Source organism: Pseudomonas sp. Wu6, assembly GCF_019891515.1.
Lineage (GTDB): Bacteria > Pseudomonadota > Gammaproteobacteria > Pseudomonadales > Pseudomonadaceae > Aquipseudomonas > Aquipseudomonas orientalis_A.
Genome location: NZ_JAFLXH010000011.1, coordinates 1 through 175,768, shown reverse-complemented (window position 1 = coordinate 175,768; position 175,768 = coordinate 1). Strand labels below are relative to the sequence as shown.

The window sequence follows — 175,768 nt, the reverse complement described above, 5'->3', positions numbered from 1 at the left end:
GGTTACCCACGGATTCAAGCCTGCGTTCGGCCAGCGTGGTTTAACGGGGCGCCTAAGATCAAAAGCAGATCAAGATCAAGAGCGACTCGCTTCGCATCGTGGTTACGGTTGAGCGCTACAGAGTTGTGTAGATACCTATGGTCATCGGGGGCAAGCCCCTTCCCACATTTGCTCGCTATTGGCTTTTAGTGTGCGGTGGCCTGGAGGCCGGCGAGTAACAGGCGCTGGTACAGGTCTTCCTTGAATCCCTCCGGCTGATCCAAGCGCATCCGCTCAAGGTGCTCGGGAAACGCCTCCGGCTCCGGTGCGTCCAGCGCCGCCTTGCCCAGTTCCAGCATCTCCGTGAGCTTGAATTTGCTCTTGAGCCAGTTCAGCGCCCGCAACAGGTCCCGCTCCTCGTCCGTAAAGTCACTGCCCAACGGGTACTCCGGGAACAGGCGTCGGTGCCTGGCTTGAATCGCCTGGAGCCGTTGCGGTGTGTTGTCGGCAAAACGCGGGTCCAGCTTGAAATCCTTGGGCAGCTTGCCGGCCTTTTGCGCCTGCTCGATCAAATCGCCCTGGAAGCGCGAGTCAGTGATATTGAGCAACGCTTCAATCACCTTGGCATCCGTCTGCCCCCGCAAGTCGGCAATGCCGTACTCGGTAATGACGATATCGCGCAGGTGTCGGGGAATGGTGCAATGGCCATATTCCCAGACGATATTGGAGCTGACCTCTCCCCCCGACTCGCGCCAGCTGCGCAGGATCAGGATAGAACGCGCATCCTCCAGCGCGTGGCCCTGGGCAACGAAGTTGTACTGCCCGCCCACGCCACTGAGCACGCGGCCATCTTCCAATTGGTCGGCCACACCGGCACCGAGCAACGTCACCATGATCGCACTGTTGACGAACCGTGCATCCTGGCGCTGCAAGCGCTTGAGTTCTTCCTGGCCGTACAGCTCGTTGATATAGCTGATGCGGGTCATGTTGAATTGCAGCCGCTTGGCGTGGCTCATCTCCTGCAAGCGCTGGTAGAAACTGCGCGGGCCAAGGAAGAAACCGCCATGGATGGAGATGCCATCGGGCTGCGCCGCATCGTCGAGCAGCCCGGCATTGGCTTGCTCCTGGGTCGCCACATCCGGGTAAACCTTGCGCCGGATGATGCCGGCATCCGCCAGCACCAGCATGCCGTTGACGAACATTTCGCTGCAACCATAAAGGCCCCGGGCGAACGGATCGACGCCACCCTCACGACTGATCAAGGGCGCCCACTGGTACACATCCAGGTCGGTCAGCAGCAATCGATAGGCTTCGTTGTCGGCCTGGCGCGCCAGCAAGGCGGCGGTCAGCGCATCGCCCATGGAGCCGATGCCGATCTGCAGGGTGCCGCCATCGCGAACCAGGGTGCTGGCATGCAGGCCGATAAAATGGTCCTGGAACCCCACCGGCATGTTGGGCGTGGAAAACAGCGTGGTGCTGTCTTTTTCGTCGAGCAGGTAGTCGAATGCGTCCATGCCCAATTCCGCATCGCCGGGCATGTAGGGCAATTCAGTGTGAACCTGGCCAACCACCAGAATGGTTTCCCCGGCTTCGCGACGCTTGGCGATCATGGGGAGCAGGTCGAGGGTGATATCCGGGTTGCAGCTCAGGCTCAGGCGGTCGGGATGCTCGGCGCTGCTGGCAACCAGTTGCGCCACCAGGTTCAGGCCGGCGGCATTGATATCACGGGCGGCATGGCTGTAGTTGCTGCTGACATAATCCTGCTGCGCCGAGTCGCTGTGGAGCAGGCTGCCGGGCTGCATGAAGAACTGTTGCACGCGGATATTCTTCGGCAGGCTGCCCTTGTGCAGGTCCGCGAGGAAATCCAGTTCGGGATAATCGCCAAACACGCGCTCGATAAAAGGTTCGAGAAAGCGCTTCTGCAACCCGTCCCCCAGGGACGGGCGACCCAGGCTCAGCGCGGTGTAGATGGTCAGCGCCCGCTCGGGCAACTTGGCAATGCGCCGGTACAGCGCATTGACGAACAGGTTGGGCTTGCCCAAGCCCAGCGGCATGCCCATGTGGATATGCGCCGGCAACCGCGCCAGTACGTCGTCAACTGCTTGCTCGATTGAACACAACTGCACCATCCGACCCTCCTGAACATTCCATGATTAGGGGTTGGACAGAGCGTGGCGGGTCTTTGCTGCAAAGAACAGTGTTGAAACACAAATCTGGGGCACAAAAAAGCCGCCCATAAGCGGCTGTTTTGACGAAGATCGGTTTATTTCAAGCCGGACATCTTCTCGATCGCACCTTTTAGCTCATCATCCGAGCAATCGGCGCAGGTGCCTTTAGGCGGCATGGCATTGATGCCGGTGATGGCCTTGGCAAGCAGCCCGTCGAGGCCGCCCTGCTCTTTGGCACGTTTACCCCAGTCTGCCGCATCGCCGATTTTCGGCGCACTCAGCAGGCCAGTGCCATGGCATGCGTTGCAATGTTTGGCGATCACTTCATCCGGCGTCTTGGCACCGCCGCCGCCGCCCGCCGCCACAGCAACCTCCATGCCCTTGCATTCCTGGCCCTGGACACAAACCTGGCCCACAGGCTCCAGGCGCTTGGCGATGTCATCGTTGGTCGCAGCTTGAGCGCTGCCAGCCCACAGGGCCAGTACGGTTGCTGGTGCAGCCAGCATTTTCATAATTAGGTTCACGCGTTCACCCTCATGGTGGCTATTCACGCCTGCGGCCACGGTTTCGCAGGCGGCGAAAGTATAGCGGTTAGCCCGCCTGGCCGAAACAACCCTATTAAATAAAGGGAGATTCAGCCTCACGGTTTACAGCTGCGCGAACCCTGCAACGCTGGCAGGGCGCCTTCTGTTTTAAAAGTTCGCCGGTGTGGCTGCGCTGATTAGTCGCGCCGGCACGTCGAACGGATTGCGAAAACGATGGGGCTTGGTACTTTCAAAGTAGTAGCTATCGCCTGCTTCGAGCACAAAAGTTTCAAGACCGACCACCAGCTCCAGGCGCCCTTCCACCAGGATTCCGGTTTCTTCGCCTTCATGGGTGAGCATTTCTTCGCCCGTGTCGGCGCCTGGCGGGTAGATTTCATTGAGGAACGCGATTGCCCGGCTCGGGTGCGCTCGGCCTACCAGCTTCATGGTCACGGCACCGTCGGAGATGTCGATCAGCTCATTGGCTTTATAGACGACCTGCGTGGGTATTTCCTGGAGGATCTCTTCGGAAAAGAATTCCACCATGGACATGGGAATGCCGCCCAGTACCTTGCGCAGGGAACTGATCGAGGGGCTGACGCTGTTTTTCTCGATCATCGAAATGGTGCTGTTGGTGACGCCCGCGCGCTTGGCAAGCTCGCGCTGGGAAAGACCTTTGAGTTTACGGATGGATTGCAGTCGTTCGCCGACGTCCAATGCAGGTGCCTCCTGGGATTCAGGCTTTGTTGTAATTGAGCGTTATCATGGCGACAGCGTTCAGTATTTACAACACTTGGGCCTAAATCCTGGGCAGCGGCATTCGTACCTGGCGATCAAGCGCCCAAATAGAGCCTTGGCACTCGGCGCAGGTTGCAGAAAAGCTGATAGGGGATGGTTTCAGCCGCAGTCGCGACGTCGCTGGCGAGGATATTCTTGCCCCACAACTCCACCGTGGAACCCAGCCCCGCCTGGGGCACATCCGTCAGGTCGACGCACAGCATGTCCATGGACACCCGGCCCAGCAACTGGCTGCGCTGACCGGCGACCAGCACCGGTGTGCCCGTGGGCGCGTGGCGCGGGTAGCCGTCGGCATACCCCATGGCCACCACGCCGATACGCATCGCTTTGGGCGTGATGAACCTGGCCCCGTAACCCACCGGCTCTCCCGCCGGCAGTTCACGTACGCAAATGATTTTCGACTCCAGGGTCATCACCGGCTGCAAACGCGCGGCGATAGCCTGGTCATCGCCAAAAGGCGTGGCGCCGTAGAGCATGATGCCAGGGCGCACCCAGTCGCTGGACACATTCGGCCAACCCAGTACGGCCGGGGAATTGCGCAGGCTGACTTCAGCCGCCAGGCCCTGGCGGGCCGCTTCGAATACCGCCACTTGTTCGCTGCTGCTTGCGCAATCGAGCTCATCGGCACGGGCGAAATGGCTCATCAATACGATCTTCGCGACCTTGCCACTGGCCAGCAGACGCTTGTACGCCTCCTGGAAATCCTTGGGGTGCAGGCCGACTCGGTGCATGCCCGAGTCGAGCTTGAGCCAGATGGTCAGCGGCTTGCCCAGCGTGGCTTGCTCGATCGCCTCCAGTTGCCACAATGAATGCACCACGCACCACAGGTCCTGCTCGATGATCAGCGTCAGCTCGTCGGCTTCGAAAAAACCTTCCAGCAGCAGTACCGGTGCACGTATCCCGGCGGCGCGCAGCTCCAGGGCCTCCTCGATGCACGCCACCGCAAACCCATCGGCCTCGGCTTCCAGCGTCTGGGCTACGCGCACCGCGCCGTGGCCGTAGGCGTCCGCCTTGATCACGGCGAGGGCCTTGGCCCCGCTGACTTCGCGGGCCAATTGGTAGTTGTGACGCAGGGCTTGGAGGTCGATCAGGGCACGGGCAGGACGCATGGCGGCAGGCTTCTAGGCGGCAGAGTGAAGAAAACCGGTGCCAACCGACAACATCGGCACCGCAAGAGGGATGTGTATTAAGGCAGTGCAGCCACGACGGACAGCTCTACCAGGATATTCGGCTCACACAGTTTGGCTTCAACCGTGGCGCGGGCCGGGGCGACACCTTTTGGCAACCACTTGTCCCACACCACGTTCATACCGGCGAAATCGGCATCGATGTCTTTCAAATAGATCGTCACCGACAGCAAGCGGGTCTTGTCGGTGCCGGCCAGGTCCAGCAAACGCTCGATGTTGACCAGGGTTTCACGGGTCTGCTGCTCAATGCCGGCATTCATGTCGTCGCCCACTTGGCCCGCCAGGTAAACGGTGCCGTTGTGAACAACGATCTGGCTCATGCGTTCATTGGTGAGCTGGCGCTGGATGGACATGTTTTGCGGACTCCTGGTGATTGCCGTAACGGGAGATATCGAGGCCTTCGGCACTGATCTGCGGCGTTTTCTTCGCCATCAGGTCGGCCAGCAAACGTCCGGAGCCGCATGCCATGGTCCAGCCGAGGGTGCCGTGGCCGGTATTCAGGAACAGGTTCCTGAACGGAGTGCCACCGACAATCGGTGTGCCATCGGGTGTGGTCGGGCGCAGACCGGTCCAGAAACTGGCTTGGGCCAAATCGCCGCCATGAGGATAAAGGTCGTTGACGATCATCTCCAGGGTTTCACGCCGACGCGGGTTGAGCGACAGGTCAAAACCGGCTATCTCAGCCATGCCGCCGACGCGAATGCGGTTGTCGAAACGGGTGATCGCGACTTTGTAGGTTTCGTCGAGGATGGTCGAGGTCGGCGCCATCGCCGGGTTGGTGATCGGCACGGTCAGCGAGTAGCCCTTGAGCGGGTAAACGGGCGCCTTGATCCCCAGCGGCTTGAGCAGCTTGGGCGAATAACTGCCCAGCGCCAGCACGTAGCGGTCGGCGGTCTCCAACTTGCCATCGATCCACACGCCATTGACGCGGTCGCCGGCGAAATCGAGGCGCTGGATGTCTTGTTCGAAACGGAACTCAACGCCCAACTGCTTGCACATGTCGGCCAGGCGCGTGGTGAACATCTGGCAATCGCCCGTCTGGTCGTTGGGCAGGCGCAGCGCACCGGCGAGAATGTCGGTGACGTTGGCCAAGGCCGGCTCGACCCGGGCGATGCCGGCACGGTCGAGCAATTCGAAGGGCACGCCGGACTCCTGCAGCACGGCAATGTCCTTGGCCGCGCCATCGAGCTGGGCCTGGGTACGGAACAGTTGAGTGGTCCCCAGGCTGCGCCCTTCGTAGGCAATCCCGGTTTCAGCGCGCAGTTCGTCAAGGCAGTCGCGGCTGTACTCGGAGAGGCGAACCATGCGCTCCTTGTTCACCGCATATCGGTTGGCGGTGCAATTGCGCAGCATCTGCGCCATCCACAGGTATTGGTCGATATCGGCGGTGGCCTTGATCGCCAGTGGCGCATGGCGTTGCAGCAGCCACTTGATCGCCTTGAGCGGCACGCCCGGCGCGGCCCATGGCGACGCATAGCCTGGAGACACCTGGCCGGCGTTGGCGAAACTGGTCTCCATGGCGGCGGCGGGCTGACGGTCGACAACGACGACCTCAAAGCCGGCCCGAGCCAAATAGTACGCACTGGTCACGCCAATGACGCCGCTACCCAAGACCAGAACGCGCATTTTTATATCCTCATCACGGGCTGAGCCGCTGACGTGTGTTATTCGAGCAATGATGGGCGCAGTGTAAAAAACAATCACCAGTGCATTTCACTATATAAATGCCTATATTTGGCGACAATTCTCGGCAAAAATGCTTTTCACAGAGGCGTATCCCCTATGCGTACCAACACTCAGACCAAGCGGGAGCTGGACAAGATCGACCGCAACATCCTGCGCATCCTGCAAACCGATGGGCGCATTTCGTTCACGGAACTGGGGGAAAAGGTCGGGCTGTCGACGACGCCCTGTACCGAGCGAGTCCGGCGCCTGGAGCGCGAAGGGATCATCATGGGCTACAACGCGCGGCTTAATCCGCAGCATTTGAAAGGGAGTTTGCTGGTATTTGTCGAGATCAGCCTGGATTACAAGTCCGGCGACACGTTTGAAGAGTTCCGCCGCGCGGTGCTCAAGCTACCGCATGTGCTGGAGTGTCACCTGGTGTCCGGAGACTTCGACTACTTGGTGAAAGCGCGGATTTCCGAGATGGCCTCGTACCGCAAATTACTCGGCGATATTCTGCTCAAATTGCCCCATGTGCGCGAATCCAAGAGCTACATCGTGATGGAAGAGGTGAAAGAGAGCCTTAACCTGCCGATCCCCGATTAACCTGACACAACTCAATCAAATGTGGGAGGAGGCTTGCCCTAATGCCAGTCAGTTAAGCCTGCACCGCCCTCTGTAGGAGCGAGCTTGCTCGCGAAAAAGGTCAACGATAACGCGTGCTTTCTGAATGAACGCGGTGCCTGTGAGTTTTTCGCGAGCAAGCTCGCTCCTACAGACGGCATTAGGGCTTGCCCCCTCCCACACTGACCGAGTAAATCCGCTACACCAGCACCTGTCGGGTACTCGCCATGTACGCGTGAATCTGCTTTTCAACCCGTGGATGAATCAGTTCCACCGGCCGCCGGCCATTGGGGCACGGCAAGGTCTTGGTGGTGCCGAACAGGCGACAGATCAGCGGGCGCTCGTCATACACGGTGCAGCCGTTGGGCCCCAGGTGCACGCAATTGAGCTCATCCATGGCCGCTGCCTGCTCGGCAGCTGTCTTGCGCGGCAGGCGTGACATTTCTTCGGGCGACGTGGTGACCGGCCCACAGCAGTCGTGACAACCGGGAACGCACTCGAACGAAGGAATCTGTCGACGCAGCGCGCTGATTTTCTGACTGTTGCAACTCATCGAAACACACACCGAACGGCGAATAGGCGTCGATTCTGACTCAAAACGCCCCGCGCAGACAGCTCCGTCCGACCGTTGTATCCTGCGTCAAATTTTCCAAACAGGGAGGCCCCCATGATCGCCAGCGCCCGGCACACCGCGTCCTACTACGCCGCCAGCAGCGTGCCGCACCCCGATTACCCGGCGTTGACGGGTGAGGTGCGCGCCGACGTCTGCGTGATTGGCGGGGGATATTCCGGGCTCAACACCGCCCTGGAACTGGCCGAGCGCGGCTTCAGCGTCGTGCTGCTGGAAGCGCGCAAGATCGGTTGGGGCGCCAGTGGGCGTAACGGCGGGCAGCTGATTCGCGGCGTCGGCCACGGCCTTGACCAGTTCGCCAAGGTGATCGGCACCGACGGCGTGCGCCAGATGAAACTGATGGGCCTGGAAGCGGTGGAGATCGTACGCGAGCGTGTCGAGCGCTTCCAGATCCCCTGCGACCTGACCTGGGGCTACTGCGACCTCGCCAACAAGCCCCGCGACCTGCAGGGTCTCGCCGAAGACGCCGAAGAGCTGCGCAGCCTGGGTTATCGCCATCCAGTACGCCTGCTGGAAGCCGGCGAGATGGCCAGCGTGATCGGCTCCGACCGCTATGTAGGCGGAATGATCGACATGGGTTCCGGGCACCTGCACCCGCTCAACCTCGCCCTGGGCGAAGCCGGCGCTGCCCGGCAACTGGGCGTGCAATTGTTCGAGCAGTCCGAGGTGACGCGCATCGACTACGGCGCGCAGGTCAAGGTGCACACCGCCCAGGGCCAGGTACATGCCACGACCCTGGTGCTGGCCTGCAACGCCTACCTCAACGACCTCAACCCGCACTTGAGTGGCAAGATATTGCCCGCCGGCAGCTACATCATCGCCACCGAACCCTTGAGCGAAGCGCTAGCCGCCAGCCTGTTGCCGCAGAACATGGCGGTGTGCGACCAGCGGGTAACGGTGGACTATTTCCGTCTGTCCGCCGATCGCCGCCTGTTGTTCGGCGGCGCCTGCCACTATTCCGGGCGCGACCCGAGCGACATTGGCGCCTATATGCGGCCAAAGATGCTGCAAGTGTTCCCGCAATTGGCCAACGTGAAGATCGACTTCCAGTGGGGCGGCATGATCGGCATCGGCGCTAATCGGTTGCCGCAGATCGGGCGCCTGGCAGATCAACCCAATGTGTATTACGCCCAGGCCTACGCAGGCCATGGCCTCAACGCCACGCACCTGGCCGGCAGGTTGCTGGCCGAAGCCATCAGCGGCCAGCAACAAGGGCGCTTCGACCTGTTCGCCCAAGTGCCGCACATGACCTTCCCGGGTGGTAAACACCTGCGCTCGCCGCTGCTGGCCCTGGGGATGCTCTGGCACCGCCTCAAGGAACTGGTCTGATCAATCGCGCCAGAAAGCCTTCAAGCCTTCATGGCGTGCCTGCTCTGCCGTCAGCCCCACATCGCGCAATTGCTCTGGTGTCAGCGTCAGCAAGGCCTTGCGTGTATGAAGGCGGCGCCAGAACAGGCTCCACCGATTTTCGCCAGGCAGAGTTGGCGCCCGCTCCTGCTCGGCTTCCAGTTCCTGGCTATGTAACGCCAGCCGCACATCGCTCATGCCATTCATTTGCCGTCCCTCGTTAGCTTGCCGCCTTGAGTGACTAGAATGAGCGAGCGAGCACAACCAATACAGATTCAGCCTCCCTTTATTAAATCCATACAGAGACTGCCTATGCACGGCTGAATCCTGTATTTTTCCCCTATCTGTACTGGTCTGCTGGGAGTGACCGCCGTGACCCTTTACGTCAACCTTGCCGAATTGCTGGGCACCCGCATCGAACAAGGCTTCTATCGCCCCGGCGACCGTCTGCCTTCCGTACGCGCATTGAGTGTGGAACACGGGGTCAGCCTGAGCACCGTGCAGCAGGCCTATCGATTGCTGGAAGACAATGGCCTGGCGATGCCCAAGCCCAAGTCCGGCTATTTTGTGCCGGCGGGCCGTGAACTGCCGGCGCTGCCCGAGGTGGGTCGCCCGGCCCAGCGGCCGGTAGAGATTTCCCAGTGGGACCAGGTGCTGGAATTGATTCGTGCCGTGCCGCGCAAGGACACCATACAGTTGGGCCGTGGCATGCCGGATGTGTTATCGCCCACCCTCAAGCCATTGCTTCGCAGCCTGGCCCGCGTCAGCCGCCGCCAGGATCTGCCGGGGCTTTACTACGACAACATCATGGGCTGTATGGAATTACGCGAACAAATCGCGCGACTGTCGTTGGATTCCGGTTGCCAACTGACGGCCGAGGATATCGTCATCACCACCGGCTGCCACGAGGCGTTGTCCGCCAGCATCCACGCGATTTGCGAGCCCGGCGATATCGTTGCGGTGGATTCGCCAAGTTTCCACGGCGCCATGCAGACCCTCAAGGGCCTGGGCATGAAAGCCCTGGAAATCCCCACCGACCCGATCACCGGCATCAGCCTTGAAGCTCTGGAACTGGCGCTGGAACAGTGGCCGATCAAGGTCATCCAGCTCACTCCCAACTGCAACAACCCATTGGGCTACATCATGCCGGAGGCGCGCAAACGCGCACTGCTGACCCTGGCCCAGCGCTTCGACGTGGCGATCATCGAGGACGATGTGTATGGCGAACTGGCCTACAGCTACCCGCGCCCGCGCACGATCAAATCCTTCGACGAAGACGGCCGCGTCCTGCTGTGCAGTTCGTTCTCCAAGACCCTGGCGCCCGGCCTGCGCATTGGCTGGGTCGCGCCGGGGCGCTACCTGGACCGGGTGCTGCACATGAAATACATCAGCACGGGCTCGACCGCCACCCAGCCGCAGATTGCGATTGCGGAATTTCTCAAGGGCGGCTATTTCGAACCGCATTTGCGCCGGATGCGCACGCAATACCAGCGTAATCGCGACCTGATGCTCGACTGGGTCAGCCGCTACTTCCCCGCCGGCACACGGGCCAGCCGGCCCCAGGGCAGTTTTATGCTGTGGATAGAGTTGCCGGAGGGCTTCGATACCCTCAAGCTCAACCGTACGCTGATGGACCAAGGGGTTCAGGTGGCCGTAGGCAGCATCTTTTCTGCATCCGGCAAATACCGTAATTGCCTGCGTATGAACTACGCTGCCAAACCGACGCCGCAGATTGAAGAGGCGGTGCGCAAGGTCGGTACCGCTGCGCACGCCCTGCTGGCCGAAGGGGCAGACTGACCTTTTCCGAGCAATTGCCGTCATATGCCGACAAACGCCTGACCTGGATGCCGCTTCCTTGATGATTAAACGGCTTTTACCGCTTTTCCTGTTGGGAGCACTGGCACTGGGTGGCTGCGCGACGGCCTACACACCGCGCGTGCCCAGTGATGCGCTACCGGCGGCGCAGTCCTCCTTCGGCCGTTCGATCCAGGCCCAGGCGGCACCGTATCAGGGCCGCTCCGGCTTTCGCCTGCTGCCCAACAGCAGCGAAGCGTTCATGGCCCGCGCCGAACTGATCCGCAACGCCCAGACCAGCCTCGACTTGCAGTACTACATCGTGCATGACGGTATCAGCACGCGCATGCTGGTGGATGAACTGCTCAAGGCCGCCGACCGCGGCGTGCGCGTGCGCATCCTGCTGGACGACACCACCAGCGACGGGCTCGACCAGATCATCGCGACGCTTGCCGCCCACCCCAACATCGACATTCGCCTGTTCAACCCTTTGCATCTGGGGCGTAGCACCGGGGTGACACGTGCCATGGGGCGCCTGTTCAACCTGTCGCTGCAACACCGGCGCATGCACAACAAACTGTGGCTGGCCGATAACAGCGTGGCGATCGTGGGCGGGCGCAACCTGGGGGATGAGTATTTCGATGCCGAACCCAACCTGAACTTCACCGATATCGACATGCTCAGTGTCGGGCCGGTGGCCGAGCAACTGGGTCACAGTTTCGATCAATACTGGAACAGCGCGCTGAGCAAGCCTATTGATGAGTTTGTCTCAACGATGCCTTCCAGGATCGACCTCGCTGTCGCGCGTGGGCGCCTGGAGGCCTCGCTGACCCAATCGCGCCAGCAGAACCACGCCTTGTATAACCGTCTGCGCACCTACCAGACCCAGCCGCGCATGGATATCTGGCGTCGCGAGTTGATCTGGGCCTGGAACCAGGCGCTGTGGGATGCCCCGAGCAAGGTGCTGGCCAGGGCCGACCCGGACCCGCAATTGCTCCTCACCACGCAACTGGCGCCGGAGCTCGAGGGCGTCAGCCGTGAGCTGATCATGATTTCGGCGTACTTCGTTCCCGGGCCGCCCGGGCTGGTGTACCTGACGGGCCGCGCCGATGCGGGCGTGTCGGTGAACCTTTTGACCAACTCCCTCGAAGCCACCGATGTACCCGCCGTGCACGGCGGCTACGCGCCCTATCGCAAGGCGCTGCTGGAGCATGGCGTGAAACTCTATGAGCTGCGCCGACAACCCGGCGACCCCAGCGCAAGCAGCGGGCCGCACCTGTTTCGTCGCGGCAGCTTGCACGGCTCCGACTCCAGCCTGCACAGCAAGGCGATGATTTTCGATCGGGAAAAATCGTTTATCGGCTCATTCAATTTCGATCCGCGCTCAGTGCTGTGGAACACCGAAGTCGGCGTACTGGTGGACAGCCCGGAACTGGCGGAACACGTACGCAACCTGGCGCTGCAAGGGATGGCGCCAGCGCTGAGCTACGAGGCGAAACTGCAGGATGGGCAGATCGTGTGGGTGACGGAAGATAACGGCCAGTTGCACACCCTGACCCGGGAGCCCGGCAGTTGGTGGCGCCGGTTCAATGCCTGGTTCGCCACCAGTGTCGGCCTGGAGCGTATGCTCTAGAAATCAGGTATACCCCATGTGGGAGGGGGCTTGCCCCCGATTGCCATACGTATCTACACACCACCGTAGCCCCCAACCGTAACCACGATGCGAAGCGAGCCGCTCTTGATCTGGCTTTTGATCTTGATCTGCTTGTGATCCTAGGCGCCCCGTTAAACCACGCTGGCCGAACGCAGGCTTGAATCCGTGGGTAACCCGGCAGGACGCCGGGTTAGCCGCACTGGGCCAGGGATGGCCCATTGCGGCGGCCCACGGATTCAAGCCTGCGTTCGGGCACACCGAGCCTAAGCGAGGTGCCGAGTGGTGGGGCAAGAGCGTTTTGCTTACTTTTGCGCTTTTCAAAAGTGAGCCGCTGTAAAAGCGGAACCCTAAGCAGCCGTTACCGCAGAAACGGATATTTACTCAACCCAATCCAACACCCTGGTCGGCCCAGAGGCCGCCATCGGGGGCAAGCCCCCTCCCACAGTTGCCCTGCGCTGTTTCCAGCAGGGTTACAGCTTGATCCAGGTCGCCTTCAGTTCGGTATATTTGTCGAACGCATGCAGCGATTTATCGCGACCGTTACCCGACTGCTTGAAGCCCCCGAACGGAGCGGTCATGTCGCCACCGTCGTACTGGTTGACCCACACGCTACCGGCACGCAGGGCCTTGGCAGTCAGGTGCGCCTTGGAGATGTCCGCCGTCCACACCCCCGCCGCCAGGCCATATTGGGTGTCGTTGGCGATGGCGATGGCTTCTTCGGCGCTGTCGAAGGTGATTACCGACAGTACCGGACCAAAGATTTCTTCCTGGGCAATTTTCATGGCGTTGGTCACACCGTCGAAAATGGTCGGTTCGACGTAGGTGCCACCGGTTTCTTCCAGCGTGCGCTTGCCACCGGCGACCAGCTTGGCGCCATCGGCATGGCCGGCTTCGATGTACGAGAGCACGTTGTTCATCTGCTGGGTGTCCACCAGCGCACCCACGTTGGTGGCGGGGTCCAGCGGGTTACCGGGCTTCCAACCCTTGAGGGCCTCGATGACCAGCGGCAGGAAAGTGTCCTTGATCGAACGCTCCACCAGCAGGCGCGAACCGGCGGTGCAGACTTCACCTTGGTTGAAGGCGATGGCGCTGGCGGCGGAGTTGGCGGCGGCTTGCAGGTCCGGCGCATCGGCAAACACGATGTTCGGGCTCTTGCCGCCTGCTTCCAGCCACACACGCTTCATGTTCGATTCGCCGGAGCGGATCAACAGCTGCTTGGCAATTTTGGTGGATCCGGTAAACACCAGGGTGTCCACGTCCATGTGCACCGCCAGCGCGTTACCCACGGTGTGGCCATAGCCCGGCAGCACGTTGAGCACGCCTTTTGGAATGCCGGCTTCAACGGCCAGGGCGGCGATACGGATGGCGGTCAGCGGGGACTTTTCCGACGGTTTGAGAATTACCGAGTTACCGGTCGACAGGGCCGGGCCGAGTTTCCAGCAGGCCATCATCAGCGGGAAGTTCCACGGAACGATCGCACCGACTACGCCCACGGGCTCACGGGTCACCAGCCCCAGCTGGTCATGGGGCGTGGCCGCCACTTCATCGTAGATCTTGTCGATTGCCTCGCCGCTCCAGCTCAGGGCATTGGCCGCGCCGGGGACGTCGATGTTCAGGGCGTCGCTGATCGGCTTGCCCATGTCCAGGGTTTCCAGCAGCGCCAGCTCTTCGGCATTGGCCTTGAGCAGCGCGGCGAAACGGATCATGACGGACTTGCGCTTGGCCGGTGCCAGGCGCGACCAGACCCCGGAATTGAAAGTGGCACGGGCGTTTTCCACGGCACGCTGGGCGTCGGCGGCGTCACAGCTGGCCACGGTGGCGAGCAGACGACCATCGACCGGACTGATGCATTCGAACGTGTCACCGGAAACGGCGGCGGTGTACTCGCCATTGATGTACGCGCGGCCTTCGATTTTCAGGTCCTTGGCGCGTTGTTCCCAGTCGGCACGGGTCAGGGTGGTCATGCAAGTCTGCTCCTCTTATTGGATACAAGGGCCTGGAAGATTGATCCCGGCGCCTCCACGAATGCTTGCCTGGCCAGCCTGCTGTTCGGCTCAAGGCACTTGCCACCCTAAACCAGCGGCTGGGGATGTTTCAATATATTTGACATAACGGCGGCAAACGCCCTTGCGATGTTCATTTTAATAAACATAGACTTTGGCCTCTCCAAACGCAGGCCAGACGGGATAAGCACATGAGCATCCAGGACATCGTCGATTTCAGCCAAGCCAATACCGCCCCCGATCGCTATCGCCCTGCCGCCGAGAAAATCCTCAAGGGCGACCCTGAACAGACGATCTACAACCACTACAACAGCCCCTGCGGGCAAATGAACGCGGGCGTCTGGGAAGGCGAAGTCGGGCAGTGGACGGTCAATTACACCGAGCATGAATATTGCGAGATCGTGCAGGGAGTTTCCGTACTGCGTGATGCCCAAGGCAATGCCAAAACCTTGCGCGCCGGCGACCGCTTCGTCATCCCGGCCGGCTTCAGCGGCACCTGGGAAGTGCTGGAAGCGTGCCGCAAGATCTACGTGGTGTTCGAACAGAAAGCCTGATCAGCGAATCCCAAGCAAAAAAAAGCCCGTATCGTGAGATACGGGCTTTTTTTCACAAGGAAGGAAATCAATTACTTGATTTTGCCTTCTTTGTAGATCACGTGCTTGCGAACGCGCGGGTCGAACATTTTCTTTTCGAGCTTGTCCGGGGTAGTACGCTTGTTCTTGTCGGTAGTGTAGAAGTGACCAGTACCGGCGCTAGAGATCATTCGAATCAATTCACGCATGATAGAGCTCCTTAGATCTTGCCGGCGGCGCGGATTTCGGCCAGCACGACAGTGATGCCACGCTTGTCGATGATACGCATGCCTTTGGCAGATACACGCAGGCGAACAAAACGTTTCTCTTCTTCAACCCAGAAGCGGTGATGCTGCAGGTTCGGCAGGAAACGACGACGGGTTTTGTTATTTGCGTGGGAAATGTTATTCCCAGTCACCGGACCCTTACCGGTAACTTGACAGACTCTCGACATGCCTCAGCCCTCTAAAACCACATGCCCAACCCGGCATGGGTTGGCCGCTTAATCTCTCAGTCATTTGGCGCCAGGCGCCGCGTTTCTTTAGGGTCTTACCGGCTACACCTACAAGCGAAGGAACCGGGCCCCTAGAAAAGAGCGCTGCTTTATACCAGAAAGACCCAGGTGCAACAACAGCGAGTGTGTTTTTACCTGAGTAAATCTCGGCCATTGGCGCCTGAACCGTTGCCAGGAGGGGCCGCTGTAACAGCCGACCGCTCGTCGCACAGAATGATTTTCAGCGCCTGCAAGCACTCTGACCTGCACGTTGAAACGCGCTGAGGCGCCATCAAAACAGCATTTTGGCCAAAAGCACAGGCAAAAATGGGCTAGTCATTTAATCAACAGGCCACTACGGTAGGGCTTTTCCAGACTGCACTCGCAGATGGGCCTTCGATCTGCACAGGAAACCGAATATGCGCCTCGCTGCCCTACCGCTATTGCTAGCCCCCCTTTTCATCGCTCCGATGGCCGTTGCTGCCACCAATTTAAGCGTTTGCACCGAGGCCAGCCCCGAAGGGTTCGACGTGGTGCAGTACAACTCGTTGACCACCACCAACGCCTCGGCGGATGTGCTGATGAACCGTCTGGTGGACTACGACGCTACCGCCGGCAAGCTGGTGCCGAGCCTGGCAGACAGCTGGGACGTCTCCCCGGATGGCCTGACCTACACGTTCAAATTGCACCCCAACGTGAAATTCCATCGCACCGAGTATTTCACCCCCAGCCGCACCCTGACGGCCGAAGACGTGCGCTTCAGCTTCGAGCGCATGCTCGACCCGGCCAACCCGTGGCACAAGATCGCCCAGAGCGGCTTCCCCCACGCGCAGTCCCTGCAATTGCCGACGCTGATCAAGAAGATCGATGCCCTCGACCCGCTGACCGTGCGCTTCACCCTTGATCACGCCGACTCCACGTTTCTTGCAGCGCTGAGCATGGGCTTTGCCTCGATCTACCCGGCCGAATATGCCGACAAGCTGCTCAAGGCCGGCACCCCGGAGAAGCTCAACAGCCAGCCCATTGGCACCGGCCCGTTCGTTTTCGTGCGTTTCCAGAAGGATGCGGTGGTGCGCTACAAGGCCAACCCGGACTACTTCGCCGGCAAACCGACTGTGGATAACCTGATCTTCGCCATCACGCCGGATGCCAATGTGCGCCTGCAGAAGCTGCACCGCGACGAGTGCCAGATCGCCCTGTCGCCCAAGCCCCTGGATGTGGGCGAAGCCGAAAAAGACCCGGCGCTGAAGGTGGAAAAAACCGCCGCCTTCATGACCGCCTTCGTCGCCATCAACAGCCAGCACCCGCCACTGGACAAGCCCGAGGTACGCCAGGCGATCAACCTGGCCTTTGACAAAGGCAGCTACCTGAAGGCGGTATTCGAAGGCACCGCCGAAGCGGCCAATGGTGTCTACCCGCCCAATACCTGGAGCTACGCCAAGGACTTGCCGGGTTATCCACAAGACCTTGCCAAAGCCAAGGCGCTGTTGAACCGCGCCGGCCTCAAGGACGGCTTCAAAACCACAATCTGGACCCGCCCTACCGGCAGCCTGCTGAACCCCAACCCGAATCTTGGCGCTCAGTTGCTGCAGGCCGATCTGGCCAAGGTCGGCATCCAGGCCGACATCCGCGTGATCGAGTGGGGCGAGTTGATTCGCCGCGCCAAAGCCGGCGAACACGACCTGCTCTTCATGGGCTGGGCCGGTGACAATGGCGACCCGGACAACTTCCTGACCCCGCAATTTTCCTGCGCAGCCGTCAAATCCGGTACCAACTTCGCCCGCTACTGCGACCCTGCGCTGGACAAGCTGATCAGCGCCGGCAAGACCACCAGCGAACAGGGCGTGCGCACCAAGCTCTACCAGCAGGCCCAGGCGCAGATCCAGCAGCAGGCCCTGTGGCTGCCCCTGGCGCATCCCGCGGCGTTTGCCCTGACACGCAAGAATATCGAGGGCTATCAGGTGAGCCCGTTTGGCCGGCAGGATTATTCCAAGGTCAGCGTCAAGCCTTGAGCTGCAAGCTGCAAGCTGCAAGCCGACTTGTGGCTTGCAGCTCTAAACGTGAAGCGGCCCTCTACATCCATCCGTATTCCGCCATCGACAACGGATCACCATCGCCCACGATGATGTGGTCCAGCACCCGCACGTCCACCATTTCCAGGGCTTTTTGTAGAACCTTGGTCAATTTTCGATCAGCCGGGCTGGGGTCTACGCTTCCCGAAGGATGGTTGTGGCACAGGATCAACGCTGCCGCGTTATACGCCAGCGCACGCTTGACCACTTGCCGGGGATAGACCAAGGCGGTATCGATGGTGCCTTCGCAGAGCGCCTCGAAACCCAGCACCCGATGCTTGGAGTCGAGAAACAGGCAGCCAAACACTTCGTGAGACTCATGACGCAGCAGCGCCTTGAGGTATTCGCGGACGGCCAGCGGGCTTTCCAGCACCGAATCGTTGCGCAGGCGCTCGGCCATGTGGCGCCGGGACATTTCCAGCACCGCCTGCAATTGGGCAAACTTCGCCGGCCCCAGGCCCAGCTGCTGATTGAACAGCGCCTGGCTGGCCTCCAGCAGCGGGCGCAATCCACCGAATTGCGCCAGCAGATGACGCGCCAGGTCCACGGCGCTCCTGCCGGATACGCCAGTGCGCAGGAAAATCGCCAGCAATTCGGCATCGGACAGACTGGCCGCGCCCCACTCCAACAGCTTCTCTCGCGGCCGCTCGGCAGCAGGCCAATTGCGAATACTCATCCCACCTCCCTTCCATGATGTGCGCCGTATGCGCCGCTGTTGCCGGGCGGACGCTGTGTTATCGTAGGCCCTCTTTTTTGCATGCGATTTCACCTGGGGAGGGGTCATCGCAGGCGTCACTGAACTGGCTTCACTGAACTGGAAAGGCAAACCAATGCAGCGTCTGTATCGGAAACGCATCGTTCTCGGCGTCGGCGGCGGCATTGCCGCCTACAAGAGCGCGGAACTGGTTCGCAGGCTCCTGGACCAGGGCGCCGAAGTGCGCGTGGTCATGACCCGTGGTGGCAGTGAGTTCATCACCCCGCTGACCATGCAGGCCTTGTCCGGCCACCCGGTTCACCTGGACCTGCTGGACCCGGCGGCCGAAGCCGCCATGGGCCATATCGAACTGGCCAAATGGGCCGACCTGGTGCTCATCGCGCCGGCGACCGCCGACCTGATCGCACGCCTGGCCCAGGGCATCGCCGATGACTTGCTGACCACCCTGGTACTGGCCACCGACGCCACCGTCGCCATTGCCCCGGCGATGAACCAGGCCATGTGGCGCGACCCGGCCACCCAGGCCAACACCCAACTCCTGCAAAGCCGTGGCCTCAAGGTCTTCGGCCCGGCGTCCGGCAGCCAGGCCTGCGGCGACGTCGGCATGGGCCGCATGCTCGAAGCCACCGACCTGGCGCTGTGTGCCGCCGAATGCTTCCAGCACCTGGCCCTGACCGGCAAACACGTACTGATCACCGCGGGCCCGACCCAGGAAAACATCGACCCGGTGCGCTACATCACCAACCATAGCTCAGGAAAAATGGGCTTTGCCCTGGCTGAAGCTGCGGTTGAGGCAGGCGCACGTGTGACCCTGATCACCGGCCCGGTGCATTTACCGACGCCCGATCGTGTGACCCGAATCGACGTAGTCAGCGCCCGCGACATGCTGGCAGCCTGTGAAGCGGCCATTCCGTGCGACCTGTTCATCGCCTCGGCAGCGGTTGCAGACTACCGGCCGGAAGTCGTTGCACCGCAAAAGCTCAAGAAAGACCCTACAAGCGGCGATGGTCTGCTCCTGCAAATGGTGCGCAACCCAGACATTCTGGCCACCATCGCCACACGTGCGGACCGTCCGTTCAGCGTCGGCTTCGCCGCCGAGACCGAACATTTGCTGGACTACGCCGCGCGCAAATTGAAAGACAAAAACCTCGACCTGATCGTTGCCAATGATGTCGCCAACCCGAGCATCGGCTTCAACAGTGAGGAAAATGCCATCAGCGTGATCGACCGCGAGTTGCACGCCACCGTTTTCGCCCAGACCAGCAAGGGCAAGATTGCCCGCCAACTGATCTCTTTTATCGCCCAACGGCTGAACCAGGTTTAATGTCCATGCACGCTTTGCAAGCCAAGATCCTCGACCCACGCATCGGTAGCCAATTCCCCCTTCCGGCCTACGCCACCCCAGGCTCCGCCGGCCTGGACCTGCGCGCCATGCTCCAGCAGGACACGGTCCTGGAGCCGGGCCAGACGATCCTGATCCCCACCGGCCTGTCGATCTACGTCGGCGACCCGGGCCTGGCGGCCCTGATCCTGCCGCGCTCCGGCCTGGGCCACAAACACGGCATCGTGCTGGGCAATCTGGTGGGCCTGATCGACTCCGACTACCAGGGCGAATTGATGGTGTCGTGCTGGAACCGCGGCCAGACCGCGTTCAACATTGCGGTCGGCGAGCGTATCGCCCAACTGGTGCTGGTGCCGGTGGTCCAGGCGCAGTTCGAACTGGTGCAGGAATTCGACGAAACCCAGCGCGGCGCAGGTGGTTTTGGGCATTCCGGCAGTCACTGACTAAGCTGAACAGGGCCGGGCGCAATTGCCCGGCCAGACGCCACCGCCAGGTTTTTCAGGATGAAGAATGCGCGAAAATTATCAGCGGATTTTATTAAATAAAATCAACAGGTTACGCAGATATGAGCGCAGGACCGACGCGCCGATGGCACTTTTACACCACGAACTCTCTGCCGAAAACGTCGTCATACCCTTCAGTTTGAGCCTGCCGGCCAGCCACATCAGGCCAGCCTTGCCCCCTTTCAGATGGAGTTTCCCCCCGCGATGAGTACCGCAGCCCGCGTAGCCCCGAGCTTTCCCGACAGCATCTTCCGTGCCTATGACATTCGTGGCGTGGTGCCCAAGACCCTGACCGCCGAAACCGCCTACTGGATCGGCCGCGCCATCGGCTCACAGAGCCTGGCCCAGGGCGAGCCGAACGTGTCGGTCGGTCGTGACGGCCGCCTGTCCGGCCCGGAGCTTGTGGAGCAACTGATCCAGGGCCTGGCGGACAGCGGGTGCCATGTCAGCGACGTCGGCCTGGTGCCTACGCCTGCGTTGTATTACGCCGCCAACGTCCTGGCCGGCAAGTCCGGCGTCATGCTGACCGGCAGCCACAACCCGTCGGACTACAACGGCTTCAAAATCGTTATCGCCGGCGACACCCTCGCCAACGAACAGATCCAGGCCCTGCACACTCGCCTGAAAACCAACGACCTGAGCAGCGGCACCGGCAGCATCACCAAGGTCGACATCCTGCAGCGCTACTCCGACGAAATCACCCGCGACGTCAAACTCGCCCGCCGCCTCAAAGTGGTGGTGGATTGCGGCAACGGCGCGGCCGGCGTGATCGCTCCGCAATTGCTCGAAGCCCTCGATTGTGAAGTGATTCCCCTGTTCTGCGACGTCGACGGCAACTTCCCCAACCACCACCCGGACCCCGGCAAGCCGGAAAACCTGGTGGACCTGATCGCCAAGGTCAAGGAAGTGGGCGCCGACGTCGGCCTGGCCTTCGACGGCGACGGCGACCGCGTGGGCGTGGTGACCGAAACCGGCGAGATCGTGTACCCGGACCGCCTGCTGATGCTGTTCGCCCGTGACGTGGTGGCGCGCAACGCCAACGCCGAAATCATCTTCGACGTGAAGTGCACTCGTCGCCTCACGCCGCTGATCAAGGAATACGGCGGTCGCCCGCTGATGTGGAAGACCGGTCACTCGTTGATCAAAAAGAAAATGAAGGAAACCGGTGCCTTGCTGGCCGGCGAAATGAGCGGTCACGTATTCTTCAAGGAGCGCTGGTTCGGTTTCGACGATGGCATTTACAGCGCTGCGCGCCTGCTGGAGATACTCAGCAAGGAAAAATCCACCGCGCAAGCGCTGTTTCAGACCTTCCCGAATGATATTTCTACGCCAGAGATCAATATCCATGTGACCGAGGAGAGCAAATTCAGCATCATTGACGCATTGCACGATGCGCAATGGGGCGAAGGCGCCAACCTGACCACCATTGATGGTGTGCGAGTCGATTACGCCAAAGGCTGGGGCCTGGTTCGTGCGTCCAACACCACACCGGTGCTGGTGCTGCGTTTCGAGGCGGATACCGAGGCTGAGTTGCAGCGCATCAAGGACGTCTTCCACGTCCAGTTGAAACGTGTTGCCCCTGATCTCCAATTACCGTTCTGATTTTTTCACCGGAGCCCTGAATGACCCTCGAACGCGAAGCCGCTGCCAACACCGCCAAGGTCCTGTCCGAAGCGTTGCCTTACATTCGACGCTACGTCGGCAAGACGCTGGTGATCAAGTACGGCGGCAATGCCATGGAAAGCGACGAGCTGAAAACCGGCTTTGCCCGCGACATCGTGCTGATGAAAGCCGTGGGGATCAACCCGGTTGTCGTCCACGGCGGTGGGCCGCAAATCGGCGACCTGCTCAAGCGTTTGTCGATCGAGAGTCACTTCATCGATGGCATGCGCGTCACTGACGCGCAGACCATGGACGTGGTGGAGATGGTGCTCGGTGGCCAGGTCAACAAGGACATCGTCAACCTGATCAACCGCCACGGCGGCAGCGCCATTGGCCTGACCGGCAAGGACGCGGAACTGATCCGCGCGAAAAAACTGACCGTGACGCGCCAGACACCGGAAATGACCCAGCCGGAAATCATCGACATCGGCCAGGTGGGCGAAGTGATCGGCATCAACACCGATCTGCTCAACCTGCTGGTCAAGGGTGACTTCATCCCGGTGATCGCGCCTATCGGCGTGGGCGCCAACGGTGAGTCGTACAACATCAACGCCGACCTGGTGGCGGGCAAGGTGGCTGAGGCACTGAAGGCTGAAAAGCTGATGCTGCTGACCAACATCGCCGGCCTGATGGACAAGGAAGGCAAGGTGCTGACCGGCCTGACGACGCAACAAGTCGACGAACTGATCGCCGATGGCACCATCTACGGCGGCATGCTGCCGAAAATCCGCTGCGCGCTGGAAGCCGTGCAAGGCGGCGTCGGCAGCTCGCTGATCTTGGATGGCCGGGTGCCGAACGCGATCCTGCTGGAAATCTTCACCGATACGGGTGTAGGTACGCTGATCAGCAATCGCAAGCGTCCTTAAAAACGCTGAAAACAAATGTGGGAGGGGGCTTGCCCCCGATGGCGGCGTATCAGTTGGAGTATCCAGCACTGATGCACCGCTATCGGGGGCAAGCCCCCTCCCACATTTGCCTGCGCCTGCAATACTTCCGGTTTAAACGCCAAACTGCTCGCGATACGCACGCACCGCCGGCAGGTGCTGCTTGAGCTGCGGATCATCCTCCAGGAACTGCAACACCTGGTTCAACGACACAATGCTCACCACCGGAATGCCGAAGTCACGCTCCACTTCCTGGATCGCCGACAATTCGCCGTTGCCACGCTCCTGGCGGTTCAGCGCAATCAGCACGCCGGCGGCCCTGGCGCCGTCCTGGGAGGCGATGATCTGCATCACCTCGCGGATCGCGGTGCCGGCGGTGATCACGTCATCGATGATCAGCACATCGCCGGTCAACGGGGCTCCGACCAGGCTGCCACCTTCACCATGGGCCTTGGCTTCCTTGCGGTTGAAGCACCACGGCAGGTCCTGCCCATGATGCTCCGCCAGGGCCACCGCCGTCGCCGCAGCCAGGGGAATGCCCTTGTAGGCCGGACCAAACAACACGTCGAAGGAAATACCGCTTTCAACAATGGCGGCCGCGTAGAAACGCCCCAACTGAGCCAGGGCCGAGCCGGAGTTGAACAAGCCTGCGTTGAAGAAATACGGGCTGGTGCGCCCGGACTTGAGGGTGAACTCACCGAAGCGCAAAACCCCGCGATCGATGGCAAAACGAATGAAATCGCGTTGATACGCCTGCATGAAAAAAGCCTCAGATACCACGGATTTAGCTAATTAGGTGGACGGCGTGTATCATACACGCACGCGATTTTTGGGGCCATTTATGCGGATCATCAGTGTGAACGTTAATGGTATTCAGGCTGCAGTCGAGCGTGGTTTGCTCAGTTGGCTGCAAGCACAGAATGCCGACGTCATCTGCCTGCAGGACACACGCGCCTCCGCCTTTGAACTGGACGACCCAGCCTTCCAACTGGATGGCTACTTCCTTTATGCCTGCGATGCCGAAGTGCCCACCCAAGGTGGCGTGGCTTTGTACTCGCGGTTGCAACCCAAGGCGGTCATCAGCGGCCTCGGCTTCGAGACAGCCGACCGCTATGGGCGTTACCTGCAAGCCGATTTCGACAAGGTCAGCATCGCGACCTTGCTGCTTCCTTCGGGGCAGAACGGCGATGAAGACTTGAACCAGAAATTCAAGCTAATGGACGATTTCGCCCGTTATCTGGATAAACAGCGACGCAAACGTCGCGAGTACATTTATTGTGGCTCGCTGTACGTGGCGCAACAGAAGCTGGATATCAAGAACTGGCGCGACAGCCAGCAATCCCCGGGCTTCCTGGCGCCGGAACGGGCCTGGATGGACGAGATTGTCGGCAACATGGGCTATGTCGACGCCCTGCGCGAAGTCAGCCGTGAAGGCGACCAGTACAGCTGGTGGCCGGATAACGAACAGGCCGAAATGCTCAACCTGGGCTGGCGTTTCGACTACCAGTTGCTGACCCCGGGCCTGCGCCGTTTCGTGCGCAGCGCACGCCTGCCGCGCCAGCCGCGCTTCTCTCAGCACGCGCCGCTGATCGTGGACTACGACTGGACCTTGACCATCTGAGGTCTTTCTCCAGGCACAAAAAAACCGACAGTGATGTGATCGTTCCCACGCTCTGCGTGGGAATGCATCCCGTGACGCTCCGCGTCACCATTACGCAAATGCCGGATTTTCGCTTACAGCAGGACGCGGAGCGTCCCGGGCGGCATTCCCACGCGGAGCGTGGGAACGATCAAACCGGGTATAAAAAACCGACAGTGATGTCGGTTTTTTTGTGGGCAACCGTTTACTTCACCAGACGCCAGGTCCACGGATAACGGTAGGCGATGCCCTTATTCGCCTTGATACCGGCAATGATCGTCAGTATCAACGCGCCAATCACCAGCACGGTCATCAACAAAAAGCCGATGACCACGAAGCCCAGCAACAGGCACACCAGCCAGGCGATCGCCACCGTGATCTGGAAGTTCAGGGCTTCCTTGCCCTGATCATCGATCAGCGGGTCCACGTCCTTCTTGAACTGCCACAGGATCAACGGCCCCAACAAACTGCCGAAGGGGAATACCAGCCCTGCAAACGCGGCGAAATGACACAACATCGCCAACTGGCGTACTTCCCTGGACGGTGCCGGAACCGGTAACTGGCTGTCATTCATCGCGCTTCTCCTGAGGACCGGCTTAGTCAGCCAGTGCGGCGTTCTGCAGTTCGAAAATTTCGGTCATGCCTTTCTGGGCCAGGGCCAGCATGGCGTTCAGCTCGGCCGGCTGGAATGGCGCGCCTTCGGCGGTGCCCTGCACTTCGATGAAACCACCGGTGCTGGTCATGACCACGTTCAGGTCGGTCTCGGCGGCCGAGTCTTCCAGGTAGTCCAGGTCCAGCACAGGCTCGCCCTGGTACATGCCGATCGAGACGGCGGCGATCATTTGCTTGAGCGGGTCACCGCCCTTGAGGCCGCCGCGCTTCTTGATCACTTTCAGTGCGTCGACCAGGGCCACCATGGCGCCGGTAATCGACGCGGTACGGGTGCCGCCATCAGCCTGGATCACGTCACAATCGACGTACAGGGTCACATCGCCCAGCTTGGACATGTCCAGGGCCGCGCGCAGGGAACGGCCGATCAGGCGCTGGATTTCCAGGGTACGCCCGCCCTGCTTGCCACGGCTGGCTTCACGCTGGTTACGCTCGCCCGTGGCGCGCGGCAGCATGCCGTACTCGGCGGTCAACCAACCCTGGCCCTGGCCCTTGAGGAAACGCGGCACGCCGTTCTCGACGCTGACGGTGCAGATCACCTTGGTATCACCAAACTCGACCAGTACGGACCCCTCGGCGTGTTTGGTGTAGTTGCGGGTGATGCGGATCGAGCGGAGCTGATCGGCAGCGCGACCACTTGGACGTTTCATAGGGAATTCCTGTACTGAGGACGAAAAACTGCCGAGCATTATAGAGCCGCCAGCCGATTCGGGGCACTTCTAAAAATCCGGTTACGAATACGCGCGTTTGGGCGTGCTCGCCCCACTGCGCTACAATCGCGCCCCTTCGTTACTGTGCAGGAGCGAGCTTGCTCGCGAAAAACGTCAACGATCACGCGCTCCTCCTGATTTAACGCGGCGCCCTGGAGTTCTTCGCGAGCAAGCTCGCTCCTACAGGTCGGCCTGGCCAATCTCTATTTCTCCAACGCGAGGTACCTCCATGGTGCACAGCATGACCGCCTTTGCCCGTGTCGAAAAAGCCGGCGCCCAAGGCACCCTGAGCTGGGAATTGCGCTCGGTCAACAGTCGTTACCTGGAGCCGCATCTACGCCTGCCCGAGTCTTTCCGCGACCTCGAAGGCGCCGTACGTGAAGCGTTGCGCCAGGGTATTTCCCGCGGCAAGCTGGAATGCACCCTGCGCTTTACTGAAGAAACCACCGGCAAACCGCTGCAGGTCGACCGCGACCGCGCCGCGCAACTGGTCGCCGCCGCCGAAACCATTGCCGGCCTGATCAAGCAGCCCGCCGCGCTGAACCCCCTGGAAGTCCTGGCCTGGCCCGGCGTGCTGGTGGCCGACGCCGCCGACCCGCAAGCCTTGAACGCCCAGGCGCTGGCACTCTTCACCCAGGGCCTGGACGAACTCAAGGCCGGCCGTGAACGCGAAGGCGCCGAACTGGCCCGCCTGATCAACGAGCGCCTGACGTCGATCGAAGCGGACGTCGTCACCCTGCGCGAACTCGTACCGCAGATGCTCGCCACCCAGCGCCAGAAGGTCCTGGACCGCTTCGCCGACATGCAGGCCGACCTCGACCCCGTGCGCCTGGAGCAGGAGATGGTGCTGCTGGCCCAGAAGAGCGACGTTGCCGAAGAGCTCGATCGCCTGAGCACCCACATCCTCGAAGTGCGCCGCGTGCTCAAGTCCGGCGGTGCCGCCGGTCGGCGCCTGGACTTCCTGATGCAGGAACTCAACCGCGAAGCCAATACACTCGGCTCCAAGGCGTTCGATCCGCGCAGCACCACGGCGGCGGTCAACCTCAAGGTGTTGATCGAGCAGATGCGCGAACAAGTACAGAATATTGAGTAAGGCAACCTCCATGACCCACAGCACCGGCACCCTTTACATCATTTCCGCCCCCTCGGGCGCGGGCAAGAGCAGCCTGGTCAAGGCCCTGACCGACGCTGACGAGCAGATCCGCATCTCGGTTTCCCACACCACCCGCGCCATGCGCCCGGGTGAAGTGAACGGCGTGCACTATCACTTCGTCGAGCGTACCGAGTTCGTCAAGATGATCGAACACGGTGACTTCCTGGAGCGCGCCGAAGTGTTCGGCAACCTCTACGGCACCTCGCAAAGCCACCTGCAGCAGACGCTGGATGAAGGCCATGACCTGATTCTGGAAATCGACTGGCAGGGCGCCGAACAGGTACGCCAACTGATGCCCAAGGCGCGCTCGATCTTCATCCTGCCGCCCTCGCTTGAAGCCTTGCACCAGCGCCTGACCAACCGCGGCCAGGACAGTGACGAGATCATCGAAGGTCGCATGCGTGAAGCCGTCAGCGAAATGAGCCACTACGTCGACTACGACTACCTGATCATCAATGACGATTTTGCCCACGCGCTGGACGATTTGAAGGCGATTTTCCGCGCCAATCAGCTGCAGCAAAAGCGCCAACAGCAGCGTTTCGGCAAATTACTCGCCGAACTGCTCGGTTGATTGGCCCTTCCCAAAATGGCTGCAAGGGCTTTACATTGGCACTTGTAGCGGTTTTGCGAGGGCCTGAGAAAAATCAGCGCTTCCCTAAACGCTGGTGATTTTTTAAACTGCTCAGTCCGCTCGCCCAACCGGGCAGCGCGCATCTTGCATTCGCTCCGAGGAATACCATGGCCCGCGTAACCGTTGAAGACTGCCTAGAACACGTGGATAACCGCTTTGAGCTGGTCATGCTCTCTACCAAGCGTGCCCGTCAACTGGCCACTGGCGGCAAAGAGCCCCTGGTCCAGTGGGAAAACGACAAGCCTACCGTTGTGGCCCTGCGCGAAATCGCTGAAGGCCTGATGAGCTACGAGTTCATCGCCAACGCTGAAATCGTTGAAGACGAACCGCTGTTTGCAGCGTTCGAGGACGAGTCCAACGAGGCCGTCTAAGCCTATGCCTGGTCGACGTAGCACGGCGCGGGGTCACAGCCTTCGGCAGGAGTTCACACTTTGCCGAGCATAGACGCCCTCGCCGATCGCTTATCGGCCTACCTCGGCCCCGACCAGGTCAACCTGGTCCGCCGAGCGTATTTCTACGCCGAACAAGCCCACGACGGCCAACGCCGTCGTAGCGGTGAGGCGTATGTCACCCATCCTCTTGCGGTGGCAAATATTCTTGCCGACATGCACATGGACCATCAGAGCCTGATGGCCGCGATGCTGCATGACGTGATCGAAGACACCGGCATCGCCAAGGAAGCGCTCAGCGCGCAATTTGGCGAAACCGTGGCCGAACTGGTCGACGGGGTCAGCAAACTGACCCAGATGAATTTCGAGACCAAGGCCGAAGCCCAGGCGGAAAACTTCCAGAAGATGGCCATGGCCATGGCGCGCGATATCCGCGTGATCCTGGTCAAGCTGGCCGACCGGCTGCACAACATGCGCACGCTGGAAGTGCTCTCCGGCGAAAAACGCCGGCGCATCGCCAAGGAAACCCTGGAAATCTACGCGCCCATCGCCAACCGGCTGGGCATGCATGCCATTCGTATCGAGTTCGAAGACCTCGGCTTCAAGGCCATGCACCCGATGCGCTCGGCGCGCATCTACCAGGCGGTCAAACGCGCCCGGGGCAACCGCAAGGAAATCGTCAACAAGATCGAAGAGTCCCTGAGCCATTGCCTGGCGATCGATGAGATCGAAGGCGAAGTCAGCGGACGGCAGAAACACATCTACGGCATCTACAAGAAGATGCGCGGCAAGCGCCGGGCCTTCAACGAGATCATGGACGTGTATGCGTTCCGGATCATCGTCGACAAGGTCGATACCTGCTACCGCGTGCTGGGCGCTGTACATAATTTGTACAAACCCCTGCCCGGCCGCTTCAAGGATTACATCGCGATCCCCAAGGCCAACGGCTACCAGTCGCTGCACACCACGCTGTTCGGCATGCACGGCGTACCGATCGAGATCCAGATCCGTACCCGCGAAATGGAAGAGATGGCCAACAACGGCATCGCCGCCCATTGGCTGTACAAGTCCAGCGGCGATGAGCAGCCAAAGGGCACCCACGCCCGCGCCCGCCAGTGGGTCAAGGGCGTGCTGGAAATGCAGCAACGTGCCGGCAACTCCCTGGAATTCATCGAAAGCGTGAAGATCGACCTGTTCCCGGACGAGGTCTACGTGTTCACGCCCAAAGGCCGCATCATGGAGCTGCCCAAAGGCTCCACAGCGGTCGACTTTGCCTATGCCGTGCACACCGACGTGGGCAACAGCTGCATTGCCTGTCGGATCAATCGTCGCCTCGCGCCGCTGTCCGAACCGCTGCAGAGCGGTTCCACGGTCGAGATCGTCAGTGCACCCGGCGCGCGCCCGAACCCGGCCTGGCTCAACTTCGTGGTCACCGGCAAGGCGCGCACGCACATCCGCCACGCCTTGAAACTGCAGCGCCGTTCCGAGTCCATCAGCCTGGGCGAACGCCTGCTGAACAAGGTCCTCAACGGTTTCGACAGCGCCCTGGACAAGATCCCGCAGGAGCGCGTGCAAGCGATGCTTCACGAGTACCGCCAGGAAACCATCGAAGACCTGCTGGAAGATATTGGCCTGGGCAACCGCATGGCCTACGTGGTTGCGCGCCGCCTGCTCGGCGAAGGCGAACAGTTGCCAAGCCCGGAAGGCCCGCTGGCAATTCGCGGCACCGAGGGCCTGGTGCTCAGCTACGCCAAATGCTGCACACCGATCCCGGGCGATCCGATTGTCGGCCACTTGTCGGCGGGCAAAGGCATGGTGGTGCACTTGGACAACTGCCGCAACATCACCGAAATCCGCCACAACCCGGAAAAATGCATCCAGCTTTCCTGGGCCAAGGATGTTACCGGCGAATTCAACGTCGAGCTGCGCGTGGAGCTGGAGCACCAGCGCGGCTTGATCGCCCTGCTGGCCAGCAGCGTCAACGCGGCCGACGGCAATATCGAGAAAATCAGCATGGACGAACGCGATGGGCGCATCAGCGTGGTCCAGCTGGTGGTCAGCGTGCACGACCGCGTGCACCTGGCCCGCGTGATCAAGAAGCTGCGCGCGCTGACCGGGGTGATTCGCATCACCCGCATGCGTGCATAACCCTGCCAACAAGCCATCGCCCATTACAAGGAGTCATTCATGACCAAGACAGTAATCACCAGCGACAAAGCCCCGGCCGCCATCGGTACTTATTCCCAGGCGATCAAGGCGGGCAACACCGTCTACATGTCCGGCCAGATCCCGCTGGACCCAAAGACCATGGAACTGGTGGAAGGCTTCGAAGCACAGACCGTACAGGTCTTCGAAAACCTCAAGTCCGTGGCTGAAGCGGCCGGCGGCTCGTTCAAGGACATCGTCAAGCTGAACATCTTCCTGACCGACCTGAGCCACTTCGCCAAGGTCAACGAGATCATGGGCAAGTACTTCGAACAGCCGTACCCGGCCCGCGCCGCCATCGGTGTTGCTGCCTTGCCAAAGGGCGCGCAGGTTGAAATGGACGCGATTCTGGTCATCGAGTAAAGACACCCGGCGCAGCTTCAATCGCTGCGCCGACTTTGTTTCAGAAGGATTTAGTCATGCGCAAAGCGCTTGTAGCCTCTTCGTTGCTCGCCCTGCTGCTCGGCGGCTGTGCCAGCAACCCTGCCAATCTGGATGTCAGCGGGACCTGGGTCAACCAGGCCGCCATCGATGCGGCAGCCAAGGGCGGCCCTTTGCGCGAAGCCTTGCAGACCTTTGGCCCGAACCTGGAATGGGAGGTCAACACCAAGGCCTTGCAGGCACGCTACTACAACGGTTTTGAAGTAGCGGAAGGCAAGTTGCTGACTGACAAGCCCGGCGCCTGGAGCGTGGAGTTCTACGGCAGCGCTGCCACCGAACTCAAGCGCAGAGGCAAAAAGCTGCTGCAGGTGGCCAACGACAATGAGCCTGAGCAACTGTTCATGCGCCCCAAGGACCCGGCTCCAGAGGGCGCGCCACTGGGCGCCAACTTCGAACGGGCGCTGTATGCGGCCTACATGGGCGGGGACTGGAAGATCACCGACGGTGTCGGCAATGGCGCCACCGTACAATTCCAGGCTGATGGCAAGATTGTCGGCCTGCCTGGTGTGGACCGCTATTCCCTGTGCCTGGCGGGCGATTGCGCCTCGATGAGCGGCGGTTATGACAGCATCTGGCTGCAACTGAACGGCGTGGGCAATCCGTGGATCTTTGCGCGCAAGGGCAAGCAACTGGAGATTTTCCAGGCGATCAACACGGCGCAAGCGGATGAAGTGCCGCAGTTCACGCCTGGCCCTCGCCAATGGTTGCTTGAAAAGTAATAACCGACCAGATACGCAGCTAAATGTGGGAGGGGGCTTGCCCTAATGCCGGTCTGTAGGAGCGAGCTTGCTCGCGAAAAACGTCAACGATAACGCGTGCTTTCTGAATGAACGCGGTGCCTGTGAGTTTTTCGCGAGCAAGCTCGCTCCTACAGATGGCGGTGTACGCTTAACTCTTTAATCGTATTCAGCCTTTTAAAATAGCGGCATACCCTTCACGGTAAGTCGGATAGGTCGGTGCCCAACCCAGCGCCTTGGCCCGCGCATTACTGCATTGCTTGCTGCCCGCCCGCCGCACACTGGCGTCCTCGGACCACTCTGTCACGCCCAGATACTCACGCAACCAGCCCACCACTTCGGCCAAGGGTGCGGGCGCGTCGTCGACGCCGATATAGACCTTGTCCAGCGAACCGCCCTGCTCCACATGACGCAGCAAAAACGCCAGCAAACCCGCCGCGTCATCCGCGTGAATCCGGTTGCCATATAAAGGCGGGTCGATCGCCACGCGGTAACCCTGGCGAACCTGGGTCAACAGCCACTCACGGCCCGGGCCGTAAATGCCGGTCAATCGCACCACGCTTGCCGGGATGCCGCTGTTGAGCGCCACCTGCTCGGCTTCGAGCATGACCTGGCCGGAATAACCTTTGGCCCGGGTTTCAGAGGTTTCGTCGACCCACTCGCCATTCTGCTGCCCGTACACACTGCTGCTGGACACGAACAACAGATGCCTGGGCGCCTGGCCGTAATCCTGCAGCCACTCCAGCACATGCTTCAAACCCTGCACATACGCTGCGCGATAGCCGGCCTCGTCGTGGTCAGTGGCTGCGGCGCAGTACACCAGGTAATCCACCCCACCGATCGGCCAGGTCTCAGGGCAGTCTTTATTGAACAGGTCGCCGGCAATGCCGATAACGCCCTCGGGAAGGCGTGAAATATCGCGGCGCAGGCCATGAACCTCCCATCCTCCGGCCAGCAATTGGCTAGCCAGCCGACTACCCACATCACCGCAACCGACAATCACAACAGAAGGCGCAGACATCGTAAAACTCCATTCTCAAAGGCCCAGATTAGCCGCGCGAGAGGATCAACGGCCAGTAAAAAGCGAAATAAAGTAACAGTGCCACTTTAGTTAACAAGAATTACTTGCAATAATAACCACCCATTTGTCCTCGGCCCACAGGGGTCTGGCAGGACGATCAACCCTTTATTTTCACTCAGGTCCGGCCAGCATGACACGTAATACAAACCCCGCTTCGCCAACCAAGCCTCACAGCCCATCCCGCGCCTGGCGTGCGATTGCTGCGATGCTGTTCAGCATACTGCTGGCGCCGACCGCCGCTTTCGCTGATGCAACCGCACCTGCCGCTCCAGCCGCTGCCGAGCAGAACGCCGCCACTCCGGCTGCTCCAGCCGCCGCGCCAACCGCCGACCAGGCCCCGGCTGCAGCACCTGCCGACGAAACCGGCGTAGTGCTGGAAGAAGACAACACCCTGGGCATGGCACACGACCTGTCCCCGTGGGGCATGTACCAGAACGCCGACCGGGTGGTGAAAGCCGTGATGATCGGCCTGGCCATCGCCTCCATCATTACCTGGACCATCTGGATCGCCAAAGGCTTCGAGCTGCTGGGCGCCAAGCGTCGTCTGCGCACTGAAATCGTCCACCTGAAAAAAGCCACCACCCTCAAGGAAGCGAGTGAAACCGCGACCAAGAAGGGCACCCTGGCCAATACCCTGGTGCACGACGCGCTGGAAGAAATGCGCCTGTCGGCCAACACCCGCGAAAAAGAAGGCATCAAGGAGCGTGTCAGCTTCCGCCTTGAGCGCCTGGTTGCCGCCTGCGGCCGTAACATGAGCAGCGGCACCGGCGTGCTGGCCACCATCGGTTCCACTGCGCCCTTCGTCGGCCTGTTCGGTACCGTGTGGGGCATCATGAACAGCTTTATCGGCATCGCCAAGACCCAGACCACCAACCTCGCCGTGGTCGCCCCCGGCATCGCCGAAGCCCTGCTGGCGACCGCCCTGGGCCTGGTTGCCGCGATTCCTGCGGTGGTGATCTACAACGTCTTCGCCCGTTCGATTGCCGGCTACAAGGCCCAGGTGTCGGATGCCTCGGCAGAAGTCCTGCTGCTGGTCAGCCGCGACCTCGATCACCTGCCTACCGAGCGCAGCTCGCAACCGCACATGGTGAAAGTGGGGTAATCGGCCATGGGCCTGCATTTGAATCAAGGCGACGACGAGCTCGTCGAGAACCACGAAATCAACGTCACACCGTTTATCGATGTGATGCTGGTGCTGCTGATCATCTTCATGGTGGCCGCACCGTTGGCCACCGTGGATATCAAGGTCGACCTTCCCGCCTCCAGCGCCAAGCCGGCGCCACGGCCGGAGAAGCCGATTTTCCTCAGCGTGAAAGCGGACCAACGTCTGTTCCTGGGTGAAGAAGAAGTCAAGGCTGAAACCCTGGGGCCGGTGCTCGACGCCAAGACCCAGGGCAAGAAAGACACGACGATCTTCTTCCAGGCCGACAAGGGCGTGGACTACGGCGACCTGATGAGCGTGATGGATGCCCTACGGGCAGCCGGCTACCTCAAGGTAGGCCTGGTCGGACTTGAGACGGCAGCCAAGAAATGATCACGACGCGCCACAAACTGACGCGTTATGGCACCAGCCTCGCAGTCGTGCTGGGCGTGCATGCCGTCGCGATCATCATCGCGCTCCAATGGTCCGCGCCCCAGGCGATCCAGTTGCCGCCGGCCGCGATGGTCATCGACCTGGCACCCTTGCCGGCGCCACCGCCGCCTCCGGCACCGCCCAAGGTCGTTGCGCCACCGCCACCACCGGTCGAGGAGCTGCCTCTGCCGAAACTGGCCGAGGCGCCCAAGCCAACGATCCAGGTGCCCAAGCCGGTCAAGCCCAAGCCCAAGCCTCAACCGCCCAAGCCGGTGGAGAAGAAGCCCGAGCCGCCCAAGGAAAAACCTTCCGAGGAGCCACCGAGCGAAACCCCGCCGAGCAACGCGCCTGCGCAAAAATCAGCGCAGCCCGCCCCCGGCCCATCGGCACAACAGATGGCCGCCCAGGCATCCTGGCAAAGTACCCTGCTGGCACACCTGCAGAAGTACAAGAAGTACCCGCCGGGCGCGCAGCAGCGTGGCAAGGAAGGCATGAACCGCCTGCGCTTCGTGGTTGATGGCGAAGGCAATGTGCTGTCCTATGAGTTGGAAGGCCGCTCCGGCAACGCCGACCTGGACCGCGCGACGCTGGACATGATCCGCAAAGCTCAACCCTTGCCCAAACCGCCAGCCGACCTGTTGAAAAACGGCAGTGTGGAACTCGTCGCACCGTTCGTTTACAACATCGACAAGCGGCGCCGCTAGCTCAAGCGATGTGGGAGGGGCCAGCTCCCTCCCACATTCGCTTGCTCGCTTCAGCAAAATTCCGTCACTCCACGCTCAATCCCCAGCAAAGTTCTGATAACGTGCGTCTATCGATTGCAGCCGGTATGCTTGGCCCGCAACTTCATGGACGCCCGCTATGACTCTTACAGAATTACGCTACATCGTGACCCTCGCCCAGGAACAGCATTTCGGCCACGCGGCCGAGCGCTGCCACGTCAGCCAGCCGACGCTGTCGGTGGGCGTGAAAAAGCTTGAAGACGAACTCGGTGTACTGATTTTCGAGCGCAGCAAAAGCGCCGTGCGCCTCACCCCCGTGGGCGAAGGCATCGTTGCCCAGGCCCAGAAAGTGCTGGAGCAGGCGCAAAGCATTCGCGAACTGGCCCAGGCCGGCAAGAACCAGCTGACCGCGCCGCTCAAGGTCGGCGCCATCTACACCGTCGGCCCCTACCTGTTCCCGCACCTGATCCCGCAACTGCACCGCGTCGCGCCGCAGATGCCGCTGTATATCGAAGAAAACTTCACCCACGTCCTGCGCGACAAACTGCGCAACGGCGAGCTGGACGCGATCATCATCGCCCTGCCGTTCAATGAGGCGGATGTGCTGACGCTGCCGCTCTACGATGAGCCGTTCTATGTCCTGATGCCGGCCTCCCACCCGTGGACCAAAAAGGACAGCATCGACGCCGGTCTGCTCAACGACAAGAGCCTGCTGCTGCTCGGTGAAGGCCACTGCTTCCGCGACCAGGTCCTGGAAGCCTGCCCGACCCTGACCAAGGGCAACGACGGCGCCAAGCACACCACGGTGGAATCCAGTTCCCTGGAAACCATTCGCCATATGGTCGCTTCCGGCCTGGGCATTTCGATCCTGCCGTTGTCGGCGGTCGACAGCCATCACTACGCCCCCGGCGTGATCGAAGTACGCCCACTCACGCCACCGGTGCCCTTCCGCACCGTGGCCATCGCCTGGCGCGCCAGCTTCCCGCGCCCCAAGGCGATTGAGATCCTCGCCGACTCGATCCGCCTGTGCTCGGTGGCCAAACCGCCTGCTGCGAGCTAAGTAACGGTATGACAGAGCTGTCGCAGGTGCCGGTGACGGCACTCAAGGGTGTCGGTGAAGCCATGGCCGAGAAACTGGCCAAGGTCGGCCTGGAAAACCTTCAGGACGTGCTGTTCCACCTGCCGCTGCGTTACCAGGATCGCACCCGGGTCGTGCCCATCGGCCATTTGCGTCCCGGCCAGGACGCAGTGATCGAAGGCACTGTCAGCGGCGCCGACGTAGTCATGGGCAAGCGCCGCAGCCTGGTGGTGCGCCTGCAGGACGGTACCGGCGGCCTGAGCCTGCGTTTCTATCACTTCAGCAATGCGCAGAAAGAAGGCCTCAAGCGCGGCACCCGCGTGCGCTGCTACGGCGAAGCGCGTCCGGGGGCCTCGGGCCTGGAGATCTACCACCCGGAGTACCGCGCCATAACCGGCGACGAACCGCCGCCGGTGGACACCACTCTCACGCCTATCTACCCGCTGACCGAAGGCCTCACCCAGCAACGCCTGCGTCAGTTGTGCATGCAGACCCTGACGATGCTCGGCCCGCAAAGCCTGCCCGACTGGCTGCCGCTGGAACTGGCGCGCGACTATCAACTGGCACCGCTGGCCGATGCGATTCGCTACCTGCACCACCCACCGGCCGACGCCGATGTCGACGAACTCGCCCTCGGCCATCACTGGGCGCAGCATCGCCTGGCCTTCGAAGAATTGCTGACCCATCAACTGTCCCAGCAGCGCCTGCGCGAAAGCATGCGCTCGCTGCGCGCTCCGGCGATGCCCAAGGCCACGCGCCTGCCCGCGCAATACCTGGCCAACCTGGGCTTTGCACCGACCGGCGCCCAGCAACGCGTCGGCAACGAGATTGCCTACGACCTCAGCCAGCAGGAACCCATGCTGCGCCTGATCCAGGGCGATGTGGGCGCGGGCAAGACCGTGGTCGCCGCCCTCGCCGCCTTGCAGGCCCTGGAAGCCGGTTACCAGGTCGCGCTGATGGCACCCACGGAAATTCTCGCTGAACAACACTTCATCACCTTCAAACGCTGGCTCGAGCCGCTGGGGTTGGAAGTCGCGTGGCTGGCCGGCAAGCTCAAGGGCAAGAACCGCGCGGCCTCCCTCGAGCAAATCGCCGCTGGCGCGCCCATGGTGGTGGGCACCCATGCACTGTTCCAGGACGAAGTGCAGTTCAAGAACCTGGCGCTGGTGATCATCGACGAACAGCACCGCTTCGGCGTGCAACAGCGCCTGGCCCTGCGCCAGAAAGGCGTGGGCGGGCGCATGAACCCGCACCAGTTGATCATGACCGCCACGCCGATCCCACGCACACTGGCCATGAGCGCCTACGCCGACCTCGACACCTCGATCCTTGACGAACTGCCGCCCGGCCGCACGCCGGTCAACACCGTGCTGGTCACCGACACGCGGCGCGTCGAAGTGATCGAGCGGGTGCGCGGCGCCTGCGCCGAAGGCCGCCAGGCGTACTGGGTGTGTACGCTGATCGAAGAGTCCGAAGAGCTGACCTGCCAGGCCGCCGAAACCACCTATGAAGACCTCACCAGCGCCCTGGGCGAACTCAAGGTGGGGCTGATCCATGGCCGGATGAAACCGGCCGAAAAAGCTGCGGTGATGGCCGAGTTCAAGGCCGGCAACCTGCAATTGCTGGTGGCCACCACTGTGATCGAAGTGGGTGTGGACGTGCCAAACGCCAGCCTGATGATCATTGAAAACCCCGAGCGCCTGGGCCTGGCTCAACTGCACCAATTGCGCGGCCGCGTCGGTCGGGGCAGCGCCGCCAGCCATTGCGTGCTGCTGTATCACCCGCCGCTGTCGCAGATCGGCCGCCAACGGCTGGGCATCATGCGCGAAACCAACGACGGTTTTGTCATTGCCGAAAAAGACCTCGAGTTGCGCGGTCCTGGTGAAATGCTCGGCACCCGCCAGACCGGCCTGTTGCAATTCAAGGTCGCCGACCTGATGCGCGACGCCGACCTGCTGCCCGCCGTGCGCGACGCAGCGCAAGCCCTGCTGGAGCGCTGGCCGGAGCATGTCAGCCCGTTGCTCAACCGCTGGCTGCGACACGGGCAGCAATACGGCCAGGTCTGACGCGCGTCCCCCTGTAGGAGCGAGCTTGCTCGCGAAAACCACCCTGACGACGCGGTCATCCAGAATGCCAGCCTTATCGTTAACAATTTTCGCGAGCAAGCTCGCTCCTACAAGGGCCGCGCACCCGATCACAAACCGAAGTTAGTCAACCAACAGGTGTAACAAGCTGGTTATACTTCGGTGACTGTACGAAATTGGATCAGGCCATGTCAGAAGTCGCCCTCGCTACAGCCCCACTGACCGCCCCGCCGGTCATTCGGGCGCTGCTCGCAAAGCTCGCCATTCCCTACACGGAAGTCATCGAACAGCCTGGCCTGAACCCTGCGCGAAAGGTCCAGGCGGTACTGCTCGAAGATGCTGTGGGCGAGCTCATGGTGCTGTTCCCCCAGAGCCAGTTGCTCGACCTCAACCGCCTTACCGAACTCACCGGGCGCCGCCTCACCGCCGTGGCACCGGAGCGCGTTGAGCGCATATTGGGCAAACATGAACTGAACCTGCTGCCGGGCCTGCCGCCACTCACCAGTTCGCCTTGCCTGTATGAAGGCAGCCTGCTCAACGAGTCGAGCCTGTTGGTGCATTCCGGCGAAGCCGGGCTGCTGCTGGAAATCGCCAGCGAGCACTTCAAGACCATGCTGACCAAGGCCAGCGCCGCGCAGTTCGGCGAGCCGCTGAGCAAGATTCGCCCCAACCTCGACCGCCCCAATGATGACCGCGAGGAAATCACCCAGGCGATGCAGGCCTTCACCGCCCGCCGTATTCAGCAACGCCTGGAAGCGACCATCGAGATCCCGCCGCTGGCCGATACCGCGCAGAAGATCATCAAACTGCGCGTCGACCCCAACGCCACCATCGATGACATCACCGGCGTAGTTGAAACCGACCCGGCCCTGGCCGCCCAGGTGGTGAGCTGGGCAGCGTCACCCTACTACGCTTCGCCGGGCAAGATCCGCTCGGTGGAAGACGCCATCGTGCGGGTGCTGGGCTTCGATCTGGTGATCAACCTGGCGCTGGGCCTGGCCCTGGGTAAAACCCTGAGCCTGCCCAAGGACCGCCCGCACCAGTCCACGCCGTACTGGCACCAATCAATCTACACCGCCGCCGTGATTGAAGGGCTGACCCGCGCCATGCCCCGCGCCCAGCGCCCCGAAGCCGGCCTGACCTACCTCGCCAGCCTGCTGCATAACTTCGGCTACCTGCTGCTGGCCCACGTATTCCCGCCACACTTCTCGCTGATCTGCCGCCACCTGGAGGTCAACCCGCATGTGTGCCACAGCTATGTCGAGCAACACCTGCTCGGTATCAGCCGCGAACAGATCGGTGCGTGGTTGATGCGCTACTGGGACATGCCGGACGAGCTGTCCACCGCCCTGCGCTTCCAGCACGACCCCACCTATGACGGGCAGTACGCTGAATACCCGAACCTGGTATGCCTGGCCGTGCGCCTGTTGCGTAGCCGGGGGATTGGGTCCGGGCCGGATGAGGCGATTCCGGATGCGCTGCTTGAGCGCCTGGGCTTGAGCCGTGAGAAGGCTGAGGAAGTGGTGGGCAAGGTGCTGGATGCCGAGGTGCTGCTCCGCGAACTGGCCTCCCAGTTCAGTCAGGGCTGAATCGGTAGCCTGTAAAACTGCTATCGGGGGCAAGCCCCCTCCCACATTTGATCGCGTTCCGGCCTTGGAATATGGCCGTTTGTGGGAGGGGGCTTGCCCCCGATGAATCCAACTCGGCCTCCCTGAAAGCCTACTTCTTTTTCTTCAGCTTGGCTGGCGCAAAGCCAAATAACTGTCCGTTCGGCCAGGTACTGGGAAAACAGAAACGTCTTACAAGGCGTTGAGGTTGTCCCTAGGACACTCAATCTCTAGTCTCCGTACACCGCTGCACACACAGCGGTCGGGCGTCGCGGCCCGTATTTCTTCAGACGCCAAAGCGTCATCGTGTCCTTTCAGTTGGCGCTTTTTTGTCGTCTACTGTGCGGCGCTATGGCGGCTGTGCGCGGGATACCTTCGGGTATGCCGATGTTCTGGAGAGTCGGTCCGCGAACCTGCGTACAGCTGCCACCCCCATCGCGTCGCGGCGATCAATGGCAGCTCCTTTAATATCTCCGGAGTTTCACCATGATCAAACCCACCCCAAATCCCCCCGTGCGGCTATTTACCGTGGCCGATGGAATCAGCACTGAAGATCTGTTGGTCAACCTCAGCGAAACACTCGCCTCGGCCAATGCGCTGAGTTGCGACCTGGCCTTTGACCTTGAAGGACCGAAACGAGAGGAACTGCTGGGCGTTACGCAGTTAATCGAACTGGCACAGTTGCTGGCTGATCGAGTAGTCACGGTCTCGGGGCAAGCTGAACTGGCCTAATTGATCGAGTTCTGAGAGCGGACGCGGAGCGTCCAAAGCGGCGTTCCCACGCAGAGCGTGGGAACGATCAGGCCTACTTCTTTTTCTTCGGCTTCAAATACTTGGTCAACCCCTGGAACCAGATCACCAGCGCCGGGTTGCCCTTGATCTGGATCGACTTGTCCTGAATCCCCGTCATGAACGCCAGCTGTTTGTTCTTGGCCTGCATCGTGGCGAAGCCGTAGGCGGCATCCTTGAACGCAATCGCGAACGCCGGCGTCGGGTGTACGCCCGAGTGGCTGGTGATGCGCTGGTCTTTGACGATGAAGTGACGGGCAACCTTGCCGTCGAGGGTCTGCAACTGGAAGGCCAGGTCTTTGTCACCCAGCTGCTGCTGAAAGGCGGGATTGGTGCGGCTGGCTTTGCCCATCATCAGGCCCAGCACCCACAGGAGAAGACGAAATTTCATGCACACGGCCTCGGTGTAATTATTGAGTGGCCGCAGCAGTGTAACGATTTGCAAAGAGAACGCCACCGATCTCGCGCTTTAGCGGGAGATCGGTTGGCGTTTAACGCTTATAGCAACATGTTGCTTAAACGTTAGGGCAAGGCACCGGCGCCCAGTCGGCCAGGTTTGGATCGCGGCAGCTGCCTTCGAGCTGAGCCTTGCCGGCGCTGGCGACCTGCTTGCTTTCAGCTTGCTTGGCCTGCACGGTCTGGATGCTCTTCTCGGTGGTCACCGCTTCTTTTGGCACCACTGGCAGCACTTTCTTTTTCGGCGGCTTGACGACTTTCTTGCCTTTGGCCGGCGGCGCGACCGGTGTGGTGTCGGCAGTGGCGACGGTGACCACGTCGTTACGCTGCACACCCACTTGCTGCAGGTCTTTCTCGTAGGCCTGGGTGTAGTTGTTCAGGTCTTCGCTGGCTTTGCCGTTGACCGCAACGATCAGGTCGTTGGATTCCTTCAAGCCTGCCACGATTTCCGCCAGGCGCTTGCGGCCTTCGGTGTCGTTGACGGCCTTGGCCTTGCGGTCTGCCACCAGCTTGGTGAATGCGCTCTGGTAGCACTGCTGCGAAGCCTTGGCATAGGCAGTGCTGCGGTCGATGTCGGAGGCGCTTTTGTTGAAGTCGGTGGAGTAGGAAGCGATGCGCTGGTTGTCATCGGCGATCTGCTTCTGACGCTCGGTGTAGTAGCCCGCCGCGCCGCCCGCCAGGGCACCGCCCGCTGCGCCGATAGCCGCGTTACGGCCGCGCTTTTCCTTGTCGCCGGTCAGGGCGCCGAGCAATGCACCGCCGGCCGCGCCGATAGCGGCACCGGTCACGACCGACTTGGTCATGTTCGAATCGGTGGCGCGCAGGTGCTGCACCGGCTCGTAGCAGTTCGGGTAGTACTCGACCTTGGTGCTCGACGCGACCTTGGACGCAGGCGACGTAGCGCAACCGGTCAGCACGGTGCTGAAACCGGCCGCGATCAGCAGCAGGTGACGCTTGGAAACCGACTTACGGGAAAAAAGCATAGGTGTGATCTCTATTAAGTTTGACTTGCCCAGCACGGCCCACCGCCGTCTGAGTCCCTTCCAAGCTCGCCGGACAGCCAACGATCAAGACCGCTGACCGCTTGCTGCGAGCAATTCCTTCAAGATCGTTGCCGGGTCGGCCCGCTGTTGCTTGCGGTAGTTGCCGACATGGCGAACGAACAGTGTTGCGCGCGTCACCAGGCTCTTGCCGAGCACCGGTTTGCGATCCAACTCTTCCTTGATCCGTTGAAACTGGGCCTGGATCACCGCATCGGTGTAGCGCGTGCCGGTGGCCAGGTTGTCGATATAAATCGCCACTGCGCCATCCAGCGCGCTGCGCCCATTGGTAATGGCCATGTCAAATAACTGCGCGCTGGCCGTGTCCTTGTTATCCACAGCCTGCTGGCGACTTTTCTGCAGGTTGGCCAGGCGGATGTTGTAGTTGCTGATGGTCTCGGCCACCAAGGCAGCGGACTGGATCAGGTTGCCCGCCGCCTCTTCGCGCTGCTGAGCGATCAGCGACACGTTGCGCTTGAGTTCTTCGTTGACCAGTCCCAGTTCGGCTTGCAGCTTGGGATCGACGCTGGCGGCAATGATGCTGTCCAGGCGCTTGGTCGGGTCCTGGGCGTCGTCGATGGCGTCGGTCAGCGAGGCGAGGCGACCTTCTTTCTGCCACTGGGCGAACAGTTCCTTGTAGCGCGAACGCGGCGCCGACAGCGCGCCAATCGCCACGCGAAACCCGGTGGTCTCGTTGCTTTGCTCGGTGCCGTCGGCGGCAAACAGCGGGTATTCGCGGCGCATGCCGGTGAACAACGTGCCTTCGCCCTCCAGGTAATTGCCGCCCTTGACCACGAAGCCGCCATAGGTGCCCTGGCGGCGCCCGGCGTGCACCAGCTGGAAGGATTCCTGGACCATTTCCGCAGCGTTGCCGATCACGTCGAACATACCGATCGGGTTGGGCAATTTAGTGCCGATGGGCATCAACCGCGCGGCCTGCCCGGTGCCACCGGCGACCTGGTTGAACACGGCGTAATCGCCCAGTGGCCCGTCGCTTTCGCTGCCCTCGACGCGGCGTGGAAACAGGCGCCCTTCCAAATCCTGGCGACTCACCGCCTGGCCACCGCGTGCGGCGTACTCCCACTCCACTTCGGTGGGCAGGCGCACAAAGCCCAGGCCGCCATCGTCGGCCGAGGCGCCACGGCCGCTCACCGGCAGCAACTCGCGGTGGTATTTCATCAGCCAGGCGCTGTACACCGCCGAGAAACGCTCGGCCTCGAAACGCGATAATTTCACTTTGGGCAGACGCCCGGCCATGCCCTCAGGCGCATCGCAGGCCGGAGCCGGCTCGCCGCTGGCCAGGGACTGCGCCTGGGACATTACCTGGGCGTACTGGCGGGCCGTCACTTCGTACTTGCCGATGAAGTAGAGCATCGGCTTGAGCGGGGTTTTGGCGTCGGTCTTCGGCATCAGCGGTGCGATGACCTTGTTCCAGTCTTTCGGCAGATCCTTGAGGGTGAACTGGCCGTTGATGAAGTCGCGCCGGTAACCGGAGATAAACGACTGCTGGTAGCCCGCCTCGCCTTCGGCAAAGGGATAGCCGAGGCTGACCTCGCGGTCGTCCAGGGTGCCCTGGGCCAATACATAGGCGTAGCGGAACACCATCTGGCCTTCGCACGGCAGCGGCAGGCTCACGTCGTCCGGCAACGGTTTGGGGTTGTCGAGCTTGTCGCTTGCCTCATCGGCCCAGGCCAGCGAGGCCAGGCTCAGCGCCACACAGGCGCCCAGTAACTTAAACATCTCTGATTCCTTCAGAAGCCTGGATACGCGCCACTCGCCAACCCCCACACGCCGCCGCCACGGCGCTGACGCCGAGCGCGGCAGCCAGGCCCAGGCCGTAGTGACGCGCCAACAGATGACTGGCGTATTCGCCCGGCACCTGCACGAATAATCGGTTCAAACCCGCCTCGGCCAGGCCATACAACCCGGCACTGAGCACGGCGGCAACACTCGCGCTGTACAGCGCCTGCAGCACCACGAACAGCAACAACGCGGCGGTGGAAAACCCCAGCAGGCGCAACACTGACAACTCCCGACGCTTGCGCGCCACCGCCGCCAACGCGCCGGCGAAGGTCGCCGCAAACGCACCGGCCAAGGCCAACCCGCAGATGATCCAGAAGACCACCGACAGGTTACGACTCAACGACTGCACCTGGGCGATGGTCTGCGCCTGGGTCGACACCAGCAGATTCTGCCCGGCGAAATACAGGCGCAGCGGTTCCACGTCGGTGAGTCCGCGCGCATACAAGCGAAACGCCGGGTACACACGCTGCTCGCCCACCGCCACGGTGTCACCCGCCCACCCCAGCGCCGGCACGGCGCGGCCATCGCGATAATCTTCCACCGCCTCCAGCAACACCAGGTCCGCAAACAGCCCGTCACGGGCAAAGGCCTCCAACGGCAATACCGCGCGCACCTGCACCCGCGTCCGCTGGGCCTCGACGCGCCCCGCCAGCTGCCGCGCAAAGCGCGTCTCCAGCCAGTCGCCGGGCCGCGCCGCGAGCTTCTCGGCGGCGGTATGACTGAGCACGATCTGGTCCAGGCCCTCAGGGATCGGCAAGCCGGCCAGCAGCGGGTCACCCGGCGCGGTCGGCAGCATTTCCAAAACCAGGGCACCCACTTGCGCGGTCGCCGCAATCTGCCGCGTACGCGGTATGGCAAACGCCACATCGCTACGCCGGCCAAGCTGCTCGACGAAAGCGCTGCTGAATCGACCGCCGCCCAACGGAATAATTTCACGGGTCGCGGGGTCGGTCTCCAGGCGTTGGGTCAAACTGCCAACCAGTCCAAATTTCAGGCCAAATAACACCAGCAACGGCGCGATGACTGCCACCAGCGCCAGCACCGAGCAGGCCGACAGCCACGCATCGTTGCGGTAGTCCTGCCAGGCAAGGGACGCCACCAGGCCGATGCGCATCAGCAGGCCTCCCCGAGCGTCGCGGTGACACCGCCGTCGGCATCGCGACGGCAACCGATGCGGCGCACCTGCAAGCCACTGGCGCGGGCCAGGGGTTCATCATGGGTGGCGATCACACAGGCGGCGCGGTGTTCACGGGCCTGGGCCAGCAGGGCTTGCATCACGCGCTCGGCATTGAGCGGGTCGAGGGACGCCGTCGGCTCGTCGGCCAACACCAGTTGCGGTGCATGGGCCAGGGCGCGGGCGCAGCTCACGCGTTGGCGCTGGCCCACCGACAGCGCCGCCGGACGCTTGTGCAGTTGATCGCTGATTTGCAATTGCTCGGCCAGGCGCACCACGCTGCCGTCGTCCTTCAAACCCAGCAACTGCCGGGGCAAGGCAATATTGCCGCGTACATCGAGAAACTCCAGCAGCCCGCCGGTTTGCAGCACATAGCCCAAATGCCGGCTGCGCAACTGGGCGAGATCGGTCTGCCGGTCGGCGCGCCACAGCCCATCGATGTCGATCCGGTTGAGTTCGAACTGCCCGATCCGGTCCGGCGCCAGCACCAGTGCGAGCATATCGAGCAAGGTGCTCTTGCCGCAGCCGCTGGGCCCGACAATCGCCAGTTGCTCACCCGCGCGCAGGTGCAGCGCCGGAATTATCAGGCTGTAGCGCTGGCTGCCGACGCCCCGGCTCTTGTGCACCGCGTTCAGGCTCAGCATCACGGCAGCGTCGACAACGGCACGCGGTACAACGCATCGCCCGGCTCGGCATCGCCGAACCGTACCCAGTTGGCCAGGTCATTGTGGAAGGTCTCGTAGAGACGGATTTTCGAATCCAACTCGTCGATGAAATCCTCCTGCTCGGCCACACTCAACGACAACCACAGGTCCTGGGTCATGTTCAGCGACTTGCTGCGGTACGGCAGCCCCTCCAGGTACTCGCCCAACAGGCCGCCGTCGGCCAGGTTGCCGCCCTTGCGCAGGGCTTGCGGGTCACGGCTCATGTAGGCCGAGGCGCTGGCGATTTCCTGGAAGAAGTCCTTGGGCGAGCTTTGGGTCTTGCGCGCCGCATCGACGATCAACTTCAGCGACTGTTGCAGGTCGTTGAGTTGCAGCTTGGTCAGCATCACGCACACCTGGAACGCCGGCAGCGCCGGGTTGGTCAGGTCGCGGTCGGTGGTCCAGGCGCTGACCAGTTGCGGCGCCTGGCTGGCGGTCTTGCGGCCGAGGAAGTCCATGTGCATGGCATAACCGACGGCTGCGGATTTGTCCGCCAGGCTCGGCGCGGCACTGAGTAACGGCACCGGCTGCGGCGTGTTGCTGCGCACCTGATGCACAAGGTTGGCAAACACCGTGCCGATCTCATCGACGCGCTCGCCCAGCTTGCGCACATCGCCACCCGGCACCGGGGTGTACAGGTCGCCGATCTGCGGGTTGGCGTCGGCGGTGAGGACGCGATACTGGCTTTCGGCGCCGGCATGGGTTTTCTTGCCGGCATCGGTGCGCAGATGCAGCGCGTAGATCTTGATCTGCTTGCCCAGCGCCGCCTGACGTACTTCGGCTTCGTTCATCTGGGTGGCCGCGAACGGGTCGTTCTTGCGCAGCGCGCCGGCATCGGAGACCAGCAGGATGATGCGCCCGCCGTAGCCGGACCAGTCCATGCCGTCCACCGCCTGCATCACCCCGGCAAACGCGTCTTCGTTGAACGAGTGGCTGGACACCGTCGAGGCCTTGACCTGCCGCGCCAGGTCGAGGAAACGCTGCGGATCGCGGCCCTGGTCGAGGGTGATCAGGGTTTTGGCCACGTATTCCAGGCCGGGGGTTTTCTTGATGCTGTTGCGAAAGCCCACCAGGCCGAAGCTGACGCTGTCCAACTCGCCGCGCTCGGCGATGCGCGTTTGCAGCTCGTGGACCACATCGCGCACTTGATCGATATAGGGCTGCATCGACACGGTGGTGTCGACCACCAGCACCACGGCGGTACGGAAGGCGTCGGCATGGGCATTGATTGCGGGCGCCGACGGCTTGGCGACTGCGCTGCTGCCAGGGTCGATGGACGCCACGTTGAGCAACTGCACCGGCTGGCCGTTTTCGTCGAAGCTCTCTTTGGAATCAAAGATCGGCAACAGGTAGAACTGGTTTTGCGGCACCGCGCTGGCGGTGGGTTCCAGGGCCAGGACTTGCTGGTTGTCCTCGCGGTTGTTCTGCGCCCTGGCCAACGCGCTTTTCGCCGCAGCCGGATCGGCCAGCAGTTTTTCCACCTCGCCGGACTGGCGCAGGAACATCACCGGCGCGCGCCCCGAGCGTTCGGTGAATTTCAATACCAGGCTTTGCTTCCAGTCGCTGACCTGGGCGGCCGGCAGCCAACCGTCGCTGCGCCCGTCGGTGGCGGCGCCGACACGTACCCACGGGCTGCCGTCGATGTCTTTGCGTTGGTAGACGTAGAGCACGGAAAACGCCGGCAGCGCCTTGCCCGGCGCGCTGCCCGCGTCCGCTGAGAGCTTGGCGCCGGGCTTGCTGAGCACGCGCTGGAACAGGGTTTTCTTGCCGGCCATCAATAACGGACGCTGGCCGCCATCAGCCACCGCGACCGCCGCTGGCGGCACCGCTGCAGGCGCCTTTTCAGGCACCACGGCAGCGGGCGGCTTGACCGGCTCGTCGGCGCCGCTCAACCACCAATAGCTGGCACCACCGATGGCCAGTGCCACCGCAACCGCCACGGCGGCCAATGCCAACACCGGCCCACGGCGCTGTTCGGACGGGGCGTTGTGCTGCGTTGGCGTCACGACCGGTTGGCGCACTATCGGCTGCGGCTGCGGTTTGTCGGTGGGTATGTCGACGGTGACAGGCGTGATGCCCGCCAAGTCAAAACTCAGCGGGATCGGCAGCGGCCGTACCAAGGTGGCCTCCGACGAGTCCGCCGGCAGGTTGTCCAGGGCCAGCACTAATGCGTCGGCATCCGGATAACGCTCCGCCGGGTCCTTGGCCAACAACTTGCGCAGCACCTCCTGGTAACGGCCGTGGTGCACCGGCAATTCCGGCAACGGCTCAGTCAGGTGCGCGAGCGCCGTCGAAAGCGCATCGGTTCCGCGGTAGGGCAACTCGCCGACCAGAATCTCGTACAGCACCACGCCCAGCGCATACAGGTCGGCGCGACCATCGATCTCCTGGCCGCGTGCCTGTTCCGGGCTCATGTAGCTCGGCGTGCCCACGGCGAAGCCGGCCTGGGTGAACTGGGTGCGGTCGTCCAGGGACTTGGCGATACCGAAGTCCGACAACACCGCCGTGCCATCGGCGCGGAACAGGATGTTCGCCGGTTTCACATCGCGGTGCACCAGCCCCTGGTCATGGGCATAACCGAGCGCCGAGGCAATCTGGCGGATCAGCGTTACGCCCTGCTCCGGAGTCAGCCCGGCGGCAATGCGTTCTTTGAGCGTACCGTTGGGCAGGTACTCCATGGCCATGTAATACAGCTCGCCGACATTGCCGATGTCATGGATGGTCACCGTGTGCGGGTGCGACAGGCGCGCCAGGGTCTTGCCCTCGCGCAGGAAGCGTTCGCAGAACGTCGGATCGGCCGCCAGGGCCGCCGCCATCACCTTCAACGCCACCTTGCGTTCCAGCGAGCGCTGGGTCGCCAGGTAGACGTTGGCCATGGCGCCTTCGCCGATCTCGCCTTCGATAACGTAGCCCGGGATCTCGATCTTCATGAGGAGACCTTCACAACGATCGTGGTGATGTTGTCCGGCGCGCCGCGATTGAGCCCCAGGTGCACCAGGCTGCGCACGATTTCATCCGGTGCGTCGTGGCCGAGCACTTCGCCAATCTCATGATCCTCGACGGTCTTGGTCAGGCCGTCGCTGCACAGCAGGTAGCTGTCGCCGGGGGCGATCAACAGCTCCACCGACGCCACGTCCAGTTGCGCTTCCACGCCCACTGCGCGGGTGACGATATTGGCCCGTGGGTGCACGCGGGCATCGGCTTCGCTGAGCAGGCCGCTGTCTTGCAGGTCCTGCACGTAGCTGTGGTCGCGCGAGAGGCTTTCCAGCTCACCGTCGCGCAGGCGATACAGGCGACTGTCGCCGGCCCACAGGCACACCCCGCGCAAGCCGCGCGCGGCCAGCACCACTACGGTGCTGCCCATCATGGTCACGCCACGGTTGGCGGTTTCTTCACGTACCGCCGCATTGATGCGGATCAGGTCGTTGCGCAAGGCGGCCGCGTATTCGTCGAGGGAGCGCCCCACCGGGACGGCGCGCAGGCTGTCGACGATCAGGCTGCTGACGTAATCCCCCGCCGCGTGCCCGCCCATGCCATCAGCGACCACCCACAGGCGGTTCTCCGGCAGCTCCAGGCACGCATCTTCGTTGACCTGGCGGACCATGCCCACATGGCTTTTGCTCGCGGATTTGTAAGTCGCCCCCATCTACACCACACCTTCTTGTCCGAGCAGAAACTGCGCAAAATCGCTGGCGGCAGGCAAGCCCTGACACCGTAATAAACCGGGAGAAATACGCTGCGAACCGCGTCCCCACCACAGGCTGGCGCCTTCGCAGGCTTGTTCGGCCAGCGCGGTCATGCGCCCGTGGGGCTCGGTGGCGGCCACGCGCTGCAGGCCGGCGAAACGGCTGTCGACCGCACGCGGCTCACTCGCCGGAACGCCCAGGGCGTCGAGGCCGGTATTGAAGCTTTCGAAGGTAGCGCCACTGTCCAGGGTGCTGAGCAACAGCTCTTCGGCCTGCTCAAACCAGGCATCCGGCCCGCCGACCAGAGACGCGGGGTTGGTGTCGTGGTCGAGCAACACCACCACGGCCAGCGGGAAATACCGCCCGACCCGGTCGATACTCGGCATCACCACACCCGCCGCCGCATCCGGTCCGCACACCCCGGGCGCCAGCACAAAACGCCACAGCGGGCTGACCAGGTAAGCGTTGAGCCAGTCACCGCCCAGGCTGTTCTGGCTGGCGAGCAGCCCCGCCGCCAGCCAGCTGTCCCAGGGCCCGATAAAACTCTGGGGCAAGGCGCGGCTGACAAAGTCACCGCGACTGGCCAACTTGCCGTAGAAACCCAGCGTCGTCATAGCCGCTCCGGCAGGCTGAAGCCGCTGAGCACGCGGCTCTTGAACGGGTTGAAGGCGCTGTTGGCGCGCAACTCGTAGGCGATGCTCGCGCCGTCGACCCGCAGGCGCAGGTTGAAACGGTCCGGCGAGTTGCCGGGGGTGAGGTCCGATTGCTCCAGCAGGCGGAACCAGGCCCACGGGCCGTCCAGCGTCACACCGGAACGCCCGCTGGCCGACGGCGGCATGATGGAAATACGCACCACGCCAATGCTGCCGGGGTTCGGCCATTGCATCGCCACCGGGCGGCTCGGGCCGTGGTCGTAGCTCAGTTGCTGGCCGTCGAGGTCCAGCAGGAACTGGGTGATGGTCGGGTCCATCGACACCGGCTTGAGTTCGAAACGCACCACAGGTTGCGTGCCCCCGGACCTGAAGAACGCATCACGAATAGCCGCCGCGCGCTGGAAGGTCTGCAGCACGCCCGGCGCGATACCGAGCTTCTGCGCCGCGCCCGGCTGCCAGCGCCAGGTCTGCGCCGAGGTATCCACATAGGGCTGCAGGTACTTGCGGAAGTAGTTATCCATCACCCCGCCGACGCCGAAGAACTGGCCGAAGTCATCCAGGGTCGCGTCCCGCGCACTGCCGGGCGACATCGGATAGCGCCCGGCCAGGGACTGGCGATACACGTTGACCACTTCGCTGGCCCAGGCCGCGTTCAGCTGGTTACGCACCCCGCCCATCATGCTGTTGGTGGTGGAATTGACCACCGACTTGACCATGCCCTGCACCAGCGGCGGTTGGCGCTCGGCATTCAGACTGACCCGCGTGGCCGCAGCCGCCGCCTGGTTCTTCGCTTCGCCAAGCAACGCATCGCCGCTGGCACCGACCATTGCACTGACCTGCACATACAGCGCATTCATATCCGCCAGCAGTCCGTCGATAGCCGCCGGCTCGCCTTCGTTTTTACTGACGATACTGTTGAGTTCGGCAAAGTGCGCGGTGACCGGATCATCCGCCGCTGCGGGCGCGCTGGCGCTCGGCTGCTCCTGGCCCAGCAGGCTGCCCAGACGCTCCTTGAGCTTGTCGACGCCGCCCTCCACCGGCACGCCCTTGGCGGCCAACTGGCGTTCTTCGGCCTGCAGGTCAGTTTCCTTTGCCACTGCCACCAACAGTTTCTTCAACGGCGAGGTGGGGCCGGAAATCACTCGCAGCACATCGGCAGCCTGGGCCACGCTGGTGATCGGCACAAAGTCGATGTCGGCGAGCAACGCGTCCCACTGGCGCTGATAGTCCTGGAAATACAGGCGGCGCACATCGGCGGCCAGGCTGACCACGTTCTGCTGGTCGGCCTGTGCCTGGCCCAGTACCCATTGCTCTTCAGCCAGGGTGCCGGTCTGGTTCAGGCTGCTCAGCAAGAACGCCTGGCGATAGCCCTTGGCGGTGAAAAAACCGCTCAACGGCTCGCCCAACGGCTTGCCGCTCTTGCGACTGAACACCAGTGCGGCATCACGGCCGGCCGCTTCGTTGAGGCGAAAGTCCGGTACACCTTCAGGCAGTTTCTGGCGCTTGACCCGGTCGTAGACACGCTGGGCCACCGGCAGTTGTTGCAGTTGGCGGCGCAGGTCGTCGATCAGGCGTGGGTCAAGACGCGCATTCGGTGGGTGACGGTCAAACAGTGCCTGCAAGTGCCCGGTCAAGGCCTGGCGCTGATCGGCCGGCAGGTCGCGTGGCAGGTTGCGGTCCCAGTCGAGGGCGATCCAGGCCTTGATGAAGTCCGGGTCGTAATGCTCATTGTCGGCCAGCATCAGGTAGGCCTTGAGGCCTTCGTAGAGGAAGTCCGAGTTGCCGCCGCCGTGCAGTTGCTCTTCGATGCGCGTGACCAGGCGCGGGGCGAAGACCGCGATCAGCAACTTACGATAGACGCTTGCAGATTCGGCTTCGAGCATGTCGCCCTGGTACAGCCCCAGCCCCTCTGACCAGCTTGGCGAATCCCCGGCCAGGTGCTTGACCGCGTTGAGCAAGGGCAGCACGGCCACTACATCACGCTGCGCCGGGCTCAGGTTCTGCACGGTCTGGCCCAGGGGTGCGACCTTCTGATCGACCTGGGCGATATACGCCTGGTTGGCGCGATAACTCACCCACCACAGGCTGCTGACCACCACCACCAAGGCCACCGTGGCCGCGAGAACACCCCGGGCGAGCCACTTGCGGCGACGTTCGACTTTCGGGTTCACCCCGACCAGGCCACGTTCGGCAAAGGCCACGGCGGTGAACAGTTTTTCGATGAAGTAACTGCGCCCGGTGCCGCTCTGGCGCGCCAGGTGCTGGCGGTCCAGGTTCATGCTCTGGGCCATGGTGCCGATCAGGCGGTCAATCGGGCTGCCTTCCTGGGTACCGCTGGTGAAGTACACGCCGCGCAGCAGCACGCGCTCTTCAAAGGCATTGGGTTTGAATACGCCCTCGAGGAAACTCTGCAGACAGTCCTTCAAGGCGCCGAATTGCTGCGGGAAACCGTAGATCAGGTCGCGTCGCGCTGGGTCGCGTTCCTGTTGCAGGCGTTCAACCAGGCGTTCGTTGAGGCGCTGTTCCAGACCGGCGAATTCGCTTTGCAGGTGCACCAGCGGGCTGTCGCTGTGCTTGCCGTCGTCCAGGGCAAAGGTCATGCCCCACACCTGGGCGCGCTCTTCCTTGCTCAGGTTGTCGAAGAACTCCATGAAACCCGGCACCAGGTCGAGCTTGGTCAGCATCAGGTAGATCGGGAAACGCACGCCCAGTTGGGTGTACAGCTCCTGGATGCGCAGGCGAATCGCAGCGGCATGGGCGGCGCGCTCGGCGTCTGTGCCCAGCAGCAGGTCCGACAGGCTGATGGCGATGAAGGCGCCGTCGATGGGTCGACGCGAGCGCTGTTTTTTCAGCAGGTCGAGAAAGCCCAGCCACGCGGCTTTATCCACTGTGGAGTTGCTGTCCTGGGTGGTGTAGCGCCCGGCGGTGTCGAGCAGCACGGCCTGGTCGGTAAACCACCAGTCGCAGTTGCGCGTGCCGCCGACGCCGCGCACCGCACCGGCGCCCAATTGCGCTGCCAGCGGGAAGTGCAGCCCGGAATTGACCAGTGCGGTGGTCTTGCCCGAACCCGGCGGGCCGATGATCACGTACCACGGCAGCTCATACAGATTGCGGCGTTCGTCGCCGCCGAGCTTGGCTTTCTTGAGCAGCGTCAGGGCTTCGTCCATGCGCTGGCGCAGGGTCGAGAGCTCTTCGGCGGTGGCCAAGCTGTTGGGGTCGGCCGGGGTTTCGGCGGCCAGGCTGCGCATCACTTCGGCGGCCTGGCGGCGGGCCTGGATGATGCGCAACACGCGGTAGGCAATCCACAGCGCGAACACCAGGATGATCAGCGCCCAGCGGCGTCCCTCGGGCACCAATACGTCGAGCAACGGCCCGACAAACCAGATGATCAGGCCCAGGGCGATCAACCCCAGCACAGGGATCACCCAGCGAATCATGAAACTGAAAAACGCCTTCACTCGACGCCCTCCGCCAATACGGTGATTTCAACCCGACGATTGCGGGCACGGCCTTCGGCAGTACTGTTGGTCGCCAACGGCTCGGTGTCGCTGCGGCCTTCGGCGCTGAAGCGGTCACCTTGGCCGGTCTTGGCCGCCAGGATCTCCAGCACCGACTTGGCCCGCGCTTCGGACAGCGCCCAATTCGACGGGAAGCGCAACGTCGCAATCGGACGGTTGTCGCTGTGACCGGTGACACGCACCTGACCCTTGACCTTGCGAATGGCGTCGGCGATGCGCAGCATCAGCGGCTGGTAGTCATCGACAATGCTGGAACTGGCGGACGCAAACAGTTCATCACCGCGAATCGTCACCACAGAGCGGTCGACCTTGTCTTCCACGGCCACGCGGCCGGCCTTGATGTCTTCAGCCAGAAAGCCGGCCAGGCGCGGCCGCTCGATCACTTTCGGTTGCGCCACCGGACGGTCGATGGCCTGCACCGGAATCTCGCCCAGGGCATGGATATTCTTGAACACCGGCTCCGCATCCGAGGCCAGCTTCATGCGCAGGCCAAACAGCAGCACCAGCAACAGCGCCAGGCCGATCGCCACGGCGATCCACGGCGGCATGAATTGCGCCAGGCGATCCCGCGCCACGGTCACGCCGCGCCAGTGCGGCGACAGCTCACGCTCGTGTTCGCCACGGGCACTGCGAATCGCGGCGGCAGTGCGCTCGCGCAGGGCTTCCAATTGACTGCGCCCGTCGTTCATCACGCGGTAGCGGCCCTCAAACCCCAGGCACATGCACAAGTACAGCAGCTCCAGCAGGTACAGGCGTTCCCGTGGGCTTTGCAGGCAATGGTCGAGCAGTTGAAAGACCTTTTCACCGCCCCAGGCTTCGTTGTGCACGGTGATCAGCAAGCTCTGTTTACCCCAATCGCTGGTACTGCCCCAGGGCGTACTCAGCACGGCTTCGTCCAGGGCGGTGCACAGCGCGTAACGGGCCAGCAGCACCTCGTTGCGCGCCACGCCGGCGGCTTCGGCGCGCTCTTCGAACTGGCGCAGATAGGCCAGCAATTGCGCGCGCAAACTGGCCGGCGCCGGGTGCGCGATGGTGTTGCGCAACCGCGTCAGCAAGGCCAGCAAGGGGCCGGCGGCACTTTCCAGCGGGTTGAGGCCCTGGCTTTTGCCGGTGAGCATCGGCGCGGCCGGCATCGACAACGGTGCAGGTTCCGCGCGCGCAGGTTCGGGTGCTCGGCCGCCCGGGCGCGGCATAAACTGAGTGCGGTCATCATCATTGGGATGCATCGCGGATTATCCTCGGATCGCCCAGAAGGCCAGGTTCAAGCCCGGGAACTGCCCGGCGATGTGGAAGGCGAAACCGCCGGAATTGCTCAACTGCTGCCAGTGCTCGCTGCCGCGGTCCAGCTCGTAATAGGTGCTGCCCGCGTGGTAGGGCAATTGGCGTGGCGCCACCGGCAATGGCAGCAGGCCGATGCCCGGCAATTGCAGGTTGACCATGTCGCGGATGTGCTCCACCGCGCCGACTTTGCTCTGCTGGCCGAAGCGCGCGCGCAGGGTTTCGCCGGGCACGTCGGCGCGTACCACGAGGATGAAACTGGCGCTGTCGAGCAGGGTCTTGTCCGCCAGCATCGCCACATGGATGCCGTAGGCTTTCTCCACAATCGGAATCGGCGTGGCCTTGCTGTCGATCAGCATCGACAGCGCCTCACGCAGGGCGGCCATGACCGGGGTGAAGCTCAGGGCCAAATCGTCGTGCTGGTACTGCGGATATTCCTGGGGGCGGCGGCCAGAGGTGGAGAATGTCGAAAACTCACCGGCCAGGCTCACCAGCTCACTGAAGAAACGCTCCGGGTGCAACGGACTCAACTGGCTCACATGCTGGATCAGCGGCTGGGCGCGGTTGACCAGTTGCAGCAGCATGAAGTCAGCGATTTCCGATGCGCCACCGGCACCCGACGCGACCACGCGGCCGGCCAGGGCTTCGCCACGCTGGTGCAGCAGGCCGAGCAGTTCGCTGCGAAAGGCCGTCAGCGGCTTGCTCGCAGCTACATCCAGCACGGGCGGAATGTACGTGTCGTCGAGCACCAGTGCGCGGTCGGCGCGCTTTTCCTTGATGCGCACCAGCCCGATGGCGGCGTAGTCGCTGATGCCGTCCTGGGCGGTCAGCAGGCGCAGGGCGCGGGAACCCACGGCCACCGGCGCGCGGTTTTCGAAGGGCGCGTTATCGTCGCGCACTTCGCGCACCTGGCTCACATAACGCGCGGCTTCCAACGCCTCGCCTTCATCCACCGTGTCACGCGCACCGGCACGCTTGAGCGGCAGGGCCAAGTACACCAGGCCGTCGCGCAGGCTGTCGTCGATGTTCAGCGGACTCGGCGCCAGATCGTCCTGGGGGATATTGAACGGCGTACCGTCAGGCAGCAGGCCACGGGCCGACACGATTGCCAGCTTGCCCTGGGCGAGCAGGCCCTGGTCGATCAGCAACTCGGAAAAACCCCAGGCACCCGCGGACAAAGGGCGGCTGCGGGCGTCGATCAGGTTTTCCAGGTAACGGTCATGCTGCTGGAAGTGCTGCGTTCCGATGAACATGCCTTCCGACCAGACCACGCGATTGTTCCAGGACATGGGGGCTCCGATTGCTTGTTATTGGGCTGGGCTGGAGGGGGTAGCCACGACGTCGGCGCGCACGGCACGCACATCGAGGCTGATCTGATATTCGCTGTATTGGCGTGGCGGCACGTTGATAACGGCGCGCCATTGCGCACGGTCCAGCTCGCGGTAGCCCACCAGCAGGCCGATCTGCCGGGTGGCCGGGTCAAGATCGCGCTGAATGCTCAGTTGCTGGCCGGGCTGGATCACCACTTCGTCCTGGTCCAGCAGGTCCAGGCCAAGGGTGGATTGCGCACGGTCAGCCAGGGCGAAGTAGTCGGAGCGCGCGAACGTCGCGGCGTTTTTCAGCTCGAAAATCCGCACCCGCACCGGCGCGGGCTGCCCGCTGGCACCGGGGTTGAGCCCGGCGATCGCGTGAAAATGCAGCTCGACGGCGGCCGTGTCCGCTTCAGCGTCGGCGGCGGTTTCGGGTTTGGTCGCGTCTTTGGCACACGCCGTCAGCAGCAGCGCGGTGGCGGCTGCAAGTAAAAACCTGGGAATCATCCTGCGTCCTCAATGACGTGTTTAGCTATCCGTTTTATCCATTACTGCGACGCGGTTCAGCGTCGCTGTCGTGCACTGTGCGCTTCGTAGGCCCGGCTGAATTCGCGGCCGAACAGGTCCTGGAAATCTTCCTGGGCCTCGCGGGAAATATTGCTGTAGAGCTCGGTGAATTGCTGCCAGTACTGGGCTTGGCGCGAGCCGTTGAAAATACTTGAGAGGCCACCGGGCTTGCCCATGCGTTCCTCCAATTGCGCCGGTTCAAAGCGCAGCAGCAAGTGCTTGAGCGCCGCTTCCACACCCGCCATCACGGCCAGTTGGTGCGCGCGCAGGTCGTCGAAACTGTCACGCACGGCAACGTCCGGCGCCATGAAGGCCGGATTGCCGTGACGAAGCAGCAGCAGTAACGCTTCGTCGGCATTCGGAGCGAATTTCAACGGGTTGTTTTCGGCGGGGCGGATCATGGTTTGCTGCATGCGAAATTCGCCCTTGAGGCTGGCGCGGGCACGCAACACGTCGATCAGGCCTTCGACCATCAGCCGGTAGCTGCGGCCGATGCTTTCCATCTGGGCGCAGGCATCGGCCCGATCCAGACGCAACTGATCGAGGCCGGCACCGCGCAGGAAGGCTTGCAAGAGGTCGGCGTGTGGCTGGGCGTCACCGGCGGGCGGCGCGGCCGGCTCGACCACAGGCGGCGGCGCAATCACCGGCGCGGGGGGCGGCGTGGTAGGCGGCGTAACAGAGGCGAGCGGCGCGGGTGCGTCGCCAAGCAGGTCCCAGTCTTCGGGAATGACCGCACCGGGCACCGCCGGCGATTCGGCCACCGGCACGGCAACCGGCGCCGGCGGACGGAAGTCATGTTGCTCGGAGGGCACGTGGTCCGCCACGGTGGGCGGTGGCACGGCAGTGGGACTGAGGAAATCGAACAGGTCCGGCAAGGTCTCCATCGACGAAGCGCCATGAAACTGCGGTGCGATCATCGGAGTCGGCGCGGGCGGGCTCGCCACCGCGCCCATCAACGCCTCAAAGCTGTTCGGCGAATCACCGGCGAACGGCTGGCTGTCGACGGCCTGCACATTGAAGTCGATGCGCGCCTGGATTTCGTAATCGCCGATGCGAATCAACTCACCATCCTGCAGCGGCTCGCTGTTACCACGGCGCATCCGGATGCCAGCGTTGACCAACTCCACACCGTTGGTACTGTTGTCGGTTAAATAGTAACGACCGTCTTTGTACTGAATAACGCAATGTTGCGAGGAGACAAGTCGTTCGGGATCGGGCAATACCCAGTCATTTTCCGAACTGCGGCCGATCGCCATCGAGCCCTGGTTCATGGACTTTTCGGCGCACTGCCCTGGGGTAATCTTGTGATAACTAGTGATAGTCAAACACAGCGACATCTTGCCTCCTTGCTGATACATCGCGCGCGGTCGAGATCAGGCTACGCTTGCCTGAATATCGCCGCCAGGTCGTCGGACCCAGCGTCCAAATCCGCATTTGCCAGCATGATCGCTGATCTTATCCGGCTTGCATGACAAAAATCCTCTACGGGCGCACCGTTCGACCCGTCAGTCGCGCAGGGTGTTAAACACCGCACATCTGTCACAGAGGGCGAATAGCTTACCTTGACAACGCATAAGTACTACACCAAAAATGCACAACTTCTTGAACATCAGTGATGGCACGATAGTGGCACTCTGAGACTATGATCAAGAAAACATGCAAAGTTCACTGCGTAACTAATGCATGCGTTGCCCGGCATCTAACGGGCTGATAGGGAGATCGAATTCAGTGGATGTGCCGTTGCTGCTCACCGCCGTTTCCGCGACTTCGCCCTGTGGCGAAGACATGGAATATGACGCGCAATTTCTGCAATTGGAACGTGATGCCAAGGGCCAGCCCGAGCGCAGCATGGGCGACTCCATCCTGCCCGCCGAGCCGCCGGAGTGGCGCAGCATCCAGCAACAGAGCCTCGACCTGTTGCAGCGCAGCAAAGACCTGCGCATCACCCACTTTCTGCTGCAAAGCACCCTCGCCCTCCAGGGCGTTGCCGGCCTGGCCGAAGCGCTGACGCTGATCGATGCGTTGCTGCGCGATTACTGGGCCGACCTGCACCCGCGCCTGGATGCCGACGACGATAACGATCCCACCGTGCGCATCAACGCCCTCACCGGCCTGACCTGCGACACCAATATTCGCCTGCTGCGCGAAAGCATCCTCACGCGCTCACGCACCTTCGGCCCCGTGACGCTGCGCGCGGCACTCAACGCCAGCGGCCTGTTGAGCTTCGCCGATGAACAACTCGGCGCCCAGCAACTCAACGCCGCGTTCCTCGACAGCGACCCGGAGCAACTGCAGGCCACCCGCGATGCGCTGATTGCCGCGCGCGCCGCCTGCGAAGCCATCGAACAACAGGTCAACGAGCAGGTCGGTTCCGCCCAGGGCGTGGACCTCAGCGCCTTGAAGCAACCGCTCAAGCAGGCCCTGCAATTGCTCAATCAAGCGGTGCCCGGCGCCGACAGCAGCAGCGAACCCGAGGCCGTCAGTGAAGACAACGCCCCCTCGGTGGACTACGCCGCTGCCCCCGCAGCCCCGCGTACGGTCGGCGACATCGCCAGCCGCGACGATGTGCTGCGCAGCCTCGACAAAATCCTTGCGTATTACACCCGGCACGAGCCTTCAAGCCCGCTGCCGGTGCTGTTGAACCGAGCGAAGAATCTGGTGCATGCCGATTTCGCGGCGATCGTGCGCAATCTGATTCCCGACGGCATGTCCCAATTTGAAAACCTGCGCGGCCCTGACAGCGAGTAGGCCGCCGGACCGTGCAGTAACAACACCGTCGCTCAAGCGACCAGGAGCAGCAACGTGGCGAAGCAAAGTTCTCAGAAATTCATCGCGCGCAACCGTGCGCCTCGAGTGCAGATCGAGTACGACGTCGAGCTTTACGGCGCCGAGAAAAAGGTCCAGCTGCCCTTCGTCATGGGCGTGATGGCCGACCTCGCCGGCAAACCAGCCGAGCCGCTGGCACCCGTGGCCGACCGCAAGTTCCTTGAAGTGGACGTCGACAACTTCGATTCGCGCCTCAAGGCCATGCAGCCACGCGTGGCGTTCCACGTGCCCAATGAGCTGACAGGCGAAGGCAACCTGAGCCTGGACATCACCTTCGAAAGCATGGACGACTTCAGCCCTGCCGCAGTGGCGCGCAAGGTCGACTCGTTGAACCAGCTGCTCGAAGCCCGCACCCAGCTGGCCAACCTGCTGACCTACATGGACGGCAAGACCGGCGCTGAAGAAATCATCATGAAGGCGATCAAGGACCCGGCACTGCTCCAGGCTCTTGCCAGTGCGCCCAAGCCTGCAGGGGAGCAGTAAGCATGACTGACAATACCGTTCGCGAAGGCGCATCCAACCTGGGCGCCACCGAAGAAACCAGCGAGTTCGCCTCGCTGTTGATGCAGGAATTCAAGCCCAAGACCGAGCGCGCCCGCGAAGCCGTGGAGACCGCCGTGCGCACCCTGGCCGAACAGGCCCTGGCGCAAACCGACCTGGTGTCCAATGACGCGATCAAGTCGATCGAATCGATCATCGCCGCCATCGACGCAAAGCTCACCGCCCAGGTCAACCAGATCATCCACCATCAGGATTTCCAGCAGTTGGAAAGCGCCTGGCGTGGTCTGCACTACCTGGTCAACAACACCGAGAGCGATGAGCAGCTCAAGATCCGTGTGCTCAACATCTCCAAGCCCGAATTGCACAAGACCCTGAAGAAATTCAAGGGTACCGCGTGGGACCAGAGCCCGATCTTCAAGAAAATGTACGAAGAAGAATACGGTCAGTTCGGCGGCGAACCGTACGGTTGCCTGGTGGGCGACTACTACTTCGACCAGTCGCCTCCCGACGTAGAGCTGCTGGGCGAGCTGTCGAAAGTCTGCGCCGCCATGCACTCCCCGTTCATCGCTGCCGCGTCGCCAACCGTGATGGGCATGGGCTCGTGGCAAGAACTGTCGAACCCGCGCGACCTGACCAAGATCTTCACCACCCCGGAATACGCCGGCTGGCGCTCGCTGCGTGAATCGGAAGACTCGCGCTACATCGGCCTGACCATGCCGCGCTTCCTAGCGCGCCTGCCGTATGGCGCCAAGACTGACCCGGTGGAAGCCTTCGCTTTCGAAGAAAACACCGACGGCGCCGACAGCTCCAAGTACACCTGGGCTAACGCCGCGTACGCGATGGCGGTGAACATCAACCGTTCGTTCAAGCACTACGGCTGGTGCTCGCGTATCCGTGGCATCGAGTCCGGCGGCGAAGTGGAAAACCTGCCGGCCCACACCTTCCCTACCGATGACGGTGGCGTGGACATGAAGTGCCCGACCGAAATCGCCATCAGCGACCGCCGTGAAGCGGAGCTGGCGAAGAACGGTTTCATGCCGCTGCTGCACAAGAAAAACACCGACTTCGCCGCGTTCATCGGCGCCCAGTCGCTGCAGAAACCGGCCGAATACGACGACCCGGACGCCACCGCCAACGCCAACCTGGCCGCGCGCCTGCCGTACCTGTTCGCCACCTGCCGTTTCGCCCACTACCTCAAGTGCATCGTGCGCGACAAGGTCGGCTCCTTCAAAGAGAAGGACGAGATGCAGCGCTGGTTGCAGGACTGGATCCTCAACTACGTCGATGGCGATCCTGCTCACTCCACCGAGACCACCAAGGCCCAGCACCCGTTGGCGGCTGCCGAAGTGATCGTGGAAGAAGTCGAAGGCAACCCGGGGTATTACAACTCCAAGTTCTACCTGCGCCCGCACTACCAGCTTGAAGGGCTGACGGTGTCGTTGCGTTTGGTATCGAAGCTGCCTTCGGCCAAGAGCGCCTAAACCTGGGTTGAACTAGCTCTCCTGTGGGAGGGGGCTTGCCCCCGATGCAGACGACGCGGTCTACCAGTCAGACCGCGTCGATTCCATCGGGGGCAAGCCCCCTCCCACACAAAAACACAGGATGCGTTACCACGCAGAGCGTGGGAACGATCACCAAATACAGTGGCTGAGACCACACAGGGAGAAAACATGGCTGTTGATATTTTCATCAAGATCGGCGACATCAAGGGCGAGTCCATGGACAAGGCCCACAAGGACGAAATCGACGTGCTGAACTGGAGCTGGGGCATGGCCCAGTCCGGCAACATGCATGTGGGCGGTGGCGGTGGCGCGGGCAAGGTGAATATCCAGGACCTGTCGCTGACCAAATACGTCGACAAGGCGTCGCCGAACCTGATGATGCACTGCGCCAGCGGCAAGCACATCGACAAGGTCAAGCTGACCGTGCGCAAGGCCGGTGGCGAAAGCCAGGTCGAGTACATGGTGATCAACCTGGAAGAAGTGCTGGTCACCTCGCTGAGCACCGGCGGTTCGGGCTCCGATGACCGCCTGACCGAAAACGTCACCCTGAACTTCGCCCAAGTGATGGTCGACTACCAGCCGCAGAAAGCCGACGGCACCAAAGATGGCGGCGCGATCAAGTTCGGCTGGAACATCCGTTCCAACACCAAGCGCTGATAGCCCCTGCAGCCGTGGCTTTGCGCCACGGCTGCAGACATTTTGTCCCTCCCGCAACCCGTCCGTGGAGCTGCTTTGGTGGTAACTGAAATCGCTTCCCGCGACCGTCTGCAACCGTCCCTGCTGGACCGGTTGACCGATGACGACCCAACCAATCCCAAGGAAAGCGCCGACAAACGCGTGCTGTCCCTGACCCAATTGAAAGCCTCGGTACTGCGCGACCTGGCGTGGTTGCTCAATACCACGTCGTTGCTCGATGCCGATGCCACGCTGCACACCCCGGCAGGTACCTCGGTGGTCAATTACGGCCTGCCGGCACTGGCGGGCAACAGCGTTTCCAGTGTCGATATCAAGGCCCTGGAAGCCCTGATCTACCAGGCCATTGCCACCTTCGAGCCGCGCATCCTGCGCCACACGCTGCGAGTCAAAGCCCGTGTCGGCCAGGGCGAAATGAACCACAACGCCCTGAGTTTCGAAATCGAAGGCGACCTGTGGGCCCAGCCGGTGCCGTTGCGCCTGTTGCTGCAAACCGACCTGGACCTGGAATCCGGGCATGTGCGCGTGGTCAATGCCGACCAGCGGAGACGCCCATGAACCCGCGCCTGCTGGAGCTGTATAACCAGGAACTGCACCACGTGCGCGAAAGCGCCGCCGAGTTCGCCAAGGAATACCCGAAGATCGCCAGTCGGCTGACCCTGTCCGGCATGGACTGCGCCGACCCGTACGTCGAACGCTTGCTCGAAGGCTTTGCCTACCTCACGGCCCGCGTGCAACTCAAGCTCGACGCCGAGTACCCGACCTTCACCCACAACCTGCTGGAAATCGCCTACCCGCACTACCTGGCACCGACGCCGTCGATGACCGTGGTGCAATTGCAGACCGACCCCGACGAAGGCTCCCTCGCCGGCGGCTTCCCGCTGCCCCGCGACACCGTACTGCGCGCCGCCCTGGGCCGCGAAACCCAGACCTGCTGCGAGTACCGCACCGCGCACCCGGTGACGCTGTGGCCGCTGCAGGTCAGCAATGCCGAGTACTTCGGCAACCCGTCCGCGGTGCTCGGCCGCCTGGCCGCCAGCGAACCGAAAGCCAAGGCCGGCCTGCGCCTGACCCTGCGCACCGGCGCCGAATTGCCGTTCAACAGCCTCGATCTGGATAACCTGCCGCTGTACCTCAGCGGCGCCGATGAGCAGCCGTTTCGCCTCTACGAACAACTGCTGGGCAACGCCTGCGCGGTGTTCGCGCGCAAGCCCGGTGGCGATTGGGTTGAGCGCCTGCCTCAGGATGCCTTGCGTTCACGCGGTTTCGACGATGCCGACGCGGCCATGCCGGTGGTGGCGCGGGCGTTCCAGGGCTATCGGTTATTGCAGGAATACTTCGCCCTGCCCCATCGATTCCTGTTCGTCGAATTCGCCGAACTGAGCCGTGCGGTCAAGCGTTGCGACGGCCAGGAGCTGGAACTGATCGTGCTGTTCGACCGTCACGAACCCAGTCTGGAAGGCAGCGTCGGCGCGGCGCAGTTCCTGCCGTTCTGCACGCCGGCGATCAACCTGTTCCCCAAGCGCGTGGACCGGATTCACTTGTCGGATCGGGTCAACGAACACCATGTGATCGCCGACCGTACACGGCCGATGGATTTCGAAATTCACTCGCTGAGCGGCATCACCGGACACGGCACCGGGCCGGAGCAGCCGTTCTTGCCGTTTTACGCCGTGCGCGATCCCTCCCGCTATGGGCGCGACCAGGCCTATTACACGGTACGCCGCGAACCGCGCGTGCTGTCCAGCGACCAGCGGCGCAACGGCCCGCGTTCCACCTATGTGGGCAGCGAAACCTTCGTCAGCCTGGTGGACAGCCGCCAGGCGCCGTATGGGCATGACCTGCGCCAGCTCGGCGTGACGGCGCTGTGCACCAACCGGGACTTGCCGTTGTTCATGAGCGTGGGCAACGGCAAGACCGATTTCACCCTGGCCGACAGCGCGCCGGTGCTCTCTGTGCGTTGCGTCGCAGGCCCCAGCCGCCCACGCGCCAGCCATGCCCACGACGCCAAGGCGTGGCGCCTGATCAGCCAGCTATCGCTCAATTACCTCTCTTTGAGCGAACAGGGCCAGGGGGCCGGCGCCTTGCGCGAACTGCTGCGCCTGTACGGCGACAGCAACGACGCCGCGCTGCAATTGCAGATTGAAGGCTTGCGCGAAGTCAGCAGCAAAGCCGTGACCCGACGCCTGCCGATGCCCGGCCCGATCGTGTTTGGCCGTGGCCTGGAAATCACCCTGGAATTCGATGAAAACGCGTTTCGCGGCACCGGGGTATTTCTGCTCGGTGCGGTGCTGGAACGCTTCCTGGCACGCTACGTGTCGATCAACAGCTTTACCGAGACGGTGATCCGTACCACCGAACGCGGCGAGATCATGCGATGGAAAGCCAAGCCCGGACGGCGTCCGACCCTGTGAGTACCCTGGACGCGATGCACCAGGAGCCCTGGGAATATGACTTCTTCCAGGCGCTGCGGCGTATCGAGTGCGAATCGCCGGAGTTGCCGCGCCTGGGCCATTCCCTGCGCCTGGCCGATGACCCGCTGCGCCTGGGGCAACAGGCCGATTGCACCTTCGCCCCGGCCACCCTGGCGTCGGTCGACCCTGGCGGCGACGGCAAACCGGCGCGGCTGGAGCAATTCTTTTTCGGCCTTGGCGGCCCCAACGGCCCGCTGCCGCTGCATATCACCGAGTACGTGCGCGAGCGCCAGCGCAACAACGCCGACAGCACCAGCAAGCAGTTCCTGGATGTGTTCCACCATCGCCTGCTGACGTTGTTCTACCGCGCCTGGGCCGAGGCGCGGCCAACAGTCAGCCACGACCGGCCGGACGACGACTACTGGTCCGCACGCCTCGCCGCCTTGAGTGGCCGCGGCATGCCGAGCTTGCTCAACCAGGGCTTGATCCCCGACACGGCCAAGCTGCATTACAGCGGCCACTTGTCGGCGCAAACCCGCTACCCGGATGGCTTGAAGGCCATCCTCAGCGAGTACTTCGGCCTGCCGGTCGCGATCGAGGAATACGTCGGCCAATGGCTGGAACTGCCCGAACGCAGCCGCGTCGGCGTGAGCGCCAACCGGCTGGGCGTGGATTTTTGCCTCGGCAGCCACGTGTGGGACCGCCAGCACAAATTCCGTATTCGCCTCGGCCCGCTCAAGCTCGACGACTACATGGGCATGCTGCCCGGTCATCCGCCGTTCAACGAACTGGTGGCCTGGGTGGCCGAGTACCTGGGCCATGAACTGGACTGGGACTTGAACCTGGTTTTGCAACAACCTGAAGTCCCGGCGCTGCAGCTCAACGGCCAGTTTCGCCTGGGTTTCAATACCTGGCTCGGCCAACCTGCGCATGACGCCAACGACCTAATCCTGGCCCGGCATTACGCCGACCACGCCACCACCTCAAGGAATCCAGAGCATGGGTGAAATCAGTCGCGCCGCACTGTTCGGCAAACTCAACAGCGTGGCCTACAAGGCCATCGAAGCCGCCACCGTGTTCTGCAAACTGCGGGGCAACCCGTATGTGGAACTGGCCCACTGGTTTCATCAGTTGCTGCAACTGCAGGACTCGGACCTGCACCGCATCATCCGCCAGTTCAACCTGGAACCGGCACGCGTGGCCCGCGACCTCACCGAGGCCCTGGACCGCCTGCCGCGCGGCTCGACCTCGATCACCGACCTGTCGTCCCATGTGGAGGAAGCGGTGGAACGCGGTTGGGTGTATGGCAGCCTGATGTTTGGCGAAAGCCAGGTGCGCACCGGTTACCTGGTGCTGGGCATTCTGAAAACGCCGAGCCTGCGCCATGCGCTGCTGGGCTTGTCTGCCGAGTTCGACAAGATCAAGCCCGAAGCCCTGAGCGAGCGCTTTGACGAGTACGTCGGCGACTCGCCGGAAAATGCCCTGAGCGCCAGCGACGGTTTCAATGCCGGTGTGCCAGGCGAAGCCAGCGGCGCCATGGCCCCCAGCGCGATGGGCAAGCAGGAGGCGCTCAAGCGCTTTACCGTCGACCTGACCGAACAGGCCCGCAGCGGCAAACTCGACCCCATCGTGGGCCGTGATGAAGAGATTCGCCAACTGGTGGATATCCTCATGCGGCGCCGCCAGAACAACCCGATCCTCACCGGTGAAGCCGGGGTGGGCAAGACCGCCGTGGTCGAAGGTTTCGCCCTGCGCATCGTCGCCGGCGACGTACCGCCTGCGCTCAAGGACGTGGAACTGCGCAGCCTCGACGTAGGCCTGCTGCAAGCCGGCGCCAGCATGAAAGGCGAGTTCGAACAGCGTCTGCGCCAGGTCATCGAAGATGTGCAGGCCTCGCCCAAGCCAATCATCCTGTTTATCGACGAAGCCCACACCCTGGTCGGTGCCGGTGGCGCCGCCGGGACGGGCGACGCGGCCAACCTGCTCAAGCCTGCGCTGGCCCGGGGCACCTTGCGTACCGTGGCCGCCACGACCTGGGCCGAGTACAAGAAGCACATCGAAAAAGACCCCGCCCTGACCCGCCGCTTCCAGGTGGTGCAGGTTGCCGAGCCCTCGGAAGACAAGGCACTGCTGATGATGCGCGGCGTGGCCTCGACCATGGAGAAACACCACCAGGTGCAGATCCTCGATGAAGCCCTGGAAGCCTCGGTCAAACTGTCCCACCGCTATATTCCGGCACGCCAGTTGCCGGACAAATCCGTGAGCCTGCTGGACACCGCCTGCGCCCGCGTCGCCATCAGCCTGCATGCCGTGCCGGCTGAAGTGGACGACAGCCGCCGCCGTATCGAAGCGCTGGAAACCGAGCTGCAAATCATCGCCCGCGAGCATGCCATCGGTATTGCGATTGGTGCGCGCCAGACCAACAGCGAAGCGCTGCTGAGCGCTGAACGTGAGCGCCTCGCCACGCTGGAAAGCCGCTGGGCGGAAGAGAAAACCCTGGTGGACGAACTGCTCGCTACCCGCGCGACGTTGCGCGAGAAAGCCGGCGCCGTAGACAGTGGCGACGACGCCTTGCGCGAGCAACTGGTCGACCTGCAGCAGCGCCTCAGCGCACTGCAAGGCGAAACCCCGCTGATCCTGCCGACCGTGGATTACCAGGCCGTGGCCTCGGTGGTCGCCGACTGGACCGGCATCCCGGTGGGCCGCATGGCACGCAATGAACTGGAGACGGTGCTCAACCTCGACCAGCACCTGAAGAAACGCATCATCGGCCAGGACCACGCTTTGCAGATGATCGCCAAGCGCATCCAGACCTCCCGCGCCGGCCTCGATAACCCGAGCAAGCCGATTGGTGTGTTCATGCTCGCCGGTACTTCGGGCGTGGGCAAGACCGAAACCGCCCTGGCCCTGGCCGAAGCCATGTACGGCGGCGAGCAGAACGTGATTACCATCAACATGAGCGAGTTCCAGGAAGCTCACACGGTGTCGACCCTCAAGGGCGCGCCGCCGGGTTATATCGGCTACGGCGAAGGCGGTGTGCTGACCGAAGCGGTGCGGCGCAAACCGTACAGCGTGGTGCTGCTGGACGAGGTGGAAAAAGCCCACCCGGACGTGCATGAGATCTTCTTCCAGGTGTTCGACAAGGGCGTGATGGAAGACGGCGAAGGCCGCGTGATCGACTTCAAGAACACGTTGATCCTGCTGACCACCAACGCCGGTACCGAGCTGATTTCCCGTGTCTGCAAGGACCCGGCAAACATCCCCGCGCCCGAGGAAATCGCCAAGGCCCTGCGCCAGCCGCTGCTGGAGATTTTCCCGCCGGCATTGCTCGGTCGCCTGGTGACGATTCCGTATTACCCGCTGAGCGACGAGATGCTCAAGGCCATCACTCGCCTGCAACTGAACCGCATCAAAAAGCGCGTGGAAAACACCCACAAGGTCGCCTTCGACTACGACGACGCGGTGGTCGACCTGATCGTCTCGCGCTGCACCGAAACCGAAAGTGGCGGACGCATGATCGACACCCTCCTCACCAACAGCCTGCTGCCGGACATGAGCCGTGAATTCCTCACGCGCATGCTCGAAGGCAAGGCGCTGGCGGGGGTGCGGATCAGCAGCCGGGATAATGAGCTGCACTACCAGTTTGGCTGACGGAATGCGGTTAAAACTGTGGGAGGGGGCTTGCCCCCGATGGCGGTGAATCAGTCACCTGATGCATCAACTGACACACCGCTATCGGGGGCAAGCCCCCTCCCACATTTGAATGCGGTTTCTTCAGTTATTTAGTCATTAAGAGACGCCCGATGCTATTCAACCAAGCCTCACGCCTGGCCCAGATCACCAGCCCCCTCGGGCCGGATGTGCTGTTGCTCAATGAAATGGGCGGCGGCGAAGAGTTGGGACGGCTGTTCAACTACGAGCTGCAACTGACGTCCCTGGACGCCAACATCGACCTCAACCAGTTGCTGGGCAAGCCGATGAGTGTGGGCCTGCAACTGGCCGACGGTGGCGAACGGCACTTCCACGGCATCGTCGCGCGCTGCAGCCAGAACATCGACAAAGGCCAGTTCGCCAGCTACCAGGTGACGCTGCGCCCATGGCTGTGGCTGCTCAGCCGCACCTCCGATTGCCGGATTTTCCAGAACCTGAGCATCCCGCAGATCATCAAGCAGGTGTTCCGCGACCTGGGCTTTTCCGACTTCGAAGACGCCCTGAGCCGGCCGTACCGCGAGTGGGAATACTGCGTGCAGTACCGCGAGACCAGCCTGGATTTCGTCAGCCGCTTGATGGAACAGGAAGGCATCTACTACTTCTTCCGTCACGAGCAGGACCGTCATGTCCTGGTGCTGGCCGACGCCTATGGCGCCCACACCACGGTGCCCGGCTACGCCTCGATTCCGTATTACCCCAGGGACGAGCAGCAGCGCGAACGCGACCACATGCATAACTGGCACCTGGCGCAGGAGGTGCAGCCCGGCTCGCTGGAGCTCAACGACTATGACTTCCAGCGGCCCAGCGCGAGCATCGACGTGCGCTCGGCCATGCCGCGTCCGCACACCGCCGGCGACTATCCGCTGTACGACTATCCCGGCACCTACGTGCAGAGCGCCGACGGCGAACACTACGCGCGCACCCGCATCGAAGCCCTGCAAACCCTGCATGAACAGATCGAGTTCGCCGGCAATGCCCGTGGCCTGGGTTCGGGCCACTTGTTCAGCCTCACCGGCTTCAGCCGCCAGGACCAGAACCGCGAATACCTGATCGTCGGCTGTCGCTACGACATCGTGCAGGAAAGCCTGGAAACTGGCAGCGGTTCGGGCTCGGCGCAGTTCGAAAGCAGCCTGACCTGCATCCCCGCGCAACAGAGCTACCGCACCCTGCCCGCCACCCATCGGCCCGTGGTCAAAGGCCCGCAAACGGCGCTGGTGGTCGGCCCCAAAGGCGAGGAGATCTGGACCGACCAATACGGCCGCGTGAAGGTGCACTTCTACTGGGACCGTCACGATCAATCCAACGAAAACAGCTCATGCTGGATTCGCGTGTCGCAGTCCTGGGCCGGCAAGAACTGGGGCTCGATGCAAATTCCAAGGATCGGCCAGGAAGTGATCGTCAGCTTCCTCGAAGGCGACCCCGACCGACCGATCATCACAGGGCGGGTGTACAACGCCGAGCAGACCGTGCCTTACGACCTGCCGGAAAACGCCACCCAGAGCGGCATGAAAAGTCGATCCAGCAAAGGCGGCACGCCGGCCAACTTCAATGAAATCCGCATGGAGGACAAGAAAGGGTTGGAGCAGTTGTATATCCATGCTGAGCGGAATCAGGACATTGTCGTCGAAGTCGACGAGAGCCATTCCGTGGGGCATGACCGGAATAAGAGTATCGGCCACAACGAGACGGTAACCGTCGGCAATAACCGCCTGCGCGTCGTCAAGCAGGAAGACATCCTCTCGGTGGGCCAGAGGAAGACCGACAGCGTCAGCCAGAGCTACGTCATCGAAGTGGGCGAGAACCTGCGCCTGGTCTGCGGTGAAAGCATCCTGGAGTTGAATGCGAGCGGGCAAATCAACCTCACCGGCGTGCAAATCAGCTTCTATGCCAGCGGCGACGCCGAGTTCAACACCGGCGGCGTGCTGCACCTGAACAACGGCGGCGGCCCCGGTGCCACGCCCGATGGCCAGGGCCAGAAAAGCGCTATCGACGCCAACATTAAAGCCGCGTTCCCCGCGCCTAAAAGCTCCTGACGAGACCTGTTTGCCATGACGTACCGGATCAACGAATTTCAGTTTCAATTGCCGGCGGGCGAGCTGCAGGACGCGACGATCAATATCCTCAAGTTTCCTGAATTGGGGACTTCATTGATCGTCAGCCGCAGCCTGCTGGCCGAAGGCGAAACCCTGCACAGCAACTTCAATGACCAACTCCAGCGCCTGGAAAAACAGGTGCAGGATTTGCGCTATCAACCCGGTGTGGACGTGCGTTTGGGCACCTCCCAAGAGGTGGAAGGCATTGAGCTGCGCAGCCAGTTCAACAAGGGCAACGACAAGGTGTTCCAGTACCAGTTGGCGCTGGTGCTGCCGGGAACGCGCAAGATGCTCGCCTTGAGTTACGTGAAGGCGGACAAGCTTGGGGAGGCCGAGGCCGCGCACTGGGCATTGATCAAAAACTCACTGTCGTTCGACGCTATTTCTTGATGAGCGGCCTGTATGTCTGACGCGTTATGGGCAGCCCGGATGGGCGATGCGCTGACCCACACCTCCATGATGGCCGATATCCTCGGCGGTGTGCTGGAGGTGGCGGCCAACGTGGCGATTACTGCGCTGGCGACCGCCGCTGTCGCAGCGGCTGTGGGGGTGACGATTGCTACTGCCGGTATCGGCGGCTGCATCCTCGGCGCTGTGGTGGGCATCGTCGTCGGCATGGCCATGAGCAAGACGGGGGCCGACAAGGGCCTCAGTAAGATGTGCGAGAGTTTCGCCAATGCGCTGTTTCCGCCAGTAGTGGAAGCCACCATTGCAGTCGGTTCGACCGACACCCTCGTCAACAGCATTCCGGCTGCGCGGGCCGCGGGTGCAATTCCCTCCCATGTCGCGCCCGCCGGGACCGAGCTGGAACCCGACGAACCCGAACCTGATGTCGAAACTGCGCCAGAGCCTGGCTTCCTCGACATGGCCGAGGGATTTTTCTCTCAACTGTGGCGCCCTACCGTTGCGTCGCCAGCACCCGGTGTCGTGCCGCTGCCCACCGACCTGGTCCTATGCGCCCGCCACCCGCCAATGCCCCCGCAGCTCCTTGCCGAGGGCTCCGATAAAGTCACCATCAACGGCCAACCCGCCGTACGCAGCGGCGACCGCAGCATGTGCGATGCGACGGTGGTTTCTTCAGGCCTGATTTCATCAAACGTCACAATTGGTGGCGGTACGGTAGTGGTGCAGGAGATTCGCAGCGGGAAGACGCCCGGTGTGGGACTGGCGATTGAAGCTCTAATGATGCTCAAGGGCGCGAAGGGGAAAACGCTGAGTAATTTGCCGTGCATGTTGCTCAGTGGCGTGGGGTCTTACGCGGTGAGCCAAGCCATGGGCGCGATGGCAAACGCTGCGATGGGGTCGCCCAACCCCGTGCATGCGGCAACAGGCGCTAAAGTTCTGGGCAGCGATTTCGACTTGGACTTTTCCTTGCCTGGATTGTTACCGATTGACTGGCAGCGCTTCTACAACAGCCGCGACGTTCGCCGCGATGGGCTGTTCGGTGCAGGCTGGAGCGTGCCTTATGAAGTCGCCGTGCAGATACTGTCTCACCCGGATGGCGGGGAAGAGCTGATCTATACCGATGAGCAGGGCCGTCGTATCAACCTGGGCTCAGTGGCGCTGGGTAGTGCGATGTTCAGCCCGGGCGAAGGTTTGAGCATTCGGCGTCACCGTAACGGGCAGCTATTGATTGAAAGCGACAACGGCCTGTATCGGCTATTTGACATATCCCCCGGCGACGCTTCGTCGCTGCGCCTGAGCCAATTGGGTGACCGCAACGACAATCGAATCTATCTGGACTATGACGCAGCGGGTCAACTGATGGCGCTGCGCGACACATTTGATCTGGTCCGAGTCGAGTTGATTCGCGAGCAAGGCCGTGTGGATCGGATTGAGCGGCTGTATCCCGATCATCGTCGGGAAGTCTTGGTCAGCTATGGCTACGACGAAGCCGGCGACCTGGCAGAAGTACGTGACGCTACGGATCAGGTCCAACGGCGCTTCGCATACGACGCCGGACGTCGCATGGTGGAGCATCAACTGCCTACCGGGCTGCGCTGCTTCTATGAATGGGGCTTGATTGAAGGCGTCGAGTGGCGTGTGACAGGTCACTGGACCAATGAAGGCGATCGCTATCATTTCGACTATGACCTGAACGTAGGAACGACACGTATCACCGACGGCTTACAGCGGGTAAGCACACGCGTTTGGAATACCCAGTATCAGGTTACCCAGTACACCGATAATCTGGGGCAAGCCTGGCTCTTTGAATGGAACGACGAACGCCAACTGCTCAGCGCAACAGACCCGCAAGGCGGACGCTATGAATACTGCTATGACGAATCTGGCAATTTAATCAGCGAAATGGACCCTCTGGGTCGGCGCGACACAACCCTTTGGCTTGATCATTGGGCATTGCCGTTAGTCGAGACCGACGCCGCCGGCAACAGCTGGAAATTCCTGTATGACCCGCGAGGCAACTGTATCCGTGAGACCGACCCTCTCGGCAACATCACACGCTATCAGTACGACACTCACGGTCAGCCTATTGAAATCATCGATGCCACCGGCAAACGTAAAAAACTCCGCTGGAACCAGGCAGGGCAACTGATTGAGCACGTCGATTGCTCAGGCTCGCCCACACGGTTCATTTATGATGCACGCGGACATTTGCAGGCTATGTCTGACGCACTGGGAGAGCGAACTGAATTCAAGCACGACACACAGGGCAGACTGATTGGGGTCCAACTGCCTGACGGTCGCGAAGAACACTATCAGCGCGATGCCAGCGGACAACTGGTCGGATACACGGATCCCGCCGGCCACAGCACCTTTTACCAATACACACGACGCGGTCAGGTACGGCAACGCACTGATGCCCACGGTCGTAACGTGCAGTTTGGATACGACGCTTATGGCCGTCTTCTGTCTCTGACCAACGAGAATGGCGAAAGCTATCGATTTTCATGGGATGCAGGCGATCGCCTGACCGAGCAACAGGATCTGGATGGCAGTGCCAAACGCTATGAACACGATTGCCTGGATAATGTCATCCAGTTTGAAAGCGTTCCTTCACCTTACGGCAGCGGGATCGGGCTAGTACCGGAAATAGCTGCCAAACCCATTGTTCATCGCCTCAAACGCGATGCAATGGGGCGGTTGAGCGCCAAGACAACCGATGATGGCCACACCCAATACACGTACGACATGTTGGACCAACTGACTGGCGTCCACTTTATGGACACGAGCGGCCAGTCACAGACACTAGCATTCTCGTACGACGCTCTCGGGCAGATGCTGGAAGAACAGAACCAAGCGGGTTTGTTGCAACATCACTACGATGAATTGGGGAACCTGATCCAAAGCAAACTGCCCGACGGGCGCTGGATCAATCGTCTTTATTATGGCAGCGGCCATCTGCATCAAATTAACCTCAATGGCCAGGTCATCTGCGATTTCGAGCGCGACCGGCTGCACCGCGAAGTACTGCGCACACAGGGTCAGATCAGTACCCAGAGCAACTACGATCGCTCAGGACGCCTGCGTGCACGGCAACGCCGAAAGTCCAGCCCGGGTGCGATGGGAGCGACATCGTTACAAAAGCAGTTCGAATACGACGCGGCAGATAATCTGATCACTAAGTTAGACCGGCACCCTTCGAACCAAGCTCGCCAGTTGCTGCACTACGATGCCACCGCCCGGATTATTGCCAGCCAAGACAGCGGAATGGGGCAGAACGAAACCTTTTCCTATGACGCCGCCGCCAATTTATTGGATGGGCCTCCAGCCGGTAGCGGACGGATTGTGCATAACCGTCTGCTGACTTACCAAGACAAACGTTATCGCTATGACGGCTTTGGCCGAATGGTCGAAAAGCGAAGCGGTCATCGTGGTGTACAGCACATGCGTTATGACGCTGAGCATCGTCTGATCGAAGTACGGAACCAGAACGGCAATGTGGTCCGCATGACCTACGACCCACTGGGTCGACGCATTGAGAAAAACGAGACGAGCAGCGGCGGTTACTTACTCGGGTCAACACACTTCAGTTGGGATGGCTTACGGCTCCTGCAAGAACACCGAAACAACCAGACCAGCCTCTATCTGTATGAAGAGGACGGTTATGAGCCATTAGCCAAGGTAGACGGCATAGGCGCTCAGCAAAAAATCCGGTACTACCATAACGATTTCAATGGCCTCCCTCTTGAGCTCACTGAAGCCGACGGCCAAACACTGTGGCAGGCTTCCTATCGAGTATGGGGAAACACCATACGGGAAACCCGTGAACCGTCTTACATTGAGGAGCAAAACCTTAGATTCCAAGGCCAGTACCTGGATAGAGAAACCGGGCTTCATTTCAATACCTTCCGGTTTTATGACCCGGATATCGGCCGCTTCACGACACCGGATCCTATCGGGCTACTGGGTGGGCTCAATTTGTACGCCTACGGTCCCAACCCGATCAACTGGATAGATCCACTAGGATTGTCCTGCACAAGCAAAAAACCTACAGCAGCCAGTCTGTCGGATAAGGATTTCGTCAAAAAAATTGCCAGCAAGGCGGAAAAATGGGGCGTTAAAAACAAACATGGTGCTGCAGGTACTGGTCCGGTCCAAGGCAGTAAAAAGCACACCTACGCCGACAAATTGCTAAACCGCTATCAGCGTATGACCGGTCAAAAGACTCACTTGGCGGTGGAGAAATCCTACTTGAAAGGCGTCGAGGTCCCGAAAGGAACCGCCGGCAGCGCGCGGCCAGATGTCTACAACAAAAATACCGGGGAAGTACTGGATTACAAGTTCACGAAAAACCCGAACGGGCCGATTAGCAGTCGACAACAAACCAACAATAATAATAACCTCCCGATAAAACCACCTTCACAGACAGCGATACACCCCTGAGACACCTTATGAAAAAAATGACGACCGCTGAAAAAAAGGCAATCACCCAAGACTGGAAAGAAGTGATGGGGACTTATGAAATATATAAACCCCTTCACTTACTAAAGCGTAACGGTCCTCTGTTGACCGGCATTTACCTCAAGCCCGTTTATGGTGAGGAACACTATGTCCCGGTATTCCACACGCACTCATTGATGACGTCGTTCCCAGTGGTCTCGCTGGTCGCGCCAACATCACTATTAAACAGTAAGGGTGTTGAGGAATCGATAAGTCCTTTGCGCCACTCAAATAAGTTCGAAGCACTTGTTGAGTGTTTTCGATCGCAATGTCCTACTGCGTTCCTCGATACAATTGCATGCACTACGCTGGACTCTATTTATCAAACTACTGTAGCCGGTAGAGATAATTTTCCAGTACAGGCCATGACCGACAACATATTGTTATTGGCTTGGTGCGAGAAGAGTGCAATGGCCCACGAACGCATCGAGCATTACAAGTCAATCCTTCAAGGATGGCCGGAAGGTGTGACTCAACGCGTAGGCGGAGCAGCAGGATGGGAGCGTGAAGTCAAAACGCTGATGGCCCCGGAAAATCTTGAAAACTCCGTTGCACAAGAATTAAAGAAGTTCAAACTGAGTCATTTCCCGGATCACTCGCTTGTGTGTGATTAATCAGCGAGCCCCCACAAAAAATGGGCACCCAATCCAGTTGGCGTGCCCATTCCTCTTACCGCCCCGCCTCCTTTCGAGACGGTACCGCCATCACGGATTGACGCTGTCTTTAAGCGATTTACCCGGCTTGAACGCAACAGTATTACTGGCCTTGATCTTCACCGGCTCACCGGTCTGCGGGTTCTTGCCGGTGCGGGCGCCGCGGTGGCGTTGCAGGAAAGTGCCGAAGCCGACCAGGGTGACGCTGTCCTTGCGGTGCAGGGCGCCGGTGATTTCTTCGAGAACGGCGTTGAGGACGCGGTTGGCCTGTTCCTTGGTGAGATCGGCCTTTTCAGCGATGGCGGCGGCGAGTTCTGGTTTACGCATATGTGAAGCCTCTTTGACGGTTTTTTGTTGTTATGTCCGTGCTGCTCTCTGGTGGAGCAGCGCCAAGGCGCCGCAGGCTCTACTCTGCGGCAGACGGGAGTGAGGATGGCATGCCCTCGCACGCTCCGCCAGCCTCGCCGCGACCTTTCTATGGGTAAGAAGAGGCTGATTCCGACAGAACGACCGACATTTACGCCAGCAGCGGCGGAAGTTCCTTATTCAATGCCAGTTTTTCCATGACGGCGGTGCCGGTCAGCGCGTAGCCCAGCAGGCGACCGCTGGCGTCGCGGCACAGGGCCTTGATGTCGGCGCCCTCGCCTTCGACGCTCCATACGCCTTCGCTACCACGTGGAGGCGGTGAAACCACCAGCGGGCAGACCGGGGTCTTCACGGTGATCGGCATCGGCCCGTAGCTCACGGCGGTCGCGTTGCCGGCCAGGGTCTGGGCCAACGCGCGAGCGCAGGTCATCAGGGGCATGACGTACAGCAGGTTCAAGCCATCGACCTCGGCACAGTCGCCCAGGGCGTAGATATTGGCGTGGGAGGTTTTGAGGTGGCGGTCCACCAGGATGCCACGGTTGGTCTGCAGGCCGGCCGCCGCCGCCAGGTCTGTGCGCGGGCGCAGGCCGATGGCGGAGACCACCAGGTCGCACTGGATCACTTCGCCGTCCGACAGATGGGCTTCGAGGCCATCGGCGTTGCGTTGCAGACGATTGAGTACCGGCCCCAGGTGGAAACGCGCGCCAATGCCTTCCAGCCCGGCCTGCACCGCAGCCGCGGCCGCCGGATGCAGCAGGGTCGGCATGACTTGCTCGCACGGCGCGACCAGGTCGACTTCATAGCCGCCAAGGATCAGGTCGTTGGCAAACTCGCAGCCGATCAGGCCGGCGCCGAGCAGCAGCACGCGGCGTTTGCCGGCAGCGGCGGCGCGAAAGCGCGCATAGTCTTCAAGATCGTTGATCGGGAAAATCAGCTCGGCGGCGTCACCCTCGACCGGAACACGCACGGTCTCGGCGCCCCAGGCGAGGATCAGGTCGCGGTAGGTCACCGACTCCTCGCCGATCCACAAGCGCTTGTGGCCCGGGTCAATGCCGCTGATACGGGTGTGGGTGCGTACCTGGGCCTTGAGTTGCTCGGCCATGGCGCCAGGTTCGGCCATGCTCAGGCCATCGGCTTCCTTGTTCTTGCCAAAACCGGTGGAGAGCATGGGCTTGGAGTAGGAGCGCCCGTCATCCGCGGTGATCAGCAGCAATGGGGTGTCGCTGTCGAGCTTGCGAAACTCCCGGGCCACGTTGTAACCGGCCAATCCTGTGCCGATGATCACGACAGGTGAGTTCATTCCTTTCTCCTTGTAGTAAGTTTCGTAAACTTCAAATTAGCCGATTTCGATCATTTCGAAATCCATTTTGCCTACGCCGCAGTCCGGGCACAGCCAGTCTTCCGGGACGTCCTGCCACAGGGTGCCCGGAGCGATTCCGTCATCCGGCCAGCCATCTTTTTCGTCATAGATCAGGCCACAGACGATACATTGCCACTTTTTCATTACGTACTTCCTCAGGGTCCAGGCATCTTGGCCGACGGTCGATAGACCAGCGCTGCCGCTCGGCTCAGGGCGTTTGTACTGATCGCAGCCGGCAGATGCAAGTAGGATTGGCTTAAACGGCGGGTTCAGCCCGGCAAAAGTTCAGGACGCCATGGTAAGCTCGCCGCCTCTTTTGCTGCCAATATTGACTTGCCGTGCCGCACTCAATCGCCCCTTCCGATGCTTGCCGATGGCTGCCCCAGAGCCTTCTGAGCCCGATGCCTGCGCCCTTGACCCTCGATTGGCTGTTCGATGAAGGCTCGCTGACGCGGCGGCTGACTGGGCTGTCCGCCGGCAATTTCAGCGTGACGCCGCTGCTCGAGGGCTGGCAACCGTTGCGCGACGATGAATGCGCGGCGCTGGCCCTGCCGCCTGCCACGGTCGGCTGGGTACGCGAGGTGTATTTGCGCGGGCATGGCCAACCCTGGGTGTTTGCCCGCAGTGTCGCGTCACGCGGCGCCTTGCAGGGCGACGGCTTGCATATGGATGAGCTGGGCAGTCGGTCGCTGGGCGAGTTGTTGTTCTGCGACCGCGCCTTTACCCGTCAGCCGATCGAGGTGTGCCATTACCCGGCACATTGGCTACCCGCTGCGGATCAGGCCGACGGGCTGTGGGCGCGCCGCTCGCGCTTCGATCGCGGGGCGCTGAGCGTGCTGGTGGCGGAAGTCTTCCTGCCGAGTGTGTGGCAGGTGCTGCATGACCATCCGGAGAACCGCTGATGTACCAACGTGTGCTCAAATCCTTGAATCGCCTGAACCCCAGGGCCTGGGATTTCATTCAACTGACGCGCATGGACAAGCCCATCGGTATCTACCTGCTGCTGTGGCCGACGCTATGGGCGCTGTGGATCGCCGGCAAGGGCTCGCCGTCGCTGCTCAATATCGTGATTTTCGTGCTGGGAGTGGTACTGACCCGTGCCGGTGGCTGCGTGATCAACGACTGGGCCGACCGCAAGGTCGACGGGCATGTGAAGCGCACCGAGCAACGTCCGCTGGTCAGCGGCAAGATCAGTTCGAAAGAGGCGCTGGTGTTTTTTGCGCTGCTGATGGGCATCAGTTTCCTGCTGGTGCTGCTGACCAACGCCAGCACTATCCTGCTGTCCCTTGGCGGGCTGGCGCTGGCGGCAAGCTATCCGTTCATGAAGCGTTACACCTATTACCCGCAGGTGGTGCTGGGCGCGGCGTTCTCCTGGGGCATGCCGATGGCGTTCACGGCCGAAACCGGGCATCTGCCGGCCGAGGCGTGGCTGCTGTACATCGCCAACCTGTTGTGGACGGTGGGTTACGACACCTATTACGCGATGACCGACCGCGACGACGACTTGAGGATCGGCGTGAAATCCACCGCGATCCTGTTCGGTGATGCTGACCGTGTGATCATTCTCACCCTGCAGGGCCTGGCGCTGGTGTGCCTGTTGCTCGCCGGGGCTCGGTTCGAGCTGGGCGGCTGGTTTCACTTGGGGCTGCTGGCGGCGGCAGGCTGTTTTGCCTGGGAGTTCTGGTACACCCGGGACCGGGACCGCATGAAGTGCTTCAAGGCGTTTTTGCACAACCACTGGGCCGGGTTGGCGATTTTTGTGGGGATTGTGGCTGACTACGGGTTGCGATGAGAGGTTTGCGGTAACTGTTCCGACGCCATCGGGGGCAAGCCCCCTCCCACATTTGCAGGTGTTCACCCATCAACTGTGGGAGGGGGCTTGCCCCCGATGATTTCAGCAGCGCCGCGCAGTCAAGGCTTGATGATATGCCAAGCCCCACCCTTGCCATCCCCGGTCTTGTCACCGGCTTTCTTGTCATCCTTGTAGGTGTAGACCGGCTTGCCTTTGTAGGCCCATTGACTGGTCTGATCGTCGCGAGTAATCACTGTCCAGTCGCCAGCCTTGGTATCCGTAGACTCCGCCTTCAGCGGCGGCCAGTTGGTCGCGCACTGGTCCTTGCACGCAGACTTGCCGTCGGCGTCCTTGTCGAAGGTGTAGAGCGTCAGGCCTTTGTGATCCACCAGCATCCCGTCTTTCGTCATCGCAGGTTCTGCGGCAAAAGCCAGGCCCGGCAGCGTCAACGCGGCCGTTACCAGCAGGGCTTTCCAGGAAATCGTGCTGTAAGTCATCGGAACCTTCCTTTTGTGGTTGTCAGGATTCGGACCCAAAGGGTAGTCCAGAGTGCCGTGAATTGCCCAAGGGACTAAATTACTGTCACACGACTGCAATAATTCCGTTATCTAATGCGGCGCAAGACAGTTAAATGACAAAGAGGATTTTTGAGCATGGTTGGCAGGAGCATTCTGATTGTTGACGACGAAGCGCCCATTCGCGAGATGATCGCCGTTGCGTTGGAAATGGCCGGCTACGACTGCCTGGAGGCGGAGAACTCCCAGCAGGCCCATGCCATTATCGTCGACCGCAAGCCGGATCTGATCCTGCTCGACTGGATGCTGCCCGGCACTTCCGGTATCGAGCTGGCCCGGCGCCTCAAGCGTGACGAGCTGACCGGGGATATCCCGATCATCATGCTCACCGCCAAGGGCGAAGAGGACAACAAGATCCAGGGCCTGGAAGTCGGCGCCGATGACTACATCACCAAGCCTTTCTCCCCGCGAGAGCTGGTAGCGCGCCTCAAGGCCGTGCTGCGCCGAGCCGGCCCGACCGACGGCGAAGCCCCCATCGAAGTCGACGGCCTGATCCTGGACCCGATCAGCCACCGCGTGACCATCGACGGCAAGCCGGCTGAGATGGGCCCGACCGAATACCGTCTGTTGCAGTTTTTCATGACCCACCAGGAACGCGCCTACACCCGCGGCCAACTGCTGGACCAGGTGTGGGGCGGCAATGTGTACGTGGAGGAGCGCACCGTGGACGTGCATATCCGCCGTCTGCGCAAAGCCTTGGGCGATGCCTATGAGAATCTGGTACAAACCGTGCGCGGCACGGGCTACCGGTTTTCTACCAAGGGCTGAGCCAGCTGGTTGTAGACTCAAGAGCCTGACTTAACAGCTGACAAGGACGCATGTTCAAGTGAACCAAAACTGGCATGGCACCCTGATTCGCCACATGCTCCTGCTCGTCACCGGTTGCCTGCTGGTCGGGTTGATCAGTGGTTATTACGGCTGGAGCCTGGCCATCGGCATCGCGCTGTACCTGGGCTGGACCCTCAAGCAACTGCTGCGCCTGCATGAATGGCTGCGCCAGCACAAACCCGACGAAGCACCGCCCGACGGCTACGGCCTGTGGGGCGAAGTGTTCGACAGCATTTACCACTTGCAGCGCCGCGACCAACGGGTGCGCGGGCGCCTGCAGGCGGTGATCGACCGGGTACAGGAGTCCACCGCCGCGCTCAAGGACGCGGTGATCATGCTCGACAGCGACGGCAACCTGGAATGGTGGAACCGCGCCGCCGAGACCCTGCTGGGCCTCAAGACGCCCCAGGACAGCGGCCAGCCGGTGACCAACCTGGTGCGCCACCCGCGCTTCAAGGAATACTTCGAGCAGGAAAACTACGAAGAGGCCCTGGAAATCCCCTCGCCCACCAACGATCGCGTGCGCATCCAGCTGTACCTGACGCGCTACGGCAACAATGAGCACTTGATGCTGGTGCGCGACGTGACCCGCATCCATCAGCTGGAACAGATGCGCAAGGACTTCGTCGCCAACGTCTCCCACGAGCTGCGCACGCCGTTGACGGTGATCTGCGGCTACCTGGAGACGCTGCTGGACAATGTCGACGAGATCAACCCGCGCTGGAGCCGCGCCCTGCAGCAGATGCAGCAGCAAGGCTCGCGCATGCAAACCCTGCTCAATGACTTGCTGCTGCTGGCCAAGCTTGAGGCCACCGACTACCCCTCCGATAACCACCCGGTGGCGGTGCAAAGCCTGTTGAAAACCATCAAGAACGACGCCCAGGCGCTCTCCGGCGAACGCGGCCAGCAGATCACGCTGGACGCCGACCCGACGGTGCTGCTCAAGGGCAGCGAAGGCGAGCTGCGCAGTGCGTTTTCCAATTTGGTGTTCAACGCGGTGAAGTACACCCAGGACAAGGGCAACATCCGCATCCGCTGGTGGGCCGACGAACAGGGGGCACACCTGAGCGTGCAGGACTCCGGCATCGGTATCGACGCCAAGCATCTGCCACGCCTGACCGAACGCTTCTACCGCGTCGATTCCAGCCGCAACTCCAATACCGGCGGCACAGGGCTGGGCCTGGCGATCGTCAAGCATGTGCTGCTGCGCCATCGGGCACGCCTGGAGATCAGCAGCGTGCTGGGGCATGGCAGTACCTTTACCTGCCACTTTCCGCCGGCGCAGGTGACGCGCTCGCAGCTCGTCGGGAATGACGAATAACTCAGCCATGGCACTAATTTGAATGTGGGAGGGAGCTTGCTCCCGATAGCGGTGTATCAGTAGCAGATGTGTTGACTGACACCCGGCTATCGGGGGCAAGCCCCCTCCCACATTTGGACCTGCAGTGTCTTGGAGGGCGTATTCCAGGCCCCGCCCGGCAGCAGCCACTAGGCAAGCGCCCCGTCAGCCGCTACATTGGCCGACTTGCGCCTGCCTTTCAGGCCCGCTTTCCCCCTATTGAACATACGGAACCTGCAAAACCCCATCATGGACCCTTCCCCTGGTATTACCCTCGCGACACTTTTCGCCGATTTCGGCATGATTCTTTTTGCACTGGTCCTGGTACTGCTCAACGGCTTCTTCGTTGCGGCGGAATTTGCCATGGTCAAACTGCGCTCGACCCGGGTCGAGGCCATTGCCCACACCAACGGCTGGCGCGGGCAGATCCTGCGCACCGTGCACAGCCAGCTCGACGCCTACCTGTCGGCCTGCCAGCTGGGTATCACCCTCGCCTCCCTGGGCCTGGGCTGGGTCGGTGAGCCGGCGTTTGCGCACATCCTCGAGCCGTTGCTGGGCGCGGTAGGCGTCGAGTCGCCGGAGGTGATCAAGGGCGTGTCGTTCTTTGCCGCCTTCTTCGTGATTTCCTACCTGCACATTGTGGTCGGCGAGCTGGCCCCCAAATCCTGGGCCATCCGCAAACCCGAATTGCTGTCGCTGTGGACCGCCGTGCCGCTGTACCTGTTCTACTGGGCGATGTACCCGGCGATCTACCTGCTCAACGCCAGCGCCAACGCGATCCTGCGCATCGCCGGCCAAGGCGAGCCCGGCCCGCATCACGAACACCATTACAGCCGCGAAGAGCTCAAGCTGATCCTGCACTCCAGCCGTGGCCAGGACCCGAGCGACCAAGGCATGCGCGTACTCGCCTCCGCCGTGGAAATGGGCGAACTGGAAGTGGTGGACTGGGCCAACTCCCGGGAAGACCTGGTCACCCTGGATTTCAACGCCCCACTCAAGGAAATCCTGGCGCTGTTCCGTCGCCACAAATTCAGCCGTTACCCGGTGTATGACGCCGTGCGCAACGAGTTCGTGGGCCTGTTGCATATCAAGGACCTGCTGCTGGAACTGGCGGCCCTGGACCATATCCCCGAGTCGTTCAATCTGGCCGAACTGACCCGCCCGCTGGAGCGCGTGTCACGGCACATGCCGTTGTCGCAGTTGCTCGAGCAGTTCCGCAAAGGCGGCGCGCACTTCGCCCTGGTGGAGGAAGCCGATGGCAAGATCATTGGCTACCTGACCATGGAAGACGTGCTGGAAGTGCTGGTCGGCGATATCCAGGATGAACACCGCAAGGCCGAACGCGGCATCCTCGCCTACCAGCCGGGCAAGCTGCTGGTGCGTGGCGACACGCCGCTGTTCAAGGTCGAACGCCTGCTCGGCATCGACCTGGACCACATCGAGGCCGAAACCCTGGCGGGCCTGATCTACGACACCTTGAAACGGGTGCCGGAAGAGGAAGAAGTGCTGGAGGTTGAAGGCTTGCGGATCATCATCAAGAAGATGAAAGGGCCGAAGATCGTGCTGGCCAAGGTGCTGATGCTGGATTGACTACCAATGTGGGAGGGGGCAAGCCCCCTCCCACATTGGTCAGGCGGTGCTCTGTAGATCACGCACCCGGCACAAAGTGCTTCTGCGCGGTGCCACGGGCGATCAGGCGGGAGATGTAGTCCAGCTTCTGCGCATCCTGGTCGATAAACCGGAAGGTCAGTTGCAGCCAGTCGCTGTCGGGCCTGGGCTCGTAGGCAACGATGGCGTGCAGGTAGCCATTGAGGCGTGCCACTTCAGCGTTCTCGCCCTGTTCGAGGTCGAGCACGGCGCTTTCCAGGACCTGGGGCAGGACCTCACCGCGACGCACCACCAACAACGCCTCCTTGATGCTCAGCGCCTTGATCACGCATTGCTGGGTGCCGCTGGACAGGCGCAACTGGCCCTGGCCACGGCCGCTGGCGGGCGATGCGGCCGGGACAGCGGCAACAGGCGCGCTGTTGAGCAGGCCTTTATTCGGGGCAGCCGCCACCGGCGCCGACTTGACCGCTTCGGGCTTGCCACCGGTCAGTGCGCTCAGGGAGTCGTTGCCGAACGCCGAGCTCATCTTGGTCGGCGCGCTGGCGATCAACGCGTCGAGGCGGCCGATCTTGTGCAGGGCCTGCTTGACCTTGTTCAGCAACTGTTCGTTGGTGAATGGCTTGCTGACGTAACCGGACACGCCGGCCTGGATGGCCTGCACCACGTTTTCCTTGTCACCCCGGCTGGTCACCATCACGAACGGCATGGCCTTCAGGTGGGCTTGCTCGCGGCACCAGGTCAACAGCTCAAGCCCGGACATCTCCGGCATTTCCCAGTCGCACAGCACCAGGTCGAAGGTCTCGCGCATCAGAATGGATTGCGCCTTCTTGCCGTTCACCGCATCTTCGATCTTGATCCCCGGGAAGTAGTTGCGCAGGCACTTCTTCACCAGGTCGCGAATAAACGAGGCGTCATCCACCACCAACACACTGACTTTACTCATCGACCCTTCATCCTATAAAACCTTGGCTGGCAGCACGCCCATGATGGCATTTTGCCAAAACTCTGCAGTCACGTTAGGACTTATTACGCCCCGTCCGCAATCAATTCCGCTCGCCACAAACGAAAACGCCCGACCAATGGCCGGGCGTTAATTTCTCGGGCAACCTTACTTATCGTCAGATTCGCCCGGAACATTAGGGATAAGATCAGCGCTGCCTTCAACTTCGGCTTTCATGCGCTTGAGGCCCATGTGCCGAACGTCGGTGCCGCGTACCAGGTAAATCACCAATTCCGAGATATTGCGCGCGTGGTCGCCGATGCGCTCCAGCGAGCGCAGCACCCAGATGATGCTCAAGACGCGCGAGATAGAGCGCGGGTCTTCCATCATGTAGGTGGCCAGCTCACGCAAGGCGGTCTTGTATTCGCGATCGATGACCTTGTCGTACTGGGCCACAGACAGCGCCAGGTCCGCATCGAACCGCGCAAACGCGTCGAGGGCATCGCGCACCATGTTGCGCACCTGGTCGCCGATGTGGCGCACTTCCACGTAACCACGCGGCGCTTCGCCTTCTTCGCACAGCTGGATGGCGCGGCGGGCGATCTTGGTGGCTTCGTCGCCGATACGCTCGAGGTCGATCACCGACTTGGAGATGCTGATGATCAAACGCAGGTCGGAAGCCGCGGGCTGGCGGCGGGCCAGGATGCGCAGGCATTCTTCGTCGATGTTGCGTTCCATCTGATTGATCTGGTCATCGATCTCACGCACCTGCTGGGCCAGGCCCGAGTCGGCCTCGATCAGCGCGGTGACCGCATCGTTGACTTGCTTCTCCACCAGGCCGCCCATCGCCAGGAGGTGGCTGCGCACTTCCTCGAGCTCGGCGTTGAACTGCGCGGAGATGTGGTGGGTAAGGCCTTCTTTGCTAATCATGTTGGCGTCCTTGGAGCGTCCGGTAAGGTGCGGAGAACCGCAGCGTCAGTGCAATCAGAACCACGGCTTCCTAGCCGTAGCGACCGGTGATGTAATCTTCGGTCTGCTTTTTCGCCGGATTGGTGAACAGGGTATCGGTATCGCCGAACTCCACCAGCTTGCCCATGTACATGAACGCGGTGTAGTCGGACACCCGCGCGGCCTGCTGCATGTTGTGGGTCACGATGACGATGGTGAACTTGGACTTGAGTTCGTAGATCAGCTCTTCGACCTTGAGCGTGGAGATCGGGTCGAGGGCCGAGCACGGTTCGTCGAGCAGCAGCACTTCAGGCTCCACGGCGATGGTACGCGCGATGACCAGACGTTGTTGCTGACCACCGGACAAACCAAGGGCCGACTCGTGCAGGCGATCCTTGACCTCGTCCCACAGCGCTGCGCCCTTGAGCGCCCACTCGACCGCTTCGTCGAGGATGCGTTTTTTGTTGATGCCCTGGATGCGCAGGCCGTAGACCACGTTTTCATAGATGGTCTTGGGGAACGGGTTGGGCTTCTGGAACACCATGCCCACGCGGCGACGCAACTCGGCCACGTCTTCGCCCTTGCGGTAGATGTTGGTGCCGTAGAGGTTGATGGCACCTTCCACGCGGCAACCGTCCACCAGGTCGTTCATGCGGTTGAACGTGCGCAGCAACGTGGACTTGCCGCAGCCGGACGGGCCGATGAAGGCGGTCACGCGCTGCTTGGGGATGTTCATGCTGACGTCGAACAGCGCCTGCTTGTCGCCGTAGTAGAGACTCAGGCCCGGCACTTCGATGGCCACGGTTTCCTGGGCCAGGCTCAGGCTTTGCTTGTCGCGTCCCAGGGCCGACATGTTGATGCCGTGGGAATGGGTTTCGTGTTGCATGGGATGCTCCCTGTGCTACCAATTCATTTCAGTGAGCCGCGGCGAAAGGCCTGCGGTTACATCATTCTTCTGTAGGAGCGAGCTTGCTCGCGAAGCTCGTTAACGATAACGCGGGGCGCCTGAATGAACGCGGTGCCCTTGCGTTTCTCGCGAGCAAGCTCGCTCCTACTGGGTTATCAGCTGTCCAGCGCTTTGTATTTCTCGCGCAGGTGGTTACGAATCCACACCGCCGACAGGTTGAGCGTGGCGATTACCATCACCAGCAGCAGGGCGGTGGCGTAGACCAGCGGTCGCGCCGCTTCGACGTTGGGGCTCTGGAAGCCGACGTCATAGATATGGAAGCCCAGGTGCATGATCTTCTGGTCTAGGTGAAGGTACGGGTAGTTGCCGTCCAGCGGCAGCGACGGGGCCAGCTTCACCACGCCGACCAGCATCAACGGCGCCACTTCACCGGCGGCACGGGCCACGGCGAGGATCATGCCGGTCATCATCGCCGGGCTGGCCATCGGCAGCACGATCTTCCACAGCGTTTCCGCCTTGGTCGCGCCGAGCGCCAGGGACCCTTCGCGCACGGTGCGAGGAATCCGCGCCAGGCCTTCTTCGGTGGCCACGATCACCACCGGCACCGCCAGCAATGCCAGGGTCAGCGAGGCCCAGAGCAGCCCCGGCGTGCCGAAGGTCGGCGCCGGCAGGGCTTCGGCGAAGAACAGCCGGTCCACCGAGCCACCCAGTACGTACACGAAAAAGCCCAGGCCAAACACGCCGTAGACGATGGCCGGCACGCCCGCCAGGTTGTTGACCGCGATGCGGATGATCCGCGTCAGGGTGTTCTGCTTGGCGTACTCACGCAAGTACACCGCCGCCAGCACGCCGAACGGCGTGACGATCATCGCCATGATCAGGGTCATCATCACGGTGCCGAAGATAGCCGGGAAGATCCCGCCTTCGGTGTTGGCTTCCCGTGGGTCGTCGCTCAAGAACTCCCAGACCTTGCTGAAGTAGAAGCCGATCTTGGTCAGGGTGCCCATGGCGTTCGGCTGGTAGGCGTGCACCACCTTGCCGATACCTATTTCGATTTCCTTGCCGTTGCCGTCCCGGGCCGTCAGCGCGTCGCGGTTGAATTGGGCGTGCAGGTCGGCCAGGCGCGCTTCGATGTCCTGGTAGCGGGCATTCAGTTCGGCGCGGTCGGCGTCCATGTCAGCCTGGGCGGCGGCGTCAAGCTTGCCTTCCAGCTCCAGCTTGCGACCGTGCAGGCGAACGCGCTCCAGCCCGGCGTTGATCGCGCCGATATCGGTTTTTTCCAGGCTCTTGAGCTGGGCGGCGAGCTTGTTGACGCGCTCCACACGGGCTTGCAACTCCGGCCACGCGGCCTCGCCTTCGGCGATGATCTTGCCATCCTGCTTGACGTTGACCAGGGTGCCGTAGAAGTTGCCCCATTCACGCCGCTCGATGGTCATCAACTGCACCGGCCTGGTCTGGTCCTTCAACCATTCGCCGACGATCCAGGTGAAGTCATTGCCGTTCAAGTCGCGGTTGCCGACCTTGATCAGCTCGCGGGTCATGAACTCCGGGCCCTCGTCGGGCACCGGCAGGCCGGCGCTTTTCAGGCGCTCGCGCGGCACTTCTTCCTTCTGCACCACTTCGCCGATGACGATATGGTTGGCCTGGCCCGGTACGCTGTAGTTGGCCTGGATCAGGTCGGCCGGCCAGAAATGGCCCAGACCGCGCACCGCAATCACCGCCAGCAAACCAATGGTCATGATGACCGCGATGGACACTGCGCCACCGCTGATCCAGACGCCGGGGGCGCCGCTCTTGAACCATCCATTCAGGGAGTTCTGTTTCACAGACTTCTACCTTTCTTAAAGCGACGAGTATTTCTTGCGCAGACGCTGACGGATCAGCTCGGCGAGGGTATTCATGATGAACGTGAACAGCAGCAGCACCAGCGCCGAGAGGAACAGCACGCGGTAGTGACTGCCGCCCACTTCCGACTCGGGCATTTCCACTGCGACGTTGGCCGCCAGGGTGCGCAGGCCTTCGAACAGGTTCATCTCCATCACCGGCGTGTTACCGGTGGCCATCAGCACGATCATGGTCTCGCCCACGGCGCGGCCCATGCCGATCATCAGCGCGGAGAAGATGCCCGGGCTGGCAGTCAGGATCACTACGCGGGTCATGGTCTGCCAGGGCGTGGCACCGAGGGCCAGGGAGCCCAGGGTCAGGCCGCGCGGCACACTGAACACGGCGTCTTCGGCGATGGAGTAGATGTTCGGGATGACCGCAAAACCCATGGCCAGGCCGACCACCAGGGCGTTGCGCTGGTCGTAGGTGATGCCCAGGTCATGGGAAATCCACATGCGCATGTCGCCGCCGAAGAACCAGGTCTCCAGGTACGGGCTCATGTACAGCGACAGCCAGCCCACGAACAGGATCACCGGGATCAGGATCGCGCTTTCCCAGCCATCCGGCACCCGCAGGCGGATCGACTCAGGCAAACGGCTGAACACAAAGCCGGCCACCAGGATGCCAATCGGCAACAGCATCAGCAGGCTGAAAATCCCCGGCAGATGCCCTTCCACATAAGGCGCCAGGAACAGGCCGGCGAAGAAACCGAGGATCACCGTGGGCATCGCTTCCATCAATTCGATCACCGGCTTGACCTTGCGGCGCAGGCTCGGAGCCATGAAGTAAGCGGTGTAGATCGCGGCGGCTACAGCCAGCGGTGCGGCGAGCAGCATCGCGTAGAACGCGGCTTTCAGCGTACCGAAAGTCAGCGGCGCCAGGCTCATCTTGGGTTCGAAGTCGGTGTTGGCGGCAGTCGATTGCCAGACGTACTTGGGCTCGTCGTAGTTCTCGTACCAGACCTTGCTCCACAGCGCGCTCCACGACACTTCCGGGTGCGGGTTGTCGAGCAGCAACGGTTGCAGCTTGCCACCGGCTTCGACGATGACGCGGTTGGCCCGTGGCGACAGGCCGAACACGCCTTGGCCGTCGACCACTGGATCGACCAGCAAGGTACGGTGCGCGGTGCTATGGAACACGCCGAACTGGCCGGAAGCGTCGAGGGCGGTGAAGCCTTTGCGACGCTCTTCGGCGGTGATTTCCACGATGGGCGCAGTGCCCATCTGGAAGGTACGGATCTGCTTGAGGCGTTGCTCGCCATCCGGATCGCGGGCCATGAACCACTGGGCCAGGCCGCCCTTGGAGTTACCGATGATCAGCGAGATGCCGCCCACCAGTTGGGTGCTGGCGGTGACTTCGGCAGTGCCGTCTTCCAGCAGCTTGTAGCGACCGTTGAGACTCTTGTCGCGCAGGCTGAACACATCGGCCAGGGCGCGACCGTTGATCACATACAACCATTGCTGGCGCGGGTCGATGAAGATCGCCTTCACCGGCTCGGTCATTTGCGGCAGTTCGACACGTTTCTGCTCGCTGGTGACTTCGCCGGTCATCATGTTTTCTTCGCGACTCAGGGTCAGCACGTTCAAGTGCGAACCGGCCGAGCCTGCAACCACCAGCGACGAGTCCGTGGCATTGAGGGCGACGTGCTCCAACGGGCGGCCGGTATCGTCGAGCACGATAGGCGTTTCACCGTAGGGGTACTCAATCGCAGGCGTGATGGTTTTCTTGCCGTCCGGGTATGACACCTTATAGGTGTGACGGAACACCAGGGACTGGCCATTGGACAAGCCGAGGATCACCAGCGGGCTGCCCGGCTGGTCTTCACCAATCGACGCTACGCTCGCGCCTGCCGGCAGCGCCAGGTCGACACGCTTGAGTTCGGCGCCGGTAGTAACATCAAAGAACAGCGCCTGGCCCTTGTCGGAAACCCGCATGGCGACCTGGTTCTGTTCTTCCAGAGAAATCATCAGCGGCTTGCCGGCGTCCTGGATCCAGGCCGGTGTGAGCGCTTCTTCCTTGGTCAGCGAAGCACCCTGGAACAACGGCGCGACCACGTAGGCGAGGAAGAAGAAAATCAGGGTGATTGCGCCGAGAACGGCGAGGCCGCCGACCAGCACATACCAACGAGTCAAACGGTCTTTGAGCGCGCGAATGCGGCGCTTGCGTTGCAGCTCAGGCGTATTGAAATCAATGCGCTTGGGGGGAGAAGTTGTCGTCATGGTGGAATTGGCCAGATCATTCATGCGCACACCCTAGCGATCCTGTATGACAGAAAGATGACAATGCAGTGACGCAGGAAATCCGCCGCGAAGCATAGCTGGCAGCGGACTTGAAATTAGGAGTTTCTGCAGGAGCGAGCTTGCTCGCGAAGATCGTCAACGATAACGCGTCGTTTCTGAATAACCACGGTGCCCTATCGTTTTTCGCGAGCAAGCTCGCTCCTACAGAAAGGCTGGTTTTACCCAGCCCAGCTACTTAGTTGCCTTCTTTCAGACCCAGGTCAGCCAGGGCCTTGGCGGCAACTTTGGCTGGCAGCGGGATGTAACCGTCTTTCACGACAACTTCCTGGCCCTGTTTGGACAGCACCAGTTTCACGAACTCGGCTTCCAGCGGTGCCAGAGGCTTGTTCGGAGCTTTGTTGACGTAAACGTAGAGGAAACGCGACAGCGGGTATTTGCCGTTCAGGGCGTTTTCTTCGCTGTCCTCGATGAACTCAGTGCTGCCTTTCTTGGCCAGGGCCACGGTTTTCACGCTGGCGGTCTTGTAGCCGATGCCCGAGTAACCGATGCCGTTCAGCGAGGAGCTGATCGACTGCACGACCGAGGCCGAGCCAGGTTGTTCGTTCACGTTAGGCTTGTAGTCGCCTTTGCACAGGGCTTCTTCCTTGAAGTAGCCGTAGGTGCCGGATACCGAGTTACGGCCGAACAGTTGAACCGGCTTGTTGGCCAGGTCGCCGGTCACGCCCAGGTCACCCCAGGTTTTCACGTCGGCTTTAGCGCCGCACAAGCGCGTCGAGGAGAAGATCGCGTCGACCTGTTCCATGGTCAGGTGCTGGATCGGGTTGTCCTTGTGCACGAATACCGCCAGTGCATCCACAGCTACCGGGATTGCGGTTGGCTTGTAGCCGTACTTCTGCTCGAAGGCCGCCAGTTCGGTGTCCTTCATCTTGCGGCTCATCGGGCCCAGGTTGGAGGTGCCTTCAGTCAGCGCAGGTGGCGCGGTGGCAGAGCCGGCCGCTTGAATCTGGATGTTGACGTTCGGGTATTCCTTTTTATAACCCTCGGCCCACAGGGTCATCAGGTTTGCCAGGGTATCGGAACCGACGCTGGACAGGTTGCCCGACACACCAGTGGTCTTGACGTAAGCCGGGATCGCCGGGTCAACGCCAGCAGCCACCGCGTTGGCGGTCGCGACGCCAGCAGCGACAAATGTCATTGCCGCCATCAAACGTTTCAGTTTCATGCCTTGCTCCTAGCAGATAGGGATAGTTGGATCGGGGCCAAGTATCGAGAGGCCGTGTGAACACTCTATGTCTGCAATGTGACAGTTAGATGAAAGGCCACTATTGGGGGGGAGGATTGGCACAACACTCGCGTATTGCGGCAGCAGGGGGACGCAGAGCGTCCCAGGCGGCATTCCCACGCGGGAGCGTGGGAACGATCAAGCTCAGCGGGAACGCTTCCACAGATACCCGCCCACCACCATCCCCATCACACACAGGGCGGCGACATAGTAGGACGGGCCCATCGGGCTTTCCTTCATCAGCAGCGACACCGCCAATGGCGTCAGCCCGCCAAACACAGCGTAGGCCACGTTGTAGGAGAACGACAGGCCGCTGAAACGCACCACCGGTGGGAAGGCTTTGACCATCACGTAGGGCACCACACCGATAGTGCCGACAAACAGGCCGGTCAAGGCGTACAGCGGGAACAGCCAGTCCGGGTGGGCCATGAGGCTGTGGTACAGCGTCCAGGAAGTGGCCAGCAACAACGCGCAACCGGTGACCAGCACACGCCCGGCACCAAAACGGTCGGCCAGGGCACCCGAGGCAATGCAACCCAGGCTCAGGGTCACGATGGCCAGGCTGTTGGCCTGCAACGCAACCGTGGGGCTGAAGTGGTAGACGGTCTGCAGCACGGTCGGGGTCATCAGGATGACCACCACGACGCCGGCCGACAGCAGCCAGGTCAGCAGCATCGACAGCACGATGGCGCCACGGTGGTCACGCAGTACCGCGCGCAACGGCAGTTCGGCGGCCAGGGTCTTGCGTTGCTGCATCTCGGCGAAGATCGGCGTTTCATGCAGCCAGCGGCGCAGGTACACCGACAGCAGGCCGAAGACACCGCCGAGCAGGAACGGGATCCGCCAGGCGTAATCGGAGACCTGCTCCGGGGTATAGGCCGTATTAATCGCGGTGGCTACCAGCGAGCCCAGCAAAATACCGGCGGTGAGGCCGCTGGTGAGTGTGCCGCAGGCGTAGCCGATGTGACGTGGCGGGACGTGTTCGGAGACGAATACCCAGGCGCCCGGTACCTCGCCGCCAATCGCCGCGCCCTGGATCACGCGCATCAACAGCAGCAGGAGCGGTGCCCACAGGCCGATCTGCGCGTAGGTCGGCAGCAGCCCCATGATCAAGGTCGGCACGGCCATCATGAAGATGCTCAGGGTGAACATTTTCTTGCGGCCCAGCAGGTCGCCGAAGTGCGCCATGATGATGCCGCCCAGCGGGCGAGCCAGGTAGCCGGCGGCGAAGATGCCGAAGGTCTGCATCATGCGCAGCCATTCGGGCATGTCGACGGGGAAGAACAGTTTCCCGACCACAGTGGCGAAAAATACGAAAATGATGAAGTCGTAGAATTCCAGCGCCCCGCCCAAGGCAGACAGCGACAGGGTTTTGTAGTCGTTGCGGGTCAGCGGGCGCGACGGTTGCGCACTGCTTGCGGGCACGGAGGACATGGCAAGGCTTCTCTTATAGTAATCAGCGTAAAGGACTGCACGCCCATGACTTGCGGCGGGTCTGGCAAGATAGCAAATCGCCTGAAAAAGCACAGCGCTATGAAAACAGTTGCGCGCAAAAGCCCCGATACAGCGTCTATTTACCGACCAAATGAGCCTCAGGTGGTCGTCGTCGCGCCAGCGTCCCGATATACTCGCCCGTGCAAGCGCAGGAACCCCAGTCTTGACGGGCTGCTGTGCCAAAACGTTGTTGGGCGCCATCCAGCCGATTTGGCAGAGTTTCCCTTTAGTTCGCCTTACGAGAAACGCATCGAGCGGTGTATGTTGGTGCTGAAACGTTTTTCCAGAAGACGGCTATCCACTTGAAATACCCATGAAGCGTCACGGGTCAGAGGCCCTCGGCATGATCGAACTCGAACAAGAAGATCCTATCCCGCAAGGCGATCTCGCCCTGCAAATCACTGCACTTCCACGTGAAACCAACGGTTTTGGCGATATCTTCGGTGGCTGGCTGGTCGCGCAGATGGACCTGGCCGGCACGGCAATGGCCAGCAAGGTGGCCGGCGGACGTGTAGCCACCGTGGCCATTGATCGCATGGCATTCCTGGTACCGGTCGCGGTGGGCGCGCAGTTGTCCTTCTATACCCAGGCCCTGGAAATCGGCCGCAGCTCGATCCAGATGATGGTCGAAGTGTGGAGCGATGACCCGCTGTCCAGCGAATGGCGCAAGGTGACAGAGGCGGTGTTCGTGTTCGTCGCCATCGACGGCAGCGGCCGCACGCGCTCGGTTCCGTCGCGCGCGCGTTAAACCTCATCGGGTTTTCACGGTCAATTGCCCCATTGCCCATTGCCTGCCACTGAGAGAGCTTTGTTATGCCGACGCCCCACGTTGAAACCGTGAAAATCGACGAGCTGGACTGCTGGCGCATCCGCCACAACGGCGCCGAATTGATGGTGGCCCAACAGGGCGCGCATCTCTTCAGTTACCAGCGCGATGGCGAGCAGCCGCTGATCTGGCCGAACCCCGAGGCGGTGTTCAAGCAGGGCAAAGGCATTCGTACCGGCGTCCCGGTGTGCTGGCCGTGGTTTGGTGTATTCGAGCGCAACCCGCAGAGCGTCAAGGCGATGCGCCACAGCGATCAGCCGGCCGGCGCCCACGGTTTTGTGCGGACGGCGTTGTGGGAATTAGCCGCAACCAAGCTTGAAGGCCAGGCGTTGCGGGTGGACCTTGCGCTGCCCGTACCGGCAGGCGGTTTTCCTGGCTGGCCTCATCAGGTCGACCTGACGTTGAGCCTGGTGCTGGACGACCAGTTGCATATCCACCTCACCAGCCATAACCGTGGCACTGACACCGTGACCTTCAGCCAGGCATTGCACACCTACTTCGCCGTCAGCGATGTGCGCAACGTGCAGGTCGAAGGCGTGGAGGGGGCGACCTATATCGATACCGCCGATGGCTGGACCGAGAAAACCCAGTCCGGCCTGCTGCACTTCAGTGCCGAGACTGACCGTATCTACCTCGATACACCGGCCCGCCTTAGCATCCTCGACAAGGACTGGCAGCGTCGCATCCAGCTCACCAGCGAAGGGTCGAAATCGACCGTGATCTGGAACCCGTGGACCGAACGCGCCAAGGCCTTCGATGACATGGCCGACGATGGCTGGCAGGGGATGTTGTGCATCGAGACGGCGAATGTGCTGGACGACGTGGTGGCGTTGGCACCCGGCGAAAGCCACACCCTGGGCGTGAGCATCGCCAGCATTCCTTTGTAAACCCAATCAAAAATGTGGGAGGGGGCAAGCCCCCTCCCACATTGTTATGTGTTGGCTGTTAGAGATCGGACTCCTTCACCACCCGCACCTTCCCTGCATCCAGCGCATACGCCGCGTCCGCCAGGTCGTTATTCACCTTCTCCACCTTCAAGGTTCCGGTCACCCACAGCGGCGTGTAGATATCATCCAGCTTCAGCCCCTTGGGATAGCGCACCAGCACCAGTTGGTTGGGCGGCGGTGGCGGCACATGGATACACGCGCCGGGGTACGGCACGAGAAAGAACAGGGTGCTGCGGCCCTTGGCATCGGTTTCCAACGGCACCGGGTAGCCGCCGATACGGATGTGCTTGCCGTTCATGGCCGCCACGGTCTTGGTGGAATACATCACCGCCGGCAAGCCTTTGCTCTGCTTCAGGCCACCCTTGTCGGTAAAGGTGCCTTGGGCTTCGGGCGAGTTGTGATCGATCTCGGGCATGGCTTCGAGGGCTTTCTGATCCGACAGCGGCATCAGCTCGAGCCAGTCGGTTTCCGGCAGTTCGCCGGCGTGGGCCAGGCCTGAGCCCAGCAAGAGGAGAGTCAACAGGAAACGGCGCATGGAGAGGCTCGGCAAGTACAAGTGCCGAGCATTCTAGCCCTCTGCGCCTGCGCAGCGCAGAGGACTTTGTCGGCTGATTACTTTCTTTTGATCAGGCCGTAGATGACCAGCAGCACGATCGCACCGATCAGCGCACCGATAAAGCCTGCGCCTTGACCGGCCTGGTAGATCCCCAGCGCCTGGCCACCGTAGGTTGCAGCCAGGGAGCCGGCGATACCCAGCAGAATGGTCATGATCCAGCCCATGCTGTCGTCGCCAGGCTTGAGGAAACGCGCCAGCAGGCCGACGATCAAGCCGATAAAGATGGTTCCAATGATACCCATGGCATTTCCCTCTGATTGGTGTGAGTCATGCCAAAGCCTAGTCAGACTTTGGCATCCTGCAATCAGAGGGACGCCGAGCCTTAATGGTTCCCGCGACGATGCAGCTTATTGTTCGGCGATCAGCGCTTCGACCTTGAGGATCTGCGCCTGCAGGGTCGCGCGGTCCTTGCAGCGCAGGTTGGCGTGACCCACCTTGCGCCCTGCCTTGAAGGCCTTGCCGTAGTGATGCACATGGCAATCGTCGATCGCCATGACTCGCTCAACCGGCGGCACCACGCCGATGAAGTTGAGCATGGCGCTCTCGCCAACCTTGGCCGTGGAGCCCAACGGCAAGCCCGCCACCGCCCGCAGGTGGTTCTCGAACTGGCTGCATTCGGCGCCTTCGGTGGTCCAGTGCCCGGAGTTGTGCACGCGTGGGGCGATTTCGTTGGCCTTGAGACCGCCATCGACTTCGAAGAACTCGAACGCCATCACGCCAACGTAATCCAGCTGCTTGAGCACGCGGCTGGAATAATCCTCGGCCAGGGCCTGCAGCGGGTGGTCGGTGCTGGCGACGGACAGCTTGAGAATGCCGCTGTCGTGGGTGTTGTGCACCAACGGATAGAAGCGGGTTTCGCCGTCACGGGCACGCACGGCGATCAGCGAGACTTCACCGGTGAACGGCACGAAGCCTTCCAGCAGGCACGCGACGCCGCCCAGTTCGGCAAAGGTGCCGACCACATCGGCCGCAGTGCGCAGGACTTTCTGGCCCTTGCCGTCATACCCCAGGGTGCGGGTTTTCAACACGGCCGGCAGGCCGATGCTGGCGACGGCGGCGTCCAGGTCCGCCTGGGACTGGATGTCGGCGAAGGCCGGGGTCGGGATGCCCAGGTCCTTGAACATGCTCTTCTCGAACCAGCGGTCGCGCGCGATGCGCAGGGCTTCGGCGCTCGGGTACACCGGGACGAACTGCGACAGGAACGCTACGGTTTCGGCCGGGACGCTTTCGAACTCGAAGGTCACCAGGTCAACTTCGTCGGCCAGTTGACGCAGATGATCCGGGTCGCTGTAGTCCGCGCGCAGGTGTTCACCCAGGGCTGCCGCGCAAGCGTCCGGCGCCGGGTCCAGGAAAGCGAAGTTCATCCCCAGCGGGGTTCCCGCCAGAGCCAGCATGCGGCCCAGTTGGCCGCCACCGATTACACCGATTTTCATCAATCAACACCCTCAGGCGATGCGTGGGTCTGGATTGTCCAGCACGCTGTCTGTCTGCTCAGCACGGAATTTTTTCAGCACCGCATGGAACTGCGGGTGCTTGGCGCCCAGGATACTGGCGGACAGCAACGCGGCGTTGATCGCGCCGGCCTTGCCGATCGCCAGGGTTGCCACCGGAATGCCGGCGGGCATCTGCACGATGGACAACAGCGAATCCACGCCCGAGAGCATTGACGACTGCACCGGTACACCGAGCACGGGCAGGTGAGTCTTGGCTGCACACATGCCCGGCAAATGCGCCGCACCGCCGGCACCGGCAATGATCACCTCGATGCCACGGGATTCTGCTTCATCGGCATACTGGAACAGCAAGTCCGGGGTGCGGTGGGCGGAGACCACCTTCACTTCGTACGGAATGCCGAGTTTTTCCAGCATATCGGCGGTGTGGCTAAGGGTGGACCAATCGGACTTGGAGCCCATGATCACGCCAACCAATGCACTCATCGTCGTGCCTCTTCTCTCTGGGCGCCCGCAGGCGCGTCAAAAAACAACAAGCCACGCGGGAAATCCGGCGTGGCTTGGTGTACGAATTAAGGCCGGTTGGACCGGCCGAAGGCCGCGCAGTATACCGTAATAATCCAGATAAACAGCCCCTGGAATGACCATCTGTCTTGCCGCCCAAACCGGCGGTTTTATTGACTCAAGAGTCAGTCCAATACACCGCAAAACCCTGTGGGAGGGGGCTTGCTCCCGATAGCGGTCTGTCAGTGACATATTCAGTGCCTGACACACCGCAATCGGGGGCAAGCCCCCTCCCACATTTGCCCTGCATTGGGCCTGAAATTGGGCGCGAGGCTGGGCCCGAGACTGGGCTCAGGTATTTTGCGCCGCGCCACCTTCCAGCTTGCGCCACAACAACCGCACGTTCGCCTTGCGCACCAGCGCGCAGCGATACAGCCGAATCTCCAGCGGCACATGCCATTGCGCCCCGCCACACACCACCAACTCGCCACGGGCCAGTTCCGCCCGCACGCTCAACTGCGGTACCCAGGCGATACCCAGACCTTCCAGCGCCATGCTCTTGAGGCTGTCGGCCATGGCGGTTTCATAAATGGTGGTAAAACGCAGCGCACGCTGGCGCAGCAGCAGGTTCACCGAGCGTCCGAGAAAGGCGCCGGCACTGTAGGCCAGCAACGGCACGCTGCCCTCGCCTTCCAGATCGAACAGCGGCTTGCCGTCGGCATCGGCGGCGCACACCGGGAGCATTTCGGTGTTGCCCAGGTGCAGCGAGGGAAAGATCTCGGCGTCCATCTGCATAGCGGCATCCGGGTCGTAGAACGCCAGCATCAGGTCGCAGCCGCCTTCACGCAGGGCGTGCACGGCATCGCCGACGTTGGTGGCGACCAGCCGCGTGGCGATGTTCAAACCTTCGTTGCGCAACTGGGCGATCCAGCGCGGGAAAAAACCCAATGCCAGGGAGTGAGCCGCCGCCACCTGCATGACCTCCCCCTGCCCGCCTTCCAGATGATGCAAATGGCGCAGCACTTCACCGAGTTGCTCGACCACCGTGCGCGCGGTGACCAGGAACAGTTGCCCCGCCGCCGTCAGCTCCACCGGCGTGCGTGAGCGATTGACCAGGGTCAGCCCCAGCGCCGCTTCCAGGCTGCGAATACGTCGACTGAACGCCGGCTGGGTGACAAAGCGCCGCTCCGCCGCCTGGGAAAAGCTGCGCGTCGCCGCCAGGGCGCTGAAGTCTTCCAGCCATTTGCTCTCAAGGTTCATCACTGCCTCCCACGGGGAATGCACCATTTTGGCACACACGCCCGTCATGGTAACCGGGTCACATCGACATTATGCCGTTTGTGCATAGGCCAGTGTTTAACAGCATTGGCCCAAAAACTCTCAAAAGCCTAGCATTCACAGCGTTCCGGCCAGTTCCGGGTCCCTATCGAGATGATTTCCGTCATGTCCTCTGCTGCATCTTTCCGTACCGAAAAAGACCTGCTTGGCGTACTCGAAGTACCTGCCCAAGCGTATTACGGCATCCAGACCCTGCGAGCGGTGAACAACTTCCGCCTCTCGGGCGTTCCGATTTCGCATTACCCGAAATTGGTGGTCGGTCTGGCAATGGTCAAGCAAGCAGCAGCGGACGCCAACCGCGAACTGGGCCAGCTCAGCGAAGCCAAGCACGCGGCCATCAGCGAAGCGTGCGCCCGCCTGATTCGCGGCGATTTCCACGAAGAGTTCGTGGTGGACATGATTCAAGGCGGCGCCGGCACTTCCACCAACATGAATGCCAACGAAGTGATCGCCAACATCGCGCTGGAGGCCATGGGCCATCAGAAGGGTGAGTACCAGTACCTGCACCCCAACAACGATGTGAACATGGCGCAGTCGACCAACGACGCCTACCCGACCGCGATCCGTCTGGGTCTGCTGCTGGGCCATGACGCGCTGCTGGCCAGCCTCGACAGCCTGATCCAGGCCTTCGCCGCCAAAGGTGTCGAGTTCGGGCATGTATTGAAAATGGGCCGCACCCAACTGCAAGACGCCGTGCCGATGACCCTCGGCCAGGAATTCCGCGCCTTCGCCACCACCCTGAGCGAAGACCTGGCCCGCCTGAAAACCCTGGCGCCGGAGCTGCTCACCGAAGTGAATCTGGGCGGCACCGCCATCGGCACCGGCATCAACGCCGACCCACGCTACCAGGCCCTGGCCGTACAACGCCTGGCCACCATCAGCGGCCAGCCGCTGGTACCGGCGGCCGACCTGATCGAAGCCACCTCCGACATGGGCGCCTTCGTGCTGTTCTCCGGCATGCTCAAGCGTACCGCGGTGAAGCTGTCGAAGATCTGCAACGACCTGCGCCTGCTGTCCAGCGGCCCACGCACCGGCATCAACGAAATCAACCTGCCGGCGCGCCAGCCAGGCAGCTCGATCATGCCCGGCAAGGTCAACCCGGTGATCCCGGAAGCCGTGAACCAGGTGGCGTTCCAAATCATCGGTAACGATTTGGCCCTGACCATCGCGGCCGAAGGCGGCCAGCTGCAACTGAACGTGATGGAGCCGCTGATCGCCTACAAGATCTTCGACTCGATCCGCCTGCTGCAACGCGCCATGGACATGCTGCGCGAGCACTGCATCGTCGGCATCACCGCCAACGAAGCGCGCTGCCGCGAACTGGTGGAGCACTCCATCGGCCTGGTCACCGCGCTGAACCCCTACATCGGCTATGAAAACGCCACCCGCATTGCGCGAATCGCCCTTGAAAGCGGTCGCGGTGTGCTGGAACTGGTGCGTGAAGAAGGCTTGCTCGACGACGCCATGCTCGACGACATCCTGCGCCCCGAAAACATGATCGCTCCACGCTTGGTCCCGCTGAAGGCCTAAGTGTTTGTTGCACCGCTCACCAGGTTGAGAGACTAGACACCTCTCACCTTTTGAGGGCCTGAAGGCTCGTTCTTCAGGCCCTTTTTTTTGCCTTGAGGTTGCTTATGACGCCTATAAAAAATCCAATATCGCACCGCTTACCCACCTCCCCTCTCACCGCTTCGCTGAAACCTTTAATCAGGCCGAGCAGACGGATCACGTTCGCCTAGGTATAGTGCCGCCCCTCTTCGTGTCAGAGATCGTCGGTAACGAGGTCCTGTACAGCGCGAAACCGCATGAATAACAACACCCGCAAAAGGATTGGGGTCGAACGTCGCGCACTGCCTGGTGCCGAGCGATGCGTCGCACCGTCCTGCGTTTGCCATTAGAAAAATCAGCGAGGAACACTCCATGCTCGAAGTCATCAACGACTTCCTCTCAGGGAAAGTACTGATCGTGCTCATTGTCGGGCTCGGCGGTTATTTCACGATCCGCTCGCGTTTCGTTCAATTGCGTCACTTTTTCCACATGTTCTCGGTGTTTAAAGACAGCCTGAAAAGCAGCTCCGGCCAACTCAGCTCGTTCCAGGCGCTGATGCTCAGCCTGGCCGGCCGTGTGGGCGCCGGTAACATCGCAGGCGTCGGCATTGCCGTGACCCTGGGTGGCCCGGGCGCCGTGTTCTGGATGTGGGTCACCGCGTTGGTGGGCATGTCCTCGAGTTTTATCGAGTGCTCCCTGGGTCAGTTGTACAAGCGCACCGATGCAGAAGGTGCCTACCGTGGCGGCCCGGCCTATTACATCCAGCACGGCCTGCACAAACGCTGGCTGGGGATGGTCATGGCGTTCCTGCTGCTGGTGACCTTCGGCTTTGCCTTCAACGGCCTGCAAGCCCACGCGGTTACCCACTCGCTGAATAATGCCTTCGGTCTCGACACCACTTACACCGGCCTCGCGCTGGCGGTGTTGCTGGGCCTGGTGTTCATTGGCGGGATCAAGCGTATTGCCTCGATCGCCGACCTGCTGGTACCGGTCAAGACGCTGGTCTACATCGCCGTGACCCTGTACGTGATCGTGCTGCAGTTCGACCACGTGCCGGCCATGCTCGCGACCATCGTCAAGAGTGCCTTCGGCCTCGATCAGGCCTTCGGTGGCCTGGTGGGCAGCGCGATCATCATGGGCGTCAAACGCGGCGTGTTCGCCAACGAAGCCGGTTTAGGCAGTGCGCCCAACGTGGCGGCGGTGGCCTCCGTGGAACACCCGATCGCCCAAGGTGTGGTGCAAGCGTTCAGCGTGTTCCTCGACACCTTCGTGATCTGCACCTGCACTGCGTTGCTGATCCTCCTGTCCGGCTTCTACACCCCGGGTTTTGAAGGCGACGGCATTGCCCTGACCCAGAACTCCCTGGCCGCCGTGGTCGGTGACTGGGGCCGCATGTTCATCTCGGTCGCCCTGGCGTTGTTCGTGTTCACCTCAATCATGTACAACTACTACCTGGGCGAGAGCAACCTGCGCTTCCTGGTCGGCAACAACCGCAAGGTACTGATGGGCTATCGCGCCTTGGTGCTGGTGCTGATTTTCTGGGGTTCGATCGAGAACCTGAGCACCGTGTTCGCCTTCGCCGACATCACCATGACCATGCTCGCGTTCGTCAACCTGTTCGCCCTGGCGTTCCTGTTCAAGATCGCCATGCGCATCCTCAACGACTACGACGGCCAGCGCGCAGCGGGCATCAAGACCCCGGTGTTCGACTCCAGCCAGTTCCCCGACCTGGACCTGGACCGCAAGGCCTGGCCGGCCAACCCGGTAAAATCCGAACCCGCAGCGTCGGCTGAACTGAGCGCCCAGGCGCAACGTTAATCACCGCCAGATGACACGCCGCCCGGCCTTGGGCATGCTCTGGGCCCGGCGGCGTTTTTCGTTCAGGAGATTTTTCATGCAAGCAGCCAACAACGTCATGGTGCTCTACACCGGCGGCACCATCGGCATGCAGGCCAGTGCCAACGGCCTGGCACCCGCGTCCGGTTTTGAGGCGCGTATGCGCGAGCAACTGGCCGACGCACCCGTGCCCACGTGGCGCTTTCGGGAGATGTCGCCGCTGATCGACAGCGCCAATATGACCCCTGCCTACTGGCAGCGCCTGCGCAGCGCCGTTGTCGAGGCCGTGGACGACGGCTGCGACGCCGTGCTGATCCTGCACGGCACCGACACCCTGGCGTACAGCGCAGCGGCCATGAGTTTTCAACTCCTCGGTCTGCCGGCACCCGTACTGTTCACCGGCTCGATGTTGCCGGCAGGCGTGCCCGACAGTGATGCCTGGGAAAACGTCAGCGGTGCGCTGACGGCACTCGGAGAAGGCCTGGCACCCGGCGTGCAGTTGTATTTCCACGGCGCGCTCATGGCGCCCACCCGGTGCGCGAAGATCCGCAGCTTTGGTCGCCATCCGTTTGCCGCCTTGCAGCGTAACGGCGGCGTCTCCCAAGCCGACATGATCCCCGCGGCCCTGCATTACCGCCAACCCAAGTCTGAAGCCAGGGTCGGCGTCCTGCCGTTGGTGCCGGGCATCGCCGCCAACCTGTTGGATGCGCTAGTCGACAGCGGCATCCAGGCGCTGGTGCTCGAATGCTTCGGCAGCGGCACCGGCCCAAGTGACAACCCGGCCTTCCTGGCCAGCCTGCAACGTGCGCAGGATCAGGATGTAGTGGTGGTTGCGACCACCCAATGCCATGAAGGCGGCGTGGAACTGGACGTCTACGAAGCCGGCAGCCGCCTGCGCGGTGTGGGCGTGCTGTCCGGTGGCGGCATGACCCGCGAGGCGGCCTTCGGCAAGCTCAACGCCCTGCTCGGGGCCGGGTTGCCGACCCGCGAAGTCCGTCGCCTGGTGGAACTGGACCTGTGCGGCGAACTGAACTGAGCGGCATGTAACTTGCTCCACTTCCAGCCTATCCATGGCTGGAAGTCCCCATGCTGCACTCCCATCTCACCACCCTCAATGCCGTGTCCCTGGTGCTCAGTACCTTCGAGGCCGAAGGCTTGCCCCATGCCGCGTTATTGGCCGGCAGCGGCATCTGTGCAGCGGACTTGCGCCGCGCCGACACGCGTATCGCCACGCACCAGGAGATGCAGGTGTGCGCCAACGCCGTGGCCCTGCAGCGCGATATCGGCCTGATCGTGGGGCGGCGTATGCATGTTTCCTCCTACGGCATGCTCGGCTATGCCCTGCTCACCAGTGCCACTTTCGGTGACGCTTTGCGCCTGGCCCTGCGTTATCCGGCGCTGTTGGGAACACTCTTCGAACTGAGCCTGGAGGAAGACGGCGAACGTATCTGGTTCACCGCCGGCGATTACCGCGAGAGCCCCGCACTGACGGCCTTCAATGTCGAGTTGTGCCTGGGGTCGTTGAACGTTATCTGCAACGACCTGCTCGGCCATCCACTGCCCCTGTTGGGCGCTCGTTTCGAGCACGACGCGCCGGATTATCAAGCGCGTTACGTCGAGAGCTTCGATTGCCCGCTGCAGTTCCAGGCCACGGCCAATGCATTCGCCTTCGATAAACGCTGGCTTGCCCAACCCCTGCCGCTGGCCGACGCCGTGACCCACCAGGCCATGGTCGAGCGCTGCCGGAAACAGAACACCGAATTCACCGGACGCGAGGCATGGCTGGGGCGAATTCGTCAGTTGCTGGCCGCGCAACTGCACGCCGCACCCGGGCTGGATGGCCTGGCCCGGCAAATGAACTGTTCCGCACGCACCCTGCGTCGACACTTGCACCACTTGGGCTGCAGCTATCAGGAACTGCTCGATGAGTTGCGCTTTGAACGCGCCAAACAGTTATTGGCTGACGACCTGTGGCCGATCCACCGAATAGCCGAAACGCTGGGGTTCAGCGAAACGGCCAGCTTCAGGCATGCGTTCGTACGCTGGAGCGGCGTCGCGCCGAGCCAATTTCGCGCATGACGCCCCGTTCAGGGGCCCATTGCGGACACACAGGCTGGCCATATTTATCCCCTTTTGGCCGCTCCTGCCGTTCTCATAAATCGCACCCGCCGCAAGACTGCATGCACCGACAGAGCCTGCGGAGAACAACACATGCTGACGATCTACTCAGACGATCACCACCTGCACCACGGCCGCTGTGAATTGATGGACGGGCAACTGATGCCCTGCTTTGAAATGCCCTCGCGCGCCGACCACGTGCTGCAACGCGTCAAAGACCGTGACCTGGGCCCGGTGCAGGCGCCGCAGGACTTCGGTCTGGCGCCGCTGCAACGTATTCACAGCCGCGACTATCTCGACTTCTTCAAAGGCGCCTGGCAACGCTGGACCGAGTACGGCCAGGATGGCGACCTGTTGCCCTACACCTGGCCCGCGCGCACGTTACGCCGCGTGATGCCCGCCAGCCTGCACGGCCAGCTGGGCTATTACAGTTTCGATGGAGGCGCGCCGATCACTGCCGGCACCTGGCAAGCGGCCTACAGCGCGGCGCAAGTCGCGCTCACCGCCCAGGCCGCCATCACGCAAGGCGCCCACAGTGCCTTTGCGCTGTGCCGCCCGCCCGGGCATCACGCCGCCAGCGACTTGATGGGCGGTTATTGCTACCTCAATAACGCGGCCATCGCCGCCCAGGCGTTTCTCGACCAGGGCTGCAAAAAGGTCGCCATCCTCGATGTGGACTACCACCACGGCAACGGCACGCAATCGATTTTCTACCCGCGCAGCGATGTGCTCTTCACCTCAATCCACGGCCATCCGGAGGCGGAGTTCCCATTCTTTCTCGGGTATGCCGATGAGCTGGGAGAGGGCCCGGGAGAAGGGTTCAACTTCAACTATCCGTTACCGGCCGGCGCCACCTGGGAAACCTGGAGCGACGCGCTTGAACAAGCCTGTGCCGAGATCACTCGCTACGGTGCCGATGTCATCGTTGTCTCCCTGGGCGTGGACACCTTCAAGGACGACCCCATTTCGCAATTCAAGCTCGACAGCCCGGACTACCTGGCCATGGGTCGACGCATCGCGCAGCTCGGCACGCCAACGCTGTTTGTGATGGAAGGCGGCTACGCCGTGGAAGAAATCGGCATCAACGCCGTCAACGTGCTTGAAGGTTTCGAGGAAGCAGCCCAATGAACATACTCAAATCGCTCGTCCTGTGCGTCGCGGTGGCCAGCGGCGCGGCACAGGCCGAAGAGAAAACCCTGAAGGTCTACAACTGGTTCGACTACATCACCCCCAAGGCCCTTGAGGACTTCAAGGCGCAGAACCCGTCGATCAAACTGGTGTACGACATCTTCGACACAAACGAGGCGCTGGAAGCCAAGCTGCTCACCGGCAATTCCGGCTATGACGTGGTGGTGCCGTCCAACGTGTTCCTGGCCAAGCAGATCGAAGCCGGGGTGTTCCAGCCCCTGGACCGTAGCCAGTTGCCCAACTGGAAGCACCTGGATCCCAAGCTGATGAAGCTGATCGAAGCCAACGACCCCGGCAATCAGTACGCCGTGCCCTACATGTACGGCACCATCCTGATCGGCTTCAACCCGGCCAAGGTCAAGGCGGCCCTGGGCGACAACGCGCCAGTGGACAGCTGGGACCTGATCTTCAAGGAAGAAAACATCAGCAAGCTCAAGCAGTGCGGGGTCGCGCTGCTCGATTCGCCCTCGGAGATCCTGCCGCTGGCCCTGCAGCATCTGGGCCTGGACCCCAACAGCGGCAACCCCAAGGACTACATCAAGGCCGAAGCGCTGCTGATGAAAATCCGCCCGTACATCACCTACTTTCACTCCTCCAAATACATGGCCGATATCGCCAACGGCGACATCTGCGTGGCCGTGGGCTATTCCGGCAGTTTTTCCCAGGCCGCCAACCGCGCCAAGGAAGCCAAGAATGGCGTGACCGTGGATATGCGCCTGCCCAAGGAAGGCGCGCCGATCTGGTTCGACATGCTCGCCATCCCCAAGGGTGCTAAAAATCCGGGCGACGCCTACACCTTCATCAACTATTTGTTGCAACCCAACGTCATCGCACCGGTCAGCGACTTCGTCGGTTATCCCAACCCGAACAAGGACGCCACCGAGTGGGTCGACCCGGCGATACGCAACAACCCCAACCTGTACCCGACCGACGCGGCCATGACGACGCTCTACACCCTCAAGCCCCTGGACAGCAAAGCCGAACGCGCCAGGACCAGGGCCTGGACCAAGATCAAATCCGGCACCTGAAACACCTTGCTTTGACGGGCGCCTTCGCGGGCGCCGCGATTTATCTACCGTCCTCTCGGCTACGGCCATCGCTACCTTGCACCTCCTCGACGCCCGTCCAGGCCAGCGATTGCAGAGGAGCAACACATGCCCAACGACCTACATAGCACTAATCACCGCCCCCCCAGCACCTATGAACTGCTCACCCAGTTAACCAACGGGCCCACCACCCACGAGGTCGCCGCCATCACGTTGCGCTCGGCACTCCGAGACCTCTACCCCGCGCTCAATATCGACCCTGACCTGGCAATGGTGGTCAGCCCTCACTGGCACATCGTGGGCAGTGCTGTCGAACCGGCGCCAGCCGTTATCCAGTCCCTGACCTCGGTACTGGCCAACCAGGCGCTGTCCGGCGAACGAGTGACTTACATCGATGGCGAGCACTTCCTCACTCTGCAGCCGAACGCGGCGGCGCCTGTACACCTTGAGGTGAAGATCGATGCCATCGCACGCCTGATCAACGAGTTGTCCGCCTTGCTGTTCACCGCTTTTCAGGAACAGCAGCTTAATTTCTGGAACGCCTCCAACGGCAGCACCGGGCCACGCTGGCGGACATTTTCCAACTCACTGAGAAAAGTGTGGAACGTCAACGAAGAGCAGGGCTTGGCAGAGCACGAAGCGGCCATGGCCCGTGGATTTTTCCAGGAGCCCGACCGGGCGAGGCGCTCGTTGAATGATCGCTACCAGAGTCGTGCCTACCTGGTCGATATCGACCTGCTTCGGGACGGCGAGTCCACCCACATCAGTTTCACGGACATCGCCGTACTGGTTGGCGAGCACGACAAGCGCCAAATGGTCCTGACGCACTCGCTGGTAAGCGGGTACGAAACCTTCGCGTCAGTCGAAGCATTCGGCGCCTCACTGCCGGCCCGGTTGAGTGCGCCGGAGCGCGATACCACGTTGCAGTGGCGTCTCTATGAGCCCGATGGCAATTTTTTCGACGCGCTGGCCTGCACCCTGATTGACCTGCAAATCCGCACCATCGGCAGTTACAGCCAAGCCGCTGTCGATGAGCCGGCACAGGAGCAGCCAAGCCCTGTCACCGTCGCCCGCATTGTGCCCAGCATCGAAGAGATGAGCGATCACCAACTCTCGAGTATCCGAGAGATTCATCAACAACTGCCCGACTGGCTGGCTTCGGCGTCGGACTCGGACACCGCCGCCTACAGCCGCTACATGATCGACCTGGCCCAACTGCACGCCCACTACCAGGGCGAAACATTCCAGGACGGCATTGCGCCCATTCGGGACTATGCCCGCACACAGCTGCAAAGCCGCATCCAGTCGCATAAAGACGGTGCGCGCCTGAACCTGGACAAAATCGAGGTGGTGATCGAAAGCCCGGTGGTATGGGGCACGTTCATCGTGCCGGGCAGCGTGGACATCACCCGTCGCGGCCTGATCGATCTGGCGCTGGACAACCTCACCGGCCTGCCCACCGGCAATATCACGGTGCGCTACGGCGACAATGACAATGGTGTCCCCAACTGGCTGACCTTCAGCTATCTGAAAGACCTGATCGAAGACATTGATATCGGCGAACACTACCCCGCGCTGATCAAACAGAAACTGCTCGATGAACCGGTGCAATCCAGTCACCGCCAACAGCTCTATACCAGCCATCTACGCCTGCAACTGCCGCTGCTGGCCCTGCAAATGAAAATCCGCAGACAGGGCGCAATTGATGAGCTCGGCTACCGCTACGTTGCCGCCGTGATGCACACCGATGAACACGATCGCCACGTAGACGGGCAGCCCATTGTTATCCGCGCCCTGGCCTTCGTGCCCACCTTGCGCCCCGGCCATGAGCGCGACGTGGTCGCCAATATGTTCGTGATCGGTCCAAGGGACGCCAGCGCCGGCCCGTGCCTGCTTTATCGCCCGTTGCTGGAACCGGTGCTGATGCAATACCCGGCACGGCAAAACCTGTTGTACGCGATCAAACATGAGCGCCCCTTGCGCGAATCGGTGCTGGCCTGGCTGCCGCAGGCGCAGAGCTTCAACTACGCCCAATACGTGTTTCCCGACACGTTGCCCTCGCCCTGGACGGTGGTGCGTGCCCTCGTCGAGCCCCTCACCCTGCTGTACATGAGCGGCCCCGTGACCCTGGCCGATGAAGAAGTGGGCAATGACGCCCTGGCAACGCTGTTCAAGGCCAATGCCACCGCCATGATCGAACTGGCGGCCCGTCAGTCGGTGTCCAATGTACAGAAACGCTGGGCGACGTTTCGCCACACCGGCTGGCAAATATTCAACGCGGCCCTGCCATTCATGGGCCGCACCGTCGGAATTGCCGCCTGGATCTGGCAAATCATGGACGACCTGCAAGCCACCGAGGAAGCGGTAAACAAGGGGGATCAACACGCCTCGTGGACCGCATTAGTGGATGTATTCCTCAACCTGGGCATGGCTCTGACCCTGCACATCGCCCTACGCCATCCCCGCCCGCCGGGACAGTTCGGTGCGCCGAAGATCGAAACTGAATCCGAGTCGACAATGATCGACACCGCCGGTAAACCACCTGTTGCCGAAAAAACATACACCGCCGTGCAACAAGCAGATATTCCCGACAACCAACTGCCCGCCAAGCATCAGGGCGCCGTACACATCCTGGGGGCCCTGGGTCATAGCCGCTTGGGCCTGGCCAGGACACTCGACAGTTTCAACGTCGCCAAACCCGACAAGCTTGGCGCGCAAAACAAAACGCGCGGGCGCCACTTGAATCTGTATCCACTTGCCGACAAATGGTATGCACCGGTTGGTGCGCGTTGGTTCGAAGTCAGGGTGGATGACAACGACAGTGTCATCATCATTGACCCGCAGGCACCCTTGCGTACGGGCCCGCCGCTGATCGGCAATCTGGCGGGCCAGTGGTTTGTCGACATCCGCTTGCGACTGCGCGGCGGCGGCCTTCGCAACCGTCAGCGTGCGGTCAAGGTCAATCAGCCTGAGCGCATTACGGCACTCATGACCCAGCTCAACGCCTTTGATGCGGTCGCCGCCAGGCAACAGCTGGACGTGCTTGAGTCAAAACCCGAACTGGACGCCGCCCCTGGCCCTTCCACGGACCTGCTGCGTACAGCGTTCATAGGTAAAGTCGACAACCGGCTGACGGCGTACGATGAGGCGATCAGTCAGCTGAAATCCTTGAGCATCATCGATGCCGTGCCCGCCTATCAGGGCAACATGAGTGAATACCTGAAGCAGCAAATACAACTGACTCAGGTAGTCATGGAACAACAACTGGTGAGCTATAAGGAGGCCCTGAAATCGTCGTTCCCAATCCTCGATGCCGAGGTGGACATTGACTATAAAAACCAGGCGCAAAGCGCGCAAAACCTGTCCACCTTGAACCTGGCAATCATCAAGCGCCTGGAGTTCATCAACGACCGTTTCAGCGATCTCAAAGTGCTGGGAGATGAAGGCGCAGCGGTCATTCAAAAAGCCCTGAGCGAATTGCCACCGCTCACCCTCGCCGAGCTCAAATCCCAGGAGATCGGCTTGGGTCGCTACCTGTGTATCGATGAAGAGCAAAGCCAGATCCCCGCCACGCTGCGAGAGCAGATGAACCAGTGCGTCGACACAGCCGAACTTAACGTCGAGAGTTTCACTGAAGTTGTGAGACGGGGCAGCGACACGTCGCTGGATGAGCGCATTGATGTGCTCAACAGCCTGGTTGAGCAATTTTCCAGTGCAGATCAACGTCTGCTGGAGCTACACGCCGACCATCCGCAGTATCTGCTGAAAACCCGCCTGCAGGGTTTTCGCCAGCAGATCGGCGGATTCAGCCAGCGCGCCATTCACGACCTGGCGCAACTGCTGCGCGAGAAAAAAGCCCTTGAACCCAAGCCCGGCAGCTCAAAGGCCTCGCACACGCCACGACGCAAAATAATCAAGACACGCTACGACGGCGTGTTAATAGCTCAACCCCGTGAGTCCGACAGTACCCTGGTCGATGTGAGGACGTCCGTGACAGGCAAGGTGCTCGCTACGTTTCATGAAAAAACCCCAGGCGTCTGGGTCAAGCGGCAAAAGGTCACCTCTGCATCGCCAGTGCCTGCCACGCTGGACCTGGATACCAGCATCAACACCGGACAAACGCTGTTGAATGCCGAGCAGGCTGAAACCCGCAAGTACCAGGGCTTCTCGCGTAAACCCTGGCACGCGCCGCAGGATATCCAGGATATGTACGAGGCCTACGCCAAACAACTGGAGGGTGCGTCAAACGACATCGAGCAAGCGCTGACCCGGCGCAATCTCACCGAAAGCGACCATACTTCCGCCGCTTCGACCAAACGCAACCTCAACGACGCAGCACAGCGGCTTTATCACCTGGGTAGAAAAACCTACATCGAGATGATCAAACACCAGCCGCCCACTGCGGCGCGGGTGGAATGGCTGCATAACCAAGGGCTGATCAGGATCACCAGAACCTTCAGCCGTCGTGCCGTCAAAGGGCCCCCAAAGGGCTATCTGGACGAGTACGAAGTCCGTGATAAAGAGACCAACGCCGTGCTGTGGTACGCGCACTTTCACTACGCAACGAAAGGCGCCGCTCTTGAGAGATTCGACAAGGCCCACCTCAAGACGCGCGAACAACAGCGGCTCGGTGGCGCTCGTCAACGCACCGGCCCCAGTGACTGGGAAATGATAGAAATCCACCGCAGCAGCATCGGTGATCAACTGGCCAAGTCGCTGTTCTTCGACAGCTGATCGCCTTTTATGCCTGCCAAACCTCGCGCAAACGTGCCAGCGCCTGCGCGATGGCCGCCTCGGGCACGGCGGCAAACCCCATCACCAGGCCTGCGTGCTGGTCCGCTGGTGGGCTTGTGCCAGCCAGCCAATAGCTACTTAAACCGGTGATCTCAACCTCTACCGCACGGGCCTGCGCGAGCAACGCCTGCTCGCGGGCCAGGCTGTCCACTCGCACGGTCAAGTGCAGCCCGGCCGCAACGCTGGGCAAGGCGCCGACGCCGGGCAACCCATCGGGCCAACTGGCCAGCAAGGCGTTGCGTCGGTTCAATGCAGCGCGACGCATTCGGCGAATGTGGCGTTGGAAGTGCCCCGCCGCCATGAACTCTGCCATCACCGCCTGGGTGCTGACTTCGGAATGGCGCATGTCCACGGCGCGCCGCCGGGTAAACGCTTGCACAAGGGCCGCAGGCAACACCAGATAGCCCAGGCGCAACGCGGGGAACGCCACTTTGCCGAACGTGCCGACGTATAACACGCGGCCACTGCGATCCAGCGCCGCCAGGGGCGACAGCGGCGCACCGCTGTAGCGGTACTCTCCGTCGTAGTCATCCTCGACAATCCAGCCACCCGTACGCTCGGCCCAGGCCAGCAACTCCAGACGCCGGGCCAGGCTCATCACCACCCCCAACGGATATTGATGGGAAGGTGTGACATAGGCCACGCGGCAGTCATGCAGAGCATTGAGCACCTGGCAATCCAGGCCCTCGCTGTCTACCGGCACACCCTGCAATCGCCCACCGGCCAGGGCGAATGCATGGCCGGCCGCACGGTAACCCGGATTTTCCACCGCCACCCCATCACCCGGCTCAACCAGCAGCTGTGCACAAAGGCTGATTGCCTGCTGTGCACCACTGGTGATCACAATTTGTTCAGCCGTGCACTGCATACCCCGTGAGCTGCGCAGGTACGCGGCAATCAAGCCACGCAGGCGGCTGTCACCTGCCGGGTCGCCATAACACAGCTGTTCCAGGTCGGGTTTGCGCCAGAACGCCCCGTTGAGCTTGGCCCACACTTCAAACGGGAACAGGTCGAAGGCCGGCACGCCCACGCGAAAAGCACGAGGTGGGCCTGAGGGCGGTTGAGGCAGGTGATGATTTTTTACCCGCGCCAAGCCCGTGCTGTGGATAACTTCATCGTCAAGATGTTCCGGTAAATCCGCCCATTTTGTGGATAACCCTGGGGATAAGCCTGTTGAAAACCCTGTGGATACTTGTGTGGATAGTTTTTTCGGCATCGGCAATTGGGCGACATAGGTGCCATCTCCCACCCGACTTTCGATAAACCCTTCCGCGTACAGCTGATCGTAGGCGCGCACGACGCTGTTGCGAGAGATCGACAGTGCCGCCGCCAGATCACGGGTAGCGGGTAACCGTGTACCACTGACCAACCGTCCATCCAGCACGCGCTGGCGCAGGGCCTCATAGAGTTGGCGCGTCAGGCCCTGGCGGCGGTCCAGTTCAATACCGGCAGGGTTGAAGGATAAAGGCGGCGCGATGGACGGCATATTGGACCTATGAAAATAGCGCTAGATGGCTCTTACAACGAACCAATAGCCTGCCTAGGATGCAGGCATTCGCCAAGGAAAATTTCCCATGTACACCCCCCGCGCCTTTGCCATCGATGATTTGCCCCAACTCCAGCAACTGATCCAGCACACCCGTCTGGCGCAGTTGGTGACCGTGGGAGAAAACGGCCTGCAAGCCAGCCACCTGCCACTGCTGCTCAACCCCGATGAAGGTCCCAACGGCACGCTTTACGGGCACTTGGCCAAGGCCAACCCGCAATGGCGCGAGCTGCAAAATGGCCATGAGGCGCTGGTGATCTTCGCGGGGGCCGACGCCTATGTCAGTCCGGCGTTTTACCCGGCCAAAGCCGAACACGGCAAAGTGGTGCCGACCTGGAACTACATGGCCGTGCACGCCTATGGCAAGGCGCAGGTGTTCAACGACGCCGAGCGATTGCTCAAGGTGGTCAGCGCCCTCACCGAGCGCCATGAAAGTGGCCGCGCCCAACCCTGGGCGGTCAGTGACGCACCGGCGGACTACATTGACGGCATGCTCAAGGCCATCGTCGGCTTCGCCCTGCCCATCGAACGCGTGATCGGCAAGCGCAAGCTCAGCCAGAACCGCAGCGCGGCCGACGTGGCCGGCGTGCGCGAAGGCCTGGCCGCCAGTACCGATGTGCGTGACCAGGCCCTCGCCCGCTTTATTCCCCAAGGAGTTGCACAATGAGCCAGATCGACATTCGCCAAGTCACCGCCGCCGACCACACCGCCTGGCTCCCGTTGTGGCAGGCGTATTTGAAGTTCTACAACACCGAACTGCCGGACGCCGTCAGCCAAAGCACCTGGCAACGCCTGATCGACGCCCGCGAGCCGACTCATTCGGCACTCGCCTGGTAGGACGGCAAGGCAGTGGGCATGGTCAACTTCATCTACCATCGTTCCAACTGGAGCATCGAGAACTCCTGCTACCTGCAGGACTTGCTGGTGGACCCAGCCCAACGTGGCACTGGCGTGGGCCGCAAGCTGATCGAATTCGTCTACGCCACCGCCAAGGCCGATGGCTGCTGCAAGGTGCACTGGTTGACCCACGAGACCAACGCCACCGCGATTCAACTGTACGAACGCATCGCTGAACGCCCAGGTTTCATCCAATTTCGCAAAGGTCTTTAAGGAGCGCAGCATGGTCACTTCCCCCGCCGACTGGAAAGGCGCCCCCGCGCCTGCCGCGCAACTGCTTGAAGGGCGCTTCATTCGCCTGGAAAAGCTCGACCCGGCGCGTCACGCCGAACAACTGTGGCAAGCCCTCGAGGGCCCCGGTGCCGACCCGACGTTGTGGGACTTTTTGCCCTACGGCCCTTTTCCCGAGCGCAGCGCCTTCGATGCCTGGCTGAACAACCATGCCGCCAGCAGCGACCCGTATTTCTTCAGCGTGGTCGACCGCGCAAGCGGCCAGGTCCAGGGCATCCTCAGCCTGATGTCCATCGTCCCCGCTCACGGGCGTATTGAAATCGGCCACGTCACCTTTGGCGCACCGATGCAGCGTTCGCCAAAAAGTACCGAAGCGGTGTACCTGCTGGCCAAGTACGCGTTCGAGCAGGGCTACCGCCGCCTGGAATGGAAGTGCAACAACGGCAATGCGCGCTCCAGGTATGCAGCCGAGCGCCTGGGGTTCAGTTTTGAAGGCGTGTTCCGCCAGCATATGGTGGTCAAGGGGCAGAACCGGGATACGGCGTGGTATTCGATGCTGGATTCGGAATGGCCGAAGATTGGCGCGGGGTTTGAGGCGTGGTTGTCGGAGGAGAACCAGGCCGGTTCCGGTCAGATCAGAACACTGGCCGAATGCCGAACCTGAACCTCACTCGCAACACAAAACATGTGGGAGGGGGCTTGCCCCCGATGGCGGCCTCTGGCCGACCAGGATGTTGGATTGGAACGAGTACATATCCGTTTCTGCGGTAACGGCCACTTAGGGTTCCGCCCTGACGGCGGCTCACTTTTGAAAAGCGCAAAAGTAAGCAAAACGCTCTTGCCCCACCACTCGGCACCTCGCTAATGCTCGGTGTGCCCTCTCTCCGGCTTGAATCCGTGGGCCGCCGCAATGGGCCATCCATGGCCCAGTGCGGCTAACCCGGCGTCCTGCCGGGTTACCCACGGATTCAAGCCTGCGTTCGGCCAGCGTGGTTTAACGGGGCGCCTAAGATCAAGATCAAGAGCGACTCGCTTCGCATCGTGGTTACATTACGGTTGGGCGCTACAGAGTTGTGTAGATACCCATGGCCATCGGGGGCAAGCCCCCTCCCACAGTTTTGATCTGCGGTGAATCAGTTGGAAAGGCGCTCGGCCAATACCGCAATATGCTCCGGCCCAATGCCGCAGCAGCCGCCCAAATGACTGGCGCCGCGCGCCTGCCAATCCGCCGCCCAGTGCAGGTAACCCGGCGGGTCGAGATCGTCGCGCAACGGGTCCAGGCCATCGTTGGCCGTGGCTTCCTTGGGTTGCGGCGGGAAGGCATTGGCGTAGGCGCCGATCTGAATGGCGACGCCCAATCGCTCGAAGGTTGCCCGCGCCGCATCGATCGCCGCGCCGATCACTTCGGGCTGGCTGCAGTTGAACAGCAACACCTGCACGCCCAACTGCGCCGCCGCCTCGGCGGCCTCCGCCACCGGCTCGCCGGAACGCAGGCGCGGCACCTCATCGGTATCCTCATCTTTCAAGGTAAACGACAGCCAGAACGGCTTGCCATCCTGCGGCAGGCCGGCATGAATCGCTTGCGCTTCAACGATGGAGCTTTGGGTTTCCGCCAGCCACAGGTCAACGTGAGGCGCCAATCCCTGCACCAGCGGTGTCAGCAATTCGCTGACCCGCTCAGGCAGGAACAGGTCGGGCCGATAGGAGCCAAACAACGGTGGCAATGAACCGGCGACGCGCACCGACTTGCCCGAGGCCTTCACCGCCCGTCGCGCCAACTCACCAGCCAATGCGGCCAGCGCCTGGCCCTCCTGCGCGAACCGCGCTTCGCCGATATGAAACGGCACCACCGCGTAGCTGTTGCTGGTAATCACGTCGGCACCGCTGTCGATATAGGCCGTGTGCACCGCCTCTACCGCTTGCGGCGCCTCGCTCAGGGCCAGCGCCGACCATTCCGGCTGGCGGAACGGCGCGCCACGGCGTTGCAGTTCACGGCCCATGCCGCCATCGAGAATTACGGTGTTTGTTGTACCCATATGCTTTTTACTCATATGCTTATGAAAATAACTCACTATGAGAGTCGTTCTTATAACTATTTAATGCGTACCGTTCGGTTAATAACAACCTCTTTTTTATTCAGGTGCTCGATTTTGAAATTACGACCGCTGTTGGCCCTGGGCCTGACGATGTTGGCCGCTTCAACCCAAGCCTTTGGCGGTGCCACCCTGGACCGTATCGAGCAGAAGAAAGAGCTGGTCGGGGTGCTGATGGAAAGCTATCCGCCGTTTTCATTCCTCAACGAGCAGAACCAGCTCGACGGCTTCGACGTGGATGTGGCCAAGGCCGTGGCGCAAAAGCTTGGGGTCAAGCTGCGCCTGGAAACGCCTTCATGGGACGTCATTGCCGCCGGCCGCTGGAGCGGGCGCTACGACATTTGCATCTGCTCCATGACCCCGAGCAAGGCACGCGCCGAGGTGTTCGATTTCCCGGTGGAGTACTACGCCTCGCCCGCCGTCATCGTGGTCAATGCCAAGGATGATCGCATCCATGCAGCCAAAGACCTGAGCGGCAAGAAAGTCGGCCTCACCAGCGCCTCCAGCTATGAAAGCTACCTGAACAAGAACCTGGTGATCGAAGGCGCCGAGGACACGCAGTTGCAGTACCCGTTCGAGGATGTGCAGATTGCCCCGTACGACACCGACAACGTGGCATTCCAGGACCTCGGACTGGGCGCGGGCGTGCGCCTGGATGCGATCCTCACCAACCTGGTCACCGCGCAGCCGCGCCTGACCCAGGACAAGCGCTTCAAGCTGGCAGGCGAGCCGCTGTATTCGGAGCCCAACTCGGTGGCCATCGAAAAAGGCGACGCGCAGTGGGACAGCAAAGTGCGTGAGGTCTTCGCCCAGCTCAAACAGGACGGCACCTTGAGCAAGCTGTCGCAAAAATGGATCGGCGCCGATATCAGCCGATGAGCTTTCGTATACGGCTTTACCTGACCTGGGCGGCGCTGCTCGCGCTGTTTGCGAGTTTCTTCCTGAGCTTTGACCTGAAGTTCTCGATCATCCTCGACAAGCTGCCCAACCTGGTCGGCCTGCACCTTGCGCCCAATGGCTTCCTGCAAGGCGCGGCGCTGACGCTGTTTTTGTGCCTGTGCGCCATCGTTGCGTCGTCGATATTGGGGTTTGTCACCGCCCTGGGGCGCCTGTCGAAAAGCGCGGTGGCGTTTGGCATTGCCAGTTTCTACGCCTCGTTCTTTCGCGGCACGCCGTTGCTGATCCAGATCCTGCTGATTTACCTGGGCTTGCCGCAACTGGGCCTGGTGCCGGGCGCGATCGTCGCCGGCATCATCGCCTTATCGCTGAACTACGGCGCCTACCTGAGCGAGATTTTCCGCGCCGGCATCCTCGGCGTGCCCCATGGCCAACGGGAAGCGGCGTTGGCCCTGGGCATGCGTGACCGGGCGATCTTCTGGCATGTCACCCTGCCCCAGGCCATGCGCACCATCATCCCGCCGGCCACCAACCAGTTCATCTCGATGCTCAAGGACTCGTCGCTGATCTCGGTGATGGGCGTGTGGGAAGTGATGTTCCTGGCGCAGTCCTACGGCCGCTCGAGCTACCGCTACATCGAGATGCTCACCACGGCGGCGATCATTTACTGGGTAATGTCCCTCGGGCTGGAGCTGATCCAGGCGCGCATGGAGCGACATTTCGGCAAGGGGTATGTGCGCCGCGGTTGACGCTTAGAACCCCTTGCGTCGCACTTTGACCACACCCATCTGCAAACCGAAGGGACGGAGCACCGCATTCAGCGATTTCAGGGTTTGGTTGCCCTCGCCGTGCTCGATATGCACCAAGGTGCGAACGGAGATTTTGCACATCCTGGCGAACTGGCTTTGGTGCAGGCCCGTCACTTCGGTGCGCAAGCGACGCACGGCGTCGCCCAGTTCGAGCGAACCATCAGCCAAGCCGTGCTCAACACTTTCAATCAACAAGGCACGAGCATCCAGTGAGACCGTCATCGCAGCCCCCATTGCTTCAGGCGCAGGTCCAGTTTTCCAAGTGGGATGCTGGGATGATTCAGCGTCACAGCGGGCAGGCCGCTTGCAGCCAGAAGATCCGGTAATGCACGCAGCTGCTGCGCTGCTTGTCGCAACCGTTCAAAGCTTTGCTCGGGATCAACAATGTCGGAAAGGGCCTCGCAGACGCCTTTCCAATTGATATCTCCCGCTTTTTCCAATGCTTTAGGCCACTTGGTGGTTCGCGTGACAGCCTCTGCGTCCATGACCATGGGCGCCAAGTCATAAATAGGCGCCAGTCTCAGCGCTTTAGGCTCTCGGATAATCGACGTATTTCGCCCATGGTTGTCCGAGTTGCCCAATACCTTATTCAGCAGGTCTCGGCGCAGGTACTCTGCAACAAGATCGGCAACCTGACCCTCTTGCCCTGCGGCTCGCCATTGCTCGACCAGCAGTCTCACGACCTCCGAATGATCCATGTAGCTGCCGGGAGTGGTCACTCCGGCCAGCGAATAGATCGACTCGACTGCCAGCCTTTCAACACCATTTTCGCCCAGTCTGCGATCAAAACGATGCACCCACAGACTCGGCTTTGTAGCCTCTTCCAAGGCCAATCCTTCGGCGGCTACAGTCTCGATTCCAAGCGCATGAAGTGCCTTGTAATAGTGGTATTCACTTCTCAGGATGTCCTGATCGTTCTGAGTGGCCTGGTTGCGCGGGAACTTGATGAACCAATGCTGAGCGACGTCGTCGTCATTCAGGATGGCGTCAGGATACAGCAGGCCGTCCGCGCCCTGGCTCATCAACAGCTTGGGTGCTTCGCCGCCGGCGCCGGTAGCACCGCCTATTGCAGCGCCCTGCTCATAGGCATATTCAAGAAAACCGCTGTTGCGGCTGGTCACGTCATGTCGTGAAAAACCCATCGGTACCTCGCCGTCCAGAGCCAGCACGGACTCCTTGATACGCATATTTCCGATCGGAGCCGGTGTGCTGCGCCCAAGCAAAAACAAATCATCATCAACCCCCTGCGGTTTCTCACGACCCGTGCGCTGCATTAAAAACCGTTTGGCAGAACCGGCTGGCGCAATATCGTGCAAAAAGGCAGGTGCTGATTTGAGCACTGAAACGTCCCACTCCAGTGGAAACCGTGCACTGACGCAGGTGTGGAAAGGCCGTTGGATGTCGTCAAGATTATCGACAAGGTAATCCTGTCGATAATGGAACCTGCAAGGCCCGGCAAAACCCTTTTGCGGCTCGGGAAACTCCAGGCGCATTGCGTCACGCCAGTACCCAGCGGTAAAAATCTGCAATATCAACGAGTAGGCGCGGCCAGTCTGCAATTTAATGCACCTTCTGAAGGGTTCGAGGCGTTATTAACGCAATATAGTGCATCCAGAACGTTCGAAACTGATAATTTACGCATTAAAATGCAATTTAAATACGCCATGACCAGCCAATGGCGGATGAGCTTTTAATCGCACCCCACTAAGGACAACTCCCGCAAACCAGCGGTCAGTGGCCTGACAGTTATCCCTCGACGACCTCGCTACATTCCCCGCCTCATTCATCAGAGGTCGGGAATTCATGTCTTTTATACCCTCCAGAATCGCTGCGTTCATCAGCCTTGCAGTGGCCATCAGTGTTCAACCCGCGCAAGCACGCGGCGATATTGAATACAGGCCGTTTTTTCATCAGCCTTACGATTCGGCCGAGACTGAGTGGGCCTTCGAACCCGAGTTCGATACGCCACCTTCCCCGCCGCCCTACGCCGGTTACCTCATTGGACAAGCCACGTCCTACAACGGCGTGCAGGTCGCCAAGGTGCTGGAGCCCGCTCTGCTTGATTTGCTGACCTCCGGGGAGCTGACCTCGGAAGAGATAAAGGACCTGCAGAAAGCAAATGAAGCACTGGCCGCACAGCCCGGCGGGATCGGCGCAGCCCTTGAACAATTGGCCGGCAGCCAAAACGCTAACCTGGCCACCGCCAGCCACGCCGTCACCGGCCAGATCAGCAACCAATTACTCTCGACCCTGCGCGCCTTGCCTGCCGACGAGAATAATCACGTTTGGGTGCAGGGCCTGGGCAACGACGGCCACCTCGATTCACGCAGCGGCAGCGCCGGCCTGAAGCACCGCACCCGTGGGCTGTTGCTGGGAGCCGACTGGGCGGTCGACCACGCCTGGCGTGTGGGGGTGATGGGTGCCAAGTCCACGAGTAATCTTGACGCCCAGCGCTTTTCCGCCGAGCTGGACAGTTTGCATCTGGGTGCCTACGCCGTGCGCCAGGACGGACCGCTGGCCCTGCGCCTGGGTGCGATCTACAGCAGCCACGCCGGGACCAACCGGCGCAACGTCAATCTGCTCGATTACAAGGATCAGCTCAAGTCTCATTACGATGCCCAAAGCCAAACGCTGTTCTCGGAACTGGGCTATCAATTGGGCAGCCAGGACTTGCGCGTCGAGCCCTTCGTCGGCCTTGGCTACCAGCGTTATCACCGCGACAGTTTCAAGGAAAGCGGTGGCCTGACCGCGCTCAACGTCGGCGCGCAGACCCAGCAGAACCTGAGCAGTACGGTGGGTCTGCGCCTGGCGACGGTGTACCGGTTCGATAATCAGGTCAGCCTGACACCCCACCTCAGCACCGGCTGGAAACATCTCTACGGCGCAGTCGACAGCCAGGTGCGCCAATCCTATCGCAACGTTCCAGTGGCACTGGACGGCTTTACCATCACGGGTACGTCACTGGATCGCGACAGCCTGGACGTGAACGCCGGCGTAGACCTGGCCTTGTCCAGCCAACACACGCTGGGCCTGAGCTACAGCGGCCAGGCGGGTACCCATAGCCGCAATCAAGGCGTCAAGGGGCAATGGACGATGAGCTTTTAACCGAGCGTCGTAAGCGTCCACTTCAATAGCGAACCCTCTCACAATCCTCGGTGCTACCGCCGACAGCAACGAGCTTTTCCTTGCGTTAGTTTTCGACCTCCAGCACACGTGAGGTCGAAATCCAATGTCGCAAGTACCCACCCAGTCCGCAGTCTATCCCTCTCAAGCGTTCTATCCAGTGTCGGCGACCGTGCAGGTGGAGGCCGGCGACGACATCTATAATCACGGCCTCATCAGCGGCAAGCAATATGGCGTGCTGGTCGATAACGGGAGCGCTGGGCCTGACGTTGGCAGCACGTTGCTGGTCAACAATGGCACCATCAGAGGTCGCAACGGCTATGGGGTGAACCTGCTAGGCAACTTCAACGACAGGGTCGTCAATAACGGCCTGATCAGCGGGGGCAACGGCATTGCCCTGGACATGGGCGGGGGCAACGACGTGTTGATTGTGCGCGGCCAGGCCCGATTCAGGGGCGAGGTGGACGGCGGCAGCGGTACCAACCAGGTCATCCTCGAAGATATCGAGGGCGGCACGTTCAACGGCGCCCGCCAGTTTCAGCATCTGGACGTCAATGCAGGCACCTGGACCCTGACCGGCGCACTGGAGGCCAACCAGCGCGGCCGGGTTCAGAGCGGCGCCACCTTGATCAACCAGAACCGCATCGGCGGCACGGTCACGGTTGAACAGGGTGCTACCTATGCCGGAGGCACGGTGAACGAACTCGACGTCGCCGGCACGCTGTTGCTCGACCCGGTCTTGAAAAACCAAGATCGAATCAAACGCGACCTGAACATGGCAGCGGGTTCGACCCTGGTTTTCAAGGTGGGCCAGGGCGAAGCACACAGCACCCTGAAAGTCGGCAACCGTGCCAGCCTCGCGGGCGCGACGCTGAATATCCAGATAGAGCATGAACATGATGAACTGCTCAACCGCCAACTACGTGTCGTCGACGCCGCACAGATTGAAGGCCGTTTCGAGCGGGTCACCAGTCACCTTGCAACCCTGACCCCGGAACTGATCTACACAGCCACCGGCGTCTTTGTCAGCTTCAAGCACCAAAAGCCTGCCGCCGAGGCCTGAATCTCGGGCAAAAAAAAGGAGGGCACCTGCCCCCCCGAGGATTAAGCGGTCACGTCGAAGGCTGGATTCAGCCTTCGATCTCAATCAGGATCTCACCCGGGTTGACCCGGTCGCCCTTGGCCACATGAACGGCGGACACCTTGCCGGCAATGGCGGCCTGGACTTCGGTTTCCATTTTCATGGCTTCAGTGATCAACACGGCCTGGCCGGCCTTGACCACGTCGCCCTCCTTGACCAGCACATCGACGATATTGCCCGGCATCGCCGTGCTGACATGGCCCGGTTCGGTAGCGTGCTTGCGCTTGCTGCCGCCGCTGCTGACGAATTCGTTGAGCGGTTCGAACACCACTTCTTCCGGCATGCCGTCGATGGACAGGTAAAAGTGGCGCTTGCCTTCGGCCTTCACGCCCACCCCGGTGATATCCACGCGGTAGCTTTCGCCGTGCACGTCGATGACGAACTCGGTCGGCACGCCTTCGCCGCTGGCACGGGCGACTCCGCCGGCTTCCGGAATCGGCAGCAGCACCTCAGGGGCCAGGGTGCCGGCGTCGCGTTCTTCGAGGAATTTGCGCCCGATATCCGGGAACATGGCGTAGGTCAGCACGTCTTCTTCGGACTTGGCCAACGCGCCGATTTCACCGCGCAGCTTGGTCATTTCCGGCTTGAGCAAATCAGCCGGGCGAACGTCGATGACCTCTTCGCTGCCGATGGCCTGACGGCGCAGCTTTTCGTTCACCGTGCCCGGGGCCTTGCCGTAGCCACCCTGCAGGTAGAGCTTCACTTCGTTGGTGATGGTCTTGTAGCGCTCACCGGCGAGCACGTTGAAGAACGCCTGGGTGCCGACGATCTGCGACGTGGGCGTGACCAGCGGCGGGAAGCCGAGGTCTTCACGCACGCGCGGGATTTCGGCCAGCACTTCGCTCATACGGTTCAGGGCGCCCTGCTCTTTCAACTGGTTGGCCAGGTTGGAAATCATCCCACCCGGTACCTGGTTGACTTGCACGCGGGTGTCGACGGCAGTGAACTCGCTTTCAAACTGGTGGTATTTCTTGCGCACGGCGTAGAAGTACAGGCCGATTTCCTGCAGCAGTTCCAGATCGAGGCCGGTGTCGAACTCGCTGCCTTTGAGGGCCGCGACCATCGACTCGGTGCCCGGGTGGCTGGTGCCCCAGGCGAAGCTGGAGATGGCGGTGTCGATATGGTCGGCACCGTTTTCGATGGCCTTGAGCTGGCACATCGCGGCCAGGCCGGCGGTGTCGTGGGAGTGGATAAAGATCGGCAGGTTCTGCTCGGCTTTGAGCGCCTTGACCAGTTCGCCGGTGGCGTAAGGGGTCAGCAGGCCGGCCATGTCCTTGATCGCGATCGAGTCACAGCCCATGGACTCCAATTGCTTGGCCTGGGCCACGAAGGCGTCGACAGTGTGCACCGGGCTGGTGGTGTAGGCGATGGTGCCCTGGGCGTGCTTGCCGGCGGCCTTGACCGCTTCAATGGCCACGCGCAGGTTTCGTACGTCGTTCATCGCATCGAAGATACGGAACACATCGATCCCGTTGACCGCGGCCTTGGCGACAAAGGCTTTGACCACATCGTCGCTGTAGTGGCGGTAGCCCAGCAGGTTCTGGCCGCGCAGCAGCATTTGCAGGCGCGTGTTGGGCAACGCGGCGCGCAGTTGGCGCAGGCGCTCCCACGGGTCTTCTTTGAGGAACCGTACGCAAGCGTCAAAGGTGGCACCGCCCCAGACTTCCAGAGACCAGTAGCCGACTTTGTCGAGCTTGTCGCAGATCGGCAGCATGTCATCGGTGCGCATGCGGGTCGCCAGCAACGATTGGTGAGCGTCGCGCAGGATGGTGTCGGTTACGAAGATCTTTTTGCTCATTGTTATATTCCTCACAGGCCTGCGTGGGCGGCGATGGCGGCGGCGATGGCCAGGGCCAGCTCTTCGGGTTTGCGCTTGATCGAGTAGTTGGTCAGCTCAGGGTGGCTTTCCACGAAGCTGGTATTGAACTGGCCGCTGCGGAATTCCGGGTTGCGCAGGATTTCCTGGTAATAGGCGGCGGTGGTCTTCACGCCTTGCAGGCGCATGTCGTCCAGGGCGCGCAGGCCGCGGTCCATGGCTTCTTCCCAGGTCAACGCCCACACCACCAGTTTCAGGCACATGGAGTCGTAGAACGGCGGGATGGTGTAGCCGGTGTAGATCGCCGTGTCGGTACGCACACCGGGGCCGCCGGGGGCGTAGTAACGGGTGATCTTGCCGAAGCTGGGCAGGAAGTTGTTCTTCGGGTCTTCGGCGTTGATGCGGAACTGCAACGCAAAACCTCGGTGCTGGATATCTTCCTGTTTCACCGACAGCGGCAGGCCCGAGGCGATACGAATCTGCTCGCGGACGATGTCGATCCCGGTGATTTCCTCGGTGATGGTGTGTTCCACCTGCACCCGGGTGTTCATCTCCATGAAGTACACCTCGCCCTCGGCGAGCAGGAACTCCACGGTGCCGGCGTTCTCGTAGCCCACAGCCTTGGCCGCGCGTACCGACAGGTCGCCGATGTAGGCGCGCTGTTCCGGGGTCAGCTGCGGGCTGGGGGCGATTTCAATGAGCTTCTGGTTGCGGCGCTGGATCGAGCAATCACGCTCGAACAGGTGCACCACGTTGCCAAAGCTGTCACCGAGGATCTGCGCCTCGATGTGCTTGGGATTGACGATGCACTTTTCCAGAAACACTTCCGCCGAACCGAACGCCTTGGTGGCTTCGGAAATCACCCGGGGGAAGGCTTGTTCGAGTTCTTCGCGGCTGTTGCAACGGCGAATACCACGACCGCCACCACCGGAGGTGGCCTTGAGCATCACCGGGTAACCGATACGGTCGCCTTCGGTGAGGGCTTCATGGATGTCGGCGACGTTGCCTTCGGTGCCCGGCGTGACCGGCACACCGGCCTTGATCATGCTGCGCCGCGCTTCGGTCTTGTCGCCCATGCGGCGGATGACTTCGGCGGACGGGCCGATGAATTTGATCCCGCGTTCGGCACATATGTCCGCCAGCTCGGCGTTTTCCGACAGGAAACCGTAGCCGGGGTGCAGTGCATCGCAGCCGGTTTCCACGGCCAGGTTCACCAGCTTGCGCGGGTTCAGGTAACCGGCCAGGGGCTCGGCCCCGATGCTGTGGGCTTCGTCGGCACGCTTGACGTGCAACGCGTGGCGGTCGGCGTCCGAATAAACCGCGACCGAGCGAATGCCCATCTCGGCGCAGGCACGCACGATTCGTACGGCAATTTCACCACGGTTGGCGATCAGGATCTTTTTTATCACTTGGAAATTCCCTTGAGCCGATTGCTGCGTCTTTGACCTTAGTAGCAAGGTCAGCGCGTGACCAAATGTTTCATGACAGTCGCGAGACACACACTAAGCGCACGGATGGATTAACAAAAATCAATAATTATTGGGTTGTGTATAAGTAAAGACTTATAGTTGGCGGGATGATTGCTGAGCGGGGAACTATCTAATGCGTAAGTCATTGATGCGTATGACATTGCGTCAGTTGCAGATTTTCAATGAAGTGTGTGATTTGCGCTCCTACAGCCGTGCAGCCGAGGAAATGTCCCTGACTCAACCGGCCGTCAGCCTGCAAATTCGCCAGCTCGAAGAGCTGATCGGCCAGCCGCTGTTCGACTATGTCGGCAAAAAGCTCTACATGACCGAGGCCGCCGAAGCCCTGCAACGGGCCAGCCGGGATATTTTCGGCCGCCTGGAAAACCTCGATATGCAGCTCTCGGACATGCAGGGCTCACTGCAGGGCCAATTGAAGCTGGCGGTGGAGTCCAGCGCCAAATACTTCGTGCCGCACCTGTTCGCCGCCTTCAAGCGCCAGCACCCGGAGGTGCAATTGCACCTGACCGTGGTCAATCGCGCCCAGGTGATCCGCCGGCTCTCGGACAACCGCGACGACCTGGTGATCATGTCCATGGTGCCCCAGGACATGGGCCTGGAATTCCTGCCGTTCCTGAATAACCCGATCGTCGCCGTGGCGCTGCCGGATCATCCGTTGAGCCTGAAAGGGCCGCTACGCCTGCAGGACCTGGAACCCTACACCCTGCTCATCCGCGAACCGGGTTCCGGCACACGCCTGGCGTGCGAAGAGTACTTCAAGGAAAAACGCGTGCACTTCACCCAGACCGTGGAAGTGGCCTCGGCCGAGGCGCAGCGTGAGTGCGTGGTCGCCGGTTTAGGCGTGGCCCTGCTGACGCGCCACGCCTTGAACCTGGAACTGGCCACCGGCGGGCTCAAGGAGCTGGCGGTGGAAGAACTGCCGCTGTACCGCAGTTGGTGCCTGGTGCAAGCCAAAGCCAAGCGGCTGTCACCGGTGGCCCATGCGTTCCTGGGCTTTATCCGCAGCGAACGGGTACAGATCAGCGCCCTGGCTGAGCGCTTCGCTGGGCAGCCAAGGGCGCCTGCCAATGCAGTTCCGGGTAGTCACTGATGCTCTGCAGCAGCTGGCGCTGGTCACAGCGGTCTTCGATTGCGCGACGGAACGCCATGCGGCGCTGGTCTTCCTGCTGACGACGGGTCTTGACGGTGCTGTTGCTGTCTTCGTAGGTCCGGGCCATTTTGGAGTCTCCCAATGCGAGTGCGGGGAGTACAGGATGGGTGCGAGGGATGACGGGGCGATGACAGTGCGATGAAGATTCTGGACACACAAAAAGGGGGCTTGCCCTAGTGCCCTCTGTAGGAGCGAGCTTGCTCGCGAAAAATTCACAGGCACCGCGTTCATTCAGAAAGCACGCGTTATCGTTGACGTTTTTCGCGAGCGAGCTCGCTCCTACATTTTGGATCTGTGTACAGTTCAGTCGTCGAGGGCTTTGACCGACTTGGGCGACAGTCGCAGGCTGCGCAAACTGCGCTTCACGCTCTTGAGGTGGTTGACCAGGCTCGGTCCGCGGGCCATGGCAACCCCCATCGCCAAAACGTCGATCACCACCAGATGAGCAATGCGCGAGGTCAGCGGCGTGTAGATCTCAGTGTCTTCATGCACGTCGATCGCCAGGTTCACCGTAGACAGCTCCGCCAATGGCGTCTGGCTCGGGCACAGGGTAATCAGCGAAGCGCCGCTTTCACGCACCAGGTTGGCGGTGATGAGCAGGTCTTTGGAGCGACCGGACTGGGAAATACAGATGGCCACGTCGGTGGGCTTCAAGGTCACCGCCGACATCGCCTGCATGTGCGGGTCGCTGTAGGCCGCCGCCGTGAGCAGCAGGCGGAAAAACTTATGCTGGGCGTCGGCCGCCACCGCACCGGAAGCACCAAAGCCGTAGAACTCCACGCGCTGGGCCTGGGACATCGCGGTCACGGCCTTTTGCAGCTCCACCGGGTCGAGCTTCTCGCGCACTTCCATCAGCGTATGCAACGTGGTGTCGAAGATTTTCAGGCTGTAGTCGGCGACGGAGTCGTCTTCATGGATCGCAAACTGGCCGAAGCTCGCCCCGGCGGCCAGGCTTTGGGCCAACTTGAGTTTCAAATCCTGAAACCCGGAGCAACCGATGGCGCGGCAGAAGCGCACGATGGTCGGCTCGCTGATGCCCACGCTGTGGGCCAGATCAGCCATGGAACTGTGCATCACAGCCGCAGGGTCAAGCAGCACGTGATCGGCAACCTTGAGTTCCGATTTGCGTAACAGGTGGCGCGACTGGGCGATATGTTGCAACAGGTTCAAAGGGCAGGACTCTTGTTATTGGCAGACGCCAGGGATGTAGCAAGCTTGTAGTTATACTACAAGAATTGCCGTTTTGCCCGCCTGATGCAGCACTAAATCGCCCTGCCCCCCACTGAAATTAAGGGTAGAGGCTTTGTAGCCACAGGGGCTGCCCCCGAGTCATTAAGGAAATTCCGGATTTTGCCGTAACAAATCCGCCAGCCCCTCGGGGTGCATCGGTCGGCTGATCAGATAGCCCTGCACCTCGTCGCACCCCTCGCTTCGCAGGAAATCCAGTTGCTGCTGATCTTCCACGCCTTCGGCCACCACTTTGAGCGCCAACCCGTGGGCCATGGCGATGATCGCCCGGGTAATGGCGGCGTCCTCACGCCCCTGGCCGAGCCCGCGGATAAAGGTCTGGTCGATCTTCACGTAGTCCACCGGAATACGCTTGAGGTAGCTGAGGGATGAATAGCCAGTACCGAAATCATCGATGGCCAGCTTCACACCCAGCTCGCGCAACTGCCGGAAGGTCGTGATGATGTGCTCGACACTGTCGAGCAGCTGACTTTCGGTCAGTTCCAACTCGAGGTATTGCGGGTCCAGCCCGGTCTCTTCCAGCACCTGGCGCACCAGGCTGACCAGCTTGCCCTGGCGCAACTGATGCACCGACAGGTTCACCGACACGCGAATCGGCGCCAGCCCCTGACGCTGCCACTCACAGGCCTGCCAGCAGGCCTTGCGCAACACCGCCTCGCCCAACGGCACGATCAGGCCGGTTTCTTCGGCCAGACCGATAAAGTCCCCCGGCGGCACCAGGCCCCATTGCGGGTGTTCCCAGCGCACCAGGGCCTCCACCGCATTGAGCTTGCCGGTGGCCAGGCACAGTTTGGGTTGGTAGAACACCGTGAGCTGGCCTTCGTCGATGGCCTTGCGCAGATGGTTTTCCAGCTGCAGGCGCTCCAGGGTGCTGGCTTGCAGGCTGTCGGTGTAGAACTGGAAATTATTCCCGCCCAGGTGCTTGGCGTGCTGCATCGCCATATTCGATTGGCTGACCAGCGCAGAAATTTCCCGCGCATTATCCGGCAGCAGGCTGACGCCCATGGAGGCGCTGACCACCAGCTCATGGCCCTCCACTGTCACCGGCACGCGCAGCTTTGCCAAGAGCCGGGTCGCCACGCGCGCCAGGCTCGACAAGTTGCCATAGGCATCGAACAGCACCGCGAATTCGTCACCGGACAGGCGGGCAATGGTGTCGGCTTCCGGCAGTGCGTTGATCAGCCGCCGTGCCATCTTCTGCAATAGCTGGTCGGCCACTTCATGGCCCAGGCTGTCATTGAGCAGCTTGAAACGGTCGAGGTTGATGTGCAGCAGCGCCAGGCTGCGCCCACCCTGACGCACGCGCTGATGCGCTTCGCGCAGCCGCTCGCGAAACAGCGAACGATTGGCCAGGCCCGTCAGCTCATCGTAATGAGTGAGGTAGCGCATGCGCTCCTCGGACTCGCGCCGCGCGGACAGATCGGCGAAAAAACCGACGATATGACTGACATTGCCGCGAGCATCGCGCACCACGCTCAGGTGCAGCCACTGCGGGTACAGCTCGCCGTTCTTGCGCGTCTCCACCAGCTCGCCCTGCCAGGTGCCGTGGCTGAGCAGTGCCTGGCGAATCACCGGGAAGTGCCGCCGGGCATCGCGACTGCAGGGTAACTCCACGACATTGCGCCCGAGCATGTCGTCGATGTCAAAACCGGTGACGCGGCTGAACGCCTGGTTGACCGCGATCAGCACGTAGTTGGGGTCGAGAATCACGATGCCCTCGCTGGCCGCCTCGAACACCGTCGAGGCAAGCCGCTGCTGTTCTTCCAGGGCCTTGCCGGCACTGATGTCGCGCCGCGTACCGAGCATGCGGATCACCCGCCCACCAGGCGAACGCTCCACCGCACGCCCACGGTCCTCGATCCACACCCAATGCCCGTCGCCATGGCGTATCCGGTATTCCACCTGATAGTCCTCGCTGCGGCCCTTGAGGTGCTCCACCAGCGCGTGCTTGAGCAGCGGCAGGTCGTCGGGGTGCAGGCGCGGCTTGAGATGACTGAGCATCGCGGTGACGTACTCGGGTTCCAGGCCGAACAGCTCCTTGAGGTGGGTGTGGTGCACCTCATCGGTTTGCAGATTCCAGTCCCACAGGCCCAGCTCACTGGCTTGCAGCGCCATGGCCAGGCGCGCCTCGCTTTTGTTCAGGGCGAGGCTGGCGGCGTCCAGTTCCTGGCCGCGCAGGGCCATACGGTCTTGCAGGCCGGCCTGGGCGTCACGCAAGTCCTGTTCGACCTGGCGACGCTGCTCGACTTCGCGCATCAGCGCCTGGTTCAACTGCTCGCTGCGGCGCCGGGCCTGCTGCAAATGCTCGATCAAGGCCTGGTTCTGGAAACGTCGCAACAGCCCGCGCTGGATCAGGCGGTTGACCTGCCACGCCACCACGCTCAACGACGCCAGCAGGATTACACCGAGCACGCCCCAGCCCTGTTGCTGCGAGGTGCCGTTGCAGAACAGGTACGCGATGATCGGCACCAGGCACGGCAAGGCGAAGGACAAAAAGGCCCAGAGGCTCACGGCATACGCCACGCTGGCCGACAGCATTGCCGCGCCGATCAGGCCGAACACCCAGGCCTGTTGCATGAAGCTGTCGGTGGGCACCAGGGCGATGGCGGCGATCGACAGGGTCAGGCCGCTGACCGCCGAGCCGAGCATGAACATCCGGCGCCAGACCGGTTGGGCCTGGCGGCTGGGCATGGCCGACTCAAAGGCCGCCACCTGGATGACCCGCATCGCCACCAGCGCCAGCAACCAGACCAGCCAGGCGCTGTCGAGCAGGTATTGCGCGGGGTTCCACAACAGCCAGGCGCAGACCAAACCATTGACCAGCATCAGCAGGGTTGGCACCAACGAGCCCTGATACAACAGGCGTGTCCGCTCCACCGCCATCTGGGTGGCGTAATGTTTGCGGATAACCTGCGCAGGCGCCGCCGAAGGGCCGAACAGGTCAGTGTCAAAGGTCATAGGCAGTGTTCTTATAATGGTGAGCCCGAAACGTCGACGGAGCATACACAAGCAAACGCTCGGACCAAACTGCTCCAGATCATAAAAAGCGCCCGGCTGTTGGGCGCAAAGCGTTGTTCCAGACAGCTTGAACGAGACGCCACGCGGGCTGTGGCGCATGACCGACCGGTCATCCGCGCTCCGCAGAATGTTGGCCCGCAGGCGGTTTTCCGTCGGGCGCCCGGCATTGGGGTTTGCCCGTCTTCCCCCGGCACCCTAGAATGCGCCGATGCGCGATGATCTCTCCCTTTTGCTGAACTCCCTCAACGATGCCCAACGCCAGGCCGTAGCGGCCCCCGTTGGCCGTCAGTTGGTCCTGGCCGGTGCTGGCTCCGGTAAAACCCGAGTGCTGGTGCACCGTATCGCCTGGTTGATCCAGGTCGAGAACGCGTCGCCCCATTCCATCCTGTCGGTGACGTTCACCAACAAGGCTGCCGCCGAGATGCGCCATCGCATCGAGCAACTGATGGGCATCAGCCCGGCCGGCATGTGGGTGGGCACCTTCCACGGCCTGGCACACCGCCTGTTGCGGGCGCATTGGCAGGAAGCGGGACTGGCCCAGACATTCCAGATCCTCGACAGCGACGATCAGCAACGTCTGGTCAAGCGTGTGATCCGCGAGCTGGGCCTCGACGAGCAACGCTGGCCGGCGCGCCAGGCCCAGTGGTTTATCAACGGCCAGAAAGACGAAGGCCTGCGTCCGCAGCATATCCAGGCCAGCGGCGATTTGTTCCTGGCCACCATGCGCAGCATCTATGAAGCCTACGAGGCGGCCTGCGCACGCGCCGGCGTGATCGACTTCTCCGAACTGCTGTTGCGTGCCCTGGACCTGTGGCGCGACAACCCCGGCTTGCTGGCCCATTACCAGAAGCGTTTCCGGCACGTTCTGGTGGACGAGTTCCAGGACACCAACGCCGTGCAGTACGCCTGGTTGCGCCTGCTGGCCAAGGGTGGCGACAGCCTGATGGTGGTGGGTGACGACGACCAGTCGATCTACGGCTGGCGCGGCGCGAAAATCGAGAACATCTATCAGTACTCCGAGGACTTCCCGGACGCGGTGACCATCCGCCTTGAGCAGAACTACCGCTCCACCGCCGGGATTCTCAAGGCCGCCAACGCCTTGATCGCCAACAACACCGGGCGCCTGGGCAAAGAGCTGTGGACCGACGGCGGCGAAGGCGAAGCGATCAACCTGTACGCCGCCTTCAACGAACACGATGAAGCGCGCTACGTGGTGGAAACCATCGAAGGTGCGTTGAAAACCGGCCTTTCGCGCAGCGATATCGCCATTCTTTACCGCTCCAACGCCCAATCGCGGGTATTGGAAGAAGCCTTGCTGCGCGAGCGCATCCCGTATCGCATCTACGGTGGCCAGCGCTTCTTCGAGCGTGCGGAAATCAAGAACGCCATGGCCTACCTGCGCTTGCTGGAAGGTCGGGGCAACGACGCGGCGCTGGAGCGGGTGATCAATATCCCGGCCCGTGGCATCGGCGAAAAAACCGTCGAGGCCATTCGCGAACACGCTCGCCATGCCGATGTGTCGATGTGGGAGGCCATGCGCCTGCTCATCGCCAATAAAGGCCTGACGGGCCGCGCAGCCGGCGCCTTGGGTGTGTTTGTCGAGCTGATCGAGAACCTTGCGGCCAAATGCGCCGAAATGCCCCTGCATCTGATGACCCAGACCGTAATCGAACAATCCGGGCTGATCGCCTACCACGAGGCGGAGAAGGGCGAAAAAGGCCAGGCCCGGGTAGAAAACCTTGAGGAACTGGTCAGCGCCGCCCGCGCATTCGAAAATGCCGAGAACGAAGAGGACCTTACGCCGCTCGCCGCCTTCCTTGGCCATGCTTCGCTGGAGGCCGGGGACGCCCAGGCCGACGAACATGAAGACAGCATCCAGCTGATGACCCTGCACAGTGCCAAGGGCCTGGAATTCCCGTATGTGTTCCTGGTGGGCATGGAAGAAGGCCTGTTCCCGCACAAGATGAGCCTGGAAGAGCCGGGCCGTCTTGAAGAAGAACGTCGCCTGGCTTACGTGGGCATTACCCGGGCCATGCAGAACCTGGTGATGACCTACGCCGAAACCCGACGCCTGTACGGCAGCGAGACCTACAACAAGGTGTCGCGCTTCGTACGTGAAGTGCCGAAGGGGCTGATCCAGGAAGTGCGCCTGTCCAACAGCGTCAGCCGCCCGTTCGGCGGCGGCCAGCAGCAGAACTCCAGCACCATGTTTGCCGGTTCCGAGATTCCGGAAACACCGTTCAGCCTGGGCCAGCAGGTCAGGCACGCGATCTTCGGCGAAGGCGTGATCCTCAACTTCGAAGGCGCCGGCGCCCAGGCACGCGTGCAGGTGAACTTCGCCGAGGGCAGCAAGTGGCTGATGATGGGCTACGCCAAACTTGAGGCTGTCTGAAGTCTGATCGTTCCCACGCTCTGCGTGGGAATGCCGCCCGGGACGCTCCGCGTCCGCTCTCAAAGCAGTGACGCAGAGTGTCACGGGACGCGTTACCACGCGGAGCGTGGGAACGATCTGTACATGAAGGTTTTTGGCCCACCCTTGTTTTTAATAAGGGCGGGCCAATATCTGTAATAACTCCTACAGACCATTCCGAATCAGTCCTACGCAAAAGCCCGAAACATTATGTCGCTAGCCACTGTCACTACACCTGTGCAACATGGCGCGCGTGCAATCCACAAATGGGAATTCCCTTTATGAAACGTTTTCTTAGCATCGCCATGGCGTTGTGCATCGGCTTGACGATGAGCCTCGACGCCAACGCCAAACGCTTCGGTGGCGGCAAGAGCATGGGCTCGGCACCGACTCACCAGACCAGCCAGATGGCTCCATCCGCCGGTGCCGGCGGTGCTGCAGCTACTGCAGGCGCAGCCGGTGCCGCAGGCGCCGCGGCCAAGGCCGGCGGTGCGTCGCGCTGGTTAGGCCCATTGGCCGGCATCGCCGCCGGTGGCCTGCTCGCGTCCATGTTCATGGGCGGCGGCTTCCAGGGCATGCAGATCTTCGACATCCTGATCCTGGCGGTCATTGCCTTCGTGATCTTCCGCTTTATCGCCGCCCGTCGCCGCAAGCAGCAGGAGCACCTGGCCCCGGCCGGCGCGCCGATGCAGCGTGAAGTGTTCGAGCAAAAACCCGCCATGGGTTCGATCTTCGGCGGTTCGGCAGCCCCTGCGGCCGCCCGTCCGGTGATCAACGCGCCGGCCTGGTTCAACGAAGAGCGTTTCATCGAAGCGGCCCGCAGCCACTTCCAGTCCCTGCAGCAGCACTGGGACGCCAACGAAATGGACAAGATCGCCGAGTTCGTGACCCCGCAACTGCTGGAGTTCCTCAAGCGCGAACGCGCCGACCTGGGTGACGGCTTCCAGTCGACCTATATCGACGACCTGCGCGTACAGCTGGACGGTGTGGATGATCGCGCCGACAAGACCATCGCCACCCTGACCTTCAGCGGCGTGTCGAAGACCTCGCGTTTCGACCAGGGCGAAGTGTTCAGCGAAAGCTGGAACATGGAACGTCCGCAGGGCGAAAACCAGCCATGGCTGGTCGCCGGTATCCGCCAGAACGGCTGATACCCGCACGCGTGAGCAAGCGGTAACAAAACCCCGGACCTGTTCCGGGGTTTTCTATTTCACGGTTGCACTTATAGCGAGCTACTGTATAAAACGCCCCTATAAAACGCGCCATCTAGCAAGAGGATCCCGGCCGTGGAAGAAATCATCGAACAACTGCGTGAAGCCAATGAACCGGTCCCGGTTCCCTTGGAGCTGCCTGACGAAGACCAACTGGTGGAAATCGAAGAACAACTGTTCATCGACATCCCCTTTGTGTTCCGCGAATTCCTGCTGACCGTCAGCGACGTGGTCTACGGCAGCCTCGAGCCGGTGACCGTCACCGACCCGCAGTCCCACACCTATCTGCCGGACGTTGCCGCCAACGCCTGGGACGCCGGTGTTGACCGCAGCCTGATCCCGATCTGCCAGGACGGCGACGATTACTACTGCGTCGAAGAAGACGGCACCGTGGTGCTGTGGTCCGCCGAGGAAGAACTGGTCCAGGAAGAAACCTGGGAATCGGTGTGGCACTGGGCACGGGATGTCTGGCTGGAAAGCTGAGGCCCACACCTGGCCTTCTAGTGTTCCGGCGTATCCTTGTGGTTATCCAGCGTCTCCAGCAAGGCCACCTGCATCCGCGTATGCACGCGGATGAACCAGCGCCACAGCACGGCCGCCACCGCCGCCGTGACCACCGCAATCAGTACCAGCAACTTGTTGGTCGGCAGAATACTGGCCGACAAGGCTGCCAGGAGCAGGAAGATCACCAGCAGCGACAGAATGGGGATCAGCTCCGCGATCACCCGCCGCACACGTTGGGTATGCCGCCCGGCCATTTCCGGCTTCACGCTCATCTCCGCCAGCAACATCGACAATGCCTTGAGCTTGCGGTACGCCGCGATCAGAAACGGCAGCGACAACAGCAATGCGCCACCCCAGATCAACGCCTTCTGCCAGCTTTGATCGCTGACCCAGCCTTCCAGATACCCGCCAATGCGCGCCGCGAAAAAGCTGCCGGCGAAGAAGATCGCGATCACCAGCGCCAGGTTCACCCCCACTTGCAGCACGATCTTGCGGATCATCGACGCCAGCATGGCGCCCTCGCCTTGCGGCTGAATACTGCGCAGCCATTCGCCATACATGCCGAATACCCGGCTCATGCGCTGGGGCATCACGGCCGCAATTTTCAGTGACAACGGGTCGGCGCCGCGGATCAGGTACGGGGTGAGCAACGTCGTTATCGCCGAAACCGCCACCGCCACCGGGTACAGAAAATCGCTGGTGACCTGCAGGGTCATCCCCAGCGCCGCGATGATGAAAGAGAATTCGCCAATCTGTGACAGGCCCATGCCCACCCGCAGCGAGGTGCGCCCATCGTTACCGGCGATAAACGCGCCCAGCCCGCAAGACAGCATCTTGCCCAGCACCACGGCCACGGTAATGACCGCAATCGGCCACGCGTACTGCAGCAGGATTTGCGGGTCGATCATCAAGCCGATGGCGACAAAGAAAATCGCACTGAACATGTCGCGAACCGGTTCGATCAGGCGCTCGATTTTAATCAGTTGGCGTGACTCGGCCATGATCGCGCCGATCAGGAAGGCCCCCAGCACCATGCTGTATTCAAGCTTGACCACCAGCAGGCAGAAGCCGAAACACAGACCCAGTACCGTGATCAGCAGCATCTCGTTGCTTTCGAACTTGGCGACGTAGGCCAGCAGGCGCGGCACCAGCAGAATACCGATCACCAGCGCCACAATCATGAACAGCGAGAGCTTGCCCACGGTGGAAAACACCTCGCCGGAGCTGACCGTGCCGCTGACGGCGATGCTCGACAGCAAGGCAATGATGCCGATCCCCAGAATGTCCTCGACGATCAGCACGCCGAATATCAGCTGGGCGAAACGCTGGTTCTTCATCTTCAGGTCATTGAGCGCCTTGACGATGATGGTGGTGGAGGAAATTGCCAGGATCGCGCCGAGAAACAACGAGTCCATGGTGTTCCAGTCGAACCATTGACCGATTTCGTAGCCGATCCAGATCATCAGGATGATTTCCAGGAACGCCGCGATAAACGCCGTGGCACCCACCTTGAACAGCTTGCGCAGGCTGAACTCCAGGCCCAGGCAGAACATCAGGAAGATCACCCCGAGTTCGGCCAGCGTCTTGATCGTGTCTTCATCGTGAATCAGGCCGAACGGCGGCGTGTGGGGGCCGATGATGAAGCCTGCGACGATGTAGCCCAGCACCACCGGCTGCTTGAGGCGATGAAACAGGATGGTGACGACCCCCGCCACCAGCATGATCACGGCCAAGTCCTGGATAAAGCTGATGGCATGCATGGCGTGGGGCTCCTTGGAATTACTGGTGGTTTCTCACTCTCCGCGCGCGCAGCCGCTGAAAGAAAAGTCTGCCGTGACCGTAAGAAATGCCCGTGGAGGCGCGTTTGAAGGTTAACACCGCGACTTCCGCCGGAAAGCCGGTGCAATATATGGAAACAGATCGGCCCGGGCGTGACGGCAAGCCGCCCACCGGCGTCCCGTTAGGGATGGCTGCAAAGCTCCCAGCACCCGCAGAGGTGCCCTACCCAACCAATGCCTAAACCCGTGAGTGTGCTATGGAACCCGGAAACGCCCAGCTGTCGATGACGGTATTGATGACCCCTGACATGGCCAACTTCTCAGGCAATGTCCACGGCGGCACCCTGCTCAAGTACCTCGACGAAGTGGCGTACGCATGCGCCAGCCGTTATGCCGGCCGTTATGTGGTCACGCTGTCGGTGGACCAAGTGATTTTCCGCGAGCCGATCCATGTCGGCGAACTGGTGACCTTTCTCGCGTCGGTCAACTACACCGGCAACACCTCGATGGAAGTGGGCATCAAGGTGGTGACCGAGAACATTCGCGAGCGCTCGGTGCGTCATACCAACAGTTGCTTCTTCACCATGGTGGCGGTGGACGACCAGCGCAAACCGGCCCCAGTCCCCCCCTTGCAGCCGCAGAACAGCGAAGACAAACGCCGCTTCGTGCAGGCCCAGCAGCGTCGGCAGATTCGCCAGGAACTGGAAAGGCGTTATCAGGAAATCAAGGCCGACGCGCCGTAGTTCAAAATCTGCAAACCCAGTCAAATGTGGGAGGGGGATCTGCCCTAATGCCAGTCAGTTAAAGCTTTTTTTGTAGGAGCGAGCTTGCTCGCGAAAAACTCACAGGCACCGCGTTCATTCAGAAAGCACGCGTTATCGTTGACGTTTTTCGCGAGCAAGCTCGCTCCTACAGAGGGCAAACGCTGCAGCGCCCAACACTAACCACGATGCGCAGCGAGTCGCTCTTGATCTTGATCTGCTTTTGATCTTGATCTCAGGCGCCCCGTTAAACCACGCTGGCCGAACGCAGGCTTGAATCCGTGGGCAACCCGGCAGGACGCCGGGTTAGCCGCACTGGGCCATGGATGGCCCATTGCGGCGGCCCACGGATTCAAGCCGGAGCGAGGGCACACCGAGCCTAGGCGAGGTGCCGAGTGGTGGGGCAAGAGCGTTTTGCTTACTTTTGCGCTTTTCAAAAGTGAGCCGCTGTAAAAGCGGAACCGTTAGCAGCCGTTACCGCAGAAACGGATATGTACTCGGTCCAATCCAACATCCTGGTCGGCTCTGAGGCCGCCATCGGGGGCAAGCCCCCTCCCACATTTGGATTGTGGAGCATCAGCAAGATAGTCATAGGCTGCTGGGGCTTGCCCCCTCCCACATTGGGTTCTATGTATTCACAGGCTGATCGGCATCGCCTCAAAGCGTACCCGGGGATGGGCGATTCGATCCTGCGCCCGCACCAGTTCCAGTTCATAACTGGCGCAGGCCTGGGTCTCCAGCAGCACCTCATGCACCGCCGCCGCCGTGAACTCGAAAGCCGCCACCAGGCTATCACCCAACAGCACCCGCGCCAGGAACAGCCCCGACGTCAGGTCACCCACACCCACCGGCTGGCGCGGGAAGGCCAGGAGCGGCCTGCGCAAGTGCCAACTGCCCTCGGCCGTCACCAGCAACATCTCGAAGCCGTCCGGCAGCTTGCCCGGGTAATCCAGATGCTTGACCAGCACCGCCTTCGGCCCGCGCGCCAGCAAGGCTTTGGCCATCGCCAGGCAATCGAACAGCGATTGCGGCTTGCGCCCGGCAAAACTGTCCAGCTCCAGCTGGTTAGGACACAGGAAATCCGCCATGGCCGCAGCCTCGTTGAGCAGGAAATCACTGACTTCCTGGGGCACGCTGCAGCCCTTTTCCGGATGGCCCATCACCGGGTCGCACAGGTACATCGCCTTGGGATTGAGCGCTTTGATCCGCGCCACCCCACTTAGAATGGCGCGTCCCTGAGCCGCGCTGCCCAGGTAGCCGGACAGCACCGCATCGCAGTTACCCAGCTCGCCGATCGCCGCGATACCTTCCACCAGTGCCGGAATTTGCTGCGGCGCCAGCACTTCGCCCGCCCAGTGGCCATACTGTGTGTGGTTGGAGAACTGCACCGTGTTGAGCGGCCATACATTCACCCCGACCCGCTGCATGGGGAACACGGCGGCGCTGTTTCCGGCGTGGCCAAAGACCACATGAGACTGGATCGCAAGCAGATGGGGTGTACGTTTCATGCAGGAGATTTCCATAAAGCCGTTGAAATTCTGGCCGCGCAGTATGCGACTAAACGCAGCCTGTACGACAGACCGGCGACACAGTTAAGCTGCGCTCACTTTGTTGGAGTTCATGGAATGCTGACCCTGGGAAACATGTTCGTGTTGATGCTGCTGGCGACCGGCGCCGCGTGGGTCTGGCACAACCATGGCCTGCGCGAGCGGGCGCTGGAGCGGGTCAAACAGCACTGCGCCAAGCTCGACATCGAACTGCTCGACGGCGCAGTGGCGTTGAAACGCATCGGTCTGGTGAAGGATGCCAAGGGTCGGCGCCGTCTGGCACGCGTCTACAATTTCGAGTTCACCGTCACGGGCGAGACTCGCCACAGCGGCACCATCACTCAATTTGGCGCCCACAGCGCGCAGATCGAACTGGCGCCCTACCCGTTCGAAGCCAAGGAGCCGCTGCCCAGCGCCGACGTTATCGAACTGAGCCAGTGGCGCCAGGACCACGCCACCAAGAACCGTCAGTAACGGCAGGCCACCAGGGCGGCCTGCAATGCCGCCACGTCCTGGGGTACGCTGAAGATCAGTTCGATACGCGAATCGCGGCGCCATTCGCTGGGCTGCCAGGCCAATGGGCTGTTATCCACAGCATTGGCGGATACCCAGGCCTCACGGCTGTGGATAACCAGTTTGGCACGACGCCATTCCAGGCTTGTCAGCCACTGCTTCAAGCGCTGCGGATCAAATTGCTGGCTCGGGTGCCAGCGCCAGCCGATACTCCAGCCGTCCTCCTGGGCCTGACTCAGACAGATCGGCAGCGCGGGGTCGCTCCAGACCGCCTCCATGTGCGCCAAGCCTTTGGGCACCACGAAGTTATCCACAACCCCGCCCGCCTGTGCCTTCAAACCAGGCAGTTGCTCGATGGGCAACCGTGCCTGACGCGTCCAATAAATCGTGTTGCCGGGTAATTGCTGCGCTATGGCCTGACGCTGCCGCGCATCCAGCGTCTCATCCTTGTTCAACACCAGCAGGCCGGCACTGGCCAGCGCCTCCTGCTGCGCCGGCGGCAAGGGTTTGCCCGCTGCCAGGGCTTGGGCGTCCAGCACCAGCACGCAGGGCTGAACCGACAGCACGTCCTGCCATGGCGCCTGGCCCAGTTGTTTGAGTAACTGCGCCGGATGGCCCAGGCCCGAAGGCTCGATAAACAGCCGATCCGGCCTGGCCTTGCGCAACAACCGACCCAGGCCTACCTGGAACGGCGCACCATTCACGCAACACAGGCAGCCGCCCGCCACCTCGCCCAGGGCAATGCCATCCTCTTCTTGCGTGAGCAAGGCTGCGTCCAGGCCGATCTGCCCGAACTCGTTGATCAACACCGCCCAGCGCTCGTTGGCCGGACGCTGGGCAAGCAGGTGTTTGATCAGGCTGGTCTTGCCGGCGCCCAAGGGCCCGGCAATCACGTGGGTGGGAATGTTCTGCAGCATGGGTGGCATCATTCAGACCGTGTAGAGCGTTTGATCCTACGCGTTTATGCGAGCCAATCCAGCGTGAGAATCAAGCGACGCTCATTCGCCTTCAGGGCGGGCGAGCGGTGAATCAGGCCATGATTTTCGTTGCCGTGCCATTTTGTACCCTTGAGCAGCGCCACTTCACCGCAGTGGATTTGCTCGATGCGCTCGGCGGGTTCTGCGTCAGGTTGGCTCAAGCGGCGGCGGTCCATGACGCCTTCGCGCAGCCACTGGCTGCCAATGCCCGCGTAGGTAGTGATCAGCCGCACAGGCACATGGTCGACATGGAAACGCGGGCACATCGCCTTGTCCAGCAAGCGCAAACGCACGCCGATGCGCCTGGCGCCAAGCAGGCAGGCGAATGCGCTGACCAGCCAGGAGACATCGGCGATAAAGCCGTCATAGCCTTCAAGATCACGGCAACCGGACGCCAGGCCCTGCAAGTTCGGCGCGGTGTCTTCGTCGCTCAATTCGATGACCAATGCTTCGGCCAACGGCTCATCGAGCGACACCAACAACGCACCGAACTCAGCGATATGCAGCGGCAATTGGCGCTGCCACAGCGCCAGGTTCACGCCGTCTTCGAGGATATCGGAGAGCGCCAGCGGGGTTTCGCCGCAGGTCTGGCGGATCACGGGGCGCAGGGGAATAACCGGGGCCAGCATCAGGCGGCTGCCTCCTCATACCAGGGGCCAAAGGGATCGACCCACTGACGCCAGCCTTCGACGCCCAGGGCCATTTCTTCGTCAGTGAGCAGGCACTGGTCAAGTTCGGCGCGCATCTGCGCGAAATTAATGTTCTGCCCGATGAACACCAGTTCCTGACGGCAATCGCCAGTGCTCGGCTGCCAATTGCCCATGATTGCCGCGACACTTTCTTCGTCTTGCGGCCACTGGCTTTTCGGCACGAAGCGCCACCAGCGCCCGGCAAAGCCATGGCGCATCAAACCGCCGGCCTGGGACCAACTGCCGGCGTCCTGGTGTTTGCTGGCCAGCCAGAAGAAACCCTTGGAACGCAACAGCTTGCCGTTCACCCAGGGCCGGTCGATGAAGTCGAAAAACCGCTGCGGGTGGAAGGGGCGGCGCGCGCGATAAGCGGTGGAAGCGATGCCGTACTCTTCGGTTTCCGGCACGTGCTCGCCGCGCAATTCCTGCAACCAGCCCGGGGCCTGGGCGGCCCGTTCGAAATCAAAGCGCCCGGTGTTGAGGATGGTGTGCAGCGGCACCTGCCCCATCACCATCGGGATGATGTGTGCCTGGGCATTGAGCCGTTCGAGGATCGCCATCAGCTCTTGGCGCTCGTGGCTGCCGATCAGGTCGATCTTGCTGATCAGTATCACGTCGGCGAACTCGATCTGTTCGATCAACAGGTCGGTGATCGAGCGCTCATCCTCTTCCCCCAGGGTTTCCCCGCGTGAGGCCAGGCTTTCCGCGGCTTGATAGTCGAGCAGGAAATTCATGCCGTCGACCACGGTGACCATGGTGTCCAGGCGCGCGATATCCGCCAGGCTTTGCCCGTTTTCATCGCGAAAGGTGAAGGTTTCGGCCACAGGCATGGGTTCGGAAATGCCGGTGGATTCGATCAACAGGTAATCGAACCGGCCTTCCCTGGCGAGCTTGCCGACTTCTTCGAGCAAGTCTTCGCGCAACGTGCAGCAGATGCAGCCGTTGCTCATCTCCACCAGCTTTTCTTCGGCGCGATTAAGGGTGACGTCACGCTGGACCTCGCTGCCGTCGAGGTTGATTTCGCTCATGTCGTTGACGATCACCGCCACGCGCAGGTGTTCGCGGTTACGCAGTACGTGGTTGAGCAGGGTGCTTTTACCGGCGCCGAGAAAGCCGGACAACACGGTAACGGGTAGACGATTGGGCATCAGGTCGCTCTCATCAGGCTGCCCGGTCAAGCCAGGCTTTGTTTTATGTTATATTATAACAATACAAACAAGCCAACCCTCCTTGCTCTGCGTGACGAAGGGCGCGAAGCTTGATCACCTCCCAACCCCAGAGAAACCCGATGAAACGCCTGTGGTACATCCTGCTATTGGCAGCGGCAGGACCTGCCTGTGCTCAATCCCCAAGCCTGTCGGCCCACTGCACGCGCAGCGCCAACCTGCTGGCCTGCGTAGACCCGCTGGGCAATGCCTACAGCGTGGCGACCGTCGGCAGCACCACGTATTTGCGCGGTTTCGAAGTGATCGGCAAACGCTTCTGGGCACAAACCAACAGCCGCTACGGGCAGCTGACGTTCTTCACCGGGTTGGCATCGGACGGTGAGGCGTGGGTCGGCTACACGCGGCGCGTGGGCTGGACCACGCTCAACCGCTTCTCCAGTTCCGGCGGAGCCAGCGCCACATTCACCTGCAGCCGCATCACCGGCTGCTAGACCTGGCCTTTCTTCTGTTCCTGCGCCCACGCCATGTAGCTGTTCATCGGTGGGTTTTTCTCGAAGTATTTTTTCAGACCGTCGAACAGGCCATCGGCAACCGCCTGTTGATGGCGCGCCGTTACCAGCCGCTGGGCGTCCTGGGTGTTGGAGATAAAGCCGGTCTCGACCAGGATCGACGGCACGTCCGGTGATTTGAGCACCGCAAATCCGGCCTGCTCCACCCGCTTCTGATGCAGGCTGGTGATATTTTGCAGGCTACCCAGCACCGAGCTGCCCAGTTGCAGGCTGGAGGCGATGGTGGCGTTCATCGACATGTCGAGGATTACTCCCGCGAGCATCGGGTCCTTGTCCTTGAGGTTGAGTAACGTCGTGGCGCCCAACAGGTCCGCGCCGTTTTCGCGCTGCGCCATGAAGCGAGCGGTCGCCGAGGTGGCGCCGCCTTCGGACAACGCGTACACCGAGGCCCCCGAAGCAGTAAGCCTTGGTGCGGCGTCGGCATGCACGGAGATGAACATATCGGCTTTGTGCTGACGGGCGATGTCCACGCGCTTGCGCAAAGGCACGAAAAAGTCATCGTTGCGCACCAGCTTCACGTCAAAACCCTTTTCGCGTTTCAAGCGTTTGGCCAGCAACTGAGCGATCGACAGCACCACGTCCTTTTCCCGCTGGCCCTTGGAGCCGATCGCGCCGGGGTCCTTGCCGCCGTGACCCGGGTCGACCACCACAATGATGTCGCGCCGGGGATGGGTTTTATCCACCGGCGCGATCAAGGGCGCAGGTTCGGCGGCGATTTGACGAGGCGCCTGTGTGGCGCGGGTCAGGTCGAGCACCAGACGGTGGCCCTGGCCCTCCTGGGGCGGTAACAGGAAGCTGTTGAGCTGCATCGGCGCGGCCAGGTCCAGCACGATGCGGGTGTCGTTCTGGCCGAAATGCCCGGAACGGATCGAGGTAATTCCGCTGTTCTTGAGCGCCAACTGGGAGAAATCGCCACTGAGCCCTGCGCCGCTCAGGTCGATGATCAAGCGTTCCGGGGCGGTCAGTGAAAACGTCTTGTAGTGCACCGGGCCGCTGAGGTCGAAGACCAGCCGTAGCTTATCGGCCGAACGCCACAGGCGCGCATTGCGGATCTGCGTGGCGTAAGCCCCCGGCGGCAAGGCGAACAGGGGGCTGAGTAACAGCAGGTTGAGGAGCTGACGTCTGTGCATGACCGATACCGCGAATAAGGGAGCGTCCCTGCTCGACGTGACTGAAGAAAGGCTGGAGCAGAAAATTCATCGTGAATGTTATTGTTATACTATAACATGTCTAATTATTACCAACGATGGACCTGCTTATGAATGCGCTGACTCTGCCGGATATCGCCGCGCAGGCTTCACGCCAAGCCTTGCCACTCGACTGGGTGGGCATGTGCGGCGTGGCCTTGCCTGTCCTGTTTGATGGCCAACGCCTGCTCGCCACCGCCGATGCCGGTGTGAGCCTGGACGATGGATCGGCCCGTGGCATTCATATGTCACGCCTGTACCTGGCACTGGAAATGTTCGATCAGCAGCCGCTGACGCCTGCACTTCTGCGTAATGTACTGCAGCGCTTTCTCGACACACATGAAGATTTATCTAATAACGCCTACCTGCGTATCCACACCAACTTGCTGTTGAAACGCCCGGCTCTGGTCAGCCCTTTGGACGGTTGGAAACGCTACCCGGTCAGCATTGAGGCGCGTCTGGAAAACCAGATGTTCCACGTGGAACTAAAAATTGACGTGACCTACTCATCAACCTGCCCATGCTCCGCCGCCCTCGCCAGGCAATTGATTCAACAGCAATTTCTCGACGATTTCGCCAACACGCCATTGCAGCATGCAGACGTGTTGACCTGGCTCGGCAGCGCCAACGGCATTGTCGCCACCCCCCACAGCCAACGCAGCAGCGCGCAGTTGCATGTGCACCTGCAGGGCGAGCAATTGCCAATTGTCGACCTGATCAACAGCGCCGAAGCCGCCCTCGGCACCGCCGTGCAAACCGCGGTGAAACGTGCCGATGAGCAAGCCTTCGCCCTGGCCAATGGGCAGAACCTGATGTTCTGCGAGGACGCCGCCCGCCGCCTTAACCTCGCCTTGAAGCGCTCGGATGCGGTCAAGGCCTTTCACCTCAAAGTTGTCCACGCCGAAAGCCTGCACGCGCACGATGCCGTGGCCGAAAGCCGCTGGACGAGACCTTCCACATGATCACCTGCACTGCGTTGCGCTGGGGCGCTCCGGGCCAACCGCTCACCCCCGCCGTGGATTTCACCCTGGAAAAAGGCAGCCTCACCGGCGTCATCGGCCCCAACGGCTGTGGCAAAAGCAGCCTGCTCAAGGTCATCGCCGGCTTGCAGAAGCCGCTGACAGGAAAGGTCAGCGTCGATGTTCCACGGCGCGGCGGCCTGGCCTTCCTGCCCCAGCAGCAATACCTGGACCGGCAGTTCCCCATCAGCCTGCAGGAACTGGTCGCTGCAGGATTGTGGGGCACTCGGCTCACGTCACCACAACGCAACGAACGCCTGCACGCCGCGCTGGAAGACTGGTGCCTGAGCGGCCTGGAGCAACGCCCGTTAATGGCCCTGTCCGGCGGGCAACTGCAACGCGCCTTGCTCGCCCGCATGAGCCTGACCGACTCGCCGGTGTTGCTGCTCGACGAACCCCACGCCGCCCTCGATGAGGAAGGCCAGGCGCTGTGCTGGAAACATATCCATGCCTGGCATGAAGAAGGCCGCACGCTGATGGTGGTCTGTCATGACCTGGCGTCGGTGCGCCACCACACACCGGACGTGCTGCACATCAAAAGCACGGGCTGCGCGCTGGGCTCGAGTAAAGAGTTGATTCGTCCACAACCGCAATTGCAGGTGGCCTGATGCATGTTGCCGCCCATTTGTGGATGCCCTTTGTCGACTTCGTGTTCATGCGCCGCGCGCTGATCGGGGGGCTGGTGCTGGCCTGCAGCACCGCGCCGCTGGGGGTGTTTCTGATCCTGCGGCGTATGAGCCTGATTGGTGATGCGGTGGCCCACGGCATTCTGCCCGGCGCCGCCCTTGGCTTCTGGTTCGCCGGACTGAGCCTGCCCGCGTTGACCCTCGGCGGCCTCGGCGCCGGGCTGGGCATGGCGGGGTTATCCGCGTGGATCACCCGCCGCACCGGCCTGCGCGAAGACGCCAGCCTCGCCGCCATCTACCCCATCTCTCTCGCCGCCGGCGTGTTGATTCTTGGCATCGCCGGCAAGCGCCTGGACCTGCTGCACCTGCTGTTCGGCTCCGCGCTGGCCGTGGATGAAACCACCCTCACCGGCATGCTGTGGGTGACCGGCTTCAGCCTGATTGCCATGGCGCTGATCTACAAACCGCTGTTGCTCGATACCCTCGACCCGCTGTTCCTGCAAACCGTCAGCCGCCTGGGCCCGCTCGCCCACGGACTGTTCCTGACCCTGGTAGTGCTGAACCTGGTGATCGGTTTCCAGGCCATTGGCGCCTTGATGGTGGTGGGTTTGATGATGCTGCCGGCCATCGCTTCACGCTTCTGGAGCCGGCGCCTGCCGGTGTTGATCGCGGTATCGGCAGTGCTTGGATGCCTGTCGGTATGGCTGGGTCTGCTGTTGTCGTTCTATTACTCACTGCCCAGCGGCCCGGCCATCGTGCTGGTGGCGGGCGCCGGGTATTTGCTGTCCGTGGTCTTTGGTCCGGTGCACGGCTTGCTGCGCCGCCCGCCCTTGCTGTCATCCCAATGAGGTGTTTTCCGATGCGCGCTCTACTCGTGCTGTTCAGCCTGCTGCTGCCGCTGTCGATGGCCCAGGCCGCCGACAAACTCCAGGTCGTCACCAGCTTCAGTATCCTGGATGACATCACCCATCAGATTGGTGGCGATCACATCCAGATCAGCAACATGGTCGGCCCGGACGCTGACGCCCACACCTACGAGCCCACGCCGGACGACGCCAAGGCGCTGCTCAAGGCCAGACTCATCATCAAGAACGGCCTGGGCTTCGAGCCCTGGTTGGACCGCCTGGTGACCAGCACCGAAACCCGGGCCACGGTGGTCACCGCCAGCAAGGGCGTAATCTCCCACACCATGGACGAGGACGGCGAGACCATCCCCGACCCGCACGCCTGGCACAACCTGGCCAATGCCGAGATCTACGTCAACAACATCACCAAGGCGCTGGTGGCCGCCGACCCTGCCAACCAGGCGGACTATATGCGCAACAGCCAGGCCTACCTGAAAGACATCTACCGCCTGCTGGCCGAAGCCAAGGCCAGGTTCGGCGCGCTGCCTGCGGGTAACCGCCGTATCGTCACCTCCCATGACGCCTTCGGTTACCTGGGCCAGGCCTACGGTATCCAGTTCCTCGCGCCCCAAGGCCTGTCCACCGAGCGCGAACCGTCGGCCGCCGAAGTGGCCGCGTTGATCACCCAGATCCGCAAGGACAAGGTCAAGGCCGTGTTCATAGAAAACATCAAGGACTCACGCCTGCTCAAGCAAATTGCCGACGAAAGCGGCGCCCAGATCGGCGGCACGCTGTACTCCGATGCCCTGGCCGCAGAAGGCCCGGCCAGCACCTTTACCGGGCTGTTCGAGTACAACCTCAACACCTTGTGCGCCGCGCTGGGCAAACCATGATTCGCAAGAACCCTTCCGGCGATCTGCCGGTAATAGCCGAATCGGCCTATGTCGACAAAACCGCGATCATCTGCGGCAAGGTCATCATCGGCGAAAACGTGTTTGTGGGCCCCTACGCCGTGATCCGCGCCGACGAGGTCGACGCCAGCGGCGCCATGGACCCCATTACCATCGGTGCCAATTCCAATATTCAGGACGGCGTGGTGATCCACTCCAAGTCCGGCGCCGCCGTGACCATCGGCGAGTTCACCTCGATTGCGCACCGCTCCATCGTGCATGGCCCCTGCACCGTCGGCGACCGCGTGTTCATCGGCTTCAACAGCGTGCTGTTCAACTGCGCCGTGGGCGACGGCTGCGTGGTGCGGCACAACTCGGTGGTGGACGGGCGCGACCTGCCCGCAGCCTTCTATGTCCCCTCCACCACCCGCATCGGGCCCACTACCGACCTGTCGCAATTCCCGCCGGTGAGTGTCAGCGCCTCGGAGTTTTCCGAAGACGTGGCGCGCACCAATGTCGACCTGGTGCGCGGTTACAAGGCCCTGCAAAACGAGTTCTGAAGCAGGAATCGGGTGTTGATTGGCAATGCCCGGCTGGGTCAGGCGCGAGGTTTGACGGTGCCGCAATCGTTACCCAGCCACTGGGCGTGAGTGTCCAGGCTGCCCTTTTGCTGGATGCCGGTGGCATTGAAGGTGCCGTTGACGGTGGTGGTGAATTCTTTCTGGCTCTGGAACGTCGCCACCCCCACACCCTGGGCTTTCGGGCAACTGAAGCGGAATTTCCACTGGTTGCCGGTCTTGTCGGTCACTTGCTGTTTGCAGCCCGATTGCGGGTCGGTCAGGGGGATGGAATCGGAAGCGACCTGAGCCGGCGTCAGGCACACCTGCACGCCTTTACCGGCCATGGTAATGCCTTGTTTTTCCAGCATGGCGCGCTGTTCGGGGGTCATCTGTTGCTTGAGCTGACCGAGGATCAGCGACAGGTCCGGCAGGTCCTGGTTATCGACTTTCATATTGCTGGTGGTCAATTCCCACAAGCCCGGCGCCAACATCTGCGCCTGCGCCGCCACCGGCAGCGACAAACCAACAACCATGGACAAACACAGCAGACGAGTATTCATCGGGTAACTCCTGGGCAATGGTGGGCGTTAGACGCCGCAAAGGCGCCAGTGTTGCACGGCAAATAAAATAGCGACATTCACTGTGGAACATGGTCTGTTACGCACTGGACTGCCCGGAGTGATGTCGTTCATGGATTTTTTTGGCCCGCACTTGCTCGCCTACTTCATTGCCACGCTGCATTTTTTCGGGAGCCTCGCCGCAGTCCATGCGGTACTGACCGTCAGGACCGCCCAAGGCTCGATTGCCTGGGCGTTGTCGTTGATGTTCATGCCCTATCTCACGCTGATTCCCTACCTGATTTTCGGGCGCAGCACCTTCGATGCCTACATCCAGGCGCGTCGCCAGGCCAACCAGGAAATGCACCGGGCAATCGCCGAGCTGAACTGGCGCCCGTGGGTCGAGGAAGCGCTGGCCGCACGCAACTCCAGTGCCTACGCGTCCTTGCGCGCCATGCCCAAATTGGGTCGCATGCCCTGCCTGGCCAATAACCAGGTGCAGTTGCTGGTCAATGGCGACGCCACCTTCAGCGCCATCTTCGAGGCCATCGGCAACGCGAAAACCGCCGTACTGTTCCAGTTTTTTATCATTCACGACGATGACCTCGGCCGCCAACTGCACCGGTTACTCACGGCCAAGGCGGCCGAAGGCGTGGACATCTACGTGCTCTACGACCGTATCGGCAGCCACGCCCTGCCCCATCTCTACGTACAATCGCTGCGCGACGCCGGGGTGAAGGTCAAGGCCTTCGCCACCCGCAGTGGCTGGCTGAACCGCTTCCAGGTCAACTTTCGCAACCATCGCAAAATCGTGGTAGTGGACGGCGTCACCGGGTTTGTCGGCGGGCACAATGTGGGCGATGAATACCTCGGCAAAAAGCCGCCGTTGTCACCGTGGCGCGATACCCACGTGCAGGTCACCGGCCCGGTGGTGGCGTGCTTGCAGGAGTCGTTTGCCGAGGACTGGTTCTGGGCCGCGCGGGCATTGCCGCCGCTGATCCTGCCGGACGCTTATCCGGAAGACGGCGTGCTCTGTCAATTGCTCGCCAGCGGGCCGGCGGACCCGTACGAAACCTGCTCGCTGTTTTTCGTCGAGGCCATTCATGCCGCGACCCAGCGCGTGTGGATCACCAGCCCGTATTTCATCCCCGACGAAGCGGTGTTCGCCGCCCTGCGCCTGGCCGTCCTGCGCGGCGTGGATGTGCGCGTGCTGCTGCCCTCGCGTCCCGACCACCGCATCGTGTACGCCGCCTCCAGCCTCTATGCCATCGAAGCGGTACGCGCCGGCGTGCGGGTGTTCCGCTACACCCCCGGGTTCCTGCATCAAAAAGTGGTGCTGGTAGACAGCGAAATCAGCGCCATCGGCAGTGCGAATATGGACAACCGTTCGTTCCGGCTGAATTTCGAAGTGATGTTGCTGACGGTCGACGAAGCCTTCGCCAAAGAGGTGGAGCAGATGCTGCTGGACGACTTCGCCCAGGCCCATGAAGTCAGCCAGGAAGAAAGCCGCGAGACCCGGCGCCTGCAGCAGTTGGGCATGCGGGTGGCGCGCTTGATCTCACCCATCCTTTAAACACACAGGTGGCACTCGGTAGGAGCGAGCTTGCTCGCGAAAAACGTCAACGATAACGCGTCCTTCCTGAATGAACGCGGTGCCTGTGAGTTTTTCGCGAGCAAGCTCGCTCCTACAAAAAGCCCCCCTCCCACATTCAGCGGTAGATATCTTCCCGCGTCCACGGCAGTTCATGGCTGCCATCGGCATGGGGTTTCACCGCCAGGATCTGGTGCAGGTTGATCCAGCCCCGCGCAAACGCATAGGCGCAACCGGCCAGGTACAGGCGCCAGATACGCAAAGCGTGCTCCGGCACCATCTTCGTCGCCGCTTCGAGGTTGTCCTCCAGGCGCTCGCTCCAGTGGTCCAGCGTGCGGGCGTAGTGCAGGCGCAGACTTTCGACATCCACCACTTCCAACCCGACTTCGCTGATTTCCGCCGTCATCATCGCCAGGTGCGGCAGCTCGCCATTAGGGAATACATAGCGCTCGATAAATTCCCCGGCGCCACGTCCCACGGGACGACCGTCGGTATGCTTGGCGGTAATGCCATGGTTCATCACCAGGCCGCCTTCGCGCACGGCGCCGTGCAGAATCCGGCAGTATTGCGCCAGATTCGCGTGGCCGACATGTTCAAACATGCCCACGCTCACCACCTTGTCGAAACGGCCATCCTGAGGCAGGTCGCGGTAGTCGAGCAGTTGCAGGTCGACCTGCTCTTCAAGGCCTTCGGCCCTGACCCGCTCTCTGGCCAGGGCCAGTTGTTCCTTGCTCAAGGTAATCCCGAACACCTTGACGCCGAATTCCCGCACCGCAAACCGCGCCAGCCCGCCCCAGCCACAGCCTACATCGAGAAGATACTCACCCGGCTGCAAGCGCAATTTGCGGCACAGGTGGCGAAATTTGTCTTGCTGGGCCTGGTCGATGGACTCGCTGCCGGTTTCGAAATAACCGCAGGAATACGCCATGTCCTGGTCCAGCCATAGCTGGTAGAACTCATTGGACAGGTCGTAGTGGTAGGAGATGGCCGCCGCGTCGGTTGCCTTGTCGTGGATCGAGCGCACCGGGCGAGGTCCGTCGTCGTCGATCAAGGCGTGACTCAATTCGTCACATACCCTGATCACCTCGGCAATGGAGCCTTCCAGGTCCAGCTTGCCCTCGACGAAGGCTTCGCCCAGTGAGTCGAGCGTGGGATGGGTCAGCTGTGTGACGACCGTAGGGTCCTTCACCACAATGGTCACACTGGGCTCCGGGCCCAGGTTGAATTCATGGCCGTCCCAGAGTCGCAGACGCAGCGGTAGCTGAAGATTCTGTAAGGCCGGTGGAAGTTGCGCGAGCATGAGTAGTCCCCCCCTTGTTTCAGACGTCTGGAGTGAGGGTAGACCATCCCAAATAAAGTAGGAAGCTATCGATTAAATAACTGCCTGCTATGAAGCCCGACGTTCGAGCAACCCGTCCTGGATCCACTGTTTCAACCACGTGGCCGCTTGCAGTGGCGCACCCTCTCCATAAGTGACTGTCAACTCGATGCACAGTTCTGAAAAGTTCCAGCCGGTGGTCGTCATGCCTGCCAGGGCACGGGCCTCATCCGGTTCCAGGCTGCGGTACTGGCACAGGTTGCGGTGACGCCACACCAGGCACACCTGTGCCACGTCCAGCGCCTGGCTGCCGGGAAAGTCCGATTCATCCTTGTTGGCCCGCCAGATCGCCACTGTATTGAAACGGCACAGCACGTGTTGCACTGAAGGTGCCAGCGATACGCGCAAGTGCGGCCAGTCCTCGGGCGTCAGTTGCGCCATATGGTCGAGGGTCAGCGGCTCGCCCCCAGGCGCGTCAAAGGCCAGGGTGAACGCCCATTCCAACTGCGCCAGTTCGGCCAGGGGAATACTTTGTTCGGCCACCAGATGCTCAAGAATAAACACTGCAAAGCGCTCACCCAGCCAACGCAGGCTGTAATGGTCCGGCGGGTAGCGCCGAACATACGCCTGGCTCAATGCGGCAAACTCTTCATCACCCAGCCAGTAGCGGATGGCGGCGAAATCATGACGTAACACTTCCTGTAAGCGCGACAGGTAAGCGTTGTGATAAATCGCCAGGCCCGTGTCTACATCCAGCGTCGGGCCGCCGAGCAGGGTGGCAGAAAAGCCACTGGCGGCTGTTGACGTTTCAGACAACAGATGCGCCTCGAAGGCCAGTTGCCAATCGATCAGGCGCATAGCGCACCCCTGGCCAAAGCAGTGGCTCCCAGCTCCCGGGCCTTGCTCAATTCAGCCAGCAACGCCTCGAATGGCGGAAAATGATCGTCGCGTTCCAGCAGCGTCGACACCGGCCCCAGATGTTCCAGGGTGCGCTGATAGAGCGCCCACACCGGGTCGCACACCGGGTGATCATGGGTATCGACCACGTAGTCGCCGTAATCCAGATGCCCCGCCAGGTGCAGTTGGCGAATGCTCTCGGGCGGCAGGTTGCGAATGAACTCCCAGGCATCGAACCCGTGGTTGCGCGAGCTGACGTACACATTGTTCACGTCGAGCAGCAGTTGGCATCCCGTCAGGTGCGTCAACGCATTGAGAAATTGCCACTCGGTAAATTCATCTGCCTTGGAGCGTACGTAGCTGGAGACGTTTTCCAGCACCAACGGGCGTTGCAGCACGTCTTGCACCTGACGCACGCGACTGGCCACGTGGTACAGGCTTTCCTCGGTGTAAGGCAGGGGCAGCAGATCATGCAACTGGTGGGCGCTGCCCCGGCTCCAGCACAGGTGATCGGAAATCCACGCAGGCTGGATGCGCGCGGCAAGCTGCTGGATGTGCTTGAGGTATTCGGTATCGATGACATGGGGCCCACCGATCGACAGAGACACACCGTGCATCACCAGGGGATAGCGCTCGGCTATCGCGTCCAGGTAGTACAAGGCTTTGCCGCCCTGCACCATGTAGTTCTCGGAGATCACTTCGAACCAATCCACCGCAGGGGATTGGGCCAGGATCTGTTCATAGTATTCGTTGCGTAAACCCAGGCCGTAACCCAGGGAGGGGAAAGAACTGACCATCATGCGCTCCTGGAAGTGTCCGCAGCGGCGCGGTGTCCGCTGCGGTCGCACTCGCGTGTCGGTTACTCGCCGACTTTGCCACCGGCCTTGTTGCATTCGGCCTGGGTCATGGCCTTGAAGCCGTGGCCCTTGCAGACCGCCTGGCCTTTGCAGGCGTTTTCAGCGGTTTTGCAGTCGTTCATGCCTTTGCAGGAAGTGACGCCGTAGCAATGAACCGGAGCATCGGCGGCCTGTACCTGGGTGGCGACGCCGGCAAACAGGGAAGCGGCAGCGATCGCCAGGGCAGCACCGGAAACGGCGTGTTTGATATTCATTGTGTAGTCCTCAGGTGATGGTGTCGGTCTGGACGGATTGCCCAGTCTCGACACACCACTAGAGTGAGGCGCCCTTTGCGCGTTACAGCCCTGTACAAAGATTTGTAAAAATTATTCGTCGAGCTTCAGCAACGGCTCCTGAAAGCGCAGCAAGCGCCCGGCGTTACCGAGTACCAGCAAGGTGCTGAGGTTATGCAGCACGGCGGCAATCATGGCCCCGGCGGCGCCCAGCCAGCCGAAGGCGGCGAACACCACGATGGCCAGCGTCCAGCCCAGGCCGATGATCACGTTGACCTGCAAGGTGCGTCGGCATTGGCGGCTCAAACGCACACAGGTACCGAGGCGGCGCAGGTCGCTGCCGATCAGCACCACGTCGGCCGAGGCCAGCGCGATATCGGCACCGCCCGCGCCCATCGCTACGCCGACCACGCCGGCTTTCAGTGCAAGGGAGTCGTTGATCCCATCCCCCACCACCATCGGCCGGAAACCGCTGCCGATCTCTCCCAGCACCCGGTTGAGTTTGTCTTCCGGTAACGCCTGGGCCTGGACCTCACTGATGCCCACACTCACGGCGAGGCTGTCGGCCACGCTCTGGCGGTCACCGGTGAGCAGCAGTTGGCGCCCCAGCCCCAGCTCGCGCAGCTCCTGCAAGGCCTGGCGCGCCTCCGGTTTGACGCTGTCGGCCAGCAGCAGCCAGGCCAGGAATTGCCCGTTCAGCGCCAGCCCGGCAATCGGGCCGTCGTGCTCAGGCACCGAGGTGGTGACGATATTCAGTTGCTCGAACAGTTCGGGGCGGCCCAGCGCCGCTTCGCCCTGTTCCGTGTGCGCAACCACGCCGAGCCCCTGGCGCTCGCGAATATCGCTCAGCGTCAACAGTTGCTCCTGCGTCGCCAACCCCGCCAGCGCACGGCTGACCGGATGGCTGCTGGCCGAACCGAGGCTGGCCGCCAGGTTGAGCAACGCCTGGCGATCGGTCGAAGCGGTTTGGATGGACTGCAGGCGTAAAGTGCCGAAGGTCAGGGTGCCGGTCTTGTCGACGACCAGCGAAGTGAGGTCCGCCAGCTCTTCCAGAAACGCCGAGCTGCGAATCAGGATGCCATGGCGTGCAGCGACCGCGATCCCGGCAATCGCGGTCGCCGGCGCTGACAACACCAATGCACACGGACACGCCGCCACCAGCACGGCCAGCATCGCCTGAGCGTCGTGGGTGACAAACCAGGTGACCGCCGCCAGCAGCAGTACCAACACCATGTAGCTACCGGCATAGCGCTCCAGCAACCGCGTGATCGGCGGCTTGGCACGCTCGGCGTTCTGCATCAGCGCAATGACCTTGCCCAGGGTCGACTCATTGCCCGTGCGCGTCACTTCAAGGCGCAGCAGGCCGTCGAGATTGATCGCCCCGCCGAACACCTGTACGCCCACACTGGCCTCCAGGGGCACCGACTCCCCGGTAATCGGCGCGGTGTCCAGGCTGGCCTGGCCCGACAGCACCACGCCATCGGCCGGCACGCGGTCGCCGGCGCGCACTTCAACCACATCGCCGCTGTTCAGCGTGGCGTTGTCCACTTCCACAATGCTGCCGTCAGCCTGCACCCGGCGTGCATGGCTGCGGGTGAGCTTGCCCAGCGCATGGATCGCTTCCTGGGAACCGATCACGCTGCGCTCTTCGAGTACATGCCCGAAAATCATGATGATCGGCAGCAAGGCAGCGGTCAGCAGATCGCCCGTGGCCCAGGCGCCCATCATCGCCAGCGCGATCAATTGGTCGGTGATGCCATGCAGGCTCGGGTAGCGCAGGCTGTACCAGGCCGAACGCATGACCGGCACGGCCACCAGCAGCGAGGCAACACCGAGCAACAGTTGGCTGACCCCGCTCTGGTCCGCCGCCAGCCAGCGCCATACCAGGCCCAACAGCAATAAACCCAGGGCCAGCATGGCCAGGGTCAATTGCCGGGCGGCGCTGCGCTGTTCAGTCGTGGTCAGCATGGATGCGCTCATTGCTCGGCTCCCTGGAGGATCAAACGGGCGTCGTCTTTGGGATCGACCGTGGTCACCGAGCCGGCCTGGCCGAGAATCTTCGGCAAGCGTTCACGGTACAGGCGCAGCAACAAGCCCGGGTCTTTCACTTGCGCCAGGCCGGCGACCGTGGCGGTCTGCGCCTGGGCATTGGCCAGACGTTCACTGGCCTGGGCATGGGCGACCTGCACCTGGCGATCAGCCTCCTGGTTGGCGGTCTGGGTGAGCTTTTGCGCATCGGTGTGCGCGTTGGCCACCGCTTTGTCAGCTTGCTGGCTGGCCGTGAGTACCGCGTTGAACGCGTTCACCGCCGGGCCCGGCAGGCTCGATTGCACATCGACCCGGGTCACTTCGATACCCAACCCCAAGCCGCTGGCGGTCAACTGTGCCAGACGCTGATTGATGCCTTGCACCAAATCACCGCGCAGCCGTTCGCGGCGCTCGGCGGCGCCGTTGTCAGTGCCGATCAATTCAGGGCGCGCCACTAAGATAGTGTCCAGGTCCCGCGCCGCCGCCAGGGCAACCGCGCTGCGCGTCACCAGGCGGTCCAGCGCGGGCAGCACATGCTCGCCCTGCAATACAAAGGCATAGGGTTCGGTGACCTTGTAGAAGGCTCGCACATCCAGTTGCACGATCCCGGCATCACCGGTCAGCAGATAGCCGGAGCCGGCCAGCGTATCGCTCAAGGGCGTGGCGAAACTGGCCACGCGGTCCGCCTGCACCGCCGCATCCGAACGCAACAGGTTCTCCACCCGACGCTCGATCACCCGGTCCGCCGCCGGCAGCAACACCACCTGCTCGAACGGTTGCGGCCATGCCAGCAGCAACCCGGCGTTCTGAATGCGGTCGAGGGCGCCGAAGTGCAGCACCATGGCGCGGTTCTGCGGGTCGATCTGGCGCACATTGGAAAACGCCCAGGCCAACGCCGCCAATACGGTGACTGCGTACAGCGCCAGGAACGTCAGGCGCCCGGCCTGGATCCAGGGGCTGTCCGGGCTGTCACGCTCACTCATGGCTGAACATCCTTCGGGCCATCCACCAACGCGCGGAACGGCGCGGCATCGGTACGCAGAATGATCCTGGTGCTTGGCGTCACCACCGTACCCAGGGTATCCAGCGAGCGCAGCAGGTTGTACAGCTGCGGGTTGCCCGCGTAGGCACTTCCGTAGATCTGCGCCGCCTCGACCCGCGATTGCGCTTCGATATCAGCGGCCTTGACCGTGGCCTCGGCTTGCACGATCCGCGCATCACGCTCGGCCGCCGAGCGGATCTGCGCCGCCTCGCGCTTGCCCACGGCAGTGCGCTCGGTGGCGATGGTTTCACGTTCGGCGCGCATGCGGTCGACCGTGGCGGTGAGCGTCACCGACGGCAAGGTCAGCCGCTCGATGCCGACCTGGGCCACGCGGACGCCATAGGTGGCGAGCAATTGCTGATCGATCTGCCGGCGCAGTTGGGCTTCGAACTCGGCGATGCGTACCTGGCTGGCGTCGGTGTTGATCAGGCTGGACAGGTCAAAACTGGCTGCCGTGGTCTCCAGCGCCGAGCCGACGAAGGTACGGATCTGCCGCGCCGCTTCGTCCGGCTGGTTCTGCACCGCACGCATGAAGCGCTGCACATTGTCGGTATCGCCCTGCACCTGCCACGCCACGTAGGCCTGCACGATGATGCGCAAGCCATCGCGAGTGCCCACATCCTGCAACCCGCTGGAGGTGGTACGCAGGCGCAGGTCCACCGGAATCGCCGCTTCAAACGGCGCCGGCCAGCGCCAGCCCAGGCCCGGCTGCAGCAGCACCCGCACCGGGTTGCCGAACCGGGTAATCACCGTGGCCTCGCCGGAACGCACCTGCACCAGGCTCGCCGCCGCGATGGCGAACAGCACAAGCACTGCCGCCCAGGCCATGCGTCGCCAGGGAAAAGGTCCGGCCGCCTGCTCATCGCCGTGATGGTGATGGTGGTGATGGCCGTGGTGATGACCGTGATCGTGGGAATGAGCGCTCAACAGACAGACTCCTTATTGAACGGCTTTACGCGGCACCGAGGGATCGGCCGGCAAGGTAAAAGAACGCAGATCGATCGTCGGCGCGCTGTCGGCGCCCAGGCGATGATCCAGAATAAGCAGTTTGGCGTGGGCCAGGCCCTGGCTGAGCTGGCTCAGGTACTGCTCCAGCACGAAGGCTCGGCCCGCCGCGGCATAGGCCTTTTGTTCGGCAACAAAGCGCAGGTTCGCCGCCTGGGCACCGGCATTCACTTCGCGGGCGTTGGCCTGGGCCTGGTCGCGGGCCGTGCTGGCCTGCAGCAACGCCTGGTTGGTCTGCTCGCTGGCCGCGCCGCGCTCGCGCGCGATCAATGCCTGCGCGCCGATCTGCGCGGCTTGCACGCCGTGGTAGGCGTTGGCGGCGCCGGCCGGTGGGTGGATCGCTTCAACGACGGTGGCGAGAATTTCCACGCCACTGTCGAGTGCGTTCAGGTCCGCTTGCACGCTGCGACCGATCTCGTCGGCCAGGCTGGTGCGTTGTTCGCCGAGTAATTCATCAAGGGTGCGCGAGGCGAACTCATGCACCAGGATCCGGCTGGCGGTGCTGCGAATCAGGGTCGGGACATCGGCGCTGTGGTAGGTGGCGGCCAGCGCCGCCTGGTCCGTCAGGCCGATGCGATAGACGAACCGCACGTCCATATTGACGATCTGGAAGCTCTGCTTGTCGCCGCTGCTGCTGGCGATGACCTGGGATTTATCATTCACATGGCTGGCGTCCCACAGGCGGTTGGCGATCAGCGGCGCCGGACCTTCGGCGCTGGCCAACTCGGGTGCGGCCGTTTCGCTGACGCTGGTCGCCAGCTCATGCACCACGCCGTTCTCTACGTTCAACACGCGGCCCAGCGGCCAGGGCAACCCAGCGTGCAGGCCCGGGCCGAACACCTCTACCGGTTTGCCGAAACGCTCATAGATTCCACGGCCCTGCAAAGGCACTTCATGCAAGCCCGTCAGCGCCCAGCCTACCGCGAGCACCACCAGCAGCACCGGCAGGAAGGCGCGGCGCATGTAGGTAAACGCCCAAATCTGGCGCAGGTCGATGCCGAAGCGGTTATGCAATTCATGCTGCAACGCCAGCAAGGGTTGCGGTGGCCAGCGCAGCAGGCCGGCGACAAAGCTCTGCGCGATCAGGCGCGGTTCGAGGCGCGGCTGGCGCGGGCTGAACAGCGACAGCACGCCGCGCAGCAGGAACTCCAGCGCCACCAGCGCGGGCAGCAGGCCGATCAGCACTGCCAGGCGCAACGGCCACACCGACTCGGCACCGGCGAACAGCAGGCAAATCGAGCTGACCAACAGGCAACCGATCGCCACGCGGCACAGCTGCGCCAGGGCTGAGGCTTCAGGCCATTGCGCAGGTGTTTGCTGGGCCAGGCGCCGCTCGAACACCAACAAACCGAACGCCAGCGCCAACCCCAGCGCCGCGCCGATACTGGCGGACTGACCGACGGCTGCGGCGGGTAGCGTCAGGTTCCAGAATTCGATGATGCTGATCAGCGCCAACAATGACCAACCGCACAACCACAACACCGGCGCGCCAATCTGATCGCTGACGCGCTCAACCAGGCGAGCGTAGCGGCCGGTTTCTGTAACCGGCGCATCAACCGCCGGCTCCTCCAGCGCCTGGGCACGCCAATCGGCGACCCACCACGCCGACTGCAGCCCGGCGACCAGCACCAACAGCGCCGATGAGCAATTGATCAGCACCACCGGCCAGATCGATACCGGTGCAAACAGCGCGACAAACAGCGCCAATACCCACCCGGTGACGGCCACGGCCGTCAGGCTGATGCCGGCTTGCCTCAATCGACGGGCATGGAACACCCCTTGCTGAAAGCGCGGCAGGCCTTCAACCGAAGCGCCGTCAGCTTCTAGATCCACTTGCATCCACTCAACGCCCGCTTGTACATAATTCGTTACGATATAACACGGGGCGTGAAATTTTTGTTCGCTTTTGGCCACGTCGACGATCCTTGTGGGAGGGGGCTTGCCCCCGATGGCCATGGGTCTGTTAAAACAGGTGTTGGCTGACACACCGCTATCGGGGGCAAGCCCCCTCCCACATTTGAATCTGCGCTTTCTCGAGACCGTGACTAAACCCCCATAAACACGCGACATCACTGGTGCACGCTGCAATTAATCGGCACACTCCAGAACAGCTTTTCGCGGGTCCACGGACAAGGAAGCATCACCCCTCATGATCTCCATCTATCAGCTCAAGCCGCGTTTTCAAAACCTGCTGCGCCCCCTCGTGCAACGCCTCTATGACAACGGCACCACCGCCAACCAGATTACCGTGCTGGCCGGCGTCATTTCCGTGCTGGTGGGCCTGCTGATCGCCGGCTTCGCCCAGCACCTCTGGCTGTTTGCGCTGATCCCGCTGTGGATGATCGTGCGCATGGCCCTCAACGCCATCGACGGCATGCTCGCGCGGGAATTCGGCCAGCAGTCACGTCTGGGCGCCTACCTCAATGAACTGTGCGATGTGATCGCCGACAGCGCATTGATTCTGCCGTTTGCGCTGATCCCCGGCGTGAGCCTGGCGCCCGTGCTGCTGGTGACGTTGCTCGCGGTGTTCAGCGAATACGCCGGCGTATTGGGGCCGATGGTGGGCGCATCGCGCCGCTATGACGGGCCGATGGGCAAGAGTGACCGGGCGTTCGTACTCGGCGTGCTGGCCACTGGCGTGGCGCTGGGCTGGCTCGGCGCCGGCTGGGTCGAGACGGTGATGTGGCTGGTCGCCGCCCTGCTGGCCTACACCCTTGTCAACCGGGTGCGCCACGGCCTCAAGGAACAATCAGCAACCTCACCGATTGCATAAGGATTTTTGCGATGCGCGAACAGCAACAGCACACCTTCAGCACCCATGATGGCGTCGAGCTTTTTTACCGGCACTGGCCGGCTACGGCAGACGCCGGGCCGCGCAAGGCCATTGTGTTGTTCCATCGCGGTCATGAGCACTCAGGTCGAATCGCGCACCTGGTGGACGAACTGGGCCTGCCCGACTTTGACTTCTTCGCCTGGGACGCCCGTGGCCACGGCCAATCCCCCGGCGAGCGCGGTGACAGCCCCAGCTTTGCCACCAGCGCCCGCGACGTACAAACCTTCTGCGACCACATAGGCGCCGCCTACGGTATCGACGAGGAAAACCTCGCCGTTGTCGCCCAAAGCGTCGGCGCGGTGATCGCGGCCACCTGGGTGCATGACTACGCACCCAGGATCCGCGCCCTGGTACTCGCCTCCCCTGCCTTCAAGGTCAAGCTGTACGTGCCTTTCGCCCGCCCGGGCCTGGCACTGATGCGCAAGTTTCGCGGCAACTTTTTCGTCAACAGCTACGTCAAGGCCAAGTTCCTCAGCCATGACCCGCAGCGCGTGGCGTCCTACGACAGCGATCCACTGATCACCAAGGCCATTTCGGTGAACGTGCTGCTGGGCCTGTACGAAGCGGCCGACCGGGTTGTAGCCGATGCCCAGGCCATTCAAGTGCCGACCCAATTGCTGATCTCCGGCTCCGACTTTGTGGTGCACCGCAAACCCCAGCAGCAGTTTTTCGAGCGTCTGGGCAGCCTTAAAAAAGAGCTGCATGTGCTGCCCGGTTTCTTCCACGACACCCTCGGTGAACGTGACCGCGCCACGGCCGTTAACAGCGCCAGGCGCTTTATCCTGCAAAACTTCACGCAACCGCTGGACCGCGCCAACCTGCTGGACGCCGACAAACTGGGCGCCACCTGCGCCGAATCCGAAGCCCTCGCCGCACCGCTGCCGCGCAATTCCCTGCGCGATCTTTACTGGCGCATGACGCGCGCCAGCATGGGCCTGGGCAAGAACCTGTCCGACGGGGTGAAACTAGGCTTCGACACCGGCTTCGATTCCGGCAGTACCCTGGATTACGTGTACCGCAACACGCCCACCGGCAAAGGCGCGCTGGGGCGGATGATCGACACCAACTACCTGAACTCCATCGGCTGGCGCGGTATTCGTCAACGCAAGCTGAATGTCGAAGAACTGTTGCGCCTGGCCATGGCCCGGTTGCGCGCGGACAAGCGCGACGTGCGCATCGTCGATATCGCCGCCGGCCACGGGCGTTACATCCTGGAAGCGTTGCAGGGTGTAGCGCCGCTGCCGGAATCGATCCTGCTGCGCGACTACAGCGACATCAACGTGCGCGACGGCAGTGCGTTGATCCGTGAAAAAGGCCTGGGAGACATTGCCCAGTTCATCAAAGGCGATGCGTTTGACCGGGCGAGCCTGGCGGCGCTGGCGCCCAAGCCGACGTTGGCGGTGGTGTCCGGGTTATATGAGTTGTTTGCCGATAACGCGATGGTCGGCGGTTCGTTGGCGGGCCTCGCCGAAGCGGTGGAGCCCGGCGGGTATCTGGTCTACACCGGCCAACCGTGGCACCCGCAGTTGGAACTGATCGCCCGCGCCTTGACCAGCCACCGCCAGGGCCAGGCCTGGGTGATGCGTCGGCGCAGCCAGGCGGAAATGGATCAACTGGTGGAGGCTGCGGGCTTTCGCAAGATCACTCAGCGTGTGGATGAATGGGGCATTTTCACCGTGTCCCTGGCGCAGAAGATCTGAGCATGCGCGAACCCGGCTTGTTCAAACCAGCGCTTCTCTGGCTGCTGCTGTTGGCACCGCTGTTTTTCAGCACCTACGGCCTCGCCACCTGGGTCACCACCCAACGCAGCGATGTGGGTACGCTGGTGTTCGGCTGGGAAACCCACATGCCGTTCTGGGCCTGGACTATCGTGCCTTATTGGTCCATCGACCTGCTCTACGGTTTCTCCCTGTTGCTGCCGAGCACCCGCCACGAACTCAGGCAACATGCCCTGCGCCTGCTGACGGCACAGGTGATTGCCGTCAGTTGCTTCCTGATCTGGCCGCTGCGCTTCACCTTCGAACGACCGGAACTGGATGGCGTGTTCGGCTGGTTGTTTGCGGTGCTGGCGGGCTTCGACAAACCCTTCAACCAGGCGCCCTCACTGCATATCGCGCTGCTGGTGATCCTGTGGGTGGTGTACCAGCGGCATACCCAGGGTTTCTGGCGCTGGGCAGTGCACGGCTGGTTTGCACTGATCGGTATTTCCGTACTGACCACTTATCAACATCACTTTATCGACTTACCCACAGGCGCCCTCGCCGGCTGGTTATGCGTGTGGCTATGGCCGCTGGAACATCCCAACCCTCTGCGCAATGCCCGACTGACACGCGACCCTAAACGCGGTTGGCTGGGTGCGCGCTACGCCCTTGGCGCGCTGGCGCTGATGCTGCTCGCGCTGGCCTTGGGCGGTTGGGGGTTATGGCTGCTGTGGCCGGCAGTATCGCTGGGTTTGGTTGCGACCAACTACTGGCTGCTGGGTGCCGAGGGCTTTCAGAAACGCAGCGATGGCCAGCTTACCTCAGCCGCGCGTTGGCTGTATGCGCCTTACCTGGCGGCCGCCTGGATCAATTCGCGGCTGTGGACACGTGGTCATCCACAGCCTGAACCGATTGTGGATAACGTCTGGCTGGGGCGGATTCCAGCCGCCGGCGAGCAACAGCCATTCAAGGCCATCGTCGATCTCTGCGCCGAACTGCCGATTGATCCACAGGGACGCCGTTATCAATGCATCCCGGTTCTGGACTTGATTGCGCCAACCTCCGCCGAATGCCTGCAAGCCGCCCAGGCCATCGAACGCTTGCGCTTGGACGGGCCGCTGCTGGTGTGCTGCGCCCTGGGCTACTCGCGCAGCGCGACGGCCATCGCTGCCTGGCTGTTGCACAGCGGGCGCGCGGCGACGATCGATCAGGCGCTGGCTATTATTCGTACAGCACGAACCCGTGTGGTCCTGCATCCTGCACATCGCTTGGCTTTGGAGGGGTTGTCCCATGCCCGCTGACATGGAACTGCACGTAGTTGCCAGCCTGCTGCGGCGTGGCCGTTCGCTGGACCAGTTATCCACAGGCCTGACAGTGGTCGGTGTGCTGTTCGGCCTGGCCCAGTTGCTGATGGCGAGCGTTTCGACGATCTGCCTGGTGCTGGCCTTGTGGATGATCATCCTGGGGCTTCTACAGAAATACTGGGCGCTGCGCGTCGCGTTCGACGCCGATTTGTTCGCCCTGCTGGCCCGCGACACCCAGCGCACCGCCGACCTTGACCAAGCCCTGCAAACCCTTGGCCTGCAATCGGCCGAGCGCGCCGGCAGGCCCTGGACCGAACGCCGTCGTGGTGCACTCAAATTGCTGCGCAAACAGGCCTGGCTGCTTGGCGCGCAAGTGCTGTTGACCCTGGGCGTAATACTTGCCAGCCCTTGGCTACCTTTCGCCGGATAAGGAGTTCCCATGTTCGAACCCGTGGTCGCCACACTGATTACCTCCATGGCCCGCACCGTCACGGGCGCTCGCAGCCTGTGGCTGGGTTGCGCGCCAGTGCCGGTACAACGCATTTATTTCGCCAATCACAGCAGCCACGGCGACTTCGTACTGGTATGGGCGTCGCTGCCGCAGAACCTGCGCAAATTCACCCGCCCTGTGGCTGGCAGCGACTACTGGAATAAAAGCGCGCTGCGCCGCTACATCATCAACCGCGTGTTCAACGGCGTACTGATTGATCGCGAGCGCAAGGACCCTGTGGATAACCCGCTGCAACCAATGCTCGCTGCGCTGGAAGGTGGCGACTCGCTGATCATCTTTCCTGAAGGTACGCGCAATCTGGAAGACGGCCTGCTGCCGTTCAAAAGCGGCTTGTATCACTTGGCAAACAGTTACCCACAGGCCGAATTGATCCCGGTGTGGATAGCCAACCTCAACCGCGTGATGCCCAAGGGGCGTGTCCTGCCATTGCCGCTGTTATGCACAACCAGCTTCGGCGCGCCTCTGCAATTGGAAGAAGGCGAAGACAAAACCGCGTTCCTTGCCCGCACCCGCGACGCCCTGCTCGCCCTCGCCCCGGAGCACTCCTGAGATGGATAGCCAAACCCTGATGTTATTCGGCGGGATCGGCGCGATCCTGGTCACCGCCTCACTGATCGGCCTGATCCTCAAGCTGCGCACCCGTGGCAATCCCAATGCGGTGATCGACAACCTCAACGCGCGCATCAACGCCTGGTGGGTGATGGTGGTCGTCATCGGTATTGCCTTCTGGCTCGGCACCGGCGCGGTGATCCTGCTGTTCTACGCGGTGTCGTTCTACGCCCTGCGCGAATTCCTTACCCTCACGCCGACCCGGCGCAGCGACTACCCGGCCCTGGTAGCGGCGTTCTACCTGGCCCTGCCGCTGCAGTACGTGCTGATCTACGCCGATTGGTACGGACTGTTCTCGATCTTCATCCCGGTCTACGTGTTCCTGCTGCTGCCGATCCTCGCCTCCCTGGGCGGCGACAGTACCCACTTCCTGGAGCGCGCATCGAAGGTGCAATGGGGCCTGATGATCGCAGTGTTCTGCGTGTCGTTCGTCCCGGCGCTGCTGACGCTGGACATCCCCGGCTATGAAGGCCGCAACCTGCTGCTGATTGCCTACCTGGTGATCGTGGTGCAACTGTCCGACGTGCTGCAGTACGTGTGCGGCAAGCTGTTCGGCAAACACAAGATCGCGCCCAACCTCTCGCCGTCGAAAACCGTGGAAGGTTTTGTCGGCGGGATCCTGCTGTCATCCCTGATTGGCGCGGCGCTGTGGTGGGCCACACCGTTCAATCCCTGGCAGTCATTCCTGATCGCGCTGCTGATCAACCTGCTGGGCTTTGCCGGCGGGATTGTGATGTCGGCGATCAAGCGCGATCGCGGGGTGAAGGACTGGGGACACATGATCGAAGGGCACGGCGGCATGCTGGATAGGCTGGACTCGGTATGCTTTGCCGCGCCGATTTTCTTCCACCTCGTACGCTACTGGTGGACCTGAGCCATCCCCTTTCTCAAAACCAATGGAGATCAAACTGTGGGAGGGGGCTTGCCCCCGATGGCGGAGTATCAGTCACCTATGAATTGGCTGAACCACTGCATCGGGGGCAAGCCCCCTCCCACCTTGGTTCTGTGTGCTTTCAAGATCGTCAGGCAATGGTGACGCGGAGCGTCACGGGATGCATTCCCACGCGGAGCGGGGGAACGATCATTCACGGGACGTAAAAAGGGGCTGTCGAAACAGCCCCTTGATTTTTGAGAATTAAAACTGTCGCAGAAGGCCCTCGTTTTTCGCGGCGTCCAGCTCGTTTGCGAAATATCGCAAAACTGTCGCAACCTCCCAAAAAGCCGGTCAAGGCGAGTGCTCTAGAGAATTAAAACTGTCGCAGCCATAAACGACGCGGCGTCCCGCCCGATCAAGAGTGCCAATCGGGGTAAGGGCGATCCTCGGACTGACGGCTGACCGTCCTTGCACTGTGGGTGGTCAGACGCAGTTCCCTTCAACACCCGAGCTCTAGTATCAAGCGATGGCACAAAGCCTTCCACCCAAAGCCTGAGCGAACTATACTGTTTATACATACAGACTCATGACGCGTTCCATCTTCTCTCGTCTCAAACAGATTGGAGCAATTGATGCCAACAACCGACTTCATGGACTTCAAGACCTTAGCGGACATCCAAGGTCACTTTGACATTGCCCTCGATCTGCTGCTTAAGAAAGAAAATTTCGGGCACGGGGAGTGGCCATATAAGCTCTATCAACGTGAAGCAAGCTGCCAGTATGAAAAGCTTGGTAAGCAATGTGGTCAGCCTCACCAGAAAGGTTACGTCGTCAGTTGTACTGATGGTTCAGTGGTTCTGATCGGCAATTGCTGTGCCCACAAGTACCTCAGCCTAGATGATGAATCGCTCAAAGCAGGCTTCACGCAGCTTGATGCGAACCGGCGGCAATCAATCCGCCGTCGGAGAGTGGAATCCCTTCTCAAGAAGCGGCAATCCTACGTAGAGCAGGGCAAAGCCCTTCACATGCAGCACCGGGATGTGCAAGCTCGAATCGCAGAGCTCTACAACGCGCTCCCCCGGCAGATTTGGCAAAAACTAATCGAACGCTGGAAGGCTAATAGGCTGGAGGTGATCTGGGAATATCAGATAACCAAGACAGGCACCGAGAATGGCCGGAAGGTTGTTGAAAGAAATTGGTACCCGAGCTCCTACGGCAAGCTCAGCGGTTTGGGAGCGTGGCTTGAGTGGGACCATCAAATGTACGCCGGCCAGATATCGGATTACCGTAAACAGCTCGAGCTCATCCCGACCAAAGACCAGTTGACGAACGCTGAAATCGATCATGCAGAGGCCACTCTCAATAATGTGGCTACTATCACGAGCTTGGAGCGAGAGCTCGGAGCTTTGTCCAAAATGATGAGCGATTTTGTCGATCCATCCAATTTGGTACGTGCCGTTCAGCTCACCAGCAATCAAGCCGTTCGGGCGGAGACCGTGATCGCTGTGCACCGTTTGACGGGGGAAACTCTTGCAACGACGCCCGAGAGGTTCGTTGCGGATATTGATGTAGAGCTGAAGCGCAAACACGAGGCGACCGGATTACGTATTCAGCAGTGAAGAACATCAGTGCGTAATTGCATGGACTTGACCACCCATTTGCATTCGGCTTGACCAGTCGTTTGCATCGGATTTGACCAGCGCACTGGGTGGCCTTGACCGATGCTTGTGGAACAGGCATCGGCTCAAAAGTTGTCGAGCGTTGGACGCATGAACGCACCGAATTCCTGCAGGAAAACGGCTACGAAGGCGGGAGTCTGACGATCACCACTGAGAAGGCCGATGATAAAAGCATTTTGTACATCCTCCAGTCTTGAAGGCCTCCCTAGAAGCAGAATAGCAACCGACTCGATCAGGCCCTCCCACACGATCTCCCCCTTGAGAAGATGCTGAAGCTCCTTTAAGGCTTGCAAGAAAGCGGATGTAAAAAAGCCGGTGAGTTTGCTCCCACCGGCTTCATCCTACTCAGACGTCCTTACGTACAGGCAGGGCAGCTCTCAAGCCCTGAGCCGTCACATCGTCCACAGAGGCTATCGTCTTCATCGCCCCCTTCTCCGGAACCATGACACAGCCGGCAGGTAACTTCCTCTGGTCCGCCGCAGGTCTGGCAGTCGCTCTCGGATAGCGAGCCCGTTCCATGGCAAGGCATGCAGAGAACTGAGCCTTGACCGCCGCAGTGGCCACAGGCGTCTGCGTCAACCGCGCCTTCTCCCTCGCAGCTGTTGCATTCACGCAGTTTTTCGGCATCCGGATCGTACCAGCAGCCGTCACCGCCACAGTCTGGGCAGGTGACCATTGCCCGGCCTCCTTGGCAAACAGGGCAGCTAGTGTGGCCGTCTACGCAGTGGGGGCACGTGATAAGTCTGGTCATGTTATTTGTCCCCCTTGCTGCATTGCTGAGCGTTGTGAAGATGAGCTGCCCGTGCAGCGAGACGGTGGCCTGTCACTGACCCAAAATGCACAGCGTTCAGAAAACAGCCACGGGCCTGCTCGTACCGCTCTGTCCTCATTCCGATATGGCCCAGCGCGAGGAAGGCACGCTTACGTACCTCATCGTTTTCTGGATTTTTTGCAGCCCGCTCGTACCAGTGGGCTGCTTTTTCAACATCCTTGTACGTGGTAAATGCGTCGTGGTGGCTCTCGTCGTGGATGTTGCCCATCTTGAGTTCGGCTGCCGCTAGTCCCAGGTCGGCGGCCTGCTTGTACAGCCTCACAGCCTCGTTGAGATCCTGCTGAACGTGCTGGCCGTTCTCGAACATGTCCGCAAGCCAGAACATGGCCATAGGAAGACCGTCCTTGATTGCCTCGTGGAGCAGCTCCTCAGGTTTGGCAGGGAGTGGAAAAGCCTGAGGATCGGTCAAGAACAGCTCGACCATCTCGACTGTCGCTTCTGGGTATCCGCGCATGGAGGCTTGCCCGTAGAGCTTGAAGGCCTTCTGGGTGCTTTGCTCGATAGGCCCGGCACCTTGATGGTACATCTTAGCCAGCCTGAATGCTGACATCGCGCATTTTCGCTTGTCGCCTTTGCGCAGGAAGGACGCCGCTTTGTCCCAGCGCTCTTTACGCAGGTAGTAGTTACCCAGCTCGGACGGCGCATCGGAGTGATTGCTATTGAAGGCTCTTAGCATCCAGGTCAGGCCCTCTTCTTCGGTATGCCCGAAGTACTTACCCGCTGAGCAATAGAGCAGTCCCAGTTGCATTTTGGCGTCGGCGTAATCCTGTTGGGCGCAGGCGAGCAGGTCGCGCTCTACCATCTGCAGGCGATCTTTGTGAAGGATCCCAGGTTCGCCGAGCTTGATGGCTGCCATGATGCCACCAAGCAAATAGACTGCCGCATCGGTCACGAATTCGAAGCGCTGTCGAGCTTTCTCTATGAGGTGATCCAGAGAGATGTCGAAGCGTTCTAGACAGTAGGAGTCTACGTCCGTGCCCGCACGCCGGAGATCCCCGACCGAATTACCGTCAGGCAGAATCAGATAGTCCGAATTGAAGGCGCGATTTTGCTTATGCTGCTCAGGTTGTTCACGAAGCCAGCGAGGGATACGAGGGGAGGATGATTGGGTCATGATTGCACTCTGATTTTAGACAATAGTTAACACAAGCCCTGCCGCATGGGGGCGGTGCTTTATTCACTAATTGTCTGGCCAGTGCATCATGGGGGCGGGTGCGGCTCAGATCCCGTGTCTTGTGGCCTACGCGACCTGACTAGAATAGGCATCTGTGGTTTCGTGTCAATACCCTGCGTGAGGCGGCTGCGAAAATTATCGTCAGTAGGCCCTCAGAGCTGAATGGCCGAGCGAGACTGGTCGAGAAAAAGGGGGCGCCGCGAGTCGGTTGTCAGATGCAGCGAGCAGCCTTGACCACAAAGATCTCTGGTTACTTCCCACGGAGTCGGTCGCCGGCAAAACCCACAGCATTTCTCCGTCGCCAGAATGCACCGACTGGCCCATCTATGTCCGCTGCTGCATAGACCTCGTTTCCGTAGGTTATCAAAAACTAGATACGTTGGTGAAAAAGCTAAACTCAAGGTATGCCCAGCAAACCAGAGGCCATTTACATGCCTTTCACTTTTCAGCCCTTTCCATACATTCCCTGAACCTGCAAGCGTGCCTTGATGCCCATCTGAGCAATGCCGCTTGATCCTGGCTACTTGCGGGCAGGAAACTCTTCAAAACCAGCGGCAATCAGATTCGGGCGAAGTGCTTTCAAGCAAGTATGTGGCACGGCCAGCCAGAACAGGTTCCGCGCCCTGGTCACGGCGACATAGCCGATGCGACCTTCCTCGGTAAGGGTGCCGGCAAGCAAGGCGTCAACGTTCGGCTTTTTGGTTACGTACAGAACCGCACCGATAGACTCGCCCTTCACCTGGTGGATGGTTTCCACTCTAATCCCGGGGCCCCGATCTTTCTCCTCTACCGCACCAGTTAGGGGAAGATCCAACAACCCGGTTTTAGCCAGCTTGTTGCCCAGCTTGTCTGCAGCCTTCAACCCAAATTGCCCTTCGGTGGTCGAGAGAAGCTTTTTGAGATTGGTCAGTAATTGGGGATGCCACTCGGTTTTAGCCAAAAGCGTAGATGAAGGTAGCCCGGCCTCAGCGTCGCGGATGAAACCCCACAGCAGTCGTCTAAGCCCAAACATCCATGCATCCTGCGGGACACCCTGAAGGTGAGTGCTGAGGCCATGCGGTGGCTTATCCATCAAGCCCTCCACCGCTCGGCACACAAGCTTGAAGCAATCTTGATAGCGGCCTTGCTGGTCTCGGACCAATGCTGCTTTGGTGAAAAGAGCGACCGTACCTTGACCTGGGGGAGCAGCTTTGCCGGATAGCACTGCCGCCCGGTCAGTCCCCCGGCTGAGGATCACCGCATCTTGATATTGCATGCCCAAGTCATCAATTTGCGCTTTGAACGATTCAAAAAGCTTAGGAAGCTCGGAGTCCTTGTACCCGACGAAATATGCCCCTCCGTTTTCAGGCTCCCGATCGGGTTCATCCTCGCGGCCACAGAGCGAATTGGCGATGCTGATGATTGGAGGCAGTGAGCGGTAATTGCGCGTGAGCTTGAAATCCTTCACGCCAGCACGGTTGTAATAAGTGCTCAGAAACGAACCGTCAGCTCCTGCGAAGCCGTAAATGCCCTGGTTCACGTCACCAATGAGCGAGACATGGACTCCAGCCTTAATGAGCAATTCCAAGATAGCCTGATGCAAGGTGCCCAGGTCCTGGGACTCATCGACCAAAAGCTGCGGATAGCGGGCGGCAAGCGCGCGCAAGACTGCAGGTTGACCCACCAACGTTCGGTACACCCAATACCGACCAAGCTCGTGCGTGTAGGCTCCAATGCGACCCAGGCGTTTGATCGTATCTGATGCTCTGACAGTATCGAGTTTCACCAAATCATCGTGAGTACCGGTGAAGAAGTAGAAGTTCCCATGCTCCAGGCCCACTTTGACGTCTTTGATGGGGGTCGGACGTCCTTCCTCAGGCCAGTACCTAAAGTTGGCCAGGAACGGCTCTGTACCGGACACGAGGTACGCGGCTTGGTCTGAGGACATTGTCCGGTAAGCGTGGGGACGCAACACATGCTGGGTGAAGAAACCGTCGAGCGTGTCCACCTCTACGCGCTTGCGGTTAGCGTCGTCTGGAAGATCTGAAGCGAGCTGGGCATAGCCTTTGTTGAAGGTATTGACCGCAACATTAGAGAAAGACAAAAGGACAACCCGACCCCGACTATTTTCCATTTTTTGCCGGACGGCAATCAGACGCCTGATCGCTGTTGCCGTCTTGCCGCTACCTGCGCAGGCCGTGACTGCGATAGGTCCTAGAGGCGCGTTGATTATGTCCTTCTGCTCATCGGAGAGCTTCATGGTTTGATCGCTCCCTGGCAGACATGCTCAATCGCTTTGCGGAGATAGTCAGGTACTTCGCACTTTGGCGTGCTAGCAATCTGTTCAGCCAAAGCCTGGGCAAACCGCCCCTTTTGCAGATTACCGCTACTCGCTTTACGCTCGAACATGCCACAAAACAGCGCCTTTGCCTTCGCGGTGTTGTCTGGCTGAGCATCGACGATCGTGCGTAGCGCTGCCGAAATGATCGGATGAGGGTCAGCCAAGGCCTTGAGCATCGAGTCGCGGTTCGCCTCAAGCAATGCAAGGTCGTATTCCAGCGTTTTCAAACCGTGGAACACCTTGACGAAAGCGTCTTCCGATTTCTTCATCTTGACGGTGTTGCTCGATAGCCTCACTTCGTCTCCCAGCGACGGGTAGACTTCTTTCCGTTTTAGCTTCTTCTTTTTCTTGGCACGCTCAGCTAACGGATCATCCGCGTAAGGACCATCGGCGACAGGGGCACCCGTTTCTTCGAGATACGCAGCCTCGGCAAGAATGTCTTCGATGTCACCTGCATCCAGCGCACCTTCCGCAAGCTCGTTGGCCTCTTCCTCCTCGAAAGGATCGGCGTCTGTTACGACGGCAACCGGGATCCGAAGTCCGTTTTCACCGAACAAGGGTAGGAAAGAATCGAAATTGAGTCCTTCGACACTGATCAGGCTGACCCCGTACTCTCGCAGGTCCAGCCCCATGAGCGTGGCCAGAGCATCGACGAGCATAAGCTCGGCGGCGCCTTCCACGAATATTACCCGGCGAGCAAAAAAAAGTTCGGCTCGGGTCACGTCCAGATAGCGCTCCAGCTTTTCGCGTTTGCCCTTACCGAACTTGATGTCGCGCGGGAAGAAGGTCTCTACGCCGGCATCGTTCTCAACCAAACACACCAGGGATTCGAGCTTAGAGTTGCTGGCAAAATTGGGGGAGTGGCTGGTGACGAACAGCTGCACCGCCTTTTCACCTTCGCTCGTTGGCACGCCTGCGAGGTAGCGCAACAACACGCGCTGCAACTGAGGATGCAAATGGGCTTCCGGCTCTTCAACAATCAAACTGCGATACGCGGCGTCCGGATTCTTGGCCAGCTCGCTTAGCACTACCGCCATGAAAATCAGGTTGTTGAAACCCAGGCCATTCTGCTCAATTTCCATTGCTTGAGCCGTGAGGGAAAGCCGAGCAGATAACCGCTGAAAGTCCGTCGCGCTAAGCCCAACAGAGAGTGTCTGTGCCAATTGATCGCCCATCATCAGGCCGTGTCGGGACGAAATCGCGGTATGGGTGTGCTGGATCGCTTCGGTCTGTTGGAGCTTTTCGTCCAGTTCCTTCAATGCTTGGTTAATCGCGTCACGGCCTGGTTCATCCGTGAGCATGTGAAGCAGGCGTGCCAGCTGGCTGTTGCGGCTGGGTCGAAGTCCCTGAGCGGCATCCCGCAGGGGTTGGAGATAAACGCCCCTGAGGTTTTCCATCATGTCTGAGGTAAGGGCCACGTCCTGATGATCGCCACACCAACGTTTTACCCTGAAGCGTCCTGTCTGATCTGCATCGGTATAGCGGACATGGATATGGGCTTCCATGGTTTTATCAGCTGCAGGCTTGAGCGCAGCGATAAAGTCTGCTTCATCATCGTGGCTTAAATCACGAAAGACAAAATGGAAGGAAATGTCGCCAGCCGGCTCGCCTTCAAGCGGACGGTGCCGGTCGGCGATATCAAGGCGGGGATACGGTTCGTCATGACCTGCGAGAAGGGTCCGAAGCGCATCCACTACAGCGCTTTTGCCAACATTGTTTGGACCTACCAGCACATTCAACCCAGGCTGAAATTTCAGCTTGGCGTCACGTAGCTTGCGGAAATTCTTAATAGTCAGCTCAGCGAGATACATGAAAATCTCCATCCGTGTTGTGCGTATAAAAGCCTATATGAGCTGATGTGTGTTGGCGCTGACGCCGGGTTGACCCAGTGGCCGATGCCACACTGACCCAACACCAATCGGCAAAAATCCAGCACTGGTAATGTCCCCCGAGTTAGGAGCCTAGGTCTACGTTAGACCCGTATGCCTTCACGTCAAAAAACAATGCCATCTTCTAGGTCCAGGAATGAAGAATGGTCGGGCTCGACATAACCCTCTGGCGCGGTGAAATATGATCCGCTTCCGCTTCGATAGACCTTTAAGTTTTTCCGTTTTGCATGTGCTTGAGCGTCCTCCCTAGAGCTGTGGTACAGCGGTAAGTCTGCGAAGGCTTCCTCACGCATTTCTGCGTAGTACTCATCCTCTTGCGCTTGGCGTAACTGCACCTCAGGAGCTTGGGACGACTGGGTGCCGGCATTGATCGTTTGTACAGTTCTCAGCACCTCCTGGTAGGCGAAAGCGTGCTCGAAGATCATTCCGAACAACTCCGCATCGGTTCGCTGTGGTTGATTCGCCGGCCCGGAATTGACCTGGCACCAATGGGCCAGATTCTTCGTAAAAAAACCAGTCGCAAAAGGGTGGTATTCGATGATCAATCGGTTTGCCTCAGCCAGCGCGTCCTCCTGAAACTCGACGGTGTGGCCTGTCATCGCCTGTATTCCTTTGAAGATGCCGAGCACGTGATTGACTAGGTCCAGGTCTACCAAACCCTGTGCGTACAGCGCCTGCACCGCAATGCGTCTGGCATACGCGTAGGCCATTTGAGAAAGAAGGGGGTGAGATTGAGCAGTTTTGATCCAGTCGCCCAAGTCATTGTTGATGTCGGCAAAAATGTAGCCGGTGCTGAAATTGCGAGGAACGGTGTCCTTGAGACTTTGCTGCATACAGGTCCTTTGCGCGGTCGTTGTAGGTACCGGCCGTCCCGGTGCCTCTTCTTATTTAGCCAAACGTTCGACGGCTGGGCTGGGTGCAGCTGAATGACTTTTTCTAGGACTCAGGGGTGTTCTTTAGACCTGATAAAAGCGTCCAAATTTGGCATAACATTCGCGTCGAGGTGATCCTGCATTCGCTGGCTCAGATGGTGCTCATTGGGAATATCAATGCCCTGTTGGCTCGCCCATCCCCGCAAAATGCCCAGGAATACCATGCTGACGATGTGACCATCCTCCATGTACTGGAGCAGGAAGGCCTTTAGCCTCCCTCGCCCTTCATCGGAATGCAGGTCAAAACCGCCCGGCACATCATGTAGCCGATGCGCAATGATGTTGCGATGCTGGAGGAAGCGCTCCAACTTGTCGTCGAAGGTGGGATGCAGATCAGCCCGCTCCCTCAGCGCTTTGAGCAGTCGCCCCAAAGTGGCTTTTGAGTGTCGCTCAAACAGGAGCTGAAGCTGTTCCACAGTTTGAAGTGGCTCGCCGTGTAAAGGAAAAGTAAGGCAACTGCTCAACAGGTGCTCAACACCCTGCCCGGCGATCATCGCAAGACCCAGTGTCTTCAACACATCGTCCTGTATAGGCTTGTAGCCTAATTGCGCTTCATCTTTCATAATCCGAGATCACCTTAGGGATCCGCAATGGTTTAAATGACCTGCGATGTTCAGGCCGGCCCCACGTTTGAGGGCAGGGCTTTGGTGCACTTGATGCGATTTTGCCTAACTGCGTGAAAGCTTTTTGGTAATGAAGTAACCAGTCGTTTTTTCCGATGTCTTGTGATGGCAGCATGGACACTCGATGTCTGCGTTATCTGGCTTATATGGCTGCCCACCGCCTATCTCGACAACCTCAAATTTCTCGCTACATTTCTCACATTTATCGGTTCGCATACCTCTCCTACTCTTCACCAAGCCAAGTCCGTCTCTCTACCTGGCAAGCCTCGCGCTTTAAGCTTGGATACCTTTTCTTCGATCCAGCGCATAAGTGCCGCTTGGCCTTGCGGGCATTAGCCGTAGCCTTCTTCCAAAGCAGCAGCAATTCCTTGAAGCTGATAGCTATTCATAGCTCTTTCCTTAAACAGTTTGCTGGCCGCCAAGAACAGCGTTCAGTTTGCCCGCCAGGGCTTCACCAGCCTCTCAGTAAGGGTGCTTAGGACCGGCAAACCGGTGGCCGCACTCACATCCGTAGTTACGCTCGGTTCCTTCGAGTGGCTTAGCCAAGGCTCCGCACTTGTTACATGGCAGGAAATGGTTCCGATAGCGCTGGTTGGCTTCCTCCTTATTGGCATCTTCCTCGGTAATCCTCTGGTAGATCCCCATGCCAATTTCGGCGGCGCCCTTGAGTACACTCCATAGCATGATGACAGTCCTCTATCTGCTCAGTTGGTACACTCCCCCGGTGTCAGGGTAGTTGTCGTGTCCCCCGCTTTTTGAAAAGCATTCCGGGGGCGGCAAGAGTATGGTCATGCCTTTCTATTCAGAAGAACGTAAAGCTGCGCTGCTG

General features: G+C 61.4%; 150 protein-coding genes and 2 pseudogenes. 78 read left to right on the top strand and 74 right to left on the bottom strand.

Features of this window, described 5'->3' with window-relative positions; all coding sequences use genetic code 11:
- Positions 1–185 precede the first annotated feature (185 nt).
- The 6 genes from J1G34_RS10670 to dadA form a co-directional block, all read right to left on the bottom strand.
- Complete coding sequence (locus tag J1G34_RS10670) at positions 186–2,108, bottom strand: acetyl-CoA hydrolase/transferase C-terminal domain-containing protein (RefSeq protein ID WP_222993991.1); 1,923 nt, start codon at positions 2,106–2,108, stop codon at positions 186–188.
- Between the two features lie 134 nt (positions 2,109–2,242).
- Positions 2,243–2,659, bottom strand: coding sequence for a c-type cytochrome (locus tag J1G34_RS10665; protein ID WP_065893963.1), 417 nt, complete (start codon positions 2,657–2,659; stop codon positions 2,243–2,245).
- A 180-nt stretch (positions 2,660–2,839) separates the two neighbouring features.
- Positions 2,840–3,388 (bottom strand): cupin domain-containing protein, encoded by a 549-nt coding sequence (locus J1G34_RS10660; protein WP_065886958.1) that lies wholly within the window; start codon positions 3,386–3,388, stop codon positions 2,840–2,842.
- Between the two features lie 116 nt (positions 3,389–3,504).
- Positions 3,505–4,578 (bottom strand): alanine racemase, encoded by a 1,074-nt coding sequence (gene alr, locus J1G34_RS10655; RefSeq protein ID WP_222993989.1) that lies wholly within the window; start codon positions 4,576–4,578, stop codon positions 3,505–3,507.
- A gap of 77 nt (positions 4,579–4,655) precedes the next feature.
- Positions 4,656–5,009 carry a RidA family protein gene (locus J1G34_RS10650; protein WP_128875963.1) on the bottom strand — a complete coding sequence of 118 codons (354 nt, stop codon included), beginning with the start codon at positions 5,007–5,009 and terminating at the stop codon, positions 4,656–4,658.
- Complete coding sequence (dadA, locus tag J1G34_RS10645; RefSeq protein WP_065893966.1) at positions 4,981–6,282, bottom strand: D-amino acid dehydrogenase; 1,302 nt, start codon at positions 6,280–6,282, stop codon at positions 4,981–4,983. The genes J1G34_RS10650 and dadA overlap by 29 nt, the downstream gene beginning before the upstream one ends.
- Positions 6,283–6,438: 156 nt before the next feature.
- On the opposite strand from dadA, the gene J1G34_RS10640 reads away from it, so the two are divergent.
- On the top strand, positions 6,439–6,927 hold the full coding sequence (locus tag J1G34_RS10640; RefSeq protein WP_003176896.1) for an Lrp/AsnC ligand binding domain-containing protein: 489 nt from the start codon (positions 6,439–6,441) through the stop codon (positions 6,925–6,927).
- A 217-nt stretch (positions 6,928–7,144) separates the two neighbouring features.
- Here the strand turns inward: J1G34_RS10640 and J1G34_RS10635 are convergent, their stop codons facing one another.
- Positions 7,145–7,498: a YkgJ family cysteine cluster protein gene (locus J1G34_RS10635; RefSeq protein WP_065893967.1), complete on the bottom strand. Its 354-nt coding sequence runs from the start codon at positions 7,496–7,498 to the stop codon at positions 7,145–7,147.
- A gap of 114 nt (positions 7,499–7,612) precedes the next feature.
- Between J1G34_RS10635 and J1G34_RS10630 the strand changes: the two genes are divergently transcribed.
- A complete protein-coding gene (locus J1G34_RS10630; protein WP_065886952.1) occupies positions 7,613–8,905 on the top strand; it encodes an NAD(P)/FAD-dependent oxidoreductase in 1,293 nt (430 codons plus the stop codon).
- On the opposite strand, the gene J1G34_RS10625 is transcribed toward J1G34_RS10630, so the two are convergent.
- The gene (locus tag J1G34_RS10625; protein WP_222993987.1) at positions 8,906–9,130 is read right to left on the bottom strand and encodes a DUF1127 domain-containing protein; all 225 of its coding nucleotides are present in this window, start codon (positions 9,128–9,130) and stop codon (positions 8,906–8,908) included.
- Positions 9,131–9,295: 165 nt separating this feature from the next.
- On the opposite strand from J1G34_RS10625, the gene J1G34_RS10620 reads away from it, so the two are divergent.
- Both J1G34_RS10620 and J1G34_RS10615 read left to right on the top strand, forming a co-directional pair.
- Positions 9,296–10,720 carry an aminotransferase-like domain-containing protein gene (locus tag J1G34_RS10620; protein ID WP_065898087.1) on the top strand — a complete coding sequence of 475 codons (1,425 nt, stop codon included), beginning with the start codon at positions 9,296–9,298 and terminating at the stop codon, positions 10,718–10,720.
- A gap of 61 nt (positions 10,721–10,781) precedes the next feature.
- Positions 10,782–12,350 (top strand): phospholipase D family protein, encoded by a 1,569-nt coding sequence (locus J1G34_RS10615; RefSeq protein WP_065893969.1) that lies wholly within the window; start codon positions 10,782–10,784, stop codon positions 12,348–12,350.
- Positions 12,351–12,841: 491 nt separating this feature from the next.
- On the opposite strand, the gene J1G34_RS10610 is transcribed toward J1G34_RS10615, so the two are convergent.
- The gene (locus tag J1G34_RS10610) at positions 12,842–14,335 is read right to left on the bottom strand and encodes an aldehyde dehydrogenase (protein ID WP_065893970.1); all 1,494 of its coding nucleotides are present in this window, start codon (positions 14,333–14,335) and stop codon (positions 12,842–12,844) included.
- Between the two features lie 230 nt (positions 14,336–14,565).
- Between J1G34_RS10610 and J1G34_RS10605 the strand changes: the two genes are divergently transcribed.
- Positions 14,566–14,928, top strand: a complete 363-nt coding sequence (locus J1G34_RS10605; RefSeq protein ID WP_065886947.1) for a cupin domain-containing protein — start codon at positions 14,566–14,568, stop codon at positions 14,926–14,928.
- A 71-nt stretch (positions 14,929–14,999) separates the two neighbouring features.
- Here the strand turns inward: J1G34_RS10605 and rpmG are convergent, their stop codons facing one another.
- Positions 15,000–15,155: a 50S ribosomal protein L33 gene (gene rpmG / locus J1G34_RS10600; protein WP_003176906.1), complete on the bottom strand. Its 156-nt coding sequence runs from the start codon at positions 15,153–15,155 to the stop codon at positions 15,000–15,002.
- A gap of 11 nt (positions 15,156–15,166) precedes the next feature.
- Positions 15,167–15,400 carry a 50S ribosomal protein L28 gene (rpmB, locus tag J1G34_RS10595; RefSeq protein WP_003176907.1) on the bottom strand — a complete coding sequence of 78 codons (234 nt, stop codon included), beginning with the start codon at positions 15,398–15,400 and terminating at the stop codon, positions 15,167–15,169.
- A 458-nt stretch (positions 15,401–15,858) separates the two neighbouring features.
- Here rpmB and J1G34_RS10590 point away from each other — a divergent pair, with 458 nt between their 5' ends.
- A complete protein-coding gene (locus J1G34_RS10590) occupies positions 15,859–17,451 on the top strand; it encodes an ABC transporter substrate-binding protein (RefSeq protein ID WP_222993985.1) in 1,593 nt (530 codons plus the stop codon).
- A 61-nt stretch (positions 17,452–17,512) separates the two neighbouring features.
- On the opposite strand, the gene radC is transcribed toward J1G34_RS10590, so the two are convergent.
- Positions 17,513–18,187 (bottom strand): RadC family protein, encoded by a 675-nt coding sequence (radC, locus tag J1G34_RS10585; RefSeq protein ID WP_065886945.1) that lies wholly within the window; start codon positions 18,185–18,187, stop codon positions 17,513–17,515.
- Between the two features lie 154 nt (positions 18,188–18,341).
- On the opposite strand from radC, the gene coaBC reads away from it, so the two are divergent.
- The 4 genes and pseudogenes from coaBC to argB all read left to right on the top strand — a co-directional run bounded on the left by coaBC (position 18,342) and on the right by argB (position 22,599).
- Positions 18,342–19,550 (top strand): bifunctional phosphopantothenoylcysteine decarboxylase/phosphopantothenate--cysteine ligase CoaBC, encoded by a 1,209-nt coding sequence (gene coaBC, locus J1G34_RS10580; protein WP_010207499.1) that lies wholly within the window; start codon positions 18,342–18,344, stop codon positions 19,548–19,550.
- 5 nt (positions 19,551–19,555) lie between these two features.
- Entirely contained in the window at positions 19,556–20,011 is a 456-nt protein-coding gene (dut, locus tag J1G34_RS10575) for a dUTP diphosphatase (protein ID WP_065887079.1), read from the top strand.
- 246 nt (positions 20,012–20,257) lie between these two features.
- A pseudogene (locus J1G34_RS10570) lies at positions 20,258–21,673 on the top strand (phosphomannomutase/phosphoglucomutase); the annotation flags it as partial.
- 20 nt (positions 21,674–21,693) lie between these two features.
- Positions 21,694–22,599, top strand: coding sequence for an acetylglutamate kinase (gene argB, locus J1G34_RS10565; protein WP_015886532.1), 906 nt, complete (start codon positions 21,694–21,696; stop codon positions 22,597–22,599).
- 132 nt (positions 22,600–22,731) lie between these two features.
- Here the strand turns inward: argB and pyrE are convergent, their stop codons facing one another.
- Positions 22,732–23,376 (bottom strand): orotate phosphoribosyltransferase, encoded by a 645-nt coding sequence (gene pyrE / locus J1G34_RS10560; RefSeq protein ID WP_015373297.1) that lies wholly within the window; start codon positions 23,374–23,376, stop codon positions 22,732–22,734.
- Between the two features lie 82 nt (positions 23,377–23,458).
- Between pyrE and J1G34_RS10555 the strand changes: the two genes are divergently transcribed.
- Entirely contained in the window at positions 23,459–24,238 is a 780-nt protein-coding gene (locus J1G34_RS10555) for an exodeoxyribonuclease III (protein WP_003195493.1), read from the top strand.
- A 223-nt stretch (positions 24,239–24,461) separates the two neighbouring features.
- On the opposite strand, the gene J1G34_RS10550 is transcribed toward J1G34_RS10555, so the two are convergent.
- Both J1G34_RS10550 and rph read right to left on the bottom strand, forming a co-directional pair.
- Complete coding sequence (locus J1G34_RS10550) at positions 24,462–24,830, bottom strand: DUF4870 domain-containing protein (protein WP_065893974.1); 369 nt, start codon at positions 24,828–24,830, stop codon at positions 24,462–24,464.
- 22 nt (positions 24,831–24,852) lie between these two features.
- Positions 24,853–25,575 (bottom strand): ribonuclease PH, encoded by a 723-nt coding sequence (gene rph / locus J1G34_RS10545; protein ID WP_222993983.1) that lies wholly within the window; start codon positions 25,573–25,575, stop codon positions 24,853–24,855.
- 289 nt (positions 25,576–25,864) lie between these two features.
- On the opposite strand from rph, the gene J1G34_RS10540 reads away from it, so the two are divergent.
- The 6 genes from J1G34_RS10540 to J1G34_RS10515 all read left to right on the top strand — a co-directional run bounded on the left by J1G34_RS10540 (position 25,865) and on the right by J1G34_RS10515 (position 31,173).
- Positions 25,865–26,728: a YicC/YloC family endoribonuclease gene (locus J1G34_RS10540; protein ID WP_065886942.1), complete on the top strand. Its 864-nt coding sequence runs from the start codon at positions 25,865–25,867 to the stop codon at positions 26,726–26,728.
- 10 nt (positions 26,729–26,738) lie between these two features.
- Positions 26,739–27,359, top strand: a complete 621-nt coding sequence (gene gmk / locus J1G34_RS10535; RefSeq protein ID WP_003213284.1) for a guanylate kinase — start codon at positions 26,739–26,741, stop codon at positions 27,357–27,359.
- A 167-nt stretch (positions 27,360–27,526) separates the two neighbouring features.
- Positions 27,527–27,790 (top strand): DNA-directed RNA polymerase subunit omega, encoded by a 264-nt coding sequence (gene rpoZ / locus J1G34_RS10530; RefSeq protein WP_003176920.1) that lies wholly within the window; start codon positions 27,527–27,529, stop codon positions 27,788–27,790.
- Positions 27,791–27,850: 60 nt separating this feature from the next.
- Positions 27,851–29,956: a bifunctional GTP diphosphokinase/guanosine-3',5'-bis pyrophosphate 3'-pyrophosphohydrolase gene (gene spoT, locus J1G34_RS10525; RefSeq protein ID WP_058424246.1), complete on the top strand. Its 2,106-nt coding sequence runs from the start codon at positions 27,851–27,853 to the stop codon at positions 29,954–29,956.
- 39 nt (positions 29,957–29,995) lie between these two features.
- On the top strand, positions 29,996–30,376 hold the full coding sequence (locus tag J1G34_RS10520; protein ID WP_003176922.1) for a RidA family protein: 381 nt from the start codon (positions 29,996–29,998) through the stop codon (positions 30,374–30,376).
- Positions 30,377–30,432: 56 nt separating this feature from the next.
- Entirely contained in the window at positions 30,433–31,173 is a 741-nt protein-coding gene (locus J1G34_RS10515; protein WP_065893975.1) for a hypothetical protein, read from the top strand.
- 187 nt (positions 31,174–31,360) lie between these two features.
- Here the strand turns inward: J1G34_RS10515 and J1G34_RS10510 are convergent, their stop codons facing one another.
- Positions 31,361–32,212, bottom strand: coding sequence for an SDR family oxidoreductase (locus tag J1G34_RS10510; protein WP_065898083.1), 852 nt, complete (start codon positions 32,210–32,212; stop codon positions 31,361–31,363).
- Between the two features lie 190 nt (positions 32,213–32,402).
- Here J1G34_RS10510 and exbB point away from each other — a divergent pair, with 190 nt between their 5' ends.
- The 7 genes from exbB to J1G34_RS10475 all read left to right on the top strand — a co-directional run bounded on the left by exbB (position 32,403) and on the right by J1G34_RS10475 (position 40,068).
- Positions 32,403–33,374, top strand: a complete 972-nt coding sequence (gene exbB / locus J1G34_RS10505; RefSeq protein WP_065893977.1) for a tonB-system energizer ExbB — start codon at positions 32,403–32,405, stop codon at positions 33,372–33,374.
- A 6-nt stretch (positions 33,375–33,380) separates the two neighbouring features.
- Positions 33,381–33,806: a TonB system transport protein ExbD gene (exbD, locus tag J1G34_RS10500; protein WP_003195519.1), complete on the top strand. Its 426-nt coding sequence runs from the start codon at positions 33,381–33,383 to the stop codon at positions 33,804–33,806.
- The gene (locus tag J1G34_RS10495) at positions 33,803–34,549 is read left to right on the top strand and encodes an energy transducer TonB family protein (RefSeq protein ID WP_065886937.1); all 747 of its coding nucleotides are present in this window, start codon (positions 33,803–33,805) and stop codon (positions 34,547–34,549) included. The genes exbD and J1G34_RS10495 overlap by 4 nt, the downstream gene beginning before the upstream one ends.
- Positions 34,550–34,706: 157 nt before the next feature.
- A complete protein-coding gene (locus tag J1G34_RS10490) occupies positions 34,707–35,627 on the top strand; it encodes a hydrogen peroxide-inducible genes activator (RefSeq protein WP_057723306.1) in 921 nt (306 codons plus the stop codon).
- An 8-nt stretch (positions 35,628–35,635) separates the two neighbouring features.
- Positions 35,636–37,711, top strand: a complete 2,076-nt coding sequence (recG, locus tag J1G34_RS10485) for an ATP-dependent DNA helicase RecG (protein ID WP_065886936.1) — start codon at positions 35,636–35,638, stop codon at positions 37,709–37,711.
- Positions 37,712–37,917: 206 nt separating this feature from the next.
- The gene (locus tag J1G34_RS10480; RefSeq protein WP_222993981.1) at positions 37,918–39,318 is read left to right on the top strand and encodes an aminoacyl-tRNA deacylase and HDOD domain-containing protein; all 1,401 of its coding nucleotides are present in this window, start codon (positions 37,918–37,920) and stop codon (positions 39,316–39,318) included.
- A 504-nt stretch (positions 39,319–39,822) separates the two neighbouring features.
- On the top strand, positions 39,823–40,068 hold the full coding sequence (locus J1G34_RS10475; protein WP_065893979.1) for a DUF6124 family protein: 246 nt from the start codon (positions 39,823–39,825) through the stop codon (positions 40,066–40,068).
- 73 nt (positions 40,069–40,141) lie between these two features.
- Here J1G34_RS10475 and J1G34_RS10470 read toward each other — a convergent pair whose 3' ends face one another.
- From J1G34_RS10470 to tagH, 13 genes are all read right to left on the bottom strand, one after another.
- Positions 40,142–40,516: a hypothetical protein gene (locus J1G34_RS10470; protein ID WP_057723695.1), complete on the bottom strand. Its 375-nt coding sequence runs from the start codon at positions 40,514–40,516 to the stop codon at positions 40,142–40,144.
- Positions 40,517–40,640: 124 nt separating this feature from the next.
- Entirely contained in the window at positions 40,641–41,564 is a 924-nt protein-coding gene (gene tagQ, locus J1G34_RS10465) for a type VI secretion system-associated lipoprotein TagQ (protein ID WP_065898080.1), read from the bottom strand.
- An 84-nt stretch (positions 41,565–41,648) separates the two neighbouring features.
- Entirely contained in the window at positions 41,649–43,361 is a 1,713-nt protein-coding gene (locus tag J1G34_RS10460; RefSeq protein WP_065898079.1) for a formylglycine-generating enzyme family protein, read from the bottom strand.
- The gene (locus tag J1G34_RS10455) at positions 43,354–44,538 is read right to left on the bottom strand and encodes an ABC transporter permease family protein (RefSeq protein ID WP_122561127.1); all 1,185 of its coding nucleotides are present in this window, start codon (positions 44,536–44,538) and stop codon (positions 43,354–43,356) included. Before J1G34_RS10455 ends, J1G34_RS10460 begins: the two co-directional genes overlap by 8 nt.
- Positions 44,538–45,242, bottom strand: a complete 705-nt coding sequence (locus J1G34_RS10450) for an ABC transporter ATP-binding protein (protein WP_130138178.1) — start codon at positions 45,240–45,242, stop codon at positions 44,538–44,540. Before J1G34_RS10450 ends, J1G34_RS10455 begins: the two co-directional genes overlap by 1 nt.
- Positions 45,242–48,232, bottom strand: coding sequence for a serine/threonine-protein kinase (locus J1G34_RS10445; protein WP_222993979.1), 2,991 nt, complete (start codon positions 48,230–48,232; stop codon positions 45,242–45,244). The genes J1G34_RS10450 and J1G34_RS10445 overlap by 1 nt, the downstream gene beginning before the upstream one ends.
- Complete coding sequence (locus J1G34_RS10440) at positions 48,229–48,948, bottom strand: PP2C family protein-serine/threonine phosphatase (protein WP_065893985.1); 720 nt, start codon at positions 48,946–48,948, stop codon at positions 48,229–48,231. Before J1G34_RS10440 ends, J1G34_RS10445 begins: the two co-directional genes overlap by 4 nt.
- Complete coding sequence (tagF, locus tag J1G34_RS10435; RefSeq protein WP_104505152.1) at positions 48,949–49,602, bottom strand: type VI secretion system-associated protein TagF; 654 nt, start codon at positions 49,600–49,602, stop codon at positions 48,949–48,951. It abuts the gene before it with no gap.
- Complete coding sequence (tssM, locus tag J1G34_RS10430) at positions 49,599–53,099, bottom strand: type VI secretion system membrane subunit TssM (RefSeq protein ID WP_222993977.1); 3,501 nt, start codon at positions 53,097–53,099, stop codon at positions 49,599–49,601. The genes tagF and tssM overlap by 4 nt, the downstream gene beginning before the upstream one ends.
- On the bottom strand, positions 53,096–54,385 hold the full coding sequence (locus tag J1G34_RS10425) for a DotU family type VI secretion system protein (RefSeq protein WP_065935471.1): 1,290 nt from the start codon (positions 54,383–54,385) through the stop codon (positions 53,096–53,098). Before J1G34_RS10425 ends, tssM begins: the two co-directional genes overlap by 4 nt.
- Before the next feature lie 6 nt (positions 54,386–54,391).
- Positions 54,392–55,726 (bottom strand): type VI secretion system baseplate subunit TssK, encoded by a 1,335-nt coding sequence (tssK, locus tag J1G34_RS10420; RefSeq protein ID WP_065893988.1) that lies wholly within the window; start codon positions 55,724–55,726, stop codon positions 54,392–54,394.
- 18 nt (positions 55,727–55,744) lie between these two features.
- Complete coding sequence (gene tssJ / locus J1G34_RS10415; RefSeq protein ID WP_065886923.1) at positions 55,745–56,254, bottom strand: type VI secretion system lipoprotein TssJ; 510 nt, start codon at positions 56,252–56,254, stop codon at positions 55,745–55,747.
- Between the two features lie 56 nt (positions 56,255–56,310).
- On the bottom strand, positions 56,311–57,651 hold the full coding sequence (gene tagH, locus J1G34_RS10410; protein ID WP_130138173.1) for a type VI secretion system-associated FHA domain protein TagH: 1,341 nt from the start codon (positions 57,649–57,651) through the stop codon (positions 56,311–56,313).
- A 391-nt stretch (positions 57,652–58,042) separates the two neighbouring features.
- Here tagH and tssA point away from each other — a divergent pair, with 391 nt between their 5' ends.
- The 12 genes from tssA (at position 58,043) to J1G34_RS10350 (ending at position 75,570) form a co-directional block, all read left to right on the top strand.
- Entirely contained in the window at positions 58,043–59,062 is a 1,020-nt protein-coding gene (tssA, locus tag J1G34_RS10405) for a type VI secretion system protein TssA (RefSeq protein ID WP_222993976.1), read from the top strand.
- 54 nt (positions 59,063–59,116) lie between these two features.
- The gene (gene tssB, locus J1G34_RS10400; protein WP_003195557.1) at positions 59,117–59,623 is read left to right on the top strand and encodes a type VI secretion system contractile sheath small subunit; all 507 of its coding nucleotides are present in this window, start codon (positions 59,117–59,119) and stop codon (positions 59,621–59,623) included.
- A gap of 2 nt (positions 59,624–59,625) precedes the next feature.
- Complete coding sequence (gene tssC, locus J1G34_RS10395) at positions 59,626–61,122, top strand: type VI secretion system contractile sheath large subunit (RefSeq protein ID WP_065883759.1); 1,497 nt, start codon at positions 59,626–59,628, stop codon at positions 61,120–61,122.
- 189 nt (positions 61,123–61,311) lie between these two features.
- A complete protein-coding gene (locus J1G34_RS10390; RefSeq protein ID WP_017735732.1) occupies positions 61,312–61,800 on the top strand; it encodes an Hcp family type VI secretion system effector in 489 nt (162 codons plus the stop codon).
- A 78-nt stretch (positions 61,801–61,878) separates the two neighbouring features.
- Positions 61,879–62,394, top strand: a complete 516-nt coding sequence (tssE, locus tag J1G34_RS10385) for a type VI secretion system baseplate subunit TssE (protein WP_042945974.1) — start codon at positions 61,879–61,881, stop codon at positions 62,392–62,394.
- Positions 62,391–64,250: a type VI secretion system baseplate subunit TssF gene (gene tssF, locus J1G34_RS10380; RefSeq protein ID WP_065897682.1), complete on the top strand. Its 1,860-nt coding sequence runs from the start codon at positions 62,391–62,393 to the stop codon at positions 64,248–64,250. Before tssE ends, tssF begins: the two co-directional genes overlap by 4 nt.
- The gene (tssG, locus tag J1G34_RS10375) at positions 64,214–65,257 is read left to right on the top strand and encodes a type VI secretion system baseplate subunit TssG (protein ID WP_065892308.1); all 1,044 of its coding nucleotides are present in this window, start codon (positions 64,214–64,216) and stop codon (positions 65,255–65,257) included. Before tssF ends, tssG begins: the two co-directional genes overlap by 37 nt.
- On the top strand, positions 65,250–67,901 hold the full coding sequence (tssH, locus tag J1G34_RS10370; protein ID WP_065883766.1) for a type VI secretion system ATPase TssH: 2,652 nt from the start codon (positions 65,250–65,252) through the stop codon (positions 67,899–67,901). Before tssG ends, tssH begins: the two co-directional genes overlap by 8 nt.
- A 152-nt stretch (positions 67,902–68,053) precedes the next feature.
- Positions 68,054–69,994, top strand: a complete 1,941-nt coding sequence (locus J1G34_RS10365) for a type VI secretion system Vgr family protein (RefSeq protein WP_065892306.1) — start codon at positions 68,054–68,056, stop codon at positions 69,992–69,994.
- A 15-nt stretch (positions 69,995–70,009) separates the two neighbouring features.
- Positions 70,010–70,444, top strand: a complete 435-nt coding sequence (locus J1G34_RS10360) for a DcrB-related protein (protein WP_222993974.1) — start codon at positions 70,010–70,012, stop codon at positions 70,442–70,444.
- Positions 70,445–70,456: 12 nt separating this feature from the next.
- Positions 70,457–74,899 (top strand): RHS repeat-associated core domain-containing protein, encoded by a 4,443-nt coding sequence (locus J1G34_RS10355; RefSeq protein WP_222993972.1) that lies wholly within the window; start codon positions 70,457–70,459, stop codon positions 74,897–74,899.
- An 8-nt stretch (positions 74,900–74,907) separates the two neighbouring features.
- Complete coding sequence (locus tag J1G34_RS10350; protein WP_065897684.1) at positions 74,908–75,570, top strand: hypothetical protein; 663 nt, start codon at positions 74,908–74,910, stop codon at positions 75,568–75,570.
- Positions 75,571–75,660: 90 nt separating this feature from the next.
- On the opposite strand, the gene J1G34_RS10345 is transcribed toward J1G34_RS10350, so the two are convergent.
- The 3 genes from J1G34_RS10345 to J1G34_RS10335 all read right to left on the bottom strand — a co-directional run bounded on the left by J1G34_RS10345 (position 75,661) and on the right by J1G34_RS10335 (position 77,479).
- Positions 75,661–75,936: an HU family DNA-binding protein gene (locus J1G34_RS10345; RefSeq protein WP_003213368.1), complete on the bottom strand. Its 276-nt coding sequence runs from the start codon at positions 75,934–75,936 to the stop codon at positions 75,661–75,663.
- Between the two features lie 190 nt (positions 75,937–76,126).
- Complete coding sequence (locus tag J1G34_RS10340) at positions 76,127–77,275, bottom strand: NAD(P)/FAD-dependent oxidoreductase (protein ID WP_222993970.1); 1,149 nt, start codon at positions 77,273–77,275, stop codon at positions 76,127–76,129.
- Between the two features lie 36 nt (positions 77,276–77,311).
- Complete coding sequence (locus J1G34_RS10335) at positions 77,312–77,479, bottom strand: rubredoxin (RefSeq protein ID WP_017476746.1); 168 nt, start codon at positions 77,477–77,479, stop codon at positions 77,312–77,314.
- A 194-nt stretch (positions 77,480–77,673) separates the two neighbouring features.
- Here J1G34_RS10335 and J1G34_RS10330 point away from each other — a divergent pair, with 194 nt between their 5' ends.
- Positions 77,674–78,237, top strand: a complete 564-nt coding sequence (locus J1G34_RS10330) for a chorismate--pyruvate lyase family protein (protein ID WP_065892302.1) — start codon at positions 77,674–77,676, stop codon at positions 78,235–78,237.
- A complete protein-coding gene (gene ubiA, locus J1G34_RS10325) occupies positions 78,237–79,127 on the top strand; it encodes a 4-hydroxybenzoate octaprenyltransferase (RefSeq protein WP_222993968.1) in 891 nt (296 codons plus the stop codon). The genes J1G34_RS10330 and ubiA overlap by 1 nt, the downstream gene beginning before the upstream one ends.
- A gap of 119 nt (positions 79,128–79,246) precedes the next feature.
- Here the strand turns inward: ubiA and J1G34_RS10320 are convergent, their stop codons facing one another.
- Entirely contained in the window at positions 79,247–79,624 is a 378-nt protein-coding gene (locus J1G34_RS10320) for a COG4315 family predicted lipoprotein (RefSeq protein ID WP_065883778.1), read from the bottom strand.
- 156 nt (positions 79,625–79,780) lie between these two features.
- On the opposite strand from J1G34_RS10320, the gene phoB reads away from it, so the two are divergent.
- From phoB to J1G34_RS10305, 3 genes are all read left to right on the top strand, one after another.
- On the top strand, positions 79,781–80,470 hold the full coding sequence (phoB, locus tag J1G34_RS10315) for a phosphate regulon transcriptional regulator PhoB (RefSeq protein ID WP_003195617.1): 690 nt from the start codon (positions 79,781–79,783) through the stop codon (positions 80,468–80,470).
- A gap of 94 nt (positions 80,471–80,564) precedes the next feature.
- The gene (gene phoR, locus J1G34_RS10310; protein ID WP_240996987.1) at positions 80,565–81,851 is read left to right on the top strand and encodes a phosphate regulon sensor histidine kinase PhoR; all 1,287 of its coding nucleotides are present in this window, start codon (positions 80,565–80,567) and stop codon (positions 81,849–81,851) included.
- A 267-nt stretch (positions 81,852–82,118) separates the two neighbouring features.
- Positions 82,119–83,459 (top strand): hemolysin family protein, encoded by a 1,341-nt coding sequence (locus tag J1G34_RS10305; RefSeq protein WP_065893029.1) that lies wholly within the window; start codon positions 82,119–82,121, stop codon positions 83,457–83,459.
- 58 nt (positions 83,460–83,517) lie between these two features.
- Here the strand turns inward: J1G34_RS10305 and J1G34_RS10300 are convergent, their stop codons facing one another.
- The 7 genes from J1G34_RS10300 to J1G34_RS10270 form a co-directional block, all read right to left on the bottom strand.
- Positions 83,518–84,420: a response regulator gene (locus J1G34_RS10300; RefSeq protein ID WP_065893028.1), complete on the bottom strand. Its 903-nt coding sequence runs from the start codon at positions 84,418–84,420 to the stop codon at positions 83,518–83,520.
- A gap of 165 nt (positions 84,421–84,585) precedes the next feature.
- Complete coding sequence (gene phoU, locus J1G34_RS10295) at positions 84,586–85,347, bottom strand: phosphate signaling complex protein PhoU (RefSeq protein WP_057726096.1); 762 nt, start codon at positions 85,345–85,347, stop codon at positions 84,586–84,588.
- A gap of 70 nt (positions 85,348–85,417) precedes the next feature.
- Positions 85,418–86,251 (bottom strand): phosphate ABC transporter ATP-binding protein PstB, encoded by an 834-nt coding sequence (pstB, locus tag J1G34_RS10290; protein ID WP_065883786.1) that lies wholly within the window; start codon positions 86,249–86,251, stop codon positions 85,418–85,420.
- Positions 86,252–86,427: 176 nt separating this feature from the next.
- Positions 86,428–88,098, bottom strand: a complete 1,671-nt coding sequence (gene pstA, locus J1G34_RS10285; protein WP_065893027.1) for a phosphate ABC transporter permease PstA — start codon at positions 88,096–88,098, stop codon at positions 86,428–86,430.
- Positions 88,099–88,113: 15 nt separating this feature from the next.
- Positions 88,114–90,147 carry an ABC transporter permease subunit gene (locus J1G34_RS10280; protein WP_170876014.1) on the bottom strand — a complete coding sequence of 678 codons (2,034 nt, stop codon included), beginning with the start codon at positions 90,145–90,147 and terminating at the stop codon, positions 88,114–88,116.
- A 484-nt stretch (positions 90,148–90,631) separates the two neighbouring features.
- Entirely contained in the window at positions 90,632–91,618 is a 987-nt protein-coding gene (locus J1G34_RS10275; RefSeq protein WP_065883793.1) for a phosphate ABC transporter substrate-binding protein PstS, read from the bottom strand.
- Between the two features lie 204 nt (positions 91,619–91,822).
- On the bottom strand, positions 91,823–93,112 hold the full coding sequence (locus J1G34_RS10270) for an MFS transporter (protein WP_065893025.1): 1,290 nt from the start codon (positions 93,110–93,112) through the stop codon (positions 91,823–91,825).
- Between the two features lie 403 nt (positions 93,113–93,515).
- On the opposite strand from J1G34_RS10270, the gene J1G34_RS10265 reads away from it, so the two are divergent.
- Together J1G34_RS10265 and J1G34_RS10260 are read left to right on the top strand one after the other, a co-directional pair.
- A complete protein-coding gene (locus J1G34_RS10265) occupies positions 93,516–93,920 on the top strand; it encodes an acyl-CoA thioesterase (protein WP_003176975.1) in 405 nt (134 codons plus the stop codon).
- A gap of 65 nt (positions 93,921–93,985) precedes the next feature.
- A complete protein-coding gene (locus J1G34_RS10260) occupies positions 93,986–94,885 on the top strand; it encodes a D-hexose-6-phosphate mutarotase (RefSeq protein WP_222993966.1) in 900 nt (299 codons plus the stop codon).
- Between the two features lie 58 nt (positions 94,886–94,943).
- Here the strand turns inward: J1G34_RS10260 and J1G34_RS10255 are convergent, their stop codons facing one another.
- The 5 genes from J1G34_RS10255 to J1G34_RS10235 form a co-directional block, all read right to left on the bottom strand.
- Positions 94,944–95,480 carry a DUF3299 domain-containing protein gene (locus tag J1G34_RS10255; protein ID WP_065893023.1) on the bottom strand — a complete coding sequence of 179 codons (537 nt, stop codon included), beginning with the start codon at positions 95,478–95,480 and terminating at the stop codon, positions 94,944–94,946.
- A 77-nt stretch (positions 95,481–95,557) separates the two neighbouring features.
- Entirely contained in the window at positions 95,558–95,803 is a 246-nt protein-coding gene (locus tag J1G34_RS10250) for a GlsB/YeaQ/YmgE family stress response membrane protein (protein WP_065883801.1), read from the bottom strand.
- Positions 95,804–95,908: 105 nt separating this feature from the next.
- Positions 95,909–96,994 carry a 5-(carboxyamino)imidazole ribonucleotide synthase gene (locus J1G34_RS10245; protein ID WP_065883803.1) on the bottom strand — a complete coding sequence of 362 codons (1,086 nt, stop codon included), beginning with the start codon at positions 96,992–96,994 and terminating at the stop codon, positions 95,909–95,911.
- Positions 96,995–97,006: 12 nt separating this feature from the next.
- Positions 97,007–97,498, bottom strand: a complete 492-nt coding sequence (purE, locus tag J1G34_RS10240) for a 5-(carboxyamino)imidazole ribonucleotide mutase (protein ID WP_003195648.1) — start codon at positions 97,496–97,498, stop codon at positions 97,007–97,009.
- 369 nt (positions 97,499–97,867) lie between these two features.
- Entirely contained in the window at positions 97,868–98,776 is a 909-nt protein-coding gene (locus tag J1G34_RS10235; RefSeq protein WP_065883805.1) for a LysR substrate-binding domain-containing protein, read from the bottom strand.
- Between the two features lie 183 nt (positions 98,777–98,959).
- Here J1G34_RS10235 and aspA point away from each other — a divergent pair, with 183 nt between their 5' ends.
- From aspA to J1G34_RS10200, 7 genes are all read left to right on the top strand, one after another.
- On the top strand, positions 98,960–100,384 hold the full coding sequence (gene aspA, locus J1G34_RS10230; RefSeq protein WP_065883807.1) for an aspartate ammonia-lyase: 1,425 nt from the start codon (positions 98,960–98,962) through the stop codon (positions 100,382–100,384).
- Between the two features lie 390 nt (positions 100,385–100,774).
- On the top strand, positions 100,775–102,220 hold the full coding sequence (locus J1G34_RS10225) for an alanine/glycine:cation symporter family protein (RefSeq protein WP_222993964.1): 1,446 nt from the start codon (positions 100,775–100,777) through the stop codon (positions 102,218–102,220).
- A 76-nt stretch (positions 102,221–102,296) separates the two neighbouring features.
- Positions 102,297–103,274: an asparaginase gene (locus J1G34_RS10220; protein ID WP_222993961.1), complete on the top strand. Its 978-nt coding sequence runs from the start codon at positions 102,297–102,299 to the stop codon at positions 103,272–103,274.
- A gap of 50 nt (positions 103,275–103,324) precedes the next feature.
- A complete protein-coding gene (locus J1G34_RS10215; RefSeq protein ID WP_222993959.1) occupies positions 103,325–104,317 on the top strand; it encodes an AraC family transcriptional regulator in 993 nt (330 codons plus the stop codon).
- 132 nt (positions 104,318–104,449) lie between these two features.
- On the top strand, positions 104,450–105,484 hold the full coding sequence (locus J1G34_RS10210) for a histone deacetylase family protein (RefSeq protein ID WP_065897691.1): 1,035 nt from the start codon (positions 104,450–104,452) through the stop codon (positions 105,482–105,484).
- Complete coding sequence (locus tag J1G34_RS10205) at positions 105,481–106,572, top strand: polyamine ABC transporter substrate-binding protein (RefSeq protein WP_222993957.1); 1,092 nt, start codon at positions 105,481–105,483, stop codon at positions 106,570–106,572. Before J1G34_RS10210 ends, J1G34_RS10205 begins: the two co-directional genes overlap by 4 nt.
- A 126-nt stretch (positions 106,573–106,698) precedes the next feature.
- Positions 106,699–111,324 carry a dermonecrotic toxin domain-containing protein gene (locus J1G34_RS10200; RefSeq protein ID WP_222993955.1) on the top strand — a complete coding sequence of 1,542 codons (4,626 nt, stop codon included), beginning with the start codon at positions 106,699–106,701 and terminating at the stop codon, positions 111,322–111,324.
- 7 nt (positions 111,325–111,331) lie between these two features.
- Here the strand turns inward: J1G34_RS10200 and pdxR are convergent, their stop codons facing one another.
- The gene (pdxR, locus tag J1G34_RS10195; RefSeq protein ID WP_222993953.1) at positions 111,332–112,870 is read right to left on the bottom strand and encodes a MocR-like pyridoxine biosynthesis transcription factor PdxR; all 1,539 of its coding nucleotides are present in this window, start codon (positions 112,868–112,870) and stop codon (positions 111,332–111,334) included.
- Between the two features lie 88 nt (positions 112,871–112,958).
- Here pdxR and J1G34_RS10190 point away from each other — a divergent pair, with 88 nt between their 5' ends.
- The 3 genes and pseudogenes from J1G34_RS10190 to J1G34_RS10180 all read left to right on the top strand — a co-directional run bounded on the left by J1G34_RS10190 (position 112,959) and on the right by J1G34_RS10180 (position 114,722).
- Positions 112,959–113,597, top strand: a complete 639-nt coding sequence (locus J1G34_RS10190) for an FMN-binding negative transcriptional regulator (RefSeq protein WP_065897695.1) — start codon at positions 112,959–112,961, stop codon at positions 113,595–113,597.
- A pseudogene (locus tag J1G34_RS10185) lies at positions 113,594–114,040 on the top strand (GNAT family N-acetyltransferase). The gene J1G34_RS10190 and the pseudogene J1G34_RS10185 overlap by 4 nt, the downstream one beginning before the upstream one ends.
- Positions 114,041–114,050: 10 nt before the next feature.
- The gene (locus J1G34_RS10180; RefSeq protein WP_065897696.1) at positions 114,051–114,722 is read left to right on the top strand and encodes a GNAT family N-acetyltransferase; all 672 of its coding nucleotides are present in this window, start codon (positions 114,051–114,053) and stop codon (positions 114,720–114,722) included.
- Positions 114,723–115,191: 469 nt separating this feature from the next.
- Here J1G34_RS10180 and J1G34_RS10175 read toward each other — a convergent pair whose 3' ends face one another.
- Entirely contained in the window at positions 115,192–116,094 is a 903-nt protein-coding gene (locus tag J1G34_RS10175) for a homocysteine S-methyltransferase family protein (RefSeq protein ID WP_065893013.1), read from the bottom strand.
- A 114-nt stretch (positions 116,095–116,208) separates the two neighbouring features.
- Between J1G34_RS10175 and J1G34_RS10170 the strand changes: the two genes are divergently transcribed.
- Positions 116,209–117,030, top strand: coding sequence for an ABC transporter substrate-binding protein (locus tag J1G34_RS10170; RefSeq protein WP_065883831.1), 822 nt, complete (start codon positions 116,209–116,211; stop codon positions 117,028–117,030).
- Positions 117,027–117,797 (top strand): amino acid ABC transporter permease, encoded by a 771-nt coding sequence (locus J1G34_RS10165; protein ID WP_065893012.1) that lies wholly within the window; start codon positions 117,027–117,029, stop codon positions 117,795–117,797. The genes J1G34_RS10170 and J1G34_RS10165 overlap by 4 nt, the downstream gene beginning before the upstream one ends.
- Before the next feature lie 3 nt (positions 117,798–117,800).
- Here the strand turns inward: J1G34_RS10165 and J1G34_RS10160 are convergent, their stop codons facing one another.
- Positions 117,801–118,079: a helix-turn-helix domain-containing protein gene (locus J1G34_RS10160; RefSeq protein WP_065893011.1), complete on the bottom strand. Its 279-nt coding sequence runs from the start codon at positions 118,077–118,079 to the stop codon at positions 117,801–117,803.
- Entirely contained in the window at positions 118,076–119,416 is a 1,341-nt protein-coding gene (locus J1G34_RS10155; protein WP_065893010.1) for a type II toxin-antitoxin system HipA family toxin, read from the bottom strand. Before J1G34_RS10155 ends, J1G34_RS10160 begins: the two co-directional genes overlap by 4 nt.
- Positions 119,417–119,660: 244 nt before the next feature.
- Between J1G34_RS10155 and J1G34_RS10150 the strand changes: the two genes are divergently transcribed.
- Positions 119,661–120,962, top strand: coding sequence for an autotransporter outer membrane beta-barrel domain-containing protein (locus J1G34_RS10150; protein WP_065893009.1), 1,302 nt, complete (start codon positions 119,661–119,663; stop codon positions 120,960–120,962).
- A 124-nt stretch (positions 120,963–121,086) separates the two neighbouring features.
- Positions 121,087–122,043, top strand: coding sequence for a hypothetical protein (locus J1G34_RS10145; RefSeq protein WP_141688987.1), 957 nt, complete (start codon positions 121,087–121,089; stop codon positions 122,041–122,043).
- A 67-nt stretch (positions 122,044–122,110) separates the two neighbouring features.
- On the opposite strand, the gene oadA is transcribed toward J1G34_RS10145, so the two are convergent.
- Entirely contained in the window at positions 122,111–123,919 is a 1,809-nt protein-coding gene (gene oadA, locus J1G34_RS10140) for a sodium-extruding oxaloacetate decarboxylase subunit alpha (protein WP_065893007.1), read from the bottom strand.
- A gap of 11 nt (positions 123,920–123,930) precedes the next feature.
- On the bottom strand, positions 123,931–125,346 hold the full coding sequence (locus J1G34_RS10135; protein ID WP_003195732.1) for an acetyl-CoA carboxylase biotin carboxylase subunit: 1,416 nt from the start codon (positions 125,344–125,346) through the stop codon (positions 123,931–123,933).
- A gap of 193 nt (positions 125,347–125,539) precedes the next feature.
- Between J1G34_RS10135 and J1G34_RS10130 the strand changes: the two genes are divergently transcribed.
- Positions 125,540–126,514 carry a LysR family transcriptional regulator gene (locus tag J1G34_RS10130; RefSeq protein WP_065883843.1) on the top strand — a complete coding sequence of 325 codons (975 nt, stop codon included), beginning with the start codon at positions 125,540–125,542 and terminating at the stop codon, positions 126,512–126,514.
- On the opposite strand, the gene J1G34_RS10125 is transcribed toward J1G34_RS10130, so the two are convergent.
- From J1G34_RS10125 to J1G34_RS10115, 3 genes are all read right to left on the bottom strand, one after another.
- Positions 126,444–126,641, bottom strand: a complete 198-nt coding sequence (locus J1G34_RS10125) for a PA3496 family putative envelope integrity protein (protein ID WP_083203275.1) — start codon at positions 126,639–126,641, stop codon at positions 126,444–126,446. The genes J1G34_RS10130 and J1G34_RS10125 overlap by 71 nt on opposite strands.
- 236 nt (positions 126,642–126,877) lie before the next feature.
- Positions 126,878–127,744 (bottom strand): transcriptional regulator HexR, encoded by an 867-nt coding sequence (gene hexR / locus J1G34_RS10120; protein WP_003177007.1) that lies wholly within the window; start codon positions 127,742–127,744, stop codon positions 126,878–126,880.
- Between the two features lie 162 nt (positions 127,745–127,906).
- Positions 127,907–130,780: an EAL domain-containing protein gene (locus J1G34_RS10115; RefSeq protein ID WP_065893006.1), complete on the bottom strand. Its 2,874-nt coding sequence runs from the start codon at positions 130,778–130,780 to the stop codon at positions 127,907–127,909.
- A gap of 268 nt (positions 130,781–131,048) precedes the next feature.
- On the opposite strand from J1G34_RS10115, the gene uvrD reads away from it, so the two are divergent.
- From uvrD to J1G34_RS10100, 3 genes are all read left to right on the top strand, one after another.
- On the top strand, positions 131,049–133,232 hold the full coding sequence (gene uvrD, locus J1G34_RS10110; RefSeq protein WP_065883846.1) for a DNA helicase II: 2,184 nt from the start codon (positions 131,049–131,051) through the stop codon (positions 133,230–133,232).
- 299 nt (positions 133,233–133,531) lie between these two features.
- Positions 133,532–134,401 (top strand): Tim44 domain-containing protein, encoded by an 870-nt coding sequence (locus tag J1G34_RS10105; protein WP_104505192.1) that lies wholly within the window; start codon positions 133,532–133,534, stop codon positions 134,399–134,401.
- Positions 134,402–134,536: 135 nt separating this feature from the next.
- Entirely contained in the window at positions 134,537–134,944 is a 408-nt protein-coding gene (locus J1G34_RS10100) for an SMI1/KNR4 family protein (RefSeq protein WP_003195742.1), read from the top strand.
- Between the two features lie 17 nt (positions 134,945–134,961).
- Here J1G34_RS10100 and J1G34_RS10095 read toward each other — a convergent pair whose 3' ends face one another.
- Positions 134,962–136,725 (bottom strand): cation:proton antiporter, encoded by a 1,764-nt coding sequence (locus tag J1G34_RS10095; RefSeq protein WP_065894306.1) that lies wholly within the window; start codon positions 136,723–136,725, stop codon positions 134,962–134,964.
- A 275-nt stretch (positions 136,726–137,000) separates the two neighbouring features.
- On the opposite strand from J1G34_RS10095, the gene J1G34_RS10090 reads away from it, so the two are divergent.
- Positions 137,001–137,486, top strand: coding sequence for an acyl-CoA thioesterase (locus J1G34_RS10090; protein ID WP_065894308.1), 486 nt, complete (start codon positions 137,001–137,003; stop codon positions 137,484–137,486).
- A gap of 653 nt (positions 137,487–138,139) precedes the next feature.
- Here the strand turns inward: J1G34_RS10090 and pdxY are convergent.
- Positions 138,140–139,012, bottom strand: a complete 873-nt coding sequence (pdxY, locus tag J1G34_RS10085) for a pyridoxal kinase PdxY (RefSeq protein WP_065885123.1) — start codon at positions 139,010–139,012, stop codon at positions 138,140–138,142.
- Between the two features lie 117 nt (positions 139,013–139,129).
- On the opposite strand from pdxY, the gene J1G34_RS10080 reads away from it, so the two are divergent.
- Positions 139,130–139,525 carry a DUF3301 domain-containing protein gene (locus tag J1G34_RS10080; protein ID WP_065885122.1) on the top strand — a complete coding sequence of 132 codons (396 nt, stop codon included), beginning with the start codon at positions 139,130–139,132 and terminating at the stop codon, positions 139,523–139,525.
- Here J1G34_RS10080 and J1G34_RS10075 read toward each other — a convergent pair.
- The 3 genes from J1G34_RS10075 to zigA are packed head-to-tail and all read right to left on the bottom strand — an operon-like array spanning position 139,519 to position 142,378.
- Positions 139,519–140,481 carry a CobW family GTP-binding protein gene (locus J1G34_RS10075; protein ID WP_222993951.1) on the bottom strand — a complete coding sequence of 321 codons (963 nt, stop codon included), beginning with the start codon at positions 140,479–140,481 and terminating at the stop codon, positions 139,519–139,521. The genes J1G34_RS10080 and J1G34_RS10075 overlap by 7 nt on opposite strands.
- Positions 140,482–140,525: 44 nt before the next feature.
- Positions 140,526–141,170 carry a DUF1826 domain-containing protein gene (locus J1G34_RS10070; protein ID WP_104505196.1) on the bottom strand — a complete coding sequence of 215 codons (645 nt, stop codon included), beginning with the start codon at positions 141,168–141,170 and terminating at the stop codon, positions 140,526–140,528.
- Positions 141,170–142,378, bottom strand: coding sequence for a zinc metallochaperone GTPase ZigA (gene zigA / locus J1G34_RS10065; RefSeq protein ID WP_222993949.1), 1,209 nt, complete (start codon positions 142,376–142,378; stop codon positions 141,170–141,172). Before zigA ends, J1G34_RS10070 begins: the two co-directional genes overlap by 1 nt.
- 140 nt (positions 142,379–142,518) lie before the next feature.
- On the opposite strand from zigA, the gene J1G34_RS10060 reads away from it, so the two are divergent.
- Positions 142,519–142,887: a glutamine synthetase gene (locus tag J1G34_RS10060; protein WP_065894319.1), complete on the top strand. Its 369-nt coding sequence runs from the start codon at positions 142,519–142,521 to the stop codon at positions 142,885–142,887.
- Here J1G34_RS10060 and J1G34_RS10055 read toward each other — a convergent pair.
- On the bottom strand, positions 142,884–144,095 hold the full coding sequence (locus J1G34_RS10055; protein ID WP_065885117.1) for an N-acetylmuramoyl-L-alanine amidase: 1,212 nt from the start codon (positions 144,093–144,095) through the stop codon (positions 142,884–142,886). The two genes, J1G34_RS10060 and J1G34_RS10055, sit on opposite strands and share 4 nt — an antisense overlap.
- Positions 144,096–144,223: 128 nt before the next feature.
- Here J1G34_RS10055 and folE2 point away from each other — a divergent pair, with 128 nt between their 5' ends.
- From folE2 to J1G34_RS10030, 5 genes are read left to right on the top strand one after another with little or no spacing between them, the layout of a single operon-like run.
- Positions 144,224–145,114, top strand: a complete 891-nt coding sequence (folE2, locus tag J1G34_RS10050; protein WP_065894321.1) for a GTP cyclohydrolase FolE2 — start codon at positions 144,224–144,226, stop codon at positions 145,112–145,114.
- Entirely contained in the window at positions 145,111–145,779 is a 669-nt protein-coding gene (locus J1G34_RS10045; protein WP_104505200.1) for a metal ABC transporter ATP-binding protein, read from the top strand. The genes folE2 and J1G34_RS10045 overlap by 4 nt, the downstream gene beginning before the upstream one ends.
- The gene (locus J1G34_RS10040) at positions 145,779–146,645 is read left to right on the top strand and encodes a metal ABC transporter permease (protein ID WP_065894325.1); all 867 of its coding nucleotides are present in this window, start codon (positions 145,779–145,781) and stop codon (positions 146,643–146,645) included. The genes J1G34_RS10045 and J1G34_RS10040 overlap by 1 nt, the downstream gene beginning before the upstream one ends.
- An 11-nt stretch (positions 146,646–146,656) precedes the next feature.
- Entirely contained in the window at positions 146,657–147,535 is an 879-nt protein-coding gene (locus tag J1G34_RS10035) for a metal ABC transporter substrate-binding protein (RefSeq protein ID WP_222993947.1), read from the top strand.
- A complete protein-coding gene (locus J1G34_RS10030) occupies positions 147,532–148,092 on the top strand; it encodes a gamma carbonic anhydrase family protein (RefSeq protein ID WP_065886671.1) in 561 nt (186 codons plus the stop codon). The genes J1G34_RS10035 and J1G34_RS10030 overlap by 4 nt, the downstream gene beginning before the upstream one ends.
- Before the next feature lie 38 nt (positions 148,093–148,130).
- Here J1G34_RS10030 and J1G34_RS10025 read toward each other — a convergent pair whose 3' ends face one another.
- Positions 148,131–148,652 carry a DUF3617 domain-containing protein gene (locus tag J1G34_RS10025; RefSeq protein ID WP_222993945.1) on the bottom strand — a complete coding sequence of 174 codons (522 nt, stop codon included), beginning with the start codon at positions 148,650–148,652 and terminating at the stop codon, positions 148,131–148,133.
- A gap of 130 nt (positions 148,653–148,782) precedes the next feature.
- Between J1G34_RS10025 and cls the strand changes: the two genes are divergently transcribed.
- Positions 148,783–150,222 carry a cardiolipin synthase gene (cls, locus tag J1G34_RS10020; protein WP_222993943.1) on the top strand — a complete coding sequence of 480 codons (1,440 nt, stop codon included), beginning with the start codon at positions 148,783–148,785 and terminating at the stop codon, positions 150,220–150,222.
- A gap of 136 nt (positions 150,223–150,358) precedes the next feature.
- Here the strand turns inward: cls and cfaB are convergent, their stop codons facing one another.
- The 8 genes from cfaB to hflK (J1G34_RS09980) form a co-directional block, all read right to left on the bottom strand.
- Entirely contained in the window at positions 150,359–151,540 is a 1,182-nt protein-coding gene (gene cfaB / locus J1G34_RS10015) for a C17 cyclopropane fatty acid synthase CfaB (protein WP_222993942.1), read from the bottom strand.
- Between the two features lie 87 nt (positions 151,541–151,627).
- Positions 151,628–152,416, bottom strand: coding sequence for an HvfC/BufC N-terminal domain-containing protein (locus J1G34_RS10010; protein ID WP_065894334.1), 789 nt, complete (start codon positions 152,414–152,416; stop codon positions 151,628–151,630).
- Positions 152,407–153,252: an MNIO family bufferin maturase gene (gene bufB, locus J1G34_RS10005; RefSeq protein WP_065936472.1), complete on the bottom strand. Its 846-nt coding sequence runs from the start codon at positions 153,250–153,252 to the stop codon at positions 152,407–152,409. The genes J1G34_RS10010 and bufB overlap by 10 nt, the downstream gene beginning before the upstream one ends.
- A 62-nt stretch (positions 153,253–153,314) precedes the next feature.
- The gene (bufA2, locus tag J1G34_RS10000) at positions 153,315–153,566 is read right to left on the bottom strand and encodes a BufA2 family periplasmic bufferin-type metallophore (RefSeq protein ID WP_065936473.1); all 252 of its coding nucleotides are present in this window, start codon (positions 153,564–153,566) and stop codon (positions 153,315–153,317) included.
- A gap of 111 nt (positions 153,567–153,677) precedes the next feature.
- Positions 153,678–155,564: a cation-translocating P-type ATPase gene (locus J1G34_RS09995; protein WP_065896699.1), complete on the bottom strand. Its 1,887-nt coding sequence runs from the start codon at positions 155,562–155,564 to the stop codon at positions 153,678–153,680.
- Positions 155,561–156,595 carry a protease modulator HflK gene (gene hflK, locus J1G34_RS09990; protein ID WP_065894339.1) on the bottom strand — a complete coding sequence of 345 codons (1,035 nt, stop codon included), beginning with the start codon at positions 156,593–156,595 and terminating at the stop codon, positions 155,561–155,563. The genes J1G34_RS09995 and hflK (J1G34_RS09990) overlap by 4 nt, the downstream gene beginning before the upstream one ends.
- Positions 156,592–157,581: a protease modulator HflC gene (hflC, locus tag J1G34_RS09985; RefSeq protein ID WP_222993940.1), complete on the bottom strand. Its 990-nt coding sequence runs from the start codon at positions 157,579–157,581 to the stop codon at positions 156,592–156,594. Before hflC ends, hflK (J1G34_RS09990) begins: the two co-directional genes overlap by 4 nt.
- Positions 157,582–157,593: 12 nt before the next feature.
- Complete coding sequence (hflK, locus tag J1G34_RS09980; protein ID WP_222993938.1) at positions 157,594–159,498, bottom strand: protease modulator HflK; 1,905 nt, start codon at positions 159,496–159,498, stop codon at positions 157,594–157,596.
- Between the two features lie 310 nt (positions 159,499–159,808).
- Here hflK (J1G34_RS09980) and J1G34_RS09975 point away from each other — a divergent pair, with 310 nt between their 5' ends.
- The 8 genes from J1G34_RS09975 to J1G34_RS09940 all read left to right on the top strand — a co-directional run bounded on the left by J1G34_RS09975 (position 159,809) and on the right by J1G34_RS09940 (position 167,366).
- Complete coding sequence (locus J1G34_RS09975) at positions 159,809–160,432, top strand: CDP-alcohol phosphatidyltransferase family protein (RefSeq protein WP_065897794.1); 624 nt, start codon at positions 159,809–159,811, stop codon at positions 160,430–160,432.
- An 11-nt stretch (positions 160,433–160,443) separates the two neighbouring features.
- The gene (locus J1G34_RS09970; protein WP_222993936.1) at positions 160,444–162,192 is read left to right on the top strand and encodes a bifunctional alpha/beta hydrolase/class I SAM-dependent methyltransferase; all 1,749 of its coding nucleotides are present in this window, start codon (positions 160,444–160,446) and stop codon (positions 162,190–162,192) included.
- Between the two features lie 2 nt (positions 162,193–162,194).
- Positions 162,195–163,493 (top strand): phosphatase PAP2/dual specificity phosphatase family protein, encoded by a 1,299-nt coding sequence (locus J1G34_RS09965; RefSeq protein WP_222993934.1) that lies wholly within the window; start codon positions 162,195–162,197, stop codon positions 163,491–163,493.
- On the top strand, positions 163,483–163,926 hold the full coding sequence (locus J1G34_RS09960) for a hypothetical protein (protein WP_222993932.1): 444 nt from the start codon (positions 163,483–163,485) through the stop codon (positions 163,924–163,926). The genes J1G34_RS09965 and J1G34_RS09960 overlap by 11 nt, the downstream gene beginning before the upstream one ends.
- A 9-nt stretch (positions 163,927–163,935) precedes the next feature.
- Positions 163,936–164,556 carry a lysophospholipid acyltransferase family protein gene (locus J1G34_RS09955; RefSeq protein ID WP_065886684.1) on the top strand — a complete coding sequence of 207 codons (621 nt, stop codon included), beginning with the start codon at positions 163,936–163,938 and terminating at the stop codon, positions 164,554–164,556.
- A gap of 1 nt (position 164,557) precedes the next feature.
- Positions 164,558–165,490 (top strand): phosphatidate cytidylyltransferase, encoded by a 933-nt coding sequence (locus J1G34_RS09950; protein ID WP_065897798.1) that lies wholly within the window; start codon positions 164,558–164,560, stop codon positions 165,488–165,490.
- Between the two features lie 632 nt (positions 165,491–166,122).
- Complete coding sequence (locus J1G34_RS09945) at positions 166,123–167,109, top strand: hypothetical protein (RefSeq protein ID WP_177052528.1); 987 nt, start codon at positions 166,123–166,125, stop codon at positions 167,107–167,109.
- An 89-nt stretch (positions 167,110–167,198) separates the two neighbouring features.
- Positions 167,199–167,366 (top strand): hypothetical protein, encoded by a 168-nt coding sequence (locus J1G34_RS09940; RefSeq protein WP_177052527.1) that lies wholly within the window; start codon positions 167,199–167,201, stop codon positions 167,364–167,366.
- Positions 167,367–167,921: 555 nt separating this feature from the next.
- On the opposite strand, the gene J1G34_RS09935 is transcribed toward J1G34_RS09940, so the two are convergent.
- The 5 genes from J1G34_RS09935 to J1G34_RS09915 all read right to left on the bottom strand — a co-directional run bounded on the left by J1G34_RS09935 (position 167,922) and on the right by J1G34_RS09915 (position 174,879).
- Positions 167,922–169,115, bottom strand: coding sequence for a tetratricopeptide repeat protein (locus J1G34_RS09935; protein WP_177052526.1), 1,194 nt, complete (start codon positions 169,113–169,115; stop codon positions 167,922–167,924).
- A gap of 580 nt (positions 169,116–169,695) precedes the next feature.
- Positions 169,696–171,414, bottom strand: a complete 1,719-nt coding sequence (locus tag J1G34_RS09930) for a UvrD-helicase domain-containing protein (protein ID WP_222993930.1) — start codon at positions 171,412–171,414, stop codon at positions 169,696–169,698.
- Positions 171,411–173,306: an ATP-dependent nuclease gene (locus J1G34_RS09925; protein WP_186753142.1), complete on the bottom strand. Its 1,896-nt coding sequence runs from the start codon at positions 173,304–173,306 to the stop codon at positions 171,411–171,413. The genes J1G34_RS09930 and J1G34_RS09925 overlap by 4 nt, the downstream gene beginning before the upstream one ends.
- A gap of 182 nt (positions 173,307–173,488) precedes the next feature.
- Entirely contained in the window at positions 173,489–174,217 is a 729-nt protein-coding gene (locus J1G34_RS09920; RefSeq protein ID WP_186753141.1) for a hypothetical protein, read from the bottom strand.
- A 110-nt stretch (positions 174,218–174,327) separates the two neighbouring features.
- Complete coding sequence (locus J1G34_RS09915) at positions 174,328–174,879, bottom strand: hypothetical protein (protein WP_186753140.1); 552 nt, start codon at positions 174,877–174,879, stop codon at positions 174,328–174,330.
- Between the last annotated feature and the right edge of the window lie 889 nt (positions 174,880–175,768).

Excerpts from the sequence above, each read along its gene's own strand:
- J1G34_RS10670 (WP_222993991.1), bottom strand. The coding sequence starts at position 2,108 with ATGGTGCAGTTGTGTTCAATCGAGCAAGCAGTTGACGACGTACTGGCG.
- J1G34_RS10665 (WP_065893963.1), bottom strand. The coding sequence starts at position 2,659 with ATGAAAATGCTGGCTGCACCAGCAACCGTACTGGCCCTGTGGGCTGGC.
- alr (WP_222993989.1), bottom strand. The coding sequence starts at position 4,578 with ATGCGTCCTGCCCGTGCCCTGATCGACCTCCAAGCCCTGCGTCACAAC.
- J1G34_RS10650 (WP_128875963.1), bottom strand. The coding sequence starts at position 5,009 with ATGTCCATCCAGCGCCAGCTCACCAATGAACGCATGAGCCAGATCGTT.
- dadA (WP_065893966.1), bottom strand. The coding sequence starts at position 6,282 with ATGCGCGTTCTGGTCTTGGGTAGCGGCGTCATTGGCGTGACCAGTGCG.
- J1G34_RS10640 (WP_003176896.1), top strand. The coding sequence starts at position 6,439 with ATGCGTACCAACACTCAGACCAAGCGGGAGCTGGACAAGATCGACCGC.
- J1G34_RS10635 (WP_065893967.1), bottom strand. The coding sequence starts at position 7,498 with ATGAGTTGCAACAGTCAGAAAATCAGCGCGCTGCGTCGACAGATTCCT.
- J1G34_RS10630 (WP_065886952.1), top strand. The coding sequence starts at position 7,613 with ATGATCGCCAGCGCCCGGCACACCGCGTCCTACTACGCCGCCAGCAGC.
- J1G34_RS10625 (WP_222993987.1), bottom strand. The coding sequence starts at position 9,130 with ATGAATGGCATGAGCGATGTGCGGCTGGCGTTACATAGCCAGGAACTG.
- J1G34_RS10615 (WP_065893969.1), top strand. The coding sequence starts at position 10,782 with ATGATTAAACGGCTTTTACCGCTTTTCCTGTTGGGAGCACTGGCACTG.
- J1G34_RS10610 (WP_065893970.1), bottom strand. The coding sequence starts at position 14,335 with ATGACCACCCTGACCCGTGCCGACTGGGAACAACGCGCCAAGGACCTG.
- J1G34_RS10605 (WP_065886947.1), top strand. The coding sequence starts at position 14,566 with ATGAGCATCCAGGACATCGTCGATTTCAGCCAAGCCAATACCGCCCCC.
- rpmG (WP_003176906.1), bottom strand. The coding sequence starts at position 15,155 with ATGCGTGAATTGATTCGAATGATCTCTAGCGCCGGTACTGGTCACTTC.
- rpmB (WP_003176907.1), bottom strand. The coding sequence starts at position 15,400 with ATGTCGAGAGTCTGTCAAGTTACCGGTAAGGGTCCGGTGACTGGGAAT.
- J1G34_RS10590 (WP_222993985.1), top strand. The coding sequence starts at position 15,859 with ATGCGCCTCGCTGCCCTACCGCTATTGCTAGCCCCCCTTTTCATCGCT.
- radC (WP_065886945.1), bottom strand. The coding sequence starts at position 18,187 with ATGAGTATTCGCAATTGGCCTGCTGCCGAGCGGCCGCGAGAGAAGCTG.
- coaBC (WP_010207499.1), top strand. The coding sequence starts at position 18,342 with ATGCAGCGTCTGTATCGGAAACGCATCGTTCTCGGCGTCGGCGGCGGC.
- dut (WP_065887079.1), top strand. The coding sequence starts at position 19,556 with ATGCACGCTTTGCAAGCCAAGATCCTCGACCCACGCATCGGTAGCCAA.
- argB (WP_015886532.1), top strand. The coding sequence starts at position 21,694 with ATGACCCTCGAACGCGAAGCCGCTGCCAACACCGCCAAGGTCCTGTCC.
- pyrE (WP_015373297.1), bottom strand. The coding sequence starts at position 23,376 with ATGCAGGCGTATCAACGCGATTTCATTCGTTTTGCCATCGATCGCGGG.
- J1G34_RS10555 (WP_003195493.1), top strand. The coding sequence starts at position 23,459 with ATGCGGATCATCAGTGTGAACGTTAATGGTATTCAGGCTGCAGTCGAG.
- J1G34_RS10550 (WP_065893974.1), bottom strand. The coding sequence starts at position 24,830 with ATGAATGACAGCCAGTTACCGGTTCCGGCACCGTCCAGGGAAGTACGC.
- rph (WP_222993983.1), bottom strand. The coding sequence starts at position 25,575 with ATGAAACGTCCAAGTGGTCGCGCTGCCGATCAGCTCCGCTCGATCCGC.
- J1G34_RS10540 (WP_065886942.1), top strand. The coding sequence starts at position 25,865 with ATGGTGCACAGCATGACCGCCTTTGCCCGTGTCGAAAAAGCCGGCGCC.
- gmk (WP_003213284.1), top strand. The coding sequence starts at position 26,739 with ATGACCCACAGCACCGGCACCCTTTACATCATTTCCGCCCCCTCGGGC.
- rpoZ (WP_003176920.1), top strand. The coding sequence starts at position 27,527 with ATGGCCCGCGTAACCGTTGAAGACTGCCTAGAACACGTGGATAACCGC.
- J1G34_RS10520 (WP_003176922.1), top strand. The coding sequence starts at position 29,996 with ATGACCAAGACAGTAATCACCAGCGACAAAGCCCCGGCCGCCATCGGT.
- J1G34_RS10515 (WP_065893975.1), top strand. The coding sequence starts at position 30,433 with ATGCGCAAAGCGCTTGTAGCCTCTTCGTTGCTCGCCCTGCTGCTCGGC.
- J1G34_RS10510 (WP_065898083.1), bottom strand. The coding sequence starts at position 32,212 with ATGTCTGCGCCTTCTGTTGTGATTGTCGGTTGCGGTGATGTGGGTAGT.
- exbB (WP_065893977.1), top strand. The coding sequence starts at position 32,403 with ATGACACGTAATACAAACCCCGCTTCGCCAACCAAGCCTCACAGCCCA.
- exbD (WP_003195519.1), top strand. The coding sequence starts at position 33,381 with ATGGGCCTGCATTTGAATCAAGGCGACGACGAGCTCGTCGAGAACCAC.
- J1G34_RS10495 (WP_065886937.1), top strand. The coding sequence starts at position 33,803 with ATGATCACGACGCGCCACAAACTGACGCGTTATGGCACCAGCCTCGCA.
- J1G34_RS10490 (WP_057723306.1), top strand. The coding sequence starts at position 34,707 with ATGACTCTTACAGAATTACGCTACATCGTGACCCTCGCCCAGGAACAG.
- recG (WP_065886936.1), top strand. The coding sequence starts at position 35,636 with ATGACAGAGCTGTCGCAGGTGCCGGTGACGGCACTCAAGGGTGTCGGT.
- J1G34_RS10480 (WP_222993981.1), top strand. The coding sequence starts at position 37,918 with ATGTCAGAAGTCGCCCTCGCTACAGCCCCACTGACCGCCCCGCCGGTC.
- J1G34_RS10475 (WP_065893979.1), top strand. The coding sequence starts at position 39,823 with ATGATCAAACCCACCCCAAATCCCCCCGTGCGGCTATTTACCGTGGCC.
- J1G34_RS10470 (WP_057723695.1), bottom strand. The coding sequence starts at position 40,516 with ATGAAATTTCGTCTTCTCCTGTGGGTGCTGGGCCTGATGATGGGCAAA.
- tagQ (WP_065898080.1), bottom strand. The coding sequence starts at position 41,564 with ATGCTTTTTTCCCGTAAGTCGGTTTCCAAGCGTCACCTGCTGCTGATC.
- J1G34_RS10460 (WP_065898079.1), bottom strand. The coding sequence starts at position 43,361 with ATGTTTAAGTTACTGGGCGCCTGTGTGGCGCTGAGCCTGGCCTCGCTG.
- J1G34_RS10455 (WP_122561127.1), bottom strand. The coding sequence starts at position 44,538 with ATGCGCATCGGCCTGGTGGCGTCCCTTGCCTGGCAGGACTACCGCAAC.
- J1G34_RS10450 (WP_130138178.1), bottom strand. The coding sequence starts at position 45,242 with ATGCTGAGCCTGAACGCGGTGCACAAGAGCCGGGGCGTCGGCAGCCAG.
- J1G34_RS10445 (WP_222993979.1), bottom strand. The coding sequence starts at position 48,232 with ATGAAGATCGAGATCCCGGGCTACGTTATCGAAGGCGAGATCGGCGAA.
- J1G34_RS10440 (WP_065893985.1), bottom strand. The coding sequence starts at position 48,948 with ATGGGGGCGACTTACAAATCCGCGAGCAAAAGCCATGTGGGCATGGTC.
- tagF (WP_104505152.1), bottom strand. The coding sequence starts at position 49,602 with ATGACGACGCTGGGTTTCTACGGCAAGTTGGCCAGTCGCGGTGACTTT.
- J1G34_RS10425 (WP_065935471.1), bottom strand. The coding sequence starts at position 54,385 with ATGCATCCCAATGATGATGACCGCACTCAGTTTATGCCGCGCCCGGGC.
- tssK (WP_065893988.1), bottom strand. The coding sequence starts at position 55,726 with ATGTCCTGGAACAATCGCGTGGTCTGGTCGGAAGGCATGTTCATCGGA.
- tssJ (WP_065886923.1), bottom strand. The coding sequence starts at position 56,254 with ATGATTCCCAGGTTTTTACTTGCAGCCGCCACCGCGCTGCTGCTGACG.
- tagH (WP_130138173.1), bottom strand. The coding sequence starts at position 57,651 with ATGTCGCTGTGTTTGACTATCACTAGTTATCACAAGATTACCCCAGGG.
- tssC (WP_065883759.1), top strand. The coding sequence starts at position 59,626 with ATGACTGACAATACCGTTCGCGAAGGCGCATCCAACCTGGGCGCCACC.
- J1G34_RS10390 (WP_017735732.1), top strand. The coding sequence starts at position 61,312 with ATGGCTGTTGATATTTTCATCAAGATCGGCGACATCAAGGGCGAGTCC.
- tssF (WP_065897682.1), top strand. The coding sequence starts at position 62,391 with ATGAACCCGCGCCTGCTGGAGCTGTATAACCAGGAACTGCACCACGTG.
- tssG (WP_065892308.1), top strand. The coding sequence starts at position 64,214 with ATGGAAAGCCAAGCCCGGACGGCGTCCGACCCTGTGAGTACCCTGGAC.
- tssH (WP_065883766.1), top strand. The coding sequence starts at position 65,250 with ATGGGTGAAATCAGTCGCGCCGCACTGTTCGGCAAACTCAACAGCGTG.
- J1G34_RS10365 (WP_065892306.1), top strand. The coding sequence starts at position 68,054 with ATGCTATTCAACCAAGCCTCACGCCTGGCCCAGATCACCAGCCCCCTC.
- J1G34_RS10360 (WP_222993974.1), top strand. The coding sequence starts at position 70,010 with ATGACGTACCGGATCAACGAATTTCAGTTTCAATTGCCGGCGGGCGAG.
- J1G34_RS10355 (WP_222993972.1), top strand. The coding sequence starts at position 70,457 with ATGTCTGACGCGTTATGGGCAGCCCGGATGGGCGATGCGCTGACCCAC.
- J1G34_RS10350 (WP_065897684.1), top strand. The coding sequence starts at position 74,908 with ATGAAAAAAATGACGACCGCTGAAAAAAAGGCAATCACCCAAGACTGG.
- J1G34_RS10345 (WP_003213368.1), bottom strand. The coding sequence starts at position 75,936 with ATGCGTAAACCAGAACTCGCCGCCGCCATCGCTGAAAAGGCCGATCTC.
- J1G34_RS10340 (WP_222993970.1), bottom strand. The coding sequence starts at position 77,275 with ATGAACTCACCTGTCGTGATCATCGGCACAGGATTGGCCGGTTACAAC.
- J1G34_RS10335 (WP_017476746.1), bottom strand. The coding sequence starts at position 77,479 with ATGAAAAAGTGGCAATGTATCGTCTGTGGCCTGATCTATGACGAAAAA.
- ubiA (WP_222993968.1), top strand. The coding sequence starts at position 78,237 with ATGTACCAACGTGTGCTCAAATCCTTGAATCGCCTGAACCCCAGGGCC.
- J1G34_RS10320 (WP_065883778.1), bottom strand. The coding sequence starts at position 79,624 with ATGACTTACAGCACGATTTCCTGGAAAGCCCTGCTGGTAACGGCCGCG.
- phoB (WP_003195617.1), top strand. The coding sequence starts at position 79,781 with ATGGTTGGCAGGAGCATTCTGATTGTTGACGACGAAGCGCCCATTCGC.
- phoR (WP_240996987.1), top strand. The coding sequence starts at position 80,565 with ATGCTCCTGCTCGTCACCGGTTGCCTGCTGGTCGGGTTGATCAGTGGT.
- J1G34_RS10305 (WP_065893029.1), top strand. The coding sequence starts at position 82,119 with ATGGACCCTTCCCCTGGTATTACCCTCGCGACACTTTTCGCCGATTTC.
- J1G34_RS10300 (WP_065893028.1), bottom strand. The coding sequence starts at position 84,420 with ATGAGTAAAGTCAGTGTGTTGGTGGTGGATGACGCCTCGTTTATTCGC.
- phoU (WP_057726096.1), bottom strand. The coding sequence starts at position 85,347 with ATGATTAGCAAAGAAGGCCTTACCCACCACATCTCCGCGCAGTTCAAC.
- pstB (WP_065883786.1), bottom strand. The coding sequence starts at position 86,251 with ATGCAACACGAAACCCATTCCCACGGCATCAACATGTCGGCCCTGGGA.
- J1G34_RS10275 (WP_065883793.1), bottom strand. The coding sequence starts at position 91,618 with ATGAAACTGAAACGTTTGATGGCGGCAATGACATTTGTCGCTGCTGGC.
- J1G34_RS10270 (WP_065893025.1), bottom strand. The coding sequence starts at position 93,112 with ATGTCCTCCGTGCCCGCAAGCAGTGCGCAACCGTCGCGCCCGCTGACC.
- J1G34_RS10265 (WP_003176975.1), top strand. The coding sequence starts at position 93,516 with ATGATCGAACTCGAACAAGAAGATCCTATCCCGCAAGGCGATCTCGCC.
- J1G34_RS10260 (WP_222993966.1), top strand. The coding sequence starts at position 93,986 with ATGCCGACGCCCCACGTTGAAACCGTGAAAATCGACGAGCTGGACTGC.
- J1G34_RS10255 (WP_065893023.1), bottom strand. The coding sequence starts at position 95,480 with ATGCGCCGTTTCCTGTTGACTCTCCTCTTGCTGGGCTCAGGCCTGGCC.
- J1G34_RS10250 (WP_065883801.1), bottom strand. The coding sequence starts at position 95,803 with ATGGGTATCATTGGAACCATCTTTATCGGCTTGATCGTCGGCCTGCTG.
- J1G34_RS10245 (WP_065883803.1), bottom strand. The coding sequence starts at position 96,994 with ATGAAAATCGGTGTAATCGGTGGCGGCCAACTGGGCCGCATGCTGGCT.
- purE (WP_003195648.1), bottom strand. The coding sequence starts at position 97,498 with ATGAGTGCATTGGTTGGCGTGATCATGGGCTCCAAGTCCGATTGGTCC.
- J1G34_RS10235 (WP_065883805.1), bottom strand. The coding sequence starts at position 98,776 with ATGAACCTTGAGAGCAAATGGCTGGAAGACTTCAGCGCCCTGGCGGCG.
- aspA (WP_065883807.1), top strand. The coding sequence starts at position 98,960 with ATGTCCTCTGCTGCATCTTTCCGTACCGAAAAAGACCTGCTTGGCGTA.
- J1G34_RS10225 (WP_222993964.1), top strand. The coding sequence starts at position 100,775 with ATGCTCGAAGTCATCAACGACTTCCTCTCAGGGAAAGTACTGATCGTG.
- J1G34_RS10220 (WP_222993961.1), top strand. The coding sequence starts at position 102,297 with ATGCAAGCAGCCAACAACGTCATGGTGCTCTACACCGGCGGCACCATC.
- J1G34_RS10215 (WP_222993959.1), top strand. The coding sequence starts at position 103,325 with ATGCTGCACTCCCATCTCACCACCCTCAATGCCGTGTCCCTGGTGCTC.
- J1G34_RS10210 (WP_065897691.1), top strand. The coding sequence starts at position 104,450 with ATGCTGACGATCTACTCAGACGATCACCACCTGCACCACGGCCGCTGT.
- J1G34_RS10205 (WP_222993957.1), top strand. The coding sequence starts at position 105,481 with ATGAACATACTCAAATCGCTCGTCCTGTGCGTCGCGGTGGCCAGCGGC.
- J1G34_RS10200 (WP_222993955.1), top strand. The coding sequence starts at position 106,699 with ATGCCCAACGACCTACATAGCACTAATCACCGCCCCCCCAGCACCTAT.
- pdxR (WP_222993953.1), bottom strand. The coding sequence starts at position 112,870 with ATGCCGTCCATCGCGCCGCCTTTATCCTTCAACCCTGCCGGTATTGAA.
- J1G34_RS10190 (WP_065897695.1), top strand. The coding sequence starts at position 112,959 with ATGTACACCCCCCGCGCCTTTGCCATCGATGATTTGCCCCAACTCCAG.
- J1G34_RS10180 (WP_065897696.1), top strand. The coding sequence starts at position 114,051 with ATGGTCACTTCCCCCGCCGACTGGAAAGGCGCCCCCGCGCCTGCCGCG.
- J1G34_RS10175 (WP_065893013.1), bottom strand. The coding sequence starts at position 116,094 with ATGGGTACAACAAACACCGTAATTCTCGATGGCGGCATGGGCCGTGAA.
- J1G34_RS10165 (WP_065893012.1), top strand. The coding sequence starts at position 117,027 with ATGAGCTTTCGTATACGGCTTTACCTGACCTGGGCGGCGCTGCTCGCG.
- J1G34_RS10160 (WP_065893011.1), bottom strand. The coding sequence starts at position 118,079 with ATGACGGTCTCACTGGATGCTCGTGCCTTGTTGATTGAAAGTGTTGAG.
- J1G34_RS10150 (WP_065893009.1), top strand. The coding sequence starts at position 119,661 with ATGTCTTTTATACCCTCCAGAATCGCTGCGTTCATCAGCCTTGCAGTG.
- J1G34_RS10145 (WP_141688987.1), top strand. The coding sequence starts at position 121,087 with ATGTCGCAAGTACCCACCCAGTCCGCAGTCTATCCCTCTCAAGCGTTC.
- oadA (WP_065893007.1), bottom strand. The coding sequence starts at position 123,919 with ATGAGCAAAAAGATCTTCGTAACCGACACCATCCTGCGCGACGCTCAC.
- J1G34_RS10130 (WP_065883843.1), top strand. The coding sequence starts at position 125,540 with ATGCGTAAGTCATTGATGCGTATGACATTGCGTCAGTTGCAGATTTTC.
- J1G34_RS10125 (WP_083203275.1), bottom strand. The coding sequence starts at position 126,641 with ATGGCCCGGACCTACGAAGACAGCAACAGCACCGTCAAGACCCGTCGT.
- J1G34_RS10115 (WP_065893006.1), bottom strand. The coding sequence starts at position 130,780 with ATGACCTTTGACACTGACCTGTTCGGCCCTTCGGCGGCGCCTGCGCAG.
- uvrD (WP_065883846.1), top strand. The coding sequence starts at position 131,049 with ATGCGCGATGATCTCTCCCTTTTGCTGAACTCCCTCAACGATGCCCAA.
- J1G34_RS10105 (WP_104505192.1), top strand. The coding sequence starts at position 133,532 with ATGAAACGTTTTCTTAGCATCGCCATGGCGTTGTGCATCGGCTTGACG.
- J1G34_RS10095 (WP_065894306.1), bottom strand. The coding sequence starts at position 136,725 with ATGCATGCCATCAGCTTTATCCAGGACTTGGCCGTGATCATGCTGGTG.
- J1G34_RS10090 (WP_065894308.1), top strand. The coding sequence starts at position 137,001 with ATGGAACCCGGAAACGCCCAGCTGTCGATGACGGTATTGATGACCCCT.
- pdxY (WP_065885123.1), bottom strand. The coding sequence starts at position 139,012 with ATGAAACGTACACCCCATCTGCTTGCGATCCAGTCTCATGTGGTCTTT.
- J1G34_RS10080 (WP_065885122.1), top strand. The coding sequence starts at position 139,130 with ATGCTGACCCTGGGAAACATGTTCGTGTTGATGCTGCTGGCGACCGGC.
- J1G34_RS10075 (WP_222993951.1), bottom strand. The coding sequence starts at position 140,481 with ATGCTGCAGAACATTCCCACCCACGTGATTGCCGGGCCCTTGGGCGCC.
- J1G34_RS10070 (WP_104505196.1), bottom strand. The coding sequence starts at position 141,170 with ATGCTGGCCCCGGTTATTCCCCTGCGCCCCGTGATCCGCCAGACCTGC.
- zigA (WP_222993949.1), bottom strand. The coding sequence starts at position 142,378 with ATGCCCAATCGTCTACCCGTTACCGTGTTGTCCGGCTTTCTCGGCGCC.
- J1G34_RS10060 (WP_065894319.1), top strand. The coding sequence starts at position 142,519 with ATGAAACGCCTGTGGTACATCCTGCTATTGGCAGCGGCAGGACCTGCC.
- J1G34_RS10055 (WP_065885117.1), bottom strand. The coding sequence starts at position 144,095 with ATGCACAGACGTCAGCTCCTCAACCTGCTGTTACTCAGCCCCCTGTTC.
- folE2 (WP_065894321.1), top strand. The coding sequence starts at position 144,224 with ATGAATGCGCTGACTCTGCCGGATATCGCCGCGCAGGCTTCACGCCAA.
- J1G34_RS10045 (WP_104505200.1), top strand. The coding sequence starts at position 145,111 with ATGATCACCTGCACTGCGTTGCGCTGGGGCGCTCCGGGCCAACCGCTC.
- J1G34_RS10040 (WP_065894325.1), top strand. The coding sequence starts at position 145,779 with ATGCATGTTGCCGCCCATTTGTGGATGCCCTTTGTCGACTTCGTGTTC.
- J1G34_RS10035 (WP_222993947.1), top strand. The coding sequence starts at position 146,657 with ATGCGCGCTCTACTCGTGCTGTTCAGCCTGCTGCTGCCGCTGTCGATG.
- J1G34_RS10030 (WP_065886671.1), top strand. The coding sequence starts at position 147,532 with ATGATTCGCAAGAACCCTTCCGGCGATCTGCCGGTAATAGCCGAATCG.
- J1G34_RS10025 (WP_222993945.1), bottom strand. The coding sequence starts at position 148,652 with ATGAATACTCGTCTGCTGTGTTTGTCCATGGTTGTTGGTTTGTCGCTG.
- cls (WP_222993943.1), top strand. The coding sequence starts at position 148,783 with ATGGATTTTTTTGGCCCGCACTTGCTCGCCTACTTCATTGCCACGCTG.
- cfaB (WP_222993942.1), bottom strand. The coding sequence starts at position 151,540 with ATGCTCGCGCAACTTCCACCGGCCTTACAGAATCTTCAGCTACCGCTG.
- J1G34_RS10010 (WP_065894334.1), bottom strand. The coding sequence starts at position 152,416 with ATGCGCCTGATCGATTGGCAACTGGCCTTCGAGGCGCATCTGTTGTCT.
- bufB (WP_065936472.1), bottom strand. The coding sequence starts at position 153,252 with ATGGTCAGTTCTTTCCCCTCCCTGGGTTACGGCCTGGGTTTACGCAAC.
- bufA2 (WP_065936473.1), bottom strand. The coding sequence starts at position 153,566 with ATGAATATCAAACACGCCGTTTCCGGTGCTGCCCTGGCGATCGCTGCC.
- J1G34_RS09995 (WP_065896699.1), bottom strand. The coding sequence starts at position 155,564 with ATGAGCGCATCCATGCTGACCACGACTGAACAGCGCAGCGCCGCCCGG.
- hflK (WP_065894339.1), bottom strand. The coding sequence starts at position 156,595 with ATGAGTGAGCGTGACAGCCCGGACAGCCCCTGGATCCAGGCCGGGCGC.
- hflK (WP_222993938.1), bottom strand. The coding sequence starts at position 159,498 with ATGCAAGTGGATCTAGAAGCTGACGGCGCTTCGGTTGAAGGCCTGCCG.
- J1G34_RS09975 (WP_065897794.1), top strand. The coding sequence starts at position 159,809 with ATGATCTCCATCTATCAGCTCAAGCCGCGTTTTCAAAACCTGCTGCGC.
- J1G34_RS09970 (WP_222993936.1), top strand. The coding sequence starts at position 160,444 with ATGCGCGAACAGCAACAGCACACCTTCAGCACCCATGATGGCGTCGAG.
- J1G34_RS09965 (WP_222993934.1), top strand. The coding sequence starts at position 162,195 with ATGCGCGAACCCGGCTTGTTCAAACCAGCGCTTCTCTGGCTGCTGCTG.
- J1G34_RS09960 (WP_222993932.1), top strand. The coding sequence starts at position 163,483 with ATGCCCGCTGACATGGAACTGCACGTAGTTGCCAGCCTGCTGCGGCGT.
- J1G34_RS09955 (WP_065886684.1), top strand. The coding sequence starts at position 163,936 with ATGTTCGAACCCGTGGTCGCCACACTGATTACCTCCATGGCCCGCACC.
- J1G34_RS09950 (WP_065897798.1), top strand. The coding sequence starts at position 164,558 with ATGGATAGCCAAACCCTGATGTTATTCGGCGGGATCGGCGCGATCCTG.
- J1G34_RS09945 (WP_177052528.1), top strand. The coding sequence starts at position 166,123 with ATGCCAACAACCGACTTCATGGACTTCAAGACCTTAGCGGACATCCAA.
- J1G34_RS09935 (WP_177052526.1), bottom strand. The coding sequence starts at position 169,115 with ATGACCCAATCATCCTCCCCTCGTATCCCTCGCTGGCTTCGTGAACAA.
- J1G34_RS09930 (WP_222993930.1), bottom strand. The coding sequence starts at position 171,414 with ATGAAGCTCTCCGATGAGCAGAAGGACATAATCAACGCGCCTCTAGGA.
- J1G34_RS09925 (WP_186753142.1), bottom strand. The coding sequence starts at position 173,306 with ATGTATCTCGCTGAGCTGACTATTAAGAATTTCCGCAAGCTACGTGAC.
- J1G34_RS09920 (WP_186753141.1), bottom strand. The coding sequence starts at position 174,217 with ATGCAGCAAAGTCTCAAGGACACCGTTCCTCGCAATTTCAGCACCGGC.
- J1G34_RS09915 (WP_186753140.1), bottom strand. The coding sequence starts at position 174,879 with ATGAAAGATGAAGCGCAATTAGGCTACAAGCCTATACAGGACGATGTG.